Here is a 180,192-nt window from a genome sequence, read left to right as displayed (position 1 = left end):
ACCGGGAGAACCTCACCGACCGCCAACTCGCGAAACTGTGGAACACCCTGACCGACCTCGGCGAACCCGGCCTGACGATCCTGGCCGCCTGGATCGCGAAGGAAGAACTCCGCGCGCTGTTCGCGCTCGCCGGTACCCACCCCGACCGCACCGTGATCGCCCACCGGCTCACGAAGTTCTACACCTGGTGCGCCAGCGCCGGCATCCCCGAGCTCGAACGCCTCGCCACCACGATCAGCACCTGGTGGCCATGCATCGAGGCGTTCCTCCACACAAAGATCACCAACGCGGCCAGTGAAGGCTACAACCGGGTCGTCAAACTCGACGCCCGCAACGCCTACGGATACCGCAACCCCACCAACCAGCGCCTACGCACACGCTGCGCAACCACCCGCCGAGCCCGCGGATGCCTCAACCCCGCCTAACCTCGAAGAGCCAGTAATCCCTCCACCCGCGATCGCGATCATGGCGCCACGGCCGCCGCCGACAGGGTGCCAACCCGGACCACGGCCAGATCATGACTACCATATCGACGTCACAGCACCCGACTACATTATAGTAGTCATGGAGCGTGACGAGGATATCGGAGTCAGCGAGGTCGGCATGGCGTACACCGGGAAGGTCACGAGCGCCGAGTCCTTGGGGCGCATCCTGCAGCAGGCGCGTCTGCTCTCAGGGCTCAGCCAGCRTGAACTCGCCCGCAGGCTGGGGACGACGCAGAGGTATATCTGGGAGTTGGAGGCGGGCAAGCCCTCTCTCCTGATGGATCGCCTCTTCGCGGCGATGAGGGCGACCGGTATGGAACTGACCGCGACGATCACGCCACCGGGTGAGGACCATGGCTGACCTGGTTGTCGAACTGTACGGAACCCAGGTGGGCGTGCTCACCGGCCCGTGGCGCACCTTCGACTTCGTCACCGATCCCGCGGCGGTCACTGCCTTCGGCATCGACAGCTCCATCCTGTCGGCGGCGATCCCGCTCACCGCGGTGCAGACCCGGGCGCGCAAGGACCGGCGACAGAACTTCTTCCGTGAGCTGCTCCCCGAGGCTCGGATGCTCTCCCGCCTCGCGCAGCAGGCCGGAGTCTCCGAACTCGACGTCATCGGCCTGCTCCGCTGGTACGGCCGCGACGTTGCCGGAGCACTCCAGATCTGGGACCCGGACGTCCCTGGTGAACCGAAGCAGCCCGCGCTCGAGCCGCTTTCCGCCGAAGGTGTCGCCGACATGCTCACCCACGTCCAACGCGACCCACTCGGCAACAAGCCCGCCACCGGCAAGACCTCGCTCGCCGGCGTCCAGGACAAGATCGTGCTCGCCCGGACCGACGATGGCTGGAACCGGGTGATCGACGGTTGGCCATCGACCCACATCCTCAAGCCGCGATCGCGTGACTACCCGACCACGATCTACGACGAGGAGTTCGGCGCCCGCATCGCCCGGGCCGTCGGGCTGACCACATACTCGACGTGGATCGAGGAGTTCGAGCGCACGGCCGCCCTGGTCATCGAACGCTACGACCGCTCCCCCGCCGCCCCCCAGGGACGCATCCACCAGGAGGATTTCAACCAGGTCCTCGGCACCACCGGCAACCAGAAGTACCAGAAGTACGGCGGCCGGGTCAGCCTCGAACGCATCGCCCGCGTCTTCTCGAACGCCGGCGACGACGACTCGCTCCGACGCCTGTTCACCCTCGTCGCCGTCTCTGTCGCCATCGGCAACCTCGACCTACACGCGAAAAACATCTCGGTCATGCACCGTCCCGACGGATCGATGACCCTCAGTCCCGCCTACGACCTCGTCCCCCAGGCGCACCTGCCCAACGACGGGGAGGTCGCCCTAGCCGTCGCCGGGGAGTACCACCATGCAGCCCTCACCCTCGAACACCTCACCAGGGAAGGCCACGCCTGGGGGCTGGCCTACGCGGCAGAACTCGCCGAGGAAACGCTGACAACGGTGCTCGACCTGGCGAGAACCCAGAGCCCTCACCCGGAGGCGCAACCCGACCTTGACAAGGACATCACCCGGTTCACGTCCAACCTGCTATCGGGACGCACGATCGCCGGCATGTGACCAGCAGTGGACCCGTGCGCCCAGCGGCGACCGACCTCGCCCAGCTATGGCCGAATGGCCGGCGGTCGCAACGAGTGCAACAGGAGCGTTCCCGATCGGCTCCCCGGGCGGGACGCGGCCTCACGTCGCACCCTGACCGATCTGGTCTTTCTTCTCGGAACCACGCGCCTATGCTGGCGGAAGGCACACATTCGTGACCTGCGATATTCCTCGACCCACGGTCCAGGCACTCGCGATCATGGCGCGGGCGGGCGCCACGCACGACCGGCGGGGAGCTGGAAGAGCATCTCGTCCGTACGGGGACGGTACGAGCCTCTGGGAACCGGCGAACCTCGACGCGGTCACGACCGCGGCGTCCTCGGACCCCACCTGGCTTCAGCTGCGGGCAGCCATCAACACCTCGTTCAGGCAAGGCACCTGACCCCACTGAGCGTTTCAGCTGGCGAGGAACTGACCCGCCGCGCCAGGCGGCCGGGTCATCGGAGTTCTAGAGATCCAGCCAGGCGGACGCTGCCCGGGTGGGGTGCGGCCTGGCGACCGCACCCCCACCCGACCTGGGGAGTTAGTTCTTGGAGGGCTCAGCTGCAGCCGCTGGTGGAGCCGCACTGTTCGCAGACGTAGCAGCTGCCGGCCGGGCGCATCGTCACGCCGCAGGTGAAGCAGAGCGGGGCGTCGACCGCCGTCTGCGCGAGCAGAGACTGGCCCGGCGCGGCGGCGCGCAGCTCCAGCTCGACGTACTCCGGCCCGTGCGCGCGCGCCGCCGCCGAACCGGCCGGGCTGGCGGGCGTGGCCGTCTCGGCGGTGCCGGCCGCCGAGGCCGCCGGTGTGGTCGGCGCGGTCAGGTCCTCGTCGGTGGGGGCGGCGGGCCCGCCGTACTGGGCGGAGACCTGGCGGGTGCGCTCGGAGGCCGACAGGATGCCGAGCTCGGCGCGCTGCTCCTCCGAGAGGTAGTCCAGCGCGAGCCTGCGGAACAGGTAGTCCAGCACCGACTGGGCGATCCGGACGTCCGGGTCGTCGGTCATGCCGGCCGGCTCGAACCGCATGTTGATGAACTTCGAGACGTAGGTCTCCAGCGGCACGCCGTACTGCAGCGCGATCGAGATCGCGATCGAGAACGCGTCCATCACACCGGCGAGCGTCGAGCCCTGCTTCGACATCTTGACGAAGATCTCGCCGAGGCCGTTGTCCGGGTAGGAGCCGGCCGTCATGTATCCCTCGGCCCCGCCTACCGAGAACGACACCGTCTGCGACGGCCGGATCTTCGGCAGCCGCCGCCGCACGGGCCGGTGGTCGGCGGGAACGGTCGCGAGGGTGCCCCCGAGCGTGCCGGCGACGGCCTCGGCGATCGCCTTCGCCTCGTCCGCCGACCGCTTCGCGCCCCGGACGTCGGTCAGCGGCTGGCCGACCTTGCAGTTGTCCCGGTAGATCGCCAGGGCCTTCAGGCCGAGCCGCCAGCCCTCCAGGTAGATCTCCTCGACCTCGTCGACCGTGGCCGACTCGGGCATGTTCACCGTCTTCGAGATCGCCCCCGACAGGAAGGGCTGCACCGCCGCCATCATCCGCACATGGCCCATCGGGGCGATCGCCCGCTCGCCGATCGCGCAGTCGAACACCTCGTAGTGCTCGGGGCGCAGGCCGGGCGCGTCGACGACGTGGCCGTGCTCGGCGATGAACTCGACGATCGCCTCGACCGTCTCCTCCGCGTAGCCCAGTGCCCGCAGCGCGGCCGGCACCGTCTGGTTGACGATCTTCATGCTGGCGCCGCCGACCAGCTTCTTCATCTTCACCAGGGCAAGGTCCGGCTCGATGCCGGTCGTGTCGCAGTCCATCGCCAGGCCGATCGTGCCGGTCGGGGCGAGCAGGCTGGCCTGCGCGTTGCGCCAGCCGTTGCGCTCACCGATCGCCAGGCACTTCTCCCATTCCTTCGACGCCACGGCGAGAATTCGCGCGTCCTCGGAATGCCCGGAACGCACCGCGTCGTTGGCGGCGGCGTGCTTGCGCATCACCCGGCGGTGGCCGTCGATGTCCCTGGCGTAGCCGTTGTACGGGCCGACGACACCCGCGAGCTCGGCGGAGCGGCGGTAGGCCGTGGCGGTCATCAGTGAGGTGATCGCGGCGGCGAGCGTGYGGCCGCCCTCCGAGTCGTACGCGCGGCCGCTGGCCATGAGCAGGGCGCCCAGGTTCGCGTAGCCGATGCCCAGCTGGCGGTAGGCCCGGGTGACCGCGGTGATCTCCGGCGTCGGGAAGTCCGCGAAGCAGATCGAGATGTCCATCGCGGTGATGATCAGCTCGACGGCGTGGACGAACCCCTCGACGTCGAAGGTCCGGTCCGCGCGCAGGAAACGCATCAGGTTCAGCGACGCCAGGTTGCAGCTGGAGTTGTCCAGGTGCATGTACTCGCTACACGGATTACTGCCCGAGATCCGGCCGGCGTCCGGCGTGGTGTGCCAGTCGTTGATGGTGCCGTCGTACTGGATTCCGGGGTCCGCGCACTCCCAGGCGGCCTTGGCGATTTTTCGCATCAGCGCGCCCGCGTCCACGGACTCGAGGACCCGGCCGTCCAGCCGCGCGCGCAGGTCGAACGTGCCGCCGGACTCGACGGCGCGCATGAAGTCGTCCGTCACCCGCACCGAGTTGTTCGCGTTCTGGTACTGCACGGACACGATGTCCTTGCCGCCCAGGTCCATGTCGAACCCGGCGTCACGCAGCGCGCGGATCTTGTCTTCCTCGCGGGCCTTCGTCTCGACGAACTCGACGATGTCGGGGTGGTCGACGTCCAGGATCACCATCTTCGCTGCCMGACGGGTCGCCCCGCCCGACTTGATGGTTCCGGCTGACGCGTCCGCGCCGCGCATGAAGCTGACTGGCCCGGAGGCCGTCCCGCCGGAGGACAGCAGTTCCTTCGACGACCGGATCCGCGACAGGTTCAGCCCCGAGCCCGACCCGCCCTTGAAGATGAGCCCTTCCTCGCGGTACCAGTTCAGGATCGCGTCCATGTTGTCGTCGACCGCGAGAATGAAACACGCCGAGACCTGTTGGGGCGCGGGCGTTCCGACGTTGAACCAGACGGGGCTGTTGAAGCTGAACATCTGGTGCAGGAGCATGTGGGTGAGCTCGTGCTCGAAGATCYCCGCGTCCTCGTCGGAGGCGAAGTAGCCGTTCTCGCGGCCGGCCTTCCCGTATGACCCGACGACCCGGTCGATCAGTTGGCGCAGCGACGACTCACGCCGCGGGGAGCCGACCGCGCCGCGGAAGTACTTGCTGGTGACGATGTTCGACGCGTTGATCGACCAGAACTCCGGGAACTCGACTCCCCGCTGCTCGAAGTTGACCGAGCCGTCCCGCCAGTTGGTCATGACGACGTCCCGCTTCTCCCAGGTCACCTGGTCGTACGGGTGCACACCCGGCCTGGTGTTGCGGCGCTCGATCCGCGGGCCGGTCGTCCTGCCGGCACCGGCCGCTCCCGCTCCGCCGGCCGGGCCATCGCCCACGTCCGGGACGGTCGCGGCCTTGCGCGTCGCCTCGACGGTGACGGCGGGGGCGGCGGGCTTCCCGGCGGTCGAGGCGGCCTTACCGTTGGAGCTGGCCTTCTGCTTCGTGCCGCGGGTCTCCGTCATGACGCTCCTCAGCGCTGGTCGTCTTTGGATCTGATCGTCTTTGGGAATCGTCTCGGGTCGGATCGCGGGCACACCGAACAGAGCCGGCGACCACGGGGCCCGGATACAGCCGGAGGGTTTCGCTCCGGCGCCTAGGGTCTGGGCGACCCGGGTGAGGTGACGGCGACGACGTCGTCCGGCAGGTTCTGCCCGGCCTGGTCGGCGCGCAGTTGGGTGATCGCCCGCTCGAAGTCAGAAAGCGACTCGAACGACAGGTAGACGGACGCGAACCGCAGGTATGCGACCTCGTCCAGCTCACGCAGCGGGCCGAGGATCGCCAGGCCCACGTCCTCGGCCGCGACCTCGGCGGCGCCGGACGAACGAACCGCGTCCTCCACCCGCTCACTGAGCCTGGCGAGATCCTCGGCGCTCACCGGACGGCCCTGGCAGGCCTTGCGGACACCCGCGACGACCTTGGCCCTGCTGAACGGCTCCGCGGCACCGCTGCGCTTGCGCACCTGCAGCGAGGCCTCCTCCATGGTCGTGAACCGCCGCCCGCAGGACGGGCATGCCCGGCGCCGCCGGATGGCCGCGCCTTCATCGGCTTCCCGGCTGTCCACCACTCGGCTGTCGGGATGCCGGCAAAACGGACACCGCACGGCTCCTCCCTTCCACAGACCCCTGTAGGAACAACCACACACGCGCTCGAACGCGTCCACGCTTCGGCCCCGTCCCCGCTTCCAGGGCACGGCTGACGCAGGGCATGGCGACCTGGCCGAGGGAAGCTCCCGCGAACACGCGACACGCGACGCCGGAACGGTCTTCCACAGCTCCCGCGGAACGCCACCGTTCGCGACTACAAGCTGTGGACTACTTACAGGTGTGTAACTACAAGATGTTGTGCTGCCAGAGTAGCGCATACCCGGATCGCCCGTGAGCATGCCCCCGCGCGTGTCGGATCCAGTCGGCCAGGCAAGGAAGAGACCGAGTAGCGGCGGACGGTCACATGCGAACAGCCCGAGGCCCGCGCCGACCACACGGTCGGCGCGGGCCTCGGGCTGGAAGGGGGCCGCCGGTCAGGTGACGGCAAGCACCCACTGGACGGCCAGCCAGACAGCGCTGGCGGCACCCCAGAGGGCGAGAGCGAGCAGGAGCACGGCCACGGCCCGGCCGCGGCCGGTCAGCCGCAGCGCGGGCGCCTGCCGGCTCGCCCGCCGGCGACCGGACCTCGCGCCGACGACCGGATGCTCGGCCGCCACGGCCCGCGCGAGCGGGCTGGGCACCGGCGGCGGGGCAGCGCTCGCCGGGCGGCGACGCGATGTCGGTATGGGTAGGGCAATCACATCGGCGCCGTCCGGCTGTCGCGCGGCCGGGCGCCCTGGGACCAGGGTGGCCCCACGCGGGTTCGTCACGCCAACCTCCTAGCGGCCGGGCCGTCACCCGGCACAGCTCGTCAAGCGAAGCTCAACCAACGTCAGGGAGTCCGGGGCGGGAGCCATCGATGAACCGAGTCGACGGATCACCGAGGGAGTCATCCCCGGCAGACATCTGGGGCCATCGGAAAGTTAGCCCAAGATCTACATAGAGCGGCGACCGGCGGCACTCGCCGGTAGCTGGGGTCAGGACGGGGACAGGGCCGCTTCGAACTGATGGTCGATTCTTACACGCACAAGGCCGGCAGAACACGCAGACACGCTCGAACGCCTGTTTGAGATTCACGCGCCGCCGGGCTACGGTCGTCACACGATCGGGCGCAACCTGACTCCCCTTATCCACAGGTGAAACCCCGTGAGGAGCCGGCCCCCGGTCCAGCAGCATGACTCCGGTGACCCGGGGACACAGCCTCCGGGTGGCCCACTAGGCGAGGAGAATTGAAGCCATGACCACGCAGGGCAGGGGTCCGCGCAGGGCCGGTCGCCCGTCGGCGAGCCGCGATGAGGATAGCGGCGGCACCGTACGCGCCTTCCCCGACGGTCCCGTCGACGACGACGGCCTGACTCCCCGTCAGCGCAAGGTGCTCGAGGTGATCCGCGACGCGGTCGAGCGGCGCGGCTACCCGCCGAGCGTGCGCGAGATCGGCGAGGCGGTGGGCCTGACCAGCACCAGCAGCGTCGCGCACCAGCTCAGGATGCTCGAGGACAAGGGTTTGCTGCGCCGTGACCCGAACCGGCCGCGGGCGATCGAGGTGGTCACCCCCGAGGGCGGCCGGCCGGTCAGGCCGATCCCGAAGACTCGCCAGACGGCCGGCGCGAGCAGGGCGCGGGGCGGCTCGAACCCGCTGCGGGTGCACACGCTCGACCCCGCCGGCGAGGCGCTCGCCCGCGAGGTCGATGAGCAGGACGCGCTGGCGGCGGCGACGGCCTACGTGCCGCTGGTCGGCCGGATCGCCGCTGGTGGGCCGATCCTCGCCGAGCAGGCGGTCGAGGACGTGCTGCCGCTGCCGCGCGAGATCGTCGGTGAGGGCACGCTGTTCCTGCTCCGTGTCGTCGGCGATTCGATGATCAACGCGGCCATCTGCGACGGTGACCTGGTGGCGGTCCGCCAGCAGCCGGTCGCCGAGAACGGCGAGATCGTCGCCGCGCTGATCGACGGTGAGGCGACCGTCAAGCGGCTGCGCCGCCGCGACGGCCACGTCTGGCTCCAGCCGGAGAACCCGGCCTTCCACGACATCCCCGGCGACGACGCCACGGTCCTGGGCCGCGTCGTCGCCGTCATGCGCCGGGTCTAGCGGTAGGCGTGGCGGTCGCGGCCCTTCGGGCAGCCCCGTCATGACGCCTGAGGCCGAACCCGACTAGTCGGGTTCGGCCGCCTTGCGGCGGATCGTGTAGTGCAGGACGAGGAACTGTAGGCCGAACACCCAGAACTCGTGTTCGGCCCGCAGTTCGCCGTCCTGGACGTGGACATCAAGCTGCTCGGCGAAGCCGTGAACGACGGCGGCCGTCAGCTCCTTCGTGTCCGCGTCCACGTAGGTCAGGTAGTGCCCGGGCTGCTCCAGATCGCCGCGGCTGGAGAGGACCAGTCCCCCGCCGGCCCGCGCGCTCGGCGCCAGGGTGGCCGTGAAGCTGGCTTGCGGCAGCGGGAACCCGACGCTGACGTAGCCCCGGTCATCCCGGCGGTAGGTCGTGTAGATCCCGACGAACAGAGGCTCGTCGTCGGCGACGTAGGACCTGATCCAGCCCCGGACGCTCACGGCGCCGTCACCCGCGCGGCTGATCGTGTCGATCCGGCTGCGAACGCCGCGCTGCGCCTCGCGCTGGTTCATGGGCACGTTCGCCTGCCCGAGCGGGCGTGCGAGCAGCGTGCGGTAGAGCAGGTAGCCGGGCCGGACCCACAGCCGCCACCGCGGGACGATGTCGAGCGTGAACCGCGTCGTGTGCTCGTAGAACTCGCGTACCAGCGGGTCGACCGCCGCGGGATCGAACTCCGGGCCCGCCAGGTCATCCAGTGAGGCGACGATCCCGATGTCGGACGCGGCGGCCTGGTAGTCGCCGCCGAGCACCTCCGCCAGGTCACGCACATAGTCCGTCCCGACATAGCGGGTCCTGGCCACCAGTGGAACCACGAACGGCAGGTCCTCGGCACTGACCCGCTCAGCGAGCATCGCCACCTGCGGGTCGCGGAAGATCCCCGCCGACGCGGTCCGGAAGACGAGCACGGCGGCGGCACCGACGATCGCGGCCGGGACCTCGCCCCAGAGCAGCCAGCACCCGCAACCGACGGCGAGACCCACCAGCGGGCCGAGTGCCACCTTCTGCGGGCGGAGCCCGAGCGCGCCGGCCAGCCCGCCGATGACCAGGCCGACGACGATCGGCCCGGCCCCGGTCACCGCTCCCAGCGCCCACGCCAGGGGCGCGGCGATCGCCGCGCTCATCACGATGCGCGACCACAGGGCGGGAATCTGGCCGGGGCGTTGCCGCGCCCGCGCGACCGCCTCCGAGGCCGTCACCGACAGGCCGCAGAGCGCCGCCGCCACGACCATGGGGACAACGCCCCACCGCGTGGTCAGGGAAAGCCCGGCGACGGCACCGATGACACCGGCCAGCCCAAGCGAGCCGCGTTTGTCGGCAGTACCCGATTCCTCCACGACCACGTCAAGAACCTACCGACCGCGTGGCAAGTCGGGATGCCGTCAGGTTGTCCTGCCGGTCCTGTGACGAGGCGCGGCGCGCCTCGTCACAGGACCGGTTTCAGGGTTTCAGGCGTCGACGCGCTGGCGGAACGAGTCCAGCTCGGCGGCGAGACCCGCGGAGACGCGGGCGCGAAGCTCGGTGCCCGCCGCGGTGTGCGCCTGGTCGAGGACCTCGCCGGACTTGTGGATCCGGGCGACGAGATCCCCCCTGCTGTACGGAACGAGGACATCGACCTCGACCTGCGGATGCGGCACCCGAGCGGCCAGGGCCTCCACCAGCTCGGCCAGGCCCGCGCCCGTCCTCGCTGACACGCAGACCGCGTCGGGAGCGAGACGCTTAATACCCGCGACCGTCGTCTTGTCGGVGATGTCGGTCTTGTTCACCACGACGAGCTCGGGCACGTCGCCGGCGTCGATGTCGTTCAGCACCTCGCGCACGGCCGAGAGCTGCCCGATCGGGTCCGGATGCGAGCCGTCGACCACGTGGATGATCAGGTCCGCGTCGGCGACCTCCTCGAGCGTGGAGCGGAACGCCTCGACGATCTGGTGCGGCAGGTGGCGGACGAAGCCGACCGTGTCGGTGAGCGTGAACACCCGGCCGTCGGGCAGCGTCGCGCGGCGCACCGTCGGGTCCAGGGTCGCGAACAGCGAGTCCTCCACCAGCACCCCGGCGCCGGTCAGCCGGTTGAGCAGCGACGACTTGCCGGCGTTGGTGTAGCCGGCGATCGCCACCGACGGCACCGCCCCGCGCCGCCGGGACGACCGCTTGGTCTGGCGGACGGTCTCCATCTCGCGCAGCTCGCGGCGCAGCCGGGTGATCCGGGCACGCAGCCGGCGCCGGTCCGTCTCGATCTTCGTCTCACCGGGGCCGCGGGTACCGATCGGGGCGCGGCCACCGGACGCGGCCTGCCGGGACATCGACTCACCCCAGCCTCGCAGCCGCGGCAGCATGTACTGCAGCTGCGCGAGCTCGACCTGCGCCTTGCCCTCCTTGGACGTGGCGTGCTGGGCGAAGATGTCCAGGATGAGCGCCGTCCGGTCGATGACCTTGACCTTGACGACGTCCTCCAGCTGGCGTAGCTGGCCCGGGGTGAGCTCGCCGTCGCAGATCACCGTGTCGGCGCCGGCCGCCCGGACGACGTCGGCCAGCTCCTTGGCCTTTCCGGAGCCGACGTAGGTCGCGGGGTCCGGCTTGTCCCGGCGCTGGACGAGCGCGTCGAGCACCACCGAGCCAGCGGTCTCCGCCAGCTGGGCGAGCTCCGCCATCGAGGTCGTGGCGTCCTGGATCGTGCCGACGGTCCACACGCCGATCAGGACCACCTGCTCCAGCCGGAGCTGGCGGTACTCGACCTCGGTGACGTCGGTGAGCTCGGTGGTGAGCCCCGGCATCCGGCGCAGCGCGCCGCGTTCCTCGTTCGCCAGCTCGTCGCCGGCGTCATCGTAAAAGCCAAGGCCTGGCAGCGTGATCGCGCCATTCGCGTCGTTGACGACAGCCTCGGAGGTGTTCCCGTCGCCCCACGCGGCGCTGCTGCCCTCGTCGATCCCGTTCGCGGAATCGGCTGGGGAGCTGAGCCGGCGGGCCGGGTTGGTCAGTGCGGATTCAGCGGGAAGACTCATACCGTCCGTTCCAACACGACCGGCCCGTGCTTCGATTCCGCGCGGTGACCGGTCGGCCTAGTTGTCCGGGATGTGCGTTCGGGACCGCCTGCCCCAGTGCCGTCTCCCCCGCGACCAAGGTGCTCCGTGTTCCGGTCTCGGTCGTCAGGTTCCTCTCGGCCTCTCTCGTGGCCAGGCACTCGGGGCCCGAACGCTCAGGCTCTCCGAACACCGGGCACGGGCACAGGATCCCCATCTTCACCCCGCTGACGCGGGAACCGCCGCGCCTTCGGTGAGGGTAGCGTGCCACGTCCCGCCCGCTCTCGCGACGGGATTTCGGCGGAAGACCACGGCCCGGAAGGGCCGGTGGGTCCGCGCCTGACGGCCTAGAAGGAGCCCGCGGCCAGGGCCGGCTCACTGCCGCGCCGCGCGGCCGCCAGCCAGTCGGGGCGCAGCAGGCCGTCGCTTACCAGCACGGCCGGGCCGCGCAGCCGGACCTGGTCGTCATCCCACAGCACCGTCAGCAGCCCGCCCGGCACCGCCACCGGCACCGCCACCCCGGGCCCCCGGCCCGCCCGGGTGGCGCTGGCCACCGCGACGGCGCAGGCCCCGGTCCCGCACGACAGCGTCTCGCCGACGCCACGCTCGTACACCCGCATCGCCACGGCGTCCGGGGCGCCGATGACGATCTCGACGTTCACGCCGTCGGGGAAGACATCCGAGGGCACGTCCGGCGGCCTGGTCAGGTCGAGGGCGGCAAGGTCGGCCGGGCTCAGGCCGTCGGCGAAACAGACGGCATGCGGGTTGCCCATCGACACCTGGGTGGCCCGGAAGGCCCGGCCGGCGACCGTCACGGCCACCGCGTCGGGAGAGCCGACCGACGGAGGCCCCATCTCGACCGTCACCTCGCCCTCAGCGGGCACGTCCGCGCCGCGCACCCCCGCCCGGGTCAGGACGGGAATCAGGCCGGGCCGCTCATAGCCGGCGTCGACGAGGTAGCGGCCAAAGACCCTCAGGCCGTTGCCGCACATCTCCGCCAGCGACCCGTCCGCGTTGCGGTAGTCCATGAACCACCGGGCCGCGCCGGGCCGGGCCAGCGGCTCGGCGGCCCGCGGCTCGGCGGCGGCCAGCACCATCCGCAACACCCCGTCGGCCCCGACACCGGTCCGCCGGTCACACAGTGCGCGCACCAGCTCCGGCGTCAGGTCGAGGTCACCGTCCGGGTCCGGCACGATCACGAAGTCGTTGCCCGTCCCATGCCCCTTGACGAACCGCACCCGGGAATCGTACGGCGGCTGGCCGAGAGCTGGCGGGCTGGCGCCGTCAGGCGGTGGGTTGCATGTTGTAGGGGGCCTGCTGGGGATCGTCGTGGGGCTGGCGAGGGCGGGGGTGGCCGGGACGGCCGCGGCCCAGCGCGAGGAGCCGGGCGTCGTCGACGGGCAGGGGCGGGCAGAAGACCGGGCCGGCGGCGCGGTCACAGCCGAGATCGGTGGCGCGGGCGGCGAACCGGGCGGTGTCGACGCCGTCGACGAGGACGGCGGCCCCGCGGCGGTGCGCGAGGGTGACCATCGAGGCGAAGACCGCCTCCCCTTCCAGGTCGCGAAGCGTGGCCCGCACGAAACGGTCGTCCATGCGGACCAGGTCGAGCGGCAGCAGGTCCAGCGTCGACGGGGAGCCGATCCAGCTGCCGAAAGCCCGGACCGAGACCGCGACACCGCGGGCTCGTAGCTGGTCGAGCAGGCGCGGCGACGACGGGGCCGCCCGGCCGAGAGTCTCCTCCGTGAACGCGAGCCCGAGAGCGCCCGGCGGCAGGACGCCCCGGTCGCGGACGAGCGCGGTCACCTCGGCGGCGAACGTCGGCCGGGCGAGCTGGCGGGCGCCGACGTGCAGCCACAGCCGGGGCGGGCGGACATGGGTGCCGGCGGCCATCCGGTGCCAGGTGCGGCACTCGGTGATGGCAGCCCGCAGCGCCCACAGGTCAAGCTGGTCGGCGAGGCCGGCGAACCGGGCGACGGCGCGGACGTCCGCCGCGTCGAGCAGACCCCTGTCGGGGTGCGCCCACTGGAGGTGGGCGGTCATCCCGGGGACGGAACCGGTGCGTAGATCCACCTCCGGCTCGAAGGAGAACCGGAGAGTACCGTCATCGAAGGCGGCATACAGGGCATGGATGAGCGCCAGGTCGAGCTCGGTCACGCAGGACTCTCCCGGGGGCCGGGATGGACCAGCCACACTCCCGCTGGCGCACACAGCGAGAGAACGGTCGGCACACGTCAGGCCGCGGGGCGCGCAACGTGACGAAGCTCCGCCCGGAGGCCTACCAGGTGTATCAGCGCGAGCCCACCAGGCGGCGGACGGTGCCGACATGGGGCTGGCCGAGCCAGAATATCCGTGGATCATGCCTGAGCCACGACCTTTGGCGACGCGCGCATCGGCGCGTCGCGGCCGCCGCCGTCACCCCGGCATCCTCGGCCTGTTCGTCAGGCGACCTCGGCGGTGGCTTCCGGGGTGGGAAACGTCGCCGTGGACGGGCCGGCGATGGCGTCACGGACAAAGGCGATCAGAACGTCGGCCGTGCCGGCGGGATTCTGGGCGGCGGGCGAGTGCAACGCATCGGGGATGACGGCATAGCGGGCGCCGAGACGCGTCGCCATCTCGGCCTGCATCCCCGGAGGCCAGGCATCGTCGCCGACACCATGGGTGACCAGCAGCGGGATGGCGTGCGTCGCGGCGACGGCGGCCGCGTCCGCGACCCGGTCCGGCTCGGCGAGCAGCGCCGCGCCCATGGCCAGCATCCCTCGCTCGGAGCTGGCGAAGAAGCGCCGGCGCAGGAACTCGACCTCCTCCGGCGACCGAACGACGGTGTCGACCGCGCGGGCGCCCTCCCAGACCGCGGCGAGCCCGGCCTGCGCGTGCAGCGCGATCAGGGCGCGCAGCCCCAGCCGCCGCGGCCCGACGATCGCCGCCGGCCCCGATCCGAGCAGCACGACGGACCCAAGCGCCGCCGGGTGGGCGATCAGCGCCGCCCGGGCCACCAGCCCGCCGAACGAGTGGCCGACGAGGTGCACCCGCCCGCCCAGCTCCGCCGCGGCCAGCGCCACGTCCGCGGCGAGCGCGTCGACGGCGAACTGGCTGTCCGGCCCGTCCCCGTCGTAGGCGGACTCGTACTGCCCCCGCAGGTCGACCGCCACGGCGCGCAGGCCGGCGGCGGCCAGCGGCGGCAGGATGGCGACGAAGTCCTCCTTGCTGCCGGTGTAGCCCGGCAGCATCAGGACGGCGGGGGCGTCGTCCTGGCCGGCGACGAGCGCCGCCAGACCCGCCACCGTCGTGCGCCGCGGCGCGCCCAGCCCGTCAGCCGACGCCGTCACGCGGCACCTCCCCTTTCCCAGACGCACACGAAGTAGCCGACGCCGTAAGGCGCGTCGGCGTAGAGCGGGTCGGCGGCCCAACCCGCGGCGCCGGCCGCGCGCACGGCGCCGGCGAGCACCTGCCAGGACGCCCGGCCGGCGACCAGCAGGTCAGCGGCGAGCCCTGGCTCCAGGCCGAGCAGGACCTCGAGGTCCACGTCCGCCAGCGCCCGCTCGACGATCTCGTCGTACGGCTCCGCCCGCTCGTCGAGCGAACCGGGGGCCTTCGCCGTCCGCCGCGCGCTCCCGTCGCCCATGACCAGCAGCGCGACCCGCTCCCCCGCCGCCGCGGCCCGCGCCACCAGTCCGGCGCCAAGCGTCGCGGCCTCGGCCGGCTCGGCCTTCGGCGACACGCCGATCCCACGGCGCTCGACCCGCCAGCCGGTCTCCGCGAGCAGCCAGGCGCCCACCGCCAGCGACAGCGGCAACGCGGGAGTGGCCCCGGCGCCGGCCCCGGCCGGCGGCCCGAGGGGGACGCGGAAGTCGACGCCGAAGCCGTGGAAGTCGCCGACCGCGTTCGGCCCATACGCACGGGAGCCGGTCGCGAGCGCCTCTGGGTCGTCGCCGACGACGAGGACGACGTCGGGGTCCGCGGCGCGCAGCCGGCGGACGGCGGCGAGCGCCGGTTCCCGCGCGGCGACCGGCTCCCCGGCACCGACCCGGGGGACAAGCAGGGGAGGGTGCGGGCAGACCGCCGCGGCGACGAGCGTCACCTGGCTACCGTGCACCAGCCGTGGCCGCCGCGCCAGCGACCGGCGCCGCCGTGCCAGCCTGGTCGGCGCTGTCCGCCGGAGCGGCGGTGCCACCGACGACGTCCGGGGACTCGGCCGCCGAACATCCACAGTCGCCGCCGTGGGTGTCATGGGTGGACAAGGCCGACGAGGCCGACGAAGCGGCCGGCGCGGACGCGGCGGGCGGGGCGCCCAGGGTCGGCATTCCGAGGATGACCGACGGGCGGGCCTGCACCGCCCGGCCGGCCTCCCACAGGTCCGCGGCGCGGGTCCGGCGTGTGGTGAGGGGCGCGCCCTCGGCGACCAGGTGGTGCGGGGCGCCGTAGGTCACGACGGTGGTGGCGATGTCGCCGGGGCGCAGCCGCGCCAGCTCGGCGAGCACGGCCGCGTCGCCCGCCGCCGAACCCCGCGTCCCGGAGCGGGCCCGGGCGTTGGCGTCGGGGCCGAGGTGGACCAGGCGGCCGTCGCGGGCCCTGCCAGAGCAGCGGCCCGCGGCGTCGTCCTTGCGGCCCTCCCCCTCGGCGATGAGTACCTCGACGACCCGTCCGACCTGGGCGCGGTTCTCCTCCAGCGAGATCTCGTCCTGCAGCGTGGCGAGCCGGCCGTAACGCTCGGCGACGATGGCCGGCGGGACCTGGTCTTCCATCGTGGCCGCCGGCGTACCGGGGCGTGGCGAGTACTGGAAGGTGAACGCCCCGGCGAAGCGGGCGGCGCGCACGACGTCGAGGGTGTCGGCGAAGTCGGCCTCCGTCTCCCCGGGGAAGCCGACGATGATGTCGGTGGTGATCGCGGCCTCCGGCAGGGCGGCGCGCACGCGCTCGACGATGCCGAGGTACCGGTCGCGCCGGTAGGAACGGCGCATCCGGCGCAGCACCGCGTCGGAGCCGGACTGCAGCGGCATGTGCAGCTGCGGGCAGACGTTGCCGGTCTCGGCCATCGCGGTGATCACGTCGTCGGTGAAGTCACGCGGGTGCGGCGAGGTGAACCTGACCCGCTTCAGGCCGTCGATCCGCCCGCAGGCGCGCAGCAGCTTGGCGAACGCGGCCGGGTCACCGAACGAGCGGCCGTAGGAGTTGACGTTCTGGCCGAGCAGGGTGATCTCGAGGGCGCCCTCGGCGACGAGGGCCTCGACCTCGGCGAGCACGTCACCGGGACGGCGGTCGCGCTCCGTGCCGCGCAGGCTGGGGACGATGCAGAAGGTGCACGTGTTGTCGCACCCGACGCTGATGCTCACCCAGGCGGAGGCGTGGCTGGCGCGCCGCGCCGGCAGCGAGCTGGGGAAGACCTCCAGCGCCTCGGCGATCTCGACCTGGGCGGAGGCGTTGTGCCGGGCACGCTCGAGCAGCACCGGCAGGCGGTGCAGGTTGTGGGTGCCGAACACGACGTCGACCCAGGGCGCCTTGCGGATGATCGTCCCGCGGTCCTTCTGGGCCAGGCAGCCACCGACGGCGATCTGCATGCCCGGGTTGGCCTTCTTCGTCGGGTAGAGCTGGCCGAGGTTGCCGTACAGCCGGTTGTCGGCGTTCTCCCGGACGGCGCACGTGTTGAACACCACGAGATCGGGCGTCTCGCCGTCCGTCGCCGGGACATACCCGGCGGACTCCAGCAGCCCGGAGATCCGCTCGGAGTCGTGCACATTCATCTGGCACCCAAATGTGCGTACCTGATAGCTACGGCCACTCACCCGCCCAGCGTACGGCGATCGTCGGGGAGGAGGCGCCGGCGCCCTCGCCGGCGATCGCGCCCTTGCCGGCGATCGCGTCAGCGGGCGGTTCCGATGGCGCGGGTCTCGCGGACGACCGTGACCCGGATCTGGCCGGGGTAGGTGAGTTCGTCCTCGATCTGGCGCGCCACGTCGCGAGCGAGCAGATGGGCGGCGGAGTCGTCGACCTCCTCGGGGACCACCATGACCCGGACCTCACGACCAGCCTGCATGGCGAAGACCCGCTCGACACCGGGGCGGTCGCTCGCGATCTGTTCGATGCGCTCCAGCCGGCGGACGTAGGACTCGAGGCTGTCGCGGCGCGCGCCGGGCCGTCCGCCCGAGATCGCGTCGGCGGCCTGGGTGAGGACCGCCTCGACGGAGCGCGGCTCGACCTCGTTGTGATGCGCCTCGATGGCATGGACGACGTCCTCGTGCTCGCCGTAGCGGCGCGCGATCTCGGCGCCGACCAGGGCGTGCGACCCCTCGACCTCGTGGGTGAGCGCCTTGCCGAGGTCGTGCAGCAGGGTGCCGCGTTTCGCGATGGCCGCGGGGAGGCGCAGCTCGGCCGCCATCACGCCGGCCAGGTGCGCCGACTCGACCAGGTGGGCCAGCACGTTCTGGCCATAGCTGGTCCGGTAGCGCAGGCGGCCCAGCAGCACGATCAGCTCCGGGTGCATCTCGCCGATGCCGACGTTGACGAGGGCGTCCTCACCGGCGCGGACGCAGCGGGTCTCGACCTCGCGCTGGGCGCGTTCGTACTCCTCCTCGATGCGCTGCGGGTGGATCCGGCCGTCGGCGACCAGTGCGGCCAGGGTGATCCGGCCGACCTCCCGGCGCACCGGGTCGAAACAGCTGAGCAGCACCGCCTCGGGGGTGTCGTCGATGAGGACGTTGACGCCGGTGACCGACTCGAAGGCACGGATGTTGCGGCCTTCTCGGCCGATGATCCGCCCCTTCATCTCGTCGCCCGGCAGGTGCAGCACCGACACCACCGATTCGGCGGTCTGCTCCGCGGCGACCCGCTGGATCGCCAGGGTGACGATGCGCCGCGCCCGGTCCTGAGCCTCCTCCTCGGCGCGGGTCTCGATCTCGCGGGCGAGGGTCGCCGCCTCCAGCCGGGACTGCTGTTCGACGACGGCGAGCAGCTCGGTCTTCGCCTCCGCCGAGGTCATCCCGGAGGCCTGTTCGAGGGCGGCCAGGCGACGGGCGTCCAGTTCCTCCGTCTMCTTGGCCCGGCGGGCGAGCGCGGCATCCCGTTCGACGAGCTCACGGTCACGCGACTCGATCCGGCGGGTCTGGTCCTCGAGCGCGGCCAGCCGTTCCTCGACGCGCGCCTCACGCTGGGCCAGGCGGCCGTCCCAGTCGCGCAGCTCCTCACGCCGGCCGCGCAGCTCGGCGAGGGCCTTGTCCCGTTCCTGCTGTGCCTCACGCCGGGCCGCCTCGGCGCGGTCACGCTCCGCCTCGGCGAGCCTGCGGGCGAGGGCCTCGGCCTTCTCCCGGGCCGCCGCCTCGCTCTTCTCCGTGGCGGCCGCCTCGGCCTTGGCGACGGCCTCCGCCTGCGCGGCCAACAACTCCGCCGCGGTCTGGCCGTCCGCGGCGGACGTCGGGGCGGAGGACGCGCGGGGCGCTTCGACGGCGGGGCGGGCACCCGCTCGGATCAGCCGTGTGGCGACCAGGATGAAGGTGACGACGGCGACCAGCACCACCGCGACGAGAGCCACGAGCACGCCGACCACCGATGCTCCTCCCTGAAGGGGGAGCCGGATCCCTGTCGGTTCCGCGCGCGGAATTCGACGAGGAAGCTGCTCCCCGGGCCATCCAGCCCACCAGGAAGGCAGCCACCGGCCGGCAAAACGAAGCCGACCCGCCAGTTCCCGTAGACCGGACTGGAGCGGCGAAGGACCCACCCCGAACGGCGGCGTCCACCAGGGCGGAGAAGACGTGGCCACGCCTTCCCTGCACAGCCAGCACTCACTCAGCGTTGCCAAAGACCAACGGGGCGCAAAGGTGTGTCTTCACGCCGCAGTTGGGCTCCGACAGCGCCATGAAGCACCGAAGTTGCCCTCGTGTGTAGTTAGCCAACTATCGCGACCGCGTAGTCCGCGGGAGTCCTCGCACCGTTGCCGAGAGTAGGTCGACCGCTTTTCCCAGGTCAAGAAATACCGGATGCCCGGACTCCTGGCCCTGGTCAGAGCCTGGTCAGCCGTCCCCGTTCCCGTCCCTGTGGCCGGGCTCGTCGATGTCGCTGAAGTCGGCCGCTCCCGCGGGGTGATCGTCGAGGTCTCTCTCCGAGCCGAGCAGCTCGGTGACGACCCGGACGGCGAGTTCTGTCGGGTAGCCCTTGCGGCCAAGCATGGCGACCAGGCGGCGCAGCTGGACCTGCCGGTCCAGCCCGGCCATGGTCCTCAGTCGACGGGCGACGAGCTCGCGGGCGGTGGCCTCCTCGTCCGCCCCGCCGACATCCGCCAATGCGGCGGCGGCGACGTCGTCATCCACGCCCCGGCGCCGCAGCTCGACCGCGAGCCCTCGCCTGGCCAGCCCGCGGTTCTCGCGCGCCGACGAGACCACCGCCGTCGCGAACGCGTCGTCGTCGATCAGCCCGACCGCCGTCAGTCGCTCGAGCACCGCCTCCGCGACGTCGTCGGCCACCCCTCGCCGCCGCAACGTCCCCGCCAGCTCCGCCCGGCTACGCGCCCGAACCGCCAGCTGCCGCAGGCAGATCTCCCGCGCCACCCCCACCGGGTCCCGCCCGGCGTCAGCCTGCCTATGCGGCGACGGGACCGGTGCCGTCATTCGTTCCTCCTGCTAAAGGTCAACGGGGACGGGTGCGAGGACGTCGCCGTCGAGGGTGGGGATGATGCCGAGCTTCTCCTTGATGCGCTTCTCGATCTCGTCGGCGAGGTCGGGGTTGTCGCGCAGGAAGTTGCGGGCGTTCTCCTTGCCCTGGCCGAGCTGGTCGCCGTCGTAGGTGTACCAGGCGCCGGACTTGCGGATGATCGCGTGCTCGACGCCCATGTCGATGAGCGAGCCCTCACGGCTGATGCCGCCGCCGTAGACGATGTCGAACTCGGCGGTCCGGAACGGCGGGGCGACCTTGTTCTTGACGACCTTCACCCTGGTCCGGTTCCCGACCGCCTCGGCCCCGTCCTTGAGCGTCTCGATCCGGCGGACGTCGAGGCGGACGGAGGCGTAGAACTTCAGCGCCTTGCCACCGGTCGTCGTCTCCGGCGAGCCGAACATGACACCGATCTTCTCGCGGAGCTGGTTGATGAAGATCGCGGTGGTGTTGGAGTTCGACAGAGCGCCGGTCATCTTGCGCAGCGCCTGGGACATCAGCCTGGCCTGCAGGCCGACGTGGCTGTCGCCCATCTCGCCCTCGATCTCGGCCCGCGGCACCAGCGCGGCCACCGAGTCGATGACGATGATGTCCAGCGCGCCGGAACGGACCAGCAGGTCGGCGATCTCGAGGGCCTGCTCACCCGTGTCCGGCTGGGAGACCAGCAGGTTGTCGGTGTCGACGCCGAGCTTGTTCGCGTAGTCCGGATCGAGCGCGTGCTCGGCGTCGATGAAGGCGGCGATGCCACCCATGGCCTGGGCGCTGGCCACCGCGTGCAGCGCGACCGTCGTCTTGCCGGACGACTCCGGGCCGTAGACCTCGATGATCCGGCCGCGAGGCAGGCCACCGATCCCGAGCGCCACATCCAGCGCGATCGACCCGGTGGGAATGGCCTGGATCGGCGCGCGGGTCTCGTCACCGAGGCGCATGACGGAGCCCTTGCCGAACTGCTTGTCGATCTGCGCGAGGGCGTTGTCCAACGCCTTGTCACGGTCGGGTCCTGCCATCGGAGCAACTCCTGGCTGAGGTCGTCGAGTCTTGGTGGCCACGAGGCGACGTTAGGGGGTCGGTCCGACAGTTTCGAGGGCCGCCTCGCAACTGTGGACAACCGCGCGCATGTGGACAACCTTAGCCGAACACGCGTTCGACTTCGAACCCAACACGCCGAACCCCGCCGAGTTTTCCCCGACGAGCCGCCCGGCCCGCCCCGGTGAGCCGCCCGCACCTTCACCGGGGCGGGCCGGGCGGCGGGTGCGGAGAGTCAGCGCTCCCTGGCGGGGACGTCGAACTCCGCGCACACGGCACGCCAGACGGCCTTCGCGTCCTCGCCACGGGCGAACGCGCTCTCCACGGTGACGCCGCCGAGGCTGGCCAGCACGTGGTCGCGGGCGACGGACTCCGCGTACTCGGCGCCGAACTGCCGGTTCATCCGGTCCCAGAATTCCGTGAGTCGCACCCGCCCAGTGTGCCGCAAGCCGCCCGGCGAGCTCCGCGGCCCGATCGACAGCCCACACCGCTGGAGCCGGGGGCGGGGAGGGGCGGAGTGGGGACGGAGCTGGCAGGGCCTGGCCGCGACCAGACGATCGCGCGGGACCCACGCACAGGACCGCACGCGGGACTGTCGAGGCCGCCCGTCGGCGCGAGTCCAGGACCGGTACGGCCAGGCGAGACCCGCCCATCCCGCACAAGTCCCGGCGTCCCGCCGACGTCCTGGCCGCCAGCCGCGCGGCACAGGTCCGGCGCCACCTCTCCGGCTCGCGGTACGGACCCGGCGGAGAAACCCGCGCCCCGCGGAACGCAAAGATCACTTCGTGGCGGCACGAGCCGCGGACACGGACACGGACGCGGGCGCGGACACGGACACGGGCGCGGACACGGACACGGACACGGCGCGGACACGGACACGGACACGGCGCGGACACGGACACGGACGCGGGCGCGGACACGGCGCGGACACGGACACGGACACGGGCGCGGGCGCGGGCGCGGACACGGACACGGATATGGACGCGGGCGCGGGCGCGTGGATCCGGCAAAGGGGTCGGCCGTTGGCGGGCCACGGACGAGCGCGGAGACCGGAACGCGGAGAGCCCGAGACGCCGATCGGAAAAGCTCGGTGACACGGAGATCCGCGCTCGTCCACACCAATCCGCGATCTTCGACAGCCCMGCCCACCCAGGCTGACCTGCGAAAGTGTCGTACCCCAGCGAGACCATGGCGACAGCGGCGGGCGCGGGGTCCGCCTCCCCTGTCCCGGCGGTGCCCATGAACAACTTGAAGATCGACACCGGCTCGCTCGGCTCCCCCTCGCCCGGTACAGGCACGCCTACCTCCGTGGTGGCCGAGGTCGAGACGGTCCCGCTGACGGAGCTGGAAAGCGCCATCTGCGCCTGGGCGGGGCGGATCGCCGCGGCGACCTGCCAGCTGCTGGTCATGCTGGCCGCGTTCGACCGCCGGCGAGGGTGGTCGGGGCTGGGTATGGCGACCTGCGCGCAGTGGCTGTCGTGGCGGTGTGGACTGGGAATCCGGACGGCGCAGGAACACCTGGCCGTCGCCCATGCCCTGGAGGAGCTGCCCGCGGTACGGGCGGCGTTCGCCGAGGGACGGCTGTCCTACTCCAAGGTGCGGGCTGTGGCGCGGGTGGCCGAGGCCGCTACGGAGCAGACCTGGCTGTCGCACGCGCTGCACTGCACCGCGGGGCAGCTGGAGCGGCTCGCGTCGCGCTACCACCAACTGACCGCGGACCCGGCCAGGCAGCGGGCGGCCCGGAAGGTCACCTGGGACACCCGCGCGGACGGGCTGTTCCGCCTACAGGCTGTGCTCACCGCGGAGGAGGGCGTCCGGCTGGCCACCGCGATCGACGCCGCCCGGGCCACTCTCGACGACTCCAGCCCAGCCCGGACCGGCGGAGAAGCCGAGGCGTCGCCGGCGGACGGGGAGATCGTCAACGCACCGCGCGACCGGAGAGCCGACGCCGACGCGCTGGTGGCGCTGGCTGACGGCTTCCTCCACCGGCCCGTCCCGGACCTGATGAGTCCGTCCCACACGGTCACCGTGCACGTCGACGCCGAGACGCTGCTGAGCACCGGTCAGCGCGCCGTCGATGCCCGCGGCCCCGCCCGTGAGGCGGCCGGGGATGGCGGCGGCAGGCCGGAAATGCCCGCGGATGCGGTGGCGGCGGCAACCGATCCCGACCCGGTGAGCAGGCTCGTCCGCGGCCTGCTGCGTTGCGACGCCGAGCCCGGAATTGGCCTACCCCGGGCTGCGCTGCGTCGGCTGGGCTGCGACGGCCTGGTGCGAACGCTGGTCCGGGACACGGCCGGGAACCCGCTCGCGCTCGGACGACGACGCCGGGTGCCGAACCGGCGGCTGCGGGAGGCTGTCCACGCCCGTGACCAGGGCACCTGCCAGTACCCGGGCTGCACCCACACCCGCTGGCTTCAGGTACATCATCTGCTGGAGTGGCTGGCCGACGAGGGTGCCACGGATCTGGAGAACCTGACGCTGGTGTGCGGCAGCCACCACCAGCTGGTCCACGACGAGGGCATCGCTCTGAGCCGCCGTGGTGACGGGAAAATCGTCGCGACGCTCGCCGACGGCTTCGTGGTGATCCCGGCGCCGCGCCTGAACGCCGGCCCTCAGCCGGCCGCCCACCTCGCCGCGGTGACGCGGGACGTCGACGCCGACGCGATACGGACTCATGACGGCGGACGTCTCAGCTGGGATGACTCGCTCCTCGTCCTCATGCAACATCGTCGACCATCCGCTGGCAGCCCGGCTGCCTAGAACCGGTGCGATCCCTCCAGCGGCATGATCCGGCGCGGGTCAAAGTCCGGCTGGCCAGCCGCACGCGGAGCTCGACCACTGGTGTTACGAGAAGCCGGGTCGGGCGGAGCATTCCCGAGTCAAGGCGGAGCGTTATGTCGTAGGCGGGAGGCAGACTGGCCAGCATGCCCTCCTCCGACCCCCTCGCCGCGTTCTCGGCGCCGACCAGGGCCTGGTTCGCCGCCGCCTTCCCGGCGCCGACGCCGGCCCAGGCCGGAGCGTGGGCGGCGGTCCGGACGGGTGGCAGCGCGTTGGTGGTGGCGCCGACCGGCTCGGGCAAGACGCTCGCCGCGTTCCTGTGGTCGCTGGACGAACTGGTGCGCACCGGCCCGTCGGCCGCCACGCGGTCGAGGCCCGCCGCACCGTCGGCCGCGCATCCGCCGCCGGCTTCGCCGCCGACCGCGCCCCAGCCCTCGACCACATCCCCGCCGTCGGCTTCGCCGCCGACCACATCCCCGCCGTCGGCTTCGCCGCCGGACCCCACCCGCCGCTGCCGGGTCCTCTACGTCAGCCCGCTCAAGGCGCTCGCGGTCGACGTGGCTCGCAACCTGCGGGCTCCGCTGGCCGGCATCCAGGCCGCCGCGACCCGGCTCGGTCTGACCGTGCCCGAGGTGACGGTCGCGATGCGCACCGGCGACACCTCGGCCACCGAGCGGCGCGCGTTCGGCCGCACCCCGCCCGACATTCTGATCACCACGCCGGAGTCGCTGTTCCTGATCCTGACCAGCCAGGCGCGCGAGTCGCTGCGCGGCGTGGAGACGGTGATCGTGGACGAGGTGCACGCCGTCGCGAGCACGAAACGCGGCGCCCACCTGGCGCTCAGCCTCGAACGCCTGGACGCCCTGCTGGAGACTCCCGCGCGCCGGATCGGCCTGTCGGCGACGGTGCGCCCGGTCGAGGAGGTCGCCCGGTTCCTCGGCGGCGCCCACCCGGTGACGGTGGTCCGCCCGCCGACCGAGAAGACACTGCGAGTCGACGTCGTGGTGCCCGTCCAGGACATGGCCGACCCTGGCGCGCCCGCCGGACTCGACGGCCTGGCCAGCCCCGACGGCCCAGCGGCGCTCGCCGGGCTTCCCGGCCTGGACACCCTGGGCGGCGGGCCGCCCGCGGCCGTGCCGAGCCGGCCGTCGATCTGGCCGGCCGTCGAGGCGAAGGTGCTCGACCTGATCGAGACGCACACGTCGACGATCGTCTTCGCCAATTCGCGGCGGGTGGCGGAACGGCTGTGCGCCAAGCTGAACGAGCTGCACGCGCAGCGGCTGCTGGCGGCCGAGACGGCGGGCGTGGAGCGCGGCTCAGGAATGATCGACCTGGACGATCTCGACGGTCCGGTCCTGGCCGCGTCCGACGCGATGGGCACGCCCGCCGAGGTGATGGGCCAGGCGGGTTCCGCCCATCCGCTCCCGTTCGCCGAGGTGGCCCGGGCGCACCACGGCAGCGTGAGCCGGGAGCAGCGGCTGCTGATCGAGGAGGACCTCAAGGCCGGCCGGCTGCCCGCCGTGGTCGCGACCTCCAGCCTGGAGCTCGGCATCGACATGGGTGCCGTCGACCTGGTCGTCCAGATCTCCTCGCCGCCGAGCGTCGCCTCCGGGATGCAGCGGGTCGGCCGCGCCGGCCACCAGGTCGGCGCCGCCAGCCGCGGGGTGGTGCTGCCCAGCCACCGTGGCGACCTCCTGGAGTGCGCGGTGGTAGCGGAGCGGATGCGTGACGGGCAGATCGAGGAGGCTCACTACCCGCGCAACCCGCTCGACGTCCTCGCCCAGCAGGTGGTCGCGATGACGGCGGTCGACACCTGGCCGGTCGACGAGCTGGGAGCGCTGGTCCGGCGCGCGGCGCCGTTCGCGACCCTGCCGGCGTCCGCGTTCGAGGCGGTACTGGACATGCTGGCCGGCCGGTACCCGTCGGACGCGTTCGCCGAGCTGCGCCCACGGATCGTCTGGGACCGGGAGGCGGGCACGGTGACGGGCCGGCCGGGTGCGCAGCGGCTCGCGGTCACCAGCGGCGGCACGATCCCCGATCGTGGCCTGTTCGGCGTGTTCCTCGTCGGCGAGAAGGCCAGCCGGGTCGGCGAGCTCGATGAGGAGATGGTCTACGAGTCCCGCGTCGGCGACGTGGTGCTGCTCGGGTCGTCGAGCTGGCGGGTCGAGGAGATCACCCCGGACCGGGTGCTGGTCACCCCGGCGCCGGGGCGGCCGGGCCGGCTGCCCTTCTGGCACGGCGACTCCCCCGGCCGCCCCGCCGAGCTTGGCCGGGCGCTCGGTGGGTTCCTGCGCGAGCTCACGAAGAAGACCCCGGACGAGGCCGACGCGCGGCTGCGCGCCGCGGGCCTGGACGAGTGGGCGGCGGGCAACCTGCTCACCTACCTGGACGAGCAGCGGGCCGCCACCGGCCGGCTCTCCGACGACCGCACGCTGGTCGTCGAGCGCTTCCGCGACGAGCTGGGCGACTGGCGACTGGCTGTGCACTCGCCGTTCGGTGCCCGGGTCAACGCCCCGTGGGCCCTGGCGATCGGCGCCCGCCTACGCGAGCGCTACGGCGTCGAGGTCCAGATCATGCACACCGACGACGGCATCGTCGCCCGGGTACCCGACGCCGACGCGCCGCCGACCGCGGCGGACGCCGTCTTCGACCCGGAGGAGATCGCCGCCGTCGTGCGGGCGGAGGTCGGCGGCAGCGCGCTGTTCGCCAGCCGGTTCCGCGAGTGCGCGGGGCGGGCGCTGCTGCTGCCGCGCCGCTCCCCCGGGAGGCGCACCCCGCTGTGGCAGCAGCGCCAGCGCAGCGCGGCGCTGCTGTCGGTGGCCGCCGAGTTCGAGAGCTTCCCGGTGGTGCTGGAGACGATGCGCGAGTGCCTGCAGGATGTCTTCGACGTCCCGGGACTGGTCGCGCTCATGCGCGACGTCGACGCCCGCCGGCTGCGGGTCGTCGAGGTCGAGACGCTGGCGCCGTCGCCGTTCGCCCGGTCGCTGCTGTTCGGCTACGTCGCCACCTTCATCTACGACGGGGACGCCCCGCTGGCCGAGCGGCGCGCGCAGGTGCTGTCGCTGGACAGTCGGATGCTCGCCGAGCTGCTCGGCGAGGCGGACCTGCGAGAGCTGATCGCCCCGGAGGCGCTCGCCGCCGTCGAGGCGGAGCTCGCGCGCCTGGCACCCGAGCGCCAGGCCCGCGACCTCGAGGGAGCCGCCGACCTCCTGCGGGTGCTCGGCGACCTGACGACCCCCGAGGCGCTCGCCCGGGGCGCGACCGAGGAATGGCTCGAGGCGCTCGCCACCGCGGGCCGGGCACTACGGGTGCGGATCGCCGGCGAGGAACGCTGGGCCGCGGTCGAGGACGCGGGACGGCTGCGCGACGCGCTGGGGGTGCCGTTGCCGATGGGGGTGCCAGCGGCGTTCACCGAGCCGGTGCGCGACCCGCTCGGTGACCTGGTCTCCAGGTATGCCCGCACGCACGGCCCGTTCGACGCCGAGGAGCTGGCCACGCGGTTCGGCCTGGGCGTCTCGGTGGCCGTGGCGGCCCTGGAACGCCTGGTGGGTGTCGGCCGGCTGGTCAGGGGCGAGCTGCGGCCGGGGCGGCCGGGAGAGCAGTGGTGCGACGCCGAGGTGCTGCGCAGGCTGCGGCGGCGCAGCCTCGCGGCGCTGCGCCGCGAGGTGGAGGCGGCGCCGCCGCGGGCGCTCGCGGCCTTCCTGCCCGCCTGGCAGGCGGTGACCAGTGGGCGTTCGCGCGGGGTCGACGGGGTGGCCAGGGCGATCGAGCAGCTGCAGGGGGCGTTGATCCCGGCCAGTGCCTGGGAGCAGCTGGTCCTGCCGGCGCGGGTGTCCGACTACTCGCCCGCGATGCTCGACGAGCTGTGCGCGAGCGGCGAGGTGCTGTGGGCCGGGGCGGGCGGGCTGCCCGGTGACGACGGCTGGCTGACGCTGGTGCTCGCCGACGCCGCCCCGCTGCTGCTCCCCCCGCTCGCGCCGGATCTCACCACCACCGGCGCGGGGGCGATGGTCGCGGGTGCCGGCGAGGCGGAGCCCAGGGCGGAGCCCAGGGCGGACGAGCCCGCGCACGGCGAGGTGGTGGATCTGGGCGGCGTCGCCGGCGGGGCGGCGAGCCCGCTGCACCGCGCGGTTCTCGACGCGCTGGCCGACGACCAGGCGCTGTTCTTCCGAACGCTGTCCGACCGGGTCGGCAGCCTGGACGACACGGCGCTCGCGAACGTGATCTGGGATCTCGCCTGGGCGGGCCTCATCACCAACGACACGCTCGCCCCCCTGCGCGCCCGCCTCACGGGAGGCTCGGCGACCGCCCACCGGTCGGCGCCGCGCCCCCGCCGCACGAGCTTCCGCTTCGCCTCGGGCCACCATCCGCCAGGAGCCGCCGGCCTCGGCCGGGGGGCGGGTCCTGGCCGCCCCCCGGCGCCCCGCCGTTCCGGGCCGCCCATGGTCGCGGGCCGCTGGTCACTGCTGCCCACCCGCGACACCGATCCGACGCGGCGGGCGCACGCGCTCGCCGAGACGCTGCTGGACCGGCACGGCATCGTCACCCGGGGCGCCGCCACCGCCGAGCACGCCCCCGGCGGGTTCGCCGCCGTCTACCGGGTTTTGTCCGCCTTCGAGGACGCCGGCCGGGCCCGCCGCGGCTACTTCGTCGAAGGGCTCGGCGCGGCCCAGTTCGCGATGCCGGGCGCGGTCGACCGGCTCCGCGCGATCGCCGGCGAGCAGCGCGCCGCGGCCGAGGAGCCCGACTGGGCCACCGAGCCGGCGGGTCCCGCCGGCCCGCGCGGCCAGGCCGGGTTCGGGGGCGCCGCTGGGAACGTCGACGCCTTCGGCCGGTTCCCGGGCGCGGGAGGTACGCGGGCCGGGACGGACCGACGAGCGGTGGTGCTCGCGGCCACCGACCCGGCGAACCCGTACGGCGCGGCACTGCCCTGGCCTTCCCGGCCGGAGGGGGCGGGTGGCGACGGTCCTGGCCATCGCCCCGGGCGGAAGGCGGGCGCGCTGGTCGTGCTGGTCGACGGCGACCTGCTGCTCTACGTCGAACGCGGCGGGAAGACGCTGCTGTCCTGGCCGGACCCGGCACGGGCGTTACAGCCGGCGGTGGACGCGCTGGCGCTCGCGGTGCGGGACGGCTGGCTCGGCCGGCTCGCCGTCGAGCGCGCCGACGGGCAGGCGGTCACCGGCAGCGCGCTGGGCGAGGCGCTGCTGCGCGCCGGTTTCCACCCGACGCCCCGGGGCGGCCTGCGTCTGCGCGGCTGACACGCCAGCCGAGGGGCAGCTGAGGTGATTTGCCCCCGGGCGACCGGAGGGTATGGGGTGTGGGGGTGACGGACACGGCGCTCGGCCAACCACAGCGATCGGCGCCGGCCGTCAGGATCTGGGGCCCCCAGCTGCGGGTCCTGACGGTGGGCCTGGTCTCGACGATCACCCTGCTCGCGTTCGAGTCACTCGCCGTCGTCACGGTGGCGCCGCTGGTGTCGGCGGATCTGCACGGCCTGAACCTGTACGGGTGGCTGACCGGGGCGTTCTTCCTGACCACCGTGGTCGGCCTCGTGCTCGCCGGCGCGGCGATGGACCGGGCCGGGCCGATTCGCCCGTTCGTCGTCGGCCTGCTGGTGTTCGGCGCGGGGCTCGCGGTGGCGGCGACCGCTGTGGACATGGAGGTCGTGATCGTCGGTCGCGGCCTGCAGGGGCTGGGGGACGGCGCGATCGCCGCGGTCTGTTTCGGCACGGTCGGGCGGACATACCCGGCCCAGGTACGACCGAAGGTGTTCGCTGTGCTGGCGACGGCCTGGGTGGTGCCGAGCCTCGGCGGCCCGGCGGCCGCGGCGTTCCTCGCCGAGCAGGTCAGCTGGCGGTGGGTCTTCGGCGGCCTGATCCCCCTCGTCGTGGTGGCCGGCGCCGTCACGGTCGGGGCGTTGCGGGTGGCCGGGACGGCCGTCCTCTCCGGCCCGGCGAGCGGCGCCTCCGATGACGTGCCCGCCGCGCCTGATGTGCCCGGCAGCCCCGCGACGGACCGCGCCGGGGTGTGGCCCGCCGTCGAGGCCGGCACGGGGCCGCTGGTGCGGGCGGTGCGGGTCGCGGCCGGCGCGGGCCTGCTGCTAGCCGGCGTGACCAGCCGCTCGCTCCTCGGCATTCCACTCGTGGTCGCCGGCCTGCTCGCGGGCATCGGGCCGCTGCGCCGGCTGCTGCCCGCCGGGACGCTGCGGGCTCGCCCGGGGGCACCGGCGGCCGTGGCGGTGCGCGGGCTGCTCGCGTTCGCGTTCTTCGGCGCGGACACGTTCGTCCCGCTCGCCATCACGTCCGTACGGCACTCCTCCACCACCGTCGCGGGCCTCGCCGTCTCCACGGCGGCGGTCGTCTGGACCGCCGGCTCGTGGACCCAGGCGAGGCTCTCGGCCCGCCGTTCCGGGCGGTTCCTGGTCACCGTGGGCCTGGGCACGCTGGTGCTGGCGGTGGCGGGCACCGGGATGGCGCTGCTCAACACCCAGGTGCCACTGGCCGTCGGGGTCGCCTGCTGGGGCCTGGCCGGTTTCGGGATCGGTATCGCCTACTCACCGATCATGAACGTGGCGCTGAACGAGGCACCACCCGACCGCCAGGGGATGGCGAGCAGCGCGGTCTCGCTCTCCGACAACCTCGGGGTCACCTTCGGCGCCGGGCTGGGCGGCGTCGCGGTCGCCGCCGGCACCGCGACGAACCATCCCGCCGTTACCGACGCGGCGGCCGGCGCGGTCAACGGCGCCGGTTATGTGGCCTCCGTCGCCGGTCTCGCGGGCGCCTTCGCGCTCGCGACCGCGGTCGGCATGGTCGGTCTGCTCGCCGCCCGCCGGCTGCCCACCACCGCCCTCGCCGCGGCGCCCGCCGCCGGCGGGCCTGACGACCGCGCCGGCTAACGACCGGTGGGGCCGGAATCCGAGGCGGCACCGCCGGCAGCGGTACTGCCGCCGGTACCGCCGCCGGCGGTGCCGCGGCTCGCGGCGGGCAGGCCGCGGGCCGCCGCGCCGACGTCACGCAGGCCGGCGGCGTAGCCACGCAGGTTCTCCGCCTGTTCGGCCAACGCGTCAAGGTCGACGGGCGCCACGCCGAGCGCCGCACCGCCGACCGGTGTCCCCAACGGCGCCGGGCCACCGAGGTCGAGGCCGCCGGAGTAGGCATAGACGCCGGCGCCGACGACCTCGGCCGCGGCGGCGACGAGGTCGTCGAGGGCTCGCACGGCCGTGCTCATCTCCTCGGCGAGGGCCTGGACCGTGCCGGCCAGCTGGGCGCGCGCGGACCGGTCCGCCAGCGCGCGTGCCGCCGCCTCGCAGGCCACGACGCGGTTCGCCCGCATCCGCAGCCCGTCGACCACCTCGGCGGCCGACGCCATCGCGGAGCGGATCACATCCGCGGTCGGGCCGGGCGGGACCGGCCGCGCCAGCGCGAGAAAGGCGCTGATCGCCTCCTCGCCGCGGCGCAGCGGCGCGGCCGCCGCCGAGCCGGTCAGCGCCCGCACGCCCGGCGCGGCGGCCACCGGCAGCGGCGGGCCTGGCGTGTGCCGGTCGGCCCTGGCCGCCTGCAGTGCCCACAGTCCGCTGTTGACCAGCGAACCAGCACCGGTGAGGAGCCACATCCACCATTCGTGGCCGAACGCCGCCCCGGCCGGAGTGACGACCGCGGCGAGCACGGCCCATCCGCCGGCCGTCCACCGGGCGTGCCGGGCATAGCGGGTGGCGGCCCGGGCCTCGCGTTGGGCGCCTCGCCGTTCCATCTCGGCCGCCATCGCGTCCGGCATCCGGGGCTGGGCCCTCCGCCGCCAGTCCCAGCCCTCGGCCCGGACCCACGGCCGCCGGCCGGAGTGGTCCGGTTCCTGAGCGCCAGGCCGCCGCGAGGGCCCCTGCTGCTGGGGCTGGGGCTGCCAGGGCGGCGGCCCCCAGCGCGACGGCGGCCAGGGCGGAGCCGGCGGAGGGGGCGGCGGAACCTGCCCCGGGCGCCAGCCCTGGCCGCCGCCCGGCGGCCCCGGCGGGCCGCCGCCCACGCCAGGCCAGGTCACCGTCGCCGTCCCGTGGGCGTTGCGGGCATGGGCCTGGTCACGGACCCGAGTTCGCTGGGCCAGCGGCGTCCGCGCCGCGGCCCTCACGCGCGTCGGGCGTCGCTGGCTGGCTCTTGCCCAGGGCGACCCGCTCGTCGCCGGCCTGCACCTGGGCCGCCCCGGCCGGCTGGCCGCCACCACCGGCGGCGGCTGGCCGAGCGGCCAGGCCCGCGCGCAGCTCGGCCAGCCGGTTGTCCGCCTTCGCGCTGATGGTCGCCCGGCGGACCTCCAGCATGCGTGCCTCGACACCGGAGGACGCCAGCTCGTGGCGCCCCATGGCGGCGGCGTAGCGCTGTTCGACCTTGTCCCGGATCTCCGCGAGCGTCGGCGTGTCGCCCGGCGGGGCGAGGTCCGACATGGACTCCATCGCCTTGCTCATCTGTTCACGCATCGCGGCGTGTTCGATCTGCGTCAGGAGACGGGCACGCTCGGCGAGCTGCTGGCGCAGCCGCTCCGTGTTGTCATCGACGGCGCGCCGGGCGAGCTCGGACGACTCGACCGCCTGCTGATGCAGGGTGCGCATCTCTTCCAGTGACGACTCCGCCGCGACCAGCTCGCTGGCGAACGCCTGCGCCGTCTGCTCGTACTTGCCGGCGGTGGCGGYGTCGCCGCGCGCGCCGGCGTTGTCGGCGAAGGCGAGCGCGGAGCGCGCCGACTCCGTGAGCATCGTGACGTTCTCGATCTGGCGCGCCATCCGCATCTCCAGCTGGCGCTGGTTGCCCAGCACCAGGGCGGCCTGCTGGCGCAGGGCCTCGTGCTGACGGCGGCCCTCGGTGATGGCCTGGTCGATCTGCACCCGCGGATCGGCCTTCTCGTCGAACTTCCGGTTCGCCGACGCGGACAGATAGCGCAACGCCCGCCGGACGACATTCGCCATAGTCCGATCGTCGCACGTCACTGGCCCGCGCAGACAGCCCTGTACCAACGTCACCGAACGACGGCATATGTCCGTTTTCAGACACCCGTCGCCCAAGCCCATCCGGAACGTCCGGTTCCTGCCGATCGCGCTCACAGCTGATCCGCCGGTTGGCCGGGTTCAGGCGCTGAGGGCGGAATCCACGAGGCAGGCAGGTCAATGCGGTACACGGGCACCAGCACCCGATATCGGCGCGCCGCATTTCGCCTTCGCGGGCTTCGCCCGATGTGTCTCGTCCAGCCGGCGGGGCCGGCCCGCGGTCAGGCCGCGCGGTCGACCATGGGGGCCGGAGGACGAGCGGAGACGACCATCGGGGCGCCGACGCGGGGCGTGTCGGCGGCGAGCTCCGCCAGCTCGACGTCGTCGCTGACCTCGCGCAGCAGGTCGGCCAGGCGGACGCCGAGCGCGTCGCAGATCGACGCGAGCAGCTCGGAGCTGGCCTCCTTCTGCCCACGCTCGACCTCGGACAGGTAGCCGAGCGACACCCGGGCCGCGGACGACACCTCCCGGAGCGTCCGGTGCTGATCCTGGCGGCGACGGCGGAGCGCCTCACCGATCATGCGTCGGAGCAGGACCATCGCGCCTCCTCCTTCGTCCACGGTATGGGTTTCACCGTATACCTACCGGCACGGTCATCGAGTGGTCGTTGACGGGACCGTAGCTCTGTAACCACTACGCGTCCGGCGAACAATCCCAGGAGTGCCCCGGAACGCGTCTCGGAAGCGCATCTACCTGCTTCAACGGTCGGCATCCGCCGTCGGAGCCCTCTGGCGCTCCTACTTTTGAGCCCACCGCGAACGTCGCGCATAGGTGCGGTCGACGCACGATCACAAAGGACACGCATGATCGCACCTCCTCACCCCTAGCCGGCGGGGATCTCCGCGCYCCCCAGCGGTCCGGCGCCTGCCACCGGCAGTCCCGAGAGCGTACGCCGTAACACGTCGAGCGCCTGCACGACCGCGAAGGTCTGAATAAGTGGCCGGTCCCCAGGCAGCCGCAGCGACCGGGTCACGGTGCCGTCCGGACCGGCGAGTCCCAGGTGAAGCGTGCCAACCGGCTTGCCTTCCTGCTCCTCGGGCCCGGCCACACCGGTGGTCGCGAGCCCCCAGGTGGCGCCGAACAGCTCGCGCACGCCAGCCGCCATCGCGGCGGCGGTGCGCGCCGAGACCGCGCCCTCCGTCGCGAGGACGGCCTCGTCGACGCCGAGCACGGATGCCTTCGCGTCGGTCGCGTAGGCGACGACGCCGCCGCGGAAGTAGGCCGAGGAACCCGGGGTCCCGGTGAACGCCGCCGCCAGCAGGCCACCGGTGAGTGACTCGGCCACCGCGATGGTGCCCTGGCCGGCCGCCAGCTGAGCGCCCACCACGCTGGCGAGCGTGTCGTCGTCGGTGCCGTAGACGGCCGGGCCCAGCGCCGTGCGCGCCGCCGCCTCCACCGGGGCGATCAGGCGTCCCGCCTTCGCGCGGTCGGCGGCCCCCGCGGTGATCCGCACCCGGGTCTGCCCTCCGCTCGCGAGGAACGCGATCGTCGGGTTGCCCACGTCGCGCAGGCGCTCGACCTCGTCGGACAGCGCCTCGGCGACGGCCGACTCCCAGACGCCGGCCGTGCGCAGCACCCGATGCACCACGACGGACGGCTGCCCGGCCCGGCGCAGCAGGTCCGGCAGCACGCTGGCGGTGAACATCGCGTGCATCTCGCGCGGCACGCCGGGCATCGCGTACAGCACGGCGCGACCGATCTCGATCCGGACGCCGGGCGCCGTGCCCGGCCCGTTCGGCAGCGGCTCGGCGCCCTCGGGCAGGTCGGCCTGCCGGTAGTTCATGGCGGGCACGTCACGGCGCAGCTCGGTGAACCGGCGCCGTAGCAGTGCCTCGAGGGACTCGTCCCGGCGCAGGGCGACCCCGGCGGCCGCGGCGATCCCCTCACGGGTGAGGTCGTCCTGGGTCGGCCCGAGGCCCCCGGTCACGACCACGACGTCGCAGCGCTCGGCGGCCGTCCGCAGCGCCCGCTCGATCCGGTCGATGTCGTCGCCGACCACCACCGACGTGCCGACCCGGACACCGACGTCGGCGAGCTGGCGGCCAAGCCAGGCGGCGTTGCCGTTGATGATGTCGCCGTAGAGCAGCTCATCACCGACCGCGACGATCTCAGCCAGCATCGGCGTTCCGTTCCCTGCCACTGGCAGCCTCCCTTGGCCCCTCGTCCAGCCCCTCGCCGAGCGTGCCGGGCGAGCCGGGCGAGCCGGAGGCGCGCCGCAGCGCGAGCGCCCGGGCGACGTAGTCGACGCCGGTGGCGACCGCGACGACCACTCCGGCCGCGAGCACCGCGTCGCTGACCACCGCCGCCGGCCCGGTCAGCGGCAGCACGGCCAGCCCGAGCGAGATGTTGAGCAGCAACGTCTTGAGCTTGCCACCCCGGCTCGCCGCGATCACGCCGTGCCGGATCACCCAGAGCCGAAGCAGGGTGACGCCCAGCTCCCGGCCGACGACGACCACCGTCACGGCCCAGGGGATCTCGCCGAGGATCGAGAGCGACACCAGCGCCGCGCCGGTCAGCGCCTTGTCGGCTACCGGGTCGACGAACGCGCCGAACTCGGTGACCAGGCCGTGCTTGCGGGCGACCGCCCCGTCGATCTGGTCGGTGATCGCGGCGACGGCATAGGCGGCGAAGGCGGCGATCCGCCAGCCGTCCTCGTGCGGGCCGACGAACAGGAACGCGACGAACACCGGCACCAGGGCCAGCCGCATGATCGTCAGAATGTTGGCGATGTTGAGCAGCCTCGCGGGGGCCGGCGGCGCCGCGGCGTCGGACGGCACCTGGCCGTGGGCCTCCCGATGGGCCTCCCGGACCGGCTCGGCCGGCGCGGCGGCCCCCGGCCGGTCCGATCCCGCGGGAACCGCTCGCTGAGCGCCGTCGAGTGGCGCGGCCAGGACGCCCGCGGCGCCAGCGGATGCGGCCGCCTGCGTGGGCAGGGTCTCGTCGGCCTGACTGGGCACGCCGGACGTGGCCCTCCGGCCAGCCTCGCCGGGCCGGCCCGCCACCGTCACTGACGCGCCCCGACGGCCTGGACCTCCCAGCCAGCCTGCTGGGCCGGCTTCGCCGATCCAGCAGGAACCCCGGGCCTCGCCGATCCGGCGGGAACACCGGGGGCGGCGAGCTCGCCGGCGCCCGGCGTGCCTGCCCGGTCCAGCACGGCGACGAGGTCGGTGACCAGGTCGACGCCCTCGACGTCGACCACCCGCGCGAGCACCAGGTCGCCGACGGCGACCGGGGCGCCGGCATCGCCGGATTGACCGGCCGCGCCGGTCGTGCCAGTCGCGCCGGACGCCGCGGGAAGCCGCACGACGCAGGCCCCGTCGACCTCGGGCTGCTGGTGGGCGGCGCAGCCGTGGGCCGTGCGGCCTGACGGCTCGCCGTCCCCGCCGGACCGGGCCGCCCGCGCGTCGGCTCCCGCGGGAACGTCGTCGGAGATCTCCTCGACGAGCACCTCCACGGTCTCGCCGACGCGCCGCTCGGCGCGCGCCGCGGTCAGCTGCTCTATCAGGTCGGCGATGCGGGCGCGGCGGCGCTCGATGGCCCGGGGCGCGACCTTGCCGGACAGCCMGACCGCCTCGGTGCCCTCCTCGTCGGAGTAGCCGAACACGCCGACGGCGTCAAGATCGGCCTGCTCGAGGAAGTCGGCCAGGATGTCGAGATCCTCGACCGTCTCGCCGGGGAAACCGACGATCACATTGGAGCGGGCGCCGAGCGTGGGCGCGAGCGCACGGCCCCGGCGAAGCAGGTCGAGGAAGTCGGCCGAACCGCCGAAACGGCGCATCCGGCGCAGCACCGTCGGGCTCGCGTGCTGGAAGGACAGGTCCAGGTAAGGCGCGACCCCGGGCGTGGTCAGCAGCACCTCGAGGAGGGACGGACGCGTCTCCGCCGGCTGCAGGTAGACGGTCCGGACGCGCACGATGCCGGGTGTCGCGGCGAGCTGGGGCAACAGCTTCTCCAGAGCGCGCAGGTCACCCAGATCCTTGCCGTAGGAGGTGGAGTTCTCGCTGACGAGCACCAGCTCGCGGGCGCCCTGCCCGGCGAGCCACTCCGCCTCGGCGAGGATGTCCCGCGGCGGGCGGGAGACGTGCGAGCCGCGGAAGGACGGGATCGCGCAGAAGCTGCACCGCCGGTCGCAGCCGCTGGAGATCTTCAGTGCGGCCACCGGCCCTCGCTCGAGCCGCCGCCGGATCACCGCCGGCATCATCGGGACGGCCGGGAAGGCGGGGACGGCCGAGGCCGCCGGGGCCGCCGCCGCGACGGTGCCGTGCCCCGGGACCACGACGTCGGTCACGGCCGCGCTGCCCCGCTCCACTGGTGTGATCGGGAGCAGGGTGCGCCGGTCACGCGGGGTGTGGGCGGCCGGGCGCTCGCCGTCGAGCACGGCGCTCAACCGCGCCGCGATGTCCGGATAGGCGTCGAAGCCGAGCACGGCGTCGGCCTCGGGCAGGCTCGACGCGAGCTCGGCGCCGTAACGCTCGGCGAGGCAGCCGACCGCGACGACCGCCTTCGGGCCCTGGCCGGCGGCGTCGGGCGCGCCGCGCAGGCCGTCGGCGGCGAGCAGGGCGTCGATCGAGTCCTTCTTGGCGACGTCGACGAAACCGCAGGTGTTCACCAGCACGGCGTCGGCGTCGGCGGCGTCGTCGACCAGCTGCCAGCCGCCATCGGAGAGCCTGGCCGCCAGCTCCTCCGAATCGACCTCGTTGCGTGAACAACCAAGAGTGACGAGCGCAACGCGGCGGGCTTGACCAGCAGACACCACGTCAGGCTACCGGGCAACGGCCCGCGGGCGCGCCGCGCGGCCTCCCGGGGTACGAATCGAGCGCTCCCGGGTGGACACGAACGTGGTCCAGGACGCACCGGGCGACGTCGGGCGGCGCGGGGGCGAAGCGCGAACGCCGACGGCGTYGACGCCCCGCGACGGCACCTCGCGGTGGTGGGCCGCGAGTGTCAGTCGCGCTGCCCCGCCGGCGCGGAGGCGCCGTCGACCGTGCAGTCGCCCGAGTCACCCAGCGCCACGAGCACCGTCACGACCTGCCCGGGCTCACCCATCGTGCCCAGCTTGTGGCCGTTGCAGGACAGATCCATCGCGCCCGCGTTGCCCATCTTGACCCGCAGCGCCTTGGCCGTGAGCGTCTTGGCGTCGCCCGGGGCCAGTATCTGGCGCAGCACGACGTGGTTGCTGTCGTCGCTGACCTCCAGCCAGCTCTGCGCGCTGACCGCCTCGAGCCGCAGGTTCACCTGAGTGGGCGGGGCCGTCGCGGACGGGGCGCCGCCGGACGGGGCTGTCGGTGCGACGGAGGCGCCGGGCGCCGCGGTCGCCGACGCCGGTGTCGACGGATCGTGCCGCGAGGAGCCCGGGATCAGGAAGGCGATCAGGGCCAGCAGGCAGAGCACTGCCGCGGAAACGACCATGGCGGTGCCCCAGCGGCGGCCACCGCGGCGGCCATCGCCGTGGCGCAGCGGGTCGAACGAGCTGGTCGGCGCGAGCGACGGCGCCGGCACCCGCTCGTGGCTGGCGTCGTACGCGGCGACCAGGGGCTCCGGCGCGATGTCGAGCGCGCGGGCGATGCCGCGGATGTGGCCACGCGCGTAGACGGCGCCGCCGACGCCGGAGAAGTCGTCCTGCTCGATCTGGCGGATCAGCGTCGCCCTGATCCGCGTACGGGCACTGACCTCGTCGATCGACATGCCCGCGGCCACCCTGGCACTGGCCAGCCGGGCGCCGACGTTTCCGCCGTCGTCGACCTCCTGGGCGGCGCCAGCGGGCGAAGCTTCGTTCCGGGCGGCGCCAGCGGGCCGAGCGTCGCTCTTGTCCTCCAGGGCGACGCCAGGGGGCGGAGCGTCGCTCTCGTCCTCCCGGGCGACGCCAGCGGGCGTGCCACCGGTCCGGTCCTCGCGCGCAGGCTCCGCTGATCCGGCGGGAGCACCAGGGCTCACCGGATCACCGGGAACACCGGGAGTGCCAGAAGCCCCGCGAGCCCTCGGAGCCCCAGGAGCCCCGTCGGCCGACCGTGTGGCCTGGGCCAGCCGGGCGGTGGTCTCGACGGGATCGGCGCTGAGGTCACGATGGTGGTCGCGCGGTTCGTCGAAAGCCACCACGGGCCAACCTCCGCACGCATCCGACGCTGGCCGACGCGTGCCGCGGCGCCGATGACCCGCATCGGGGGCCGCGTGGGGGCGACGGCCAGCCAATGACGATCAACGAGCAGCGGGCAGCGGGGTTGCCAGGCCAACAGCAATGAATAGACGTTGCCTGAGTTTACGATTCCACGCCGCTCGTCGAAACCCGTCGCCGCTCCCGATGGGACCAACTGACCAACGTCAGCCACTCCGCAAGGTAACAAGAAGTCCTTCCAGCTCATCTGGCATCACCAGGACATCACGAGCCTTCGAGCCCTCACTCGGGCCGACGATCCCCCGGCTCTCCATCAGGTCCATGAGCCGGCCGGCCTTGGCGAAGCCCACCCGCAGCTTGCGCTGCAACATCGACGTCGAGCCGAACTGGGTGCTCACGACGAGCTCGACGGCCTGCAGGAACAGCTGCATGTCGTCGCCGATGTCCTCGTCGATCTCCTTGCGCGGGCCGGCCTCCTCCTCGAACACGTCCTCCCGGAACGCGGGCGGGGCCTGCTCCTTGGTGTGGTCGACGATCGCGGCGATCTCGTCCTCGGAGACGTACGCGCCCTGGATGCGGGCCGGCTTGCTCGCCCCCATCGGCAGGAACAGCGCGTCTCCCAGGCCGACGAGCTTCTCGGCACCGGCCTGGTCCAGGATGGTGCGGCTGTCGGCCAGCGACGCGGTGGCGAACGCCAGCCGCGAGGGGACGTTGGCCTTGATCAGGCCGGTGACGACGTCGACCGACGGGCGCTGGGTCGCGAGCACCAGGTRGATGCCGACGGCCCGGGCCATCGCGGTGATCCGGCAGATCGCGTCCTCGACGTCACGCGGGGCGACCATCATCAGGTCGGCGAGCTCGTCGACGATCGTCAGGATGTACGGGTAGGGCGTGTAGACGCGCTCCGAGCCGGGCGGCGCGACGATCTCGCCGTTGCGCACCTTACGGTTGAAGTCATCCACATGGCGCACACCGCTGGCCGCGAGATCCTCGTAACGGTTTTCCATCTCCTTCACGACCCACTGCAGCGCGTCGGACGCCTTTTTTGGATTCGTGATGATGGGCGTAATGAGGTGCGGAATGCCCTGATAGCTGGTCAGCTCGACCCGCTTGGGGTCGACGAGCACCATCCGCACCTGGTCCGGCGTGGCGCGCGCGAGCACRCTCGTGATGAGCGTGTTGATGCACGTCGACTTGCCGGCCCCGGTCGCGCCGGCGATGAGAATGTGCGGCATCTTCGCCAGGTTCGCGAGGACGTAGCCACCCTCGATGTCCTTGCCGAGCCCGACGACGAGAGGGTGCGGGTTGCCGGTCGCGTCGGCACTGCGCAGGACGTCACCGAGGGACACCAGCTCCCGGTCGGTGTTGGGGATCTCGACGCCGACCGCGCTCTTTCCCGGAATCGGACTGATGATCCGCACATCCGGGCTCTTCACCGCGTAGGCGATGTTCTTCGCCAGCTGGGTGATCCGCTCAACCTTGACGGCCGAGCCCAGCTCGACCTCATACCGGGTGACCGTCGGCCCCCGGGTGAACCCGGTGACCCGGGCATCCACCTTGAACTGGGAGAACACGTCGGTCAACGACGCGATCACCGTGTCGGTCGCGGCGGAGCGCACCTTCGGCGGGGTGCCGGACTTCAGCAACGTCGGCGACGGAAGCACGTAGTCGCCCTCGACGGGCACCGGTACCAGGTGCTCGATCTCGCCGTCCGGCTCCGCGGTCGAGGCGGCTCCGGCCGGCTTGCGCTGTCGCGGCGGCCGCCGCGCGGGCGCGGCCGGCTCCTCGACCTCGCCGTCGGGGCCGAGGTCCAGGCCAAGGTCGAGGTCGAGGATGTCACCGGCGGCCACGCCGACGCCGTGCCCGTCAGGCGGCGGAACCCTGCGGCCCGCCGGGCCGGCGAGCTCGGTGTCGGCGTCGTACACGTCGCCAGCGGCCGCGCCGACGCGGCGCCGGCTCCGGCCCTTGCCGCGGCCCCCCGCGGCCGCGCCGCCGGCGAGCAGCTCGTCCGCGAGCCCGGCTCGGCCGGCCTCGCCGGCCAGCTCGTCGGTGTCGTCGAACCCGTCCAGATCGTCGCCGGGACCGATGGCGCGGCGGCCGCCGCGCGCCGTCGTTCCTCGCTGGTTGTCCCGGTCCTCCCGGACGCCGGCCGCCAGCCGGTCGACAAGACCGCGGGCCAGCGCCGGAACCTGCCGCAACGGCGTCCGGGTGATGACCAGGATGCCGAAGAGCGCGAGCAGGATCAGCAGCGGCGCGGCGACATAGGGCGTGACCGCCGCCGCGAGCGGCGAGGAGGCGATGAAGCCCGCCGTGCCGCCGGCGGCCCGCAGTTCCTTGGCCCCGCGGCCGAAGTCGGGGATCCCACGCACGACGTGATAGAAGCCGAGCGCGCCGAGTGTCGCCGCGACCCAGCCGATGGTCACCCGGCCGCGGCTGTCCGGGTCGGCCGGGGCCCGCACCAGCCGCCAGGACGCGCTGAACCCGATCACCGGCAACACCAGCGCCCCGGCGCCGAACAGCAGCCGCAGCAGGGAACTCAGCCCGGAGCCGACGGGTCCGGCGGCGTGGAACCACAACGCGGCCATCGTGAGGATCGCCCCGCCGAGCGTCGCGAGCCCAGCGCCGTCGCGCCGGTGCTCCGGGTCGATCCGCAGCTCTCGGCTGCCGCGGCGGACATGCCGTAGCGAGGTACCGAACACCGTGGCGAGGGCCATCCACAGCCGCGCGACGCCCCTCAGCAGCCACGCGGCGACGGCGAGCGAGAAGGGCGTCCCTCCGGACGCGCCGCGAGCGCGCCCGCCGCCGGACCCGCCGGACGGACGGCTCGCGCCCGAGCCACGGCCACGGGCGGCCGGGCGGCTGGTGCCGCTGGCGCTCCGGGACGTGGCCGATCCCCCGCGGGCGCGCGAACTCGCCCCGGTCGTGCGTGTGGCCACGTCAGCACGTTACAAGGTCGCCCCCACCACTCCCGGCAACCCCGACCTTCCGGGCGCGCCGTGCACTCCGCCGACCCGCCAGCCCCATATATCGGCCATCGGTATATACAGAAGACATGACGGATGAGGACATGCGCGAGCCCACCTTCCTGGTGCTGGCCGCTCTCGCCGACGGGCCGCGTCACGGCTACGGCGTGATCCAGGAAGTCGAGACCATCTCGAAGGGCCGCGTCCGCCTGCGTGCCGGCACTCTCTATGCCGCCCTTGACCGACTGACCGCTGACGGCCTGGTGCGACGGGAGCGCGAGGAGGTCGTCGCCGGCCGGCTGCGCCGCTACTACGAACTCACCGACGAAGGCGCCGTCGCACTGGCCGCGCAGGCCGACCGCCTGCGCGCCAACGCCGAGGAGGCGAGCCGCCGCCTGCTCACCCGTACCAGGTCCGTCACGCCGGGCCGCGCCGGCACCGCGCTCGCTGGCGGCGCCGCGTGAACACCGACGAGACCAGCTCGCCCGAGGACGCCACGGCCATCTCCGAGACCACGACCGTTCCCGCTGGCGTGCCCGCCTACCGCCGGCTGCTGCTCGCCTACCCGCGTCGCTGGCGCGCCGAGCACGGCGAGGAGCTGGTGGCGACCCTGCTCGACGCCGCGGACGCCGACGGACGGGGACGGCCGACGCTCGGCGAGACGGCCAACCTGCTGGGCAACGGCGTCGCCACCCGTATCCGCCCGCTGCTCGGCTGGATTCCCACCAGCACCCGCCAGGCGATCGCCACCGTCGCGCTCGCGACCGGCGGCGTTTTGTCCGCCGTGGCACTTGCCGTCGCCGAGCAGGGTCCGGGCGAGATCTGGCCGTTCGCCGCCGCGACCCCGGAGGGCTGGGCCAGCCGGCCCATCGCCGGGACCCAGATTGGCCCGTTCTACACCGACGGCGTTCTGGTCTACGCGCCCTGGCTGATCGCCTTCGCCGCGGCCACCCTTCGCCGGCGCCGCCTTGCCCGTGCCGCCGCCCTCGCGGTCCTGCCGGCAGCCGCGGTGGTGCTGGCGCTCGGCGCCACCACCAGGCTCGCCCGGCCGCCGGTGGCGCTTCTGGTGACACTCTGCCTGCTCGCGCTGGCGACGGTCGTCGCCCCAGCCGCCGCGCCGCGCCAGCCCGGCGTGCGGCGCCGGACGCTGGCCATGGTCACCGTTCTGGTGGCCGCCTGGGTTCCCGCGGTCGCGCTCTTCTACCAGCGCGTGATCTCCGGGGGCGGGACGTACGGCCGCACCAGTGTCGACGGTGGCTACCGTCAGTGGTACTCGCTCTTCTACGACCTGTCCGAGTCGATACCCTCGGCTCTCGTCATCGCCGGTCTCGTCGCGCTCGTCGTCAGCGAGTCCAGGCCCGGGTGGCTAGCGGCGATGAGCGTCTCGGGCATTTCCCTGTCGCTGCTGGGATTCGACCGCATCCGAGCATTCGACACGCACTCCACCGAGCACATGCCCATGCTGACCATGGGCGTCCTCGTCCTGGCCCTGCTGGCCGTCCTCGACATCCGACGCGCCGCGAGCCGTCAGRCTCGGCCGGTCGTCGACCAGCGGTCGACACCCACAGAGGTGATCTAGAAAATAGCCCGCCACGCGGCGGATCGCAGACGTCCAAACCCGCGCGCAGCAGGCAATTCATTATCCGTAGAAGAGATCCTCGATGTTCACGGGAAGCGGCGCGTTGACGTCATCGGGCACCGTGAACAGGCCCTTCGCGACGCCCAGCCTGCCTGGAACCAGTTGCTGCCGGATCGGCGGAGCCGACGTGGGAGATCGCCGATCCGGCAGGTCGGGCTCAGTGCCCATCACACCTCGACGACGACCGGGACGATCATGGGGCGGCGGCGGTAGGTGTCGCTGACCCAGCGGCCGACGATGCGGCGGACGAGCTGCTGCAGCGCGCCCGCGTCGGTCATGCCGTTGCGCATGCCGTCCGCGAGACCGTCGGCGACCATCTTGCGCACCTTCTCGAAGGCCGCCCGGTCGTCGGAGAAGCCACGGGCGACGAGATCCGGCCCGGCGATGACCTTGCCGGCGGCGGCGTCCACCACGGCGGTGATCGTGATGAAGCCCTCCTCGCCGAGGATGCGCCGGTCCTTCAGGCTCGACTCGCCGACGTCGCCGACGGCGCCGCCGTCGACGTAGACGTAGCCGCACGGCACGGCGCCGGTGATCGACGCCTGGCCCTCGACGAGGTCGACGACCATGCCGTCCTCGGCGAGCACGATCCGCTCGGCGGGCAGACCGGTCAGCTCGGCGAGCGCCGCGTGCGCCCGCAGGTGCCGCCACTCGCCGTGGATCGGCATCATGTTCGACGGCCGGGTGGCGTTGAGGACATAAAGCAGTTCGCCGGCGGCCGCGTGGCCGGAGGTGTGCACCTTGGCGACGCCCTTGTGGACGACCTTGGCGCCCCAGCGGGTCAGGCCGTTGATGACGCGGTAGACCGACTCCTCGTTGCCGGGGATGAGGCTGGAGGCGAGGACGACCGTGTCACCGGCCTCGATCCGGATCGCGTGGTCACGGTTGGCCATCCGCGACAGCGCCGACAGCGGTTCGCCCTGTGAGCCGGTGCAGACCAGGCAGATGTTGCGGTCGGGCAGCGACTCGATGTCGCGGGCGTCGATGACCAGGCCGGGCGGCACCCGCAGCAGGCCCAGGTCACGGGCGACGCCCATGTTGCGGATCATCGAGCGGCCGATGAAGCAGACCGAACGGCCGTGCGCCTCGGCGGCGTCCAGGACCTGCTGCACCCGGTGCACGTGGCTGGCGAAACTCGCGACGATGATCCGCTTGCCGGCCTCGCGGAACACCCCGTCGAGCACCGGGGCGATCTCCCGCTCCGACGTGACGAAGCCGGGTACTTCGGCGTTCGTCGAGTCGGACATCAGCAGGTCGATGCCCTCCAGGCCAAGGCGGGCGAAGCCGCCGAGGTCGGTGAGCCGGCCGTCGAGCGGCAGCTGGTCCATCTTGAAGTCGCCAGTGTGCAGCACCAGCCCGGCGGAGGTGCGGATCGCGACCGCGACCGCGTCCGGGATCGAGTGGTTGACGGCGAGGAACTCGAGGTCGAACGGGCCGAAGCTGTGCCGCTCCTCCTCGGTGATCTGCAGGGTCACCGGCCTGATCCGGTGCTCCTGCAGCTTCGCGACCATCAGCGCCAGCGTCAGGCGGGTACCGACCAGCGGAATGTCGGCCCGCTCGCGCAGAAGGTAGGGAACCGCGCCGATGTGGTCCTCATGGGCGTGCGTGAGGATGATCGCCTCGATGTCGTCGAGACGATCCCGGATCGCGGTGAAGTCCGGCAGGATCAGGTCGACGCCTGGCTGGTCGGTCTCCGGGAACAGCACGCCACAGTCGACGATCAGCAGCCGGCCATCGTGCTCGAAGACGGTCATGTTCCGGCCGATCTCACCGAGACCGCCGAGCGGGATGATCCGCAGGCCCTCGACGGGCAGCGGCGGCGGGGCCCCGAGCCCCGGGTGCGGATGGCTCATGAGGCGGCCGCCCCCGCCGGCGCCGCGGCGAACGCCGGGGCCGCGGACGGCTCCAGCACGGCCGCGGCCAGGTCCAGGCGGAGCTGGTCGATCTCCGCGTCGGTGGCGTCGACCAGCGGTGGGCGTACCGGCCCGGCCGGCAGGCCTCGCAAGGTCAGGGCGGCCTTCGTCGTAATCACTCCCTGTGTTCGGAAAATGCCCTTGAAGATGGGCAACATGCCTTGGTGTATGCGGCGCGCGGTGACCGGGTCGCCCGCGTCGAAGGCCGCGATCAGGGCTCGCAGGGCGGGCGCCCCGACGTGCGCGACCACGCTGACGAGGCCGACGGCACCGACCGAGAGCAGCGGCAGGGTGAGCGCGTCGTCGCCGCAGTAGTACGCCAGCGACGAGTTGGCGATGACCCGCGAGGAGCCCTCCAGGTCGGCCTTCGCGTCCTTCACCGCGACGATGTTCGGGTGCTCGGCGAGCGCCAGCAGCGTCTCGGTGGTCACCGGCACCCCGGTTCGCCCGGGGATGTCATAGATCATTACGGGTAGGCCGGTAGCGTCCGCGACCATCCGGAAATGCCGGGCGACGCCGGCCTGCGGCGGCTTGCTGTAGTACGGCGTCACGACCAGCAGGCCGTGCGCGCCGGCCCGCTCGGCGGCCCTGGCCAGCTCGGTGGTGTGGTGGGTGTCGTAGGTGCCGACCCCGGCGATCACGCTGGCACGGTCGCCGACAGCCTTGAGGACCACGCGCAGCAGCTGGTCCTTCTCGTCGTCCGAGGTGGTGGGCGACTCGCCAGTCGTGCCACTGATCACCAGGCCGTCGCTGCCGGCGTCCACCAGATGGGAGGCCAGTGCCGCGGCGCCGTCAAGATCGAGGGAGCCGTCCGGGAGGAACGGCGTCACCATCGCGGTGATCAGGCGCCCGAACGGCGCGGGGGGCAACACTGACATACCGGCCACGCTAACTGGCACCTCCGACATCCATTCACGACATTCCGGCCGGACCACCGCCGCCGTGGGCGGTCAGCCCTGCCTGCCGGGTCCATTCTCCCGCCCGGGGAGCCGTCGCGCCCACGAGCCCGCGCTCCAGCCGAGCGGCGTACCCGCGTCAGCGCTGCTCGGAGGCGCGCGACGCCCGGGTACCCAGGCGGCCGAAGATCAGCATGTTCCGGTCGAGACGCTGCCAAAGCTCACGGCGGCCCAGGCGGGCCAATGGCCGACCACCAACCACCGGGGACCGGCGTACCGAGACACCAAGACCGAAGTTCTTCGGCATGACCAACCGCCCGTCGCTTCTCGACTGCGCTGTCCCGACGGCCGCCGAGCGGTCTCAACGGCTGCGCCGCACCGACAACGGTGCCGCGCCAACGGTCACCACGTCGGCGACGCCGGCCCTGGGTCTGCGATCAGGGTATCGGACGCGGCAACCGCGCGCGGCCCCTCGGCCCGGCCGAGGGGGTTGGCACGGTCCACAAGGCGCCGAGAACCGGTTCGGAGGTTCGCGATTCCGCCGACTCGGACAAACTCCGGACCGCTCGGCCGTTCTGAGCGGAATCAACAGGAAAGCGCCTAATGTGCGTCTGTGGCCATCACTCTGACGACCGCGTACCTGACGGAGCGCTGATGGTCGGCGCGGGATCGCCACCGAGAGGCGGCGCGGGGGCACGGGGCGCCGACGCGCTGCGCCGCTGGCGGCGTCGGGACGACGCGGACGGGGCGCCGGTCCTCGACCTTACCGACGTGCACGAGGTCACGACGGCGTTGCTCGTGCCGCCGCCGGAGCTGCGCGGGGTGCGTCGCCGCGTCGTCGACCAGTTCACCCTGTTGTCGGCGAACCGGGCCAAGCTCGCCCGATCGATCAACTGGGGGCCGCTGGACGGCCTGCTGAACGCGGTCGTGCCGGCGACCCGGCGGCTCGACACCCGCGGCCGGCTGCCCGCGGAGGTCTCACTGCTGCTGCCGATCTCGACGTTGCCCAAACGGGCCCTGGTCGCGTTCAACCTGGCCGGCCCAGGCGGATCCGACGCCCATCTGGTGCCCTACACCACGTCGGTCGTGATCCAGGGGTATGTGGTGGCCCTGCTGGCGAACGAGATCGGTCATCTGCCTCCGCCTGAGGCCCAACGCATGGTGGACGCGATCAGCCGGTTCCGGCCCGGCCGGCTCTCGGTCAACCGTCCGGGACTGATGCCCCGCCGCCGCCCGCTGGACGGACGACCGCCTCGGCCGCTGTCGCTGCGCGCCCTCGGGGAGTACCTCGCCAGGGAGGCCGACCTGTCGGTGCCCGAGCCGACGCTGCGCCGCTGGACCGGGCGCGTCGAGGCGGCGCAGGACACGCTTCTCGCCGCGCTGGACGAACCGTTCGACCCGCTGTCCAGCGCCGACACCCTGCTGCTCGCGGCCGGCGAACTGCGGCGCGACCCCGAGCTGCCCGACGAGCCGACGGTCGGCGACATGGACCGGTACCTGGCGGTCTTCGTCGACTGGATCGACGACCTGGTCGCCGCGGGGGCGCCGGCGGTGCCGGTGCTCTCGACGATCGCCGAGTACGGCCGACGCTGGGAGGCGCTGGCGCAGGTCACCCTCGACCCGTACCGGCCGTCACTGATCAAGATGGCCGAGGAGCGGCGCGCGCAGCTGGTCCGCCGGCCGCCGGCCCGCCACGCGTCCCGGTGGCGGGCGGCGGCCGGGAGCCTGGCGCTGACCAATCCGGTGGCGCTGGTCGACCTGGACCCCGGCGTGGGCAGCTACCACGTCAGCATCGGCACCGACGACAGCAGCATCGAGATCAGCCACCCGGTCGTCCTCGATCTCTACGACCGCCCGGTCGAGCGGACGTACGTCGAGGACGTGCAGGACAACCGCGAGGTGTACGCGTACTACACGACCGATGTGCGCCGGCCGAGCCGAGCGCGCCTGGCGGTCGGCCTGTCGGTCTCGCCGGACGTCTCTCGGGTGACCGTCGCCATCAGCGTTCTGATGGCGATGGCGGTGGGCCTCGCGGCGCTGCCGGTCGAGCTGGGCCCGGACGCCGTCGCGGTGATCACCGTCCCGTCCTCGTTCGCCGCGACGGTCCTGCTCACCCGCGAGCGCAGCAGCCTCGCCGCCTGGGTCCTCGGCCCGGTCAAGGCCACCCTGCTCGCGCTGCTGGTGGCGCTCGCCATCCTCTCCGGCCTGCGTGCCCTCGGCTGGCACCAGCCGGCCGACTCCGCGGCGGGCCTGGCGGGCGCAGCGGGCCCGGCGCGCCCGCCGTCAGGCGCCGGGGCGCTCTCCCACGTGGTCAGCGGTCGAAGTACGTAGCCGACGTCGAGGCGCGTAGAGCCGAAGAGGTGCCCAGAGCCGAAGAGGTGCCCAGAGCCGAAGAGGTGCCCAGGCGAGACGCTGTGCTCTCGCCTGGGCACCTCTGTCGGTGCGGCGCCGACCACGTCGGCGCCTCCCGCTGACTACTGCTGGCCGCCCGGCCAGCCGCCCTGCGGCGGCTGCTGCTGCCAGCCACCCTGCGGCGGCGGCGTCGGCTGCTGCCAACCGCCCTGCGGCGGCTGCTGCGGCTGCTGCTGCCAACCGCCCTGGGGCTGCCCCTGCGGCGGGCCCTGGGGCCACGTGCCCGGCGGCGGAACCTGCTGCTGCCCCTGCGGCCACTGGCCGGGCTGCGTGCCCTGCGGCCACCCCTGCGGCTGACCGTACGGCGGCCGGGGGCCACCCGCCGGGGCGGTGTCGCCGCTGCGGAACCGGATGAAGGCGAACGCGGTGAGCGCGATGGCGGCGATCAGCCCGAGGAACGTCCCGGCACGGGCGCCTGCCTCGATCGACCCGCCGAAGAAGGCGGAATCCCCACCGTCGGGCCGGTCGTAGGTCACCCAGCGGAGAAGAATCAGCACGATCGCGAGCCCACCGGCGCCGACGAACGCCAGCGCCGGCTGGACCGGGCCGAGCGCGGGCAGCCGGAAGCCGGCGAACACCTGCGCGGCGACGAGGCCGGCGACGGCCAGGCAGAGCAGGACGGAGAACCAGGCGCCGAACCCCATGTGCCATGCGTTCGCGTGGTAGTTGGCGCCAGCGATCTTCACGCCGTACCACGGCAGGAAGCTGAAGATGAACATGAGGAGGCCAGCCCCCATGACTCCGATGTCGCCGATCGCGAGATCGCGACCTCCGATTCTTGGCATGACGCAACCCCTTCTTCTCCGGATGCCTGTGGCTCCGGAAGATCATGGCGTACCCGCTCCGGCTCGCTGGCCAGCCCCCGCGTCCGAGCCCGTCCGCGACAGCGATCCCCACCAGGATCTCTACCGATAAACAAATAAGCAAAAACGGTGATGCCAGACTTTCGTCCGGGCAAGCTACACCCGAATGGGACATTTGTCGTCTTCTGCTACCTGGGGGCTGACGGGCCGTCAAGCCGCCGACATGCCCATTGCTGGTGCGTCACCCGATCAGGCCGCCCCGGCAGTCACTCTTCCGACAGGATCTCGCGGACGCCGCGGGCTATTTGCAGGTCCTCGCGGGCGGCGATCACGAAGGTACGGACGGGACCACCGGCGGCCGTGAGGTCGGTGTCCTCGCCGGCGGCCGGATCGTGGCCCGCGTTGCGGGCCGGGTCGACGGCGACGCCGAGGAAGGCCAGGCCATCGGCCGCGGCGGCGCGGACCGGGGCCGAGCGTTCACCCACTCCGCCGGTGAACACCAGTACATCGATGCCTCCGAGCGAGGCCGCCATCGCCGCGATCCCGGCGCGCAGCCGGTGCAGGTAGACCGCCAGGGCCAGCGCCGCGGCCTCCTCCCTCCGGCCGGCGCGCTCGACGACGGCGCGCATGTCGGAGGTGCCGGCCAGCGCGGCCAGCCCGGAGGCGTGAAAGAGCGCCTCGGTGAGCTCGTGCGCGCTCATTCCCTTCGACGTCTGCAACCAGAGCAGCAGCCCCGGGTCGACGTCGCCGGACCGGGTGGCCATGACCAGCCCCTCCAGAGGCGTGAATCCCATGGTCGTGTCGATGCTCACCCCGTCGCGGACGGCAGCGAGTGACGCGCCCGAGCCGAGGTGGCAGGTGACGACGCGACGAGCGCCGCCGCCGGCGGCGTTCGTGGCGGTCGCGGCGCCCGCGGCGGTCACAAGCTCGGCCGCCCGGCGGGACGCGTAGGCGTGCGAAAGCCCGTGGAAGCCGTAGCGGCGGACGCCGTGCCGATCCCGCCAGACCGCCGGCACCGCGTAGGTGGCGGCCGCCGGCGGCAGGGTGGCGTGGAAGGCGGTGTCGAAGCAGGCGACCTGGACGGCGTCCGGCAGCACCGCGCGCACCTCGCCGAGCGCGGCCAGCGCCGCCGGCTGATGCAGCGGCGCGAGCGCCGTCAGCTCGGCCAGGCGGGCGGCCACCTGGTCGTCGATGCGGACCGGCGCGGTGAACGCGGTGCCGCCGTGCACGATCCGGTGGCCGACGGCGACGCGGCCCGCGGCCGTCTCGCCCTGTTCGCCGCGCCGCCGGGCGAGCAGCTCGTCGATCGCCGCGCGGAGCTCCGCGAGGTCCGCGCGGCCGGCGGGAGCGGCCAGCTCACGCGCGCCGAGCAGGGAGTCGTCGGGCGCGACGAGCGCGAGCTTGAGCGTCGCCGAGCCCGCGTTGACCACCAGCACGTCCACGGTGACATCCGTCCTGGCTGTCAGTAGAGCCGAAGGAGGCGCGACAACGCTCCTCCTTCGCGCCTCCGGCGGCCTTGTTTCGGAAGCGTCAGTAGGGCCAGACCCAGTCGCGGATCTCGGGCGGGTCCTCGCCGTGCTCACGGGTGTGGGCGCGGACCCGCAGCCGCTCGTCGACCATCGCCTGGCGGACGTGCGCCGCCCGCGCGCCCAGCGTCGGCACCCGGTCGATCACGTCGGCGACCAGATGGAAGCGGTCGAGCCCGTTCATCATCACCATGTCGAACGGCGTCGTGGTGGTTCCCTCCTCGATATAGCCGCGGACGTGGAGGTTGTGGTGGTTGGTCCGCCGATACGTCAGCCGGTGGATCAGCCACGGATACCCGTGGTAAGCGAAGATGACCGGCCGGTCGGGGGTGAAGAGCGCGTCGAACCGGGCGTCGGAGATGCCGTGCGGATGCTCGCTCTCGCTCTGCAGGGCCATCAGGTCGACGACGTTCACCACCCGGACCCGCAGCCACGGGAGGTGCTGCCGTAGCAGGTCCACGGCGGCCAGCGTCTCCAGCGTCGGCACGTCGCCGGCGCACGCCATCACCACATCCGGCAGCCCGTCCCCATCGGCGACGCCGCCGCCGACGTCGGCGCCGCCGACGCCGCCCTGGTCGTTGCTGGCGAAGTCCCAGATGCCCAGGCCCCGGGTGCAGTGGGCGATCGCCTGCTCCATGGTCAGGTAGTTCAGCGCCGGCTGCTTGCCGGCGACGATCACGTTGATGTAGTCCCGGCTGCGCAGGCAGTGGTCGGCGACGGACAGCAGCGTGTTCGTGTCCGGCGGCAGGTAGACCCGGACGACCTCCGCCTTCTTGTTGACGACGTGGTCGATGAAGCCGGGGTCCTGGTGCGAGAACCCGTTGTGGTCCTGCCGCCAGACATGGCTGGTGAGCAGGTAGTTCAGCGACGCGATCGGGCGGCGCCACGGGATCTCGCGGGTGGTCTTCAGCCACTTGGCATGCTGGTTGACCATCGAGTCGACGATGTGGATGAACGCCTCGTAGCAGGAGAAGAGGCCGTGCCGTCCGGTGAGCAGGTAGCCCTCCAGCCAGCCCTGGCACAGGTGTTCGGAGAGCACCTCCATCACCCGGCCCGCCCGCGCGAGGTGCTCGTCGGTCGCCACGATCTCGCCTTCCCAGACCCGGTCGGTGACGTCGAAGACGGCGCCGAGCCGGTTCGAGGCGGTCTCGTCCGGGCCCATCAGCCGGAAGGTGCGCGGATTGGCCCGGATGACGTCGCGCAGCAGGTGGCCGAGGACGGTCGTCGCCGAGGTCGATGACGTGCCCGGCGCCGGGACGTCGACGGCGTAGTCCCGGAAGTCGGGCAGGGTGAGGTCACGCAGCAGCTCGCCGCCGTTGGCGTGCGGGCTGGCGCTCATCCGCCGCCGCCCGGCCGGGGCGAGCGCCGTCAGCTCCGGGCGCGGCCGGCCGGTGACCTCGTCGAACAGCTCCTCGGGCCGGTAGCCGCGCATCCAGGCGGCGAGCTCGGCGATCCGGTCCGGCTGGTCCCGCACGTCGGTGATCGGTACCTGGTGGGCGCGCCAGGTGCCCTCGACGGGCTTGCCGTCGACGACGCGCGGCCCGGTCCAGCCTTTCGGGGTGCGAAGCACGATCATCGGCCAGGACGGACGAGGCGCGTCCCTGCCGGCCGCCAACGCGGCCCTGGCCTCGTTCTGGATCCTGGCGATCTCGTCGAACGCCTCGTCCAGGGCGGTAGCGAGCCGGCGGTGCGCGTCCGCCGGGTCGTCGTCAGCCTCGGCGGTGACGTGCAGCGGCGCGTGGCCGTAGCCACGCATCAGCGCGTCCAGCTCCGACTCGGGGATGCGGGCGAGCACGGTCGCCTGCGCGATCTTGTAGCCGTTCAGGTGCAGGATCGGCAGGACCGCGCCGTCGCGCGCTGGGTCGAGGAACTTGTTCGAGTGCCAGCTGGCGGCCAGCGGGCCGGTCTCGGCCTCGCCGTCCCCGACGACGCAGGCGACCGTCAGGCCGGGATTGTCGAACGCGGCGCCGTAGGCGTGCGCGAGCGCGTAGCCCAGCTCGCCGCCCTCGTGGATCGAGCCGGGCGTCTCCGGGGCGACGTGGCTGGGAATTCCGCCCGGGAACGAGAACTGACGGAACAGCCGGCGCATCCCGGCCTCATCCTGGCTGATCGTCGGGTAGACCTCGGAGTAGGTGCCCTCGAGATACGCGTTCGCGACGATGCCGGGACCGCCGTGCCCTGGACCGATGACGTACATCATGTCGAGGTCACGGGCCTTGATCACCCGGTTGAGGTGCGCGTAGACGAGGTTGAGGCCCGGGGTGGTGCCCCAGTGGCCGAGCAGGCGCGGCTTGACGTGCGCCGCCTCGAGCGGCTCCCGCAGCAGCGGGTTGTCCAGCAGGTAGATCTGCCCGACGGACAGGTAGTTCGCCGCCCGCCAGTAGGCATCCAGCAGCGCCACCTCCTCGGCGGTGAGCGGCTCCGTGGCACCGGCCCGCGGCCGCGCCGTCGGATCGGCGATGGGCTCGGCTGGCTGGGTGGCGGCGAGTTCCACGGCACCGGTCATCGGCTGGCCCTTTCCTGTGGACGCGGCTGTGTGGGCTGGCGAGGCACGGAGACGGCGGAGTCCTCTCAGGCAACGCCGTTCTGCCTGCTCGGCCGGTCCGGGCGAGCGCGTCCATTCGACCACCCGCCCGCCTCGCCGGGGGCCTACCCCGCGGCCCTGACCGCCATGACCTCTTTCCCAGAAAAGCAGCCCATCAGACCCGGCGACCCGGCGGGCGAACCCGCAGGAGAGGTCAGCCGGGGAAGATGTCGGCGGCGGTGACGACCAGGGTGTCGGGTGGGGCGTCGCGGACCTCGTCGCGGGCGCAGAGGGACAGCCGGATCGGCCGCGGTCGGTCGTCCGCCGCCTCGGAACCGTCCGGGGCGCCGTCGATGCGCGCCGGCGTCGGCGACAGGGGGAGCAGGGCACGGGACTTCCCCTGGAGCGTGGACGCGAGGCGGCGCCCGTCGGTGGAGCGCTTCCATTTCGCCTCACCGACGAGGATGGGGTGGCGGTCGCGTCCGGCGAGGACGACGGCGACCATCTCGTCCTCGCCGCTGGCGTTCCAGTAGGAGCCGACCGCGACGACGCCGGGGCCTAGCTCGCCTTCGACGGCGAGGTGGCGCAGGTGCTCGCGGTATGCCTCTTCCCAGGGTGCCCCGAGATGATCGTCGAGACTTTCGATGAGCACCGGTAGCAGCGATCTCCCGAGGCCGCGCTCGATCTCGGCTCGGTAGCGGGAGAGAACGCCCAGGTAGAAGGACAGGAAGTTGTCGGTGATGCGGTAGATCCGGCGCCTGCTGCGTTCGGCCTCGGTGACCGGAAGGAGCCGTTCGACCAGGCGAAGCTCGATGAGCCGGTCCAGGGTGCGGGTCGGCTCGGCGCGGATGTAGTCCTTGAGCTCGTTGTGCTGGGTGCGGCCCGCGGCGATGCCATGCAGGACGGCGGCCGGGTACTCGCCGTGCTCAACCTCGGTGGCCAGGACGAGCTGCCCTTCGGTGAGCAGTGGCGCTCCGGGGCGGCAGACCAGCCGCAGCAGGTTGTCGGCGATGTCCGCGTCCTGATCCCACCAGGACAGGTAGAGCGGTACTCCGCCTACCAGCCCGTAGACGAGCGCCCGGTCGGCCGGCGCGAGGTTCGGCAGCATGAGCCCCGCCTCGTGAGGGCGGAAGGGATGCACTGACAACGACAGGTCGAACCGGCCGTAGAGCGGTGCCCGCTGTTCCTGGATGGCTGTCATGCGCGGAGGCGACGCGGATGGCGGGTCACCCACGTTCGGCCGCTCGCCGAGGTGGGCGAGCAGCCGAACGGAGGTAGCTGGCCAGGTGGCAGGGGCGGGGGCCGCTCAGGCTCGGGGATCGACCCGGGCCGAGTCAGTTCCTGGGCGACGGTTCTGATCCCTCAGCCGGGGGTTCATGGACTGGTGGGGGCCGAATCGACGACCTCGGTGGTCACGGCCGTATAGTCCGTCGCGGTGCCCGCGGGCACTCCGGACATCCGGCCGTCGCGCAGGATCACCTCCCGCTCGCCGATGAACTCGCCCGTGACCGGATCGAAGATCATTTCCTGGCGGGTATCATCGCCCTCGTCCCGGCCGACGGCGACACCCATCCGGCCCGCGAGGTTCGCGGCGTGGTCGGTGACCGTCACGCCCGGAATGCGGATCGCCGCGCGGTACATCGCGGCGCGCAGGTCCGCGGACGCGAACCCCGTGCGCAGGACATCGGCGATGAACACGAGCGCCTCGCCGTCCTTCGAGTTTCCCTGGCCCTTCGAGTCATGGTAGATCCGCTCGAGCAGCCTCTCCGGGTCTCGAGGCAGGCGAGCGAGGAAGCCGGCTGTCGGGGCCTGCCAGGCCTGGATGTCCGTGATCGGGCCGGCGAACTCGCCATCAACGGCTTGGAACACCGATGGCGGGCCAGGCGACGGGATGAGCCCGGCGCCGCGGGCAAAGGCCTCGTCCGCGGGGTTGAACCAGCGCACCGGCGTACTACTGTTCTGGCGCACGACCCATGGCCTTGCCGGGTCGCTCGGGATCCAGGTCTCGGTCACCGACTCGGTCAGCCAGCTGAGTTCTTTGCCGTCGGCGAGGCTGGTGCTCGCCAGGTACGCCGCCCGCGTCGTCGACTTCCGGTACTGCGTCGGTCCGACCGGCGGGTCGGACGTCACGGTCCCGACCGCGGCGCTCTCCAGCAGGGTCGCGGCCTCAGCGGTAGCCCCGGCCGAGCCGCCCACGTTCAGCGTCTCGACAGTGAACAACCCGGCGGCCGCGACGACGGCGACGACCGTCACCGCGATGACCCGCCGCGCGGTGACACGCGGCCGCCAGCGGCGTCTCTCCCCCGCCGGGCCTCGGGCGGCCTGAGCGGCCCGGGCGGCCCGGACCTTCCTGGGGCCCGGGACGACGACGGCGCAGTCCTCGGCCGCCATCCGGTCCAGCAGGCGCTGGCGTGCGGCGGCCAGCTCAGCGGGACCGGGCCGCGCCACGTCGGCCCGCAGCAGTCCGACAGGCACCAGCTCGGCCCGGACGGCCATCTCCTCGGCGGCCAGCGTGGCCACGGCGGCTTCCGTGGCCACGACGGCCGGTGTGGCCTCGGCACCCACGCCGGCGAGGGCCATTCCCGCCTGCTCGTCTGGCACGCGGCCATTCGGTGCGTCGTACGCCGGCGGCCGGTCATCCATGGTGCCCCTCCTCGATCGGGTGCGCGGCCACGACCGGGGGCCACGCGACCATGGCGGAGCCGCGAACGGCCACCGACCCATCGACCGCGTCGCCTCCGGTGCCCAGGGCGGAGCGCAGGTGGCGGCGCGCGCGGTTCAGACGCGAGCGGACGGTGCCAAGCGGCACGCCGACGGCCTCGGCGATCTCCGCGTAGGAGAGCGACGCCCAGGCGAACAACAGCAGCACGTCCCGGTCGGCCGGGGACAGCTCGGCCACCGCCGCGGCGAGTGCCCGCCCGGCGGCGGCCGCGTCCACGCGATCCAGCGCGCGCTCCATCCCGTCGTCCCCGGTCGGGTCGACGCCGGTGCGGGCATAGGCGCGCAGCATCCGCTCCTCGTCCCGATGGAACCGGCTGAGGAGGTTGGACGCGATGCCGTAGAGCCACGGCCGCGAGTCGGGGCGCTCCGGGTCGTAGCTGGCCCGGCGCTCGAAGGCGACCAGGAAGGTCGACGCGACCAGGTCGTCGGCGACCTGCCGGCCCGCCCGCCGGGCCAGGTACCTGTGGATCGTCGGCGCGTGCCGGTCGAACAACTCCGCGAAATCCGTGGGCGCTTCGACCGAGCGCGTCATGATCTGCGCGTCGGTCGGCCCCGGTAGTACAGACCGCGGGTCCGGCGGCACGGCACTTGTCGGACTGGTGGGCCGCGAAGGATCGACACCCACCATGATCACGTCGTCCGCTCTGGCGCGGTTCTGGTGCTCACATATGTACTTGCCCAGAACGGCCCGCCGGGTTCACGCGGGCCCGGCGGCGGCCGGTTACCCCTCGCCGACGAGCGGGCTGGAGGCGACCTCGGTGCCGTCGTCGAGGGTGGAGAGGCTGAAGTCCGCGAACACGTTCGGGGCGACGCCCTGAAGCTCCTTCAGGACCGCGACGGCGAGGCCGCGGATCTCGACGTCCGCGGACTCGCTGGCGCGCATCGCGATGAAGTGCCGCCAGGCGCGGTAGTTGCCGGTGACGACGATCCTGGTCTCGGTGGCGTTCGGCAGCACCGAGCGCGCGGCCTGGCGAGCCTGCTTGCGCCGCGACGTCGGGACCGCGACCTCGGCGAAGTGCTTGTCCAGGCCCTCCAGCAGCTTCGAGTAGGCGGCCAGGGACGCGGCCGTCGCCTCCTCGAAGATGGCGTGCAGCTCCGGGTCGGCGGCGATCACGTCCGGCTCGACCATCTCGGCGTCCCGCTCGGGCACGTAGCGCTGCGAGAGCTGGCTGTAGGAGAAGTGCCGGTGGCGGACCAGCTCATGGGTGAGGCTGCGGGACACGCCGGAGAAGTAGAGCGTGACGGTGCCGTGCTCGAGCACCGACAGATGGCCCACCTCGAGGATGTGCCGCAGGTAGCCGGCGTTCGTCGCGGTCGCCGGGTTCGGCTTCTTCCAGCTCTGGTAGCAGGCCCGGCCCGCGAACTCGGCGAGCGCCTGCCCACCGTCGGCGTCGGTCTCCCACGGCACGTCCGCCGGCGGGAGGAACTCCGTCCGCGCGATCACCTGAACCCGCACTGCCACCTCCACGAACGGTTCGCCACGTTGCCGATCCAAGGTACCGGCGGGCGGACGTGCGCCCGCCCGGCGGTCAGGGTGTCCAGGTCTCCGGGTCGGCGGGGGTCTGGTCGCCGGTGGACATGTTCTTGACCTCGTGGTCGCGGCCGTCCTCGAACGGGGGGAACCACACCGCGCCGATGCCCTTGCGGGAGGCGTAGCGGATCTGCTTGGCGAGCTTGTCGGCCTGGTGGTAGGTCTCGACCTTCAGCCCGCGGGCACGCAGCCGGGCCGCCGTCGCGACCGCGGCACGCCGCCGCTCGTCGCTCGGGATGACGACCAGGACGTCCGCGGGGCTCGCCGGGCCGGGCGTGATCAGGCCCTCGGCGACGAGCTTGGCGAAGATCCTCGTGAGGCCGATGGAGATGCCGACGCCGGGCAGGCTGCGCCGGATGAACGAGCCCGCGAGGTCGTCGTAGCGGCCGCCCGAGCAGATGCTGCCGAAGCCGGGCCAGTCGACGAACTTCGCCTCGTAGACGGTGCCGGTGTAGTAGTCCAGCCCGCGGGCGATCGACAGGTCGGCGACGACGCTGCCCGCCGGCAGGTCGGCGAGCTCGTCGAGGACGAACGACAGCTCGTCCAGGCCCTCGGTGAGCAGGTCCGACTTGACGCCGAGGCGGCCGACGGCCTCGATGACGCCGGCCGACCCGTCGGCCCTGACGGCCGCCAGGTCGAGCACCGCGCGTGCCTGCTTGGCGGACAGGCCCACCGTCTCGACCAGCAGCTTCTCGACGCCGTCCGCGCCGATCTTGTCGAGCTTGTCCGCGGCCCGGATCACGGCCACCGGGTCGTCGATCCCGAGACCCTCGTAGAAGCCCTGCAGCAGCTTGCGGTTGTTGACGTTGAGCGTCCAGGCCGGCACGCCGAGGTCGGTGAGCACCTCGTGGACGATGCGCGGCAGCTCGGCGTCGAAGTACAGCGGCACCTGGTCGACGTTGATGACGTCGATGTCGCACTGGGTGAACTCGCGGAACCGGCCCTCCTGCGGCCGCTCGCCCCGCCAGACCCGCTGGATCTGGTAACGGCGGAACGGGAAGGCCAGCTCGTTGAAGTGCGCGGCCACGTAGCGGGCGAACGGCACCGTCAGGTCGAAGTGCAGCCCGAGCCGGCCGCTGTCGTCGCCGGTCTCGGCCTGCAGGCGGCGCAGCGCGTAGACCTCCTGGGAGGTCTCCCCCTTCGCGGCGAGCACGTCGAGCGACTCGACCGACGGCGTCTCCACCGAGCAGAAGCCGTAGCGCTCGAAGGTGGCGCGGATCCGGTCGAGCCAGTTCTGCTCGACGGCCCGCACGCCGGGCAGCCATTCGGGGAAGCCGCTGATCGGGACGGGCCTGACGATCGGGACATCGCTCATCGCGGCGGAACCTCACCTCTCATATCGACATCGGGCAGGAGAACACGGGCTGGCGGCGCCGGCGAATCCTGCCTCACCCCTGRCCGCGCGCGGCGCGGCCTCGGGGGTTCCAGGGGGTCGTCCCCCTGGGCAGACATAACGGCCCGGCGAAGCTGACCAGGGTCAGCGAGCAGGCTGAGCCAGCCCGATCACCGATGTCGGGAGAGGGGATACACGCTGCGCACTCTACCGGTTGCCGATGATCAGACAGTGGCCGCGCCATGGCGACAGGACGGCCACGGGACACCAACGGACGGCCGACAGCCGGTGGCCAGCGATCCGCGGGGCGTCGTACACCCGACGGGTGACGCCAAGTGGTCCCGAAGCGGATAGGTTTCTGGCCGTGCGCGCACGACGAGGTGGCTCATCCGGGCTGTCCGGTATGTCCGGTGACGGCACGGTGTTCGGCATCGACCTCGGCACCACGTTCAGCTGCCTCGCCCGGGTCTCGCCCGCCGGCGAGGCCGAGATCGTGCCGTTGCTCGACGGCTCGATGACGCTGCCCAGCGTCGTGCTGTTCGTCGGCCCCGACGACTACATCACCGGCGAGACCGCCCGCCAGCTCTCCCGCTCCCGGCCGGACGACGTCTGCTCGCTGGTCAAGCGGAAGATGGGCGAGGGGGACTGGCGGTTCGTGCCGGCCGCCGCGTCGCCGGGGATGGCCTGGTCCGCCCCGGCGATCAGCGGCCTCATTCTGTCCGCGCTGATCTCGGACGCCGAGCTCACCGGCGGCGAGCCGGTCCGCGACGTCGTCATCACCGTCCCGGCCTACTTCGGTGACGAGGAACGGCGAGCGACCGTGCTGGCCGGCGAGTACGCCGGGCTGAACGTCATCGACGTCATCAACGAGCCGACCGCCGCGGCGCTCTCCTACGGCTTCGCCCGCTTCGAGGTCGGTAGCCGGCGCACGCTCGCGGGTCCCAGCGCCGCCGACGAGGAGGTCGCGCTCGTCTACGACCTGGGCGGCGGCACGTTCGACGTGACGATCGTCGAGCTCGCCGACCGCCGGGTCTCCGTCGTCGCGATCGACGGCGACCACCAGCTCGGCGGCGCCGACTGGGACGAGAAGCTGGTGCTGCACCTGGCGAGCGCGTTCACCGCCGCGCACCCGTCGCTGCCCGACCCGCTCGACGACGGCGAGGCCACGCAGGCCCTCGCCCTCATCGCGGAGAGCGCCCGCCGCGAGCTGACCGACAGGACCGCCACGACGGCGCGGGTCGAGCACGCCGGCGCGGCGCTCGACGTGGAGCTGACCCGCGCCGAGCTCGAACGGCTGACCAGCGGCCTGCTCGACCGCACCATCACCCTCACGAGGGCGGCGGTCGAGGCCGCCAGGGCGCGCGGGGTCCGCGGCGTCGACCGGGTGCTGCTCGTCGGCGGGGCGTCGAGGATGCCGGCGATCGCGCGGCGGCTGTCCGAGGAGTTCGACGTCCCGGTCGAGCTCTCGGATCCCGACCTGGCGGTCGCCAGGGGCGCCGCCCTCTACGGCGAGAAGAAGGCGCTCGAGCGCCTCGTCATCAACGACCTGGTGACCCGCGGCCAGCTGCCCGACGGCGCGGGCGTCGACGCCGCGGACCCGTCAGACCTGGACGCGGCCTGCCACCGGCTGGCCGAGGCGCTGGGCCTGCCGGCGCCGCGGGTCCGCCGCACCATCGAGGTGCAGGTCGTCAACGTCATCTCGCGCGGGTTCGGCGTGCTCGCGCTCGACCGGTTCGGCGACCATGGCGCCGTCTTCCTGGTGCACCGCAACGACCGGCTGCCGGTGATCGTGCGCCGCCCGTTCGGCACCGTGCGCGACGACCAGGACACCGTCACCGTCTACGTCGTCGAGCAGGCGGGCGGCACCGAGTCCCGCCGGATCGACGACAACAAGATCATCGCCGCGGCCGAGATCACCGACATCCCGCCCGGCTACCCGGCCGGCACGGAGATCGAGATCACCTTCCGGATGGGCTTCGACGGGATGCTCGAGGTCACCGCCCGGCACGAGGGGCTGGCGGACAAGGCGCTGACCGTACGGGTGGAGACGTCCGCGGCGCTGAGCCAGGCCGACGTGGCCCGGGAGCGCGAGCAGGTCGCCCGGGCGCGCCGCGCCAGGGACGTCGGCCGGGCCGCCCAGCCGGGCGAGAAGCCCAAGGACGGCCCACCCGGGCCGGGACCGGACTTCGGCCGCGGTGGGCTCGGCGGTCCGCCGACCGGGTGGACCTGATGCGGCCGTTCGACGCCAACGACTACCGGAGCCGGGTGCTCGCGCCCATTCACGCCCGCGGCGGCGCGGAGCACAGCGACCCGTTCGAGATCTATGACATACCGCTGGAGGACGTCGCCTCGCTCGACGACGCGGCCGTCGCCGCGCGGATGGACGAGGTCTGGGCGTTCTGGCAGCGAAGCCGTGACCATCCCCGCTACCGGGGCGTGGTGCTGGCCCTGCTGGCCCGGCACAGCGAGCTCACGGACGCGCTGAGGACCCAGACCGCCCGGACGGAGCTCGCCGCCCGGGTCGCGAGCGCCAGGGCCGAACGCGAGGACAGGCGGTTCGCCGCCGTGGACGCGGCCGTCGCCCGGCTTGTCGAGCGGTTCGGCGGGCTGCCCGAGGACAAGATCCCCGGCCTGCGGAAGATCGCCAGGGACGCCGGCTTCGGCGACGACGAGTTCGAGCGGCGCGTCGCCCGGCACCGGCGGGTCGGCGCCGGCGCGGCCGAGCGCACCACCCGGCGGCCGGTGCCGCCGGAGGTGCTCCGCCAGGTCCGCTCGGACCTCGACGAGCTGGGCCGGATCGTCGGCGAGGACCCGCCGCGCAGCCTCTTCGAGCTGCTCGGCGTGCCGCCGGGCGCCAGCCGGGAGACGATCCGCGCGATGCGCGACGAGGCGCTCGCGCGCAACCGCGCCCGCCGGCCCGACCGGCGCCGCGCGCTGCTGGACGACCTGCTCGCCGCGGTGACCACCCTGCTCGTCGACGGCGACCCGGAGGCCTACCTCGACGGGCTGGCCAGCGCGGCCGCCGACCTGCTGCGCCCACGGCTGGCGGCCGCGGTACTGGTGGAGGACCGGCTGCTGCCGGCCGACGCCGCCGCCCTCGTCGCGGCCGCGCAGGCCGAAGGGCTTGACCCGGCGCGGGCGGCCGCGGTCGTGCGGGCCCTGGCCCGGGAGGCCGGCGTCGACGACGCCGTCGTCACCGCCACGGCACCCGGCCCGGACACCCGGCGCGCCGCACCCCCTACGACGCCTCGCATCGACACGCGCAGGCGGCCGTCCACGCCCACGCGGCCGTCCGGCGCGGACGACCGGACGGGCTCGACTTCCGGTTCCGGCTCGACTTCCGGTTCCGGCCCGGCTCGCGATTCTGGCCCGTTGCCCGACTGGCGGGACGTGCTCGCCCAGGCGCGGGCGGCGCTGGAGGCCGGGACGCCGATCGCCGCCAGCGACCAGCTCGCGCGCGCCCTGGAGATCGCCGGCAGCGCGCTGCCGCCGATCCGCGCACTCGGGGACGAGATCGAGGCGGCCGTCCGACGGGCCAGCGAGCGCTGGGCGGAGCTGACCCGGGCCGTCGCCGACCGGCGCCTTGAGCAGGCCAGGCGGCTGGCCGCCGAGCTCGCGAGGACGGGACGGGACGTGCCCGGGCCCGAGGGAGCGGAGCTCGCCGCTGTGACCGAGGCAGTCGAGGAGGACCACCGGCGCGCCGACGAGCTGCTCGCCGCCGCGGCCACCGCCCCGCCGGCCGAACGCGCCGCCGCCGCGCTCGCGGTGCTCGGCCTTGTCACGGACTCCACCGCGGCGCGCGAGCTGCTCGCCGAGAACCTCGCCCCGCCGTCAGCGCTGGTCGTCATGCGCGGCGCCGGCGCCATCGAGATCCGGTGGGCGCCCTCCCCCACGCCCGGGGCGCGCTACCGGGTCACGCGCGTCGGCGCCGACGGCGCGACCCGCACCGTCGGGATGACCGAGGCGACGTTCATCGAGGATGGCGGGGTACCGGCCGGCGCCGAGCTGCCGGGCTACGAGGTCCGCGCCGGCATCGGCGGCGCCTGGTCGCAGCCTGCCCTCTGGCCGGCTCCCGCCGGCTCCGCGCAGGAGCAGGCGCCGGGCGCGCTGGCCGAGCGGACCGGGGCCCCGTCCGGAACCAGCACAGCCGGATCCAGCACCGCCGCCTCCGGCGCGTCGCAGGACGCCGAGGACGGCGACCGCACCCAGCTGATCGCGCGCACACCCGCCGACGCCCTGGAGCCGGCGAGTGACCTCGCCATCGTCGCGGGCAAGCTGCGGTGGACCTGGCCGGACGGCTGCACCGAGGTCATCGTCACCTGGCKCCAGGACGCCCCGCCCATCGCCGCGAACGACCCGGTAGCCCAGTCCCGCAAGGTCACCAACACCCGCTACGAGCTCGACGGCGGCCTCGTGCTGCCGCCCCCGCGCCCCCTGCACGTCGCCATCTTCGCCTGCCTGCGCGACCCCGCCGGCCGCCTGATCGTCGCTTCCACCGCCGTGCCCGCCGCCCGCCGCCACCTCCCGGCCCGCGACCGGCTCTGACCTGCCTGCCAGCCCGGGAGGCCAGGAGGCCAGGCAGGCAGGTGGCGGTGGTGGTGGCCGCGGTGCCGCCCGGCCGGCGGCCGGTGCGGCGCTAAAGATCCAACAGGGGGTCCAGGCCGACGGTCAGGCCAGGCCGGGCCGAGATCTCGCGGACGGCCAGCAGGACGCCGGGCATGAAGGAGACTCGGTCGAGAGAGTCGTGCCGGATGGTCAGGGTCTCCCCCGAGCCGCCCAGGAGGACCTCCTGATGAGCCACCAGGCCGCCCAGACGGACCGCGTGCACGGGGATGCCGTCGACGGACGCGCCGCGGGCGCCGTCGAGCGCCGTCGTGGTGGCGTCGGGGCCGGCCGGGTCGAGACCCGCCTCGCGGCGGGCGGCGGCGATCAGCTCGGCGGTGCGCCGGGCGGTGCCGCTCGGCGCGTCGGCCTTGTTCGGGTGGTGCAGCTCGACGATCTCGACGGACTCGAAGAACCGGGCGGCCTGGGCKGCGAAACGCATCATGAGAACCGCGGCTATGCCGAAGTTCGGCGCCACCAGCACGCCGATCCCTGGATTCGCCGCGAGCCAGCCCCGCACGGTCGCGAGACGATCATCGTCGAACCCGGTGGTGCCGACCACCGCGTGCAGGCCGTTGTCGACGCACCAGCGCAGGTTGTCCATCACCGCGCCCGGGTGGGTGAAGTCGACGACCACCTCCGCCTTGCCGAGCGCCGAGCGGTCCTCATCGGCGTCGACAGCGGCTACGAGCGCCAGATCGTCGGCGGCCTCGACCGCCGCGCACACGGTCGCGCCCATCCGCCCGCGCGCCCCGAGCACACCCACATTGATCATTGACGGACCACCTGTCGCCCAGCGCGGGCGCATCCACGGGCCCGCCTCACTCCGTCAGCGTAGTGCGACCTGACGCCGACGCATCCGACCTTGGGTGCTTCAGGAGACCAGCGAGGCGAAGTCGTTGTCGTTCTTGAAGGGGCCGATGACGCCGAGGCCCCACGGCTGGGCGACGAGCTCGCCGGCGATCGCCTGGACGTCCTCGAGGGACACCGCGTCCACCCGCTCGAGCACCTGGTCGACGGAGAGCAGCTCGCCGTGGACCAGCTCACCCTTGCCAAGCCGGCTCATCCGCGAGCCGGTGTCCTCCAGCCCGAGGACGAGCGAGCCGCGGGTCTGGCCGCGGGCCCGGTCGAGCTCGGCCGGGGTGATGCCCTCCTGCGCGATCCGGCGGACCTCGTCGCGGCAGATCTCCAGCACCTCGCGGGCCCGCTTGGGCGTGCAGCCGGCGTACAGGCCGAACAGCCCGGCGTCGGCGAAGTGCGAGGCGAACGAGTAGACGGAGTAGGCGAGCCCCCGCTTCTCGCGCACCTCCTGGAACAGCCTTGAGCTCATGCCGCCGCCGAGCGCGGTCGAGAGCAGGCCGAGGGCGAACCGGCGCGGGTCGCGCCGGGACATCCCCGCGGTGCCGAGCACGACGTTGGCCTGCTCGGTCGGCCGGCGCGAGACCAGCAGGCCGGGCTTGCCCGGGTAGCCGTAGGCCCCGGCGCGTGGCGCGGCGGCGTCCGCCGGGCCGGAGAGCCTGTCGGCGAACGCCTCGGCGACCATCGCGAGCGTCTGGTCGTGGTCGATGTTGCCGGCGACGGCGACCACGAGCGCCGGCGGGGCGTAGCGGGCGCGGTAGTAGTCGGCGATCGTGTCCCGGCCGAGCGACTCGATCGAGGCGATCGTGCCGAGCACCGGGCGGCCGAGCGACGACGAGCCGAGCACGGCCTCGGCGAAGACGTCGTGGACGACGTCGCCGGGGTCGTCCTCGTGCATGGCGATCTCCTCGAGGATCACGCCACGCTCGGCCTCGACGTCGTCCGCGGTGATCAGCGAGTTCGCGACCATGTCGCACACGACGTCGATGGCCATCGGCAGGTCCTCGTCGAGGACCCGCGCGTAGTAGCAGGTGTACTCCTTGGCGGTGAAGGCGTTGAGGTCGCCGCCGACCGCCTCGACCGAGGCGCTGATGGTCAGCGCGTCCCGGTTCGGGGTGCCCTTGAACAGCAGGTGCTCCAGGAAGTGCGAGCAGCCCGCCGTCGCCGGGTCCTCGTCACGCGAGCCGACACCGACCCAGATGCCGACCGCCGCGGAGCGAACGCCGGGGATGTGCTCGGTGAGCACCCGCAGGCCGCCGGGCAGCACCGTGCGCCGTACCGCGCCGGCCAGGAGCTGTTCGGTCGGCTGCCCGGAGAGCAGCGCCGCGGCCCGCGTCGGCGCGGCCTGGGTCGTGTCGGTCTGCGTCACAGCCTCTACCTTGATCACTCCGCTGGGTCCGGTGGGCCGTCCGCCCCTGCCGGCATGGGGATCATCCGTCGAGCGAGCCCGACACGAAAGCAAAGCTCCTCATCCCGGGGGGCATTCCGGGATGAGGGACGACGCGCCGCTCGTCACCGGCCCGCGGGTGCGGGCCGGTGACGAGCTGGCGCACCGTGGTGTGCCAGCCCGTCAGGCGTCGGCCGTGGCGTTCTCCTCGGCCGCGGGCGACAGGCTGATCTTGCCTCGGCTGTCGATCTCGGTGATCTCGACCTGAAGCTTCTGGCCGACGTTGAGCACGTCTTCGACCTTCTCGACCCGCTTGCCACCGGAGAGCTGCTTGAGCTTGCTGACGTGCAGCAGGCCGTCCTTGCCCGGGGTGAGCGACACGAAGGCGCCGAAGTTCGTGATCTTCACGATCGTGCCGAGGTAGCGCTCGCCGACCTCCGGCATCTGCGGGTTGGCGATCGCGTTGATGGCACTGCGCGCCGTCTCCGCCGACGTGCCGTCGGCCGCGCCGATGTAGATCGTGCCGTCGTCCTCGACGGTGATCTCGGCGCCGCTGTCGGCCTGGATCTGGTTGATCATCTTGCCCTTGGGCCCGATGACCTCGCCGATCTTGTCGACCGGGATCTTCACGGAGATGACCCGCGGGGCGTGCTCGGACATCTCGTCCGGCCCCTCGATGGCCTCGGCCATGACGTCGAGGATCGCGAACCGGGCGGCGCGGGCCTGCTGCAAGGCGCCAGCCAGCACGTTCGCCGGGATGCCGTCCAGCTTGGTGTCCAGCTGCAGCGCGGTGACGAAGTCCCGGGTGCCGGCGACCTTGAAGTCCATGTCGCCGTAGGCGTCCTCGGCCCCGAGAATGTCCGTCAGCGTGACGTAGCTCTCGCCCTCGTGGATGAGGCCCATCGCGATGCCGGCGACCGGCGCCCGCAGCGGCACACCGGCGTTGAGCAGCGACAGCGTGCTCGCGCACACCGAGCCCATCGACGTCGAGCCGTTGGAGCTGAGCGCCTCGGAGACCTGGCGGATCGCGTAGGGGAACTCCTCGCGGCTCGGCAGCACCGGCAGCAGCGCCCGCTCGGCGAGGGCGCCATGGCCGATCTCGCGTCGCTTCGGCGAGCCGACGCGACCGGTCTCACCGGTCGAGTACGGCGGGAAGTTGTAGTTGTGCATGTAGCGCTTGGTGCGCTCCGGGTTGAGCGTGTCGACGTTCTGCTCCATCCGGAGCATCGCCAGCGTGGTGACGCCCATGATCTGGGTCTCGCCACGCTCGAACAGCGCCGAGCCGTGCACCCGCGGCACGTAGTCGACCTCGGCCGACAGCGCCCGGATCTCGGTGGTGCTGCGGCCGTCGATGCGCAGGCCGTCCGCGACGACCCGCTGGCGGACCAGCTTCTTCGTCAGCGAGYGGTACGCCGCGYTGATCTCCTTCTCCCGGCCGTCGAACTGCGAGCCGACCTTCTCGACCGCGAGCGCCTTGACCCGGTCGAGCTCGCTCTCGCGCTCCTGCTTGCCGGCGATCCGCAGCGCCGCGGCGAGCTCGTCGCCCACGGCCGCGGACAGCACCTCGAGCACGTCGTCGCCGTAGTCCAGGAACACCGGGTACTCGCGGACCGGCTTGGCCGCCGAGGCGGCCAGCTCGCGCTGGGCGCGGCACAGCTCACGGATCGCGGGCTTGGCGGCCTCGAGGCCCGCCGCGACGATCTCCTCGGTCGGCGCCGGCGCGCCGCCCTCGATCAGCGCCACGGTGCCCGGCGTCGCCTCCGCCTCGACCATCATGATCGCGACGTCGGAGTCGTCCTCCAGGACCCGACCGGCGACGACCATGTCGAAGGTCGCGCGGGCGAGCTCGGAGTGCGTCGGGAACGCCACCCACTGGCCGTCGACGAAGCCGACCCGGGTCGCGCCGACCGGGCCGGTGAACGGCAGGCCGGCGAGCAGCGTCGACGCGCTGGCCGCGTTGATCGCGACCACGTCGTAGAGCGTTTCCGGGTCGAGCGCGAGCACGGTCTCGACGACCTGGATCTCGTTGCGCAGGCCCTTGGCGAACGACGGGCGCAGCGGCCGGTCGATCAGCCGGCAGGTCAGGATCGCGTCCTCGCTGGGCCGGCCCTCGCGGCGGAAGAACGAGCCGGGAATCCGCCCGGCCGCGTACATCCGCTCCTCGACGTCGACCGTCAGCGGGAAGAAGTCCAGGTTCTCCTTGGGCTGCTTGCTGACCGTGGTCGCGGACAGCACCATCGTGTCGCCCAGGTAGGCGACCACGGAGCCGGCGGCCTGCTTGGCCAGCCGGCCGGTCTCGAACCGGATCGTCCGGGTGCCCAGGGGGGTGGTGACGACCGCCTCGGTCGCCGTTGTCGAGTCATCCATCTGTTGCTCCTCCATCCTCTTGACCCGACCGGGACGAGGCGAGGGGATGCCGGTGCTCAGTCGTGGCCTCCGGGGTGGCGCCGCCTCGCCGGACCGCGAGGTCTGGCCTGCCCGGGGGTCACGACCGAGGACCGGCGACTCGCGCCGCCAGGACCCGGTCAGGTCCTCCGCCGCGCCGAGGGACCCTCCCTCGACGCCGCTATGCATTTCTCACGTTCCGACCGCTCTCCGGAACGAGACCGAGCCGAGTCCCAGGCCCCGGACGATCCGTGTCAGMGGATCGCACCGTTCGCCGAGTCCCGGGTCCCGGGTTCCCCCGGTGATCCGCGCCAGCGGATCACATCGGGGGTCCGGGGGTCGCCCCCCGGGGCAACGTCGCGGGCAACGGGGAAGCCGCCCGAAGGCGGCGACCAGATTTGTCCACCACGTGCCAGAGGGAGCGGCCCATGGCCACTCCCTCTGCCAGCTACCGGCGCAGACCCAGTCTTTCGATCAGGGCTCGGTACCGGCTGATGTCCGTCTTCTGCAGGTAGTTCAGCAGCCGCCGACGCCGTCCGACCAGCAGGAGCAGGCCGCGGCGGCTGTGGTGGTCGTGCTTGTGCATCTTCAGGTGCTCGGTCAGGTCACTGATCCGCCGGGTCAGCATCGCGACCTGGACCTCGGGTGAGCCGGTGTCGTGCTCGACCGTCGCGTACTCGGTCATGATCTTCTGCTTCACGTCGCTGGAAAGCGGCACGATCCACCTTCATCTGTCATGCGGGGTGGTGCGCTCGGGGTCTCAGTCACCCGAGCAAAGTGGAGTTCCAAGTGCTGTGGGCCCTCTTGGGGTCCCTCGTGCTAAAGATCCCGGTGTGAGATCCCAGTGCGAGGCCCCCGCGAGGAGTCCCCAGTGCTGGGAACACACCACTCCCGTCTTGACTACGCAGCCTATCAACTCCGGGGAACCGACCTGCTACCGAGCTGCCTCGCGGAGCCCGGCCGCCGCGTGAAGCCCGGTTCCCCACGGAGCCCGGCTTCCCCGCCGGGTCAGGTGGAGGTGGTCGCGGTGCGGGTGGCCTCCACGTCCAGGGCCATCTGGCGGACGAGCTCCTCGACCGAGTCGAACCGCAGCGTCGGGCGCAGCCGGGCGACGAACTCGAAGGCCATGTACTCGCCGTACAGATCGCCGTCGAAGTCGAGCAGGAAGGCCTCCACCCGCCGCTCACGGCCGGCGAACGTCGGGTTCGTCCCGATCGAGATCGCGGCCGGCTGACGCCGGCCCTGCCAGCAGGCGAACCCGGCGTACACGCCGTCGGCTGGGATGGCCGCCCATGGCGTCACCCGCAGGTTCGCCGTCGGGTAGCCGATCGTGCGCCCGCGCGCGTCCCCGTGCACGACGACGCCCTCGACGCGGTGCAGCCGGCCCAGGCCGTGGGCGGCACCGGCCACGTCACCCTCGGCGACCTGCGCGCGGATGTGGGTCGAGGACACCACCACCTCGCCCCTGGGCTCGTCGTCACTCAGCAGCGACATGCCCTCGACCTCGAATCCGAGCTCGGCGCCGGCGTGGACGAGGGTGTCCACCCTGCCGGCGGCGCGGTGGCCGTACGTGAAGTTCCGGCCGACGACCACCACCCTGGCGCGCAGCGTCTCGGCGAGGATCTTCGCGGCGAACTCGTCCGCGGTGAACTCGCTGAACTCCAGGGTGAACGGCTGGACGCACAGCGCGTCGACGCCGATGGCCCCGAGCAGCTCGGCCTTGAACTCCAGGGTGGTCAGCAGCGCGGGATGGCTGCCCGGGCGCACGACCTCGGCGGGGTGCGGGTCGAAGGTGAGCACCAGCGACGGCACGCCCAGCGCCCTGGCTCGCTCGACGGCGAGGCCGATGATCTTACGGTGTCCCACATGCACGCCGTCGAAGAAGCCGATCGTGACAACGCCACCACGCCAGTCGACGGGTGTGTTGTCCAGCCCTCGCCACCACCGCACGTCCGAAGCCTAGGGCATGCTCGCCACAAGCCTCCGCGGGTGGGACGAACGCCATGATCATCATCTGTCGTCACCGAGATGGTCCACCACACTGGCGGCCCCGCCGCTCAGCGCCGTCCCGGTCAAGGTCGACACGTAGCCTCACAGCGCCGCGAGCAAGATCGCAAGATCGCAAGATCTGTATCGAAATCCGAACTCCGGGCCCTCTCCAGTTCGGATTTGCGTACAGATCTGGCGATCTTGAACAGATGTGGCCGGGGACCGTGCTCGGTCAGACGAGGGTGGTCCGCCGGGGCGGCTGGCAGACGTTCAAGGACGGCGACGAGATCGTCATATCGCAGGAGGTCCGCATCGGGGAGCGCCACGGGGACGGGATGACGGTCGACGCCCTCAGGAGAGGAGGCGTCACCCTCGACGAGGGCGGCTACCTCTGGCGCGGCGAACCGCGCATCTGGGACAACCAGGTCCTCATGGGCTGGTACGCGGCCGACGACGGCTCCGTCCGCTCCAAAGGGACCATGTACTTCGTCCTCCACCCGCACGGGATCCACCTGACCGGCCGAGYCTGCGTCACCTGGCAACACGGTCGAGGTCGGGACGACGCGTGCCGCCTGCCTGTCTACGTGCCAGTACGCTCCCGTCGTGCCTACAGGTGATCTCCCAGGCGCAGGCCGGCATGTCTGGCCTGAAGAGAATGGTGAGATGGTCTCCTCGACACGCAGGCTCGGCGATGTCTGCGAAATAATCATGGGCCAGGCCCCCCGGAGAGACGCCTACAATACGGAATTCGAGGGCTGGCCGCTGATCGCTGGCCCCGGCGATTTCGGGCTCGTCCGTCCAGCGCCGAAAAAGTTCACAAGGAAGGCGCCGAAGATCTCGAGGCCCGGCGATGTGATCGTCGGAGTTCGAGCGTCGATCGGGTCCAAGGTTCTGGCCGACGGCGAGTACTGCATTGGACGGGGTGTGGCCGCCCTACGGCCGCTCCCTGGCCTCCACTCCCGCTTTCTCTGGCACTGGCTCGGCCATAACGTGGCGATACTGGCCAGCAAAGGAAGAGGGGCCACGTTCAAGCAGGTAAGTCGGGAAGACATAGGCGAGCTGGAGATATCCCTGCCCTCGGTCCAAGAGCAGACCCGGCGCGCGAGGATACTCGATCATGGGGAAATGCTGTTGGCGTGGCGGCGGGAGGCGCTGACTCTCTTCGACGACCTCGCGGTGTCAACCTTCGTCGACATGTTCGGTGACCCGGCGTCAAACCCGCACGATTGGGGCTCGTCGACCGTCGAGCAGGTCGCGGAGCAGGTGACCGACGGGGAGCACCGCACTCCGCGCAKAGAAGCGGGCGGAATCAAGCTGCTGTCCGCCCGTAACGTCCGAGACGGGTACATCGACTTCGCGAATGTCGACCACATCGGGCCCGAGGAGCACGCGCGAATCAGGCGGCGCTGCGATCCCCGCCGAGGGGATATCTTGATATCCTGCTCGGGAACCATCGGCCGAGTAGCTCCGGTGGAGACAGACGAACCCTTCTCCCTCGTTCGTAGCGCGGCACTGGTGAGACCGAGGATGTCTCTCGTCACGACGGACTACCTCGCCGGCTATCTCCGGACTCCGGCACTCAGGGCCCGCATGCTGCAAGCGGCGCGGTCATCAAGTCACGCGAATCTCTTTCAGGGCCCGCTGAGAAATATTCCCGTTCTTTGCCCGCCCCTCGAACTACAGGTGGAGTTCGGGCCGAGGATTCGAAGCATCGCACGCCTGCGAGCCGCTCACGTCGCCCATCTAGCCGGGCTCGAGGATCTCTTTTCCTCGCTTCGGCACCGCGCATTCGAGGGCAGGCTGTAGAAAAGAACTTCTCCAGCTCGCCTCCAACCACCCTCTGGGATCCATGCAAGATAGGGGGACAGCGTCAGGCCGGCCCCGCCTGCCCACCACCGCGAGCTGCGCGGTCTCCCCGTCCAGCCACTCACGAGCACCGCCGACGGTTGAAGCGATCACCCGACTACTCTCCTCGACCACGCCAGACCATCCGGGTCGCCCCCACCCCGCCGACCGAAGGACCGGCCGGGCGTCGGYCATGGCTTCAACCCGCGCAACGGCAGGGCAGTAGGGCGGACCCCAGGTAGTCGATCATCGCAAGCCAACATCGACAACACAGAGCAGACGGTTCACGATCATCCACGCCATGACTTGAGGGATTGAGGTTGGCGTGCCGTAACTAGTCAGTTCTCTTGATTGGCCGCTGTTGTCGCAGGTCAGGTCGTTTGGGTGACGATCGCTGTGGGCGTGGGGTGCTCGCGGTGGGTGGCTGGTCCATACGCTGCTGGTGTGTCGCCTGTCGATCCGCCCGCGCCGTCGTCTGACGAGCTCGCGGTGCTGGTCGTGGCGCAGGCCGGGCAGATYGCCGAGCTTCGGGCCGCGTTGGAGCGGGCGAACGCCCAGATCGCGGAGCTGAAGGCCCAGCTGGGGAAGAACTCACGGAACTCCTCGAAGCCGCCGAGCTCGGACGGGCTGGCCAAGCCCGAGCCGAAGTCGCTGCGGACGAGGACCGGGCGGAAGCCCGGTGGGCAGGACGGGCACGAGGGCTCGACGCTCAGGCTGGTCGACGACCCGGCCCGGACGGTCATCCACGAGCCCGCGGTATGCCGGGGCTGTGGGGATCCGCTGCTGCTCGCGCCGGTCACCGGGGTGGAGCGCCGGCAGGTCGTGGACCTGCCGCCGGTGGCCCCGGAGGTCGTCGAGCACCGGCTCGTCGAGCGGGAGTGCGCCTGCTGCGGTGTCCGGACGCGGGCGGCGGCGCCGGCCGGGGTGGCGGCCTCGGCCCAGTACGGGCCGGGGGTCGAGGCGCTGGTCCTCTACCTGTATGGCGGGCAGTTCCTGGCGAGGGACCGGGCGGCGGTCACGATGGCCGAGCTGTTCGGGGTCCGGCTCTCGCCGGGGACAGTCGCCGCGATGCTCGCCCGCGCCGCGGGCCGCCTCGAGACCGAGTTCCTGCCCCAGGTCCGTGACCAGCTGGCCGCCGCCGATGTGGTCGGGGTCGACGAGACCGGGCTGCGGGTCGCCGCCAAGCTGCACTGGGTGCACTGCGCGCRCACCGAGAAGCTCACCCTGGTCGTCTGTCATCCCCGCCGGGGCCGCGACGGCATCGACTTCCTCGGGGTGCTGCCCGGATTCACCGGGGTCGTGGTGCACGACTGCTGGGCGCCGTATGACGCGTTCACCGACGCCGACCACCAGCTCTGCTGCGCGCACGCCATCCGGGAACTGCTCGCGGTGACCGAGAAGGCCACCGGTGAGGCGTGGTGCTGGGCCGGCCAGGCCCGCGACGCCCTCGTCGACCTGCAGCGCCACGCCCTCGATGCCCACGCCGCCGGYGCGGCCGCGGTCGACTCCGCCGCTATGGCCGAGCCGCTGCGCCGGTTCCGCCACGCCGTCCAGATCGGGATCAGCCAGACCGGGCCGCGCTCGACGAAGCCGATGCGCACCGAGAACGCCCTGGCCCGCCGCCTCGCCGACCGGGAGACCGACTACCTGCGCTTCCTCACCGACCTGACAGTCCCACCCGATAACAATGGCTCGGAGCGCGACATCAGGATGGTCAAGCTCCGCCAGAAGATCTCCGGCTGCCTGCGCAGCCTCACCGGAGCCAGACAGTTCCGCGCCCTACGCAGCTACCTCTCCACCACCCGCAAGAACGGGATCGCGATGCTCGACGCGCTGCGCCGCCTCGCCGAGGGCCACCCCTGGCTACCCACCGAACAGGTTCCCACCAACGCCGCCGCTTAACTCAAAGTCACTGCCAGCCGGTCACCTGCTGACCAGTAACGGCGTGCCTACGTGCCGGTAGGCTCCCTTCGTGCTTACAGGTGATCTACGAAGCAAGATCGATCGGGTCTGGGACGCGTTCTGGTCCGGCGGGATCTCCAACCCGCTGGAGGTCATCGAGCAGATCACCTACCTGATGTTCATCCGCCGGCTCGACGACCTGGAGACCGGCAAGGAGAACCGGGCGAAGCGCACCACGCGGCCCGCGGAGAACCTGCTGTACACGGCGCAGACGCAGGAGCTGCGCTGGAAGAACCTCAAGGCGCAGGGCAGCCCAGAGGTGACGTTCGCGCTGGTCCGGGACGAGATCTTCCCCTGGCTGCGCCAGCTCGGCGGCGAGGGGTCGACTTACGCGCTGCACATGCGCGACGCCCGGTTCACGATCCCGACAGCAAACCTGCTGAGCAAGGTCATCGACATGCTCGACGAGGTCCTCAGTGACCAGCAGCTGTTCGACGAGCGCGACACCAAGGGCGACCTCTATGAGTACATGCTCAGCAAGATCGCCACTGCGGGCCAGAACGGCCAGTTCCGCACGCCACGGCACATCATCGAGCTGATGGTGGCGATGACGGCCCCCGGGCCCGGCGACACGATCTGCGACCCGGCCTGTGRCACCGCGGGCTTCCTCGTCGCAAGCGCGGCCTATCTGGAGCGGACCCACGGCGACGCGCTGCTCGACCCGGCCACACGTCAGCACTACGACCACGAGATGTTCCACGGCTTCGACTTCGACGGAACGATGCTGCGGATCKGCAGCATGAACATGCTGCTGCACGAGGTCGAGCAGCCCGACATCCGCTACCGTGACTCGCTCGCCCAGAACGTCGCGAGCGAGGCCGGCAAGTACTCGTTGATCCTCGCCAACCCGCCCTTCGCCGGCAGCCTCGACAATGAGACGACCGCCAAGGACCTGCTCGCCGTCGTCAAGACCAAGAAGACCGAGCTACTGTTCTTGACCCTGTTCCTGCGGCTACTCAAGCCCGGCGGCCGGGCGGCGGTCATCGTGCCGGACGGCGTGCTCTTCGGCTCATCCAAGGCACACAAGGACCTGCGAAAGATCCTCGTCGAGGAGCACAAACTCGACGCGGTGGTGAAGTTGCCCGGCGGTGTCTTCAAGCCGTACGCCGGGGTCTCGACCGCGATCCTGTTTTTCACCCGGACGGACAGCGGCGGCACCGACGACGTCTGGTTCTACGAGGTGACCGCCGACGGCTGGAGCCTCGACGACAAGCGCGCCCCGCTGCTCCCGGACGAGAAGCTCGGCGCGCTTCCCACCGTCCCGCTCGACGAGGTCGAGCACGGCAAGAACAACCTGCCCGACGCGCTCCAGCGCTGGGGCAAGCGGATGGGCAGCGAACGCAAGCGTGCCCGCACCGACCAAAGCTTCTGCGTGCCTAAGTCCGACCTCGCCGCCAACGGCTACGATCTCAGCCTTAACCGCTACAAGGAAATCGTCCACGCCGAGGTCGAGCACCGTTCCCCATTGGCGATCCTAGAGGACCTGGAACGCGTGGAGTCCGAGATCCAGCAGGGTATGTCTGAACTGAAGGGTCTTTTGGCGTGACCGGTTCCAAGCTCGGCGAAGTAGCTGCTTTTGTGCGTGGGATCACCTTCAAGCCTACGGACGTCGTCGAACCGGGCACTCCCGGGACGGTTTACTGTATGCGCACTAAGAACGTGCAGGCAGAGCTGGACCTAAGTGACGTGTGGGCAGTCGGCTCCGAACACGTAAAGCGAGAGAACCAGTTTCTGCGTGACGGCGACATCCTMGTTTCCAGCGCCAACAGTTGGAATCTTGTCGGCAAGTGCTGCTGGGTTCCCGAACTGGCCGCAAAGGCCACCTTTGGYGGCTTCATTTCGGTCCTGCGCGCCGATATTTCCAAAGTCCATCCAAGGTACCTCTATCACTGGTTCGGGTCCAGCAACATCCAGGCCACGGTGCGCAGTTTTGGCCGACAGACCACCAACATCTCGAACCTCGACTTCACACGTTGCCTCGACCTCGACCTACCTCTGCCCCCGCTCGACGAGCAAACTCGTCTCGTAGGAATCATCGATAAGGCAAAAGCACTGCGGGCACAGAGGCGCGAAGCGATCGCCCGGCTCGACGAACTTGCCCAGTCAATCTTCCTTGAGCTGTTCGGCGAACCAATGAGGAATCTTCGCGACTGGCAGATGGHGCGTGTTTCCGACGGGGGAACCGTCCAGCTAGGACGCCAGAGGGCACCGAAGTATCAGACCGGAGCTTACCCGCACCTCTACGTGAGGGTAGCCAACGTTTTTGAAGATAAGATCGACATCTCGGACGTACTTACCATGGACTTCAACCAGTCCGACTATGCCAATTACCGTCTACACTATGGCGATATTCTCTTGAATGAAGGGCAAAGCACAGAACTCGTAGGGCGTCCTGCGATGTGGCGCGACGACCTTCCGCACTGCTGTTTTCAGAACACGCTGCTACGATTTCAGGCAAACGAAAGAATTATTCAACCAAGATATGCGCTTGGCGTATTCATTCGATACTTCAGGACCGGCGAGTTCGCTCGGATCAGCAGCAAGACATMGAGCGTCGCGCATCTTGGCGCTGGCCGCTTCGCAAATATGCCATTCCCAATCCCTCCCCTCGACCTTCAGCGAGAGTACGCAGAACGCATGGAGTCGATCGACCGCCTGCGGAGCCGCCACTCGGCCCACTCGCGGTCCCTCGACACGCTCTTCGCATCCCTCCAGCACAGGGCCTTCCGCGGTGAGCTGTAGGATAGCGCTCATTTAGCGCTATCCGGGGGTGGGCGTGGGGAACTTCGGGTTTCTGCAGGCGGAGTGGCCGGAGCTGTGCAAGGAGGCGGGGCAGGCCGAGCGGAACGCGCTGGTGGACCCGCGGGCGGCCTGCTTCTATGCGCGGCGAACGCTTGAGCTGGCGATTCACTGGCTGTACGACGTCGACACGTCGTTGAAGCCGCCGTACAAGGACCAGCTGGCCGCGATGATCGCCGAGCCTACGATGGTGACTCTGGTCGGGCAGACGCGGCGGATCAAGATGGACGCGATCCGCAAGCAGGGCAATGTGGCCGTCCACCACAAGACGCCGGTGGCCGAGAACGATGCCCTCCGGTCGCTGACCGAGCTGTTCCACGTCCTGTACTGGATCGCCCGCACCTACACCCGCGACCAGGCGAATCTGCCGGCCGACGGGCTGACCTTCGACCGGAACCTGGTCCCCCGCMCGGTCGACGTCCGCCAGCAGACGATGGCCGCGCTGAAGAAGCAGGAGCAGCAGTTCCTCGCCCAACAGGCCGCGCAGGCGGCGAAGCTGGCCGAGGCGCGGGAGCGCAATGCCCAGCTCGCTGCCAAGATCGAGCAGCTGCGTGCCGAACTCGCCCTGGCCAAGGCGGCGAACACGGCCCGGCCGGACACCCACGACTACAACGAGGCCGACACCCGGGCGTACATCATCGACCTGCTGCTCAAGGAGGCCGGCTGGCCGCTCGACCAGGCGCAGGATCGCGAGTTCCCCGTCACCGGGATGCCCGTCACCGCCAGCAACAAGAGCGGCAACGGCAAGGTCGACTACGTGCTGTGGGACGACGACGGCAAGCCCCTCGCGCTCGTCGAGGCCAAGCGGACCACCAAGGACGCGATCACCGGCCAGCACCAGGCGAAGCTGTACGCCGACCGCCTGGCGGCCGCCCACGGCCAACGCCCGGTCATCTTCTACACGAATGGCTATACGACCTGGCTGTGGGACGACTATCCCGCCGCCGGCTACGCACCGCACGAGGTCCAGGGCTTCTACACCAAGGACGAGCTGCGCCTGCTCGTCCTGCGGCGGGTGATGCGCAGGCCGCTGGCCGCCGAGTCGATCAACGACGACATCGTGAACCGGGCGTACCAGTCACGGGCGATCCGCCGGATCGGCGAGGCGTTCGAGGAGAAGCAGCGCGGCGCGTTGTTGGTCATGGCGACCGGCTCCGGCAAGACCCGCACAGTGGTCGCCCTGGTGGACCAGCTCGCCCGGGCCAACTGGGTGAAGCGGGTGCTCTTCCTCGCCGACCGGCAGGCGCTCGTCAGGCAGGCCACGAATGCCTTCAAGGCGCACCTGCCGGGCATGCCGGTCGTCAACCTGCTGGAAGAGAAGAACGAGACCGCCCAGGTCTACGTCAGCACCTACCCGACGATGATGAATCTGATCGACGAGGTGGATGCCGGCGGGCGGCGCCGGTTCGGCCCCGGTTACTTCGACCTGGTGGTCGTCGACGAGGCGCACCGGTCGATCTTCCAGAAGTACCGGTCGATCTTCGACTACTTCGACTCCCTGATCGTCGGCCTGACCGCCACCCCACGCGGCGAGATCCACCGCAACACCTACGAGCTGTTCGGACTTGAAGACCGGGTGCCTACAGATACCTACGAGCTCACGGAGGCCGTCAAGGACAGCTACCTCGTGCCRCCGCGGGCCGTCGATGTGCCGCTGAAGTTCCAGCGCCACGGCATCCGCTACGACGAGCTGTCCGAGGACGACAAGGAGAGGTGGGACGCCGCCGAGTGGAACGAGGACGGCTCCGTCCCGGACGAGGTGCGCTCCGACGAGCTCAACACGTTCCTGTTCAACGCGGACACCGTCGACAAGGCCCTTGAGGTCCTGATGACGCGGGGCCTGCGGGTCGCGGCCGGCGACCGCCTGGGCAAGACGATCATCTTCGCGAAGAACCAGGCCCACGCGAGCTTCATCGCCGAGCGGTTCGACAAGAACTACCCCGACTACCAGGGCGAGTTCGCCCGGGTGATCACCTACCAGACGTCCTACGCCCAGGACCTGATCGACAAGTTCTCCGAGCCGGAGAAAACGCCGCACATCGCGATCTCGGTCGACATGCTCGACACCGGCATCGACGTGCCCGAGGTCGTCAACCTGGTGTTCTTCAAGCTGATCCGCTCGAAGATCAAGTTCACCCAGATGATCGGCCGGGGCACCCGGCTGCGCGCGGACCTGTTCGGCCCGGGCCGTGACAAGAACGAGTTCCTCGTCTTCGACCTCTGCCAGAACGTCGAGTACTTCAACCAGAACATGGCCACCGAGGAGCGCACGCCGCCGCCCTCGCTCGGCCAGCGCATCTTCCAGCGCCGCGCCGACCTGTTGCTGCATCTGGACGACCAACTCGCCCAGGCCGGCACAGCTCCCGACAGCACCGGGCCACCCCCGACAGACCCCAGCGCCAGTAACCCCGATGACGCGGTCGGCAGCGAGGCCGAGGTGCGGGCAGATCTCGCCCGCCGGCTGCGCGACCAGGTAACCGGGATGAACCCGGAGAACTTCCTGGTCCGCCCGCACCGCGAGCAGGTCGACACCTACTCCGCTGCCAGCAGCTGGAAGAAGATCACCCCGGCGGAGCACGGCGACCTGGAGAAGCTGGCCGGACTGCCAAGCGCCTACCAGGACGACCCGGCCGGGGAGGAGGCCAAGCGCTTCGACCTGTTGATCCTGCGCCTCCAGCTGGCCTGCCTCAGCGCGGAGGCCGGTTTCGCCACGATGCGCGCGCGGGTCCAGGAGATCGCCGCCGCGCTGCTCACCCAGACCACCATCCCCGCGGTCCGCGACCAGGCCGAGCTCCTTGACGAGCTGACCACGGATACCTGGTGGCAGGACGTCACCCTGCCGATGCTGGAGAACGTCCGCCACCGGGTGCGTACCCTCGTCCGGCTGATCGAGAAGTCCAAGCGCAACATCGTCTACACCGACTTCGAGGACGACCTTGGGGAGATCGGCGAGCTGACCCTCACCTGGCAGCCGTTCGGGGACGACTTCGAAAAGAAGATCCGTACCTACCTGCGCAGCCACGAGGACCAGCTCGCCATCCAGAAGCTGCGCCGTGCCCGCCAGATCACGACAGTCGACCTCGACGAGCTGGAGAAGGTCTTCCTCGAGACCGGCCTCGGCAAAGAAGAGGACATCGACCAGGCCAAGGCCAAGCACCATGGTCTCGGCCTGTTCCTGCGTTCGCTCACCGGCCTCGACCGCGAAGCAGCCACCCGGGCGTTCGACCGCTTCCAGGCAGGCCGCACCCTGACCGCCAACCAGCTTCACTTCCTCGGAAAGATCGTCGAGGTCCTCACGGCTCGTGGCCTCCTTGACGTCGGCGACCTCTACGAACCCCCGTTCCGGCAGCTCTCGCCCAGCGGGCCGGAGAGGCTCTTCACGGAGTCCGACATCGACACGCTCGACACGATCTTCGAGGAGATCCGAGGCACCGCGACTCCACAGTCGGAGGCGGTCTAGGCCAGCCGCCCCACCAACGACGAAACGCGACCCTAGCCGGGGACGAAGACGACCAGGCAGCGGCACTCGCGACCGTGGTGCTCGGCCAGCGCCAGCACCGCATCGTCCGGCAGTCCGGGTGAGGCGTCCCGATCGTTGCGAGGCCGTTCACACCCGTGGACGCATCCGGGGGCGCCGTCCCTACGGAGGGTTTCGCGCACCGACTGACACCCCGTGTCGGGGTATCGCATGGCGCTAAGATCATGAGCTGGACGAAGATCGGCCACCCGACGGACCCTGGGGATGCCATGGAGCCACGGCTGAAGCCGCTGAATGCGCTGGTCAGCCTGACAATGCGCGGTGACGTCAACCCGGCTGTGCTCGCCGATGCTGGCTTTGAGCTGGCGGGACTCGAGGTTCCGGCACGGGGCGGCGGGGAGAGACCTCAGACGGTCGTCGTCGATGCGGTACTCCACCGCCCACGGGACAGCCTGATCGTTGCTTGTGAGTGCAAGAGTGGCGCAAACGTGGAGGCGCCGCAAGCAGGCGGGTATGCGGCTCTTCGAGCCGAAGACGTGGTTCTGAGCGCGAGCATCACCCTRCGGTCGACGGCGTCACCGCGTCTGGAAGTCCTGTACGTCGCGCTKGACGAACACGTGGGGCGCATCAGGCAGGGCCTAGCGGCAGTTGACGTCGACTGTCCCGTCCTTGGAGTCGGCGACCATATGTTGACTCTTCACCGCGCTACGGCCAAAAACGGCGAGTTTGAGAACTCCTGGCCCGATCGTTCGCCACGGCTTCACGCTCCGCTGGCCGCGCATATTCCTTTCGACGAGAACTCGCCAATGAGCGATGTGAAGAAGGTGGTGGCCTCGGTACTGGTCCAGGCAATGGCGCGCCGGGTTCCCTATGTTTCGGTCGAATGGATCTGCGGCGAGGCTGCCCCACACTGGGTGATTTATGGAAAGCAACGCAAAGCAGCCCTGCTTGGTATGATCGGCAGGGCTTGCCGGTCTCTTGGTGAGGACGAGTTCAGGGGGCAGGTTCTTTACGAGCCCCGGAGTGAGCGCCGGCAGGAGTCGTTGGTCAGGATCCTGGCAACGCCGGAAGATCTGGATCCGCGGGGCAGGACCCAGCGCTACCAGGCGATCGCGCGGGCTGCGGGGCGGTCACGGGCCGGTTCCACCGGGCTGGTCATCGAGGGGCAGTACGACCTGTTTGACCAGTTGGGTGAGGCCGAGGTTGAGGACGAGGTCGGGGAGGGGGAGATCGACGAGTGAACAGGGCGGATCTGTCGGAGCGCCTGTCGATGAGTGGTACGGCGCCGACCAAGACCTACGTCGTGGAGGCCCACGCGGACGACCCGGCGCCGGTTCTCGCGCGGCTTGAGGGCGTGTCGTCGGTCCGGCCGACTGACGATGTCTATCTGTTCGAGGTGGCGACGGGCTTCGGCGATCTGTGGGTAGACACGCTTGATCGGCGATTCTGGCGTTTCCACACCGACGCGAGTGTGGCCGAGTCGAACCGGTTCCTGCGGCGCAACATCGAGGCGCGCCGCGATCTGGACTGGATCTGGCTTTCGTCCGGCCAGTTGCGGTCGGTGTGGCCGCAGGCGCGCCGCAAGGCAGTCCTCACCGACTTCCGGAGCGGCCGGCTGACCTCGGGCGTCTCACCGGCGTCGACGCTGCGACTGCAGTTGAAGGGGGATGCCGCCGACGCGATCACCGACCTGATCTCTTCGGATCCGCGCTACCGCTCGGCGCTGGCATTCGACCGGATCCAGATCCACGCCGACGAGCCTGAATACGGGACGGTCGAAGAAGTGATCTCCCGGCGGGGGAAGTTCCTGGTCTCAGGCGACTCGTTCGAGCTCCACTCCGCGATCGTGTCGTCCGTGGTCGACCGCTACCGGGCATTCGTCGAGGCTTGTGAGGGCCGTGGGATGCGCTGGTCGGGTCTCGGGGACGAGGGCGGGGGGCGGTTGTCCGGATCGGTGATCTCGCTGAATTTCGGTCGGCCGATCGAGGATCTCAGGGGCTGGATCGACGAGCTGGTGTCCAGCCGGGCGCCGTTCCGGCTCTGGGGTGTGCCTCGGTTTGAGGACGGAATCGCCGAGGTCGATGCGGTCGACCTTCACATCGGCCACCGGCTGCGCCTCGCCGTGGGTGAAGACTGGCTTCGTGTCTATCTACCTTCGGGTTCCTGCGGGAACACTGTGGCGCGCCTGATCGCGAACCTGCAACACCGGTTCGACGGGTCGCTGACTCTTGTGGACAACGAGTTGGAACACCTGAGGATCGCCTGACGGGCGATCGCAGAATCCAGCGCCCGGATTCGGAGCTGAGCGTCAACCCGCGGGGGCGAAGACGACCAGGTAGCGGGACTCGTGGCCGTGGTCTTCGGCGAGCGCGAGGGCAGTGCCGTCAGGGGCGAAGACGCCGTAAGGGCCGGCGATGCCGGCCGCCGGGAGGCGGCGGCCGTGGGCGACGGCGCTCACCTCGCTGGCGTCCACCCGCCTGCTGGGGAAGGCGGTCGCCACGGCGTCGGCGAGCGGGCTCACGGCCGCGGCGGCACGCTCGGCGAAGGCGTCCATGTCGAGCGCCTCCGTGACGGCGAACGGACCGACAGAGGTGCGCCGCAGCGCGGTCAGGTGACCGCCGCAGCCGAGTGCCGCCCCCAGGTCACGGGCGAGCGCCCGGATGTAGGTGCCGCTGGAGCAGGCGACCCGGACGGCGAGGTCGGTGCCGGCCGGGTCGGGCGCGCCGGTGGCGCGGTCGAGCCGCCCGCGCAGCTCGAAGGCGCTGACCGTGACCCGGCGCGCGGCGAGCACGACATCCTCGCCGGCGCGGACGCGGGCGTAGGCCCGTTTCCCGTCGACCTTCACGGCGCTGACGCTCGACGGGACCTGGTCGATGTCGCCGGTCAGCGCCGCCATGGCCGCGGCGAGCGCCTCGGGCGGGGCGTCCACGGGGCGCTCGTCGACCAGCTCGCCCTCGGCGTCGTCGGTGATCGTGGTGACGCCGAGGCGGATGACCGCCTCGTACTCCTTGCTGGTGAGCGCGAGATGCCCGAGCAGCTTCGTCGCGCGCCCGACGCCGAGCAGCAGGACACCGGTCGCCATCGGGTCGAGGGTGCCGGCGTGGCCGATCTTGCGCGTGCGCAGGATCCGCCGCGCCCTGGCGACGACGTCATGCGAGGTCCAGCCCGGTGGCTTGTCGAGGACGACCAGCCCATCAGGCACGACCGGGACGGCCTGGGACGCCGCCAAGCGGGAGGGCTCGGCCGCGGCCGTCGTTGGCAAGGTCACCAGAGCTCCGTTCACAGCCAGGACCGGTTCGATGGTCGATCTTTTCATCTAGTCAGGCGAGGGGCCCCCGCCGATCCGCCCGCCGCGTCGCGACAAGCCGCACGTACGGCCAGGCGCAAACCACTGCCCTGGCGGATCGGTGGGGAAGCTAGAGGTCGGACAGGCTCGTGACCCGGACCGTGCTCCAGCCCAGGGGGCCCAGGCCGCTGTGGCCCGAGACCAGACGCCGTACCTGGTTGAGGATCTCCCCGACGATCTCGCCGACGCGCCGCTCCTCGTCGGGCTGCCCGCCGTTCGGCCGGTTCTCGCCCGGCTCGTCCTCCCCGCGCCCGCCGGCGAGGAAGCCGGCCTTCTCCCGGTGACCGCCGCCGCCGAGCTCCGCGGCGAGGGCGCCAACGTCGATCGACCCCCGTGAGCGCAGCGAGACGGTCCACCCGCCACTGGGAAGCTCCTTGGCCACCGCGGCGAGATCCGCCTCCAGCACGCCCCACAGCACGTCGACCACGCCTTCGACGTGCTCGAGCCGCAGCCCGCGGCCAGCCAGGTCCGCGTGAGTGATGTAGGTCCACACCAGTTTGTGCCCCTCGGCGTCGGAGGACTCCGAGAGGCCGGCGCGGCCGAGCACGTCGGCGAGCAGGCTGAGGTAGCCGAACCGGTGGATGCCCCACACCGACCAACCGATCACGGTCGGATCGGCGCCGGCCTCCACCAGCCGCGCGGCGGCTCGGTGCGCCGCGGGGCCCGCCGTCGCCTGCCGGAACGAGCCGGTGTCGGTCGCGAGCCCGGCGTAGAGCGCGGTCGCGACGGCCGCGTCCAGCGGCAGCCCGAGCTGGTCGAGCAGATCGAGCACGACCGTCGACGTCGACGGCGCGTCCGGGTCGACGAGCCTGACCTGGCCGAACTCGGCGCTGGAGCGATGGTGGTCGACGACGAGGGTGCGCGGGGCGGTCGCCATCCGGGCCGCGAGCGCGCCCAGCATGTGCGGCGCGGCGGCGTCGAGCGTGATCACCAGGTCGAGCGCGCCCGGCAGGTCCGCGGGTGCGACCAGCAGCTCCTGCCCCGGCAGGAAGGCCAGCCCGTCCGCCACCCGGAACGGGTCGGCGTCGAACGAGACCACGGCGTCCACCCCGGCGCCCCGTAACGCCAGGCCCAGCGCGAGCGCCGAGCCCAGCGTGTCGGAGTCCGGGTTGACGTGGGCGAACAGCCCGACGGCCCAGCCGCCGGCGACGGCCTGCCGCAGCAGGCCGGCCGCGTCGGGGCTCATCGCCCGACGCCTCCCACGGGTCGTTCCTGGGCCGCCTCGTCTCCGAGGCCGTCGCCACCGTCCGCGAGGTCCTCGATCTCGTCGAGGTCGTCGATCTCGTCGAGGTCCTCGAGATCGTCATCCTCGATCACACGCGGGTGCCGGTACGGGTCGGCGTCGCCGGCCGGGCTCGCGCCCTCGCGCGCGGACGCGACCTGGGCGTCCCTGACCCTGGCGACCTCGAGCAGGTCGTTGAGGTGACGGGCGTCGTCGGGCAGCCGGTCGTGCACGAAGGTCAGCGTCGGCGTCGACTTCACGCCGGTCGCCTTACCCACCTGGGAACGCAGCAGGCCTTTCGCCGACTCCAGGGCCCGCGCCGACGCGGCACGGGCCTCGTCGTCGCCGTAGACCGTGTAGAAGACGGTCGCCTCCATCAGGTCCGGGGTCACCCGGGCGTCCGTGATGGTCACCATTCCCAGCCGGGGATCCTTGACGCCGCGCTCGAGGGCGGCAGCGACGACCTCCCGGATACGCACCGCCAGCCGACGCGCGCGGGCGGGGTCAGCCATCGTTCACACCTCCATGCCCCTTCAGGCCCGGTACGGGGCCTCCCGGGGCTCCTCGTCGACGTCGTCCTCGGCGAGAAGACGACGGCGCGACTCCAGAATCTCCAGCTCCGGGTGCTCGGCGACCAGGCGCTCACAACCGTCGAGCACGTCGACGCAGAAGCCCCTGTCCGCGGCCACGACCGCGATGCCGATCTTCACCCGCCGGTGCAGGTCGTGGTGGTCCACTTCGGCCACGCTCACCGGGAACCGCTTGCGCAGCTCGGCCACGACCGGCCGCACGAGCGACCTTTTCTCTTTCAGAGAGTGGACGTCCCCAAACAGCCCGTCCACGCTGAGCAGACCGATCCACATAGATGTCTTGTCCTGCTAGCTAGTCACCAAATCGCACCCAAGGCGGCGACCCCGGACCCCCGGGATTTCAGGTCGTGCGCTCCGCGCGCGACATCGGGAGTCCGGGGGTCGCCCCCCGAAGCAGTATCTGACCGGCGCCCCCGGCGAAGCTGCCGCTGGGCAGCGAGCAGGGGGCACCGGCCCGAACCGTCAACTGCGCGGGATCTCGCGCTGCTCGAAGGTCTCGATGACGTCTTCGATCTTGATGTCGTTGAACGAGCCGAGTCCAATACCGCACTCGTACCCGTCACGAACCTCGGTGGCGTCGTCCTTGAACCGCTTGAGCGACTCGACGGTGAGGTTGTCGGCGACGACCACACCGTCCCGGATCAGGCGCGCCTTGCTGTTGCGCCGGATGAGACCGGTCCGGACGATACAGCCGGCGACGTTGCCGATCCGCGGCACCCGGAAGACCTCGCGGACCTCCGCCGTGCCGAGCTGCGCCTCCTCGTACACCGGCTTGAGCATGCCCTTGAGGGCGTTCTCGATGTCCTCGATCGCCTGGTAGATGACCGAGTAGTACCGGACCTCGACACCCTCGCGGTCGGCCAGCTCGGTCGCCTTGCCCTGCGGGCGGACGTTGAAGCCGATGATCAGCGCGTCGGACGCCGAGGCCAGCATGACGTTGGTCTCGGTGATCGCGCCGACGCCACGGTCGATGATGCGCAGCCCGACCTCGTCGCCGAGGTCGATCTTGAGCAGCGCGTCCTCGAGGGCCTCGACCGAACCCGACACATCGCCCTTGAGGATGAGGTTGAGCTGGGTCTTCTCGCCCTCCTTCATCCGCTCGAGGATCGTCTCCAGCGTCGGGCGGCCACGGCTCATCGCCAGCTCGGCGTTGCGCTCGCGGGCCTGGCGCCGCTCGGCGATCTGCCGGGCGACCCGGTCCTCGGGGACAACCAGGAAGTTGTCGCCCGCGTCCGGGACGCTGGTGAAGCCGAGCACCTGCACGGGACGGGCCGGGCCCGCCTCGGTCACGTTCGCGCCGTTCTCGTCGAGCATCGCCCGGACACGGCCGAAGGCCTCGCCGGCGACGATCGAGTCGCCGATCTTGAGCGTGCCGCGCTGTACCAGCACGGTCGCCACCGGGCCGCGGCCGCGGTCGAGCCGGCCCTCGATCGCGACGCCCTGGGCCTCGACGCCGAACGCCGCCTGCAGGTCCAGAGACGCGTCGGCGGTCAGGACGATCGCCTCGAGGACGCCCTCGATGTTGGTCCGGTTGCGCGCCGACACGTCGACGAACATGGTGTCGCCGCCGTACTCCTCGGCCACCAGCCCGTATTCGGTGAGCTGCCCGCGGACCTTCGCCGGGTCAGCGCCCTCCTTGTCGATCTTGTTGACCGCGACCACGATCGGTACGCCGGCCGCCTGGGCGTGGTTGAGCGCCTCGATGGTCTGAGGCTTCACGCCGTCGTCGGCCGCGACCACCAGCACCACGATGTCGGTCACCTGCGCGCCACGGGCACGCATGGCGGTGAACGTCTCGTGGCCCGGGGTGTCGATGAAGGTGATCGGCCGCTCATCGCCGTCGACCACCGCCCGCACCTGGTAGGCGCCGATGTGCTGAGTGATGCCGCCCGCCTCGCCGCCCACCACGTCGGTGGACCGGATCGCGTCGAGCAGCTTCGTCTTGCCATGGTCGACGTGACCCATGACGGTCACCACCGGCGGCCGGGTGGTCAGGACGACATCGTCGCCGTACTCGCCGCCGAACTCCAGGTCGAAGCTCTCCAGCAGCTCCTTGTCCTCGTCCTCGGGGCTGACGATCTGCACGTCATAGCCGAGCTGGACGCCGAGCAGCTGCAGGGTCTCGTCGGTGCACGACTGGGTCGCGGTCACCATCTCGCCGAGCTGGGTGAACACCACCTGGACCATCGCGCCCGGGTTGGCGTCGATCTTGTCGGCGAAGTCGGCGAGCGACGCGCCGCGCGGGAGCCGGATGGCCTGCCCGTTGCCACGGGGGACCATCGCCCCCATGCGCGGCGCCTCGAGCCCGCTCTCCCACTCTTGACGCTTCGCGCGCTTCGACTTGCGCTGACGACCCGGACGGCCACGACCGCCGGGACCGAACGCGCCCGCCGTCGTGCCGCCGCGGCCGCGACCGCCGGCCGCGGGACGGCCGCCACCGGCGCCGCCACCGCCACCGGGACCGCCGGGACGACCCGCGCCGCCACCGCCGGGAGCACCACCGGGACGACCGGGAGCACCGGAGCGGCCGGCGAAGCCGCCGCCACCACCGGGACGACCCGCGCCGCCACCGCCGCCCGGGCGGGGGCCCGGCGCACCGGGACGGCCGGGAGCGCCGCCAGCCGGGCGCGGAGCGAACATGCCGGGGCCGGGACGAGGGCCACCGGTGCCACCCGGCCGGGGCGGCATGCCGCCGCCCGCCGGGCGTGGGCCACCGCTACCCCCTGGCCGAGGCGGCATGCCGCCAGGGCTCGGGCGCGGGCCGCCGGGGCCGCCCGGGCGCGGAGCGCCGGGAGCGCCGCCAGGGCGCGGAGCACCGCTTCGCCGGTCGCTGGGCGCCGCCGGCGGCCCGGGACGCGGGCCGGCCGCGGCCGCGGAGCCGGGCGTTGTGTACGGGTTGTTGCCAGGCCCGGCCGGCCGGGGGCCGGGACGCGGGCCGGGACGCGGGCCGCCACCGGGCCTGCTGGGCGCGGCGGCGGGACCGCCGGCCGCCTGCACGGCGCCGGGAGCCCCCGGGCCAGCCGGACCGCCGGGCCCGGAGGGGCCACCTGGGCGCGCGGGACGCCCCCCGGAGGGAGCGGGCGAGGCGGGTCGCGGGCCGGGACGCGGCCCGGCCTGCGACGGGGACTGAGGCGCGGCCGAGGCCGCCGCGGCGGCTGGGCGCGCCGCCTCGGGGCGGGGCGCGGCCTCGGGACGGATGGGTACGACCGGCGCGCCGGCACCGCCGGCGGGCGGGCCGCCGGCGACAGCTGGCTCGCCGACGGACGGGCGGCTGGGGCTGGCTGGCGGCAGCGGGGCACCGGCGCCAGGCGCGCCGGCTCCGGGGCTCACCGGACGGGCCGCCGGGCCTGGGCGGCCGTTCGCGGGGCCGGGACGCGGCCCCGGGCCGGGACGAGCCGGACCGGGCACAGGCCGGGGGCCGGCGCCTGGACGGGCGCCGTTGCCGACCGGACCGGGCGTGGCGCGACCAGCCGGACGGGCGGACGAGGCCTCGCCCTCGCCGCCGAGCCGCTCCTTGAGCTTGCGCACCACGGGTGCTTCGACGGTGGATGAGGCGGACTTAACGAACTCGCCCATTTCCTTCAACGTGCCAAGCACGGTCTTGCTGTCGACGCCGAGCTCTTTCGCGAGCTCGTGTACGCGGGCCTTACCTACCACGGTGCTCCTTCGTTCGGCCCGCGGTTCAGCGCCCGCGTGACCTCGTTACCTGCTGGTCGCGATCATGGCTGCGTGCTCATTGCGCGGTCATCGCTCTCGACCTGCTTCCTGTCGGCGTCATCCGGCGTCTATCCGGCGACGCCCCCATCGAGTGGGGCACTCCCCCACCCTCCTGCTCAGGGAGGCGTGCCTGGGCACACCACCCCCTGGCTAACAACGTCCGGGCTCGCCATCGTCCCGCGCGGGACCATGGACCTGCCGGACGTGAGCCCGGATCCGCTCGAGACCGAGCGGACCGGGTACCCGCAACGCTCGCGGGAACGCACGACGGCGCTCCGCGAGATCAAGGCATGCCATGTCGGGGTGCACGTGCGCCCCCCGGCCAGGCATACGACGGCGCGGGTCCGGCAGAAGTTCGCCGTCCACCACGACGATACGCAGCAGGTCGGAYCGCGCCGCCCGGGTCCGACAACCAACACAGGTGCGCACGACACCAGTCGTGGCACCAGCGATGTGCGGCTCCGCACGGCGCGCCACGGAGAGTCTATCCCGTTGCACCCCTAGGCTGCCCGCCCGTGGCAGGCGAGCGCCGTCCGGGTGCCCCCCCAGGGGAGGTCGTGGCGTCGGATCGCCGTAGGTCCGCCGGCCCGGCCCCGGCCCGGCGCGGCGGGTCCGCGGGGCGTCGCCCGGCGCCGCCATTGTCACCCTCCGTATCCGAATGGATATCGATCCGCCAACTGGTCAACCGCGCGGCAAGCCGGGCGTTCTGGCCCTCACGGCCAATGGCGAGCGAGAGCTGGTAGTCCGGCACGGTCACTCGCGCCGAGCGGCCGGCGAGGTCGGTCACCTCGACGCGCGACACCCGCGCGGGTGAGAGCGCGTTGCCGACGAACGTGGCCGGGTCGGCGGACCAGTCGACGATGTCGATCTTCTCGCCGTGCAGCTCGGCCATCACGGCACGCACCCGGCTGCCCATCGGACCGATACAGGCTCCCTTGGGGTTCACCCCCGCGACCTTCGAGCGAACCGCGATCTTGCTGCGGTGCCCGGCCTCGCGGGCGATCGCCGCGATCTCCACGGTACCGTCCGCGACCTCGGGGACCTCCAGCCGGAACAGGCCCTTCACCAGCTCGGGGTGGGTTCGCGAGAGCGTCACGGCCGCGCCGTGCGGCCCCCGCGCGACGTGCACCACGTAGCACTTGATGCGGTCGCCGTGTTCCAGGCGCTCGCCGGGTACCTGCTCGGCCGGCGGCAGCACGCCCTCGACGGTGCCGAGGTCGACGAGCACCACCCTCGAGCCGGCCCGCTGCTCGTGGTGCTGCACGACACCGGAGACGATCTCGTGCTCGCGGTCGGCGTACTGGCCGTAGGTGACCTCCTGCTTGGCCTCCCGCAGGCGCTGCATGATGACCTGCTTGGCGGTCATCTGGGCGATCCTGCCGAAGTCCGCGGGTGTGTCGTCCCACTCCCGGGCCGTGCCGTCCTCCCGGGTCTCCTTCGCCAGCACGGTCACCTCACCGGTCTGGCGGTCGACCACCACCCGCGCGTCGGCCRCCGGGGCCTCGTCGGCCGAACCGGCGAYGTGCGCGCCGTGGGTGTGCTGGTAGGCCTTGAGCAACGCGGTCTCGATCGCCTCGACCAGGGTCTCGAAGGAGAGGTCGTACTCACGCTCGATACCGCGCAGCTCGGCGACGCTGATTTTCACCGGTCTGTCTCCTCACCTGGGCTTGGGCCGCTGTCCTCATGACCTCCGCCGGCTCGTCCCCGCCGAGCCCTTCCCAGGTCGTTGCCGCTGGCTGGGCCGCCGGCCGCGGGCGCGTCCTGTTCGAGCCCTCTCAGGCCGTCGTCCCCACCGCCTTCGTGATTCCCGCCGTCCTCGTCGAGGTCCTCGTCGTCGAGGTCCTCGTCCTCGTCGTCCCAGACGTCGTCGGCGTCGGCCAGGTCCTCGTTCTCGTCTGGCCCCTCGTCCTCACCCAGCTCGTCGTCACCGCCGAGCTCGTCGTCCCTGTCGTCGATGTCGCCATTCGCCCGGGCCCCGTCATCGCCCTCCGGACGCTCTTCGCCCGTCCCCGAGCCGCCCGTGCCGGCGGAGCCGGGGGCGTCGGCGTGGCCGAACTCGATCTGCACGACGGCTCGGGCCACGTCGGCGAAGAGCAACCGCTCGAGCCGAGTCCGCACGGGACGCCCGCGCCGCGCGGGGCCGGTGGCCACGGCTAGGTCCGCCCCGTCGCCGTCGGCGCCGAGCACTCGGCCCACCACCACGGTGCCGTCCACGCGGCTGGCCTCGACCAGGCGGCCACGCGCCCGCAGCCAGTGCCGGGGCTGGGTGAGCGGCCGGTCGACGCCGGGCGAGGTCACCTCCAGCACGTACGCGCCGAGGAGGCCCGCCTCGTCGGCCACGCGGTCGAGCAGGTCGGAGATCAGCCGGCTGGCATCCGCGACCGCGTCCAGGTCGACGCCGCCGTCACGATCGACCGCGACCCGCAGCACACTGCGCGAGCCCGCCCGCGACAGGTTCAGGTCCTCCAGGTCGAACCCGGCCTCGGCGAGCGCGGGGGCGAGCCGTTCGCTGACCGCGGCCCGCAGCGCCGCCGTGCTGTCCGCCGCGGCGGCCTTCCCCTTCCCCGCGGTCCGGGCCGGCCGCGCCGCCGCGGGCTGGCCGGGGCCCTCCTGCCCAGCCCCGGCGTCGGTGTACGCGGCCTTCCCAGGCCGCGCCGAGCCGCTCGGCGGCCGGCGGCCAGTACGGCCCGCGTCCCGTGCCACGTCACCCAGTCCCTTCCGCGAATTCCACATACCGATCGGATATCGACCGGCGCCCACCACTGGCATGCCCCGCGCGCGGGCGACGCCACGCGGTTTCCGCCCGAACGGCCCGCCCGCCATGCCCGTCGCGCCATGCCAGCGGGGCCATGCCAGCGGGGATGGTGATCAAGACTGCCATCGGCGAGCCTCAAGGCCTCTTCCGAGATCCATAGCCTACGTCTGTCGCGGTGGGGCTCCAATCGCGGCCTGACCATGGTCGGCTCTTCGCGGCACGGGGGCGTACCCGGGTCCTCTGGCCGGCACGCGCCTGTCCGCGCCGGGGGGTCATGCCTATGGCACCGACGTGTGATTGGCTGCGAGTCGTGGCTGGGGGCGGCATGGGTGGGGTCGGCGTGCGCGGCGCGCCGTCCAGGCGGGCCGTGCTCGCCCTGCCGGCGGCGGGGGTGGCCGCGGCGGGACTGGTGACGACCGCCGGCTGCACCGAGTCACGGCCGGCCGGCGCCCCCGCGCCGCCGCCGGTCGACCTCGCGGCCGCGCGGGCCGCCGCCCGCACCGAGCGAGACCTCCTGGTCGACTATGACGCCGCGATCGCCCGTCATCCCGCGCTCGCCGCGCTGCTGGGTGGCCTGCGGGCGCACCACGCGCAGCATCTGGCGGCCCTCACGACGCAGGTGCCGGCCCTGGCGACCGCGACCCCGGACGGTGTGGCCTCCGGCGGCGGTCCGTCCGTCTCGGCCCCGGCCACCCCGTCTGGCGCCGCGACGGCTCCCGCCGCGGGTGCCTCGCCGCCCGGGAGCGCCGGCGCGCAGCCCGGCGCCGACGACTCGCCGGCGGCGAGGGCCAGCGCGCTGGCCGAGCTCGCCACCGCCGAACGCACGGCGGCCGACGAACATCGCGCGAGCTGCCTCACCGCGACGGGCGGGCTCGCCCCGCTGCTGGCGAGCCTGCGCGCGGCGGAGTCCTGCCATGCCGACCTGCTCTCCCTGGCCGGCTCGGCTGGGTGAGCAAGGCGCATCGATCTGCCCCAGACCCGCACCGATCCGGCCGACTCTGGCCCCAGCCGACGAGGAAGACAGACAGGCACGATGGTGGCGACCAGCCGGCCGGCGACCGCGCCCAGCGCCAAGGGCTCGCCCAACGCGGCGCTGGACGCGCGCGCCGTCACCGCGCTGTCGGCGCTGGTGGCGGTCGAGCACGCGGCGGTGTACGGAACGGCCTTCGCCGGCGGCGCGCTCGCGCCGCTGGGCGCGAGCGCGCGTGACGCCCGCGGCCTCGCCACCGCCGCCTTCACGGCACACCGGCAGCTGCGCGACGCGCTGACCGCGCTGCTCCTGGACGCGGGGGCGAAGCCGCCGGCGGCGCAGCCCGCTTACACGCTGCCGGTGAGCCCGGCCAGCGTGGGGGCCGCACTCACACTGCTCGCCGAGCTGGACGACCGGACCGCGGCGAGCTCCTACGACGCCGTCGGCCTGGTGACCGGCAGGGCCCGCGAGCTCGTCGTCGACGCGCTCGCCCAGGCGGCACTACGCGCCCAACACGCCCGGCTCACCGCCGACGTGAACGCCGGGACGGCGGTCAAGGCGCTCCCCGGCCGCCTCTGACCCGAGGCTCCCGACCCGCGGCTCCCTGACTTGGGGCCCCCGGACCCGCGGCTCCCGGTTCCGTCAGCGCCTGGACCAGGCGCCGGGCGCCCTGCCGCGCTCGCGGACGATCTCCGGAAGGTCACCGCTCGCGATGTCGGCGAGGGTCACGGCCTCGAGCACCTGACGCAGGCTCACCCGGACAGCGATCCAGACGTCCTGCAGGTTCTTGGCCGCGCCGTCGTACGTGACCTCCTCCGGCCTGCGCCCGCGCACGCCGGCCAGCGGCCCGTCGGTGGCTCTGATCACGGTCGCCACGTCGATCTCGTGGGCCGGCCTGGCGAGCTGGTAGCCGCCCTCCGCGCCGCGCCGGCTGGTCACCAGGCCGCTGCGCCGCAGGTCGGTCAGGATGTTCTCGAGGAACCGCAGCGGCAGGTCCTGCGCCGAGGCAAGCGTCTCGCCCTTGACAAGGCCGCCGTCGCTGGCGGCCAGCGTCAGCAGTGCGCGCAGGGCGTAGTCGGCGCGCGCGGAGATCTGCATACCACCATCTTGCCGCCTAGCCAGTGATCACGCCTATGGCGGGTGTCCCCGGCAGGCTCGGCGCGCGACGCGCCTCGCGCCAGCGAGCCTGGTGCCTGCCCCGCCGGCGCCGACCGGCCACGCCGCACAGTCACCGGCGGCTCCCTCGACACAGTCGACGGCGGCTCCGTCAACACGGCCGCCGGCGGCTCCCTCAGCGGGTCGCGCGGACCCACACGCGTTGGCCGATCGCGAGACGGAGGTCCTCGGCCTGCCCGCGGGTGAGCTGCGCCCAGGGCTGCTCGGCCCCGGCGTCCAGCGTGGCCCGGACCTCGAAACCGATGCGCTGCAGGCCGGCGACCTCGGCGGGCGTGGTGTCGGGGGTGTCGGACGTGAAGATCTCCAGGTCGTGCGGGCGGACCAGCTTGCCGGAGAGGCGGGTGACCGGGCCGAGGAAGCCCATCACGAAGTCGTTCGCGGGCTTGTCGTAGACGTCAGCCGGGGTACCGACCTGCTCGATGCGGCCCTGGTTGATGACCACGAGCTCGTCGGCCACCTCGAGCGCCTCCTCCTGGTCATGGGTGACGAAGATCGTGGTGACRTGCACCTCGTCGTGCAGGCGGCGCAGCCAGTCGCGCAGCTCCTTGCGGACCTGGGCGTCCAGGGCGCCGAACGGCTCGTCGAGCAGGAGCACCGTCGGCTCGACCGCGAGGGCGCGGGCCAGCGCCATCCGCTGGCGCTGCCCGCCGGAGAGCTGCTCGGGCAGCCGGTCGGCGAACTGCTCCAGGTGGACCAGGGCCAGCAGCTCCTGCACCCGCGCGCGGATCTCGGCCTTGGGGCGCTTGCGGATCTCCAGGCCGAAGGCGACGTTGCGATAGACCGACAGGTGCTTGAAGGCCGCGTAGTGCTGGAACACGAAGCCCACGTTGCGGCGCTGCGGGGGGACGCGGGTGGCGTCCTTCCCGTTGATCCGGACGGTGCCGGTGTCCGGCTGCTCAAGACCGCCGATGATGCGCAGCAGGGTGGACTTGCCGCCGCCGCTGGGACCCAGGAGCGCGGTCAGCCGCCCGTCCGCCACGGTCAGGTCGATGTCGTCGAGCGCGACGAAACTACCGAACCGCTTCCCGACCGAGTTGACCTCGATGCTCACCTGAGCCCACCTTTGTCCAGTTCGACGTCGTTCGACGCGACGTTGTGCAGCGCCAGGGCGGCCGGCGCCGGGTCCGCCGACAGGGCGAGGTCGTCCGGCGCCACGGCCGGCGGCTCGCTGTGCTTCGACTCGCTCTCGCGCCGGCGGAGGAACACCAGCACGATGACGAGCACCGTGACGACGATGAGCAGGAACGCCAGCTGGAAGGCCCCTGGCTCGAGCTGCTGGACCCGCTCGCCGACCAGCAGCGGCACGGTCTGGGTCTGGTTCTCGCCGCTGACGTTGCCGGACACCACGAGCACGGCGCCGTACTCCCCGATCGAGCGGGCCAGGCTCAGCACGATCCCGTACAGCAGCGCGGGCCGGATGACCGGCAGCGTGATCCGCAGGAAGCGCTGCCAGGCGCTGGCGCCCAGCACCCGGGCGGCCTGCTCCTGCTCGACGCCCTCCTCCAGGAGGACGGGGACCACCTCACGCAGGACCAGCGGGAACGAGACGAAGGTCGTCGCGAGGATCATGCCGGGGAGCGAGAAGATGATCTCGATCCCGGCGCTGTGCAGGGTGCTGCCGAACCAGCCGTCGACCGGGCCGTAGACCAGCACCAGCGCGAGGCCCACCACGATCGGCGAGACCGAGAGCGGCAGGTCGGCGAGCGCGCTGAGCAGCCGGCGCCCGGGGAAGCGGTAGCGGGTGATCAGCAGCCCGAGGCCCACTCCGAACACGGCGTTGAGCGCGACCGAGGCCAGCGCGATCTCGGCGGTCAGCCGGAAGGCGGTCACCGCCTGGTCGGAGCTGATGGCCGACCAGAAGGCCGCCGGCCCGGGGCGCACCGTCTTCCAGGTCACGACCACCAGCGGGACCAGCACCAGGACCGCGACGTAGAGCAGCGCGACGACGCGCAGCCCGAGGCGGGTGGAACGGCGGTCACCCACGGCGGGCCGCCGCGCGCTGCAGCAGGTCCAGGCCGACGATCACCAGCAGGCTGACCGCCAGCAGGACGGTCGCGGTGGCCGCGGCCGCGGGGAAGTCGAAGTTCTCGATCTTCTGGTACGCGTACATCGAGGACACCTTGGTACGGCTGAGCCCGCCGGAGATGAGCAGCACCGAGCCGTACTCGCCCATCGCCCGGGCGAACGCCAGCGTCGCCCCCGACGCGATCGCCGGCAGCAGCAGCGGCAGCACCACCCGCCGGAAGGTCGTGAACGGCGACGCGCCGAGGCAGGCGGCGGCCTGTTCCACCTCCCTGTCCAGCGCCATGAGGACTGGCTGGACCGACCGCACGGCGAACGGGAGCGTCACGAAGAGCAGCCCGAGGACGATCGCCCGCTGGGTGCCGAGCAGATGGATCCCGACCGGGCTGTCGGTGCCGTAGACGGCGAGCAGCACCAGTCCGGCGACGATGGTCGGCAGCGCGAACGGGATGTCGATGATCACGTCCACCAGCCGCCGGCCGGGGAAGGGGTCGCGCACCAGCACCCAGGCCAGCAGCGTCCCCATCACCGCGTTGATCGCGGCCACCAGCAGCGAGGTCGTCACGGTCAGGCGCAGGGCTCTCACGGCATTGGGGTCGGTGATGTTGTCCCAGAAGCCGCTCCATCCGCCGGTGAACCCCCGCGCGACGACCGCCGCCAGCGGGATCAGCACCAGCAGGCTCAGCCACAGCACCGCCACGCCCAGCCCGAGCCCCGACCCGGCCCCGAGCCGCGCGGCGCCAGAGGCGTCCCGCGCGGCCCGGGAACGAGCCGGTGAAGCCGCCGTCGCCGGCTCCACCACGGTGCTCATCCGGTGGCGTTCTCGATCTTCGTCACGATGCCGTTGTCGGCGTCGAAGAACTCCTTGTTGACCTTGCTCCAGCCACCGAGGTCCGTGATGGTGGTCAGCTTCTCCACCGTCGGGAACGGCTTGGAGGGGTCGTTCGCGCCCTGCACGGTGCCGACGGTCGCGTTCTTGTCGGTCGGGCGGAAGCCGTGGCTGGCGAAGATCGCCTGGCCCTCGTCGCTCCTGGCGTACTCCAGGAACGCCTTGGCCGCCGCCGAGGCCTTCACGGTCACCGCGGCCGGGTTCTCGATCAGGAACGTCTCCTTGGGGATGACGTAGTCCAGGTCGACACCCTTCTGCCGGGCGCCGATCGCCTCGTTCTCGTAGGAGATCAGCACGTCACCGGTGCCCTGCGTGAACGTGGTGGTCGCGTCCGCGCCGCTGGAGGGCTTGCTCACCACGTTCTTGAAGAAGGAGGTGAGGTACTCCTGGGCCTGCGCGTCCGTGCCGCCCTCGGCGATGGTGTGGGTGTAGGCCGCCAGGATGTTCCACTTCGCCGAGCCCGAGGACGCCGGGTCCGGGGTGACGATCTTGACGCCCGGCTTGATCAGGTCATCCCAGCCGGTGATGTGCAGCGGGTTCCCCTTGCGGACCGCGATCACCACGACGGAGTTCGTGATCTGCCCCTTGGTGCTGTCCGCGTTCCAGCTCTCGGCGACGAACTTCGGCACCAGGCGGGTCATGTCTGGATCAAGAGAAAAGGTCACAAAGTCGGCCTTCTGGCCACTGGCCACCGACTTGCTCACGGTGCCGCTCGCCCCGAAGGTCTCCGAGAACTTCACGCCCTTGCCCGCGTCCGTCTTGACGAACGCGTCCTGCAGTGCGTTGTAGGCGGGCTTAGGCACCGAATACCCGACGATCGCGATCGACTGGCCCGCGTTCGGCCCGGCGCCAGCGCTCGCCCCGGAGTCGTCACTTCCCCCGGAGTCACCGCCGCAGGCGGTCACCGCCAGCGCGAGCGCCGCACCAGCAGCGATCAGGGGCGCACTGTGGCGCCACAGCCTACTCGGCTTCATATCTTGGTCCTCCCCGGACGTACACACCGCAACGTTACAGGCAAGTCGATCGGACTTGTCGGGAACGACAGCATGCCAGACGGGGCAGACCGTGACCAACACGTTGTTGCATCCGCAACACAGACGAGTAACAAACTTTCCGTTTTCCCGATGGGCTTTATCGAGAATAGAGGTCAGCGGACCCCTGGACGAGTGAAGATCTAAAACAGGATCGACGCGAAGGTGCCGACGCGGCGGAAGCCCACCCGCTCGTAGGCGTGGCGGGCCGGCAGGTTGAAGTCGTTGACGTACAGGCTGACGACCGGCGCGTACATCGCCTGCGCGAGCGCCACGACGCTCGCCGTGCCGGCGGCGCCGAGCCCGCGCCCGCGCAGCTCCGGCGCGACCCAGACGCCCTGCACCTGGCTCACCCCGCCGGCGATGGCGCCGATCTCGGCCTTGAACAGCACCCGCCCGTTCTCGATGCGCGCGAACGAGCGGCGCTRCCCGACGAACTCCGCGACGCGGGCGCGGTAGAGCGCCCCACCGTCGACGAGGATCGGCGACACGCCGATCTCCTCGGTGAACATCGCGATGCTCGCGGGCATGAGGATGTCCAGCTCGTCCGGGCGTACCAGCCGGACGCGCGGGTCGGGAGCGATCAGCGGCGGGGCGTCGATGACCAGTAACGGCTGCTCGCCTCGCACCTCGCGGGCCGGGCCCCAGGAGGGTTCCAGGTTCCGCCACAGCTGGCTTACCGAGTTCGCCTCACCGACGATCGACGAGCAGCGCCGGCCGGCACGGCGCGCCCGCTCGGCGAACAGCCGAACGGACGTCGTACCCGCGCCGACCGGCCACAGGTTCGCACCCGAATAGCACAGCGCCGCGATCCTGCCGTCGACGATGTGCCCCCATACCTCCGCRCCCAGCCGCCATGGGTCGAGCCCGCAGGCCTCCACCCGGGACGCGACGAACACGTCGGTGACCGGGTCTCGGGCCAACAGCTGGCGGACCGCGGGCAGGTCGCGGTCGTCGAGCAGCCGGACCGGGCTAGACCGTAGTGGCAGACCCATCCGGCATCATGATCCGCGGCTAGGCGACGGAGACGGAGGGCTCGCCGGAGGCGACGCCCGCGGTCTCCATCTCCTCGGCGAGGCGCATGGCCTCCTCGATCAGGGTCTCGACGATCTGCGCCTCGGGCACGGTCTTGACGACCTCGCCGCGGACGAAGATCTGGCCCTTGCCGTTGCCGGAGGCGACACCGAGGTCGGCCTCGCGGGCCTCGCYGGGACCGTTGACGACGCAGCCCATGACGGCCACGCGCAGCGGGACCTCCATGCCCTCCAGACCGGCGGCGACCTGGTTGGCCAACGTGTAGACGTCGACCTGGGCGCGCCCGCAGGACGGGCAGGAGACGATCTCGAGCCGGCGGTCGCGCAGGCCGAGCGACTCGAGGATCGCCGTGCCGACCTTGACCTCCTCGACCGGAGGCGCGGACAGCGACACCCGCAGGGTGTCGCCGATGCCCTCGGCGAGCAGCGCGCCGAACGCGACGGCCGACTTGATCGTGCCCTGGAACTGCGGGCCGGCCTCGGTGACACCCAGGTGCAGCGGGTAGTCGCAGCGCTCCGCCAGCATCCGGTAGGCCGCGATCATGACGACCGGGTCGTGGTGCTTGACCGAGATCTTGATGTCCCGGAAGTCGTGCTCCTCGAACAGCGAGCACTCCCAGAGCGCCGACTCGGTCAGCGCCTCCGGCGTCGCCTTGCCGTACTTGGCGAGCAGCCGCTTGTCGAGCGAACCTGCGTTGACACCGATGCGGATCGGGATGCCGGCCGCACCGGCCCGGCGGGCGATCTCGCCGATCTTGTCGTCGAACGCCTTGATGTTGCCCGGGTTCACCCGGACGGCCGCGCAGCCCGCGTCGATCGCGGCGAAGACGTACTTCGGCTGGAAGTGGATGTCGGCGATCACCGGGATCGGCGACTTGCGGGCGATCGCGGCGAGCGCGTCGGCGTCGTCCTGGCTTGGCACGGCGACCCGGACGATCTGGCAGCCCGAGGCGGTGAGCTCCGCGATCTGCTGCAGCGTCGCGTTCACGTCGGCGGTCAGGGTGGTGCACATCGACTGCACCGAGACCGGCGCGTCGCCGCCGACCAGGACGCTGCCGACCTTGATCTGCCGGCTCACCCGGCGCTTGCCAAGGGGACGGGCCGGAGCCTGTGGCATGCCCAGAGTAACGGTCACGTTGTCCTCACTGGGATATGGATGCGGTTGCGCGCACGGCAGACCGATACCCGGAGCGGCGCGCCTCGCTGATCACTACAGACGGATCGGGTTGAYGATGTCGGCGGACAGAATGAGCAGGCTGAACCCGAGCAACACCACGACCGTCGCGTACGTGGCTGGTAACAGCTTGGCGAAGTCCACGCGCTTCACGGGGCCACGGTAGCCACGCAGGCGCCGCAAGCCGTGCCGCGTCTGCTCGAACGCCAGGACGGCGATGTGGCCGCCGTCGAGCGGCAGCAGCGGCAACAGGTTGAAGATCCCGACGGCCAGGTTGATCGCCGCCACCAGGACCAGGAAGTCGCGGATCCGGTCCGGCCAGGAGCTGCCCGCGTCGGCGACGACGTCACCGCCGATACGGGCCGCGCCCACCACGCTGACGAAACCGGCGGGGTCACGGTTGTCGCTGAACAGGTTGCCCAGATCGTCGAGGCGGTGGGTCAGCGTGTCGTACATCCCGGTGAAGCCGGACCAGATGACCTGGCCGGTGCGCGGGATCGCCGCGATCGGCCCGTAGTGGTCGGAGTCGAGACCCGGCTTCACGCCGATCGCTCCGACCGGGTCGGACCCCGCGCCACCGGTCTGCCGGTCACGCAGCACCTGCACGAGGTTCGGGTGCAGAGGGAGCTGTCTGCCGTCCCGGTCGACGACGACGGTCGCGGGTCCCGCGCCATGGTCACGCACGAGCTGGGTGAACTGCTGCCAGCTCGTGACCCGCGTGCCGTCGAAGGACACCACCCGRTCGCCGACCTCCATGCCGGCCGCGGCCGCCGGGCCGGAGCCCGTGCACTCGCCGCTGGTCGACACGCAACTGATGGCGCCGATCTTGTTCTCGCTCACCTTCGGCGAGCCGAAGGCGAGCAGGACGGTGTAGATCAGCAGGATGGCGATGATGAAGTGCACGACCGAACCGGCCGACATGACCACGAACCGGGCTCGCGCCGGCTTGTTGTAGAACGCCCGCGGCACGTCGTCCGGGTCGATCTCCTCGAGGGCGGTCATCCCCTCGATCTTCACGAACCCGCCGGCGGGGACCAGCTTGACGCCGTACTCCGTCTCGCCGCGCTTGCTCGACCACACGGTCGGGCCGAAGCCGACGAAGAACCGGGAGGCCTTCATCCCGTAGTGCCGGGCGGTGACGAAGTGCCCGGCCTCGTGCAGGCAGACCGAGACCAGCAGCGCCACCGCGAAGGCGACGATGCCCAGGACCATCACCGCGACACCACCTCGCTGGCCGTCCGGTCGATCAGCCGGTTCGCGGCGGCGCGGGCCTCGCGCTCGGTGGCGAACACCTCGTCGAGGGTCGGCTTGGCGATCACCTCGTGCGCCGAGAGCACCTCCGCGACGACGTCGACGATCCGGACGAACGGCAGCCGCCCGGCGATGAAGGCGGCGACCGCCTCCTCGTTGGCGGCGTTGAAGACCGCCGGGGCGGTCCCACCGCGCTTGCCCGTCTCCCGCGCGAGCCCCACCGCGGGGAAGGCGGTGGTGTCCAGCGGGAAGAAGTTCAGGGTCTGCGCGGTCGTCCAGTCCATCGGCCGCTGGGCCTTCGGCACCCGCTCCGGCCARCCGAGCGCGAGCGCGATCGGCAGGCACATGTCCGGCGGTGACACCTGGGCCAGCGTCGAGCCGTCGTAGAACTCGACCATCGAGTGCACCAGCGACTGCGGGTGTACGACGACATCGATGTCGTCGTACGGGATGCCGAACAGCAGCTGTGCCTCGATCAGCTCGAGACCCTTGTTCATCAGGGTCGCCGAGTTGATCGTGATGACCGGGCCCATCGCCCAGGTCGGATGCGCGAGTGCCTGGTCCAGCGTGACCGCCTCCAGCTCCGCGCGCTTCTTGCCGCGGAACGGCCCGCCCGAGGCGGTGAGGATCAGCTTGCGCACCTCGTGGCGCCGCCCGCCGCGCAGGCACTGCGCGAGGGCGGAGTGCTCGGAGTCGACCGGCACCAGGCGGTCGGGGTTGTCGCCGACCGCGTCCAGCACGAGCGGGCCGCCGACGACCAGCGACTCCTTGTTGGCGAGCGCCACCGTGCGGCCGGCCGCCAGCGCGGCGAGCGTGGGTGCGAGCCCGACGGAGCCGGTGATGCCGTTGAGCACGATGTCGCACGGCCAGGCGGCGATCTCAAGGGCGGCCTCGGGGCCGCCCAGGATCTTCGGGACGACGAACTCGCCCTTGCGGTAGCCGCGCTTCGACGCCTCCGCGTAGAAGGCGAGCTGCAGGTCCTGCGCGGCCGAGGCGGCCGACACGCCGACGACCTCGACGCCGAGGTCGAGCGCCTGCTGGGCGAGCAGGTCCACCCGCGACCCGCCCCCGAGCAGGGCGACGACCCGGAACTCGTCCGGGTTGCGCTGGATTACATCGATGGCCTGGGTCCCGATCGAGCCCGTCGACCCGAGCAGAACGACCTCACGAACGACCCGTGGCTGCGACACCACCCCATTGTCGCAGGCTCGTCCGCGACCCGACGACGGCCTGTTCGGTTCACCCCTGTTCGCTTCATGACACCCCGCACCCGCCGATTGGCTCGTGGCCGCTCGGCGCGTGGCGCACGGTTCGGTGTTCGTTTCATTCCGTAGCCAGGCGGCGAGGGCGCCGCGAACAACCCGAAGCGGCCGTGAACAACGTGAAGCAGGAGTGACGCGCTCCCGAACAGCTTCGGACACGCGGGCGGCTGCCGCATCGCGAACCTGCCCGGATCAGGCCCATAGGTGCCACGAACCGTCGATTCTCACCCGGCACGCGGCGGGCATCGACCCCTCAGGACCGGTGCGCCGGGATCGGCGGGAAGGCCGCTCAGCCGCCGGCGAGGGCCCTGCCCAGGGAGTCACCGATGCCCGGGGAGCCCGCCGAGACGACCGAGCCAACCACCGGGTGGGCCTGGAAGTAGAGAAGGCTGACCACCGTCGCGCTGAACGACGTCGCCGTCGGCCCGAGCTCGGGACGTGCCTGTGCCTGGGGCCAGGTGTGCCCGCCGCCGTTGACGGACAGGGCACCGACGTCGGGCTTGCCGTCGCAGGTCCAGGCGGTCAGCTGGCCCAGCCCCGGCAGGGGCTGCGGCTTGGGCGCGGCGGAACAGCCGGCGGCCTGGGCGTAGCGGCCGAGGCGTTCAGGCACCGACTGCGCGGTCACCCCGGTGCGCGGCGCGCCTCCCCCATCCCAGGGAGCGATCTGGTCGGCCGCGCCATGGACCTCGAGCAGGTTCGTGATCGTCTTCGCGCAGCTGGGCGGCACCGTGCTGCCAGCGACGGAGACGATCGCGGCGATCCGGCCGGGCAGCGCGCAGCTCGCGGCCACCGCCATGTCGGCGCCGTCCCCGTACCCGACGGCGAAGACCCGGCCGTCGGCGAAGCAGCCGCGACCGCGCAGGTCGTTCAGCAGCGCGGCGACGAACGCGCCGTCGGCCTGCCCGACGGCACCCGACCGGGTGAGGTTCCACTGGTTGTCGACCCCGGCCGGGTCGACGACGACATAGCCGCGTTTCGTCGCCTCGCCCGCCAGCCCGGTGTAGGCCTCCACGTCGGTGGGCGCCTGGCCGTCGGCATGGAAGTTGAGGATCAGCGGCCGGGACTGGTCGTTGTCGGTGGCGGGCGGGACCGCGAGAAGGTAGGTGCGCTTCGTCGAGCCGACGGTGACGGACTCGGTGGTCACGCCCGCCGGAAGCGTCCTGCCGGTCTGGCAGCCGCTCGGACCGGGGGTGGCCGCGACGACCGTCACGTCGCCGTCRCCCTTCCCGTCGGCGGCCGTCCCCGCGGCGTCACCGGGAAGGCCCGACCGCGCGGCGGCGGCGATGTTCTCCCCCGCCCCGGCCGGCGAGTCGGCGGGGTCGTGCGCGAGCGCGTACCAGAGCAGCATCAGGAGCACGACGCCGGCGGCGGCGATCGGCACCAGGGTCGTGCTCCTGGACGTGCGTGTCAGCGGGCCGCCGCGGCGCGCGGCCTGCCCGCCCCGCGCCCCGGAGGCACGGTGCCCCCGCCCGGGAGTGGCATCACGCGCGCCGAGGGGGGGCCGGCCGGCCAGGCCACGACCGGTCGCGGAGCGCGCCGAGACCCGGCGGGCCGAGACGTCGCCGCCCCTGCCCCCGCCGCTGGCCGCGGAGCCACCACGGCCGGCGGAACCGGCCCTGGAGGACGGGTTATTGAAGGCCACGGCCCACGTCGGCGTCGTCGAGGTCAGGGACGCCCTCAAGGTTGTCGGTGACGCCCAGAGCGGCGTCGCCCGCGCGGCCCGCGTGGCGGGGGCCGACGGCGGCGTCTGTGGCGTCTGTGGCGTCGGCGGCCAGCTGGCCGCAGGCGGCCGCGATCTCGCGGCCGCGGGTGTCGCGGACCGTCGTGGTGATCCCGCGGGCGCGCAGCCGGGCGACGAACTCCCGCTCGGCCGCCTCCGCGCTGGCGTGCCAGCTCGACCCCCTGGTGGGGTTGAGCGGGATCAGGTTGACGTGCGCGGGCCGCCCGACGAGCAGCCGAGCGAGCAGGTCGGCCCGCTCAGGCTGGTCATTGACCCCGCCGATGAGGGCGTACTCGATGCTCACCCGCCGTCCCGTCAGCGCCGCGTACTCCCAGGCCGCGTCGAGCACCTCGGCCACCTTCCAGCGGGTGTTGATCGGGACGAGGGTGTCGCGCAGCTCGTCGTCGGGCGCGTGCAGGGAGACCGCGAGCCGCGCTGGCAGCCCCTCGCGGGCGAGCCTGCCGATCGCCGGGACGAGGCCGACCGTGGAGACAGTGAGCGCGCGGGCGGAGATCCCCAGCCCGTCCGGAGCCGGATCGCTGATCCGGCGCAGCGCGGTGACCAGCGCCCGGTAGTTGGCGAGCGGCTCGCCCATGCCCATGAACACGACGTTGGACAGCCGGTCCCGCGGCCTTCCGGAGCGCACCGAGGAAGCGATCCCGCTCCCCGCCTGGCCGGGATGCCCATCATCGCCTGGCAGCTCGCCGCGGCGCAGCACCCTGGCGGCGTCCACGACCTGTTCGACGATCTCGGCGACCGTCAGGTTGCGCGTGAGGCCGCCCTGGCCGGTCGCGCAGAACGGGCAGCCCATGCCGCAGCCGGCCTGGCTGGAGACGCACACGGTCGCCCGGTCCGGGTAGCGCATCAGCACCGACTCGATGGTCGCGCCGTCGACGGTGCGCCACGCGGTCTTGCGGGTCGCGCCGTCGTCGCAGGTGAGCGTCCCGCCGGCGGTCAACAGCCTCGGCAGCAGCGCGTCGGCCAGCGCGTCGCGGGCGGCGGTCGGCAGGTCGGTCATGCCGGCCGTGTCGCCGGGCGCGGCGAGCCGGGCGAAGTAGTGCCGGGCGAGCTGGTCGGCCCGGAAGGCCGGCTGGCCGAGCTCGACCGCGACGGCGCGGCGCTCGTCGCGGGAGAGGTCCGCCAGGTGTCGCGGCGGCTTCACCCGGCGGGGCGTGAGGGTGAGACCCACCGCCCGCTCGGCCGGACCATCGGTCCTGGCGGCCTGGTCGGCTCCGGAGCTGGTGGCTGTCATAGCCCCTCCAGTGTGCCAAATGAGATGCCGGCGGGGCGGGCAGCCCGTTCTGGGAGGAGGCCCGCGGCGGTCAGCTCGGTGGCAGGAAGGAGTTGATGAGCAGCCAGGCGACCGGCGCGGTGCACAGCAGGGAGTCGAGCCGGTCCATGATCCCGCCGTGACCGGGCAGCAGGTTGCCCATGTCCTTGATGCCGATGTCGCGTTTGAGCAGCGACTCGCCCAAGTCGCCGATGGTCGCGGTGCACACGACGGCGAGCCCGAGGAGAACCCCCTGCCAGACATGCCCTCCGAGCGGCCAGCTGACGACCACGCTCGCCACCACGACGCAGGCGAGGGCGGAGCCGGCGAAACCCTCCCAGGACTTGCCCGGTGAGACCGACGGCGCGAGCTTGTGGCGCCCACCGGAGAGCACGCCGGCGGTGTAGCCGCCGATGTCGCTGGCGACGACCGTCCCGAGGAAGGCCACCACCCGCCAGCTGCCGTCCGACCCAGCGGTGAGCAGCGCCGCGAAGCCGGCGGCGAACCCGACGTAGACGGCGGCGAAGATCGTGGCGRCCAGGTCGGCCGGCAGCCCCGCCGGCTCGCCGACGGCCCGGACCGCCACGGCGAGCAGCACGGTGAGCGCGAGCGCGCCGACCAACGCCCCCGGCCCGCCGACGTAGGCGGCGATCGGCATCGCCACCGCGCCGGCGACCAGCGGTACCAGCGGCGGCCGCAGCCCCGCGAGCCGCAGCGCTCGCACGACCTCGAAGGTGCCGATCGCGACGGCGAGGCCGACGACACCGATGAACCCCGCCTTGAGGGTGAACAGCGGCACCAGTATCAGCACGGCGAGCAGAACGCCGACGGCGATGGCCGCCGGCAGGTTGCGGCCAGCCCTGATCCGCCGGCGGGCCGGCCGGGCCGGCTCGTCAGCGGGGCCGGCCTGATCCGCCTGTCCCACCTGGTTCTCCGGGGAAGGCCCATCCGGGGCGGGCGGGCTCACGACCACGCCACCCGACGCGGCAGCCGCGGCCGCCACCACCGGGTCAGGCTCGCCGACGGGCTCGCCGACGCGGAGCCGTGCGGCTGGGTCCTCCGAGGCTCCTCCGAGAACGGCTCCGCCGGTCTCGGAGGCCCGGATCCGCGCCGATGGATCGGCGGGGGCGGACTCCTGACCCAGCCCGTCGGCCGGCGCCGTGGCGCGCAGACCTTCGCTCACCTCGCCCCTTCGCTGACCTCGGTCGTTGGTCCGGGGGATCGTCCCCCAGCCAGGCATCTTGGGCCACCTGGGGCCGCCGAGGAGACCGCCGTCCGAGGACCGCCCAGACCGGCCCGAAGCGCTCAGACCGGATGGAAGCGCTCAGACCGACAGGAGGTCGGACTCCTTGGTCTTGAGCAGTTCGTCGATCTGGGCGACATAGCGGTGGGTCGCCTCGTCCAGGTCCTTTTCCGCCCTGCGGCCGTCGTCCTCGCCGGCCTCGCCGTCCCGGACGATCCGGTCCAGCGCCTCCTTGGCGTGCCGACGCACGTTGCGGACACTGATCCGGGCGTCCTCGGCCTTGCCACGGGCCACCTTGACCAGGTCGCGTCGCCGCTGCTCGGAGAGCTCCGGGAAGGCCACACGGATGATCGAGCCGTCGTTGCTCGGGTTCACGCCGAGGTCGGAGTCGCGGATCGCCTTCTCGACGGCGGCCAGTGACGACTTGTCATACGGGGTGATGATGACCATGCGGGGCTCGGGGATGTGGAACGACGCGAGCTGCTGAACGGGGGTGGGCGCGCCGTAGTAGTCGACGAGGATCTTCGAGAACACGGCGGGCGTGATCCGGCCCGTCCGGATGTTGGCGAAATCCTCCTTGGCGACCGAGACGGCCTTGTCCATCTTCTCCTCGGCCTCGAGGAGTGTGTCGTCGATCACCGCTGTCCTTCCGTTCCGTAGGCGTCGACACTAACCAGAGTCCCGATCTTCTCACCTCGCACGGCGCGCGAGATGTTCCCTTCGGTCAGCAGGTCGAAGACGACGATCGGCATCGCGTTGTCCATGCAGAGGCTGATCGCGGTCGCGTCCATGACCTTCAGCCCACGAGTGAGGACTTCCCCGTACGTGAGCGTGTCAAAGCGCACCGCGCCCGGGTTGGTCCGCGGGTCCGCGTCGTAGACGCCGTCCACCTTCGTCGCCTTGAGCACGGCCTGGGCCTTGACCTCCAGGGCCCGCTGCGCGGCGGTGGTGTCGGTCGAGAAGAACGGCGCGCCGAGGCCGGCTCCGAAGATGACGACCCGCCCCTTCTCCAGGTGCCGGATGGCGCGCAACGGCAGGTACGGCTCGGCGACCTGGCCCATGGCGATCGCCGTCTGGACCCGGGTGACCGTGCCTTCACGCTCGAGGAAGTCGGCCAGGGCGAGGCAGTTGATGACCGTGCCGAGCATGCCCATGTAGTCGGCTCTGGCCCGGTCCATCCCRCGTTCGGCGAGGGCCTGGCCCCGGAACATGTTGCCCCCGCCGACGACGATCGCGACCTCGATGCCCGACCGGGCCACGTGCGCGACCTGCCGCGCGATCGTCGAGATGGTCACGGGGTCGATGCCCAGCTGATCGCTGCCGGCGAACGCCTCACCAGACAGCTTGAGCAGGACACGCGGCCACCTGGGCTCGGTGCTCTCAGGCCCGGTGGTCACCTCGGCTTGATCGATCACGGGTGGCCCTCTCCCCACAGGGGCCGCCGGAGGCGCGCGCGTGGAGCCTCGCGCCTCCTTTGGCCGCGCCAGCGGCCGTGATGTTCGGCCGGAGGTCTTCGCTGACTGCCAGTCTGCCCCATCCGGGGCCGTCCCTGGTGGCCCGGCCCCATCGGCGGCAGGTCGCCCCGCCATTTCAGTGGGACTGATGCCCCCACGCAGGCGGGCAACCGGCGCCGCGGGGCAGTAGGCGGACCATTCTGTCGACGGCCCGCCGTCGAAGGGAGCGTCGGCCTCCGGCCCGGATCGCGGCCTCGTTCATCACCCCGGACGAGCGCCGATGACCGGGCGATCTGGAGGCGAAACCAGGCACGGCTCCGGGGCTGCCTCCCGAGCATCACTGCCCAGAGACCCCGGAGCCGGTCCAGAAGATGCRCAACGGGCGAACCCGCGGCGCGCGCCTACGACTGGCGGATGTTGAAGCGGGCGAAGCGCCCGATCTCGATCTTCTCGCCGAGCGACGCGCCCGCGTCCTCGATGAGCGCGCCAATCGTGATCTTGCCGTCCTTCACCCACGGCTGGTCGAGGAGCGCCACGCTCTTCCTGTAGCCGTTCAGCTTGCCCTCGACGATCTTGGTGATCGCGGGCTCCGGCTTGCCCTCCTCGCGGGCGGCGGCCTCATAGATCCGCCGCTCCTGCTCGACGACCTCGTTCGGGATCGCGTCCGCGGTCACGTACAGCGGGTCGGCGGCCGCGATGTGCTGCGCGATGTCGCGGGCGAGCTGCTGGAACTGGTCCGTCTTGGCCACGAAGTCCGTCTCGCAGCGCAGCTCGACGAGCACCCCGATGGTCGGCGGGAGCTGCGGGTCGGTGCGGTGCAGGTAGGAGTCGACCAGGCCGTTCGCCGTCGAGCGGCCGGACCGCTTGGCGACGCCCGCGAGGCCTTTCTCGCGCAGCCAGGCCTTCGCCTTCTCGAAGTCGCCGTCGTGGTCGACGAGCGCCTTCTTGACGTCGCTCATCCCGGCTCCGGTCACTTCACGGAGCTTGCGGATCTCGCCGGCAGTGATCTGTGCCATCGTCTTTGTCGTCCCGTTCTGGGTGTGACGGGCGCTCCCGCCCGTCGTCGGGCGCTTCGCGCCCTCCTGCGCTTATTGCGTTCAGTGGATGTCCACGGCCGGAGCAACTACCGCGGTCGACATCCTTGTTGGGCTGGCACAAGGCAGCCGCGGAGCCGGCGCGGGGCCACGCTCTTCCCGACGCTCGCGACGGGCTGGCGGGCGTCGGTCCTCGATCGCCTTGAGCCTGTAAGGCGGCTCGCATGGCGTACCCAGTAGGGCACACCGCTTTGTCTCCTGGTTGGACAGACAGCCCGCCCAGCGTGCGACACCGACCGATCAGAACTGCCACGAACGCCTGTCGCGCGATCCGCTGGTCACGCGGACCGCTGTCCCTGCCTCATCGGTATCACCGATCAGGCAGGGACAGCGCCCCCACACAAGCGAGGTATCCCGCCCGCGTCAGCCTCAGACCGAGGAACCGACGGTGTCCTGCGCGACCTCGGCCGGAGCCTCGGCCGGCGTCTCAACCGGAGCCTCGGTCGGAGCCTCAGCCGCCACGGCCTCGGTCGCCGGAGCCTCAGCCGCGGGGGCCTCAGCCGCGGGGGCCTCGGCCGCCGGGGCCTCGGCGTCACGGCGCAGGACCTCCTGCTCCCACTCGGCCAGCGGCTCGTCGGCCGCGAGCTGCTCGGGCTTGGCGTCGCTGGCGCTCGCGCCGGCGCGGGCCATCAGGCCGGCCCCGACGGCGTCCGCGACCACACGGGTGAGCAGCGCGGCGCTGCGGATCGCGTCGTCGTTACCCGGGATCGGGTAGTCGACCTCGTCCGGGTCGCAGTTGGTGTCCAGGATCGCGACGACGGGGATGTTGAGCTTGCGCGCCTCCCCGACGGCGATGTGCTCCTTCTTGGTGTCGACGATCCAGACCGCGCTGGGCACCCGGGACATGTCCCGAATACCACCAAGGGTGCGCTCGAGCTTCGTCTTCTCCCGACTCAGGACGAGCTGTTCCTTCTTGGTGCGCACCTCGGTGCCGCCAGTCAGCTCGATCTCCTCGAGCTCCTTCAGCCGCTGCAGGCGCTTGTAGACCGTGGAGAAGTTGGTCAGCATGCCGCCGAGCCAACGCTCCTTGACATACRGCATCCCGACCCGCCGGGCCTGCTCCTCGACCGCCTCCTGCGCCTGCTTCTTGGTGCCGATGAACAGCACCGTTCCGCCGTGCGCGACCGTCTCCTTGACGAAGTCGTAGGCGCGGTCGATGTAGGACAGTGTCTGCTGCAGGTCGATGATGTAGATGCCATTGCGCTCGGTGAGGATGTAGCGCTTCATCTTCGGGTTCCAGCGCTTGGTCTGGTGCCCAAAGTGCACGCCGCTCTCGAGCAGCTGCCTCATCGTGACGACGGCCATGACCGCCGCTCCTTCCCGTCCGGCACGCAAGGCCGGATTGTCTCGGTTGTCGGTCGCGGCAGGCGCCGGCGACCCCTGACGCCCGATAGGCCCCTTCCGCCGCGACGCGGCGGACCGAGGAAGCCCTCCCGACCACGCCGGCTGAGGGCCGGGTGGTGACGGGGCGCGGAGAGCCGTCGATGATCGACCGACGACGCCGAGACACGACATCGACAGGACGACCGTGGCCTGCCGCGCCCGCCGGGAGCGGGCGTGCGAAGTGAGCTCCTTGCGGAGCTCCGCTGCTGATGATACTCGGCCCGACCGAGGGCCTGCTCGGCGCCGCCGTGGCGCCGCGCCGCCGGCCGCCAGGCGGGTCGGGACAAGGGTCGACGCGCCCGTGGAGATCCTCGGCGCGGCGTCCGAACGGCGACTACCCGGCGGTTACCCACAGGACCCGGGTTGTCCACAGCCGCCGGGCTCGCACTGGCGCGCCGGGTTCGCGGCGCACATCGTGTGCCGGGCCGGCCGACGACGCCCCCGGGCCGGCACACGGCGGCCGGGGGCGGGGTCCGGTCCTCCAACACCGCGCCTCCCGTCCCCGGCCGCTCCAGGGCCCATCGAGCCGCAGGAGTTCCCATGGCCCCCGCCCCGAGCCACGACCCGCGCATCCCGCCGCTCGTCGCCGCCGCGTTCCTGGCCGCCGTCCTGGCGCTCGGCGGTTGGCCTCGCCCCGCCACCGCGAGCCAGGTCGCCGTGTCCCGGCCAGCGGCCGTGGCCGAGCGGCTCGCCGCGGCGCCTCGGCTGACCAGCGTCCCCGGCGGCACTCCCCCGGGCTCCGGCCTCATCCCACCGGGGCGAGCGGTGCCGGYCGAGCCGTCCAGCTGGCGGGCGCCGCTGGACGGTCCGCTGACGGTCGCCCGGCCATTCCAGCCCCCGGCCACCCCCTACGGCGCCGGGCACCGCGGCATCGACCTGCGCGGGCGAGCCGGAGCGACGGTGCGGGCGGCCGGGGACGGGGTCGTGAGCTACGCGGGCGTCCTCGCGGGACGAGGCGTCGTCACGGTGATCCACGGCGAACTGCGGACCACGTACGAGCCGCTGGACGTCCTCGTCAGCGTGGGCCAGCGGGTGACCGCCGGGACGCCACTCGGCCGGCTGACCACGGGCCACGCCGGCTGTTCTCAGGACGCATGCCTGCACTGGGGTCTGCTGCGCGGCGCCGCTTACCTCAGCCCGCTTGCGCTGCTGCTCCCCGACCCGCCCCGGCTGCTCCCCGTGCCCCACCCGATCCTCGTCGCCGGTCTCGGGGCGGGAACCGGCTGACGGTCAACGGCCGAGAAGGGGTCGCTGTCGCGCCGCGCGAGGCCCCTGGGCGGATCAGGCGCGCGGATGGGCCTGCTGGAAGGCGGCACGCAGCCGCTCTGGGGTGACATGGGTATAGATCTGGGTGGTCGCGAGGCTGGCGTGGCCGAGCAGTTCCTGCACCGAGCGCAGGTCCGCGCCGCCGTTGAGCAGGTGGGTGGCCGCCGAGTGGCGCAGCCCGTGCGGGGTCACGCCATCCGGGCCGCCGGTCGCGGCGAGCCGGGCGGCCAGGATCCGTCGCACCGACCTGGGGTCCAGCCGGCCGCCACGGGCCCCGAGCAGCAGGGCACTGGCGGACCCGGCCGGGGTTCCTGAGGTGCTCGGGATATTTGGGCCTCCGGAGCCCTTTGCCGGATCGGCCATGCCAGGCCGGGACGCCCGCGAGGACGTTCGGACGAGCTCGGGCCGGCCGGAACGCAACCAGCCCGCGAGCGCGCGGGCCGCCGGAAGGCCATAAGGAACGGCGCGTTGCCGGTCGCCCTTGCCAGTGACCCTCAGCAGGCGCCGCTCATGGTCGACATCGTCGAGGTCGAGTCCGCACAGCTCCGACACGCGCACGCCGGTGGCGTAGAGCAGTTCGAGCACCGCGTCGTCGCGCATCCGCAGCGCACCAGCCAACGGACCCCCCGGATCGCCGACCTCCCGGCCGCCGGCCGGTGGGCCGCTGTCGCTGTCCCGCGTCTCAGAACCGGCCCCGTCCGCCGACGGGGAGGCACCCGGCGGCGACCCGTGGAGCAGGGTGCGTGCCTGCTCCACGGTGAGCACTCGTGGGATCCGCCTCGGCGCGCGCACGCCGGCCAGCCGGGCCGCGACATCCTCCGGCAGATGGCCGCGCCGCGCCGCGAACGCGGAGAACGCCCGCGCGACCGACGCCCGGCGCGCGACGGTGGCCGGCGCGGCGCCGTCCGCGCGCAGACTCGCGAGCCAGCCCCGCAGCACGGCCAGGTCGAGCGCTGTGAGCTCCGGCCTTCCCAGCCTGATGGCATGCGCCCGCAGGCTCGCGAGATCCGCCCGGTAAGCGCGCACGGTCTGCGGTGACCGGTTCAGCTCCCCGACCAGGTGGTCCACGAAGGCGGCCACCGCCCGGTCCCAGCCGGGTTCCCCAGCACCACCCGGTCCAGAAGCCTCCGTCGGTCGCATGCCGCCACTTCATCACCTCACAKCGGTCACGTCACGCCAGCTTGATCACGCGTCCGGCACCCAGCCGCCGTACACGCCTTCGCCTACCCCTCCGCCCATCGACGACAGTCGTGCGGCACGGCGACAGCCGTCAGACGGCCGGTCGGACTGTCTCGGGGTCAGGCTGCACGGCGGAGGAAGAGGCGGCCAGGGTCTGGCTGGGAGTCGAGGAGGGACGCGAGGCCGCGGCCGCGAGGTGTCCGACAGGGGCTACGTCGTGGCCCTCGTCCGCGTCACAGCGCCAGATCACCTCGTCGGCCGGGTCCCGGGCTTCGGCGCGAAGCGTCGTGCCGTGCCGTGGGCAGTGCGGCCAGGCATGCCAGAGGATCTCCCCGAAGCACTCCTGCACGCCCAGGGCGACGGCGAGGACGGCCTCGTCCCCCTCGGCGCCGAGGGGCAACGGCCCGGCGCCCGCCGGCCAGAACCGTCCGTCCGGCAGCGCCACGAAGAACCCCTGCTCGGTGCCGACCAGCTGGAACCGGCCACTCCCCGCGACGGCGAGTCCGGTGGCCTCGCCCAGGCTGTCGCCATCCAGGTCGACGCCATCGGTCCCGTCGTCGTCGGTGCCGATGGCGGGACCGCCACCCGGATGGCTGTCGAGGTCGCGCTGGACAAGCCGCAGGGCGGCGCGCAGTCCGGCGAGCTGACTGTTCGGGGTCATGGGTTTACCTCCCGCATCGGGAACAAGGCGTCATCGTCCGCATCGGCGTCGGGCGTGCCGACGTGGGACGTGCCGGTCGGGGCCGAGCCAGCCGGGTCGGATGCCGTGGGGCGGCGCTGGGCCGGCCAGGGCCGGGTCGGTCGGGGCTCGTCCGGACCGCGTCCGAGCGCGGTCAGCCGGTAGCCGTCCGGCGTGGACTCGACGAGTCCTTCCAGCTCGAGCGGGCCGAGCATGGCGAGCACCTCGTTGGCCTCCCGGCCGATTCGCCGCGCCAGCACCGCGACGCCGGCGACGCGGCGCGTCGGCATCGCCTCCAGCAGGGCACGCACCGCCGCGGGCAGATCGTCGCGTGGGCTGGTGGGGGCGCCCGCGGGGCCGCCGGCGAGACCAACCGGCCCGATCTCCTCCTCGACGTCGCGCGCGTCGGTGACCAGCGCACAGTCCTCGCGGTGGTCACGCAGCAGCCGATGGCAGCCGGCCGACATCGCGCTCGTCACCGGGCCGGGCACGACCATGAGCCCGCGGCCCAGCCGGCGGGCATGCCGCGCGGTGCTGAGCGCACCGCTGCGCACACCCGCCTCGACCAACACGGTGCCTCTGGTGAGCGCGGCTATGAGCCGGTTGCGGATCAGGAAACGCCGGCGCAGCGGCGGGCTGCCCAGCGGCACCTCGCTGACCAGCAGCCCGTGGGCACGGATCTCGTCCAGCAGTCGCGCGTGCGCGGCCGGGTAGGGGATGTCGACGCCGCACGCGAGCACAGCCGCCGTCATTCCGCCGCCGGCGAGAGCGCCGCGGTGCGCGGCGGCGTCGATCCCGAACGCCGCGCCCGAGACGACCATCCAGTCCCGTTCGACGAGCGCGCATGCCAGCTCGCTCGCGACGTGCTGCCCGTAGGCGGTCGCCGCCCGGCTGCCTACCACCGCGACGCCGCGCTGGTCGCCCTCCGTGAGAACCTTCCGCGCGGCGCCAGCTTCGCCCAGGACCCACAGCGCGAGCGGCGTGCCGTACTCCGGCTCGCCCCGCTCCGCCGCCCTGCCGAGGCTCTCAAGGCCCGAGGGCCAGCCCGGGTCACCGGGACAGATCAGCCATCCACCGAGCTGACGCAGCCGGTCCAGGTCATGGCGCGGCTCGATGTCCGGATGCTCGGCGCGGATCTGGGCCCAGGCCTCGGCGGGGCCGACGGTGCGCAGCAGAACCGCCAGACTCGCGTTGCCGTACCCGACGAGATGCGAGAGTGCCGCCCGCGCGAGCCGGTCCGCCGAGTCCTCGCCGTCCAGAGCGCCGCCGGGGCCCGGGCCAACCAGTCCAGTCCGCCCGGTGGGAACGGATGACGCGTTCATGCTTCCCGCCCGGGGATGCGCAGGCTCAACGCGAGGCCGAGCTCGGTCCCGCCAGGCCGGTCCAGGCCGCGCAGGTCGGCCAGCGTCCAGGCGACCCGCAGCACCCGGTCGAGACCGCGGGCGGTGAGCGACCCGGTCTCGTAGGCCCGGTCGGCGGCGAACGTGACCGACGGCGACAGCGGCCAGAGACGCCGCAATGTCGCGCCGGGTACCTCCGCGTTGGTCCGCCACGGCATGCCGTGCAACCGCGCGGCCATGGCTGCCCGCGCCTGGGCGACCCGCTCGGCGACCAGCGCGCTGGACTCGGCCGAGCCGACGTCGGCCCGCAACTCGGCCCGGCTGGGCGATCCGAGCTCCACCTGCAGGTCGATCCGGTCGAGCAGAGGGCCGGACAGCCGCGCCTGGTAGCGGCGCCGGACCATGCTGGGGCACTCGCAGGCGTTCTCGCCCCTGACGCCGGCCTTGGCACACGGGCACGGGTTGGCCGCCAGCACGAGCAGGAACCGGGCGGGGAACCGGGTGGTCATCCGCGCCCTGGCGATCTCGATCATGCCGCTTTCCAACGGCTGCCGCAGCGCGTCGAGCGCGGTCCTCCCGAACTCGGGAGCCTCGTCCAGAAACAGCACGCCCCGGTGTGCCTGACAGGCGAGCCCTGGGCGGATCACGGTGGTGCCGGCGCCGACCAGCGCCGCCGGCGTCGCGCTGTGGTGCGGGCTGCGGTACGGCGGGCGGCTGACCAGCGGCGTGTCGGAGGGCAGGACGCCGGCCACCGAGTGCACGGCCGTCACCTCGATGGCCGCCTCGAGGTCCAGGTCGGGCAGAAGCCCTGGGAGCCGTTCGGCCAGCATCGTCTTGCCGCCGCCCGGCGGCCCCTGCATGTACAGGTGATGGCCGCCGGCCGCGGCGACCTCGACCGCGAGCCGGCCGCGGCTCTGCCCGGCGACGTCGGCGAGGTCGAGATCCGTCTCGTCCGGCCGCGCGCGGCCGGGGTTCCCGCCGAATCCGGGGTTCCCGCCGGATCGACGGAGCTTGCGTACGGGGTCCCTGCCGGATCGGCGAAGCCGATCTGGGAGGTCGTGATCCCGGAGGTCCGCAAGCCGATCCGGGAGGCCCGCCAGGAGGCTCGCGGTTCCGCCCACCGTGGCCGGAGCCGGCTCGGGCTCGTACTGACCGCGCAGCAGGCCGATCGCGCTGCGCAGGTCAGGGACCGGCTCGACCTCGGCGCCGGGCACGAGCGCCGCCTCGGCGGCATTGCGCGCCGGGACGACCACCCTGCTCACGCCCGCGTCCACGGCGGCCAGCACCGCCGGCAGCACGCCGCGCACCGGGCGCAGCCGCCCGTCCAGCGCGAGCTCGCCGAGCATCACCCGTCGGCGGGGGTCGGGCAACGGGACGACACCCGCGGCGGCGAGGATCGCGAGTGCCACCGCCAGGTCGAAGGAGCTGCCTGACTTCGGCAGCGTCGCCGGGAACAGCCCGACGGTGATCCGCTCGTCAGGCCATTTCTGCCCGGAGTTGAGGACCGCGGCGCGGACTCTGTCGCGGGCCTCGGCCAGTGCCGCGTCGGGCAGCCCGATCAGCGCGAGGCCGGGCAGGCCGCCGGACAGGTGTGCCTCCACCTCCACCAGGTGGCCCTCGACGCCGACGACCGCGACGGCGAGGGTCCGAGCCAGGGCCATCAGAAGGCCCCGCGCCGGTGCTCGACGCGCATCGCCTCGGGCTCGCCCGGTATCGGGTCACGGCTGACCGCCAGCAGGTCGAATCGCACCGGGCCGCGCACGCGCGGGTGCTCCGCGAGCCAGCGCACGGCCAGCAGGCGCACCCGGGCGGCCTTGCGGCCCACGACGGCCTCCGCCGGCGTGCCGAACCGCGTCCCGGAGCGCGTCTTGACCTCGCAGAACACCAGCGTGCCCGCCTCGCGGGCGACGATGTCCAGCTCGCCCTCGCGGCACCGCCAGTTCCGGTCGAGGATCTCGGCGCCGCCCTTGACGAGGTGGCGCGCGGCCAGCTCCTCACCGAACCGACCGAGCACGTCCTTGGCCCGGTGGCTCGTTCTTGGCCTGGATGTCACTGCCGGACCCCCGCCGTCCGCCGGCCGTCCACGACCGGCTTCACCGAGCGGCGTCGCCCTGGCTGTCGCCAGAACGGTGGGCCACCCACGGCGGCTGCTGCCGCCAGCGGGATCAGCGTGCGAGCCCGGCGGCACCGCGTCGAGGCCGCTCGACGCTCCTGTGGACAACGGTCCGCCGTCCACAGGGGTGGCGGGAGAACGGGTCAGGCGGTTGGGCTCCCGCCGGCGACGGCCCAACCGAACCCGGCGCGCGGCGCGAGACAGCAGCCGCACAGAGCCGTCATGTCAGGCCGGGCGCGACGAGAGACCGTGAGTACGGAATCCGACCTCCGCGCTACAGCTCCGCCTTCGTGAGCTCCTCGACGTTGACGTCCTTGAACGTGACAACACGGACGTTCTTCACGAAACGCGCTGGGCGGAACATGTCCCACACCCAGGCGTCMCGCAGCGTCAACTCGAAGAAGACCTCCCCGTCCGAGGTGTTCCGGACGTCGATCTTGTACTCGTTGGCGAGGTAGAAGCGGCGCTCGGTCTCGATGACGTACGAGAAGAGCCCGACCACGTCCCGATACTCCCGATAGAGCTGCAGCTCCATCTCGGTCTCGTACTTCTCGAGGTCCTCGGCGCTCATACGGTCTCCGTGTCCTGCCGGYCGGCCACTGCCACGGTCTCCTCCAGCCGCACCGATCGAAAGTCCCCACCCTGCGCGACCAGGGACTGGACATTGACATACGACAGGCGGTGCTCCTCGCACGGCCCGTGCAGCGCCAGGGCCGCGGTGTGCGCGGCGGTGACGTATCCCTTGTGCTGCGCGAAATCGTACTCGCCATAGCGCTCGTGCAGCTGGCACATGATCCGGTCCCGAGTGACCTTGGCGATCACGGAGGCGGCCGCGACACAGCCCGCGACCCGGTCGCCCTTGCGCACCGCGAGCGACGGCGCGTCGATCCCCGGCACCGGGAACCCGTCGACGAGCACATATCCCGGCCGCACCGCGAGGCGCGCCACGGCGCGACGCATCCCGGCGATGTTCATGACGTGTAACCCGTACCGATCGACGTCGGCCGCGGGGATCACGACCACGGACCACGCCGACGCAACGGCCACCACGTCGTCATAGACGCGCTCCCTGACCCGCTCGGTCAGCAGCTTGGAGTCGGCGAGGGCGCTGAGGCGCCCGGTCCTGCGTGGATCAAGGATGACGGCCGCCACCACCAGCGGACCGGCGCAGGCGCCACGGCCCGCCTCGTCGACACCGGCCACCGGGCCAAGACCGCGACGCGCGAGCGCTCGCTCGTAGCCGAACAGACCGCTGTCGCGCCGGATGACGACGCCTGGAGGCCTCATCGCGAACGCCGCCACCGCGCCCGACGTCGTCCGTCGCGGCACGAGGCCCGCCCGCGGCCTCGCCCGCGGCCCGGCGGCAGTCCTCGTCGGCCGCCGCCGGCATGAACGGCGAGTGCGAGCACGCCGATGAGAGGCACCGAAGCGGGCGTTCCGACCGGCAGCGACGCATCTCCCCGGATATCGGGAGCGGAGGCACCCGTGACGGGACGCGCCGAGCTGGCCGCCGGAATGCCATGGAAGGTACCGGGAACGGTGAGGAAACCGAACCGGTTGAGCGGCCAGACACGCACGAAGGCGCGGCCGACGACGGCACTGGTCGGGATCGTCCCGTTCGCGCGCGAGTCCGACGAGGCGCCGCGGTGATCGCCCATCACCCACAGCCGGCCATCGGGCACCTTCACCGGAGCGAAGGGCTGGAAGTCGTTCTCGAAGACATACGGCTCGTCGAGCGCCTTGCCGTTGACCATGATCCGGCCGTCGCTGTCGCAGCAGCTCACGGTGTCGCCGCCGACGCCGATGACCCGTTTGATGAAGTCCTTGTCGCTGGGCGCGCCCAGACCGAGCAGGTTCTGGGTGCCGCGGACGAACCGGCTGAACCCGTTGCTCGGCGGGGCGATCACCGACTCGTGGCTCTGGAAACCGGTCCCGTCCCCGTTGAACACGACGATGTCGCCGCGGTGGACGTCGCGGAAGTGGTAGACGACCTTGTTCACCAGCACCCGGTCGTTGATGAGCAGCGTCCGCTCCATCGACTCCGACGGGATCCAGAAGGCCTGCACGAGCAGCGCCTTGATGAGCAGCGCCAGCACGAAGGCGATGAGCACGAGAACAGGCAGCTCGCGCAGGAACGAGCCGCGGCCGTCCTCGCGCTCGCCGCGCCCGCGACGCGCCCGCCCGCCCGCCCGTACCCGTCGGCCCAGACGAGTCGTGGGCCTGGCGGACTCATCGGGCTCGTCGGCGTCGCGGCCGCTCTCGACGTCAGCGTCAGCCTCAGCGTCAGTGGCCGCCGGCTCGAGGCCGTCGTCGTCCCAGGCACCGTGGTCCGCGGCCGGGTGGCCCGCGGCCGGCGAGGGCCCGCGCGCGGGCCGTGACCCGCTGGCCGGCGACCATCCGGAGCCCAGGCCGGCCCCAGCAGGCAACGCGCCTCCGATGTCGGCCGGGTCCGGAGTGCCCTGCTCGGACGAGCTCACTACGCCACCTCACGTTGTGATCCTCGGCGGGGCCGGGACCCCGGCGCCGCGCCAGGCGGGCCCGTGACCACACGATGTCGACCAGCCGGGGTCTTCGAGTTCCCGAGCGCGGCAGCCGTTGTCCTCGGCTGCCGGCGCCCGGTCACGACCCGTCTATCTTCGTCCATCCACCCGGAGCACGCCCGCGCGCACCCATCTCCGCCACGCCGAGCATGGGCGGATGTTGTTCGGAATCGTCCGGTCCTGGAGCAGGTGACGTGGTCCAGGACCTGGGTGCGACAGAGCACCGGCGTCCGGGCCGGCGCGGGGCATCCGGGCGGGAGACGTCCCGCGCCCGGGATCCGCTCGCGGAAGGCGCTGGCCGGACACCTTCCGCGCGTCCACCTCTACTCGCGCGTCCACCTCTACTCAGGCCGCGCGCTCAACCCAGGCCGCGCGCTCAGCGCTGCCCGCCCTGGGTTCCACCCGGACAGGTGACGGGACCCGGCCGGATCGGTGGAGTCCGAGTCCCTGCCGGATTGGCGAAGCCAATCCGGCAGGTCAACGGTCTGGAGGTCAGGCTCGACGCCCGCCGGCGGGCTTGTGGCGAAACGCTCCGCGTTTCGCGACAGCGAGCCTTACCGCTTTTCCTTGATCTTGGCGGCCTTGCCGCGCAGGTCGCGCAGGTAGTACAGCTTGGCCCGGCGGACGTCGCCGCGGGTCACGATCTCGATCTTCGAGACGATCGGGCTGTGCACCGGGAAGGTGCGCTCCACGCCGACGCCGAAGCTGACCTTGCGGACGGTGAACGTCTCCCGCAGTCCATCGCCCTGCCGGCGGACCACGGCGCCCTGGAAGACCTGGATGCGCTGGCGGCTTCCCTCGACCACGCGCACGTGGACCTTGAGGGTGTCCCCCGGCCGGAACTCGGGCACGTCGGTCCTCAGCGACTCGGCGTCGAGGCTGTCCAGGGTTTGCATAGCAGTCGCTTCCTCAGTGGTGGCAGTTGGTCCTAGGCATCGCTTGGTCCGTGGTGACACCGGTCGGTGCCGACCGGCGGGCCCGACGCCGGGCCAGGAGCTGGCCCGGACCTCTCAGATCGGCTTCGCCGACCCGGGAGGAACGCCGAGGGTCCTCGCGGCGAGCCGCGCCCGAGGCGGCGAACTCGTCACGATCATCAAGGCCGGGCACCGACTGGGCCGGAACCTGGCGCGCTGTGTCGAGCACGCGTCAGATCGTCGGCGCCGAGACCTGGCCGAGCCGGCCACGGACCGGCGGACACTGCATCCTACTGTGCCACACGACCGGCCCGACGCATCGCGGCGGGCCACCACGATCACTCGGTCCGCGAGGCCTCGGTGCCGGGGGCGGTGTCATGTGGGGCGGCGTCGACCGCCGTTCGGGGAGGTTTGTCCGGTTCGGCCGGCTCCGCGCCGGCGCCGCCCACGCCGGCCACGCCGCCCACGCCGGCTGGCGGACGCGGCTCCTCCGCCAGAGCCCGGGCGACGACCAGCCGGTCACGGTCGCCGAGCTCGAGCGACGTGAGCAGATCCGGGCGGCGCTGGGCGGTCCGGCGCAACGCCTGTTCACGCCGCCACCGCGCGATCGCGCCGTGGTCGCCGGAAAGCAGCACATCCGGGACCCGATGCCCCGCCCACTCGGGCGGGCGGGTGTAGACCGGCCCCTCGAGCAACCCGTGCGCGAACGAGTCGTCCGTGACCGATTCGGCGTTGCCGACGGCGCCCGGCAGGAGCCGGGTGATCGCCTCGAGCATGACGAGCGTCGCGACCTCTCCGCCGGAGAGCACATAGTCGCCGATGGAGACCTCGTCATCGGCCCAGGCATCGACGATGCGCGCGTCGATGCCCTCGTATCTGCCGCAGCAGAAGACCAGCCAGGGCTCGGCGGCCAGCTCGGCCGCGTAGGCCTGGGTGAAGGGACGCCCGGCCGGAGTCGGGACGATCACACGCGGCCGCGGCGCGGGCCCGCCCGAGCCGGCGACCGCGCGCAGCGCCGCGTCCCACGGCTCGGGGCGCATGACCATGCCTGGCCCGCCGCCGTAGGGCGTGTCGTCGACGGTCCGGTGCCGGTCGGTCGCCCAGTCCCGCAGATCGCGGGTGTGGATCTCCACCACGCCGCGATCACGAGCCTTGCCGAGCAGCGAGAGACGCAGGGGGTCCAGGTAGGCCGGGAAGATCGTCAGCACGTCCACCCGCATGCCGGGTGTCCCTCCTTCCCACCAGTGACCGGGCCGAAGGAGGACTGTGAGGATGCTCTTCCTTCACGCCTCCGGAGGGCGTCGAACCACGCGGAGAGCCCGCGGCTACGCGGTGCCCCGGCCACGCCGGGGAGCCCCGGCCACGCGGCCTAGCCTCAGCCGAGATCCAGCAGGCCAGGCGGGGCGTCCACGACAATCCGGCCGCCGGCCCGGTCGACGGTGGGGACGATCTCGTGGACGAACGGCACGAGATGCTCGCCGCCGCCAGGCTTGCCGATCGCCAGCAGCTCGCCGGCCGCGGTGTGCACGATGTCGGTCACCTCGCCGAGCGGGCTCCCGTCCGGCGCGACGGCCCGCAGGCCGACCAGGTCACGGTCCCACCAGAACTCGCCGTCATCGTCCGGCTCGTCCGGGTCCGCCGCGTCGCCCGCCTGATCCGCGTCGATCGTGAGCACAGTCCCACGCAGTGCCTCGGCCGCGGTTCGGTCGGCCACCCCCTCGAAGCGCAGGAGCAGCCGCCCGGAGTGCCAGCGCGACTCGGCGATCACCAGGTCCGGCCCATCACTGGACCGGTCCAGCCGGGCGCCAACGGCGAACCGCCGCTCGGGCACGTCGGTCCGGACGTCGATGGTCACGTCGCCGCGGACACCGTGCGCCTTCCCGATCCGTCCCACGACGATCGCGTCACCCATGGCCGGCCCACAGGCCTACCCGCGCTGGCCGAAGCGTCTTCCCCGCCGGCCCGCCCATGCGGATCCGGACCTCCCGGCGGGCCTCCCAGGCCGCTGACCCGCCAGCTCGCCGACCCGGCAGGAGCCCGGTCGCCGGTCTGGGAGGAGCCACGAGGGATCGCCCGCGGTGAGCAAGGCTCACCGCCCACCTCACCGGTCGACGTCGACGACGTCGACACGCAGCCCGCGGCCGCCGACGCCGGTCATGACGGTACGCAACGCCTTGGCGGTCCGGCCACGCCGACCGATCACTTTCCCGAGATCCTCGGGATGCACCCGAACCTCCAGGGTGCGGCCGCGTCGGTTCGACAGCAGGTCCACTCGGACGTCCTCCGGGTGGTCGACGATCCCTCGAACGAGATGTTCGAGCGCCGATTCGAGCACCTACTGCCCCGCGGCCGGCGTCTCGTCGCCTTCGGCGGCGGGCTTGCTCTTCTTCTTCGGCGTGGTGGCCGGCTTCTCCTCGAGACCGGCGGCCTCGCGCGCCGCGGCCTGGAAGACCTCGCGCCGGTCGGCCTTGGGGGCCGCGACCTTCATCGGCTCGGGCGCCGGCAGGCCCTTGAACTTCTGCCAGTCACCGGTGACCTTGAGCAGGACGAGCACCGGGTCGGTCGGCTGCGCGCCGACAGACAGCCAGTGGGCGGCCCGCTCGCCGTCCACGATGATGGTGCTGGGGTCGTCCTTCGGGTGGTACTGGCCGATGGCCTCGATGACCCGGCCGTCCCGCTTGGTGCGGGCGTCGGCGACGACAATGCGGTAGTGCGGCTCGCGCATCTTGCCGGTGCGCTGCAGCTTGATCTTGGTTGCCACGGTTGTTGAGAAGCTCCATTGCTTGAGGGCCACGCGGAGACGCGGCGCCGGGGTGGGGGGACGGTCCTCCCCCGAAGTCTGCGTACTGGCCCGGCCAGCCCGTCACGTCGACGCTGACGGGCGTGGGCTCGTGCGCCCCCACATTCTGCCAGATCGTCTTCGCGGCCGGACGTCCGCCACCCGTCACGACCGACTCAGCCGACTCGGCCGGCTTCCCGACCCCGCGGATGTGGCCCGACGATACGGACCGATCCCTGACAGCGTATGCCGGGCCGGACGCCCCACCCCGAGCCGCGGCCCCGGCACGGCTGCCCCGACGGCCTGGCGCCCCGATGCCCCGCCGCCCTGACGGTCTAACGGCCGCGGCGCCCGGGCTGGTTGAAGGCACCGGGCTTGAGCAGCGCGGACAGGTCGACGTCTCCGACCCCCGCGGGGGGCATGCCGCCCGGCAGTCCGTCGACACCGGGGGGCCCACCCGCGCGACCGCCACCGGCCTGCTTGGACTTGGCCTGGGCCGCCTGTGCGGCGCGTGCCGCCGGGTTGCCCTTCTTGCTCGCGCCCTTGCCCTTCTTCGGCGCCTTACGAGCCTGCGCCGCCTTCCCCCGCCCCATTCCCGGGATGCCGGCGCCGTTCGCCAGTTGGCGCATCATCTTGCGCGCCTCGCCGAACCGGTCCAACAACTGGTTGACCTCGGTGACGGTGACTCCGGAGCCCCTGGCCACCCGCTCCTTGCGGCTCTTCTGCAGGATGCTCGGGTCGTGTCGCTCGCCCGGCGTCATCGACCGGATGATCGCGACAACCCGGTCGACGTCCCGATCGTCGATCTGGGAAAGCTGATCCTTCATCTGGCCCATGCCGGGCAGCATTCCGAGCAGGTTGCCGATCGGGCCCAGCTTGCGGACGGCCAGCATCTGGTCGAGGAAGTCCTCGAGGGTGAACTCCGACGCGGCCATCTTCCGCGCCATGTCCTCGGCMTCTTGCTGATCGAAGGCCTGCTCGGCCTGCTCGATCAGCGTGAGGACGTCACCCATGCCGAGGATGCGCGACGCCATCCGCTCCGGGTGGAAGACGTCGAAGTCCGCGAGCGCCTCACCGGTGGACGCGAACATGATCGGCCGGCCGGTGACGTGCGCGACCGACAGTGCGGCGCCGCCGCGGRCATCACCGTCGAGCTTCGTGAGCACGACACCGCTGAAGCCGACACCGTCGAGGAACGCCAGCGCCGTGGTGACGGCGTCCTGGCCGACCATCGCGTCGACGACGAAGAGGATCTCGTCCGGGTCGACGGCGTCGCGGATGTCGGCGGCCTGCCGCATCATCTGCTCGTCGATGCCGAGACGGCCGGCGGTGTCGACGACGACCACGTCGTGGACCTGACGGCGGGCGTAGGCGATGGCGTCACGGGCGACCGCGACCGGGTCACCGACACCGTTGCCCGGCTCGGGGGCGAACACCTCGACGCCGGCCCTCGACCCGACGACCTGCAGCTGGTTCACCGCGTTCGGGCGCTGCAGGTCGGCGGCCACCAGCAGCGGCGTGTGCCCCTGCTTCTTCAGCCACATGCCAAGCTTGCCGGCGAGCGTCGTCTTTCCGGTGCCCTGCAGACCGGCGAGCAGGATCACCGTCGGCGGCGTCTTGGCCAGCCGCAGCGTCGTGGTGTCGCCGCCGAGGATACCGACGAGCTCCTCATTGACGATCTTGATGACCTGCTGGGCCGGGTTCAGCGCCTGGCTGACCGCGACACCGCGGGCACGTTCCTTGAGCGCCGCGACGAACGCGCGGACGACAGGCAGCGCGACGTCGGCCTCAAGAAGCGCGACCCGGATCTCCCGCGCGGTGGCGTCGATGTCCGCCTCGGACAGCCGACCCCGGCCGCGCAGCGACTTGAAGACCGTGTCGAGCCGGCTGGACAGGGTGTCGAACACGCGCACTCTCCGGGATCGCTGGCCTGTGGTGGGAGGGGGCCCGTCCGCGCGGCCACCGGCCGGCCCGACCACCCCGACGAGCCGCCGGCCGCCACCACATCGGGCGAACGCGACTCCGCGGAAGAGCCGCTTACCACGCCCCGGGCAGCATTGGAACGGACACTCCTAGGGTACGCATCCAGACCGGGCCTCGCCCCAAGGGTGAACCCAAACGGCGTCGCATCGCCCTGGGCCTCGCCCCCGGAACCACGTGTGAGGGCGCGTGGCGTCAGCCGGTCCGGCGAGGCATGCCGCACGGACTCGGGCAGGCGATGACCGCCAACCGGGTCCGCCCTCTCCGTTGAGGAGGGCGGGACACCTCGCCGGACGCTGGTTTCCCCGGCCGGACCTCGCCAGTGGGGATCCTCGCGGACGTGCGTGGCGCGGTCAGCGGGCCAAAGAAGACCGCCCGAGGATGCTAGATCGAGTCCGGTGCCGAAATAAAGACCCGGAGGCAATTTGGTGTGTCTCAGGCCACATCAAACTTCCCGGCCATCCCGCCACCCGCCGCGCCGTGAGCTCGTCGGCCGGTGGCGGACAACCGGCGCGGAAGACTTCATCCGACCGGCCGGCTTGCGGGACCGCGCGGCGCGGGGCGGAGCAGGTCAGCCGACGGGGTCACCGAGCAGCGCGTCGACGAAGCCCTCGGGCTCGAACGGCGCGAGGTCGTCGGGCCCCTCGCCCAGGCCGACCAGCTTGACCGGGACGCCCAGCTCACGCTGGACGGCGATGACGATGYCCCCCTTCGCGGTGCCATCCAGCTTGGTGAGGGCGACGCCGGTGATGTCGACGGCCTCGGCGAAGACGCGCGCCTGGATGAGGGCGTTCTGGCCGGTCGTCGCGTCGAGCACAAGGATCACCTCGTCGACCGGGCTCTGCTTGACGACCACCCTTTTGATCTTGGAAAGCTCGTCCATCAGGCCGACCTTGGTGTGCAGGCGGCCAGCCGTGTCGATCACGACCGTGTCGACGCCATCCGCGACGCCCTGCTTCACCGCCTCGAAGGCGACCGAGGCCGGGTCCGCGCCCTCCGGCCCGCGGACGGTGACCGCGCCGACCCTGCCACCCCAGGTCTCCAGCTGGTCGGCGGCGGCGGCGCGGAACGTGTCGGCCGCCCCGAGCACCACCGACCGGCCGTCGGCCACCAGCAGTCGCGCGATCTTGCCGCAGGTGGTCGTCTTGCCGGTGCCGTTGACGCCGACGACCAGCATGACCCCGGGCCGGCCCTCGGCCGAGACACGCAGCGACCGGTCGGCGGTGGTGCCGACCTGAGCGAGCAGCTCGTCGCGCAGCATCTCCCGCACGTCGTTGTAGCTACGGGCGCCGAGCACGGCGGTGCGCTCCCGCAGCGCCGTGACGAGCTCGCCGGTCGCCACGACGCCGACGTCGGCGAGCAGCAGGGTCGACTCGACGTCCTCCCAGTCCTCATCGGAGAGCTCGTCGCCGGACAGCAGCGACAGCAGGCCGCGGCCGAACGACGACTGCGAACGGGCGAGCCGGGCGCGCAGCCGGACGAGCCGGCCCCCCGCCGGCGCCGGCACCTCGAGGCCGGGCGGTTCGGCGACCTCGGCTGGCGCGCCGGCCTCGGCCTCCCGAGCGCTCGGCGGCGCCTCCAGCGTGCCGACCCCTCCGGCCGGACCGGTCCCGGTCAGCTCCTCGGCGCCGGAACGGGCCCGCGGCAGCCGAGGCCGGCGGCGCACGGCGTTGCCCACCAACGCGCCGCCCGCGACCACCAGCACGGCGGCGACCACGATGACGATGTACAGGTACTCCACGCTTCGATCCTTCCAGCCCCGGCGAGCCGAGGTCACCCCGCCCGCGTCCCGCGCCCGAAATGCTTAGGCGGAGGCACGCTCGCGCAGTCGCTGACTGATCAGTGTGGTCACGCCGTCACCGCGCATCGCGACCCCGTACAACGCGTCGGCGATCTCCATGGTGCGCTTCTGGTGCGTGATGATGATCAGCTGCGACTTCTGCCTGAGCCCCTCGACGGCGTTCAGCAGCCGGCCGAGGTTGCGGTCGTCGAGCGCCGCCTCGACCTYGTCGAGGACATAGAAGGGCGACGGCCGGGCCCGGAAGATCGCCAACAGCATCGCGAGGGCGGTCAGCGAGCGCTCGCCGCCGGACAGCAGCGACAGCCGCTTGACCTTCTTGCCGGGCGGGCGGGCCTCCACCTCGATTCCGGTCGTGAGCATGTCCTCCGGGTCCGYGAGCACTAGCCGGCCCTCGCCGCCGGGGAACAGCGTGTCGAAGACGATCTCGAACTCGCGGGCGGTGTCCCGGAACGCGGCGGCGAACACCTCGCGGACCCGGGAGTCGACCTCCTCGACGACGAGCAACAGGTCGCGCCGGGTGTTCTTGATGTCGTCGAGCTGCGCGGACAGGAACGCGGCCCGTTCCTGCAGGGCCTCGAACTCCTCGAGCGCGAGTGGGTTGATCTTTCCAAGCCGGACCAGCTGCTTCTCCGCGGTGGCGAGCCGCGCGGTCTGCTCGGCGCGGTCGAAGGGCCGCTCCTTGCCGTCCTCCTCGTCCGGCGGCACCGGCAGCGCGGGGCCGTACTCGGCGATCAGGTCGTCGGCGGCGATGCCGTGCTCCTCCAGCGCCTTGGCCTCGAGCGCCTCGGACCGCAGCCGCTTGGCCTCCCGGGCCAGCTCGTCCCGGTGCGCCTCGTCGCGCAGCGCGGACAGTGCCGACGCGTAGGCGCGCACCCGGTCACGCACGCCGGTGAGCTCGGTGTCGGTCGCCCGGCGGGCGGTCTCGGCCTGCTCTCGCTCGGCCGCCGCGGCGGCCAGCGAGGTCTCACAGGCGGCGAGCGCCTGATCGACCGCCACCGCCACGGCGGCGGCGATCTTCGCCTGGCGCTCACGCAACGCCCGGGTGCGGGCGGCCGCGGCGCGGGCGGCGCGTTCCTGGGCGGCCTGGCGCAGCAGGGCGTCGGCCCTGCCGGCGAGCCCGCGGGCGCGCTCCTCGCTGGTACGCACCGCGAGCCTGGCCTCGACCTCCTCGCCCCGGACCGCGGAGGTGGCCGCGACCAGCCGGTCGCGCTCCTCGACCGGACGCTCGTCGTCGTCCAGCTCGTCGTCACTCGCCGCGAGTGCCGCCTCGAGCTCGGCGAGCGCGCCGTAGGCCTGGTCGCGCGTCGCCTCGGCGGCGAGCCGGCCGCGTTCCAGCCGGCTGATCTCCCCGGCGACGGAGCCCCTGCCCCGGTCCAGCTGGGCGAGCTGATCGGTCAGCGCCCGGTGGCGGCCGCCGGCGGCGGAGCGGTCGGCGTTGGCCACGTCGATCGCGGCCCTGGTCCTGGCGACCTCCTCGCGGGCGGGCTCCATGGCGGTGCGTGACGCCTCTGCCCGCGCCTCGGCGGCGGCCATCGCGGCGGCGGCCTCCTCCGCGGCGGCGGCGAGCTCGAGCAGCGAGGGCGCGTGCGCGCTGCCGCCGACCGCTGCCGGCGGGCCGAGGGTGTCACCGTCGCGGGTCACCAGCCGCAGCCCTGGCCGGGCCGCGGCGAGCTTGGCGGCGCCGGCCAGGTCGTCGACGACGACGACTCCGCCGAGGATGGCGGCCACGGCCGGCGCGAACCGCTGGTCGACGACCCGCACGAGCTCCAGCGCCGGCACCGCCCCGGCTGGCAGGCCGTCGGCCAGCTCGCGGGCGGGCGGCGGGGCGGGCGGCGGGAACGCGGGCACGAAGGCGGCCCGGCCGGCCTCGGCCGTCCGCAGCCAGCTCAGGGCGGTGACCACGTCGTCGACGGACCCGACGGCGAGCGCGTCGGCGGCCGGCCCCAGGGCGGCGGCGATCGCCACCTCGGCGCCGGGCGTGACCGCGAGGATGTTCACCAACCGCCCGACGATCTGGATCGGGGTCCCCGGCGGTTCGAACACCCGCGCGGGCTCGGCTGATCGGCCCTGCTTGCCCTTGCCACCCGGMTTGCCCCCGCCGGCTCGCCCGCCACCCGTGCCTCCGGCCTCGGACCCGACGGCCTGGGAGGAAGCCCGTGCCTGGTCGCCGCCTCGCTCGTCCGCGGCGTCGCCGGTGGCAGTGAGCAGCGCGGCGGCGCCGTCGGCCGGGGCCAGCGACAGCGAGAGCGCGTCCCGGCGGGCGGCGGCCGACGCGCGGTCCCGGTCGGCGCCGCGCTCCTGGGTCCGCAGCGCCTCCAGCCGCTCGGTCGCCGCGGTGTGCAGCGCGACGGCCGACTCGTGCCGGCCGGCCAGTTCGTCCCGCTCCGTCTCGATCCTGGCGAGCTCGGTGTCGAGCGCCTCCCGCGAGCCGCTGGCCTCCGCGTCGCGGGCCTGGGCCGCGTCGAGCGCCTCGGTGAGCCGGACGATGTCGGACTCCGCCGCCGCCGCGCGGGAGCGGGCCGTCTCGACCTTGCCCGCGAGCCTGGCGACGCTCTCGCGCCGGGCCGCGGCGGCGCGGCTCGCGGTGAGCAGGGCCTGCTCCTCGGCGGCGAGGGCCGCCTCCAGCCCGGCGCGCCGGCTCGTCACCTCGGTCAGCGTGTCCCGGTCGCGTTCCAGCCGGGCCTGCAGCGCGGCCTCCCGCTCGTGAACGGCCGCCGCCTCCTGTTCCAGCTCCTCGGGGTCGCGCCCGCCCCGGGTGGCCTGGGCGCCGGCGCGCAGCAGCCGGGCGCGCTCGGTCGCCAGCTGCCCGGTGCCCCTCAGCCGCTCGCGCACCGACGAGAGGGCGTACCAGGTCTCCTGGGCGGCGGCGGCGCGGGGGACGAGCCGGGCGAGCTCCGCCTCGAGCGCCTGCTCCCGCTCGGCGGCGGCGGCGTGGGCGCCCTCGGTCTCGGCGAGCCTGGCCCGGACGGTCTCCTCGTCGGCGATGTCGGCGGCGAGCTCCGTCCGCGCGATGACCAGGTCGTCGGCGAGCAGCCGCAGCCGCGCGTCGCGCAGCGTCGCCTGGATGACCCCCGCCTTGCGCGCGATCTCGGCCTGCCGGCCCAGCGGGCCCAGCTGGCGGCGCAGCTCGGCGGACAGGTCGGTCAGCCGGGTGAGGTTGGCGGCCATCGCCTCCAGCTTGCGAAGCGCCTTCTCCTTGCGCTTGCGGTGCTTGAGGACGCCCGCGGCCTCTTCGATGAACGCCCGGCGCTCCTCGGGGCTCGCGTGCAGCACGGCGTCCAGCTGCCCCTGCCCGACGATCACGTGCAGCTCGCGGCCGATGCCGGAGTCGCTCATGAGCTCCTGGATGTCCAGCAGCCGGCAGGAGGTGCCGTTGATCGTGTACTCGCTCTGGCCGCTGCGGAACATCAGCCGCCCGACCGTGACCTCGCTGTACTCGATGGGCAGCGCGCCGTCCGAGTTGTCGATCGTCAGCAGCACCTCGGCACGGCCGAGCGGCGGCCGCGACGGCGTCCCGGCGAAGATGACGTCGGACATCGTGCCGCCACGCAGCGCCTTCGCGCCCTGCTCACCGAGCACCCAGGCCATCGCGTCGACGACGTTGCTCTTGCCCGAGCCGTTGGGCCCGACGACACAGGTGATCCCCGGCTCGAGGCGCAGCGTCGTCGAGCTCGCGAAGGACTTGAAGCCCCGCAGTGTCAGGCTTTTGAGGTACACCGGTCTCCGCAGCGATGGGGCGGTCGTGGTCGGGCCCGAAGGTCRCCCTCCGGATGAGCGCCGCGGTGCGCGGGGACAGCGGCCCGACGATCTTCTCCGCGACCGGCCGCCGATCAGCGTGCGATCAGGGACTACGGGCGCCGGCACCGCGGCTGGCCCGCGTCCGGGCCGCCGCCAACGATATCCGCCAACTCACTGTCACGAACAGGACACGCCACTGTGCGCACGGAGTGGCCAGAACGCGATAGTCTGCCCGGCACCATCAGACTCACGCCGGGACACCAAGATCCGTAGACCACGGACACGTGTACCCCACGCGGCCATCAACCACAGCGCGATCCCGCTCGGCCGGCCGCCCGCGACCAGCCATCACCCGCCGAACCGGCCCGGGCCGCGTCGCGGGGTTGTCGGACACGTGGGTGTACATGGTGGGAACGACATGAGTAGGCGTCCCACGAGGAGGGCAGCACTGAGCCAGGGTGGGTGACCGCCGGGCGACGCCGTCCAGCGGCCCGCGACGCGACGGCGAGCCCCCGAACCCGGACGACTCGCCGAGCCGCGGAGCGGCTATGACAGCCGCGAGAGCACGCGAACCGGTGGACACGGACCGGACCCTCGTCGACATACCGCGGGGAGGCTCACAAGGAGACCACTCTCAAACCGAACGCCACCAGGCAGGCTGGAAGCGAAGGCCCCACGGCCGCACCCGGCCGGAGCCGGCAGGCCAGATCAGGCGATGCCGACGAACCGGCCGGATGGCGTGAAAACCTCCGAACGACCCTGGACACAACGAACGTGACCCAAGGATCGATCGAGAGGATCGACGAACCGGGTGGCAAGCCCGAGAACCATCCCGGATGTTCGAGGATCCTTCAGTGATCCGAGAACAGGCCGGGCGACAGGCCGAGCGTCGCTCGGTCTAAGGGTTCCATGGGATGCCTCCCAGGCAGACGTCTGGCCCGACGCCTGACGAAGCCGCTCAGAAGGCGGCTAAGAGGTCAGGTCAAGGCCGGTTCGACGTCCAGCTCGCGGACGTCCTCAGGGACGTCAACGCCGACGAGCGCGTCGTTGACGGCACGCGTCCGGACGAGCTCAGCCTCGAGCTCGGCTACGCGGGCACGCAGCCGGCGTACCTCGTACGAGAGCCGGAGGTCGTTGCCGGAACCGACGTGGCCGAAAAGGGCCTTCGCCATGGTGATGGTCCTCCACGATGAGTGACCTTGCGGGATACTGGGCGCGACAAAGCCCGGGACGAAGCCGGGAGACCCGTCCCATCCAACCACTGGTGTTACTCCAGCCGCTGGTCTACTCCGGCCAGCGTGCGTGACCTTGCGCCGCGCACGTAGACGGAGTCCGCCCCAAAGAATGACCTAAGGCTCCCACACCCTGTCACCGAAAGTCAAGAGCATGCCACATGGCAGGGCATCCGTCCCTGAAACACGGGAATCTTGAGCCTCGTTTTGGCCCGGCCGTCAGGCCTGTCTGTCCAGGTCAACGGGGTGCGGACACCTCAGCGGCGCACAAACCCAGTCATGCCACCTACCGCGTCGCCGATCGTGTGTTCGACCCGATCGGTCCGCCCAGGGGTATGCCCGGTTACGAGGAGTTCCAACAGCGCCTCGCACGCGTCCGCCGGCCCCTCGGCCACGACATCGACTCCGCCGTCCGCCCGATTGGTCGCCGAGCCCACCAGGCCGAGGCGCCGGCCCTTCGTGCGTACGTAGTCCCGGAAACCGACACCCTGCACCATGCCGAACACGGTGGCGGTCAGCCGCGTGAGCGAGCCGGCGTCGGCCGTCTCCCGCGCCTGGTCACCGCCGGTGTTCGTCGGTCCACCGGGCTCTACCGGCGGCCGCTTCTGAGGAAGGTCATTCATCGGCACGGTAGGCTACTGAGCCATCGTGAACACGACATCTCTCCTCCTCAGCAGCCAAGCCCGGCGTGCCGCCCGGCCTGGCCGAAGCGCCGCTGTGGCGGCCATCGCAGTCGGGGCTCTCAGCTGCTCGATGCTGCTCGCCGGCTGTGGTCAGAACTTCCATCAGGACGGCGGCTCCGTGCCGGTGCCACGGGCCACGATTGTGGACGGGCCCCCCGCGACCCCGTTCGGCAACCCGAACGCGGTACCCGCGCCGACCGACGGCTACGCGCCTCCGCGCACGGCAGGCCCGACGCAGACCGCCGCCCCGAACCTCCCTGGCGGGAAGCTCTAAGACCTCCCGATTCCGGGGGGACACCATCCCGTCCCGCGAAACGCTCGCCTCAGCCGAGGGCACGGCGGGCGGTCGGCGTCTCGACCCGACCCTGCGTGCCGAGATCGGCCCGCTGGCCGGCGGTGTATCCGGCACGRCCGCCGGAGCCGGACAGCTGCCGTCCGCGGGCCGCCCGCAGGTGCGGATAGACGCTCGCCAGGTGCGCCTCGACCCGGGAGGAGCGGTCGGCGAGCACCAGGGCCACCGAGGCCCCGGAGCGGGACTTTCCGGTCGCCGGCTCGGCGGCGTCCCTGGCGGCCTGTTCCGCGGCGGTCAGCCGCTGCTGCACGGCGACCGCGAATCCCGCCATCCAGGACCGGCGGAACGCCCGTGGGTCCTCCCAGGGCGGGGGCACCGCGACGGCGATCCCGTGTGCCTGCTGGACGAGCAGCGAGGTGAACAGCAGCTGCGCCCTGGTGAGATCGGCCTCCATGCCGAACAGGTGCGCGGTGTGGCCGGTGCTTCCCTGCCGCCGCTCGGTGCGGTGTACCAGCCGGCACCCCAGCGGCGCGACGATGCTCGCCAACAGCGTGATCTTGTCCCGCGCGTAGGGCGGGTGGATGTCGAGCACGAGGTCAGCCGCGGCGACCTTGCTCGGCCCGGCCTCCTCGAGCAGCGCGCGGTCGATGCCGTACTGGGCGATCAGCTCGGCGGCCTTGGCGTTGTACGTCTCCCTGGCCGCGTCGGTCAGGCCCTCGGCCTCGGCCATCGCGAGCAGCTTGCGTACCCGGCCGAGCAGGGCGTCCGAGTTCATGGGTCGTCTCCTTCGTCGGCGCCGAGCACGGTCCGTGGAACGGCACGTGGACCAGATCGCGGGCTGTCCCGCTGACACGCGAACCGGATCAGGGCGCACGGGCGGGCATCCCGGACGGCCACGCTCACAGGTCGTCCGAGACCCGCTGGCACCCATCGCCAAGGTCCCGGCCACCCCGAACCGGTGCGGGCTTCCCGATGCGGCCCTGGAGGGCGCTCTCAGGTTCCCGCTGGCCCGCCTCGCCGAGGCGCGGCTGGTCAGGCCCAGTGTGGGTTCCGGTGCGACCCTATGGACATCGGGGGGTGCACCCCCCGAATCGACACCCCGCCGAGACCCGTCGGCCTACCAGCGGCCGGCGCGTGGGCGGGGCTGGCAGGTGGGGCAGGTGAAGCTGGATCTGTTCATGAACGCGTCGCGGCGGATCTGGCTCGCGCACCGCCGGCACGGCTCTCCTTCGCGGCCGTAGGCCGCGAGCTCCCGCTCGAACAGGCCGCTGACGCCCTCGGTGGAGACATAGAGCCGGTCGAACGACGTGCCGCCGGCGTCGAGCGCCGCGGTCAGCACGGCACGCACCTCGACGAGCAGGCCATGGGCCTCGGACCGTCGCAGGGTGTCGGTCGCCCTCGCGTAGTGCAGCCCGGCCGCCCACAGCGCCTCGTCGGCGTAGATGTTGCCGATGCCGCTGACCAGCCGCTGGTCGAGCAGCGCCCGCTTGAGCCCGGTGCGGCGGGCCCTGAGGCCGGCGACGAAGGCGTCGTCGTCGAACAGCGGGTCCAGCGGATCGCGGGCGATGTGGGCGATCGGGTCGGGCAGCGACGCTCCCCCCGCCGCGATCGCCATCCCCCCGAACGTCCGCTGGTCGACGAACCGGAGCTCGCGGCCGCCGTCGGTGAAGGTGAAGCGGATCCGCAGGTGGGTCTGGTCCGGCGCGCCCGGCGGCACGACGAGCAACTGGCCGCTCATGCCGAGATGCCCGAGCAGCGCGTCGCCGCCCTCGGCCGGCGGGAGCGGGTCGGGCAACGCTCCAGGGACGGGCAACGCGCCGGGGACGGGCAACGCTCCAGGAACGGGCCACGCGCCGGGCACGCCGCCGGCGTCCAGGTCATCTGAGGCGGCAAGTGCCAGCCACAGATACTTGCCCCGGCGGCGGGCAGCCGTGATCGTCTGGCCGATGAGCGCCGCCTCGAAGTCGACGCCGCCCGCCACGTGCCGGCGCACGGCGCGCGGGTGCAGCACGCTCACCTTCGCGATCGTGCGGCCGACCACACCGCGTTCCAGGCCGCGCCGTACCACCTCGACCTCGGGCAGCTCAGGCATGGCTCAGCCCGGCTCCCCCGCGGACGCGGGAGCGGCCGCCTCGGCCGAGGCGGCCTTCGGCGCGAGACCGTCCAGGCTGGCGCTCCCAGCGCCCTGCGCGCCGGCCATCCGGGCCAGTGGGTCCGTGGGACCTGCCGCCGGCATCGTCGGGGCCGGGCCGGCCGGGCCGCCGTCGCCCGGCGGGCCCGACGTGAGGGCGGTGGCCGGAGCGACGCCCTGGAGGGCGACGAACGCGTGCTCGGCCGCGCGCTGCTCGGCCTCCTTCTTGCTGCCGCCCTCGCCCTCGCCGTAGATCCGGTCGGAGATGCGAGCTCGCGCCCGGAACCTCTTGGCGTGGTCCGGACCGGAGTCGGTCACCACGTAGTCGGGCGGGCCCATCCCCAGTTCGGCGGTGCGCTCCTGGAGGGAGGTCTTCCAGTCGAGGCCCGCGCCGCGGCCGGCCGCCTCGTCGAGGAGCGGGTCGAAGTGGCGGTGCACGAACTCCGAGGCGACCTCGAGCCCGAGCTCCAGGTAGACCGCGCCGATGAGAGCCTCGAGGGTGTCGGCGAGGATGCTCGGCTTGTCCCGGCCCCCCGTCGTCTCCTCGCCCTTGCCGAGCAGCAGGTAGGGACCGATGCCCACCGGCCCGATGTCGCGGGCCACGGCCGCGAGCGCCCGCATGTTCACCACCGAGGCGCGCTGCTTGGCCAGCGCGCCCTCGGGGAGGTCCGGGTGGCGCCGGTAGAGCGCGTCGGTGACCACCAGCTGAAGCACGGCGTCGCCGAGAAACTCCAGCCGTTCGTTGGTAGGCAGATTGCCGTTCTCGTACGCGTACGACCGGTGGGTGAGCGCCCGGTCAAGCAGCGCGGGGCCGAGGCTCAGGTCGAGGGCGGTGAGCAGCCCCTCACGGCCCTGGGGCACCGTCACGCCGCGGCTCACAGCGACAGCCCCGCGATCGCCCTGCGCCGGGCGATCAGCCGGGCGAGCTCAGCACGGATCTGGGCGACAAGGCCGCCCCGCCATACCGTCGCGGCCGTCGCGAGCGCCGCCGGAATGCCGGTGGAAAGGTCGTCCGGGCCCCCGACGGGGTCGCCTGCCCGCACCGCGACACCGTCCACTCCCAGCACGATCGTCCCCCCCTGCAGATCCGGGCCGGCCGGGCTGCGCCAGGCCGGGTCGAGCCCCGTCGGCGTCTCCGGGAAGGCCGTCGGCGCGGCCCTTCTGGCCGCCCGCAGACAGGCCAGCACGACGTCGCCGGTGAACCCGTCGGTCACGACGACGTCGGGACCCTTGCCGGCCGCCGCGCCGGCGTGACCGGTGTCGACCAGCGCCCCGGCGTCGACCTGGCCGACGTAGTCGACGCCGAGTGTGCCGAGCAGCCCGTGCGCCGCCCGGCGCATCGTGTCCGGCAGGGCGGGGCGGGCGGCGAGCAGGCCAACCCGCGGCTCCCCGCAACCGGCACGCACCCGGGCGTAGGCCGCGCCGGCCAGCGCGAACTGGGCAAGGTCGTCCGCGGCCACGTCGACGGACCCGCCGGCGTCGCACAGCACGATGCCCGGCGGGTGACCGACGTCCACGACGGCGGCCAGCGACGCCCTGGTCGCGCCGGGCAGCAGGCCGAAGGTGAACAGCGCCGCCGCGGCGACCGCCTCGGGCGGCGCGACCGAGACCATCGCGTCGGCGCGGCCGTCCCGGACCAGCCGGGCGGCCACGCGCACACCGCTGTCCCGCCGCGCCCGCACGTCACGGACGGCGTCGGCACCGGCGGGGATGCCCCGCGCGGCGGTCACCAGGTGGACGCGATCGCCGGTCACGATGCCGCGGCCGGCCAGGTCCTCGGCCGTCGGGCCCGGCGGGACGACGAGCGTGACCACCAGCTCCGGATCGGCGTCCAGGGCGGCAGGCAGGGCGTCCAGCACCGACTCCGGTGGGACGCCCTCCCCTAGGAGGTCTACGGCGACGCGGGTCACGTCAAGATCAGACGTCGAGCACCTGTCGGTCGTTGTACCGGCCGCAGGTCGGGCAGGCGTTGTGCTGCCGGACCACGTGCCCGCGCGGGCAGTGCGACAACGCCGGCAGCGTCGCCTTCCACTGCGACCGGCGAGCCCGGGTGTTGCTGCGCGACATCCGCCGCTTCGGGACGGCCACTAGTCCTTCTCCTTCGTTTCCCGCCCGGCGACGTCGCCGGCGGATCCAGCTTGGGTCAGTGCCGACAGCGCGGCCCACCGGGGGTCGGCGCTGTCGTGGGAGTGGTCCGGGCCGACCTCGTCCAGCCGCGCGCCGCAGTCGACGCACAGGCCAGCACAGTCGGGGCGGCACAGCGGCGAGAGCGGCAGGTCGAGAACCAGGGCGTCCCGGACGACCGGCGCGAGGTCGAGGTGGTCGTCCACGACCACCAGCACGTCCTCGTCCTCGTCGTCGATCTCGGTGGCCCGGTCGGGATAGTAGAACAGCTCGCGCAGCTCGACGGACACGTGATCGCGCACCTCGTCCAGGCAGCGGGAGCACTCACCGACCAGGTCGGCCGACGCCGTTCCGCTGACCAGCACRCCCTCGTGGACGGACTCGAGCCGGAGGTCCAGCTCTACCGGCTCGCCCTTCGGCACCCGCAGCATCGGGGTGCCCATCTCGTTCGGCGCGGGCGCGCTGGTGACGATATGCCTCATCGAGCCCGGCCGACGACCCAGCTCGCGGGTGTCGAGCACAAACGGGCCACGGGGGGTCTGACGGCGGGGACGGTGGTGTCCGGTCATCGCTTGTCCGGTCAAAGCGGCGGAGTTCACAGGATCTCATCAAGGTGGTGGTTGCTGGAGCGCATCTGGAAGCCATCGGCTCCAGGCACGGATAACCAGCCTATCCGATCCCCGCGACCAACCCCCACCGCCCACTTGGTCGGACGCCATCCAGCGCATCCACCCCACCGGCCCCGGGAGGACCGGCCCCGGCCGTGAACGCCAGGTCGCTCCGCCCTGGGCCGGGCACGACGCGTCCGRCCCTAAAGCCGTTCGCGCAGTTCCTTGAGGACGACGTCGGGGACCAGGCCGCTGACGTCACCGCCGTAGCGCGCCACCTCCTTGACCAGGCTGGAGGACAGGAACGCGTACTGCGGATTCGTGCTCATGAACAGCGTCTCGACGCCGGCCAGCCGGTTGTTCATCTGCGCCATCTGCAGCTCGTAGTCGAAGTCGCTCACCGCCCGCAGGCCCTTGACGATCGACGAGATGCCTCGGGTACGGCAGAAGTCGACCAGCAGCCCGTGTGACGGCTCGACGACGACGTTGGTCGCCGCCTGCGGATGGTCACGAACCGCCTGACGGATGAGTTCCATCCGCTCCTCGACTGTGAACAGGGTCGACTTCGTCTTGTTGATCCCCACGGCGACAACGACCTCGTCAAAGAGCTTGCTCGCCCGAATGATGATGTCGAGATGGCCGTTCGTGATCGGGTCGAAGGAACCAGGACAGGCAGCCCTCCTCATGATCGACAACCGTACCAGAGGACCGCCTCCCCGTACCCCCTCGAACGGACCTCGACCAGCCCCTCCGGCCAAGCCGGGGGCGGCGAACGGCGAGCCCGTTCGACCACACAGACACCGTCCTTATCCAGCCAGCACCGATCTACGAGCTGACGCAGCACCTCGGCGAGCCGAACGTCGTCAAGCGCGTACGGAGGGTCCAGGAAGACCACGTCGTAGGGCTGCCCCACAGTGGCGTCCACCACACGTTCCACGGCGCCCACGACGACCTCGGCGCCGGCGAGGCCCAACTCGGTGGCGTTGCGCCGCGCGACCCGCGCCGTCGCCGGGTCGCGCTCGACGAGCAGGGCATGAGTGGCGCCCCGCGAGAGCGCCTCCAGGCCGACCGCCCCGCTGCCCGCGTACAGGTCGGCCACCCGGGCACCCGACAGGTCGACAAGGGTCGTCAACGTGTTGAAGAGCCCCTCCCGCGCCCGGTCCGAGGTGGGCCTGGTTCCCGTTCCCGGCGGCACGGCGAGCCGGCGCCCACCGGCGGCCCCGCCCACGATCCGCGTCATCGGGCGCCCCTGTCGGGCCTCGGGGCGCGCGAGCCCCCGCCATCCCGGGTTCCCGCCGGATCGGCGAGCGCGGCGCGGCAGGTCCGGCGTGGCATGTGGCTCGGTACTCCAATCCGTCCGGGCACGCGAGGCTCCGCCATCATCGCGTGCCCTCCGGCTAGCCCTTCTCGAGGTACTCGACGGGACGGTCGTCCAGGGCCAGCGCGACGCGGCGGGCCAGGGCCGGGTGGGACGCGAGATCCGGGTCGGTGGCGACGAGGCGGCCGGCCTCCTCCCGGGCATCCAGGATCAGCCGCTCGTCCTTGAGCAGTTCCAGCAGGCGCACCGTGCGGCTCCGGCCGGACTGGCTGGCGCCCAGCACATCGCCCTCACGGCGCTGGCCCAGGTCGAGGCGGGCGAGCTCGGCGCCGTCGGTGGTGGCCGCGACGTTGGCGAGCCGCTGGGTGGCCGGCGTGTCGCCGTCGACCTCCGTGTGCAGCAGGCAGACTCCGGCGGCCTTCCCACGCCCGACCCGCCCGCGAAGCTGGTGGAGCTGGGAGACGCCGAACCGGTCCGCGTCCATGATGGCGATCACCGTCGCGTTGGGGACGTCCACGCCCACCTCGATCACGGTCGTCGCGACCAGCACGTCGACCTCGCCGGCCGCGAACCTGGTCATCACCGCGTCCTTGACGTCCGCCGGCAGCCGGCCGTGCAGCGCGGCGACCCGCAGGCCCGCGAGCGGCCCCTCGGCGAGCCAGGGCAGCAGCTCCTCGACTCCAACCCCGGCGAGCGAACCCGCTCCATCTCCGAACCCCGGCTCCTCGACCCGGCCGGCCGCCGCCGCGGCGGGCGGACCCGTCCGCGAGCCCGGCCCGCGGCCCGGTGCGCTTCCGCCCGGCCCGGCCTCCGGCTCGAGCCGGTCCCCCTCATCGGCGTCATCGTCCTGGCCGGCCACCACGGAGCTGATCCGCGGGCAGACGACATAGGCCTGGTGACCGGCGGCCACCTCGTCACGGATGCGGCCCCAGATCCGGTCACGCCAGCTCGGATGCTCGGCGGCGTTCACGACGAACGTGGCGATCGGCGAACGGCCGGCCGGCAGCTGGGTGAGGGTGGAGACCTCGAGGTCGCCGAACACCGTCATCGCGACCGTGCGCGGGATCGGCGTGGCCGTCATCACCAGCACATGCGGGGGGTCGGTCGCCCGGGCGCGCAGCGCGTCGCGCTGCTCGACCCCGAAGCGGTGCTGCTCGTCCACGACGACGAGCCCCAGGTCGCGGAACGCGACCCCTTCGTGCAGCAGCGCGTGCGTGCCGATCACCAGGCCGGCACCACCGTCCGCGGCCGCCGCCAGCGCCTCCCGCTTCGCCCGGGCGCCGAGCGAGCCCGTGACCAGCGCGACCCTGGTCGCGGGCGGGGTCTCGTCCAGCTCCCCCGCCCGCCCGAAACCGCCGAGGAGGGCGCGGACACCCCGGTAGTGCTGGACCGCGAGGGTCTCCGTCGGCGCGAGCAGGGCGGCCTGGCCGCCGGCGTCGACGACCGTGAGCATGGCCCGCAGCGCCACCACCGTCTTGCCCGACCCGACCTCGCCCTGCAGCAGCCGGTGCATCGGGACCGGCTGGGCGAGCTCGGCCTGGATCGTCGCCCCGACCTCGCGCTGGCCGTCGGTGAGCGCGAACGGCAGCTGGGAGTCGAAGGCCGGGAGGATGCCGTCCTGACGTGGCCTGCGGGCGATCGTCGCCATGGCCGAGATCTCGTGGCGGCGGCGGGCGAGGATCACCTGGAGCGTCATCGCCTCGTCCCACTTCAGCCGCCGGTGGGCGCGTTCGACGTCGCCCTTCGACTCGGGCTGGTGCACCAGCTCGTAGGCCTTGCGCAGGTCGACCAGCCGGTAGCGGGCCCGCAGGTCGGCCGGCAGCGGATCGGCCACCTCGCCCAGCCCGTCGAGCAGCACCCGCACGCAGCGACCGATCGCCGGCGAGTTGACCTGCTCGGTGGCCGGGTAGATCGGCACCAGCGCCCGGGCCCACCGGTCCGGGTCGTCGCCCGGGCCGTCGTCGTCCTCCAGCGGGTGCGTCTCCGGGTTGACCATCTGCAGGCGCTGGTTGAACCGGTCGACCTTGCCGGAGAACACCGCCACGGAGCCGGTCGACAGCCGGCGGGCCGGCGACCTGGCCGGGTTGAAGTAGGTGACGGTCATCTGGGCGGTCCCGTCCGTCACGGTCAGGACCGCGTAGCGCCGTCCGGTGCGGGCGGTCCTGCTCTCGTTCCTGACGACGCGCGCGTGCACGGTGGAGGCCTCGCCCTCGACGAGGTCGGCGAGGTTGGTCAGCTCCCCACGCCGGTGGTAGCGCCGCGGCAGGTGCTCGAGCAGGTCGGCGACGGTGACCAGCTCGAGCGGGCGCTCGCCCAGCCGCTTCGCGTCCTTCGCCGGCAGCAGGTGCCGCAGCGGGGTGTCCAGCTCGATCACATTCCCGATACTGCACCCGGACAGCGACAGTCTGGCGCCGCGTGCCACCTGGCCGCGCCGCCCGCCGCGGCTCGCGGGCACCTCAGGGACCCGTGGGGACCGACGGCGGCCCAGACGCCGGTCGCGCTGTCTCTGCGGTAGCCTTCAGTGAGCACCGCCGTGTCCGGGTTGTTTCGGCGCCCGTTCGGCACCACTCGTCCGCCGGCATCTGCTCGCGGGCGGGCGCCAGCGGCGGGCCAGCGCGGCCGGAACCCCGGCCGCGGCTTCATCAACAACCTTTCGGCGGAGTGTTTCTCGTGTCTTCGGTGTGCGACGTCTGCGGCAAGGGACCGGGCTTCGGCATGTCGGTCTCCCACTCCCACCGGCGCACGCGGCGGCGCTGGAACCCCAACATCCAGACCGTGCACGCCCTCGTCGGCCGCACCCCCAAGCGTCTGAACGTGTGCACCTCGTGCATCAAGGCGGGCAAGGTCACCCGCGCGTAGGACGCGCGGCACCACAAGCCCCGGCCCGCTGGCCTGGGGCGAATATCTCCGGAAAGAGGCGCCGCGCATGTGGCGCCTCTTTTTCGCGTGCCGGGCGCCCCACCGGAACTCCCGGATCGCCGGGGCCGGGYCGCCGGTCCGGGATCGGGCGCGGCGACAACGGCTCACCACCGGCTGGCGATCAGGCGGGTGCCCGTGGCGATACGCCGACCCGGACGTGCTGATATGAGAGGGATCGTTTCTCGGACCCTCTTGTACCGGAGCCGCCGACATGTCCCAGACCTTGCCGGACCTGAACACGCTCAGCCTTGAGCAACTGGTCTCCTACACCGCCGGTCTCTCCGACGCGTCACTCGAGGACCTGATGAGCGGGCCGGAGCGATCCGTCCTCCTCGACGAGTACCTCGACCGGATGGCGAAGCAGGCCGACCCGAACAAGATCAAGGACCAGAACGCGGTGGTGCACTTCCACATCACCGACCGGCCGGGCGGCGGCGCCGACAACTACGAGATGGTCATCCGCGACGGCGCCTGCGTCATCAACCGCCAGCCCGTCGAGAACGCCAAGGTGACCGTCACCCTCGACGGCGTCCGCTTCGTCAAGCTGATCAGCGGCACGGCCGACCCGACCAAGATGTTCCTCACCCGCAAGCTGAAGATCAGCGGAGACATGATCTTCGGTGGCAAGGTGCTCGGCTGGTTCGATTTCCCCACCCCCTGATCCACGGGACGTCCGGGCGCGCGAGGCCTCGGTACCATCGCGCGCCCCGCGGCCTGGCCCGGTTCGGGAGCAGCCCTCCGGCCGCTACCTGGCCAGCCGGTGAGAAGGAGCGACCGGGGGTGCCGGCGCCTCCCCGCCCGCCGGCGCGACGGGCGTCGCCGGCGCGGCCCGCCACCGCCAGCCGTGATCGACCGGCCCGATCCCGGCCCCCAGGGCGAACCCCACCCGCAACGCGCCGGTGACGTAGTCCTTGGCGGCCCGCGTCGCCGCCGGAACGTCGAGCCCCATCGCGAGCCCGGCGGCGATCGCCGAGGCGAGCGTGCAACCCGTCCCGTGGGTGTGCCGGTTGTCGGCGCGGTCGGCCCGCAGGACGACCTCGGTCGTCCCATCGGTGAGCAGGTCGACCGCCTCGCCGGGCAGATGCCCGCCCTTCACGAGCACCCACCGCGGCCCGAGGCTCAGCATCGCCTCGGCGGCCCGCCACAGCCCGGCCTCGTCACGCACCTCGACGCCGGTCAGCAGGGCCACCTCGTTCAGGTTCGGCGTCGTCACCATGGCCAGCGGCAGGAGCAGGTCGCGCAGCACCGACACGGCGGCCGGCTCCAGCAGCCGGTGGCCGTGCTTGGACACCCCGACCGGGTCGACGACGAGCGGCGCCGAAAGCCCCCGCAGCTCCTCGGCGACCACCTGGACCAGCTCGGGCGTGGCCAGCATGCCGGTCTTGACCGCGTCCACGCCGATGTCGCTGACCACCGAGACGATCTGAGCCCGCACGGCCTCGGCCGGCAGCTCCCACGCTCCCTGGACGCCGACCGAGTTCTGCGCGGTCACCGCCGTGACCGCCGTCATCCCGTGCACGCCGAAAGCGGCGGCCGTCTTCAGGTCCGCCTGGATTCCGGCGCCGCCACCGGAGTCGGAACCCGCGATCGCGAGCACCCGCGGGGGCGCGGCACCGGACCGCGGAATGGCGGTGACGGCCGAGGTCGACGTCATCGTGATGCCCCGGAGGTGGCCCCGCCCGCGGTCGGCCTCGCCGCTTCGCCTGTCACGCTGGTCACATTTCCTCCGTCACACCGGTCATGGCCATGTTGTCACCCAGGCCCGCGGAACCGCTCCGCGCGACCGCGCCAACCCGGCGGTTCGCCCACCTGGACCCAGATTCGGCCTTGGCCCGACAAACGCATGGTGGTATCAATCACAGATTGGGGGTCGTGATTGTTCCGCGGTGGTGGCGCCGTCGCCCGAACCGAGGCCGGTCAAGCCCTCAGGCGGCACGGAGACTCGCGCGTTCACAGCAGTTCCTTCGGCTGGGAGCCTCTCCCGGAGGCCGATTGCCTGTTACCGTCTCTCGGCCCGTACTTCTGTTCGACGGRCTGTCGACGTCGACGAGGGAGTGTCTGTGGTTCACGCGTACATCCTTATCCAGACCGAGGTCGGCAAGTCCGCGTCGGTGGCGAAGGAGATCGAGCAGATCCCCGGTGTCACGCAGGCGGAGGACGTCACCGGCCCGTACGACGTGATCGTGCGCGCGGAGGCGAGTTCGGTCGACGATCTGGGCAAGCTGGTCATGGCCCGGGTGCAGGCCGTCGAAGGAATCACCCGCACGCTGACCTGCCCGGTCGTGCATTTCTGACCGGATGAGGAACTGGCGAGCGGCCGGCCTGGCGGCCGCGATGGCGCTTCTCGCCGCGGGATGCGCGGGCGGGCCCAGGACGGTGACGGTGACGGGCGCGCCGGCGCCCACCGGCGCGGCCGCCGCGTCGTGCCGGGCTCTGCTGGACGCACTGCCCGACTCGCTCGGCGAGGGGCTGGACCGGCGCGAGGTCACTCCGCGAGGGGCGGCCGCGGCCGCGTTCGGCTCCGCGCCCGTCCTGCTCACCTGCGGGGTCGAGGGCGTCGCCACGGCCTACCGGCCGGACTCCGTCGTCTCCGAACACGACGGCGTGCGCTGGTTCCCGGAGGAGGCGGACGGAAGGTCACGCTGGTCGACGCCGACCAGGCGGCCGCAGGTGACGCTGACCTTTCCGGACGACGTCGTGCCCTACAACGTGATCGCGGCCGTCAACCCCGCCGTGCTGGCCCACACCGTCGACACCACGCCATGAGTCCTGGCGCGGGGCAGGGGACACGACGCCGGGAGCTACCGCCAGTCACTACCGCGGGCCGCCGCCGCCGCGGCGCAGCGCCAGCTCGATGAGGCGCTCCACCAGGGCCGGGTAGTCCAGGCCGCTGGCCGCCCACATCCTGGGGAACAGCGAGGTGGGCGTGAAGCCCGGCATCGTGTTCACCTCGTTGATGATCACATCGCCCGCCGGGGTGACGAAGACGTCGACCCGGGCGAGGCCGGCGCAGTCAAGCCCGCGGAACGCGGCGGCCGCCACGGCGCGCACCCGGGCGGCGGTCTCGGAGGGCAGGTCGGCGGGGACGTCCAGGCGGGTGTTCGACGAGGCGTACTTGGCCTCGAAGTCGTAGAAACCGGCCGAGGAGTCGACGACGATCTCCGCCGGGACGCTGGTCTCCGGCTCGCCGCCGCCGAGCCGGTCGAGCACACCGCACTCGATCTCCCGGCCGGCGATCGCCGCCTCGACGAGCACCTTCGGATCCGACCCGCGCGCGACCTTGATCGCGGTGTCCAGGTCCTCCCAGGCGTCGACCCGGCTGATCCCGATGCTCGACCCGCCCCGTGCGGGCTTGACGAACACCGGCAGGCCCAGACGCGCCCTGTCGGTCTCCGAGAGGGTCTCCCCCGCCCGCAGCACCGCGTACGGGCCGACCGGCAGCCCGGCCGCCGACAGCAGGACCTTCATGTGCTGCTTGTCCATCGCCGCGGCGCTGGCGAACACCCCGGAGCCGACGTAGGGCAGCCCGGCCATCTCCAGGAGGCCCTGGATCGTGCCGTCCTCGCCGTAGGGGCCGTGCAACACCGGGAAGACCACGTCGAGGTCGAGGCCGCCGGGCCTGTCCGGGCCGCCGCGCTCGCCGCCGGCGTTCCCGGCCGCCGAGGCGGGCACGGCCACGGCCCCCGCGACGGGGTCCAGCGCGACGAGAGCGGCCCCGTTGGGGCCGGGCGCGAGGACGACGCCCTGGCCGGCACCCGGACGCACCTCGGGCGGCTCATGGCCGCCCCCGGCCGGCACCGCCGGGTCGTCAGGCAGCACCAGCCACTGCCCGTCCGGCGCGACGCCGACCGGGACGACCTCATACCGGTCCCGGTCCACCGCCGCCAGGACGCCGCGCGCGGACACGCAGGAGACCGCGTGCTCAGCACTGCGCCCGCCGAACACGATCGCCACCCTGGGCCTTCGCGCGAAGCCAGCCATGCGGGGACAGTAACCGACGGTCTGTCGCGGCCAGGGAACCTCGTCCCGCTGACCCGGACCCGCGGCGGCCAGGCGTGACGCGGGCGAGACCGCGAGGTGGGCGAGACGTGGTGTCCAGGCGGGACGTGGTGTGGGCGACACGTGGTGTCCAGCGCCAACCGGGTGGCGCCGGGTCACCCGCCCACGGCCGTCTGGTTGAATTCCCGGGGCCGACTGTCGTCGGCCCGAAGCCCTTGGACCACCGGATCGCGACCGAGAGTGATCGCGCATTCCGCCTTGGCCCGCATCCCGAGGGTGGGCCAGGAAGGTCGCCGCGCAGCCCGGCGCCTCATGGCCCGCCCATCCGCCCGAGGGGCGCCCCGAACCCCCGGGAGACCCGCCCCGACCGCGAGGAAGCCGCCCCATGCCCCAGACCTCCCAGCAATCCTCCCCGCCGACGCCTGACCCCGTCGCCTTCCGGCGGGAGACGTCTCAGGCCGCGGCCGGTCCCCTGGCGCCGCTACTGGCCCCGTCCGCCGGCGACCGGCACCGGTACCGGATCGTCGGCGGGCAGCCGCTGGTCGGCTCCGTGGAGGTATCCGGCGCCAAGAACTCGGTGACCAAGCTCCTGGTCGCGACGCTGTTGACGGACGAGCCGTGCACGCTGGCGCGAGTCCCCCGCATCGTCGAGGTCGACGTCGTCCTCGGGATGCTCGCCGAGCTCGGCGCGCAGGTCGAGTGGCTCGACGACCACCGGGTGCGCATCGCGACGCCGCGGATCGCCGACGCGTCGCTGTCCGAGGCCTACTCGGGCGTCAACCGGATCCCGATCCTGATGATGGGACCGCTGCTGCACCGGGTGGGCGAGGCGGTCGTGCCGCTGCCCGGCGGCTGCCGGATCGGGAAGCGCCCCGTCGACTTCCACCTGGCCGGGCTGCGCGCGATGGGCGCGGAGATCGTCGAGCAGCTCCGGTCGGTGCAGGTCAAGACGCTGGGCCTGCACGGCGCGCACGTCGAGCTGCCGTTCCCGAGCGTCGGCGCCACCGAGAACCTGCTGCTCGCCGCCGTCCGCGCGAAGGGCACGACGGTGATCTCGAACGCCGCGGTCGAGCCCGAGGTGATCGACCTCATCCTGTTCCTGCAGCAGATGGGTGCCCTGGTCGACGTCGAGGTGGACCGCACGATCGTGGTCCAGGGGGTGGAGCGGCTGCACGGCGCCGACCACACCGCGATCCCCGACCGGATCGAGGTCGCCTCGTTCGCCGCCGCCGCGGTGGCGACGAACGGCCGCGTCGACGTCCAGGGCGCTCACCAGGAGCACGTCGCGACGTTCCTGAACCACCTGCGCCGCCTCGGCGGCGAGTTCAAGGTCACCGACGGTGGGATCACCTTCTACCGGGCCCGCGAGCTCACCGCCACCCACGTGCAGACGGACGTCCACCCCGGCTACATGACCGACTGGCAGCAGCCGCTGGTCGTGCTGCTCACCCAGGCCCGGGGCGCGTCGGTGGTCCACGAGACGATCTACGAGGACCGGTTCGGCTACACCCGCCAGCTCAACGAGATGGGCGCGAGCATCGCGCTCTCGACGACCTGCCTCGGCGGCAAGGGGTGCCGGTTCGCGGCCAGGGACTTCGAGCACTCGGCGGTCGTGTCCGGGCCGACCCCGCTGGTCGGCGGCGATCTGGAGATCCCCGACCTGCGCGCCGGCTTCGCCTACGTCCTGGCCGCGCTGGTCGCGGGCGGCGCCAGCACGATCTCGGGCACCCGCTTCCTCGAGCGCGGCTATGAGGACCCGGTCGGCAAGCTCCGTTCGATCGGTGCCCTCATCGAGACGCTGCCCCTTGACGTCCCGGCCCAGCCGGCCCCGCCGCCCGGAGACTGAAACCGGCCGGCTGGCCCTGAGCACCGTCCGGGGCCAGCCGGCGACCGGGGATGACGCCAACAGCGCGGATGGCGTCAGCCAGCCTCCCGCGGCGGGACCGGCGCCCCCGAGCGGTTCTCCGGTCCCGGCTCTCGGCTCATCAGCTCCTTGACCGCCTCCAGCGGCGGCAGGCCGTCATAGAGGACCCGTTCCACCTGGCGGCTGATAGGCATGTGCACGCCGAGCCGGTGGGCGAGCGCGAGCAGGGGGCGGCACGACCGCACCCCCTCCGCCACCTGGCGCTGCTCGGCCAGCACCGCCTCCAGCGTCATCCCGCGGCCGAGCTTCTCGCCGACGGTGCGGTTGCGCGACAGGGGCGAGGAGCAGGTCGCGACCAGGTCCCCCAGCCCCGCGAGCCCGGCGAAGGTCATGGGATCGGCGCCCAGCGCCACCCCCAGCCGGGAGGTCTCCGCGAGCCCCCGGGTGATGAGCGACGCGACGCTGTTCGCCCCGAACCCCAGGCCCTCGACCATCCCGGCGGCGAGCGCGATGACGTTCTTCGTAGCGCCGCCGAGCTCGCAGCCGATGACGTCGGTGTTGGTGTACGGGCGCAGGTACGGCGTCCAGCAGGCGGCCTGGACGGCGGCGGCGGTCGCGGCCGACGCGCTGGCGATCACGGTCGCCGCCGGGTCCTCGACCGCGATCTCCCTGGCCAGGTTCGGCCCGCTGACGACCGCGATCCGCTCCGGGCCGCAGCCCGCGATCTCGCCGATCACCTCGCTCATCCGCCGGCTGCTGCCGCTCTCGATGCCCTTCATCAGGCTCACGTAGATCGCCGTCGGCTCGACCAGCGGCGCCCAGACGGCCAGCGCCGGGCGAAGCACCTGCGCGGGCACGGCCAGCACCACCAGGTCGGACCCGGCCAACGCCTCGGCCGGGTCCGACGTCGCCAGTACCCGGTCCGGTAACCGGACCTCGGGCAGGTACCGCGGGTTCTGGTGCTCCCGGTTGATCGTCGCCGCCAGCGCGTCGTCGCGGGTGACCAGCATCACCCTTCGCCCGGCGTCCGCGAGGATCTTCGCGAAGACCGTTCCCCACGACCCGGCGGTGAGTACCGCGGCCGCCCGCAGCGGACCGCCACCGTCACTGCCGTTCGTCGTCATGCTGCCGAAGTCTCATCCACTCGTAACCGGCTCGTCGACCAGCTCAGCCAGACCGGGCTTGGGCCGACGTTATGTCAGCGCCCCCCGCGCGGCGCCGCCGCCACCGCGCCACGACCCACCGCGGCACCCGCCGGACGTGGTCTCGACGTCTCGTCAGGCCAGACGAGCCCATATGGTCGGGTCGTGGCGGGCGGACGACCCAAGGGGTGGATCGTCGTGCTGCCGTTGAAGCGGCTGGGCGCGGCCAAGAGCCGCCTGGAGCACCCGGGCCGGGCGCTGCTCGCGCTCGCGATGGCGACCGACACCGCCGCCGCGGCGGCGGCCGTCGGTCGTGATGTCGTGACAGGCGTGCTGCTGGTGACCAACGACCCGGCGGCGAGCGCCGCGATCACGGCTCAGGCCGTGGACGGCGGTGAGGTCGCGAAGGACGGCCCCGCGGGCCAGGGCCACGGAGGCTGGGCACCGGTGCTGGCCGTGCCCGACCTGCCCGACCGGGGGCTCAACGCGGCGCTGCGGCACGGCGCCAGGGTCGCCACGCGACGCTGGCCGGGGCATGGCGTCGCCGCGATGTCGGCCGACCTCGCCGCGCTGCGCCCGGCCGAGCTGCGCGCCGCGCTGCTGGCGGCGCCGCCGACCGGCCGCGCGGTCCTCGCCGACGCCGCCGGAACAGGCACCGTCCTGCTGTGCGCGGCGCCGGGCAGCGAGCTGCTCCCGCGGTTCGGCGAGGACAGCCACGCGCTGCACGTGCGGTCGGGCGCCGTCGACCTGACCGGCGGGCTCGCGGCCAGCGTTCCCGGTCTGCGCCGCGATGTCGACACGGTCGTGGACCTCGCGGCGGCGCGGCTGCTGGGCGTGGGCCCGGCGACCAGCGCCGCGCTCGCCACGGCCGCGGCGAACGCCGGCTGACCTCACCGCGCGGGCAGGGGCCGCGAGGAGAGGCCGGGCTGGCGACCGCCCAGGCCCGCCAGCCCTCACGAGCTCAGGTACGCGCCGACCGCCGAGCCGGCGAGCGGCGCGACGGGCGCGGCGACCGCCAGCAGCGGCGCGAGCGTCGCCAGCGGCGCCGGGCGCGCGAACAGGTAGCCCTGTCCCAGCTCGCAGCCGAGCAGGGCGAGGTCGGCGCGCTGCGCCCGCCGCTCGATGCCCTCGGCGACCACCACGGCACCCAGCGAGCGCGCGACCGTGATCACCGAACGCCCGAGCCGCGAGGCCCGCCCCGGGCCGAGCGGGTTCTCGATCAGGCATCGGTCGAGCTTCACGACGCTGACCGGCAGCTCGTGCAGCGCCGCGAGGTTCGTGTGCCCCGCCCCGACGTCGTCCACCGCGATGCTCGGCCCGAGCGCGCGGATGGCCTCCAGCACCCGCGCGGCGGCGGCCAGGTCGGCGATCCGGTACGTCTCGGTGATCTCGACGACGAGCCGACGCGGGTCGAGGCCGCTGGCGCCGAAGGCCCTGGCGAACACGTCGGGCAACGCGGGGTCGCCGAGCCGCGAGGCGGAGATGTTGACGTGCAGCCGGGTCGCGGGGACGCCGCGCGTCGCCGGGAGCACCGCGGCTACCTCGGCGCAGGCCCGGCCCAGCACGAGCTCGTCGAGCGTCCCCACCAGGCCCCCGTCCTCGGCGGCGGCCACGAACGTCAGCGGCGACACCGGGCCGCGCCCCGGTTCGGTCCAGCGCGCCAGCGCCTCCAGCCCGACCACGGCGCCATCCACCAGCCGCACTATCGGCTGGTAGTGCACGTCGAATCCAGCCTCGTCCCAGCCGTGGCGGCGCACGGTCACGAGCGCCTCCGCCAGCCGGGCGCCCAGGGCCGCCCCCGTCACCTTGCCGGCGTGGCCCCCCTCGGCCTGCACGACCCGCTTCCCCGCCTGTCTGACGCCCTCTCCCAGGCCGCGGGTCGCGGCGAGGCCGGGCGGGAACGGCCGCGGCAGGGCGACGAGGGCCGCGGCGGCGAGCAGCGGCGCCGCGAGCGCCCCGGCCGCCACCGTCGCCCGCGCGAACCCCGACCCGGGCGTGGGGCCGAGCCCCACGCCCACGGCCTGCAGGACGGTCCAGCCCGCGAGCGTCATCGTCAGGCGGCCGAGCCAGCCGCGGTCGGGAGCCGTCGCCCTCCACAGCGACCAGCCGGCCACTCCGGTCGCGGCGACACCCGCGCCGGCGGCGCCGGCCTCGACGATCGTCACGGCGCCGTCGTCGGTGACGACCCGCGCCAGCCCGGCGACCAGGGCCGCGAGCAGCGGCACCAGGGAGGCCGGCCGTGCCGGGACCGAGACGGTCGGCGCCGCCCCGGCGGGGCGGCGGGGCGGCGCGTGCCGGCCGGCTGGCAGGCCGACTGGCAGGCCGGTGGCGAGGACTCCGCCCGGGCCCAGCGGCCCGCTGATGCCCAGCGAGCCAGGCGCGCCCAGGGTGCTGCCCGCGGCCGCGGACCGTCTCACGGCGTCGATGTGTGTCACGGCCTGAGCCGCCTCCCTCTCCCGCACCGCGCGGTGCCCGCCGCGCTCGGCCCCACCACCCGCGCGCGCTCGAGCCGGGCGCGCCCGCACAGGCGCGCCTCCGAACGGTGTCCCCGGGCCGGGTGCTGGCCGCCTGTCCCCGCCGCGATCCCGCTGAGGACAGGTCAGGCCGACGGGCAGTCATGCCAGTCGTGCATCCAACCCGCGCACACTTTGACACGCACCGTATCCGTACTGCGGCGGAACACTGCACCGGGTGGCGAATGAATCACGAACAGTCGCCGAAGTGGCGATCAAGTGGACCATCGCGCGGGCCGTCGAAGGCCGGCGGAGACCGGAATCGGCAGGCAGGTGATGGCCGGGCGGCGGATGCGCGGTGAGGGCCGCCACGGGTCACCGTCGGCGTGTCGCGACACGCCGACGAGGTCCGTGGTCCAGGTCCTGGCCGCCCGGGCGGCCCGGGGGGAGCGTCCGCGGCAGGCGTCCGGCCGCGAGTGCCGGGCGCGCGCTCCGGGCCTACGGGCGGTGGGGCGCTCAGCCCTCGCTCAGGTCGATGACGTCGACGCGCTGGCTCGCGGTGAGCGAACCCCGGCCGCTGCCTCGGTACGCGCCGGAGGTCGGCATGACGTCCTGGTAGTCCCGACCCGCCGCGATGGTCACGTACCGGCGGTCGGCGAGCCGGTTGTGGCATGGGTCGAGCGCCACGGCCACGGCGCCAGCGCCGCCGGGCGCCCCCCAGGCCGCCCGGGCCTGGCCCGCCGTCGACGGGCCGGGCGGAGGCGGCGCCCAGCCGTCGGGCAGCACCACCTCGACCCACGCGTGCGACTCACCGTCACCGACCAGGTGGCCGAGCACATACCGGGCCGGGAGGCCCGCCGCCCGGCACAGCGCGATCATCACGTGCGCCTGGTCCTGACAGACGCCGGCGCCGCCAGCGGCCGCCTGCGCGGCGGTCGTCCCGACGTGGGTCGCGCCCGGGCGGTACGCGATGTTCTCGAACACCCACGCGCAGCACCGGCGCGCGGTGGTCAGCGGGTCCGGGCCGGCGAGCCGGCTCGCGACAGCGGTGAGCGTCTCGTCCGGGGTGGTCAGCGGGGTCGGTGTGTGCAGCCGCCGGCCGGTGAGCACGGACGCCGGCAGCGCCGGCCAGCCGGCGGACGGGCCGCGCTCGACGATCGCCGTGACGTCGAAGTCGAGGACGGCGGGCACCTCGTCGAGCAGGACGGTCGCGGTCCGCGCCCCGTCGGGCCCGCGTTCCCAGCGGACCGACGCCGCGGCCGCCGAGACGGCCAGCTCCCCGTGCCGAGCGGTCTGGTCGCCGTGGCGGCGCGGCGGCAGCACAACCAGGCGGTGCGCCAGGTCGCGCGCGGGGCCGTCGTAGCTGTAGCGAAACCGCTGACGGATCCGGTAGGTCACCCGCCCGGCCGCGGCCAGGGCCTCCCCGCCGGCGTCGACGGCGGTGGGTGGCCGGGACAGCAGGTCCTGCACGGTCAGCGCACCGCCCTTCCCCGCCGAGCCTGGGTGCGGCGACTCCGACCCTCGATTATGGTCCGCTCCCAGTGTTTCCCGCTCATTAACGAACGATCTACCCGGGGTCGCCGGAGCAGCTACCCTGGCGCACTGGACCGGAAGCGCCGTGTGACGACCAGTGCAGGACACCGGGATCGGCTGCCGAGTTCACCTCCGGCTGGCACCATCGCTGACATGGCCGAGCTGGTGGTGACGAGGTCCAACAACCAGTCCGAACAGGGCTCAGATCTGCGGCRCAAGCCCCGCAGTGGCCTGCTCGAGCCGCTGGAGGCGCCCCGGCCCCCGATGCCCTCCGACCTGCCGGATGACCGGTTCATCAACCGCGAGACATCCTGGCTGGATTTCAACGCGCGCGTGCTGGCCCTGGCGGAGGACGTGAGCACTCCGCTGCTGGAGCGGGCCAAGTTCCTCGCGATCTTCGCGAGCAACCTGGACGAGTTCTACATGGTCCGGGTCGCCGGGCTGATGCGGCGGGAGGCGACCGGGCTCGCCGTCCGCTCCGCCGACGGGCTGACCCCCCGGGCGCAGCTGGACCTGATCAGCGGCAAGACCGCCCAGCTCACCGACCGCGCGATCCGCTGCTTCACCGACGAGGTGCTGCCCTCGCTGGTGCACGCGGGCATCAGCATCCGGTTCTGGCACCAGCTGACCACCGAGCAGCAGCAGCGCCTGCACGAGTTCTTCCACGACCAGATCTTCCCGGTGCTCACCCCGCTCGCCGTCGACCCCGCGCACCCGTTCCCGTACATCAGCGGACTGTCGCTGAACCTCGCGGTGACGGTGCGGGACCCGGGCGACGAGGTCGAGCGCTTCGCCCGCGTCAAGGTGCCCCAGAACGTTCCCCGGCTGATCCGGGTGGACCTCTCCCCCGAGGACGCCGCCGCCATGGCCGCCGGCGACGAGGCGGCCGGCCTGGACGGTGCGGGCAACAGCGGCGAGGGCGGCCCCAAGGAGCCGGATCCCGACCGCTACGCGTGCTTCGTGCCGCTGGAGGAGGTGATCGCCGCCCATCTGTCCCAGCTGTTCCCGGGCATGGAGGTGGTCGACTCCCACATGTTCCGGGTGACCCGCAACGCCGACCTCGAGGTCGAGGAGGACGAGGCGGAGGACCTGCTGCAGGCGTTGGAGCGTGAGCTCGCCCGCCGCCGCTTCGGCCCGGCGGTGCGCCTGGAGGTCGACGCGGACATCGACGACGGCCTGCTGAAGATGCTCTGCCGCGAGCTGGAGGTCTCGCCCCGGCACGTGCACAGGGTGCACGGCCTGCTCGACCTGTCGGTGCTGTGGGCGCTGTTCGACCTCGACCGGCCTGAGCTGAAGTTCCCCCCGCGGGTACCGGTGACCCACCCGAGCCTGGTCACCGAGGCGGGCGAGGCGGCGGACTTCTTCGCGGTGCTGCGCGAGCGCGACGTGCTCGTCCACCACCCGTACGACTCGTTCACCACCTCCGTCCAKCGCTTCATCGAGCAGGCCGCGGCCGACCCCCGGGTGCTGGCGATCAAGCAGACGCTGTACCGGACCTCCGGCGACTCGCCGATCGTGGACGCGCTGGTCGCGGCGGCCGAGGCGGGCAAGCAGGTGGTCGTGCTCGTCGAGATCAAGGCGAGGTTCGACGAGAGCGCCAACATCCGGTGGGCACGGGAGCTGGAGCGGGCGGGCTGCCACGTCGTCTACGGCCTGATCGGGTTGAAGACRCACACCAAGACCTGCCTGGTCGTCCGCCAGGAGGAGGACGGCCTGCGCCGCTACTGCCACGTCGGCACCGGGAACTACAACCCGAAGACGGCCAGGCTCTACGAGGACCTCGGCCTGCTGACGGCGGACGAGGAGGTCGGCGCGGACCTGACCGACCTGTTCAACGTGCTCACCGGCTACAGCCGCCAGACGGTGTACCGGTCGCTGCTGGTCGCCCCCGAGCGCATGCGCGACGGCATCGTCGAACGGATCGAGCGGGAGGCGGCCGCCGCCAGGGCCGGCCAGCCCTCCGGGGTCCGGATCAAGGTGAACAGCCTCGTCGACGAACAGATCATCGACGCGCTCTACCGGGCGTCCCGGGATGGCGTGCCGGTGCGTTGCCTGGTGCGCGGCATCTGCGCGCTGCGTCCCGGAGTACCTGGCCTGTCGGAGACCGTGCTGGTGCGCTCGGTCCTCGGCCGCTACCTCGAGCACAGCCGGGTCCTCGACTTCACCTCGTTGGACGAGGTCTGGATCGGCAGCGCGGACATGATGCACCGCAACCTGGACCRCCGGGTCGAGGCGCTGGTCCGGGTGACGCAGGCCGACAACCGGACGGAGCTGCGCCGGATGCTCGACCACGCGTTCTCGCCCGGCGTCTCCGCCTGGGACCTCGGGCCGGACGGCCAGTGGGAGCGCCACGTCACCGGGCCGCAGGAGAACCGTCTCTCGGACTACCAGGCCGATCTCGCCGTCTGGGCACTGCGCCGCGCCTGAGCCGCCGCGCCTGAGCCGAGACCCGGCGGCGCGGCCCGCCGTTTTTCGCCGCCTCTCCGGAGGTGAAACACGGCGGGCCGACGCGGCCCGCTCGCGCTAGGAGCTAGCCGTTGGACGAGACGCTGGACTTGAAGTCCGAGCCCGGGCGGAACTTCGGCACGACCGACGCGGGGACGTGAACCGGTTCGCCGGTCGCCGGGTTGCGCCCGGTCCGCTCGGCGCGCTCCACCCGCTCGAAGACACCGAAGCCGGTGATCGTCACCTTCTCGCCGGCGGAGACGGCCTCCTGGATCGCGTGGAACACCGCGTCGACAGCCTTGGTCGCGTTCGACCGGCCGCCTTCGATCTGCTGAGCAATCTGGTCAACCAACTGGGACTTGTTCACAACAACCTCCGGACACCCCCCGCGGGTGCGGGGTGGGGAGCAGATCGGGCATCACACTGCGCTGCACCGTAGGCATCTCTACTGTCGAGGGCAATTCCCAGAAGCGTGTCGCGTCACACAAACCCGCACGTCAGCGGGTTCGGGACAATCGGCGACCAGATCACTCTCTTCAGTTGCGGCRCACAGCCGAACACGATCAGCACAATCAACCTGCCGATTTCCGAGCTGTTTCAGACGTTCCGTCACCGTTTGGTCGCCCGCCGCCGCGACCGACGCGGTCCCGTTCATCCCTGAGCGCGTAGCGCGAGGCATTCGCGGCGGGGTCAGTGTCGCTGCCCACTCTGTCCGTGGCGCGACACTCAGATCGCTGGTTCTTTCGGCGCGCTCGGGTAGAACGGCACCGGCGGGCCAGGAACCCCGTCCTACCAGAAGCCCTTCCCGAGACCGTCTGGTCCCCGCCGCCCCCCAGCGACGGGGACCCCTCGCGCCACTCGACGAGAAAGATCAAGCCGGGGTCGTGCTGGGGAGCCAGGACGGGCGGGTCTGCTCGAAGGCCGCGACGGCGTCGGCGTGGCGCAGCGTCAGGCCAACGTCGTCAAGGCCCTCCATGAGCCGCCAACGGGTGAAATCGTCCAGTTCGAACGGTGCGACGATGCCCGCGCCGCGGACCTCGCGGGCGGCGAGGTCGACGGTGATCTCCGTCGCCGGGTCGGCCTCGACGGCCGCGAGCAGCGCGTCGACGGTCTCGGCCGGCAGGACGACCGTCAGCAGTCCGTTGCCCAGCGAGTTGCCGCGGAAGATGTCGGCGAACTTCGGCGCGATGACGGCGCGGAAGCCGTAGTCCTGCAGCGCCCAGACGGCGTGCTCGCGGGAGGAGCCGGAGCCGAAGTTCGGGCCGGCGAGCAGGATCGTGGCGCCGGCGTGGGCCGGGTTGTTGAGCACGAACGACGGGTCGGTCCGCCACTGGGAGAACAGGCCGGCGCCGAAACCGGTTCGCTCGATGCGCTTGAGCCAGTCGCTGGGGATGATCTGGTCGGTGTCGACGTCGCTGCGCCGCAGCGGCACCGCCCGGCCGGTGTGTGTGGTGAACGCCTCCATCGGGCGCTCTCCCTTCCTGACGATGTTCGAGAGGTTGTCCAGCTGACGAGATCTGAGACGTTGTTCAGGTCGTGACATTCAGCGGCACGTACGCGAGCCGGCCCGCAGGTTCAGGTCGTGACGTTCAACGGCACGTAAGCGGGCTGGCCCGGAGGCGCGCCTCGCGGAGGCCCGGCCCACAAGCGAAGCGACGTGGACCGGGCCGCAGCGAGGTCGCCGGAGGGCACGTTCGCGGAGGAGGACGCGGCGCGGAGGTCCCTTGGGAGCGAAGCGAGCAAGGGGCCGGAGCGCCGCGCCCGCACGGAGCGAACCAATGTCAGAGGTCGGCGGGAGCGGCGAACCGGCCGAGGACGGCGGTCGCGGCGGCGACCTGGGGCGAGACCAGGTGGGTCCGGCCGCCCTGGCCCTGCCGGCCCTCGAAGTTGCGGTTCGAGGTCGACGCGCTGCGCTCACCCGGCTTCAGCGTGTCCGGGTTCATCCCGAGGCACATGGAGCAGCCCGCGCTGCGCCACTCGGCCCCGGAGGCACGGAACACCTCGTCCAGGCCCTCGGCCTCGGCGTCCGCCTTGACCTGCATCGAGCCGGGCACGATGAGCACGCGCAGGCCGTCGGCGACCTTGCGGCCGCGCAGGATGTCGGCGGCGGCCCGCAGGTCGGAGAGCCGACCGTTCGTGCAGGAGCCGATGAACACCGTGTCGACGGCGATCTCACGCAGCGGGGTGCCGGCGGTGAGGCCCATGTAGACCAGCGCGCGCTCGGCGGCCGCCCGGACGCCGGGGTCGGCGAACGAGGCCGGGTCCGGCACGGAGGCACCCAGCGGGACGCCCTGGCCGGGGTTGGTCCCCCAGGTCACGAACGGCGTGAGCGTGCTCGCGTCGATGACCACCTCGCGGTCGAACGCCGCGTCCTCGTCGGTCGCCAGCGTCTTCCAGTAGGCGACGGCGGCGTCCCAGTCCGCGCCCTTCGGGGCGTGCGGGCGGCCCTTCAGGAACTCGAAGGTCGTCTCGTCGGGGGCGATCATGCCCGCCCGGGCGCCCGCCTCGATCGACATGTTGCAGACCGTCATCCGGCCTTCCATCGACAGCGACCGGACCGCCTCGCCCCGGTACTCCAGGACGTAGCCCTGCCCGCCGCCGGTGCCGATCTCGGCGATGATCGCCAGGATCAGGTCCTTGGCGGTGACGCCCTCGGGCAGCGCGCCCTCGACCGTGATCGCCATGGTTTTCGGGCGGCTCTGCGGCAGCGTCTGGGTGGCCAGCACGTGCTCGACCTGGCTCGTGCCGATGCCGAACGCGAGTGCCCCGAACGCGCCGTGGGTGGCGGTGTGGCTGTCCCCGCAGACGACCGTCATGCCCGGCTGGGTCAGGCCCAGCTGGGGGCCGACGACGTGCACGATGCCCTGGCCGGGGTCGTTCATCGGGTGCAGCCGGACACCGAAGTCGGCGGCGTTCTTGCGTAGCGCCTCGACCTGGGCGCGGGAGACCGGGTCCGCGATCGGCAGCAGCGTGTCGGTGGTCGGGACGTTGTGGTCCTCGGTCGCGATGGTCAGGTCCGGCCGGCGGACGGGCCGGCCGGCGAGCCGCAGCGCCTCGAACGCCTGCGGCGAGGTGACCTCGTGCACAAGATGCAGGTCGATGTACAGCAGGTCGGGCTCACCGTCGGCACGGCGGACGACGTGCGCGTCCCAGACCTTCTCCGCGAGTGTGCGCCCCATTGGCCCACTCCTTCTCTGACAATGTCGCAGTGCTCTGTCCCGCCGCCGGCCAGCCCAGCCGTCTCGCCCCGAGGCGGCGCGTTCGCGGTTCTGTCCCGGAGTCATCGCCCTGAAGTCGTCGCCCCGACAGTCGCTGTCTCAGTGGTTGGGATGGCAGTATCAACGTATGGAACAGCGTAACCCCTCACCGGGTCTGGCCGTCGGCACCCCCGGGCTCGGCGCGGACAGCCTCCCCGGCACCGACGACATCGGCGGCCTCCCCGGCATCGGCGGCATCGGCGGCATCGGCGGCCAGGAGGCGACCAGCGGGGTCGGCGTGCTGGACAAGGCTGCGCTGGTGCTCTCGGCCGTCGAGGCGGGCCCCGTGTCCCTCGGCGACCTGGTCACGCGCACCGGGCTCAGCCGCGCCACCGCGCATCGGCTCGCGGTGGCGCTGGAGACGCATCGGCTGGTCGGGCGGGACGCGGGCGGGCGGTTCGTCGCCGGGCCGCGCCTGGCCGCCGGGTCGGCGACCGCCGCGCTGTGGCCGCTGCCCTGGCAGGTGCTGCGGGCCGCCCCGACGGTGCTCGCGGAGCTGCGGGACGTCACCGGGGAAAGCACCCAGCTCTACGTGCGCCGCGGCGCCGAGCGGGTGTGCGTCGCGGCGGCCGAGAGCGGCAGCGGGCTGCGGGACACGGTCCCGGTCGGCGCCATCCTCCCGATGACAGCCGGGTCCGGCGCCCAGGTGCTGCTCGCCTTCGCCACCGGCGACGACCTGGGCGGCGACGAGGACAGCGACCTTGGCGGAGGCGAGCGCGGGGGCCGGGGCGAGGGCGACGGCGGGCCGCCCGGCCAGGGAGCGCGAGCCGGGGGTGTCCCGGCCGGCTCCGCGTTCGACGAGGAGGTGCTGGCCGGGGTGCGCGCCCGCGGCTGGGCGCAGAGCGCCGGCGAGCGCGAGGCGGGGCTCGCGTCGGTGTCGGCGCCGGTCCGCGGTGCCTCCGGTGCCGTGATCGCCGCGCTGTCCATGTCCGGGCCCGACGGCCGGCTCACCCGCGCTCYGGGCGAGCTGTTCGGCGCCACCGTCGCGGCCGCCGCTGACCGGTTGTCCCTCATCGCCGGCTACCCACGGGTGTCACATATGACTACCCCCAACGGACTACTCGGGGATGCGACAGCGTAGCCTTTCCCTGTCGCCCTGGGTGATATCGGCGGTCTCAATGTCGATACGTCAGGGTCGGTGGTCGTACGGTCGTGGCATTTCACGCCGTGGCGCGCCGGCGACCACTGGCCCCGGCCGTTGCTCCGGACCCGGCCCTGTGGCGTCGGTCCGGACCAGCCGGCTACCCGCCCAGGACCGACACGAGCCGTCGTTCGGGGGGTCGGACGGGCGGCTCGGGCGAGATCGTGACCGGGCATGCCGCGCGCCCCGCCGCGGCCTCGCCGTCGTGGCCGTCACCGCCTCCCGCTGGGCGGCGCGTAGAGGGGGAGTCTGGCAGTGCGCACACTCGGCTCGCGGTATGTCCTGCACGAGCTGCTCGGGCAGGGCACCACCGGCGAGGTGTGGCGGGCCAGCCGCCGCGACGACGGCGCCGCCGTCGCCGTGAAGATGCTGCGCCCCGAGTTCGCCGATGACCCGGTGGTGGTCGACCGGTTCCTGCGAGAGTGGCAGATCCTCTACGACATTGACAGCCCCGACCTGGTACGCGTTCTCGATCTGGTCAACGAGCGGGACGCGCTGGCGATCGTCATGGAGCTCGTCGAGGGCACCGACCTGCGTGAGTACCTGCGCCACGAGGCGCCGCTGCCGGTCGGCGAGGCCGTGCGGATCGTCATCGACGTGCTGTGGGCGCTCGACAACGTGCACGGCGCGGGCGTGGTGCACCGCGACGTCAAGCCGGAGAACGTGCTGCTCGAGAGCCGCGGCAAGGGCCCGGCGGTCCGGCTCACCGACTTCGGTATCGCCCGGATGGTCGACACCCTGTCCCGCGGCCGCACCCCGGCGACCGGCCCGATCGGCACGCCGCTCTACATGGCCCCGGAGCTCGGCACCAGTACGCCGCCCACCCCCGCCGTCGACATCTACTCCGCCGGCATCGTGCTCTACGAGCTGCTCGCCGGCATGCCGCCGTTCGACGAGGCGAACCCGGCCGACATGCTCGCGGCGCATCGCGAGGAGGCGCCGCTGCCCATCAAGGGCGTGCCGCGGCCGGTGTGGGACGTGCTGGCGACGATGCTGGCCAAGTCACCGGCGCACCGCCCGCCGACGGCCGCCGACGCGGCGCGCGCCCTGGATTCCGCGCTGCGCCGCGACCGGGACCGCGACCTGGACGACGACCGGCAGCGCAACGAGAACCAGGACTGGGACCGTCGCGAGGACACCTGGGAGCGCGGCGTCCCGGACCGGCGCAACGAGGCCGGCGACGCCATGGCCGGCGGCCGGCGCACCGCCGCGGCCGCCGGCGTGGGCGCGGGGGCCGCGCTCGGCATGACGAAGGCCGCCCACGCCGAGGCCGGCCCTGGAGGCCCGGGATACGGCCCCGGCCGGGGCTATCCGGACGACTGGGACGCGGACGCGGCCACCGGCCTGATGCCGCCCGTGCCCGAGCCACGCGGCGCCGGGCCCTGGGACGACGAGCACGACGCACCGACAGGCATACTCCCGCCCATCCCCGGCCCCGGCGGCCCGCGGCGCGGCTGGGACGATGACGAGCCGCCGACCGGCGCCCAGCCGGTCCGGGTGCCCGGCCGCGCCGGGGCGACCCAGTCGGACCGCAACACGGTGATCTCGGCCATTCCCGCCTCGCGCCAGCCAGCGCCCGGCGGCAGCGGTGGCGGCCGCCCCCCCACCCAGAACAACCGTCAGCAGCGGCTCAAGATCGCCGCCGGAGCGGCCCTCGTCGTCGCCCTCATCGCGGGCGCCGGCGGCTGGGCCCTGGCCGCGTCCACCGGCGACCAGTCCGACTCCCCCGGCATCGAGACCGCCGCCGACGGCGCCCCCGGCGTCACCTCCACCCCGTTCACCGACAAATCCGGCAACATCATCGACCCGACGGCGACCGCGCCGTACACCACCATGCTGCCCAACGGCAAGATGGTCACAGTCACCCCCTCACCCAGGTCCTCGGCCTCCGCCGCGTCGACGAAGCCGGGCTCCCCGTCGTCGACCGACGGCGGCGCGCCGACCACCAGCGCGGCCCCGACGACGCCGTCGACCGCGACCGTCCCGGACCTGTCGGGGATGAACCAGAGCCAGGCACAGAGCGCGGTCTCCAACGCCGGGTTCGCCAACCAGCCGTCGGTTACCTCGGACTGCAACGACAACGTCCCGGTCGGGCAGGTCTACTCGCAGAGCCCGAGCGCCGGCACCAAGGCGGACCGGTCGACCACGATCGCCGTGATCACCTCGGCCACGTGCCTGTCGGTGCCGGACGTCGTCGGAACACGGGCGGACGCCGCGAACTCGCAACTGCAGAACGCCGGTTTCTCGGTCACCTACGGCGGCGAGTGGAACTGCCCGAATGGCTACAACAACGTCACCAGCCAGTCACCCCAAGCGGGAACGGTGGTGAAGAAGGGCTCATCCGTGTACATCGCGTACACCTGCAAGGCGCCGCCGCCCACATCCCCTCCGCCGTCCAGCGCCGAGTGAACGAACGAATCCGCTCGCCTGAGGTGATCGGCTCACCGTAGTGGCACCGCGAGCCCGGCCCGGCCGCCCCGACACTGTCGGGGCGGCCGGTCTCGTTTCAGGCGACCTAGACGCCGGACCTTGTCCTGAAGCGCGGTCTGGATCGGACGTCCCGGCCGACGTCAGAGCCGCGAAAACGGGCTGGCCGTGGCCCTGACGTCAGGCGGGATTCCCCGGGACGTCGAACAGGATGAACGCCCGGGCACGGTGCGAGGGTCGCCGGTCGCGGCGCCGAGCCGACTGCGCCGCGGATCACTGGCGTGGAAGCGCCGTCTGGGGTCCTTCTTCCGTGCCGCCCGCCACGGGCGAGGCCTGGCTGCTACGGCGAGGCGATTCTCGCCCGGGCTGGCCGGGTCAGCCGGAGCGGTCGAGGGGGTAGTCGTCGGGGGTCCGCCAGGACGACGCGACGCGACGCGGCCGCGGGGCGGAGGGGCCAGGAACGTCGCCCTCGCCCACAGCGATGCGGCCAGGGACAGGCTCGTCGGCCGGGATGGGTCCATGGGAGGGMCAGTCCCAGCGCGGGGGGCGCTGGCTCGCCAGCGGCGGCGTGGGGGCCAGCGCGGGCTCGTTGAGGTAGTCCTGGCCGAGGCCGTCGGGACGCAGCGCGGGCAGGTCGGGCAGGTTGGGCAGGTGGGTCGGGTCGTTGGTGGGCAGCGACAGCTCGGCGGCCCACATGTCGACCTCGACGTTGATCTCGCCGCCGTCCGCCGTCATCCGCAGCCGGCCGCCGTGCACCTCGACCAGCCGGCGCACCACGTACAGGCCCATGCCGGCGCCGTCGGTCGGCCTGGTCGCCGAGCCGTCCCGCTGGGTGAACGGTTCGAAGAGCCGGTCGATCGTCTCCTTGTCGAGGTCGGGCCCCTGGTTGCGGACCCGCAGCACGACCTCGTCGCCGACCCGGCCCGCGATCAGACGGACGGGGGTCCCCGGCCAGGAGTGCACGAGGGCGTTGTCGACCAGGTTCGCGACCACCTGGTGCAGCGCCTGGCGGGACATCCGGACCGGCAGGTGCTCGGGCAGGTCGACCGCCACGGCGCCCGCCATGGAGGCGTGGCGCAGGCTGCCGAGCGCCTCGCGGACCACCTCGGGCAGGTCGGAGACGGTGTTGTCGTCGATGCCGGTCGCGGTCGCCGCGGTCAGCATGTTCTCCAGGAGGCGGGACAGCCGCTCGGAGGAGTTCAGCGCCGAGTCGAGCAGGACGTCCAGCTGCTCCGAGGACATGCGGTGGCGGCGGCGGCGGATCGTCAGCAGGTTGCCGCGGATGYCGGCCAGCGGTGTGCGGAACTCGTGGGAGACCGTGGCGACCAGGTCGGTGCGGATCTTCTCGGTCTCCTCCAGCCGCGCCATGAGGCTCTGCTGGCCCTCGTAGAGCTGGTGGCGGTAGCGCTCCGTCCGGTGGCGCTCCTGCTGGTTGTAGTGCCAGAAGACGACCTGGGCGCCGGCGAGCGCGACGATGAAGCCGGCGTGCATCGCGGCCAGCATCAGCGCGCTGTGACGGGCGTTGTCGGTGAGCGCGCCGGGGCTGACCAGGTTGCGCAGCACCAGGTTCGCGATGAAGACGAACCCGATCGCCAGCACGTACACGGACCAGTCCTCGTACAGCGCGATCAGCGCGACGACGACGAAGAAGTGGAAGTACATCGGGCCGAGCCCGTCCGAGAGGTGGACGAGCACCACCGAGCAGCACAACAGTCCAAGGCTCGCGGCCAGCGCCCGGATCCGCCGCGCCCCCGGCAGCGCGGCAGCGCCGAACAGCAGCAGCGGCGGGCTGGCGGCGGCCAGGCCGTGCGTGAGGCTGAAGTCGCGCAGGAGCGCGTAGCCGACGATCGCCGGCAGGTGCAGCGCGAGGATCCACTTCAGCAGCCGGTGGCGGGCGGTCCAGTCCTCGAACGGCAGCCGGTGGCCGTGGGGCACCAGGCTCGCGACCCAGCCACCGGCACGGCCGGCCCTGCTGTGCGCGTCCGTCTGGCTGGGCTTCTCGGCCTGCCGGCGACGCTCCGCGCCAGGACGCTCGGACCGGACACCGACGTGTCTGGTCCGCGCGGCGCGCGCCCGCTCATGCCGGCGCCGCGCCCGCTCTCCGAAGGGGGGACCGGCGGCGGACATCCGCGCAAGTTTCTACCGAGACGACCCTTAGCCGCCATGGTTGTCAAGGGTGGTGTGTGATGGCGACAGTGTCCACTTTTGACTAGGCACTCAGGACCAGCCCGGAACAGGCTAGACGGAGCATGGCGCCGCAAGGCGGCCACCGACAGTGTGGTCCGCGTCGGCGCTCTAAGGGAAGCCTTCGCTTCCATTAGTTTCGCGGACAACGGTGTACGGGTCACAAGCCCGTCACTGTCGGCGAGACAGCACCAGCTAGCAGGTCCCAGGTTGTTGCCCACAAGGAGGACACCGTGCCCCCAGTCGCTCTGACCGTCGCGTCTGCCCCGGCCTGCCTGTCGTCCCGGCGAGCCGCCGTCGTCGCCCCGCGCCCGAGCACCGTGGAGGCTGTCCCCATGCCGATGCCGATGCCGGCACCCGCGCTCGCCCCCGTCCTCCCGGAGCAGCCGGCCGCGCGCCCCCGCCTGCGCCTCGTGACCGCCACCTCGCCTCAGGTCGACGCGATGGACGAGGCCGAGGTCATCGAGATCGTCCACGGCCACGGCGGCCCCGCCTCCTGCCGCTGCCGCCCCTGCACGATGGCCCGCCACCCCGCGGCCCTCCTCCCCCGCCTCAAGGTCGTCCGCTAACCGCCCCGGAGGAGAAGCGGCCCCCAGCCACCCCGCCTGCCTGGGCCCCAGCCCAGGCAGACCGCGGAAGCACCACCAACAGCAAGAAGCCCGCCAGATCGCTCAACCGATCTGACGGGCTTTCAACTTTCTACGACCAACCCCAAGTACGGCGAAGCCAGACACTGGAAGTCCCAGAACACCCGCCGGAGCTACCCCACAGCCAACCAAAAAATGACCAGCTGAAAATGCCCCAGCTCTGGCGAAGCCAGACCTGGGGCCGAGGTGTTGCCCACAACAAAACGCAACCCAGCAGGAAGATGACCGAAGGTCATCGACTCAAGCACCCCACGAGTCTGGCGAAGCCAGACACTGGGGGTCCGGGGGTGGCCCCCCGGAGCAAAATTGCGGCCAACGGGAAGATGACCCAAAGGTCATCGAACAACGCGAGCCAGCTCGTAGCCCCGACCGGATTCGAACCGGCGCTACCGCCTTGAGAGGGCGGCGTCCTAGGCCACTAGACGACGGGGCCAAGCTCCAAAACCATTACCACACACTCGCCGCAGTATGTTTCCACCCTGCGACGTCCCACACCATACACGACATCCGCCCYGCCCCGGTGGGGGGTGTCGGGGGGCGAAGCCCCCTGACACGGGGGTTCCAGGGGGTCGCCCCCCTGGGCAGACATCGGAACCTTGAGAGCCGATCTACGATCGGCGAACAAGGTCCTGCTGGGGTACCAGGACTCGAACCTAGACTAACGGAACCAGAATCCGTTGGGCTGCCAATTACCCCATACCCCATGGGATGCCCTCGCGGGCGAGGCCTACTGTACCGCATCCCGCGAGGGTGGTTCGCGCCCAGGTCGGGACATCGAACCAGCGTCGAACCGGCTCGGAGGGAGCCGCTCCGGCCCGGCCCGGGGGTGGGCTGCGAGGGCTGGGTCGATGGGCTCGATACGGTCGCTGGGTGCGTATCGCTAGGTTTACAGACGGCTCGGAGCCCGCCTTCGGCGTGGTGGAGGGCTCGGTCGAGCGCGGCGAGGCGACCATCGCCGCGCTGACGCCCCATCCGTTCGGGCCCTTCACGTTCACCGGGGCCCGCTGGCCGCTCGGCGAGGTGCGCCTGCTGGCGCCTGTGCTGCCGAGCAAGGTGCTGGCGGTCGGCAAGAACTACGCCGACCACGTGAAGGAGATGGGCGGCGACGCCCCGCCGGAACGCCCGATCCTCTTCCTGAAGCCCTCGACGAGCGTCGTCGGCCCCGGAGACCCGATCATCCATCCCGACCCCACCAGCCGGATGGACTACGAGGGCGAACTGGCGATCGTCATCAGCCGGCTGTGTCGCGATGTGCCGCAGGAGCGGGCGATGTCGGTCGTGCTCGGATTCACCTGCGCGAACGACGTCACGATGCGCGAGCAGCAAAGCGCCGACGGCCAGTGGACCAGGGCCAAGGGCCACGACAGCTTCTGCCCGCTCGGCCCGTGGATCGAGACCGACCTCGACCCGTCGAACGTCGGCATCCGCACCACCCTCGACGGTGAGGTCCGCCAGAGCTCCACCACCGCGGCCCTCGTCCACACGATCCCGCAGCTGATCGCCTACATGTCGGCCGCGATGACGCTGCTGCCCGGCGACGTCCTCCTCACCGGCACACCCGCCGGCGTCGGCCCGATGCGCCCCGGCCAGACGGCCGCCGTCACCGTCGACGGTGTCGGCACCCTCACCAATCCCGTCACCGCCCGCTGATCACCACCACTCGCTCTCATCCCCTCCAGAGCCTGGGCGGGGTGGCGGGCGGAGTCGCCACCGTGGGTGACCGGCGCGACGAGACGAGGCGGCCCGCCCACGCTCGGCACTGTGAGCTGGCCCTGGGGCGGGTGGCTGCTCGGCCGACGCGGGTGTGGCAGAGAATTCGGAGCAGATCCGGCGGTGTGCTGTGGTCGGGGGTATGAAGACCGGGCCACACGACCTAGGTCAGCGGACCGTCGGCGGGGTCCACCGACGAGCAGAGACAGACGAGCAGAGACGGACGGAAGGAGCGGYATGACCGAGGCTGAGGCCCTCTACGACGTTGGCGCGCCCGAGCCCAAGCCGATCGACGAGGAGCTGAGCGTCAAGCTCGGTCACCTGGCCGAGGACGCGATCCTGCGCGGCAAGCCGAACGGCGACGAGCGGTGCGACAACTGCCTGTACTACCTGGACACCGACAAGGACATCTCGTACTGCTGGCACCCGAAGCTGCGGATCCTGGTCGGCGGCCCGTGGTGGTGCCAGTGGTGGGAGGAGATCCCCGAGGAGGACTGACCACGGTCCGAGGCAGGACGGCACCCGGCGGGCCGGGTCCGCRCACACGACGCGCGGACCCGGCCCGCCGTCGTACCAGCGGCGTCAGCGGCGGTGCCCGGCCGCGCGCCGGGTGTCCCGGGGCTCGGTGGTCGCCTCGGCCGCCGACCGCCCGGCCCGAGTCACGGGCGGCGAGACGAGCCACGGGTGGCGCAGGTCGTGGTACGTCGGCTCACCGGTGAGCTCGCGCATGTCGAAGAGGACCTCCTCGATCTCCGGGAGCTGCTCGCCGTGCTCGCCGGCGCGCGCCAGCTCCTCGGAGCTGAAGTAGAAGACCCGGACGAACCGGCCGTCCGGGCCGACCGCGGCCAGACCGCCGATGATGTCCTGCCGGCCTTCCGGAAGGTGGCGGAGCAGTTCCTTCTCCAGGGACCGCAGCCGTCCCGGGTCGGTGGTGCGGCCCTGGATGACCTGCACGAAACCCGCGTCGTCGGCGCCACCCTCCATCATCAGCACGGCGTCGGCGAACTCGGTGGTGACCACCGGGCCCAGGAAGAGCCRCTCCGTCCTGGCCCACCATTCCCGGTGGTCGGAGCGGGCCGAGAGCTTCGCCATCGCCTCGACCGAGGTGAACCGGCTGAGGCAGACGAACCTGTCGTCCTCAGTGATGCCGGCCGTCGAGCCCAGCCAGCCAGGCGCGTCCGATCCGATGTCGGCAAGCCACCGTTCGTGCTGGGCCCGCATCGCCGCGCGGTCCGGCACCCTTCCCTGGATCACCTGCAGAAACATCACGACCTCCGCACCGCGTCCACTCGTAACCACGAACGGACGGACCGTAACTCCGGACGGCCGTGACTTCGAACCGATCTCCGGCCCATCAGGGGCCGTCGACCGGTCGGGCGGTCAGGCGATCAGGCCGCGGTGGGGTCGGGGAGCTCGCCCTGGCGACGCAGGCCGTGGGTGACGGCGTCCTGCAGGGCCTGCCAGGAGGCCGCGATGATGTTCTCGTCGACGCCGATGGTGTTCCAGCGCGACTGGCCGTCGCTGGTCTCGACCAGCACCCGGGTCACAGCGCCGGAACCATCCCGCCCGTCGAGGATGCGCACCTTGAAGTCGGTCAGGTCGACGTCCTTGAGGCCCGGGTATGCCTTCGCGAGTGCCTCGCGCAGCGCCTTGTCGAGCGCGTTGACCGGCCCGTTGCCCTCGGCCGCGGAGACGTGCCGCTCGCCGCCGGTGGTGAGCTTCACGGTCGCCTCGCTCACGATCTCGCCGTCCGGGCGCTRCTCGACGATGACCCGCCAGCTGTCCAGCGTGAAGTAGCGCTCGGCCCCGTACACCTCGTCGCGCAGCAGCAGCTCGAAGCTCGCCTCGGCGGCCTCGTAGGAGAAGCCGTTCGCCTCGCGCTCCTTGACCAGCTCGACGATCCGGCCGAGGGCCTCCTTCTCGCCGGAGAGGTCCAGGCCCAGCTCGCGGCCCTTGAGCTCGATGGTGGCCCTGCCCGCCAGCTCGGAGACCAGCATCCGCATGTCGTTGCCGACGACGGCCGGGTCGATGTGCTGGTACATGTCCGGGTCGATCTTGACAGCGCTGGCGTGCAGGCCGCCCTTGTGGGCGAAGGCGCTCGCGCCGACGTAGGGCCGGTGGGTGTCGGGCGTCGAGTTGGTGATCTCGTCGATGGCGTGCGAGACGCGGACCAGCTCGCGCAGCTGCCCGGTCGGCAGCACCGGCGTCGAGAGCTTCGTCTCCAGACCGGCGACGACGGTGAACAGGTTCGCGTTGCCGCAGCGCTCCCCGTAGCCGTTCGCCGCGCCCTGGACATGGGTGACGCCCGCCTGCACGGCCACCAGGCTGTTCGCGACGGCGCAGCCGGAGTCGTCGTGGCAGTGAATGCCCAGGCGCGCCCCAGTGCCGTCGATCACGGCACGCACGGTGTCGCCGATCTGGGTCGGCAGCATGCCGCCGTTGGTGTCGCAGAGGACGACGACGTCGGCGCCGGCCTCGGCGGCGGTGCGGACCACTTCCAGCGCGTAGGCGCCGTCGGCGTGGTAGCCGTCGAAGAAGTGCTCGGCGTCGACGAAGACCCGCTTGCCCTCGGCGCGCAGGTGGACGACCGTGTCACGGATCATCGCCAGGTTCTCGGCGGGCGTGGTGCGCAGCGCGCGCTCGACGTGCCGGCGGTCGGACTTGGCGACCAGGCAGACGACCGGGGTGCCGGCGTCGCGCAGCGCGGCCACCTGCGGGTCGTCGGCGGCGGTCCTGCTGGCGCGCCGGGTGGAGCCGAAGGCGGCGAGCCTGGCGTTGCGCAGGGTCAGCTCGGTCTGGGCTCGGCGGAAGAACTCCGCGTCCTTCGGGTTGGAGCCGGGCCAGCCGCCCTCGATGAAGCCGACACCGAGGTCGTCGAGGTGGCGGGCTACCGCCAGCTTGTCGGCGACGGAGAGCGAAAGCCCCTCCTGCTGCGTGCCGTCCCGCAGAGTCGTGTCGTAGATGTGCAGGGACTCGGGGTCATATGGCCGCACGCTGCGCCTCTCACGGTGTCTCGCCCACAGGCCTTGGTAGGTAACCCAGCCGCGTGGCCGCGCCTGCTCTGGYCGTGCCGCCTGTAGGCCTCCGGACGGGCACCTGGCGAGCCTGCTCGCGCGTCCCTCGGCCTGATTCCAGCGTAGGACCGCCGAAGGGCGAGGAGCATCGCGCCGGCCGGGGCCCGTAGTAATCCCTGGGACAGCGATCCATCGGCGACGCGAACGCGGACTCCCGCGCACGTCCGCTGAATGCCGACGGGACCGGTCGACCGCTCGTCGTGGCCGGTCCTGACGATGGCCGTCTCCCAGGGCTCGTCACGCGTCCGGCCCACTGGGGTCGGGTGGCCGGAGCGCGCGACGAAGACGGGTTCACCGCCGGGTGTCCACCTTACGGCGTAACACCCGCGACACGCGGCGACTGTGTCCCAGGTCGCCCCCGTTAACCTGCCCAGCTCAGCGCCGGTCTGTTATACGGAAAGCGCCCGGGCGTCAGACGGCCTCGGGAGCACTCCACCGTTGGAGCACTCCGCCTCTGGAGTACTCCGCCTCTGGAGTACTCCGCTCGCGCGGAATCCGACGAGCCCGGCCTAGCCCAGGGCATGCCTGAGCCCCGCGCGTCGCATCCAGCATCGCGCGGGGACACCAGTGCGTCCGTCTGGGCGGCCTAGTCGCCAGCGAAGCGACGGAGGCGTTCCAGCTGGAGAATGGTGATCGTCTGGCCCTCGGAGAGGATCCACGTACGGCGTTCGAACTCGCGCAGGGCCTGGTTGACCGACTGGCGGGAGCCGCCGAGCAGCGACGCGATCTCGGTCTGGGTGAGCCCCAGCTCGATGACCGGCCGGCCGGCCTCGCGCGTCCGCATCAACAGCAGCTTGGCGACCCGGCGTGGAAGATCCAGGAAGACCAGGTCCGCGTTGGCCCCGGTGAGCCGGCGCACGTGCGCGACCAGGGCGCGGATGAGCTGCTCGGCCACCGCCGGGCGCTCCTTGACGAGCTCCCAGACGGCGGTCCGGTCGAGCACCAGCGCGGTGCTGGGCTCGAGGGCCTCGACGCTCGCCGACCGGGTGCCCGGCTCGACGATGTTCAGTTCGCCAATGGTCTCTCGCGGGCCGTGGATGTTCAGCACGTGATCACGGCCGTCGTCGGCCTTCGTGAGCACCTTCAGCCGGCCTTGGGCCACCACCAGCAGGGTGTCCGCGGGCTCCCCCTCAGTGAAGACAACCTGGCCCCGCCGGTACCGGCGCGTCACCGCGCGGGCAGCAAGCCGCCGCAGGTCCTCCTCGTCAAGTTCCTTGAGCAGCGTGGTCGCCCGGAGCAGCGCGACCGCCTCGTCGTCGTCGAGCATGTGCGAGACGTTAGCGGCTTTCACCGGTCTCTTGCTGCCCACATCACGCAGAACACGCCTGAATCGGGTTTCTGACGGGTGCGGCGCCGTAAATGCGCCAACCTCGCGCCAAACAGGGGTGACGCCCGCCATCGCTAGGTAGCTACGCGTTGCTGGTTCCAGCAGYGCACAACGTCACGCATCGAGAGAACTCCCGCCACCGAACCACCTTCAGTCACCACAAGGTGGCGGAAGCCGCCCCGAAGCATGGCGTCGGCCGCGGTGTCGAGCGACCAGTCCGGGTCCGCGAACACAAGGTCACGAGTGAGGTGATCGGCGGAGACCTCCACGTCCGGGTCCTTGCCCGCGGCCAGCGCCAGCAGGATGTCCCGCTCGGTCAGGATGCCGTACCCCGCACCGTCGGTGTCGAGCACGACCGCCGCGCCGACCCCGCGCCCGGCCATCAGCCGCGACGCCTGCCGGAGGGTGTGCCCTGGGCCGATCATCAGCACCAACGCACTCATTCCATCCGAAACCCGCATGAGAACCTCCGACCGGACGGCGCTTGTGCGCTTGTGAAATCGGCTATGGAGGCAAGGTAAGGTCCGATCCGCGATCTGACCAGACCCCCGATTCCGCTCGGCGCGCCGCGGGCCACGGCGGGCTCACGGCGCCGCGGCGTCCCCGCCCTGCCCAGAGGTGCTATGGCATGGCCATCCGCGCGCCAACACACCCTCCAAAAGCGACGCGCCCCCGGCTGTCTCCAGCCGGGGGCGCGCGCGAAGCCGTCCGTTGTCACGCCCGTCAGGGCGCCCGTCTCACTCGCCGACGAGTTCGTTCCAGTCCTTGTAGCGGTCGAGCTGACCGGTGGTGGCCTGGTGGAAGATCTCGGCGATCTCGCGGGTGACGGGGCCGGGACGGCCGAGGCCGACCGGGCGGTCGTCGACCTCGGCGATCGGGACGATCTCGGCGGCCGTACCGGTGAAGAACGCCTCGTCGGCCAGGTAGATGTCGGTACGCACGATGTGCTTCTCGACCACGTCGTAGCCCTGGTCCGCGGCGATCTGCATGACGGAGGCCCGGGTGATGCCGCCGAGCGCGCCGTCGGTCAGCGGCGGGGTGACGAGGGTACGGCCGGTGACGATGAAGACGTTCTCGCCCGAGCCGTCCGCGATGTGGCCGGTCGGGCTCGTGAGGATCGCCTCGTCGTAGCCGCCCTTGATGGCCGCGACCTTCGCGAGCGACGAGTTGAGGTACTGGCCGGTGGCCTTCGCGGCCGGCGGGGTGATGTTGACGTCGTTGCGCCGCCAACTGGAGATGATGACCCGGCAGCCCTTCTCCAGCGCCTCCTCGCCCAGGTAGGCCCCCCACGGCCAGACGGCGATCATCGACTCGACCTTGGACGGCAGCGGGTTGAGCCCCATCTCGCCGTAGCCGAGGTAGATCAGCGGGCGGATGTAGCAGGACTGGATGTCGTTCGCCACGACGGTGTCCTTGGCCGCCTGGACGAACTGCTCCTGGGTGAAGTCCGGCTCCATCATGTAGATCTTGGCGCTGCGGTAGAGCCGGGCGATGTGGTCGGTCAGCCGGAAGACCGCGCTGCCCCGAGGGGTCTCGTACGCCCGGATGCCCTCGAACACCCCCCAGCCGTAGTGAAGGGTCGGGGTGAGGACGTGGATGCGGGCGTCGTCCCAGGCGACGAACTCCCCGTTCATCCAGATCTTTGACGTAGGCGTGATGGACACAGGCGTACTCCTCCGCAGGGCAGCGCGATCGGGCAGGCAGAAAAGTGACGTAACGGCCGAGCTTCGCCGTGGTCGGGCCCTGTCGGCTGCCGTCGTACCGGATCTACGGCTCTTTCGAGGATAGCTGTTCGACGTCCTAGTGAGGAGTCGCCGTGAATATCGGACGTCCATCGATCGGCGAGCGGGCCTTCCGGCCAGGTGAGCTCGTCCAGGTGAGCTCGTCCAGCGGAGCCCGACCTGGGGCGCGGCCTGGGGCCCGACGCCGGGACCGTCTGCCCGTCAGCGTCGCGAGGTGCCGAGCCGACGGGCAGACGATCCGCGGCCGAGGCTAGGCGGCAGACGTGGAGGCGGACGTGGAGCGCTCGGCCAGGTCCTCGCCGACCTCGCGGGTCGAGAGCGGCTGGCCGGAGGACGCGGCGCGGGCCGCGAGCGAGGCGGCGACCGCCTGCTCGACGCGGGCCGCCTCGGCGGTGAGGCCGAGATGGTCGAGCAGCATCGCGACCGAGGCGACGGTGGCGGTCGGGTCGGCGACGCCCTTGCCTGCGATGTCCGGGGCGCTGCCGTGGACCGGCTCGAACATGCTCGGGTGCGCGCCGGAGGGGTCAAGGTTGCCGCTGGCCGCGAGCCCGATGCCGCCGGTGATCGCGGCTCCGATGTCGGTGATGATGTCGCCGAACAGGTTGTCGGTGACGATCACGTCGAACCGGCCCGGGTTGGTGATGAAGAACATGCTCGCCGCGTCGGCGTGCTGGTAGTCGACGCTGATCTCGGGGAACTCCGGCGCGACCTCGGCCACGGTCCGCGACCACAGGTCGCCGGCCTTCGTGAGCACGTTGTTCTTGTGGACGAGGGTGAGCTTGCGCCGCGGGCGGCGCTGCGCCCGGCGGAACGCGTCGCGCACGACCCGCTCGACGCCGAACCGGGTGTTGATGCTCTCCTCGGTCGCGATCTCCTGTGGGGTGCCCTTGCGCAGCACACCCCCGGCGCCGGCGTACGGCCCCTCGGTGCCCTCCCGGACGACGACCATGTCGATCGTCGGGTCGCCGGCCAGCGGCGAGGTCACCCCCGGGTACAGCTTCACCGGGCGCAGGTTGACGTGGTGGTCGAGCTCGAACCGCAGGCGCAGCAGCAGGCCGCGCTCCAGCACGCCGGAGGGCACGCCCGGGTCGCCGACGGCGCCGAGAAGGATCGCGTCATGCCCGCGGAGCTCCTCGAGCACCGAGTCGGGCAGCGTCTCGCCGGTCTCCCGCCAACGGCGCGCACCGAGGTCGTACTCGGTGGTCTCCACCTTGTCGTGCACCGCCCGGAGGACCCGCAGGCCCTCCGCGACCACCTCCGGGCCGATCCCGTCACCACCGATAACCGCAAGCTTCATGGCTGTTCAGCCTATCCGCCGGCCAGCGAACCCCCTCGGGACGCCGAGCGCCGACCCAGGCCGGGCCACCTGAGACCTTGACCACGGAAAGCATCCAACCGCACACGGCTGAGCGCCCCGCTGCCGCGTCCAGCAGCCGGACCGGGTCCCCGGACTGCCCCTACTCCCGACCCAGCCAGGTCGCCCGCCCCGCACACACCCGCTCCAACTCCAAACCGTGTCGGATCAGCAAGCCTCTAGGCTTGCTGATCCGACACAGTCACCCATGGCCTGTGCGGAGTGTGTCGGATGGGCAAGCCTCTAGGCTTGCCCATCCGACACGGTTGGGGTTCGCCGGCTCAGCCCGCGGTGGGGGGAACCGCCGCGCGGGTGCGGGCGGCGCGGTTCACGGCGCTCACGACGGCGCGCAGGGAGGCCATCACGATGTTCGGGTCGACGCCCACGCCCCAGTAGACCCGGCCGCCGGTGGCGTCCTCGACCTGGACCTCCAGGTAGGCGGCGGCGCGGGCGTCGGCACCGGCGCCGATCGCGTGCTCGTGGTAGTCGTGCACCTTGACCGTCACGCCCCTGGTCGACAGCGCGTCGACGAACGCGTCGATCGGCCCGTTGCCGATGCCTGTGAGCACCTTCTCGGCGCCGTCCTGGCGAACCGAGACGTTCACCTCATCACGCGCCCCCTCGCCGGCCGACGTCGTGAACCGGACGATCTCCAGCGCTGGGTGACCCGCGCTGGAGTCCAGGAAGTACTCCTCGCGGAACATGTCCCACAGCTCGGAGGCGGTGACCTCGCCGCCCTCGCCGTCGGTGTGCCGCTGCACGGCCTGGGAGAACTCGATCTGCAGCCGGCGCGGCAGGTCCAGCCCGTGCTCGGACTTCAGCAGGTAGGCGACGCCGCCCTTGCCCGACTGGCTGTTGACCCGGATGACGGCCTCATAGGTGCGGCCTACGTCCATCGGGTCGATCGGCAGGTACGGAACCTCCCAGACCCGCTGGCCGGTCCGCCCCATCGCCTCGAAGCCCTTCTTGATGGCGTCCTGGTGGGAGCCGGAGAAGGCCGTGTAGACGAGGTCGCCGCCGTAGGGGTGCCGCGGGTGCACGGGCAGCTGGTTGCAGTACTCGACGGTCCGGCGGATCTCGTCGATCTCGGAGAAGTCGATCATCGGGTCGACGCCCTGGGAGAACAGGTTCATCCCCAGCGTCACCAGGCAGACGTTGCCGGTGCGCTCGCCGTTGCCGAACAGGCAGCCCTCGATCCGGTCGGCGCCGGCCAGCACACCCTGCTCCGCGGCGGCGACCGCGCAGCCGCGGTCGTTGTGCGGGTGCAGCGACAGCACCACCGCGTCGCGCCGGGTCAGGTTGCGGCCCATCCACTCGATCTGGTCGGCGTACACGTTCGGCGTCGACATCTCGACGGTGGCCGGCAGGTTCAGGACGACCGGGCGGTCCGCCGTCGGCTCCCAGACGTCCATCACGGCCTCGCAGACCTCGACGGCGTAGTCGAGCTCGGTACCGGTGAACGACTCGGGGCTGTACTGCCAGCGCAGGTCGGTGCGGTCGTCCAGCAGCTTCTCGGCGTACTGGACGGTCCAGCGGGCGCCCTGGACGGCGATCTCCGTGATGCCGGCCCGGTCCTGGCCGAAGACGACGCGCCGCTGCAGCGTGGACGTCGAGTTGTACAGGTGCAGCAGCGCGCGGCGGGAGCCGACCAGGGACTGCACGGTCCGCTCGATCAGCTCCTCGCGGGCCTGGGTCAGCACCTGGATGGTGACGTCATCGGGGATCAGGTCGCTCTCGACCAGCTGGCGGATGAAGTCGAAGTCCGTCTGGCTCGCGGCCGGGAAGCCGACCTCGATCTCCTTGTAGCCCATCCCGACCAGCAGCTCGAACATCTTCAGCTTGCGTTCGGGCGTCATCGGGTCGACCAGCGCCTGGTTGCCGTCGCGCAGGTCGACGCTGCACCACATCGGCGCCTTCGTGATCTGGGCGTTCGGCCACGTCCGGTCCGGCAGCGCGACCGGCTGGAACGGCCGGTACTTGTCGATGGGCATGCCAGACGGGACCTGCGGGTTGTTGATCACTGCATCTGCTTCCTGTCGGGGCCCTCAGCTGTGAGGGCCACCCGGAGTGCGGCGGGAGGCTCCGCGCCCCGCCTTCGAACGCATCGCGCCGGACCTGCGGTCTGGGCGGAACAGAAGCGCGGGGGGAGCCTGGTTCGAGGCCGTGACGTGGCTGGGTGTGCGCGAGCAGACTCCGCGACGGGGAAGCCAGCCGGAAAAAGTCAGGCCCCGCCGCGGCAGCTAAGGAGCAGGCCGCCAAGCCGTAGCCGCGGAAGCGGCGACGGCTGCAGGACAAGAAGCGAGGCAGACATCGCATCAACACAGTACCCCAGTCACCCGGGCGGCGATCTGGTGTGGCCAAGGTCCCAGAACGAAGACGACTCACGACGGTGACTTGACGCGCACCGCGATCGTCCGCCAAGGTAGGCGGGTGCGTCTGACCCTCCTTGTACGCGGAGAGCGTGCGTAGTCACCCGTCCCAGCCGGTCTGGGACAGACTCGTACGCAGCCCCTCAGTGCCCTCRGCACGGGGGGCTTTTTAGTGCCCTCAGCGACATCAAGGACGCAGAAGCCCCCCGGCGCCCAGGCCGCGGCGCCCGCCCCACCCCCGGCCAACGTCAAGGAAGACGGCAGATGACTAGAGAGATCACCGGAGCCCAGTCGCTCGTCCATTCCCTGGAAGCGGTCGGGGCCGACGTTGTCTTTGGCATCCCGGGCGGGGCGATCCTGCCCGCCTACGACCCGCTGTACGACTCGACGCGGGTCCGGCACATCCTCGTCCGCCACGAGCAGGGCGCCGGGCATGCCGCGGAGGGCTACGCGCAGGCCACGGGCAAGGTCGGCGTCTGCATGGCCACCTCCGGCCCCGGGGCGACGAACCTGGTGACCCCGATCGCCGACGCCTACATGGACTCGGTGCCGATCGTCGCCATCACCGGCCAGGTCGCCCGCGCCGCGATCGGGACGGACGCCTTCCAGGAGGCGGACATCTGCGGCATCACGATGCCGATCACGAAACACAACTTCCTCGTCCAGTCCGCGGACGACATCCCGCGCACGATCGCCGAGGCGTTCCACCTGGCGTCCACCGGCCGGCCGGGCCCCGTGCTCGTCGACCTGCCGAAGGACGTCATGCAGTCGCTCACGTCGGTGCTGCCGCACGAGGTGTGGCCGCCGTCGCTCGACCTGCCCGGCTACCGGCCGGTGACCCGCCCGCACGCCAAGCAGGTGCGCGAGGCGGCCAAGATGATCAGCGCGTCGCGCCGGCCCGTGCTCTACGTGGGTGGCGGGGTGCTCAGGTCCCGCGCCGCCGCGGAGCTGCGCATCCTCGCCGAGCTGACCGGTATCCCGGTGGTCACCACGCTGATGGCGAGGGGCGCGTTCCCCGACTCGCACCACCTGCACCTGGGCATGCCCGGCATGCACGGCTCGGTGGCGGCCGTCACCGCGCTGCAGAAGGCCGACCTGCTGATCGCGCTGGGCACCCGGTTCGACGACCGGGTCACCGGCAAGCTGTCGACGTTCGCCCCACACGCGCGGATCATCCACGCCGACATCGACCCGGCCGAGATCGGCAAGAACCGCGCCGCCGACGTGCCGATCGTCGGTGACTGCCGGGAGGTCGTCGCCGACCTGATCGGCGCGCTGCAGGCAGAGACCCGCCCCGACCTGGGCGGCTGGTGGGAGCAGCTGAACAGGTGGCGCGGCACCTACCCGCTCGGCTACGCGGAGCCCGCGGACGGCTCGCTCGCGCCGCAGTACGTCATCCAGCGGATCGGGCAGATCGCCGGCCCGGACGCCGTGTACACCGCCGGCGTCGGCCAGCACCAGATGTGGGCCGCCCAGTTCATCTCGTACGAGAACCCGTACACGTTCCTGAACTCCGGCGGCGCCGGGACGATGGGCTACGCGGTGCCGGCGGCGATGGGCGCCAAGGTCGGCCGTCCCGACACGACCGTGTGGGCGATCGACGGCGACGGCTGCTTCCAGATGACCAACCAGGAGCTCGCGACCTGCGCGCTGGAGGGCATCCCGATCAAGGTCGCCGTCATCAACAACGGGGCGCTCGGCATGGTCCGCCAGTGGCAGACCCTGTTCTACGACCAGCGCTACTCGAACACCGACCTCGGCACCCACCCGGCCAGCTCCCGCACCGGAGTGAAGCGCGTCCCTGACTTCGTCCGGCTCGCCGAGGCGCTCGGCTGCGTCGGGCTGCGCTGCGAGACGGCCGCCGACGTCGACAGCACGATCGAGAAGGCGATGGCGATCGACGACGCGCCGGTGGTCATCGACTTCGTCGTCCACCCCGACGCGATGGTGTGGCCGATGGTCGCCGCCGGCTCGAGCAACGACGACATCAGGGTCGCCCGCGACATCGCCCCCGACTTCGACTACAGCGGCGACGCCGAAGTGAACCTGTGACTGCGTCTCTGGTTCGCTCCGTGCGGGCACGGCGCTACGGCGCCTTACTCGCTTCGCTCCCAAGGGACCTCCGCGCCGTGTCCTCCTCCGCTCACGGGCGCTCCGGCGACCTCGCCGCGGCCCGACCCACCTCGCTTCGCTCCGGGGACGGGCCTCCGCGAGGCGCGCCTCCGCACCCAGCGGGGTCACCTGCCGCTGAACGTCACCCATTCACAGACAGCCCGCGCGGGTCCCTTCGAAAGGCGCAGACGCCGTGAGCAGCCACACGTTGTCCGTTCTCGTCGAGAACAAGCCCGGGGTTCTGGCCAGGGTGGCCAGCCTGTTCTCCCGGCGCGGTTTCAACATCGAGTCGCTGGCCGTCGGGCCGACCGAGCACAGCGACGTCTCCCGGATGACGATCGTCGTCGCCGTCGACGAGCTGCCGCTGGAGCAGGTGACCAAGCAGCTCAACAAGCTCGTCAACGTGCTGAAGATCGTCGAGATGGACTCGGACGTCTCGGTCCAGCGCGAGCTGCTGCTCGTCAAGGTGCGTGCCGACGCGGCCGCGCGCTCGCAGGTGCTCGAGCTCATCGGCCTGTTCCGCGCCAAGGTCGTCGACGTCGCCTCCGACGCCGTCACCGTCGAGGCGACGGGCACCCGTGACAAGCTGGACGCGCTG

At 72.4% G+C, this 180,192-nt stretch carries 143 protein-coding genes and 2 tRNA genes (1 of these 145 cut by a window edge); 38 read left to right on the top strand and 107 right to left on the bottom strand.

Annotation, left to right across the window (positions count from 1 at the left end; all coding sequences use genetic code 11):
• From BL253_RS10775 to BL253_RS10765, 3 genes are all read left to right on the top strand, one after another.
• Window positions 1–425: transposase (locus tag BL253_RS10775; RefSeq protein ID WP_198946234.1), on the top strand; the 425-nt coding region annotated here is incomplete at its 5' end.
• 139 nt (window positions 426–564) lie between these two features.
• The gene (locus BL253_RS10770; protein WP_241834691.1) at window positions 565–846 is read left to right on the top strand and encodes a helix-turn-helix domain-containing protein; all 282 of its coding nucleotides are present in this window, start codon (window positions 565–567) and stop codon (window positions 844–846) included.
• Window positions 839–2,071, top strand: coding sequence for a type II toxin-antitoxin system HipA family toxin (locus BL253_RS10765; protein ID WP_076815960.1), 1,233 nt, complete (start codon window positions 839–841; stop codon window positions 2,069–2,071). The genes BL253_RS10770 and BL253_RS10765 overlap by 8 nt, the downstream gene beginning before the upstream one ends.
• A 578-nt stretch (window positions 2,072–2,649) precedes the next feature.
• On the opposite strand, the gene BL253_RS10760 is transcribed toward BL253_RS10765, so the two are convergent.
• The 3 genes from BL253_RS10760 to BL253_RS10750 all read right to left on the bottom strand — a co-directional run bounded on the left by BL253_RS10760 (window position 2,650) and on the right by BL253_RS10750 (window position 7,079).
• The gene (locus BL253_RS10760) at window positions 2,650–5,688 is read right to left on the bottom strand and encodes a vitamin B12-dependent ribonucleotide reductase (RefSeq protein WP_096335967.1); all 3,039 of its coding nucleotides are present in this window, start codon (window positions 5,686–5,688) and stop codon (window positions 2,650–2,652) included.
• Window positions 5,689–5,819: 131 nt separating this feature from the next.
• Complete coding sequence (gene nrdR / locus BL253_RS10755; protein WP_274535200.1) at window positions 5,820–6,587, bottom strand: transcriptional regulator NrdR; 768 nt, start codon at window positions 6,585–6,587, stop codon at window positions 5,820–5,822.
• 156 nt (window positions 6,588–6,743) lie between these two features.
• Window positions 6,744–7,079, bottom strand: coding sequence for a hypothetical protein (locus BL253_RS10750; protein WP_076815957.1), 336 nt, complete (start codon window positions 7,077–7,079; stop codon window positions 6,744–6,746).
• 467 nt (window positions 7,080–7,546) lie between these two features.
• On the opposite strand from BL253_RS10750, the gene lexA reads away from it, so the two are divergent.
• On the top strand, window positions 7,547–8,395 hold the full coding sequence (lexA, locus tag BL253_RS10745; RefSeq protein WP_076815956.1) for a transcriptional repressor LexA: 849 nt from the start codon (window positions 7,547–7,549) through the stop codon (window positions 8,393–8,395).
• 63 nt (window positions 8,396–8,458) lie between these two features.
• On the opposite strand, the gene BL253_RS10740 is transcribed toward lexA, so the two are convergent.
• The 11 genes from BL253_RS10740 to BL253_RS10690 all read right to left on the bottom strand — a co-directional run bounded on the left by BL253_RS10740 (window position 8,459) and on the right by BL253_RS10690 (window position 21,524).
• Window positions 8,459–9,757, bottom strand: coding sequence for a hypothetical protein (locus BL253_RS10740; protein WP_076815954.1), 1,299 nt, complete (start codon window positions 9,755–9,757; stop codon window positions 8,459–8,461).
• A 105-nt stretch (window positions 9,758–9,862) separates the two neighbouring features.
• The gene (hflX, locus tag BL253_RS10735) at window positions 9,863–11,413 is read right to left on the bottom strand and encodes a GTPase HflX (RefSeq protein WP_076815952.1); all 1,551 of its coding nucleotides are present in this window, start codon (window positions 11,411–11,413) and stop codon (window positions 9,863–9,865) included.
• 365 nt (window positions 11,414–11,778) lie between these two features.
• A complete protein-coding gene (gene dapF / locus BL253_RS10730; protein WP_076815950.1) occupies window positions 11,779–12,669 on the bottom strand; it encodes a diaminopimelate epimerase in 891 nt (296 codons plus the stop codon).
• Window positions 12,670–12,715: 46 nt separating this feature from the next.
• On the bottom strand, window positions 12,716–13,585 hold the full coding sequence (locus BL253_RS10725) for an EAL domain-containing protein (protein ID WP_076815948.1): 870 nt from the start codon (window positions 13,583–13,585) through the stop codon (window positions 12,716–12,718).
• Window positions 13,586–13,869: 284 nt separating this feature from the next.
• Window positions 13,870–14,757 (bottom strand): alpha/beta fold hydrolase, encoded by an 888-nt coding sequence (locus BL253_RS10720; RefSeq protein ID WP_081438201.1) that lies wholly within the window; start codon window positions 14,755–14,757, stop codon window positions 13,870–13,872.
• The gene (locus tag BL253_RS10715) at window positions 14,754–15,509 is read right to left on the bottom strand and encodes a class III extradiol ring-cleavage dioxygenase family protein (protein ID WP_076816020.1); all 756 of its coding nucleotides are present in this window, start codon (window positions 15,507–15,509) and stop codon (window positions 14,754–14,756) included. Before BL253_RS10715 ends, BL253_RS10720 begins: the two co-directional genes overlap by 4 nt.
• A gap of 4 nt (window positions 15,510–15,513) precedes the next feature.
• Window positions 15,514–17,169 carry a tRNA (N6-isopentenyl adenosine(37)-C2)-methylthiotransferase MiaB gene (miaB, locus tag BL253_RS10710; RefSeq protein WP_241834690.1) on the bottom strand — a complete coding sequence of 552 codons (1,656 nt, stop codon included), beginning with the start codon at window positions 17,167–17,169 and terminating at the stop codon, window positions 15,514–15,516.
• Between the two features lie 119 nt (window positions 17,170–17,288).
• Entirely contained in the window at window positions 17,289–18,968 is a 1,680-nt protein-coding gene (gene rny / locus BL253_RS10705; RefSeq protein WP_076815946.1) for a ribonuclease Y, read from the bottom strand.
• Window positions 18,969–19,431: 463 nt separating this feature from the next.
• On the bottom strand, window positions 19,432–20,025 hold the full coding sequence (recX, locus tag BL253_RS10700; protein ID WP_076815944.1) for a recombination regulator RecX: 594 nt from the start codon (window positions 20,023–20,025) through the stop codon (window positions 19,432–19,434).
• A gap of 12 nt (window positions 20,026–20,037) precedes the next feature.
• Window positions 20,038–21,075 carry a recombinase RecA gene (gene recA / locus BL253_RS10695; RefSeq protein ID WP_076815943.1) on the bottom strand — a complete coding sequence of 346 codons (1,038 nt, stop codon included), beginning with the start codon at window positions 21,073–21,075 and terminating at the stop codon, window positions 20,038–20,040.
• A 254-nt stretch (window positions 21,076–21,329) separates the two neighbouring features.
• Entirely contained in the window at window positions 21,330–21,524 is a 195-nt protein-coding gene (locus BL253_RS10690; protein ID WP_076815941.1) for a DUF3046 domain-containing protein, read from the bottom strand.
• Window positions 21,525–22,333: 809 nt separating this feature from the next.
• On the opposite strand from BL253_RS10690, the gene BL253_RS10685 reads away from it, so the two are divergent.
• The 3 genes from BL253_RS10685 (at window position 22,334) to BL253_RS10675 (ending at window position 30,767) form a co-directional block, all read left to right on the top strand.
• Window positions 22,334–23,854 carry an HNH endonuclease signature motif containing protein gene (locus BL253_RS10685; protein WP_076815939.1) on the top strand — a complete coding sequence of 507 codons (1,521 nt, stop codon included), beginning with the start codon at window positions 22,334–22,336 and terminating at the stop codon, window positions 23,852–23,854.
• Window positions 23,855–24,018: 164 nt separating this feature from the next.
• Complete coding sequence (locus BL253_RS10680) at window positions 24,019–29,130, top strand: Lhr family helicase (protein ID WP_076815937.1); 5,112 nt, start codon at window positions 24,019–24,021, stop codon at window positions 29,128–29,130.
• A 59-nt stretch (window positions 29,131–29,189) separates the two neighbouring features.
• Window positions 29,190–30,767: an MFS transporter gene (locus tag BL253_RS10675; RefSeq protein ID WP_076815935.1), complete on the top strand. Its 1,578-nt coding sequence runs from the start codon at window positions 29,190–29,192 to the stop codon at window positions 30,765–30,767.
• Here the strand turns inward: BL253_RS10675 and pspM are convergent.
• From pspM to BL253_RS10635, 8 genes are all read right to left on the bottom strand, one after another.
• Window positions 30,764–31,645: a phage shock envelope stress response protein PspM gene (gene pspM, locus BL253_RS10670; protein WP_076815933.1), complete on the bottom strand. Its 882-nt coding sequence runs from the start codon at window positions 31,643–31,645 to the stop codon at window positions 30,764–30,766. The two genes, BL253_RS10675 and pspM, sit on opposite strands and share 4 nt — an antisense overlap.
• Window positions 31,646–31,940: 295 nt before the next feature.
• Window positions 31,941–32,819, bottom strand: a complete 879-nt coding sequence (locus BL253_RS10665) for a PspA/IM30 family protein (RefSeq protein ID WP_076815932.1) — start codon at window positions 32,817–32,819, stop codon at window positions 31,941–31,943.
• A gap of 299 nt (window positions 32,820–33,118) precedes the next feature.
• Window positions 33,119–33,436 carry a helix-turn-helix domain-containing protein gene (locus tag BL253_RS10660; RefSeq protein ID WP_076815930.1) on the bottom strand — a complete coding sequence of 106 codons (318 nt, stop codon included), beginning with the start codon at window positions 33,434–33,436 and terminating at the stop codon, window positions 33,119–33,121.
• Between the two features lie 284 nt (window positions 33,437–33,720).
• The gene (locus BL253_RS10655; RefSeq protein WP_076815928.1) at window positions 33,721–35,016 is read right to left on the bottom strand and encodes a competence/damage-inducible protein A; all 1,296 of its coding nucleotides are present in this window, start codon (window positions 35,014–35,016) and stop codon (window positions 33,721–33,723) included.
• Window positions 35,006–35,854 carry a CDP-alcohol phosphatidyltransferase family protein gene (locus BL253_RS10650; RefSeq protein WP_420801640.1) on the bottom strand — a complete coding sequence of 283 codons (849 nt, stop codon included), beginning with the start codon at window positions 35,852–35,854 and terminating at the stop codon, window positions 35,006–35,008. Before BL253_RS10650 ends, BL253_RS10655 begins: the two co-directional genes overlap by 11 nt.
• Window positions 35,855–35,901: 47 nt before the next feature.
• Window positions 35,902–37,650 (bottom strand): MiaB/RimO family radical SAM methylthiotransferase, encoded by a 1,749-nt coding sequence (locus BL253_RS10645; protein WP_076816016.1) that lies wholly within the window; start codon window positions 37,648–37,650, stop codon window positions 35,902–35,904.
• 191 nt (window positions 37,651–37,841) lie between these two features.
• On the bottom strand, window positions 37,842–38,831 hold the full coding sequence (locus tag BL253_RS10640) for a helix-turn-helix domain-containing protein (protein ID WP_131831478.1): 990 nt from the start codon (window positions 38,829–38,831) through the stop codon (window positions 37,842–37,844).
• Between the two features lie 384 nt (window positions 38,832–39,215).
• Window positions 39,216–41,723, bottom strand: a complete 2,508-nt coding sequence (locus BL253_RS10635) for a DNA translocase FtsK (RefSeq protein ID WP_241834694.1) — start codon at window positions 41,721–41,723, stop codon at window positions 39,216–39,218.
• Window positions 41,724–42,076: 353 nt separating this feature from the next.
• Here BL253_RS10635 and BL253_RS10630 point away from each other — a divergent pair, with 353 nt between their 5' ends.
• Both BL253_RS10630 and BL253_RS42880 read left to right on the top strand, forming a co-directional pair.
• A complete protein-coding gene (locus BL253_RS10630; RefSeq protein WP_420801638.1) occupies window positions 42,077–42,436 on the top strand; it encodes a PadR family transcriptional regulator in 360 nt (119 codons plus the stop codon).
• Entirely contained in the window at window positions 42,433–43,551 is a 1,119-nt protein-coding gene (locus BL253_RS42880; protein WP_076815921.1) for a hypothetical protein, read from the top strand. Before BL253_RS10630 ends, BL253_RS42880 begins: the two co-directional genes overlap by 4 nt.
• Before the next feature lie 60 nt (window positions 43,552–43,611).
• On the opposite strand, the gene BL253_RS42230 is transcribed toward BL253_RS42880, so the two are convergent.
• From BL253_RS42230 to dapA, 3 genes are read right to left on the bottom strand one after another with little or no spacing between them, the layout of a single operon-like run.
• Window positions 43,612–43,779, bottom strand: a complete 168-nt coding sequence (locus BL253_RS42230; protein ID WP_158230344.1) for a hypothetical protein — start codon at window positions 43,777–43,779, stop codon at window positions 43,612–43,614.
• The gene (locus tag BL253_RS10620; protein ID WP_076815919.1) at window positions 43,779–45,464 is read right to left on the bottom strand and encodes a ribonuclease J; all 1,686 of its coding nucleotides are present in this window, start codon (window positions 45,462–45,464) and stop codon (window positions 43,779–43,781) included. The genes BL253_RS42230 and BL253_RS10620 overlap by 1 nt, the downstream gene beginning before the upstream one ends.
• Window positions 45,461–46,411 carry a 4-hydroxy-tetrahydrodipicolinate synthase gene (dapA, locus tag BL253_RS10615; protein WP_476644108.1) on the bottom strand — a complete coding sequence of 317 codons (951 nt, stop codon included), beginning with the start codon at window positions 46,409–46,411 and terminating at the stop codon, window positions 45,461–45,463. The genes BL253_RS10620 and dapA overlap by 4 nt, the downstream gene beginning before the upstream one ends.
• 663 nt (window positions 46,412–47,074) lie before the next feature.
• On the opposite strand from dapA, the gene BL253_RS10610 reads away from it, so the two are divergent.
• On the top strand, window positions 47,075–48,751 hold the full coding sequence (locus tag BL253_RS10610) for a hypothetical protein (RefSeq protein ID WP_076815915.1): 1,677 nt from the start codon (window positions 47,075–47,077) through the stop codon (window positions 48,749–48,751).
• Window positions 48,752–48,894: 143 nt separating this feature from the next.
• Here BL253_RS10610 and BL253_RS10605 read toward each other — a convergent pair whose 3' ends face one another.
• The 8 genes from BL253_RS10605 to hisS all read right to left on the bottom strand — a co-directional run bounded on the left by BL253_RS10605 (window position 48,895) and on the right by hisS (window position 59,252).
• The gene (locus BL253_RS10605; RefSeq protein WP_076815914.1) at window positions 48,895–49,617 is read right to left on the bottom strand and encodes a hypothetical protein; all 723 of its coding nucleotides are present in this window, start codon (window positions 49,615–49,617) and stop codon (window positions 48,895–48,897) included.
• Window positions 49,618–49,901: 284 nt separating this feature from the next.
• Window positions 49,902–51,077: an acetate/propionate family kinase gene (locus tag BL253_RS10600; RefSeq protein ID WP_081438199.1), complete on the bottom strand. Its 1,176-nt coding sequence runs from the start codon at window positions 51,075–51,077 to the stop codon at window positions 49,902–49,904.
• An 88-nt stretch (window positions 51,078–51,165) separates the two neighbouring features.
• Window positions 51,166–53,667, bottom strand: coding sequence for a phosphoketolase family protein (locus tag BL253_RS10595; protein WP_241834689.1), 2,502 nt, complete (start codon window positions 53,665–53,667; stop codon window positions 51,166–51,168).
• A 232-nt stretch (window positions 53,668–53,899) separates the two neighbouring features.
• A complete protein-coding gene (locus tag BL253_RS10590) occupies window positions 53,900–54,886 on the bottom strand; it encodes an ATP-binding protein (RefSeq protein ID WP_081438198.1) in 987 nt (328 codons plus the stop codon).
• A 173-nt stretch (window positions 54,887–55,059) separates the two neighbouring features.
• Window positions 55,060–56,328, bottom strand: a complete 1,269-nt coding sequence (locus tag BL253_RS10585; RefSeq protein ID WP_076815912.1) for a CU044_5270 family protein — start codon at window positions 56,326–56,328, stop codon at window positions 55,060–55,062.
• Window positions 56,321–56,938, bottom strand: a complete 618-nt coding sequence (locus BL253_RS10580) for an RNA polymerase sigma factor (RefSeq protein ID WP_241834688.1) — start codon at window positions 56,936–56,938, stop codon at window positions 56,321–56,323. The genes BL253_RS10585 and BL253_RS10580 overlap by 8 nt, the downstream gene beginning before the upstream one ends.
• Before the next feature lie 189 nt (window positions 56,939–57,127).
• Window positions 57,128–57,862 (bottom strand): FAD-dependent thymidylate synthase, encoded by a 735-nt coding sequence (thyX, locus tag BL253_RS10575; RefSeq protein WP_076815911.1) that lies wholly within the window; start codon window positions 57,860–57,862, stop codon window positions 57,128–57,130.
• 73 nt (window positions 57,863–57,935) lie between these two features.
• Window positions 57,936–59,252, bottom strand: a complete 1,317-nt coding sequence (gene hisS, locus BL253_RS10570; protein WP_076815909.1) for a histidine--tRNA ligase — start codon at window positions 59,250–59,252, stop codon at window positions 57,936–57,938.
• A 421-nt stretch (window positions 59,253–59,673) separates the two neighbouring features.
• On the opposite strand from hisS, the gene BL253_RS10565 reads away from it, so the two are divergent.
• Together BL253_RS10565 and BL253_RS10560 are read left to right on the top strand one after the other, a co-directional pair.
• Complete coding sequence (locus tag BL253_RS10565; RefSeq protein ID WP_076815907.1) at window positions 59,674–61,500, top strand: Hsp70 family protein; 1,827 nt, start codon at window positions 59,674–59,676, stop codon at window positions 61,498–61,500.
• Window positions 61,500–63,815: a hypothetical protein gene (locus BL253_RS10560; protein WP_076816008.1), complete on the top strand. Its 2,316-nt coding sequence runs from the start codon at window positions 61,500–61,502 to the stop codon at window positions 63,813–63,815. Before BL253_RS10565 ends, BL253_RS10560 begins: the two co-directional genes overlap by 1 nt.
• A 91-nt stretch (window positions 63,816–63,906) precedes the next feature.
• Here the strand turns inward: BL253_RS10560 and dapB are convergent, their stop codons facing one another.
• The 5 genes from dapB to BL253_RS10535 form a co-directional block, all read right to left on the bottom strand.
• Window positions 63,907–64,647, bottom strand: coding sequence for a 4-hydroxy-tetrahydrodipicolinate reductase (dapB, locus tag BL253_RS10555; RefSeq protein ID WP_076815905.1), 741 nt, complete (start codon window positions 64,645–64,647; stop codon window positions 63,907–63,909).
• A 99-nt stretch (window positions 64,648–64,746) separates the two neighbouring features.
• Complete coding sequence (locus tag BL253_RS10550; RefSeq protein ID WP_241834687.1) at window positions 64,747–66,099, bottom strand: M16 family metallopeptidase; 1,353 nt, start codon at window positions 66,097–66,099, stop codon at window positions 64,747–64,749.
• Window positions 66,100–66,300: 201 nt separating this feature from the next.
• Entirely contained in the window at window positions 66,301–68,484 is a 2,184-nt protein-coding gene (locus BL253_RS10545; protein ID WP_076815902.1) for a polyribonucleotide nucleotidyltransferase, read from the bottom strand.
• A 466-nt stretch (window positions 68,485–68,950) separates the two neighbouring features.
• Window positions 68,951–69,220 (bottom strand): 30S ribosomal protein S15, encoded by a 270-nt coding sequence (gene rpsO / locus BL253_RS10540; protein ID WP_076815900.1) that lies wholly within the window; start codon window positions 69,218–69,220, stop codon window positions 68,951–68,953.
• A 290-nt stretch (window positions 69,221–69,510) separates the two neighbouring features.
• Window positions 69,511–70,452, bottom strand: coding sequence for a bifunctional riboflavin kinase/FAD synthetase (locus tag BL253_RS10535; RefSeq protein WP_076815899.1), 942 nt, complete (start codon window positions 70,450–70,452; stop codon window positions 69,511–69,513).
• 263 nt (window positions 70,453–70,715) lie between these two features.
• Between BL253_RS10535 and BL253_RS10530 the strand changes: the two genes are divergently transcribed.
• The 8 genes from BL253_RS10530 to BL253_RS10490 all read left to right on the top strand — a co-directional run bounded on the left by BL253_RS10530 (window position 70,716) and on the right by BL253_RS10490 (window position 82,841).
• A complete protein-coding gene (locus BL253_RS10530) occupies window positions 70,716–71,108 on the top strand; it encodes a hypothetical protein (RefSeq protein ID WP_241834686.1) in 393 nt (130 codons plus the stop codon).
• Window positions 71,109–71,154: 46 nt separating this feature from the next.
• Window positions 71,155–72,297, top strand: a complete 1,143-nt coding sequence (locus BL253_RS10525) for a restriction endonuclease subunit S (RefSeq protein ID WP_076815897.1) — start codon at window positions 71,155–71,157, stop codon at window positions 72,295–72,297.
• Between the two features lie 483 nt (window positions 72,298–72,780).
• On the top strand, window positions 72,781–74,238 hold the full coding sequence (gene tnpC / locus BL253_RS10520) for an IS66 family transposase (RefSeq protein ID WP_076815896.1): 1,458 nt from the start codon (window positions 72,781–72,783) through the stop codon (window positions 74,236–74,238).
• Window positions 74,239–74,308: 70 nt separating this feature from the next.
• A complete protein-coding gene (locus tag BL253_RS10515; RefSeq protein ID WP_076815894.1) occupies window positions 74,309–75,844 on the top strand; it encodes a type I restriction-modification system subunit M in 1,536 nt (511 codons plus the stop codon).
• On the top strand, window positions 75,841–77,040 hold the full coding sequence (locus BL253_RS41050) for a restriction endonuclease subunit S domain-containing protein (protein ID WP_076815891.1): 1,200 nt from the start codon (window positions 75,841–75,843) through the stop codon (window positions 77,038–77,040). Before BL253_RS10515 ends, BL253_RS41050 begins: the two co-directional genes overlap by 4 nt.
• Before the next feature lie 34 nt (window positions 77,041–77,074).
• On the top strand, window positions 77,075–80,557 hold the full coding sequence (locus BL253_RS10505; protein ID WP_076816006.1) for a DEAD/DEAH box helicase family protein: 3,483 nt from the start codon (window positions 77,075–77,077) through the stop codon (window positions 80,555–80,557).
• A gap of 242 nt (window positions 80,558–80,799) precedes the next feature.
• Window positions 80,800–81,816, top strand: coding sequence for a hypothetical protein (locus tag BL253_RS41805; protein WP_131831477.1), 1,017 nt, complete (start codon window positions 80,800–80,802; stop codon window positions 81,814–81,816).
• Window positions 81,813–82,841, top strand: coding sequence for a hypothetical protein (locus BL253_RS10490; protein ID WP_076815886.1), 1,029 nt, complete (start codon window positions 81,813–81,815; stop codon window positions 82,839–82,841). The genes BL253_RS41805 and BL253_RS10490 overlap by 4 nt, the downstream gene beginning before the upstream one ends.
• Window positions 82,842–82,883: 42 nt before the next feature.
• Here BL253_RS10490 and truB read toward each other — a convergent pair whose 3' ends face one another.
• From truB to rimP, 8 genes are all read right to left on the bottom strand, one after another.
• Window positions 82,884–83,843, bottom strand: coding sequence for a tRNA pseudouridine(55) synthase TruB (truB, locus tag BL253_RS10485; protein ID WP_241834685.1), 960 nt, complete (start codon window positions 83,841–83,843; stop codon window positions 82,884–82,886).
• A 148-nt stretch (window positions 83,844–83,991) separates the two neighbouring features.
• Window positions 83,992–85,107 (bottom strand): DHH family phosphoesterase, encoded by a 1,116-nt coding sequence (locus BL253_RS10480; RefSeq protein WP_076815885.1) that lies wholly within the window; start codon window positions 85,105–85,107, stop codon window positions 83,992–83,994.
• Window positions 85,104–85,655, bottom strand: a complete 552-nt coding sequence (gene rbfA, locus BL253_RS10475; protein WP_076815883.1) for a 30S ribosome-binding factor RbfA — start codon at window positions 85,653–85,655, stop codon at window positions 85,104–85,106. Before rbfA ends, BL253_RS10480 begins: the two co-directional genes overlap by 4 nt.
• 21 nt (window positions 85,656–85,676) lie before the next feature.
• Window positions 85,677–86,006: a DUF503 domain-containing protein gene (locus tag BL253_RS10470; protein ID WP_076815881.1), complete on the bottom strand. Its 330-nt coding sequence runs from the start codon at window positions 86,004–86,006 to the stop codon at window positions 85,677–85,679.
• A 189-nt stretch (window positions 86,007–86,195) separates the two neighbouring features.
• Entirely contained in the window at window positions 86,196–89,390 is a 3,195-nt protein-coding gene (infB, locus tag BL253_RS10465; protein WP_076815879.1) for a translation initiation factor IF-2, read from the bottom strand.
• Between the two features lie 210 nt (window positions 89,391–89,600).
• The gene (locus tag BL253_RS10460) at window positions 89,601–89,879 is read right to left on the bottom strand and encodes a YlxR family protein (RefSeq protein ID WP_274535199.1); all 279 of its coding nucleotides are present in this window, start codon (window positions 89,877–89,879) and stop codon (window positions 89,601–89,603) included.
• A 55-nt stretch (window positions 89,880–89,934) separates the two neighbouring features.
• Window positions 89,935–91,095, bottom strand: a complete 1,161-nt coding sequence (gene nusA / locus BL253_RS10455) for a transcription termination factor NusA (protein WP_076815877.1) — start codon at window positions 91,093–91,095, stop codon at window positions 89,935–89,937.
• Entirely contained in the window at window positions 91,092–92,153 is a 1,062-nt protein-coding gene (gene rimP, locus BL253_RS10450; protein ID WP_076815875.1) for a ribosome maturation factor RimP, read from the bottom strand. The genes nusA and rimP overlap by 4 nt, the downstream gene beginning before the upstream one ends.
• A gap of 377 nt (window positions 92,154–92,530) precedes the next feature.
• Between rimP and BL253_RS10445 the strand changes: the two genes are divergently transcribed.
• Both BL253_RS10445 and BL253_RS10440 read left to right on the top strand, forming a co-directional pair.
• Entirely contained in the window at window positions 92,531–93,157 is a 627-nt protein-coding gene (locus tag BL253_RS10445) for a hypothetical protein (RefSeq protein ID WP_076815873.1), read from the top strand.
• Window positions 93,158–93,238: 81 nt separating this feature from the next.
• The gene (locus BL253_RS10440) at window positions 93,239–93,754 is read left to right on the top strand and encodes a DUF4439 domain-containing protein (RefSeq protein ID WP_081438194.1); all 516 of its coding nucleotides are present in this window, start codon (window positions 93,239–93,241) and stop codon (window positions 93,752–93,754) included.
• 63 nt (window positions 93,755–93,817) lie between these two features.
• Here BL253_RS10440 and BL253_RS10435 read toward each other — a convergent pair whose 3' ends face one another.
• From BL253_RS10435 to rpsB, 16 genes are all read right to left on the bottom strand, one after another.
• On the bottom strand, window positions 93,818–94,273 hold the full coding sequence (locus BL253_RS10435; protein WP_076815871.1) for an RrF2 family transcriptional regulator: 456 nt from the start codon (window positions 94,271–94,273) through the stop codon (window positions 93,818–93,820).
• Window positions 94,274–94,466: 193 nt separating this feature from the next.
• The gene (locus tag BL253_RS10430) at window positions 94,467–95,402 is read right to left on the bottom strand and encodes a sulfate/molybdate ABC transporter ATP-binding protein (protein WP_076815869.1); all 936 of its coding nucleotides are present in this window, start codon (window positions 95,400–95,402) and stop codon (window positions 94,467–94,469) included.
• Entirely contained in the window at window positions 95,399–96,334 is a 936-nt protein-coding gene (locus BL253_RS10425) for a sulfate ABC transporter permease subunit (RefSeq protein WP_076815867.1), read from the bottom strand. The genes BL253_RS10430 and BL253_RS10425 overlap by 4 nt, the downstream gene beginning before the upstream one ends.
• The gene (cysT, locus tag BL253_RS10420) at window positions 96,327–97,184 is read right to left on the bottom strand and encodes a sulfate ABC transporter permease subunit CysT (RefSeq protein WP_076815865.1); all 858 of its coding nucleotides are present in this window, start codon (window positions 97,182–97,184) and stop codon (window positions 96,327–96,329) included. The genes BL253_RS10425 and cysT overlap by 8 nt, the downstream gene beginning before the upstream one ends.
• The gene (locus tag BL253_RS10415) at window positions 97,181–98,236 is read right to left on the bottom strand and encodes a sulfate ABC transporter substrate-binding protein (RefSeq protein ID WP_076815863.1); all 1,056 of its coding nucleotides are present in this window, start codon (window positions 98,234–98,236) and stop codon (window positions 97,181–97,183) included. The genes cysT and BL253_RS10415 overlap by 4 nt, the downstream gene beginning before the upstream one ends.
• A 200-nt stretch (window positions 98,237–98,436) precedes the next feature.
• Window positions 98,437–99,288: a GNAT family N-acetyltransferase gene (locus tag BL253_RS10410; protein ID WP_076815861.1), complete on the bottom strand. Its 852-nt coding sequence runs from the start codon at window positions 99,286–99,288 to the stop codon at window positions 98,437–98,439.
• A gap of 19 nt (window positions 99,289–99,307) precedes the next feature.
• On the bottom strand, window positions 99,308–100,462 hold the full coding sequence (ispG, locus tag BL253_RS10405; protein ID WP_076815859.1) for a flavodoxin-dependent (E)-4-hydroxy-3-methylbut-2-enyl-diphosphate synthase: 1,155 nt from the start codon (window positions 100,460–100,462) through the stop codon (window positions 99,308–99,310).
• A gap of 75 nt (window positions 100,463–100,537) precedes the next feature.
• Window positions 100,538–101,713: a M50 family metallopeptidase gene (locus BL253_RS10400; RefSeq protein WP_076815857.1), complete on the bottom strand. Its 1,176-nt coding sequence runs from the start codon at window positions 101,711–101,713 to the stop codon at window positions 100,538–100,540.
• Window positions 101,713–102,942 carry a 1-deoxy-D-xylulose-5-phosphate reductoisomerase gene (gene dxr / locus BL253_RS10395; RefSeq protein ID WP_076815998.1) on the bottom strand — a complete coding sequence of 410 codons (1,230 nt, stop codon included), beginning with the start codon at window positions 102,940–102,942 and terminating at the stop codon, window positions 101,713–101,715. The genes BL253_RS10400 and dxr overlap by 1 nt, the downstream gene beginning before the upstream one ends.
• Before the next feature lie 361 nt (window positions 102,943–103,303).
• Window positions 103,304–104,395 (bottom strand): CE1 family esterase, encoded by a 1,092-nt coding sequence (locus BL253_RS10390; RefSeq protein WP_076815855.1) that lies wholly within the window; start codon window positions 104,393–104,395, stop codon window positions 103,304–103,306.
• A gap of 247 nt (window positions 104,396–104,642) precedes the next feature.
• Window positions 104,643–105,986: a dual-specificity RNA methyltransferase RlmN gene (gene rlmN / locus BL253_RS10385; protein ID WP_076815853.1), complete on the bottom strand. Its 1,344-nt coding sequence runs from the start codon at window positions 105,984–105,986 to the stop codon at window positions 104,643–104,645.
• A 70-nt stretch (window positions 105,987–106,056) separates the two neighbouring features.
• A complete protein-coding gene (locus BL253_RS10380; protein ID WP_241834683.1) occupies window positions 106,057–107,187 on the bottom strand; it encodes a phosphatidate cytidylyltransferase in 1,131 nt (376 codons plus the stop codon).
• A gap of 141 nt (window positions 107,188–107,328) precedes the next feature.
• Window positions 107,329–107,886: a ribosome recycling factor gene (gene frr / locus BL253_RS10375; protein ID WP_076815851.1), complete on the bottom strand. Its 558-nt coding sequence runs from the start codon at window positions 107,884–107,886 to the stop codon at window positions 107,329–107,331.
• Window positions 107,883–108,662: a UMP kinase gene (pyrH, locus tag BL253_RS10370; protein ID WP_076815849.1), complete on the bottom strand. Its 780-nt coding sequence runs from the start codon at window positions 108,660–108,662 to the stop codon at window positions 107,883–107,885. The genes frr and pyrH overlap by 4 nt, the downstream gene beginning before the upstream one ends.
• A gap of 440 nt (window positions 108,663–109,102) precedes the next feature.
• Window positions 109,103–109,717, bottom strand: coding sequence for a translation elongation factor Ts (locus BL253_RS10365; protein ID WP_076815847.1), 615 nt, complete (start codon window positions 109,715–109,717; stop codon window positions 109,103–109,105).
• Window positions 109,718–110,164: 447 nt separating this feature from the next.
• Window positions 110,165–111,100: a 30S ribosomal protein S2 gene (gene rpsB / locus BL253_RS10360; RefSeq protein WP_076815845.1), complete on the bottom strand. Its 936-nt coding sequence runs from the start codon at window positions 111,098–111,100 to the stop codon at window positions 110,165–110,167.
• A gap of 618 nt (window positions 111,101–111,718) precedes the next feature.
• Here rpsB and BL253_RS10355 point away from each other — a divergent pair.
• A complete protein-coding gene (locus BL253_RS10355) occupies window positions 111,719–112,405 on the top strand; it encodes a murein hydrolase activator EnvC family protein (protein WP_076815843.1) in 687 nt (228 codons plus the stop codon).
• A gap of 54 nt (window positions 112,406–112,459) precedes the next feature.
• On the opposite strand, the gene BL253_RS10350 is transcribed toward BL253_RS10355, so the two are convergent.
• From BL253_RS10350 to BL253_RS10265, 18 genes are all read right to left on the bottom strand, one after another.
• Window positions 112,460–113,524 carry a tyrosine recombinase XerC gene (locus BL253_RS10350; RefSeq protein WP_076815842.1) on the bottom strand — a complete coding sequence of 355 codons (1,065 nt, stop codon included), beginning with the start codon at window positions 113,522–113,524 and terminating at the stop codon, window positions 112,460–112,462.
• Window positions 113,525–113,714: 190 nt separating this feature from the next.
• A complete protein-coding gene (locus BL253_RS10345) occupies window positions 113,715–114,284 on the bottom strand; it encodes a hypothetical protein (protein WP_076815840.1) in 570 nt (189 codons plus the stop codon).
• Window positions 114,281–115,624 carry a DNA-processing protein DprA gene (dprA, locus tag BL253_RS10340; protein ID WP_081438192.1) on the bottom strand — a complete coding sequence of 448 codons (1,344 nt, stop codon included), beginning with the start codon at window positions 115,622–115,624 and terminating at the stop codon, window positions 114,281–114,283. Before dprA ends, BL253_RS10345 begins: the two co-directional genes overlap by 4 nt.
• A complete protein-coding gene (locus BL253_RS10335; protein WP_076815838.1) occupies window positions 115,621–117,303 on the bottom strand; it encodes a YifB family Mg chelatase-like AAA ATPase in 1,683 nt (560 codons plus the stop codon). Before BL253_RS10335 ends, dprA begins: the two co-directional genes overlap by 4 nt.
• A complete protein-coding gene (locus BL253_RS10330; RefSeq protein WP_076815836.1) occupies window positions 117,303–117,695 on the bottom strand; it encodes a YraN family protein in 393 nt (130 codons plus the stop codon). The genes BL253_RS10335 and BL253_RS10330 overlap by 1 nt, the downstream gene beginning before the upstream one ends.
• A gap of 334 nt (window positions 117,696–118,029) precedes the next feature.
• A complete protein-coding gene (locus tag BL253_RS10325; RefSeq protein WP_007516692.1) occupies window positions 118,030–118,326 on the bottom strand; it encodes a DUF2469 domain-containing protein in 297 nt (98 codons plus the stop codon).
• Window positions 118,323–119,042, bottom strand: a complete 720-nt coding sequence (locus BL253_RS10320; RefSeq protein WP_076815993.1) for a ribonuclease HII — start codon at window positions 119,040–119,042, stop codon at window positions 118,323–118,325. The genes BL253_RS10325 and BL253_RS10320 overlap by 4 nt, the downstream gene beginning before the upstream one ends.
• Window positions 119,039–120,232 carry a signal peptidase I gene (gene lepB / locus BL253_RS10315; RefSeq protein WP_076815834.1) on the bottom strand — a complete coding sequence of 398 codons (1,194 nt, stop codon included), beginning with the start codon at window positions 120,230–120,232 and terminating at the stop codon, window positions 119,039–119,041. The genes BL253_RS10320 and lepB overlap by 4 nt, the downstream gene beginning before the upstream one ends.
• Before the next feature lie 617 nt (window positions 120,233–120,849).
• Complete coding sequence (gene rplS / locus BL253_RS10310) at window positions 120,850–121,191, bottom strand: 50S ribosomal protein L19 (RefSeq protein ID WP_076815832.1); 342 nt, start codon at window positions 121,189–121,191, stop codon at window positions 120,850–120,852.
• A gap of 356 nt (window positions 121,192–121,547) precedes the next feature.
• Window positions 121,548–122,429: a tRNA (guanosine(37)-N1)-methyltransferase TrmD gene (gene trmD, locus BL253_RS10305; RefSeq protein ID WP_241834682.1), complete on the bottom strand. Its 882-nt coding sequence runs from the start codon at window positions 122,427–122,429 to the stop codon at window positions 121,548–121,550.
• 155 nt (window positions 122,430–122,584) lie between these two features.
• Window positions 122,585–123,121: a ribosome maturation factor RimM gene (gene rimM, locus BL253_RS10300; RefSeq protein ID WP_076815830.1), complete on the bottom strand. Its 537-nt coding sequence runs from the start codon at window positions 123,119–123,121 to the stop codon at window positions 122,585–122,587.
• Window positions 123,122–123,310: 189 nt separating this feature from the next.
• Complete coding sequence (locus tag BL253_RS10295; RefSeq protein WP_076815828.1) at window positions 123,311–123,544, bottom strand: RNA-binding protein; 234 nt, start codon at window positions 123,542–123,544, stop codon at window positions 123,311–123,313.
• Window positions 123,545–123,970 (bottom strand): 30S ribosomal protein S16, encoded by a 426-nt coding sequence (gene rpsP / locus BL253_RS10290; RefSeq protein WP_076815826.1) that lies wholly within the window; start codon window positions 123,968–123,970, stop codon window positions 123,545–123,547.
• A 353-nt stretch (window positions 123,971–124,323) separates the two neighbouring features.
• Window positions 124,324–125,895 (bottom strand): signal recognition particle protein, encoded by a 1,572-nt coding sequence (ffh, locus tag BL253_RS10285; RefSeq protein WP_076815825.1) that lies wholly within the window; start codon window positions 125,893–125,895, stop codon window positions 124,324–124,326.
• Between the two features lie 644 nt (window positions 125,896–126,539).
• Entirely contained in the window at window positions 126,540–127,709 is a 1,170-nt protein-coding gene (gene ftsY / locus BL253_RS10280; protein WP_076815823.1) for a signal recognition particle-docking protein FtsY, read from the bottom strand.
• Between the two features lie 63 nt (window positions 127,710–127,772).
• Entirely contained in the window at window positions 127,773–131,486 is a 3,714-nt protein-coding gene (locus tag BL253_RS10275; RefSeq protein WP_076815821.1) for an AAA family ATPase, read from the bottom strand.
• Window positions 131,487–132,484: 998 nt separating this feature from the next.
• Window positions 132,485–132,679, bottom strand: a complete 195-nt coding sequence (locus tag BL253_RS10270) for a hypothetical protein (RefSeq protein ID WP_076815819.1) — start codon at window positions 132,677–132,679, stop codon at window positions 132,485–132,487.
• A gap of 317 nt (window positions 132,680–132,996) precedes the next feature.
• The gene (locus BL253_RS10265; RefSeq protein WP_076815991.1) at window positions 132,997–133,257 is read right to left on the bottom strand and encodes an acylphosphatase; all 261 of its coding nucleotides are present in this window, start codon (window positions 133,255–133,257) and stop codon (window positions 132,997–132,999) included.
• Between the two features lie 199 nt (window positions 133,258–133,456).
• On the opposite strand from BL253_RS10265, the gene BL253_RS10260 reads away from it, so the two are divergent.
• Window positions 133,457–133,696: a hypothetical protein gene (locus tag BL253_RS10260; RefSeq protein ID WP_076815817.1), complete on the top strand. Its 240-nt coding sequence runs from the start codon at window positions 133,457–133,459 to the stop codon at window positions 133,694–133,696.
• Between the two features lie 49 nt (window positions 133,697–133,745).
• On the opposite strand, the gene BL253_RS10255 is transcribed toward BL253_RS10260, so the two are convergent.
• The 9 genes from BL253_RS10255 to BL253_RS10215 all read right to left on the bottom strand — a co-directional run bounded on the left by BL253_RS10255 (window position 133,746) and on the right by BL253_RS10215 (window position 142,269).
• Window positions 133,746–134,489, bottom strand: a complete 744-nt coding sequence (locus BL253_RS10255) for a DUF2786 domain-containing protein (protein WP_076815815.1) — start codon at window positions 134,487–134,489, stop codon at window positions 133,746–133,748.
• Window positions 134,490–134,831: 342 nt separating this feature from the next.
• Window positions 134,832–135,806 carry a bifunctional DNA-formamidopyrimidine glycosylase/DNA-(apurinic or apyrimidinic site) lyase gene (gene mutM, locus BL253_RS10250; RefSeq protein WP_076815813.1) on the bottom strand — a complete coding sequence of 325 codons (975 nt, stop codon included), beginning with the start codon at window positions 135,804–135,806 and terminating at the stop codon, window positions 134,832–134,834.
• Window positions 135,807–135,809: 3 nt separating this feature from the next.
• The gene (rnc, locus tag BL253_RS10245) at window positions 135,810–136,724 is read right to left on the bottom strand and encodes a ribonuclease III (protein WP_076815811.1); all 915 of its coding nucleotides are present in this window, start codon (window positions 136,722–136,724) and stop codon (window positions 135,810–135,812) included.
• Window positions 136,721–137,755: a phosphate starvation-inducible protein PhoH gene (locus tag BL253_RS10240; protein WP_076815809.1), complete on the bottom strand. Its 1,035-nt coding sequence runs from the start codon at window positions 137,753–137,755 to the stop codon at window positions 136,721–136,723. The genes rnc and BL253_RS10240 overlap by 4 nt, the downstream gene beginning before the upstream one ends.
• 7 nt (window positions 137,756–137,762) lie before the next feature.
• Window positions 137,763–137,933 (bottom strand): 50S ribosomal protein L32, encoded by a 171-nt coding sequence (gene rpmF, locus BL253_RS10235; RefSeq protein WP_076815807.1) that lies wholly within the window; start codon window positions 137,931–137,933, stop codon window positions 137,763–137,765.
• The gene (locus BL253_RS10230; protein ID WP_076815805.1) at window positions 137,933–138,538 is read right to left on the bottom strand and encodes a YceD family protein; all 606 of its coding nucleotides are present in this window, start codon (window positions 138,536–138,538) and stop codon (window positions 137,933–137,935) included. The genes rpmF and BL253_RS10230 overlap by 1 nt, the downstream gene beginning before the upstream one ends.
• Window positions 138,539–138,780: 242 nt before the next feature.
• A complete protein-coding gene (gene coaD / locus BL253_RS10225; protein WP_076815803.1) occupies window positions 138,781–139,263 on the bottom strand; it encodes a pantetheine-phosphate adenylyltransferase in 483 nt (160 codons plus the stop codon).
• Window positions 139,260–139,817 (bottom strand): 16S rRNA (guanine(966)-N(2))-methyltransferase RsmD, encoded by a 558-nt coding sequence (gene rsmD / locus BL253_RS10220; RefSeq protein ID WP_076815801.1) that lies wholly within the window; start codon window positions 139,815–139,817, stop codon window positions 139,260–139,262. Before rsmD ends, coaD begins: the two co-directional genes overlap by 4 nt.
• Before the next feature lie 157 nt (window positions 139,818–139,974).
• Window positions 139,975–142,269 (bottom strand): ATP-dependent DNA helicase RecG, encoded by a 2,295-nt coding sequence (locus BL253_RS10215; protein WP_076815799.1) that lies wholly within the window; start codon window positions 142,267–142,269, stop codon window positions 139,975–139,977.
• 296 nt (window positions 142,270–142,565) lie between these two features.
• Here BL253_RS10215 and rpmB point away from each other — a divergent pair, with 296 nt between their 5' ends.
• The gene (gene rpmB / locus BL253_RS10210) at window positions 142,566–142,754 is read left to right on the top strand and encodes a 50S ribosomal protein L28 (RefSeq protein WP_007516655.1); all 189 of its coding nucleotides are present in this window, start codon (window positions 142,566–142,568) and stop codon (window positions 142,752–142,754) included.
• 271 nt (window positions 142,755–143,025) lie between these two features.
• Window positions 143,026–143,475: an SCP2 sterol-binding domain-containing protein gene (locus BL253_RS10205; protein ID WP_076815797.1), complete on the top strand. Its 450-nt coding sequence runs from the start codon at window positions 143,026–143,028 to the stop codon at window positions 143,473–143,475.
• 84 nt (window positions 143,476–143,559) lie between these two features.
• On the opposite strand, the gene thiD is transcribed toward BL253_RS10205, so the two are convergent.
• A complete protein-coding gene (thiD, locus tag BL253_RS10200) occupies window positions 143,560–144,468 on the bottom strand; it encodes a bifunctional hydroxymethylpyrimidine kinase/phosphomethylpyrimidine kinase (RefSeq protein WP_076815795.1) in 909 nt (302 codons plus the stop codon).
• Between the two features lie 406 nt (window positions 144,469–144,874).
• Between thiD and BL253_RS10195 the strand changes: the two genes are divergently transcribed.
• Both BL253_RS10195 and BL253_RS10190 read left to right on the top strand, forming a co-directional pair.
• Entirely contained in the window at window positions 144,875–145,108 is a 234-nt protein-coding gene (locus tag BL253_RS10195; protein ID WP_071050585.1) for an Lrp/AsnC family transcriptional regulator, read from the top strand.
• A 4-nt stretch (window positions 145,109–145,112) separates the two neighbouring features.
• Window positions 145,113–145,580 (top strand): DUF3515 family protein, encoded by a 468-nt coding sequence (locus BL253_RS10190; RefSeq protein ID WP_076815793.1) that lies wholly within the window; start codon window positions 145,113–145,115, stop codon window positions 145,578–145,580.
• Window positions 145,581–145,628: 48 nt separating this feature from the next.
• Here the strand turns inward: BL253_RS10190 and BL253_RS10185 are convergent, their stop codons facing one another.
• Entirely contained in the window at window positions 145,629–146,795 is a 1,167-nt protein-coding gene (locus BL253_RS10185) for a D-alanine--D-alanine ligase family protein (RefSeq protein ID WP_076815791.1), read from the bottom strand.
• A gap of 403 nt (window positions 146,796–147,198) precedes the next feature.
• Between BL253_RS10185 and murA the strand changes: the two genes are divergently transcribed.
• Complete coding sequence (gene murA, locus BL253_RS10180; RefSeq protein ID WP_241834681.1) at window positions 147,199–148,659, top strand: UDP-N-acetylglucosamine 1-carboxyvinyltransferase; 1,461 nt, start codon at window positions 147,199–147,201, stop codon at window positions 148,657–148,659.
• Window positions 148,660–148,733: 74 nt separating this feature from the next.
• Here murA and BL253_RS10175 read toward each other — a convergent pair whose 3' ends face one another.
• On the bottom strand, window positions 148,734–149,801 hold the full coding sequence (locus tag BL253_RS10175; RefSeq protein WP_076815789.1) for an NAD(P)H-dependent glycerol-3-phosphate dehydrogenase: 1,068 nt from the start codon (window positions 149,799–149,801) through the stop codon (window positions 148,734–148,736).
• 183 nt (window positions 149,802–149,984) lie between these two features.
• Between BL253_RS10175 and cofC the strand changes: the two genes are divergently transcribed.
• The gene (cofC, locus tag BL253_RS10170; protein WP_076815787.1) at window positions 149,985–150,707 is read left to right on the top strand and encodes a 2-phospho-L-lactate guanylyltransferase; all 723 of its coding nucleotides are present in this window, start codon (window positions 149,985–149,987) and stop codon (window positions 150,705–150,707) included.
• Window positions 150,708–150,772: 65 nt separating this feature from the next.
• Here the strand turns inward: cofC and BL253_RS10165 are convergent, their stop codons facing one another.
• Both BL253_RS10165 and BL253_RS10160 read right to left on the bottom strand, forming a co-directional pair.
• Window positions 150,773–152,254: an EAL domain-containing protein gene (locus tag BL253_RS10165; RefSeq protein WP_241834680.1), complete on the bottom strand. Its 1,482-nt coding sequence runs from the start codon at window positions 152,252–152,254 to the stop codon at window positions 150,773–150,775.
• Window positions 152,255–152,788: 534 nt separating this feature from the next.
• Window positions 152,789–153,742: a transglutaminase family protein gene (locus BL253_RS10160; RefSeq protein WP_096335964.1), complete on the bottom strand. Its 954-nt coding sequence runs from the start codon at window positions 153,740–153,742 to the stop codon at window positions 152,789–152,791.
• A 216-nt stretch (window positions 153,743–153,958) separates the two neighbouring features.
• On the opposite strand from BL253_RS10160, the gene BL253_RS10155 reads away from it, so the two are divergent.
• A complete protein-coding gene (locus BL253_RS10155; protein WP_076815785.1) occupies window positions 153,959–156,232 on the top strand; it encodes an RNA degradosome polyphosphate kinase in 2,274 nt (757 codons plus the stop codon).
• 103 nt (window positions 156,233–156,335) lie between these two features.
• Here BL253_RS10155 and BL253_RS10150 read toward each other — a convergent pair whose 3' ends face one another.
• From BL253_RS10150 to leuC, 3 genes are all read right to left on the bottom strand, one after another.
• The gene (locus tag BL253_RS10150) at window positions 156,336–156,617 is read right to left on the bottom strand and encodes an HU family DNA-binding protein (protein ID WP_076815783.1); all 282 of its coding nucleotides are present in this window, start codon (window positions 156,615–156,617) and stop codon (window positions 156,336–156,338) included.
• A 504-nt stretch (window positions 156,618–157,121) separates the two neighbouring features.
• Complete coding sequence (gene leuD, locus BL253_RS10145; protein ID WP_076815781.1) at window positions 157,122–157,715, bottom strand: 3-isopropylmalate dehydratase small subunit; 594 nt, start codon at window positions 157,713–157,715, stop codon at window positions 157,122–157,124.
• A 316-nt stretch (window positions 157,716–158,031) separates the two neighbouring features.
• On the bottom strand, window positions 158,032–159,429 hold the full coding sequence (gene leuC / locus BL253_RS10140) for a 3-isopropylmalate dehydratase large subunit (RefSeq protein ID WP_076815779.1): 1,398 nt from the start codon (window positions 159,427–159,429) through the stop codon (window positions 158,032–158,034).
• 166 nt (window positions 159,430–159,595) lie between these two features.
• Between leuC and BL253_RS10135 the strand changes: the two genes are divergently transcribed.
• Both BL253_RS10135 and BL253_RS10130 read left to right on the top strand, forming a co-directional pair.
• Window positions 159,596–160,588 (top strand): IclR family transcriptional regulator, encoded by a 993-nt coding sequence (locus BL253_RS10135; protein ID WP_081438190.1) that lies wholly within the window; start codon window positions 159,596–159,598, stop codon window positions 160,586–160,588.
• A 315-nt stretch (window positions 160,589–160,903) separates the two neighbouring features.
• Entirely contained in the window at window positions 160,904–163,057 is a 2,154-nt protein-coding gene (locus tag BL253_RS10130) for a serine/threonine-protein kinase (protein WP_076815777.1), read from the top strand.
• A 393-nt stretch (window positions 163,058–163,450) separates the two neighbouring features.
• Here BL253_RS10130 and BL253_RS10125 read toward each other — a convergent pair whose 3' ends face one another.
• Complete coding sequence (locus BL253_RS10125) at window positions 163,451–165,202, bottom strand: sensor histidine kinase (RefSeq protein ID WP_076815775.1); 1,752 nt, start codon at window positions 165,200–165,202, stop codon at window positions 163,451–163,453.
• A gap of 290 nt (window positions 165,203–165,492) precedes the next feature.
• Here BL253_RS10125 and BL253_RS10120 point away from each other — a divergent pair, with 290 nt between their 5' ends.
• Window positions 165,493–165,828 (top strand): hypothetical protein, encoded by a 336-nt coding sequence (locus tag BL253_RS10120; protein ID WP_076815773.1) that lies wholly within the window; start codon window positions 165,493–165,495, stop codon window positions 165,826–165,828.
• 438 nt (window positions 165,829–166,266) lie between these two features.
• On the opposite strand, the gene BL253_RS10115 is transcribed toward BL253_RS10120, so the two are convergent.
• Window positions 166,267–166,339, bottom strand: a tRNA-Glu gene (locus BL253_RS10115).
• A gap of 199 nt (window positions 166,340–166,538) precedes the next feature.
• Window positions 166,539–166,610: transfer RNA gene (locus BL253_RS10110), tRNA-Gln, on the bottom strand.
• Window positions 166,611–166,776: 166 nt separating this feature from the next.
• Between BL253_RS10110 and BL253_RS10105 the strand changes: the two genes are divergently transcribed.
• The gene (locus tag BL253_RS10105) at window positions 166,777–167,556 is read left to right on the top strand and encodes a fumarylacetoacetate hydrolase family protein (RefSeq protein ID WP_076815771.1); all 780 of its coding nucleotides are present in this window, start codon (window positions 166,777–166,779) and stop codon (window positions 167,554–167,556) included.
• Window positions 167,557–167,853: 297 nt separating this feature from the next.
• The gene (locus BL253_RS10100; RefSeq protein WP_076815769.1) at window positions 167,854–168,114 is read left to right on the top strand and encodes a hypothetical protein; all 261 of its coding nucleotides are present in this window, start codon (window positions 167,854–167,856) and stop codon (window positions 168,112–168,114) included.
• 84 nt (window positions 168,115–168,198) lie between these two features.
• Here BL253_RS10100 and BL253_RS10095 read toward each other — a convergent pair whose 3' ends face one another.
• The 7 genes from BL253_RS10095 to leuA all read right to left on the bottom strand — a co-directional run bounded on the left by BL253_RS10095 (window position 168,199) and on the right by leuA (window position 177,104).
• On the bottom strand, window positions 168,199–168,882 hold the full coding sequence (locus tag BL253_RS10095) for a hypothetical protein (protein WP_076815767.1): 684 nt from the start codon (window positions 168,880–168,882) through the stop codon (window positions 168,199–168,201).
• 122 nt (window positions 168,883–169,004) lie between these two features.
• Window positions 169,005–170,609 carry a citramalate synthase gene (gene cimA / locus BL253_RS10090; protein WP_076815765.1) on the bottom strand — a complete coding sequence of 535 codons (1,605 nt, stop codon included), beginning with the start codon at window positions 170,607–170,609 and terminating at the stop codon, window positions 169,005–169,007.
• A gap of 667 nt (window positions 170,610–171,276) precedes the next feature.
• Window positions 171,277–171,981 (bottom strand): Crp/Fnr family transcriptional regulator, encoded by a 705-nt coding sequence (locus tag BL253_RS10085; protein ID WP_338013702.1) that lies wholly within the window; start codon window positions 171,979–171,981, stop codon window positions 171,277–171,279.
• A gap of 110 nt (window positions 171,982–172,091) precedes the next feature.
• Window positions 172,092–172,478: a CBS domain-containing protein gene (locus tag BL253_RS10080; RefSeq protein ID WP_076815762.1), complete on the bottom strand. Its 387-nt coding sequence runs from the start codon at window positions 172,476–172,478 to the stop codon at window positions 172,092–172,094.
• 276 nt (window positions 172,479–172,754) lie between these two features.
• The gene (gene ilvE, locus BL253_RS10075) at window positions 172,755–173,681 is read right to left on the bottom strand and encodes a branched-chain-amino-acid transaminase (RefSeq protein ID WP_076815760.1); all 927 of its coding nucleotides are present in this window, start codon (window positions 173,679–173,681) and stop codon (window positions 172,755–172,757) included.
• Between the two features lie 328 nt (window positions 173,682–174,009).
• Window positions 174,010–175,056 (bottom strand): 3-isopropylmalate dehydrogenase, encoded by a 1,047-nt coding sequence (locus tag BL253_RS10070; RefSeq protein WP_076815758.1) that lies wholly within the window; start codon window positions 175,054–175,056, stop codon window positions 174,010–174,012.
• 338 nt (window positions 175,057–175,394) lie between these two features.
• A complete protein-coding gene (gene leuA / locus BL253_RS10065; protein ID WP_076815982.1) occupies window positions 175,395–177,104 on the bottom strand; it encodes a 2-isopropylmalate synthase in 1,710 nt (569 codons plus the stop codon).
• A 564-nt stretch (window positions 177,105–177,668) separates the two neighbouring features.
• Between leuA and BL253_RS10060 the strand changes: the two genes are divergently transcribed.
• Window positions 177,669–179,534: an acetolactate synthase large subunit gene (locus BL253_RS10060; RefSeq protein ID WP_081438189.1), complete on the top strand. Its 1,866-nt coding sequence runs from the start codon at window positions 177,669–177,671 to the stop codon at window positions 179,532–179,534.
• Window positions 179,535–179,787: 253 nt separating this feature from the next.
• Window positions 179,788–180,192, top strand: the 5' portion of a protein-coding gene (ilvN, locus tag BL253_RS10055) for an acetolactate synthase small subunit (protein ID WP_076815754.1). Its footprint extends 120 nt past the window's final position; the window shows 405 of its 525 coding nt (coding positions 1–405); its start codon is at window positions 179,788–179,790; its stop codon lies off the right edge, out of view.

The sequence above is a fragment of the Pseudofrankia asymbiotica genome, assembly GCF_001983105.1.
GTDB classification, from domain to species: Bacteria; Actinomycetota; Actinomycetes; order Frankiales; family Frankiaceae; genus Pseudofrankia; species Pseudofrankia asymbiotica.
The sequence above is the reverse complement of the archived record's forward strand: the minus strand, read 5'-3'. Positions and strand labels throughout refer to the sequence as shown.

What these genes read in the sequence shown, in the direction of transcription:
- BL253_RS10765 (WP_076815960.1), top strand. Translation starts at nt 839, where the DNA reads ATGGCTGACCTGGTTGTCGAACTGTACGGAACCCAGGTGGGCGTGCTC.
- nrdR (WP_274535200.1), bottom strand. Translation starts at nt 6,587, where the DNA reads ATGCGCTACTCTGGCAGCACAACATCTTGTAGTTACACACCTGTAAGT.
- lexA (WP_076815956.1), top strand. Translation starts at nt 7,547, where the DNA reads ATGACCACGCAGGGCAGGGGTCCGCGCAGGGCCGGTCGCCCGTCGGCG.
- miaB (WP_241834690.1), bottom strand. Translation starts at nt 17,169, where the DNA reads ATGAATGTGCACGACTCCGAGCGGATCTCCGGGCTGCTGGAGTCCGCC.
- recX (WP_076815944.1), bottom strand. Translation starts at nt 20,025, where the DNA reads ATGACGGCACCGGTCCCGTCGCCGCATAGGCAGGCTGACGCCGGGCGG.
- recA (WP_076815943.1), bottom strand. Translation starts at nt 21,075, where the DNA reads ATGGCAGGACCCGACCGTGACAAGGCGTTGGACAACGCCCTCGCGCAG.
- BL253_RS10685 (WP_076815939.1), top strand. Translation starts at nt 22,334, where the DNA reads ATGAACAACTTGAAGATCGACACCGGCTCGCTCGGCTCCCCCTCGCCC.
- BL253_RS10680 (WP_076815937.1), top strand. Translation starts at nt 24,019, where the DNA reads ATGCCCTCCTCCGACCCCCTCGCCGCGTTCTCGGCGCCGACCAGGGCC.
- pspM (WP_076815933.1), bottom strand. Translation starts at nt 31,645, where the DNA reads ATGCCGGACGCGATGGCGGCCGAGATGGAACGGCGAGGCGCCCAACGC.
- BL253_RS10660 (WP_076815930.1), bottom strand. Translation starts at nt 33,436, where the DNA reads ATGGTCCTGCTCCGACGCATGATCGGTGAGGCGCTCCGCCGTCGCCGC.
- BL253_RS10630 (WP_420801638.1), top strand. Translation starts at nt 42,077, where the DNA reads ATGCGCGAGCCCACCTTCCTGGTGCTGGCCGCTCTCGCCGACGGGCCG.
- BL253_RS42230 (WP_158230344.1), bottom strand. Translation starts at nt 43,779, where the DNA reads ATGGGCACTGAGCCCGACCTGCCGGATCGGCGATCTCCCACGTCGGCT.
- BL253_RS10620 (WP_076815919.1), bottom strand. Translation starts at nt 45,464, where the DNA reads ATGAGCCATCCGCACCCGGGGCTCGGGGCCCCGCCGCCGCTGCCCGTC.
- BL253_RS10610 (WP_076815915.1), top strand. Translation starts at nt 47,075, where the DNA reads ATGGTCGGCGCGGGATCGCCACCGAGAGGCGGCGCGGGGGCACGGGGC.
- BL253_RS10605 (WP_076815914.1), bottom strand. Translation starts at nt 49,617, where the DNA reads ATGCCAAGAATCGGAGGTCGCGATCTCGCGATCGGCGACATCGGAGTC.
- BL253_RS10595 (WP_241834689.1), bottom strand. Translation starts at nt 53,667, where the DNA reads ATGACCGGTGCCGTGGAACTCGCCGCCACCCAGCCAGCCGAGCCCATC.
- BL253_RS10590 (WP_081438198.1), bottom strand. Translation starts at nt 54,886, where the DNA reads ATGACAGCCATCCAGGAACAGCGGGCACCGCTCTACGGCCGGTTCGAC.
- BL253_RS10585 (WP_076815912.1), bottom strand. Translation starts at nt 56,328, where the DNA reads ATGGATGACCGGCCGCCGGCGTACGACGCACCGAATGGCCGCGTGCCA.
- BL253_RS10580 (WP_241834688.1), bottom strand. Translation starts at nt 56,938, where the DNA reads ATGACGCGCTCGGTCGAAGCGCCCACGGATTTCGCGGAGTTGTTCGAC.
- hisS (WP_076815909.1), bottom strand. Translation starts at nt 59,252, where the DNA reads ATGAGCGATGTCCCGATCGTCAGGCCCGTCCCGATCAGCGGCTTCCCC.
- BL253_RS10565 (WP_076815907.1), top strand. Translation starts at nt 59,674, where the DNA reads ATGTCCGGTGACGGCACGGTGTTCGGCATCGACCTCGGCACCACGTTC.
- BL253_RS10480 (WP_076815885.1), bottom strand. Translation starts at nt 85,107, where the DNA reads ATGAGCCCCGACGCGGCCGGCCTGCTGCGGCAGGCCGTCGCCGGCGGC.
- rbfA (WP_076815883.1), bottom strand. Translation starts at nt 85,655, where the DNA reads ATGGCTGACCCCGCCCGCGCGCGTCGGCTGGCGGTGCGTATCCGGGAG.
- BL253_RS10470 (WP_076815881.1), bottom strand. Translation starts at nt 86,006, where the DNA reads ATGTGGATCGGTCTGCTCAGCGTGGACGGGCTGTTTGGGGACGTCCAC.
- BL253_RS10445 (WP_076815873.1), top strand. Translation starts at nt 92,531, where the DNA reads ATGGGTGGGGTCGGCGTGCGCGGCGCGCCGTCCAGGCGGGCCGTGCTC.
- BL253_RS10440 (WP_081438194.1), top strand. Translation starts at nt 93,239, where the DNA reads ATGGTGGCGACCAGCCGGCCGGCGACCGCGCCCAGCGCCAAGGGCTCG.
- BL253_RS10435 (WP_076815871.1), bottom strand. Translation starts at nt 94,273, where the DNA reads ATGCAGATCTCCGCGCGCGCCGACTACGCCCTGCGCGCACTGCTGACG.
- cysT (WP_076815865.1), bottom strand. Translation starts at nt 97,184, where the DNA reads ATGAGCACCGTGGTGGAGCCGGCGACGGCGGCTTCACCGGCTCGTTCC.
- BL253_RS10415 (WP_076815863.1), bottom strand. Translation starts at nt 98,236, where the DNA reads ATGAAGCCGAGTAGGCTGTGGCGCCACAGTGCGCCCCTGATCGCTGCT.
- rlmN (WP_076815853.1), bottom strand. Translation starts at nt 105,986, where the DNA reads ATGACAGCCACCAGCTCCGGAGCCGACCAGGCCGCCAGGACCGATGGT.
- BL253_RS10365 (WP_076815847.1), bottom strand. Translation starts at nt 109,717, where the DNA reads ATGGCACAGATCACTGCCGGCGAGATCCGCAAGCTCCGTGAAGTGACC.
- BL253_RS10345 (WP_076815840.1), bottom strand. Translation starts at nt 114,284, where the DNA reads ATGACCCCGAACAGTCAGCTCGCCGGACTGCGCGCCGCCCTGCGGCTT.
- dprA (WP_081438192.1), bottom strand. Translation starts at nt 115,624, where the DNA reads ATGAACGCGTCATCCGTTCCCACCGGGCGGACTGGACTGGTTGGCCCG.
- BL253_RS10335 (WP_076815838.1), bottom strand. Translation starts at nt 117,303, where the DNA reads ATGGCCCTGGCTCGGACCCTCGCCGTCGCGGTCGTCGGCGTCGAGGGC.
- rplS (WP_076815832.1), bottom strand. Translation starts at nt 121,191, where the DNA reads ATGCAAACCCTGGACAGCCTCGACGCCGAGTCGCTGAGGACCGACGTG.
- trmD (WP_241834682.1), bottom strand. Translation starts at nt 122,429, where the DNA reads ATGCGGGTGGACGTGCTGACGATCTTCCCGGCCTACCTGGACCCCCTG.
- rimM (WP_076815830.1), bottom strand. Translation starts at nt 123,121, where the DNA reads ATGGGTGACGCGATCGTCGTGGGACGGATCGGGAAGGCGCACGGTGTC.
- BL253_RS10270 (WP_076815819.1), bottom strand. Translation starts at nt 132,679, where the DNA reads ATGGCGAAGGCCCTTTTCGGCCACGTCGGTTCCGGCAACGACCTCCGG.
- mutM (WP_076815813.1), bottom strand. Translation starts at nt 135,806, where the DNA reads ATGCCTGAGCTGCCCGAGGTCGAGGTGGTACGGCGCGGCCTGGAACGC.
- coaD (WP_076815803.1), bottom strand. Translation starts at nt 139,263, where the DNA reads ATGAGGAGGGCTGCCTGTCCTGGTTCCTTCGACCCGATCACGAACGGC.
- rsmD (WP_076815801.1), bottom strand. Translation starts at nt 139,817, where the DNA reads ATGACGCGGATCGTGGGCGGGGCCGCCGGTGGGCGCCGGCTCGCCGTG.
- BL253_RS10205 (WP_076815797.1), top strand. Translation starts at nt 143,026, where the DNA reads ATGTCCCAGACCTTGCCGGACCTGAACACGCTCAGCCTTGAGCAACTG.
- thiD (WP_076815795.1), bottom strand. Translation starts at nt 144,468, where the DNA reads ATGACGTCGACCTCGGCCGTCACCGCCATTCCGCGGTCCGGTGCCGCG.
- BL253_RS10190 (WP_076815793.1), top strand. Translation starts at nt 145,113, where the DNA reads ATGAGGAACTGGCGAGCGGCCGGCCTGGCGGCCGCGATGGCGCTTCTC.
- BL253_RS10185 (WP_076815791.1), bottom strand. Translation starts at nt 146,795, where the DNA reads ATGGCTGGCTTCGCGCGAAGGCCCAGGGTGGCGATCGTGTTCGGCGGG.
- murA (WP_241834681.1), top strand. Translation starts at nt 147,199, where the DNA reads ATGCCCCAGACCTCCCAGCAATCCTCCCCGCCGACGCCTGACCCCGTC.
- BL253_RS10175 (WP_076815789.1), bottom strand. Translation starts at nt 149,801, where the DNA reads ATGACGACGAACGGCAGTGACGGTGGCGGTCCGCTGCGGGCGGCCGCG.
- leuD (WP_076815781.1), bottom strand. Translation starts at nt 157,715, where the DNA reads ATGGAGGCGTTCACCACACACACCGGCCGGGCGGTGCCGCTGCGGCGC.
- leuC (WP_076815779.1), bottom strand. Translation starts at nt 159,429, where the DNA reads ATGGGGCGCACACTCGCGGAGAAGGTCTGGGACGCGCACGTCGTCCGC.
- BL253_RS10100 (WP_076815769.1), top strand. Translation starts at nt 167,854, where the DNA reads ATGACCGAGGCTGAGGCCCTCTACGACGTTGGCGCGCCCGAGCCCAAG.
- BL253_RS10070 (WP_076815758.1), bottom strand. Translation starts at nt 175,056, where the DNA reads ATGAAGCTTGCGGTTATCGGTGGTGACGGGATCGGCCCGGAGGTGGTC.
- leuA (WP_076815982.1), bottom strand. Translation starts at nt 177,104, where the DNA reads ATGCCCATCGACAAGTACCGGCCGTTCCAGCCGGTCGCGCTGCCGGAC.